The sequence below is a fragment of the Acerihabitans arboris genome (assembly GCF_010131535.1).
Lineage (GTDB): Bacteria > Pseudomonadota > Gammaproteobacteria > Enterobacterales > Enterobacteriaceae > Acerihabitans > Acerihabitans arboris.
In genome coordinates this window covers 1-230,686 of the sequence record NZ_WUBS01000008.1, presented here as the reverse complement: position 1 = coordinate 230,686, position 230,686 = coordinate 1, and the positions used below count along the sequence as shown (strand labels likewise).

General features: G+C 56.8%; 203 protein-coding genes, 1 tRNA gene, 1 other RNA gene, 5 pseudogenes and 1 riboswitch (1 of these 211 cut by a window edge). Of the genes and pseudogenes, 95 read left to right on the top strand and 115 right to left on the bottom strand.

Features of this window, described 5'->3' with window-relative positions:
* The 3 genes from GRH90_RS13090 to GRH90_RS13080 all read left to right on the top strand — a co-directional run.
* Positions 1-2,352, top strand: the 3' portion of a protein-coding gene (locus tag GRH90_RS13090) for an Ig-like domain-containing protein (protein WP_162366394.1). 1,323 nt of this gene lie to the left of the window's left edge; the window shows 2,352 of its 3,675 coding nt (coding positions 1,324-3,675); its start codon lies beyond the left edge, outside the window; it ends in the stop codon at positions 2,350-2,352.
* 301 nt (positions 2,353-2,653) lie between these two features.
* Positions 2,654-3,670 (top strand): Ig-like domain-containing protein, encoded by a 1,017-nt coding sequence (locus tag GRH90_RS13085; protein ID WP_162366393.1) that lies wholly within the window; start codon positions 2,654-2,656, stop codon positions 3,668-3,670.
* A gap of 210 nt (positions 3,671-3,880) precedes the next feature.
* Positions 3,881-5,092: an Ig-like domain-containing protein gene (locus tag GRH90_RS13080; protein ID WP_162366392.1), complete on the top strand. Its 1,212-nt coding sequence runs from the start codon at positions 3,881-3,883 to the stop codon at positions 5,090-5,092.
* 172 nt (positions 5,093-5,264) lie between these two features.
* On the opposite strand, the gene GRH90_RS13075 is transcribed toward GRH90_RS13080, so the two are convergent.
* The 9 genes from GRH90_RS13075 to GRH90_RS13035 form a co-directional block, all read right to left on the bottom strand.
* A complete protein-coding gene (locus tag GRH90_RS13075; RefSeq protein ID WP_162366391.1) occupies positions 5,265-6,026 on the bottom strand; it encodes an ABC transporter ATP-binding protein in 762 nt (253 codons plus the stop codon).
* Entirely contained in the window at positions 6,023-6,910 is an 888-nt protein-coding gene (locus GRH90_RS13070) for an ABC transporter ATP-binding protein (RefSeq protein WP_162366390.1), read from the bottom strand. Before GRH90_RS13070 ends, GRH90_RS13075 begins: the two co-directional genes overlap by 4 nt.
* Positions 6,907-8,322, bottom strand: coding sequence for a high-affinity branched-chain amino acid ABC transporter permease LivM (gene livM / locus GRH90_RS13065; RefSeq protein WP_162366389.1), 1,416 nt, complete (start codon positions 8,320-8,322; stop codon positions 6,907-6,909). Before livM ends, GRH90_RS13070 begins: the two co-directional genes overlap by 4 nt.
* A gap of 11 nt (positions 8,323-8,333) precedes the next feature.
* Complete coding sequence (locus GRH90_RS13060) at positions 8,334-9,248, bottom strand: ABC transporter permease subunit (RefSeq protein WP_162366388.1); 915 nt, start codon at positions 9,246-9,248, stop codon at positions 8,334-8,336.
* Between the two features lie 197 nt (positions 9,249-9,445).
* Positions 9,446-10,567 carry an ABC transporter substrate-binding protein gene (locus GRH90_RS13055; protein ID WP_162366438.1) on the bottom strand — a complete coding sequence of 374 codons (1,122 nt, stop codon included), beginning with the start codon at positions 10,565-10,567 and terminating at the stop codon, positions 9,446-9,448.
* Positions 10,568-10,912: 345 nt separating this feature from the next.
* Entirely contained in the window at positions 10,913-11,773 is an 861-nt protein-coding gene (locus GRH90_RS13050; RefSeq protein ID WP_162366387.1) for a D-amino-acid transaminase, read from the bottom strand.
* 16 nt (positions 11,774-11,789) lie between these two features.
* Positions 11,790-12,782 (bottom strand): N-acetyltransferase DgcN, encoded by a 993-nt coding sequence (dgcN, locus tag GRH90_RS13045; protein ID WP_162366386.1) that lies wholly within the window; start codon positions 12,780-12,782, stop codon positions 11,790-11,792.
* Positions 12,783-13,389: 607 nt separating this feature from the next.
* On the bottom strand, positions 13,390-14,799 hold the full coding sequence (thrP, locus tag GRH90_RS13040; protein ID WP_162366437.1) for a bifunctional threonine/serine APC transporter ThrP: 1,410 nt from the start codon (positions 14,797-14,799) through the stop codon (positions 13,390-13,392).
* 85 nt (positions 14,800-14,884) lie between these two features.
* Positions 14,885-15,523: an NADPH-dependent F420 reductase gene (locus GRH90_RS13035; protein WP_162366385.1), complete on the bottom strand. Its 639-nt coding sequence runs from the start codon at positions 15,521-15,523 to the stop codon at positions 14,885-14,887.
* 129 nt (positions 15,524-15,652) lie between these two features.
* Between GRH90_RS13035 and GRH90_RS13030 the strand changes: the two genes are divergently transcribed.
* The gene (locus GRH90_RS13030; protein WP_162366384.1) at positions 15,653-16,546 is read left to right on the top strand and encodes a LysR family transcriptional regulator; all 894 of its coding nucleotides are present in this window, start codon (positions 15,653-15,655) and stop codon (positions 16,544-16,546) included.
* 69 nt (positions 16,547-16,615) lie between these two features.
* Here GRH90_RS13030 and mdtH read toward each other — a convergent pair whose 3' ends face one another.
* The 9 genes and pseudogenes from mdtH to GRH90_RS12985 form a co-directional block, all read right to left on the bottom strand.
* Positions 16,616-17,830, bottom strand: coding sequence for a multidrug efflux MFS transporter MdtH (gene mdtH / locus GRH90_RS13025; protein ID WP_162366383.1), 1,215 nt, complete (start codon positions 17,828-17,830; stop codon positions 16,616-16,618).
* A 64-nt stretch (positions 17,831-17,894) separates the two neighbouring features.
* Positions 17,895-18,944 carry an agmatinase gene (speB, locus tag GRH90_RS13020; protein ID WP_162366382.1) on the bottom strand — a complete coding sequence of 350 codons (1,050 nt, stop codon included), beginning with the start codon at positions 18,942-18,944 and terminating at the stop codon, positions 17,895-17,897.
* A 97-nt stretch (positions 18,945-19,041) separates the two neighbouring features.
* Entirely contained in the window at positions 19,042-19,809 is a 768-nt protein-coding gene (locus GRH90_RS13015) for an ABC transporter ATP-binding protein (protein WP_162366381.1), read from the bottom strand.
* 23 nt (positions 19,810-19,832) lie between these two features.
* Positions 19,833-20,540, bottom strand: a pseudogene (gene hisM / locus GRH90_RS13010) (histidine ABC transporter permease HisM); the annotation flags it as partial.
* Positions 20,537-21,223: an ABC transporter permease gene (locus GRH90_RS13005; protein ID WP_312857186.1), complete on the bottom strand. Its 687-nt coding sequence runs from the start codon at positions 21,221-21,223 to the stop codon at positions 20,537-20,539. The gene GRH90_RS13005 and the pseudogene hisM, both read right to left, overlap by 4 nt.
* Before the next feature lie 24 nt (positions 21,224-21,247).
* Positions 21,248-22,018, bottom strand: a complete 771-nt coding sequence (locus GRH90_RS13000; protein WP_178113134.1) for a transporter substrate-binding domain-containing protein — start codon at positions 22,016-22,018, stop codon at positions 21,248-21,250.
* Between the two features lie 537 nt (positions 22,019-22,555).
* A pseudogene (gene arsC / locus GRH90_RS12995) lies at positions 22,556-22,912 on the bottom strand (arsenate reductase (glutaredoxin)); the annotation flags it as partial.
* A 306-nt stretch (positions 22,913-23,218) separates the two neighbouring features.
* Complete coding sequence (locus tag GRH90_RS12990; protein ID WP_162366376.1) at positions 23,219-23,404, bottom strand: con-10 family general stress protein; 186 nt, start codon at positions 23,402-23,404, stop codon at positions 23,219-23,221.
* A 429-nt stretch (positions 23,405-23,833) separates the two neighbouring features.
* Positions 23,834-27,160, bottom strand: a complete 3,327-nt coding sequence (locus GRH90_RS12985) for an ankyrin repeat domain-containing protein (RefSeq protein WP_162366375.1) — start codon at positions 27,158-27,160, stop codon at positions 23,834-23,836.
* 260 nt (positions 27,161-27,420) lie between these two features.
* Between GRH90_RS12985 and GRH90_RS12980 the strand changes: the two genes are divergently transcribed.
* Entirely contained in the window at positions 27,421-27,654 is a 234-nt protein-coding gene (locus GRH90_RS12980; protein ID WP_162366374.1) for a hypothetical protein, read from the top strand.
* A gap of 32 nt (positions 27,655-27,686) precedes the next feature.
* Here the strand turns inward: GRH90_RS12980 and GRH90_RS12975 are convergent, their stop codons facing one another.
* Complete coding sequence (locus tag GRH90_RS12975; RefSeq protein ID WP_162366373.1) at positions 27,687-28,643, bottom strand: DUF808 domain-containing protein; 957 nt, start codon at positions 28,641-28,643, stop codon at positions 27,687-27,689.
* A gap of 101 nt (positions 28,644-28,744) precedes the next feature.
* Here GRH90_RS12975 and GRH90_RS12970 point away from each other — a divergent pair, with 101 nt between their 5' ends.
* Positions 28,745-29,041 (top strand): putative quinol monooxygenase, encoded by a 297-nt coding sequence (locus GRH90_RS12970; protein ID WP_162366372.1) that lies wholly within the window; start codon positions 28,745-28,747, stop codon positions 29,039-29,041.
* A 128-nt stretch (positions 29,042-29,169) separates the two neighbouring features.
* Here GRH90_RS12970 and GRH90_RS12965 read toward each other — a convergent pair whose 3' ends face one another.
* The 6 genes from GRH90_RS12965 to GRH90_RS12940 all read right to left on the bottom strand — a co-directional run bounded on the left by GRH90_RS12965 (position 29,170) and on the right by GRH90_RS12940 (position 37,058).
* On the bottom strand, positions 29,170-30,042 hold the full coding sequence (locus GRH90_RS12965) for an alpha/beta hydrolase (RefSeq protein WP_162366371.1): 873 nt from the start codon (positions 30,040-30,042) through the stop codon (positions 29,170-29,172).
* Positions 30,043-30,709: 667 nt separating this feature from the next.
* Positions 30,710-31,669 (bottom strand): ABC transporter permease, encoded by a 960-nt coding sequence (locus tag GRH90_RS12960; protein WP_162366370.1) that lies wholly within the window; start codon positions 31,667-31,669, stop codon positions 30,710-30,712.
* Positions 31,666-32,646: an ABC transporter permease gene (locus GRH90_RS12955; RefSeq protein WP_162366369.1), complete on the bottom strand. Its 981-nt coding sequence runs from the start codon at positions 32,644-32,646 to the stop codon at positions 31,666-31,668. The genes GRH90_RS12960 and GRH90_RS12955 overlap by 4 nt, the downstream gene beginning before the upstream one ends.
* Positions 32,639-34,120, bottom strand: a complete 1,482-nt coding sequence (locus GRH90_RS12950) for a sugar ABC transporter ATP-binding protein (RefSeq protein WP_162366368.1) — start codon at positions 34,118-34,120, stop codon at positions 32,639-32,641. The genes GRH90_RS12955 and GRH90_RS12950 overlap by 8 nt, the downstream gene beginning before the upstream one ends.
* 92 nt (positions 34,121-34,212) lie before the next feature.
* Positions 34,213-35,145 carry an autoinducer 2 ABC transporter substrate-binding protein gene (locus tag GRH90_RS12945; protein ID WP_376766077.1) on the bottom strand — a complete coding sequence of 311 codons (933 nt, stop codon included), beginning with the start codon at positions 35,143-35,145 and terminating at the stop codon, positions 34,213-34,215.
* Positions 35,146-35,465: 320 nt separating this feature from the next.
* The gene (locus tag GRH90_RS12940) at positions 35,466-37,058 is read right to left on the bottom strand and encodes an EAL domain-containing protein (RefSeq protein WP_162366366.1); all 1,593 of its coding nucleotides are present in this window, start codon (positions 37,056-37,058) and stop codon (positions 35,466-35,468) included.
* A gap of 443 nt (positions 37,059-37,501) precedes the next feature.
* On the opposite strand from GRH90_RS12940, the gene GRH90_RS12935 reads away from it, so the two are divergent.
* Complete coding sequence (locus GRH90_RS12935) at positions 37,502-38,242, top strand: LuxR family transcriptional regulator (RefSeq protein WP_162366365.1); 741 nt, start codon at positions 37,502-37,504, stop codon at positions 38,240-38,242.
* A 202-nt stretch (positions 38,243-38,444) separates the two neighbouring features.
* Here the strand turns inward: GRH90_RS12935 and GRH90_RS12930 are convergent, their stop codons facing one another.
* Positions 38,445-39,074, bottom strand: a complete 630-nt coding sequence (locus tag GRH90_RS12930; protein WP_162366364.1) for an acyl-homoserine-lactone synthase — start codon at positions 39,072-39,074, stop codon at positions 38,445-38,447.
* A gap of 222 nt (positions 39,075-39,296) precedes the next feature.
* Between GRH90_RS12930 and GRH90_RS12925 the strand changes: the two genes are divergently transcribed.
* Both GRH90_RS12925 and GRH90_RS12920 read left to right on the top strand, forming a co-directional pair.
* The gene (locus GRH90_RS12925) at positions 39,297-39,833 is read left to right on the top strand and encodes a carbapenam-3-carboxylate synthase domain-containing protein (RefSeq protein ID WP_162366363.1); all 537 of its coding nucleotides are present in this window, start codon (positions 39,297-39,299) and stop codon (positions 39,831-39,833) included.
* Between the two features lie 288 nt (positions 39,834-40,121).
* On the top strand, positions 40,122-41,021 hold the full coding sequence (locus GRH90_RS12920) for an SDR family oxidoreductase (RefSeq protein WP_162366362.1): 900 nt from the start codon (positions 40,122-40,124) through the stop codon (positions 41,019-41,021).
* 217 nt (positions 41,022-41,238) lie between these two features.
* Here the strand turns inward: GRH90_RS12920 and GRH90_RS12915 are convergent, their stop codons facing one another.
* From GRH90_RS12915 to exbB, 3 genes are all read right to left on the bottom strand, one after another.
* The gene (locus tag GRH90_RS12915) at positions 41,239-41,943 is read right to left on the bottom strand and encodes an L-threonylcarbamoyladenylate synthase (protein WP_178113146.1); all 705 of its coding nucleotides are present in this window, start codon (positions 41,941-41,943) and stop codon (positions 41,239-41,241) included.
* A 615-nt stretch (positions 41,944-42,558) separates the two neighbouring features.
* The gene (gene exbD, locus GRH90_RS12910) at positions 42,559-42,984 is read right to left on the bottom strand and encodes a TonB system transport protein ExbD (RefSeq protein WP_162366360.1); all 426 of its coding nucleotides are present in this window, start codon (positions 42,982-42,984) and stop codon (positions 42,559-42,561) included.
* A 3-nt stretch (positions 42,985-42,987) separates the two neighbouring features.
* Positions 42,988-43,968: a tol-pal system-associated acyl-CoA thioesterase gene (gene exbB, locus GRH90_RS12905; RefSeq protein ID WP_376766075.1), complete on the bottom strand. Its 981-nt coding sequence runs from the start codon at positions 43,966-43,968 to the stop codon at positions 42,988-42,990.
* A gap of 420 nt (positions 43,969-44,388) precedes the next feature.
* Here exbB and metC point away from each other — a divergent pair, with 420 nt between their 5' ends.
* Together metC and GRH90_RS12895 are read left to right on the top strand one after the other, a co-directional pair.
* A complete protein-coding gene (gene metC, locus GRH90_RS12900; protein ID WP_162366358.1) occupies positions 44,389-45,594 on the top strand; it encodes a cystathionine beta-lyase in 1,206 nt (401 codons plus the stop codon).
* Between the two features lie 111 nt (positions 45,595-45,705).
* Positions 45,706-46,371, top strand: a complete 666-nt coding sequence (locus tag GRH90_RS12895; RefSeq protein ID WP_162366357.1) for a DedA family protein — start codon at positions 45,706-45,708, stop codon at positions 46,369-46,371.
* Between the two features lie 32 nt (positions 46,372-46,403).
* Here GRH90_RS12895 and GRH90_RS12890 read toward each other — a convergent pair whose 3' ends face one another.
* A complete protein-coding gene (locus tag GRH90_RS12890; RefSeq protein ID WP_246236033.1) occupies positions 46,404-47,273 on the bottom strand; it encodes an AraC family transcriptional regulator in 870 nt (289 codons plus the stop codon).
* A gap of 286 nt (positions 47,274-47,559) precedes the next feature.
* Here GRH90_RS12890 and dkgA point away from each other — a divergent pair, with 286 nt between their 5' ends.
* On the top strand, positions 47,560-48,390 hold the full coding sequence (gene dkgA / locus GRH90_RS12885; RefSeq protein ID WP_162366355.1) for a 2,5-didehydrogluconate reductase DkgA: 831 nt from the start codon (positions 47,560-47,562) through the stop codon (positions 48,388-48,390).
* A gap of 91 nt (positions 48,391-48,481) precedes the next feature.
* Here dkgA and ftsP read toward each other — a convergent pair whose 3' ends face one another.
* The 3 genes from ftsP to parC form a co-directional block, all read right to left on the bottom strand.
* Positions 48,482-49,894 (bottom strand): cell division protein FtsP, encoded by a 1,413-nt coding sequence (ftsP, locus tag GRH90_RS12880; RefSeq protein ID WP_162366354.1) that lies wholly within the window; start codon positions 49,892-49,894, stop codon positions 48,482-48,484.
* Between the two features lie 5 nt (positions 49,895-49,899).
* Positions 49,900-50,652 carry a 1-acylglycerol-3-phosphate O-acyltransferase gene (locus GRH90_RS12875; RefSeq protein WP_162366353.1) on the bottom strand — a complete coding sequence of 251 codons (753 nt, stop codon included), beginning with the start codon at positions 50,650-50,652 and terminating at the stop codon, positions 49,900-49,902.
* 163 nt (positions 50,653-50,815) lie between these two features.
* A complete protein-coding gene (gene parC / locus GRH90_RS12870; RefSeq protein WP_162366352.1) occupies positions 50,816-53,104 on the bottom strand; it encodes a DNA topoisomerase IV subunit A in 2,289 nt (762 codons plus the stop codon).
* 222 nt (positions 53,105-53,326) lie between these two features.
* Here parC and GRH90_RS12865 point away from each other — a divergent pair, with 222 nt between their 5' ends.
* The 8 genes from GRH90_RS12865 (at position 53,327) to GRH90_RS12830 (ending at position 62,192) form a co-directional block, all read left to right on the top strand.
* Positions 53,327-53,908, top strand: a complete 582-nt coding sequence (locus GRH90_RS12865; RefSeq protein ID WP_162366351.1) for an NAD(P)H-dependent oxidoreductase — start codon at positions 53,327-53,329, stop codon at positions 53,906-53,908.
* 42 nt (positions 53,909-53,950) lie between these two features.
* Positions 53,951-54,262, top strand: a complete 312-nt coding sequence (locus tag GRH90_RS12860) for a putative quinol monooxygenase (protein WP_162366350.1) — start codon at positions 53,951-53,953, stop codon at positions 54,260-54,262.
* A 655-nt stretch (positions 54,263-54,917) separates the two neighbouring features.
* A complete protein-coding gene (locus GRH90_RS12855; RefSeq protein ID WP_162366349.1) occupies positions 54,918-55,361 on the top strand; it encodes a hypothetical protein in 444 nt (147 codons plus the stop codon).
* 155 nt (positions 55,362-55,516) lie between these two features.
* Positions 55,517-57,037 carry a sugar ABC transporter ATP-binding protein gene (locus tag GRH90_RS12850; protein ID WP_162366348.1) on the top strand — a complete coding sequence of 507 codons (1,521 nt, stop codon included), beginning with the start codon at positions 55,517-55,519 and terminating at the stop codon, positions 57,035-57,037.
* Between the two features lie 8 nt (positions 57,038-57,045).
* Positions 57,046-58,032, top strand: a complete 987-nt coding sequence (locus GRH90_RS12845) for an ABC transporter permease (protein ID WP_178113145.1) — start codon at positions 57,046-57,048, stop codon at positions 58,030-58,032.
* Positions 58,033-58,256: 224 nt separating this feature from the next.
* Positions 58,257-59,615 (top strand): glycerol-3-phosphate transporter, encoded by a 1,359-nt coding sequence (gene glpT / locus GRH90_RS12840; RefSeq protein WP_162366346.1) that lies wholly within the window; start codon positions 58,257-58,259, stop codon positions 59,613-59,615.
* Between the two features lie 244 nt (positions 59,616-59,859).
* Positions 59,860-60,930, top strand: coding sequence for a sugar ABC transporter substrate-binding protein (locus tag GRH90_RS12835; RefSeq protein WP_162366345.1), 1,071 nt, complete (start codon positions 59,860-59,862; stop codon positions 60,928-60,930).
* Positions 60,931-60,941: 11 nt separating this feature from the next.
* Positions 60,942-62,192 (top strand): LVIVD repeat-containing protein, encoded by a 1,251-nt coding sequence (locus GRH90_RS12830; RefSeq protein WP_162366344.1) that lies wholly within the window; start codon positions 60,942-60,944, stop codon positions 62,190-62,192.
* 150 nt (positions 62,193-62,342) lie between these two features.
* On the opposite strand, the gene GRH90_RS26825 is transcribed toward GRH90_RS12830, so the two are convergent.
* A complete protein-coding gene (locus GRH90_RS26825; protein ID WP_442976089.1) occupies positions 62,343-62,426 on the bottom strand; it encodes a small membrane protein YohP in 84 nt (27 codons plus the stop codon).
* A gap of 140 nt (positions 62,427-62,566) precedes the next feature.
* Complete coding sequence (gene mtnK, locus GRH90_RS12825; RefSeq protein ID WP_162366343.1) at positions 62,567-63,766, bottom strand: S-methyl-5-thioribose kinase; 1,200 nt, start codon at positions 63,764-63,766, stop codon at positions 62,567-62,569.
* A 125-nt stretch (positions 63,767-63,891) separates the two neighbouring features.
* Between mtnK and mtnA the strand changes: the two genes are divergently transcribed.
* Positions 63,892-64,926 carry an S-methyl-5-thioribose-1-phosphate isomerase gene (mtnA, locus tag GRH90_RS12820; protein WP_162366342.1) on the top strand — a complete coding sequence of 345 codons (1,035 nt, stop codon included), beginning with the start codon at positions 63,892-63,894 and terminating at the stop codon, positions 64,924-64,926.
* A 124-nt stretch (positions 64,927-65,050) separates the two neighbouring features.
* Here the strand turns inward: mtnA and GRH90_RS12815 are convergent, their stop codons facing one another.
* The 8 genes from GRH90_RS12815 to nudF form a co-directional block, all read right to left on the bottom strand.
* Complete coding sequence (locus GRH90_RS12815; protein WP_162366341.1) at positions 65,051-65,596, bottom strand: 1,2-dihydroxy-3-keto-5-methylthiopentene dioxygenase; 546 nt, start codon at positions 65,594-65,596, stop codon at positions 65,051-65,053.
* The gene (mtnC, locus tag GRH90_RS12810; protein WP_162366340.1) at positions 65,593-66,282 is read right to left on the bottom strand and encodes an acireductone synthase; all 690 of its coding nucleotides are present in this window, start codon (positions 66,280-66,282) and stop codon (positions 65,593-65,595) included. The genes GRH90_RS12815 and mtnC overlap by 4 nt, the downstream gene beginning before the upstream one ends.
* A complete protein-coding gene (locus GRH90_RS12805; RefSeq protein WP_162366339.1) occupies positions 66,279-66,893 on the bottom strand; it encodes a methylthioribulose 1-phosphate dehydratase in 615 nt (204 codons plus the stop codon). The genes mtnC and GRH90_RS12805 overlap by 4 nt, the downstream gene beginning before the upstream one ends.
* A 230-nt stretch (positions 66,894-67,123) precedes the next feature.
* Positions 67,124-69,019 (bottom strand): DNA topoisomerase IV subunit B, encoded by a 1,896-nt coding sequence (gene parE, locus GRH90_RS12800; protein WP_162366338.1) that lies wholly within the window; start codon positions 69,017-69,019, stop codon positions 67,124-67,126.
* A 95-nt stretch (positions 69,020-69,114) separates the two neighbouring features.
* On the bottom strand, positions 69,115-69,696 hold the full coding sequence (yqiA, locus tag GRH90_RS12795) for an esterase YqiA (RefSeq protein ID WP_162366337.1): 582 nt from the start codon (positions 69,694-69,696) through the stop codon (positions 69,115-69,117).
* Entirely contained in the window at positions 69,696-70,523 is an 828-nt protein-coding gene (gene cpdA, locus GRH90_RS12790; protein ID WP_162366336.1) for a 3',5'-cyclic-AMP phosphodiesterase, read from the bottom strand. Before cpdA ends, yqiA begins: the two co-directional genes overlap by 1 nt.
* Positions 70,524-70,550: 27 nt before the next feature.
* Entirely contained in the window at positions 70,551-70,976 is a 426-nt protein-coding gene (locus GRH90_RS12785; RefSeq protein ID WP_162366335.1) for a DUF1249 family protein, read from the bottom strand.
* Positions 70,976-71,608, bottom strand: coding sequence for an ADP-ribose diphosphatase (nudF, locus tag GRH90_RS12780; protein ID WP_162366334.1), 633 nt, complete (start codon positions 71,606-71,608; stop codon positions 70,976-70,978). The genes GRH90_RS12785 and nudF overlap by 1 nt, the downstream gene beginning before the upstream one ends.
* A gap of 223 nt (positions 71,609-71,831) precedes the next feature.
* Here nudF and tolC point away from each other — a divergent pair, with 223 nt between their 5' ends.
* The 3 genes from tolC (at position 71,832) to GRH90_RS12765 (ending at position 75,378) form a co-directional block, all read left to right on the top strand.
* Positions 71,832-73,364: an outer membrane channel protein TolC gene (gene tolC / locus GRH90_RS12775; RefSeq protein ID WP_162366333.1), complete on the top strand. Its 1,533-nt coding sequence runs from the start codon at positions 71,832-71,834 to the stop codon at positions 73,362-73,364.
* Positions 73,365-73,556: 192 nt separating this feature from the next.
* On the top strand, positions 73,557-74,210 hold the full coding sequence (locus tag GRH90_RS12770; protein ID WP_162366332.1) for a DUF1190 family protein: 654 nt from the start codon (positions 73,557-73,559) through the stop codon (positions 74,208-74,210).
* 7 nt (positions 74,211-74,217) lie between these two features.
* A complete protein-coding gene (locus tag GRH90_RS12765) occupies positions 74,218-75,378 on the top strand; it encodes a glutathionylspermidine synthase family protein (protein WP_162366331.1) in 1,161 nt (386 codons plus the stop codon).
* Between the two features lie 127 nt (positions 75,379-75,505).
* Here the strand turns inward: GRH90_RS12765 and ygiD are convergent, their stop codons facing one another.
* Together ygiD and norR are read right to left on the bottom strand one after the other, a co-directional pair.
* The gene (gene ygiD / locus GRH90_RS12760) at positions 75,506-76,291 is read right to left on the bottom strand and encodes a 4,5-DOPA-extradiol-dioxygenase (protein ID WP_162366330.1); all 786 of its coding nucleotides are present in this window, start codon (positions 76,289-76,291) and stop codon (positions 75,506-75,508) included.
* A gap of 163 nt (positions 76,292-76,454) precedes the next feature.
* Positions 76,455-77,975 (bottom strand): nitric oxide reductase transcriptional regulator NorR, encoded by a 1,521-nt coding sequence (gene norR, locus GRH90_RS12755; RefSeq protein WP_162366329.1) that lies wholly within the window; start codon positions 77,973-77,975, stop codon positions 76,455-76,457.
* Between the two features lie 256 nt (positions 77,976-78,231).
* On the opposite strand from norR, the gene norV reads away from it, so the two are divergent.
* The 3 genes from norV to tehB all read left to right on the top strand — a co-directional run bounded on the left by norV (position 78,232) and on the right by tehB (position 81,872).
* Positions 78,232-79,743 (top strand): anaerobic nitric oxide reductase flavorubredoxin, encoded by a 1,512-nt coding sequence (gene norV, locus GRH90_RS12750; RefSeq protein ID WP_162366328.1) that lies wholly within the window; start codon positions 78,232-78,234, stop codon positions 79,741-79,743.
* 10 nt (positions 79,744-79,753) lie between these two features.
* Positions 79,754-80,887, top strand: a complete 1,134-nt coding sequence (gene norW, locus GRH90_RS12745; protein ID WP_162366327.1) for an NADH:flavorubredoxin reductase NorW — start codon at positions 79,754-79,756, stop codon at positions 80,885-80,887.
* A 121-nt stretch (positions 80,888-81,008) separates the two neighbouring features.
* Positions 81,009-81,872 carry an SAM-dependent methyltransferase TehB gene (tehB, locus tag GRH90_RS12740; RefSeq protein ID WP_162366436.1) on the top strand — a complete coding sequence of 288 codons (864 nt, stop codon included), beginning with the start codon at positions 81,009-81,011 and terminating at the stop codon, positions 81,870-81,872.
* A gap of 207 nt (positions 81,873-82,079) precedes the next feature.
* Here the strand turns inward: tehB and ribB are convergent, their stop codons facing one another.
* Positions 82,080-82,733, bottom strand: coding sequence for a 3,4-dihydroxy-2-butanone-4-phosphate synthase (ribB, locus tag GRH90_RS12735; RefSeq protein ID WP_162366326.1), 654 nt, complete (start codon positions 82,731-82,733; stop codon positions 82,080-82,082).
* Positions 82,734-82,842: 109 nt separating this feature from the next.
* Positions 82,843-83,018, bottom strand: a riboswitch (FMN riboswitch).
* A 130-nt stretch (positions 83,019-83,148) separates the two neighbouring features.
* Here ribB and ubiK point away from each other — a divergent pair.
* Positions 83,149-83,538, top strand: a complete 390-nt coding sequence (ubiK, locus tag GRH90_RS12730) for a ubiquinone biosynthesis accessory factor UbiK (protein WP_162366325.1) — start codon at positions 83,149-83,151, stop codon at positions 83,536-83,538.
* A 144-nt stretch (positions 83,539-83,682) separates the two neighbouring features.
* Here ubiK and hldE read toward each other — a convergent pair whose 3' ends face one another.
* From hldE to GRH90_RS12715, 3 genes are all read right to left on the bottom strand, one after another.
* On the bottom strand, positions 83,683-85,116 hold the full coding sequence (gene hldE / locus GRH90_RS12725) for a bifunctional D-glycero-beta-D-manno-heptose-7-phosphate kinase/D-glycero-beta-D-manno-heptose 1-phosphate adenylyltransferase HldE (protein ID WP_162366324.1): 1,434 nt from the start codon (positions 85,114-85,116) through the stop codon (positions 83,683-83,685).
* 182 nt (positions 85,117-85,298) lie between these two features.
* Positions 85,299-88,160 carry a bifunctional [glutamate--ammonia ligase]-adenylyl-L-tyrosine phosphorylase/[glutamate--ammonia-ligase] adenylyltransferase gene (glnE, locus tag GRH90_RS12720; RefSeq protein ID WP_162366323.1) on the bottom strand — a complete coding sequence of 954 codons (2,862 nt, stop codon included), beginning with the start codon at positions 88,158-88,160 and terminating at the stop codon, positions 85,299-85,301.
* A gap of 44 nt (positions 88,161-88,204) precedes the next feature.
* Complete coding sequence (locus tag GRH90_RS12715) at positions 88,205-89,512, bottom strand: CYTH domain-containing protein (RefSeq protein WP_162366322.1); 1,308 nt, start codon at positions 89,510-89,512, stop codon at positions 88,205-88,207.
* Between the two features lie 423 nt (positions 89,513-89,935).
* Here GRH90_RS12715 and GRH90_RS12710 point away from each other — a divergent pair, with 423 nt between their 5' ends.
* Together GRH90_RS12710 and GRH90_RS12705 are read left to right on the top strand one after the other, a co-directional pair.
* Complete coding sequence (locus tag GRH90_RS12710; protein WP_162366321.1) at positions 89,936-90,556, top strand: TIGR04211 family SH3 domain-containing protein; 621 nt, start codon at positions 89,936-89,938, stop codon at positions 90,554-90,556.
* Between the two features lie 115 nt (positions 90,557-90,671).
* Complete coding sequence (locus tag GRH90_RS12705) at positions 90,672-91,925, top strand: multifunctional CCA addition/repair protein (protein ID WP_162366320.1); 1,254 nt, start codon at positions 90,672-90,674, stop codon at positions 91,923-91,925.
* 131 nt (positions 91,926-92,056) lie between these two features.
* Here the strand turns inward: GRH90_RS12705 and bacA are convergent, their stop codons facing one another.
* Together bacA and folB are read right to left on the bottom strand one after the other, a co-directional pair.
* Positions 92,057-92,875: an undecaprenyl-diphosphate phosphatase gene (gene bacA, locus GRH90_RS12700; RefSeq protein WP_162366319.1), complete on the bottom strand. Its 819-nt coding sequence runs from the start codon at positions 92,873-92,875 to the stop codon at positions 92,057-92,059.
* A 144-nt stretch (positions 92,876-93,019) separates the two neighbouring features.
* A complete protein-coding gene (folB, locus tag GRH90_RS12695) occupies positions 93,020-93,379 on the bottom strand; it encodes a bifunctional dihydroneopterin aldolase/7,8-dihydroneopterin epimerase (protein ID WP_162366318.1) in 360 nt (119 codons plus the stop codon).
* Positions 93,380-93,484: 105 nt separating this feature from the next.
* On the opposite strand from folB, the gene plsY reads away from it, so the two are divergent.
* On the top strand, positions 93,485-94,234 hold the full coding sequence (plsY, locus tag GRH90_RS12690) for a glycerol-3-phosphate 1-O-acyltransferase PlsY (protein ID WP_162366317.1): 750 nt from the start codon (positions 93,485-93,487) through the stop codon (positions 94,232-94,234).
* Positions 94,235-94,341: 107 nt separating this feature from the next.
* Here plsY and tsaD read toward each other — a convergent pair whose 3' ends face one another.
* Positions 94,342-95,355: a tRNA (adenosine(37)-N6)-threonylcarbamoyltransferase complex transferase subunit TsaD gene (tsaD, locus tag GRH90_RS12685; protein WP_162366316.1), complete on the bottom strand. Its 1,014-nt coding sequence runs from the start codon at positions 95,353-95,355 to the stop codon at positions 94,342-94,344.
* Positions 95,356-95,792: 437 nt separating this feature from the next.
* Between tsaD and rpsU the strand changes: the two genes are divergently transcribed.
* The 3 genes from rpsU to rpoD all read left to right on the top strand — a co-directional run bounded on the left by rpsU (position 95,793) and on the right by rpoD (position 99,877).
* Entirely contained in the window at positions 95,793-96,008 is a 216-nt protein-coding gene (gene rpsU / locus GRH90_RS12680) for a 30S ribosomal protein S21 (RefSeq protein ID WP_001144069.1), read from the top strand.
* A 124-nt stretch (positions 96,009-96,132) separates the two neighbouring features.
* Entirely contained in the window at positions 96,133-97,881 is a 1,749-nt protein-coding gene (dnaG, locus tag GRH90_RS12675) for a DNA primase (protein ID WP_162366315.1), read from the top strand.
* Positions 97,882-98,035: 154 nt separating this feature from the next.
* Positions 98,036-99,877, top strand: a complete 1,842-nt coding sequence (gene rpoD, locus GRH90_RS12670) for an RNA polymerase sigma factor RpoD (protein ID WP_162366314.1) — start codon at positions 98,036-98,038, stop codon at positions 99,875-99,877.
* 98 nt (positions 99,878-99,975) lie between these two features.
* Here the strand turns inward: rpoD and mug are convergent, their stop codons facing one another.
* Complete coding sequence (mug, locus tag GRH90_RS12665; protein WP_162366313.1) at positions 99,976-100,482, bottom strand: G/U mismatch-specific DNA glycosylase; 507 nt, start codon at positions 100,480-100,482, stop codon at positions 99,976-99,978.
* Between the two features lie 133 nt (positions 100,483-100,615).
* Between mug and GRH90_RS12660 the strand changes: the two genes are divergently transcribed.
* A tRNA-Ile gene (locus tag GRH90_RS12660) sits at positions 100,616-100,692 on the top strand.
* A 14-nt stretch (positions 100,693-100,706) separates the two neighbouring features.
* On the opposite strand, the gene GRH90_RS12655 is transcribed toward GRH90_RS12660, so the two are convergent.
* Both GRH90_RS12655 and GRH90_RS12650 read right to left on the bottom strand, forming a co-directional pair.
* Positions 100,707-101,063 carry a hypothetical protein gene (locus GRH90_RS12655; protein ID WP_162366312.1) on the bottom strand — a complete coding sequence of 119 codons (357 nt, stop codon included), beginning with the start codon at positions 101,061-101,063 and terminating at the stop codon, positions 100,707-100,709.
* Positions 101,064-101,367: 304 nt separating this feature from the next.
* Positions 101,368-101,583, bottom strand: coding sequence for a DUF6500 family protein (locus GRH90_RS12650; RefSeq protein WP_162366311.1), 216 nt, complete (start codon positions 101,581-101,583; stop codon positions 101,368-101,370).
* Between the two features lie 145 nt (positions 101,584-101,728).
* On the opposite strand from GRH90_RS12650, the gene GRH90_RS12645 reads away from it, so the two are divergent.
* Together GRH90_RS12645 and tnpA are read left to right on the top strand one after the other, a co-directional pair.
* Positions 101,729-102,370 (top strand): glutathione S-transferase family protein, encoded by a 642-nt coding sequence (locus GRH90_RS12645; protein ID WP_162366310.1) that lies wholly within the window; start codon positions 101,729-101,731, stop codon positions 102,368-102,370.
* Between the two features lie 584 nt (positions 102,371-102,954).
* A complete protein-coding gene (gene tnpA, locus GRH90_RS12640; protein ID WP_446678250.1) occupies positions 102,955-103,260 on the top strand; it encodes an IS66 family insertion sequence element accessory protein TnpA in 306 nt (101 codons plus the stop codon).
* 167 nt (positions 103,261-103,427) lie between these two features.
* Here tnpA and GRH90_RS12635 read toward each other — a convergent pair whose 3' ends face one another.
* Both GRH90_RS12635 and GRH90_RS12630 read right to left on the bottom strand, forming a co-directional pair.
* A complete protein-coding gene (locus tag GRH90_RS12635) occupies positions 103,428-103,889 on the bottom strand; it encodes a DUF5680 domain-containing protein (protein ID WP_162366309.1) in 462 nt (153 codons plus the stop codon).
* A gap of 435 nt (positions 103,890-104,324) precedes the next feature.
* The gene (locus tag GRH90_RS12630; RefSeq protein ID WP_162366308.1) at positions 104,325-105,995 is read right to left on the bottom strand and encodes a methyl-accepting chemotaxis protein; all 1,671 of its coding nucleotides are present in this window, start codon (positions 105,993-105,995) and stop codon (positions 104,325-104,327) included.
* A 620-nt stretch (positions 105,996-106,615) separates the two neighbouring features.
* Here GRH90_RS12630 and GRH90_RS12625 point away from each other — a divergent pair.
* On the top strand, positions 106,616-107,959 hold the full coding sequence (locus tag GRH90_RS12625) for a hypothetical protein (protein WP_162366307.1): 1,344 nt from the start codon (positions 106,616-106,618) through the stop codon (positions 107,957-107,959).
* A gap of 2 nt (positions 107,960-107,961) precedes the next feature.
* Here GRH90_RS12625 and GRH90_RS12620 read toward each other — a convergent pair whose 3' ends face one another.
* Positions 107,962-108,267, bottom strand: coding sequence for a hypothetical protein (locus GRH90_RS12620; protein WP_162366306.1), 306 nt, complete (start codon positions 108,265-108,267; stop codon positions 107,962-107,964).
* A gap of 135 nt (positions 108,268-108,402) precedes the next feature.
* On the bottom strand, positions 108,403-109,530 hold the full coding sequence (gene rlmG, locus GRH90_RS12615) for a 23S rRNA (guanine(1835)-N(2))-methyltransferase RlmG (RefSeq protein ID WP_162366305.1): 1,128 nt from the start codon (positions 109,528-109,530) through the stop codon (positions 108,403-108,405).
* Positions 109,531-109,743: 213 nt separating this feature from the next.
* On the opposite strand from rlmG, the gene GRH90_RS12610 reads away from it, so the two are divergent.
* From GRH90_RS12610 to GRH90_RS12600, 3 genes are all read left to right on the top strand, one after another.
* Positions 109,744-110,757, top strand: a complete 1,014-nt coding sequence (locus GRH90_RS12610) for a Gfo/Idh/MocA family protein (protein ID WP_162366304.1) — start codon at positions 109,744-109,746, stop codon at positions 110,755-110,757.
* Entirely contained in the window at positions 110,754-111,485 is a 732-nt protein-coding gene (locus GRH90_RS12605) for a glutamine amidotransferase (protein WP_376766074.1), read from the top strand. The genes GRH90_RS12610 and GRH90_RS12605 overlap by 4 nt, the downstream gene beginning before the upstream one ends.
* 275 nt (positions 111,486-111,760) lie before the next feature.
* Positions 111,761-112,702, top strand: a complete 942-nt coding sequence (locus GRH90_RS12600; RefSeq protein ID WP_162366303.1) for a TerC family protein — start codon at positions 111,761-111,763, stop codon at positions 112,700-112,702.
* Here GRH90_RS12600 and GRH90_RS12595 read toward each other — a convergent pair.
* The 4 genes from GRH90_RS12595 to uxaC all read right to left on the bottom strand — a co-directional run bounded on the left by GRH90_RS12595 (position 112,699) and on the right by uxaC (position 117,787).
* Complete coding sequence (locus tag GRH90_RS12595; RefSeq protein ID WP_162366302.1) at positions 112,699-113,241, bottom strand: YgjV family protein; 543 nt, start codon at positions 113,239-113,241, stop codon at positions 112,699-112,701. The genes GRH90_RS12600 and GRH90_RS12595 overlap by 4 nt on opposite strands.
* Positions 113,242-113,334: 93 nt before the next feature.
* Entirely contained in the window at positions 113,335-114,822 is a 1,488-nt protein-coding gene (locus GRH90_RS12590; RefSeq protein WP_162366301.1) for a UxaA family hydrolase, read from the bottom strand.
* An 18-nt stretch (positions 114,823-114,840) separates the two neighbouring features.
* The gene (locus GRH90_RS12585; RefSeq protein WP_162366300.1) at positions 114,841-116,292 is read right to left on the bottom strand and encodes a tagaturonate reductase; all 1,452 of its coding nucleotides are present in this window, start codon (positions 116,290-116,292) and stop codon (positions 114,841-114,843) included.
* 85 nt (positions 116,293-116,377) lie between these two features.
* Positions 116,378-117,787 carry a glucuronate isomerase gene (gene uxaC / locus GRH90_RS12580; RefSeq protein WP_162366299.1) on the bottom strand — a complete coding sequence of 470 codons (1,410 nt, stop codon included), beginning with the start codon at positions 117,785-117,787 and terminating at the stop codon, positions 116,378-116,380.
* Positions 117,788-118,336: 549 nt separating this feature from the next.
* Between uxaC and GRH90_RS12575 the strand changes: the two genes are divergently transcribed.
* The 9 genes and pseudogenes from GRH90_RS12575 (at position 118,337) to GRH90_RS12535 (ending at position 125,170) form a co-directional block, all read left to right on the top strand.
* Entirely contained in the window at positions 118,337-119,635 is a 1,299-nt protein-coding gene (locus GRH90_RS12575; RefSeq protein ID WP_162366298.1) for an MFS transporter, read from the top strand.
* A gap of 276 nt (positions 119,636-119,911) precedes the next feature.
* Positions 119,912-120,688, top strand: coding sequence for a transcriptional regulator ExuR (exuR, locus tag GRH90_RS12570; protein ID WP_162366297.1), 777 nt, complete (start codon positions 119,912-119,914; stop codon positions 120,686-120,688).
* Positions 120,689-120,932: 244 nt separating this feature from the next.
* On the top strand, positions 120,933-121,604 hold the full coding sequence (locus GRH90_RS12565) for a DedA family protein (RefSeq protein WP_162366296.1): 672 nt from the start codon (positions 120,933-120,935) through the stop codon (positions 121,602-121,604).
* A gap of 5 nt (positions 121,605-121,609) precedes the next feature.
* Complete coding sequence (mzrA, locus tag GRH90_RS12560; RefSeq protein WP_162366295.1) at positions 121,610-121,999, top strand: EnvZ/OmpR regulon moderator MzrA; 390 nt, start codon at positions 121,610-121,612, stop codon at positions 121,997-121,999.
* A 215-nt stretch (positions 122,000-122,214) separates the two neighbouring features.
* On the top strand, positions 122,215-122,520 hold the full coding sequence (locus GRH90_RS12555; protein WP_162366294.1) for an ElaB/YgaM/YqjD family protein: 306 nt from the start codon (positions 122,215-122,217) through the stop codon (positions 122,518-122,520).
* 5 nt (positions 122,521-122,525) lie between these two features.
* Positions 122,526-122,909 (top strand): annotated as a pseudogene (locus tag GRH90_RS12550) (phage holin family protein); the annotation flags it as partial.
* A 74-nt stretch (positions 122,910-122,983) separates the two neighbouring features.
* A complete protein-coding gene (locus GRH90_RS12545) occupies positions 122,984-123,268 on the top strand; it encodes a YqjK-like family protein (protein WP_162366293.1) in 285 nt (94 codons plus the stop codon).
* A 311-nt stretch (positions 123,269-123,579) separates the two neighbouring features.
* Complete coding sequence (locus GRH90_RS12540; protein WP_162366292.1) at positions 123,580-123,975, top strand: DoxX family protein; 396 nt, start codon at positions 123,580-123,582, stop codon at positions 123,973-123,975.
* Between the two features lie 193 nt (positions 123,976-124,168).
* Positions 124,169-125,170, top strand: coding sequence for a glutathione S-transferase family protein (locus GRH90_RS12535; protein ID WP_162366291.1), 1,002 nt, complete (start codon positions 124,169-124,171; stop codon positions 125,168-125,170).
* A 4-nt stretch (positions 125,171-125,174) separates the two neighbouring features.
* On the opposite strand, the gene GRH90_RS12530 is transcribed toward GRH90_RS12535, so the two are convergent.
* Entirely contained in the window at positions 125,175-126,065 is an 891-nt protein-coding gene (locus tag GRH90_RS12530; protein ID WP_162366290.1) for a LysR family transcriptional regulator, read from the bottom strand.
* 209 nt (positions 126,066-126,274) lie between these two features.
* Between GRH90_RS12530 and GRH90_RS12525 the strand changes: the two genes are divergently transcribed.
* Positions 126,275-127,024, top strand: a complete 750-nt coding sequence (locus tag GRH90_RS12525) for a pirin family protein (RefSeq protein ID WP_162366289.1) — start codon at positions 126,275-126,277, stop codon at positions 127,022-127,024.
* Between the two features lie 96 nt (positions 127,025-127,120).
* Here GRH90_RS12525 and rnpB read toward each other — a convergent pair.
* Positions 127,121-127,497: RNase P RNA component class A (gene rnpB / locus GRH90_RS12520), an RNA gene on the bottom strand.
* Between the two features lie 25 nt (positions 127,498-127,522).
* Positions 127,523-128,392 (bottom strand): 16S rRNA (cytidine(1402)-2'-O)-methyltransferase, encoded by an 870-nt coding sequence (gene rsmI, locus GRH90_RS12515; protein ID WP_162366288.1) that lies wholly within the window; start codon positions 128,390-128,392, stop codon positions 127,523-127,525.
* Between the two features lie 62 nt (positions 128,393-128,454).
* Between rsmI and GRH90_RS12510 the strand changes: the two genes are divergently transcribed.
* The 4 genes from GRH90_RS12510 to dolP are packed head-to-tail and all read left to right on the top strand — an operon-like array spanning position 128,455 to position 131,974.
* Positions 128,455-130,407, top strand: a complete 1,953-nt coding sequence (locus GRH90_RS12510; RefSeq protein WP_162366287.1) for a penicillin-binding protein activator — start codon at positions 128,455-128,457, stop codon at positions 130,405-130,407.
* A complete protein-coding gene (locus GRH90_RS12505) occupies positions 130,365-130,754 on the top strand; it encodes a YraN family protein (RefSeq protein WP_162366286.1) in 390 nt (129 codons plus the stop codon). Before GRH90_RS12510 ends, GRH90_RS12505 begins: the two co-directional genes overlap by 43 nt.
* A gap of 44 nt (positions 130,755-130,798) precedes the next feature.
* Entirely contained in the window at positions 130,799-131,389 is a 591-nt protein-coding gene (gene diaA, locus GRH90_RS12500; RefSeq protein WP_162366285.1) for a DnaA initiator-associating protein DiaA, read from the top strand.
* 9 nt (positions 131,390-131,398) lie between these two features.
* Positions 131,399-131,974, top strand: coding sequence for a division/outer membrane stress-associated lipid-binding lipoprotein (dolP, locus tag GRH90_RS12495; protein WP_162366284.1), 576 nt, complete (start codon positions 131,399-131,401; stop codon positions 131,972-131,974).
* A 72-nt stretch (positions 131,975-132,046) separates the two neighbouring features.
* Here the strand turns inward: dolP and mtgA are convergent, their stop codons facing one another.
* From mtgA to mnmL, 4 genes and pseudogenes are all read right to left on the bottom strand, one after another.
* Positions 132,047-132,775, bottom strand: coding sequence for a monofunctional biosynthetic peptidoglycan transglycosylase (mtgA, locus tag GRH90_RS12490; RefSeq protein ID WP_162366283.1), 729 nt, complete (start codon positions 132,773-132,775; stop codon positions 132,047-132,049).
* A complete protein-coding gene (gene elbB, locus GRH90_RS12485; RefSeq protein ID WP_162366282.1) occupies positions 132,772-133,425 on the bottom strand; it encodes an isoprenoid biosynthesis glyoxalase ElbB in 654 nt (217 codons plus the stop codon). The genes mtgA and elbB overlap by 4 nt, the downstream gene beginning before the upstream one ends.
* 180 nt (positions 133,426-133,605) lie before the next feature.
* Positions 133,606-135,994: pseudogene (gene arcB, locus GRH90_RS12480) on the bottom strand (aerobic respiration two-component sensor histidine kinase ArcB).
* Positions 135,995-136,071: 77 nt separating this feature from the next.
* Positions 136,072-136,998, bottom strand: coding sequence for a tRNA modification radical SAM protein MnmL/YtqA (gene mnmL / locus GRH90_RS12475; RefSeq protein ID WP_162366280.1), 927 nt, complete (start codon positions 136,996-136,998; stop codon positions 136,072-136,074).
* 678 nt (positions 136,999-137,676) lie between these two features.
* On the opposite strand from mnmL, the gene gltB reads away from it, so the two are divergent.
* A complete protein-coding gene (gltB, locus tag GRH90_RS12470; protein WP_162366279.1) occupies positions 137,677-142,137 on the top strand; it encodes a glutamate synthase large subunit in 4,461 nt (1,486 codons plus the stop codon).
* A 10-nt stretch (positions 142,138-142,147) separates the two neighbouring features.
* A complete protein-coding gene (locus GRH90_RS12465) occupies positions 142,148-143,566 on the top strand; it encodes a glutamate synthase small subunit (RefSeq protein WP_162366278.1) in 1,419 nt (472 codons plus the stop codon).
* A gap of 132 nt (positions 143,567-143,698) precedes the next feature.
* Here GRH90_RS12465 and sspB read toward each other — a convergent pair whose 3' ends face one another.
* The 5 genes from sspB to zapE form a co-directional block, all read right to left on the bottom strand.
* Positions 143,699-144,196 carry a ClpXP protease specificity-enhancing factor gene (sspB, locus tag GRH90_RS12460; RefSeq protein WP_162366277.1) on the bottom strand — a complete coding sequence of 166 codons (498 nt, stop codon included), beginning with the start codon at positions 144,194-144,196 and terminating at the stop codon, positions 143,699-143,701.
* Positions 144,197-144,200: 4 nt separating this feature from the next.
* Positions 144,201-144,842: a stringent starvation protein SspA gene (gene sspA / locus GRH90_RS12455; RefSeq protein ID WP_162366276.1), complete on the bottom strand. Its 642-nt coding sequence runs from the start codon at positions 144,840-144,842 to the stop codon at positions 144,201-144,203.
* Positions 144,843-145,185: 343 nt separating this feature from the next.
* Positions 145,186-145,578: a 30S ribosomal protein S9 gene (rpsI, locus tag GRH90_RS12450; RefSeq protein WP_162366275.1), complete on the bottom strand. Its 393-nt coding sequence runs from the start codon at positions 145,576-145,578 to the stop codon at positions 145,186-145,188.
* Between the two features lie 15 nt (positions 145,579-145,593).
* Positions 145,594-146,022, bottom strand: coding sequence for a 50S ribosomal protein L13 (gene rplM, locus GRH90_RS12445; RefSeq protein ID WP_162366274.1), 429 nt, complete (start codon positions 146,020-146,022; stop codon positions 145,594-145,596).
* Positions 146,023-146,280: 258 nt separating this feature from the next.
* Positions 146,281-147,411 (bottom strand): cell division protein ZapE, encoded by a 1,131-nt coding sequence (gene zapE / locus GRH90_RS12440; RefSeq protein ID WP_162366273.1) that lies wholly within the window; start codon positions 147,409-147,411, stop codon positions 146,281-146,283.
* A 214-nt stretch (positions 147,412-147,625) separates the two neighbouring features.
* Between zapE and zapG the strand changes: the two genes are divergently transcribed.
* The 4 genes from zapG to GRH90_RS12420 all read left to right on the top strand — a co-directional run bounded on the left by zapG (position 147,626) and on the right by GRH90_RS12420 (position 152,032).
* On the top strand, positions 147,626-148,030 hold the full coding sequence (gene zapG, locus GRH90_RS12435; RefSeq protein WP_162366272.1) for a Z-ring associated protein ZapG: 405 nt from the start codon (positions 147,626-147,628) through the stop codon (positions 148,028-148,030).
* A gap of 166 nt (positions 148,031-148,196) precedes the next feature.
* Positions 148,197-149,582 carry a serine endoprotease DegQ gene (gene degQ / locus GRH90_RS12430; protein ID WP_162366271.1) on the top strand — a complete coding sequence of 462 codons (1,386 nt, stop codon included), beginning with the start codon at positions 148,197-148,199 and terminating at the stop codon, positions 149,580-149,582.
* An 86-nt stretch (positions 149,583-149,668) separates the two neighbouring features.
* Positions 149,669-150,736 (top strand): outer membrane-stress sensor serine endopeptidase DegS, encoded by a 1,068-nt coding sequence (gene degS, locus GRH90_RS12425; protein ID WP_162366270.1) that lies wholly within the window; start codon positions 149,669-149,671, stop codon positions 150,734-150,736.
* Between the two features lie 231 nt (positions 150,737-150,967).
* Entirely contained in the window at positions 150,968-152,032 is a 1,065-nt protein-coding gene (locus GRH90_RS12420; protein ID WP_162366269.1) for a hypothetical protein, read from the top strand.
* A 22-nt stretch (positions 152,033-152,054) separates the two neighbouring features.
* Here the strand turns inward: GRH90_RS12420 and murA are convergent, their stop codons facing one another.
* The 7 genes from murA to mlaF form a co-directional block, all read right to left on the bottom strand.
* Positions 152,055-153,314: a UDP-N-acetylglucosamine 1-carboxyvinyltransferase gene (gene murA / locus GRH90_RS12415; RefSeq protein ID WP_162366268.1), complete on the bottom strand. Its 1,260-nt coding sequence runs from the start codon at positions 153,312-153,314 to the stop codon at positions 152,055-152,057.
* 66 nt (positions 153,315-153,380) lie between these two features.
* Positions 153,381-153,641 (bottom strand): BolA family iron metabolism protein IbaG, encoded by a 261-nt coding sequence (gene ibaG / locus GRH90_RS12410; RefSeq protein ID WP_162366267.1) that lies wholly within the window; start codon positions 153,639-153,641, stop codon positions 153,381-153,383.
* Positions 153,642-153,734: 93 nt separating this feature from the next.
* Positions 153,735-154,043, bottom strand: coding sequence for a lipid asymmetry maintenance protein MlaB (mlaB, locus tag GRH90_RS12405; protein ID WP_162366266.1), 309 nt, complete (start codon positions 154,041-154,043; stop codon positions 153,735-153,737).
* Complete coding sequence (gene mlaC, locus GRH90_RS12400) at positions 154,036-154,680, bottom strand: phospholipid-binding protein MlaC (RefSeq protein ID WP_162366265.1); 645 nt, start codon at positions 154,678-154,680, stop codon at positions 154,036-154,038. The genes mlaB and mlaC overlap by 8 nt, the downstream gene beginning before the upstream one ends.
* Before the next feature lie 17 nt (positions 154,681-154,697).
* Entirely contained in the window at positions 154,698-155,294 is a 597-nt protein-coding gene (gene mlaD, locus GRH90_RS12395; protein WP_162366264.1) for an outer membrane lipid asymmetry maintenance protein MlaD, read from the bottom strand.
* Positions 155,295-155,298: 4 nt separating this feature from the next.
* The gene (mlaE, locus tag GRH90_RS12390) at positions 155,299-156,084 is read right to left on the bottom strand and encodes a lipid asymmetry maintenance ABC transporter permease subunit MlaE (protein ID WP_162366263.1); all 786 of its coding nucleotides are present in this window, start codon (positions 156,082-156,084) and stop codon (positions 155,299-155,301) included.
* Between the two features lie 7 nt (positions 156,085-156,091).
* Positions 156,092-156,901, bottom strand: a complete 810-nt coding sequence (gene mlaF, locus GRH90_RS12385; protein ID WP_162366432.1) for a phospholipid ABC transporter ATP-binding protein MlaF — start codon at positions 156,899-156,901, stop codon at positions 156,092-156,094.
* A gap of 249 nt (positions 156,902-157,150) precedes the next feature.
* Between mlaF and GRH90_RS12380 the strand changes: the two genes are divergently transcribed.
* The 11 genes from GRH90_RS12380 (at position 157,151) to npr (ending at position 165,184) form a co-directional block, all read left to right on the top strand.
* Positions 157,151-158,116 carry a calcium/sodium antiporter gene (locus tag GRH90_RS12380; protein ID WP_162366262.1) on the top strand — a complete coding sequence of 322 codons (966 nt, stop codon included), beginning with the start codon at positions 157,151-157,153 and terminating at the stop codon, positions 158,114-158,116.
* 35 nt (positions 158,117-158,151) lie between these two features.
* Positions 158,152-159,138, top strand: coding sequence for an arabinose-5-phosphate isomerase KdsD (gene kdsD / locus GRH90_RS12375; protein ID WP_162366261.1), 987 nt, complete (start codon positions 158,152-158,154; stop codon positions 159,136-159,138).
* Between the two features lie 14 nt (positions 159,139-159,152).
* On the top strand, positions 159,153-159,716 hold the full coding sequence (kdsC, locus tag GRH90_RS12370) for a 3-deoxy-manno-octulosonate-8-phosphatase KdsC (protein WP_162366260.1): 564 nt from the start codon (positions 159,153-159,155) through the stop codon (positions 159,714-159,716).
* Entirely contained in the window at positions 159,713-160,282 is a 570-nt protein-coding gene (gene lptC, locus GRH90_RS12365) for an LPS export ABC transporter periplasmic protein LptC (protein WP_162366259.1), read from the top strand. Before kdsC ends, lptC begins: the two co-directional genes overlap by 4 nt.
* On the top strand, positions 160,260-160,832 hold the full coding sequence (gene lptA / locus GRH90_RS12360; protein WP_162366258.1) for a lipopolysaccharide ABC transporter substrate-binding protein LptA: 573 nt from the start codon (positions 160,260-160,262) through the stop codon (positions 160,830-160,832). Before lptC ends, lptA begins: the two co-directional genes overlap by 23 nt.
* Before the next feature lie 14 nt (positions 160,833-160,846).
* Positions 160,847-161,572: an LPS export ABC transporter ATP-binding protein gene (lptB, locus tag GRH90_RS12355; protein ID WP_162366257.1), complete on the top strand. Its 726-nt coding sequence runs from the start codon at positions 160,847-160,849 to the stop codon at positions 161,570-161,572.
* A gap of 47 nt (positions 161,573-161,619) precedes the next feature.
* Positions 161,620-163,053: an RNA polymerase factor sigma-54 gene (gene rpoN / locus GRH90_RS12350; protein ID WP_162366256.1), complete on the top strand. Its 1,434-nt coding sequence runs from the start codon at positions 161,620-161,622 to the stop codon at positions 163,051-163,053.
* Positions 163,054-163,076: 23 nt separating this feature from the next.
* The gene (hpf, locus tag GRH90_RS12345) at positions 163,077-163,364 is read left to right on the top strand and encodes a ribosome hibernation promoting factor (protein WP_162366255.1); all 288 of its coding nucleotides are present in this window, start codon (positions 163,077-163,079) and stop codon (positions 163,362-163,364) included.
* 105 nt (positions 163,365-163,469) lie between these two features.
* Positions 163,470-163,949 carry a PTS IIA-like nitrogen regulatory protein PtsN gene (ptsN, locus tag GRH90_RS12340; RefSeq protein ID WP_162366254.1) on the top strand — a complete coding sequence of 160 codons (480 nt, stop codon included), beginning with the start codon at positions 163,470-163,472 and terminating at the stop codon, positions 163,947-163,949.
* A 111-nt stretch (positions 163,950-164,060) separates the two neighbouring features.
* Positions 164,061-164,915, top strand: a complete 855-nt coding sequence (gene rapZ / locus GRH90_RS12335; RefSeq protein ID WP_162366253.1) for an RNase adapter RapZ — start codon at positions 164,061-164,063, stop codon at positions 164,913-164,915.
* Entirely contained in the window at positions 164,912-165,184 is a 273-nt protein-coding gene (gene npr, locus GRH90_RS12330; RefSeq protein WP_162366252.1) for a PTS phosphocarrier protein NPr, read from the top strand. Before rapZ ends, npr begins: the two co-directional genes overlap by 4 nt.
* On the opposite strand, the gene GRH90_RS12325 is transcribed toward npr, so the two are convergent.
* The 9 genes from GRH90_RS12325 to GRH90_RS12285 form a co-directional block, all read right to left on the bottom strand.
* Positions 165,185-167,098, bottom strand: coding sequence for a BglG family transcription antiterminator (locus tag GRH90_RS12325; RefSeq protein ID WP_162366251.1), 1,914 nt, complete (start codon positions 167,096-167,098; stop codon positions 165,185-165,187).
* A gap of 3 nt (positions 167,099-167,101) precedes the next feature.
* Complete coding sequence (gene dagF / locus GRH90_RS12320) at positions 167,102-167,842, bottom strand: 2-dehydro-3-deoxy-phosphogluconate aldolase (RefSeq protein WP_162366250.1); 741 nt, start codon at positions 167,840-167,842, stop codon at positions 167,102-167,104.
* Complete coding sequence (locus GRH90_RS12315) at positions 167,839-168,957, bottom strand: DgaE family pyridoxal phosphate-dependent ammonia lyase (protein ID WP_162366249.1); 1,119 nt, start codon at positions 168,955-168,957, stop codon at positions 167,839-167,841. Before GRH90_RS12315 ends, dagF begins: the two co-directional genes overlap by 4 nt.
* Positions 168,941-170,074, bottom strand: a complete 1,134-nt coding sequence (locus GRH90_RS12310) for an amidohydrolase/deacetylase family metallohydrolase (protein WP_162366431.1) — start codon at positions 170,072-170,074, stop codon at positions 168,941-168,943. Before GRH90_RS12310 ends, GRH90_RS12315 begins: the two co-directional genes overlap by 17 nt.
* 108 nt (positions 170,075-170,182) lie before the next feature.
* Positions 170,183-170,830 carry a DUF4310 family protein gene (locus GRH90_RS12305; protein WP_162366248.1) on the bottom strand — a complete coding sequence of 216 codons (648 nt, stop codon included), beginning with the start codon at positions 170,828-170,830 and terminating at the stop codon, positions 170,183-170,185.
* Between the two features lie 19 nt (positions 170,831-170,849).
* Positions 170,850-171,626 (bottom strand): DUF4311 domain-containing protein, encoded by a 777-nt coding sequence (locus GRH90_RS12300; RefSeq protein WP_162366247.1) that lies wholly within the window; start codon positions 171,624-171,626, stop codon positions 170,850-170,852.
* A 31-nt stretch (positions 171,627-171,657) separates the two neighbouring features.
* Positions 171,658-171,954, bottom strand: a complete 297-nt coding sequence (locus tag GRH90_RS12295; protein ID WP_162366246.1) for a DUF4312 family protein — start codon at positions 171,952-171,954, stop codon at positions 171,658-171,660.
* Positions 171,954-172,319 (bottom strand): glycine-rich SFCGS family protein, encoded by a 366-nt coding sequence (locus GRH90_RS12290; RefSeq protein WP_162366245.1) that lies wholly within the window; start codon positions 172,317-172,319, stop codon positions 171,954-171,956. The genes GRH90_RS12295 and GRH90_RS12290 overlap by 1 nt, the downstream gene beginning before the upstream one ends.
* Before the next feature lie 19 nt (positions 172,320-172,338).
* Positions 172,339-172,683: a glycine dehydrogenase gene (locus GRH90_RS12285; RefSeq protein ID WP_162366244.1), complete on the bottom strand. Its 345-nt coding sequence runs from the start codon at positions 172,681-172,683 to the stop codon at positions 172,339-172,341.
* Between the two features lie 830 nt (positions 172,684-173,513).
* Here GRH90_RS12285 and GRH90_RS12280 point away from each other — a divergent pair.
* Positions 173,514-177,446: a dermonecrotic toxin domain-containing protein gene (locus GRH90_RS12280; RefSeq protein WP_162366243.1), complete on the top strand. Its 3,933-nt coding sequence runs from the start codon at positions 173,514-173,516 to the stop codon at positions 177,444-177,446.
* Positions 177,447-177,507: 61 nt separating this feature from the next.
* Here the strand turns inward: GRH90_RS12280 and cybC are convergent, their stop codons facing one another.
* From cybC to GRH90_RS12265, 3 genes are all read right to left on the bottom strand, one after another.
* Positions 177,508-177,897: a cytochrome b562 gene (gene cybC, locus GRH90_RS12275; protein WP_162366242.1), complete on the bottom strand. Its 390-nt coding sequence runs from the start codon at positions 177,895-177,897 to the stop codon at positions 177,508-177,510.
* Positions 177,898-177,912: 15 nt separating this feature from the next.
* Positions 177,913-179,253 (bottom strand): metalloprotease PmbA, encoded by a 1,341-nt coding sequence (gene pmbA / locus GRH90_RS12270; RefSeq protein WP_162366241.1) that lies wholly within the window; start codon positions 179,251-179,253, stop codon positions 177,913-177,915.
* A 200-nt stretch (positions 179,254-179,453) separates the two neighbouring features.
* Positions 179,454-180,611, bottom strand: a complete 1,158-nt coding sequence (locus tag GRH90_RS12265) for a Gfo/Idh/MocA family protein (RefSeq protein ID WP_162366240.1) — start codon at positions 180,609-180,611, stop codon at positions 179,454-179,456.
* A 273-nt stretch (positions 180,612-180,884) separates the two neighbouring features.
* Here GRH90_RS12265 and GRH90_RS12260 point away from each other — a divergent pair, with 273 nt between their 5' ends.
* Both GRH90_RS12260 and GRH90_RS12255 read left to right on the top strand, forming a co-directional pair.
* Complete coding sequence (locus tag GRH90_RS12260; RefSeq protein WP_162366239.1) at positions 180,885-181,799, top strand: glucosamine kinase nucleotide-binding domain-containing protein; 915 nt, start codon at positions 180,885-180,887, stop codon at positions 181,797-181,799.
* A gap of 12 nt (positions 181,800-181,811) precedes the next feature.
* Complete coding sequence (locus GRH90_RS12255) at positions 181,812-182,930, top strand: ROK family transcriptional regulator (RefSeq protein WP_162366238.1); 1,119 nt, start codon at positions 181,812-181,814, stop codon at positions 182,928-182,930.
* Between the two features lie 5 nt (positions 182,931-182,935).
* On the opposite strand, the gene GRH90_RS12250 is transcribed toward GRH90_RS12255, so the two are convergent.
* Positions 182,936-184,021: an ABC transporter ATP-binding protein gene (locus GRH90_RS12250; RefSeq protein WP_162366237.1), complete on the bottom strand. Its 1,086-nt coding sequence runs from the start codon at positions 184,019-184,021 to the stop codon at positions 182,936-182,938.
* A gap of 12 nt (positions 184,022-184,033) precedes the next feature.
* Positions 184,034-184,636: a GNAT family N-acetyltransferase gene (locus GRH90_RS12245; protein WP_162366236.1), complete on the bottom strand. Its 603-nt coding sequence runs from the start codon at positions 184,634-184,636 to the stop codon at positions 184,034-184,036.
* Positions 184,637-185,194: 558 nt separating this feature from the next.
* Between GRH90_RS12245 and GRH90_RS12240 the strand changes: the two genes are divergently transcribed.
* From GRH90_RS12240 to yjgA, 4 genes are all read left to right on the top strand, one after another.
* Positions 185,195-186,550 carry an ABC transporter substrate-binding protein gene (locus tag GRH90_RS12240; protein WP_162366235.1) on the top strand — a complete coding sequence of 452 codons (1,356 nt, stop codon included), beginning with the start codon at positions 185,195-185,197 and terminating at the stop codon, positions 186,548-186,550.
* A 71-nt stretch (positions 186,551-186,621) separates the two neighbouring features.
* Positions 186,622-187,491: a carbohydrate ABC transporter permease gene (locus tag GRH90_RS12235; RefSeq protein ID WP_162366234.1), complete on the top strand. Its 870-nt coding sequence runs from the start codon at positions 186,622-186,624 to the stop codon at positions 187,489-187,491.
* Entirely contained in the window at positions 187,491-188,306 is an 816-nt protein-coding gene (locus tag GRH90_RS12230; RefSeq protein WP_162366233.1) for a carbohydrate ABC transporter permease, read from the top strand. Before GRH90_RS12235 ends, GRH90_RS12230 begins: the two co-directional genes overlap by 1 nt.
* Positions 188,307-188,364: 58 nt before the next feature.
* The gene (gene yjgA, locus GRH90_RS12225; protein WP_162366232.1) at positions 188,365-188,913 is read left to right on the top strand and encodes a ribosome biogenesis factor YjgA; all 549 of its coding nucleotides are present in this window, start codon (positions 188,365-188,367) and stop codon (positions 188,911-188,913) included.
* Positions 188,914-188,921: 8 nt separating this feature from the next.
* Here yjgA and GRH90_RS12220 read toward each other — a convergent pair whose 3' ends face one another.
* From GRH90_RS12220 to aaeX, 5 genes are all read right to left on the bottom strand, one after another.
* A complete protein-coding gene (locus tag GRH90_RS12220) occupies positions 188,922-189,188 on the bottom strand; it encodes a barstar family protein (protein WP_162366430.1) in 267 nt (88 codons plus the stop codon).
* Between the two features lie 111 nt (positions 189,189-189,299).
* Positions 189,300-190,757 carry an NAD-dependent succinate-semialdehyde dehydrogenase gene (locus GRH90_RS12215; protein ID WP_162366231.1) on the bottom strand — a complete coding sequence of 486 codons (1,458 nt, stop codon included), beginning with the start codon at positions 190,755-190,757 and terminating at the stop codon, positions 189,300-189,302.
* A gap of 175 nt (positions 190,758-190,932) precedes the next feature.
* A complete protein-coding gene (aaeB, locus tag GRH90_RS12210; protein ID WP_162366230.1) occupies positions 190,933-192,900 on the bottom strand; it encodes a p-hydroxybenzoic acid efflux pump subunit AaeB in 1,968 nt (655 codons plus the stop codon).
* Between the two features lie 15 nt (positions 192,901-192,915).
* Positions 192,916-193,848: a p-hydroxybenzoic acid efflux pump subunit AaeA gene (gene aaeA / locus GRH90_RS12205; RefSeq protein ID WP_162366229.1), complete on the bottom strand. Its 933-nt coding sequence runs from the start codon at positions 193,846-193,848 to the stop codon at positions 192,916-192,918.
* Between the two features lie 7 nt (positions 193,849-193,855).
* Positions 193,856-194,059 (bottom strand): p-hydroxybenzoic acid efflux pump operon protein AaeX, encoded by a 204-nt coding sequence (gene aaeX, locus GRH90_RS12200; protein ID WP_162366228.1) that lies wholly within the window; start codon positions 194,057-194,059, stop codon positions 193,856-193,858.
* A 346-nt stretch (positions 194,060-194,405) separates the two neighbouring features.
* Here aaeX and aaeR point away from each other — a divergent pair, with 346 nt between their 5' ends.
* Positions 194,406-195,332, top strand: a complete 927-nt coding sequence (aaeR, locus tag GRH90_RS12195) for an HTH-type transcriptional activator AaeR (protein WP_162366227.1) — start codon at positions 194,406-194,408, stop codon at positions 195,330-195,332.
* A gap of 89 nt (positions 195,333-195,421) precedes the next feature.
* On the opposite strand, the gene tldD is transcribed toward aaeR, so the two are convergent.
* The 8 genes from tldD to csrD form a co-directional block, all read right to left on the bottom strand.
* The gene (gene tldD, locus GRH90_RS12190) at positions 195,422-196,867 is read right to left on the bottom strand and encodes a metalloprotease TldD (protein ID WP_162366226.1); all 1,446 of its coding nucleotides are present in this window, start codon (positions 196,865-196,867) and stop codon (positions 195,422-195,424) included.
* A gap of 123 nt (positions 196,868-196,990) precedes the next feature.
* Positions 196,991-200,806, bottom strand: coding sequence for an AsmA2 domain-containing protein YhdP (gene yhdP, locus GRH90_RS12185; RefSeq protein ID WP_162366225.1), 3,816 nt, complete (start codon positions 200,804-200,806; stop codon positions 196,991-196,993).
* 101 nt (positions 200,807-200,907) lie between these two features.
* Positions 200,908-202,377, bottom strand: coding sequence for a ribonuclease G (rng, locus tag GRH90_RS12180; RefSeq protein WP_162366224.1), 1,470 nt, complete (start codon positions 202,375-202,377; stop codon positions 200,908-200,910).
* Positions 202,367-202,960 carry a Maf family protein gene (locus GRH90_RS12175; protein ID WP_162366223.1) on the bottom strand — a complete coding sequence of 198 codons (594 nt, stop codon included), beginning with the start codon at positions 202,958-202,960 and terminating at the stop codon, positions 202,367-202,369. The genes rng and GRH90_RS12175 overlap by 11 nt, the downstream gene beginning before the upstream one ends.
* Positions 202,961-202,968: 8 nt before the next feature.
* Positions 202,969-203,457 carry a rod shape-determining protein MreD gene (mreD, locus tag GRH90_RS12170; protein ID WP_162366222.1) on the bottom strand — a complete coding sequence of 163 codons (489 nt, stop codon included), beginning with the start codon at positions 203,455-203,457 and terminating at the stop codon, positions 202,969-202,971.
* Positions 203,454-204,719 (bottom strand): rod shape-determining protein MreC, encoded by a 1,266-nt coding sequence (gene mreC / locus GRH90_RS12165; protein WP_246236016.1) that lies wholly within the window; start codon positions 204,717-204,719, stop codon positions 203,454-203,456. Before mreC ends, mreD begins: the two co-directional genes overlap by 4 nt.
* Before the next feature lie 94 nt (positions 204,720-204,813).
* A complete protein-coding gene (gene mreB / locus GRH90_RS12160; protein WP_004385136.1) occupies positions 204,814-205,857 on the bottom strand; it encodes a rod shape-determining protein MreB in 1,044 nt (347 codons plus the stop codon).
* A 396-nt stretch (positions 205,858-206,253) separates the two neighbouring features.
* On the bottom strand, positions 206,254-208,188 hold the full coding sequence (csrD, locus tag GRH90_RS12155; protein ID WP_162366221.1) for an RNase E specificity factor CsrD: 1,935 nt from the start codon (positions 208,186-208,188) through the stop codon (positions 206,254-206,256).
* 211 nt (positions 208,189-208,399) lie between these two features.
* Between csrD and msrP the strand changes: the two genes are divergently transcribed.
* The 10 genes from msrP to fis all read left to right on the top strand — a co-directional run bounded on the left by msrP (position 208,400) and on the right by fis (position 216,795).
* Positions 208,400-209,404, top strand: a complete 1,005-nt coding sequence (gene msrP, locus GRH90_RS12150) for a protein-methionine-sulfoxide reductase catalytic subunit MsrP (RefSeq protein WP_162366220.1) — start codon at positions 208,400-208,402, stop codon at positions 209,402-209,404.
* Positions 209,405-210,004 (top strand): protein-methionine-sulfoxide reductase heme-binding subunit MsrQ, encoded by a 600-nt coding sequence (msrQ, locus tag GRH90_RS12145; protein WP_162366219.1) that lies wholly within the window; start codon positions 209,405-209,407, stop codon positions 210,002-210,004.
* Between the two features lie 241 nt (positions 210,005-210,245).
* Complete coding sequence (gene aroQ, locus GRH90_RS25920) at positions 210,246-210,698, top strand: type II 3-dehydroquinate dehydratase (RefSeq protein ID WP_178113133.1); 453 nt, start codon at positions 210,246-210,248, stop codon at positions 210,696-210,698.
* A 21-nt stretch (positions 210,699-210,719) separates the two neighbouring features.
* Positions 210,720-211,184 (top strand): acetyl-CoA carboxylase biotin carboxyl carrier protein, encoded by a 465-nt coding sequence (gene accB, locus GRH90_RS25915; RefSeq protein WP_178113132.1) that lies wholly within the window; start codon positions 210,720-210,722, stop codon positions 211,182-211,184.
* A gap of 11 nt (positions 211,185-211,195) precedes the next feature.
* Positions 211,196-212,545: an acetyl-CoA carboxylase biotin carboxylase subunit gene (gene accC, locus GRH90_RS12135; protein WP_162366218.1), complete on the top strand. Its 1,350-nt coding sequence runs from the start codon at positions 211,196-211,198 to the stop codon at positions 212,543-212,545.
* Between the two features lie 133 nt (positions 212,546-212,678).
* On the top strand, positions 212,679-212,921 hold the full coding sequence (locus GRH90_RS12130; RefSeq protein ID WP_162366217.1) for a YhdT family protein: 243 nt from the start codon (positions 212,679-212,681) through the stop codon (positions 212,919-212,921).
* Positions 212,911-214,356, top strand: a complete 1,446-nt coding sequence (panF, locus tag GRH90_RS12125) for a sodium/pantothenate symporter (RefSeq protein WP_162366216.1) — start codon at positions 212,911-212,913, stop codon at positions 214,354-214,356. The genes GRH90_RS12130 and panF overlap by 11 nt, the downstream gene beginning before the upstream one ends.
* A 21-nt stretch (positions 214,357-214,377) precedes the next feature.
* Complete coding sequence (gene prmA / locus GRH90_RS12120) at positions 214,378-215,256, top strand: 50S ribosomal protein L11 methyltransferase (protein WP_162366215.1); 879 nt, start codon at positions 214,378-214,380, stop codon at positions 215,254-215,256.
* A gap of 253 nt (positions 215,257-215,509) precedes the next feature.
* The gene (dusB, locus tag GRH90_RS12115) at positions 215,510-216,475 is read left to right on the top strand and encodes a tRNA dihydrouridine synthase DusB (RefSeq protein ID WP_162366214.1); all 966 of its coding nucleotides are present in this window, start codon (positions 215,510-215,512) and stop codon (positions 216,473-216,475) included.
* Between the two features lie 23 nt (positions 216,476-216,498).
* Positions 216,499-216,795 carry a DNA-binding transcriptional regulator Fis gene (gene fis, locus GRH90_RS12110; protein ID WP_162366213.1) on the top strand — a complete coding sequence of 99 codons (297 nt, stop codon included), beginning with the start codon at positions 216,499-216,501 and terminating at the stop codon, positions 216,793-216,795.
* A gap of 74 nt (positions 216,796-216,869) precedes the next feature.
* On the opposite strand, the gene GRH90_RS12105 is transcribed toward fis, so the two are convergent.
* From GRH90_RS12105 to cspE, 5 genes are all read right to left on the bottom strand, one after another.
* On the bottom strand, positions 216,870-217,562 hold the full coding sequence (locus GRH90_RS12105) for a hypothetical protein (protein WP_162366212.1): 693 nt from the start codon (positions 217,560-217,562) through the stop codon (positions 216,870-216,872).
* Between the two features lie 188 nt (positions 217,563-217,750).
* Entirely contained in the window at positions 217,751-221,284 is a 3,534-nt protein-coding gene (locus GRH90_RS12100; protein WP_162366211.1) for a dermonecrotic toxin domain-containing protein, read from the bottom strand.
* Positions 221,285-221,969: 685 nt separating this feature from the next.
* On the bottom strand, positions 221,970-222,341 hold the full coding sequence (locus tag GRH90_RS12095) for a carboxymuconolactone decarboxylase family protein (protein ID WP_376766076.1): 372 nt from the start codon (positions 222,339-222,341) through the stop codon (positions 221,970-221,972).
* 19 nt (positions 222,342-222,360) lie between these two features.
* Positions 222,361-222,723 carry a MerR family transcriptional regulator gene (locus GRH90_RS12090; RefSeq protein WP_162366209.1) on the bottom strand — a complete coding sequence of 121 codons (363 nt, stop codon included), beginning with the start codon at positions 222,721-222,723 and terminating at the stop codon, positions 222,361-222,363.
* Between the two features lie 251 nt (positions 222,724-222,974).
* Positions 222,975-223,187, bottom strand: a complete 213-nt coding sequence (gene cspE / locus GRH90_RS12085; protein ID WP_162366208.1) for a transcription antiterminator/RNA stability regulator CspE — start codon at positions 223,185-223,187, stop codon at positions 222,975-222,977.
* A 584-nt stretch (positions 223,188-223,771) separates the two neighbouring features.
* Here cspE and GRH90_RS12080 point away from each other — a divergent pair.
* The 4 genes from GRH90_RS12080 (at position 223,772) to GRH90_RS12065 (ending at position 227,946) form a co-directional block, all read left to right on the top strand.
* Positions 223,772-224,797 carry an amino acid ABC transporter substrate-binding protein gene (locus GRH90_RS12080; RefSeq protein ID WP_162366207.1) on the top strand — a complete coding sequence of 342 codons (1,026 nt, stop codon included), beginning with the start codon at positions 223,772-223,774 and terminating at the stop codon, positions 224,795-224,797.
* Between the two features lie 78 nt (positions 224,798-224,875).
* Positions 224,876-226,054, top strand: coding sequence for an amino acid ABC transporter permease (locus tag GRH90_RS12075; RefSeq protein WP_162366206.1), 1,179 nt, complete (start codon positions 224,876-224,878; stop codon positions 226,052-226,054).
* A 15-nt stretch (positions 226,055-226,069) separates the two neighbouring features.
* Positions 226,070-227,176 (top strand): amino acid ABC transporter permease, encoded by a 1,107-nt coding sequence (locus tag GRH90_RS12070; RefSeq protein ID WP_162366429.1) that lies wholly within the window; start codon positions 226,070-226,072, stop codon positions 227,174-227,176.
* 8 nt (positions 227,177-227,184) lie between these two features.
* Entirely contained in the window at positions 227,185-227,946 is a 762-nt protein-coding gene (locus tag GRH90_RS12065; protein ID WP_162366205.1) for an amino acid ABC transporter ATP-binding protein, read from the top strand.
* A 70-nt stretch (positions 227,947-228,016) separates the two neighbouring features.
* Here the strand turns inward: GRH90_RS12065 and GRH90_RS12060 are convergent, their stop codons facing one another.
* Positions 228,017-229,189 carry an ROK family transcriptional regulator gene (locus tag GRH90_RS12060; RefSeq protein ID WP_162366204.1) on the bottom strand — a complete coding sequence of 391 codons (1,173 nt, stop codon included), beginning with the start codon at positions 229,187-229,189 and terminating at the stop codon, positions 228,017-228,019.
* 317 nt (positions 229,190-229,506) lie between these two features.
* Here GRH90_RS12060 and GRH90_RS12055 point away from each other — a divergent pair.
* Positions 229,507-230,562, top strand: a pseudogene (locus GRH90_RS12055) (extracellular solute-binding protein); the annotation flags it as partial.
* Positions 230,563-230,686: the final 124 nt, after the last annotated feature.

Sequence of the window (230,686 nt, the reverse complement as noted above, 5' to 3'; positions counted from 1 at the left end):
GCGCTGGCCGCGGCGGGCGGTTCCGTCAGCCAGGTGGGGCAGAATGTCCTGGCAATTACCTTCCCGCCCTATAAAATGAACGGCGGCGACGCCAATATTTATGAAATCAGCGCCATCGCCTTTGATATCAGGAACAACTCGTCCAACCGCGCCACCACCCGTATCGAAGTCCAGCCGGCGGCGGCGCAGTTAACCGCCGCCAACCTGCGGCTGGAAAACAGCCCCGCCCGGGCCAATAATATTGACGTCATCAATGTATCGGCCCTGGTCACCGACGCCAGCGGCAACCCGGTGGCCGGACAAACCGTCACCTTCAGCGCTTCCAATAACGCCGTCATTACCACGGTTATCGGCACCACCGGCGCCGACGGGCTGGCCACCGCCACCCTGACCAGCCTTACCGCCGGCACCAGCGTGGTCACCGCCACCCTGAACGGCAACAGCCGCACGGTGGACGCCACCTTTATCGCCGACAGCGCCACCGCCCAAGTTGCCGAGGGCAACCTGATAGTCGTTGAAGACCGGGCCTTTGCCAACGGCAGTTCCACCAATAAGGTGGAAGCCATAGTGACCGACGCGCACGGCAACCGCCTTGCCGGCCAGCAGGTGATCTTTACCGCCACCAACGATGCGGTCGTCACCACGGTCATCGGCACCACCGGCCCGGACGGCGTCGCCAGCGCCACCCTGACAAGTCTCAAGGCGGGCCCCAGCACCGTGACCGCCGAGCTTGCCAGCAACCATAGCAGCCGGCAGAAAGACGTCACCTTTATCCCGGATACCGACTCCGCGCGCATTGCCGCCGGCAACCTGGAAATCATCCATAACGATGCCCTCGCTAACGACTCCGCCACCAACGAGGTGCGCGCCAGGGTCACCGACGCCAATGGCAATGCCATCCCCGGGCAAAAGGTAACCTTTACCGTGGCCAGCGGCGCCGCCCTGGTAACGGTTAACGATATTACCGATGAAAACGGCTTTGCCACCGCCACCCTGAAAAGCACCAAGGCCGGCCCCATAAGGGTAACCGCCACGCTGGATAACCGCAGCACCCAATTCGTCGACCCCGTGTTCCACGCCGATCCGGCCACCGCGAGCATCACGCTGTTGAATATTGACGGGCCAACGAGTGTTATCGCCAACGGCAACGACAGCATCCGGGTGGTGGCGACCGTCACCGACGCCTTCGGCAATCCGCTGGTTAACCAAACCGTCGATTTCACCAATCCCCCGGGCGGCACGGCGGTCTTCGCGCCGGTGAACGGCGGCTTAACCGATGACCAGGGGCATGCCGCCGTTACCCTGACCAATATGGTTCCAGGCCTCAGCCCCGTTATCGCCACGCTAAGGCTAAACGGCAGCACCAAAACGGTGGACACCACCTTTACGCTGGACACCACCACGGCGCGCATTGTCCTTATCCAGGCCACCACGGATAATTCGCCGGCCGACGGCGGCACCGCCAATACGGTCATGGTGGAGGTACGCAACGCGGCTAACCAGCTGTTGCCGGGCATGGAGGTCACCTTCACCACCACCAATAATGCCAGCCCGGCGACGGTTACGCTGCCGACCAACGGCGCGGGCGTGGCGACGCTTAACCTCATCAGCGACACCGTCGGCCCCAGCCTGGTTACCGCCAGACTGGACAACGGCAGCACTGACGCGGTAAACGTGACCTTTACCACGAATATCTTTATAAACAGCATCGCGGTGCCGTTAAATGACGCCACCGCCAATGGCGAAGAAGAAAACGAGGCGGTGGTCCACGTGGTGAATGCGGCGGGAGCCGCTGCCGGTAATGTCGAGGTCAACCTGGAGGCGGTTGGCGCCGCCGGAACCTTCAGGGTAACCAGCCCGGCGGGCGCCAGGACCGATGCCAACGGCAATATCACCATCCGCTATACCTATACCCTGGCGGAAACCCTTACCATTCGGGCCACCGCGGTGGACGGGGATTCAATGACCAATACGGACAGTAGGTTTACCATACCCGACATAGATGTGGCTATAATCGTTCCCGCGGCGGCGTACGGTTCCGGGGCTGTGGTAAGTGGAACCGTAACCATTCTTTCAAAGGTAAGACGCACGCCTATCGGTGACACGCAGATAAACGTTCAGATGATGCAAACGACTACGACAGACCCCACCTCTCCCCTGAGCCCATTTACCGCTGCCGTTTCACCCGGCAATCTTATAACCACTCCTGCAGGAACTGCGAATCTCTCGTCAACCAGCGCCGGACCGGGAGAGAACGTATACTTTATCGTCACCTTGCTAAACGTCAATGAGGGCAATGGGAATCTTAGTAATATTCCGCCCGACCCCGCAGATAGGCTTAGATTCTATTGACCACGTTATAATACATCCTGTGATAGCAAACGAACCCCATTTCGTGGGGTTCGTTTTTACGTGGTTATCCAGGCGATGCTAATAACCGACAGCAAAAAAAAAGCAATAATATGAGCGCAACTGCGAAGTATCCATCTACGAACAATGGCTTAATGGGCAAAAGACAATACTGCTCCTGCTGCAAATTTCTTTTTTTGAATAATTCCACCTAAAAATAGGCATTGCATCCCTCGGTACATGTTTTAAGGTAATTCCATGGATAAAAATATAGCCAGGCCCTAAATCCACCAAGGGAGTTAACATGCCTAATCATATTTCCATTACCGCCACCCCACAATTCCAGCCGTGGGAGGGCGCGCTCAAGCCGCCGACGTTGACGGCCAGGGTGTGGGACAGTTCCACGGATGAACCGGTACCTAATTTACCTGTAACATTTTCTATAGGCTTATCCCATGACGAACCCATTAAACGCTCCGCCAGAACCGATCGTTTGGGCCAGGCGAAAACCACCATCGAATTTGATGATTTACCTGGTGGCAAATTTGCGCATAATGCCCTAATCCCGGTAACGGCCAACATTGCGGGCGACTGCGCCGCATTGGATCTGTTTTTCTATAATAAAGAATTATTTCCAATATATATCACCAATCTGGTCAATGGCAATATTATTGATGAACACAGCGCGGCGGCGGGTGTGCAGGCTATTATTTTGCCTTTGGCTGAAAGCATCCCGGGATATGTTTATCAGTTGTTCTGGGGCAGTAAAAGCGTAGAGCGAGCTTATAACGGCGTCAACTTCCCCTGGGTAGTGGATATTCAACAGCTATTCGGCAACCAGGGTTCTTTAACCAACGGTAGTTACCGGGTTTATTATAAAGTCATGGATAATGCCGCAAATAAGGTATTTTCCCAGCCGGTCGATATCAAAGTCAGCCTGAATAAGATGCACAAGCCAACATTATTAGCCCCCACGCTATTGCCGGACTGCCTGTATGGCGTGATCAACCTGCCGGCGGCCATAGCGGGCATAACGATCGCCATCCCGGACGATCAGCCCGAAATTTCCAGTGAGGATTATTATCAAGTATATCTGGATACGGCGACCTTTGACGGTACTCTGCTTAATCATATCTTATTAGAGCAGGGAAAGGTGGACCATCAACATGGTATCCAGGTAAAAATTCCGTTAAAAGACTTACAGGGTTACGATGGGGTGAATGGAGATTTTTATTATACGATCTTAAATGATCGCGAAGAGGTTATACATCGGTCTTGGTTAACTAGAACGATAATTGACACAACTCCACGCTCAAGGTAAAAAGAGTTAATGCAAGGCAAGATTGTATGATATCAAAGCTATAGGATGATGTTATTTAAATCTTGGCACTAGGTAAATATCGAAATTGTAATTAATGTTTTAATTTGATAGACAACATGGCAAATAAGACAATTGATAAAAAACTCAATTAAATAAACAATATGATTGCAAGAAAAATTCCTGTTTTTTCCTATCTTCAGAGGGTTTATTATGCAAAAACATAATATCATCACCGTCATAAGTTCTCCCAAGGCGAAATACCATAACCCTTGCGATCCTTGTGAAGGGCCGCGCGATCCCTGTGAAAGGCCGCAAGATTATGATGAAACACCAAAAGATGACACTTCCATATTAACCGCCGTAGTTACGGACTGCGCAACCGGGGTGCCGGTACCTTGCGTAACGGTAAAGTTCAGCTGCGATAATCCCCATGCTAAAATCAAGCATAATGCGGTAAAAACCAATGAAGCGGGCGTGGCGGAAACCGAAGTAACCTATCCCCATATTATTTATCCGCTGATTCCTGACTATAAACCCATTTTTTTTACCGCCGACATTCCTGGAGACAGCGCCTCTGTCGCTCCGGCGCCCGTAGCCATCCGTTTCCCACCGATACAGTTGATAAATGCAACTCCAATTACGGGCACCGATAATTACACAATCAACGCGGGTCAAATTGCAGCGGGACCGGCGGCATTAGTGTTTTTTCCCGATAACGATAGTTTAGGCGGAAACCAGGATGGTGATAGGGTTAGTTTTTATTGGCGTCCTGGAACCACTCCTTTCCAGAAATTCAGAAGCCAAGTACCAAACGGACAATTTGTTGTTGATTTATCATCAGCTTTGTTCAAACCGAATGAAACCTTTTCCAACGGAGCCCATGACTTCTTTATAACCTTTGCTGAAGGAACCAATCTCGGTAGCGCGGTCTCCTCTCCTGGCCAAATCGCGACAGTGTCGGGCAGCCAACTCAGCCCGCCGACGTTACCGCAGCCGGACTGGCTGCCTCTTGCGGCGTGGGTGTTTAACGTTGAATTTTTAGCTGCAGGTATATTTATAACAATTCCCAACACGGTCACCCTCGCTACAGGTGATTTGTTATCTATTTTTGTAGATGTTTTTACCGCTGGTCAAAATCCAGTATTGTATAAGACAATTACGGTTGTGAATGGCGCAACGGCAATATTGCCCACTGGCTTTCCATTAACAGCAGCAGACTTCGACGGGTTGAATGGCTACGTCGGAAGAATAAGGTATCAGATCCAAAGAGCGGCGGGTGGGCTGGAAACATCGGCGACCCGGGGTGTCAGCATCGACACGGTGCCGCCCGGCGGGGTTTTGGAATTAGAGGATGATTATTGCGGCTGCCGTGATGAATACAATCATGATTATGATCATAACCCAAGGAAATCAAGGTATTAAAAGCCGGCGTTCGGTCGCATGGGGGCTGAGCGGCAATAACGCTTAGTTTTTCGACCCGGCGCGCCACGAGATGATGGGCTTGTGCCCATCATCTCTTTTTTATCCGACCGATACCGTTTTGCCTTGCTAAACCCCTTTGCGCCCAGGCAGGTCATTATTTCAACGTTGATGGCTAAATCCCCCCCAGATACGCCTTGCGCACCTCCTGGTTGCCCAATAGCTCCGCGCCGCTGCCGCTTAACCGTATCTGCCCGTTAACCATCACATAACCCCGATCCGAGAGTTTCAGCGCGTGGTGGGCATTTTGCTCCACCAAAAAGATCGTCATGCCGCCCTGCGCCAGCTCGCGCAGGATCTGGAAAATCTGTTTGACGATAAGCGGCGCCAGTCCCAGGCTGGGTTCGTCAAGCAGCAATAATTTCGGCCGGCTCATCAGCGCGCGCGCAATGGCCAGCATCTGCTGCTCGCCGCCGGAGAGCGTCATGGCGCGCTGGTGGCGACGCTCCTTCAGGCGTGGGAACAGATCGAACATGCGCAGCAGGTCTCCGGCTTGATAACGATTGCCGATGGGAATAGTGCCCATCAGCAGGTTTTCCTCCACCGTCATATCCGGGAATACCCGCCGCCCCTCCGGCGACTGGGCAATGCCGTTGGCGGCGATAAAATGGGTGGATTTGCGGCTGATGTCCTCGGCGCGAAACAAAATCTGGCCGGCGCTGATGCGCGGCTGGCCGAAAATCGACATCAGCAGCGTGGATTTGCCCGCGCCGTTGGCGCCGATCAATGCCACCGTTTCCCCTTCGCTAACATGCAGCGAGACCTGTTGCAGCGCCTGGATCGGGCCATAGAACACGTCCACCGCGCGAAACTCCAGCAACGGGCGATTGACCGGGTTTTCAGGGGGAGATACCGGGGAGGTCCCAGGGAATATCATAGCGCCAGCTCCTCTTCGTCGGTGCCGAGGTAGGCGGCAATCACGCTCTCGTTAGCCTGGATCGCCCGCGGGGTGCCGGTGGCAATCACATCGCCATGATCGAGCACGATGATATGATCGGAGATTTCCATTACCATGCCCATATCATGTTCAATCAATAGCACCGTGATGCCGTGCCGGTCGCGCAGCAGGCGGATAATTCTGCTTAACGTGCGGGTTTCCACCGGATTGAGCCCCGCCGCCGGTTCGTCCAGGCAAATCACCTCCGGGTCGGTGCACATGGCGCGGGCAATCTCCAGCCGCCGCTGCTGTCCGTAGGACATTTCGCCCGCCAGCCGGTTGGCGCAGTCCAACAGCTCCACGACCTCCAGCCAATAAAAGGCGCGGTCCAGGGCGCGGCTCTCGGCGCGCCGGTAGCCAGGGGTATTGAGCACGCCGGCGATCAGGTTGCGGTTGACCTGCATATGCTGGGCCACCAGCAGGTTTTCCACTACCGACATTTCGCGGAACAGGCGGATATTCTGGAAGGTGCGCGCCAGCCCGGCGCGGTTGACCAGGTGGGTGCCGCCGAACATTTTATAATATATCCTCCGCCCCAGCCGGGCCGGGTGGATAAAGTCGGCGGCGCGGAATTTTTGCCCGAGGACCCGGATAATATTGGTGGGGCGCCCGCGGGTATTGAGCATAATATTGCCGCCGGTGGCCTGGTAAAACCCGGTCAGGCAGTTAAATACCGTGGTTTTGCCGGCGCCGTTGGGGCCGATCAGCGCGGTAATGGAGCCGCGCTTAACCGCCAGGTTGACATCGTTCAGCGCCTTGATACCGCCGAAATGCATCATCAGGTGCTCGACGCTCAGGATAGTCTCGCTGCCAGTGCCGCTCATGGCGCCACCCCCTTGCGGGCGGCAAAACCGGCGCGGCTGATGCGGATCAGCCCGCGCGGCCGCCAGATCATCATCGCCACCATCAGGATGCCGAACAATAGCACCCGGTACTCGGCAAAGCTGCGCAGCAGCTCGGGAGCGACGGTGAGCACAAAGGCGGCGATCACCACGCCGATGGTGGATCCCATGCCGCCCAGCACCACGATGGCCAGGATCAGCGCCGACTCAAAAAAGGTAAACGAGGTAGGATTGACAAATCCCTGGTAGGTGGCGAAAAACACCCCGGCGATGCCGGCGGTGGAGGCGCCAAGGGTAAAGGCCGACAGCTTGACCAGCACGTGGTTCAGCCCCATGGCGCGGCAGGCGATTTCATCCTCGCGCAGCGCCTCCCAGGCGCGGCCGATGGGCATGCGCGTCAGGCGGTGCTTGATATACAGCACCAGCAGCACCACTAAAATCAGCACGCCGTAGATAAAGATAAACTTCAGGTTGGGGTTATAGGTAATATTCAGGAACTCATGGACAGGCACCCCGCCCTCCCTGGCCCGACGGCCGAACTCCAGGCCGAAAAAGGTCGGCGAGGGCACCGAGACGCCGTTGGGGCCGCCGGTAAACGCCAGCCAATTGTTTAAGATCAGCCGGATAATCTCGCCAAAACCCAGGGTAACGATCGCCAGGTAATCGCCGTGCATGCGCAGCACCGGAAAGCCCAATAACGCCCCGGCCAGTCCCGCCACGATCGCCGCCAGCGGCAGCATGGACCAGAACCCCAGGCCGAGATATTCATACCCCAGCGCCAGCCCGTAGGCGCCGATGGCGTAAAACGCCACGTAGCCCAGGTCGAGCAGCCCGGCCAGACCGACCACGATATTCAGCCCCAGCCCCAGCAGCACATAGATCAGGCCGAGGATCGCCACGGTCAGCAGGTATTTGGTGGCGACAAAGGGAAACAGCGCCGCCAGGATCAGGATCAATGGAATAATCCAGCGCAGGCGGCTTTTATACCCGGCCGGGCGGACATAGACGCCGCCGCTGTCGGCGTTAAAACGCTGCGCAAAGCGCAGCCCCGGACCGGTCTGCAAAAACAGGCTGAAGGCAAAGCGCCCGACCATCACCGCCAGTATGATCCAGGCCAGGCGCGGGGCGTGGAAATTAAAACTGTAGCCGTCCAGCACCACGCCCACCACCGGGCCGAAAACGATAAGCGCGATAAGCCCGGCCAGCACCGCATCCAGCAGGCATTGGCGGATATCCAGCGCGCCGGGCGCGGCGCGCTGAGCACCGGAAGGCGGCCTGGTGGCCGGCGGCGGGGGTTGCGTCCCGGGCAATTTTGGCCCTGGCGCGGAGGCCCCCGGCAATTGGGAATCCGGCGGGAGCGCCCCGGGGGAGGATGGAGCAGTGGGTTGCGACATTATTTCTCCCTTTATACCTTAGCCACCAGCGGGCGGCCCAGCAGACCCTGCGGGCGAAAAATAAGAATGACCACCAGTAATGAAAACGAAAACACGTCTTTATAATCGGAATTTACCATGCCGGAAAACTGCGCCTCGGCAACGCCCAGGATCAGGCCGCCCAGCATGGCGCCAGGCAGCGAGCCGATGCCGCCCAGCACCGCGGCGGTGAACGCCTTGATGCCGATGATAAAACCGGCATAAAAATCAAAGGTGCCGTAGTTCATGGTAATCAATACCCCGGCCAAACCCGCCATGGCGGCGCCGATAACAAATACCCAGGAGATGATGCGGTCGGTATTGATGCCGAGAATCGAGGCCATCTTGCGGTCCTGCTGGGTGGCCCGGCACATGCGGCCGAGTTTGGTGTGGCCGATAATATAGGTCAGCGCCAGCATGCCGATCAGCGAAGCCGCCAGGATAAAGACCTTGGTGTAGGTGAGCTGGACAAAACTTTCGCCGATATGGAACCGGAACACCCCGTCCAGCATGGTGGGAATACCCTGCTGGCGCGGCCCCTGGCTGATTTGCGCATAGTTTTGCAGGATAAGCGACATGCCGATGGCGGAAATCAGCGGCGCCAGACGGGTGGAGTTGCGCAGCGGCCGGTAGGCGATGCGCTCGATAACCCAGCCGTAGACGCCGGTGACCACGATGGTAAACACCAGGGTGCCGAGGATCAGCAGCGGAAACGAATGCAGGCCGAAAAAGGACAGCAGCGCCAACCCGATGGCGCACAGATAGGCGGAGATCATATACACCTCGCCGTGGGCGAAGTTGATCATGCCGATAATGCCGTACACCATGGTGTAGCCGATGGCGATTAAACCGTAGACGGAGCCCAGCGTCAGGCCGTTGAACATCTGTTGCAGGAAGGTAGAATCCATAAATAAGCAGTCTCGTCTGGTTTAACAGGCCGCCCGGCGGCCGCACGGCTAATCGACATCCGCACGGCGCGCGGGAAATTTGCAACCTGAGGAAACATGGCATTTCTCCCTGCCCGGTTACGGCGCATGCCCGTGGGCATCCCCGTAAGCCGGGCCATGGATTGGCCTGTAGGCGTCACCCTAAGCCTGCCGGGGAATTACGGTATTTCGTGGTATTTGCCCTGGTCGTCCCATTGATAGACCACATAATCGGATACCTTCAGGTCCCCTTTGCTGTCCCAGGCCTTTTTGCCCATCACCGTATCCACGCTGTTGGCTTTCAGCCAGGCGCTGGCCTTGGCGGAGTCGCCGCCGCCGACGGCGTTAAACGCCGCGGCGATGGCCTGTACCGACGCATAGGAATAAAGGGTGTAGCCTTCCGGTTCAAACTTGTTGGCGCGGAATTTTTCAATCACCGTTTTGCCTTCGGGGATCACGCGCGGATCCTTGCCGAAGGTCATCAATACGCCGTTGGTATACTGCGGGCCGCCGGCGGCGGTAACCAGTTCGCTGGTGACGACGCAATCGCCGGAGAAGAATTTGGCGGTTACGCCCTGCTCGCGCATCTGGCGCACCAGCGGGCCGGCCTCGGGATGGCATCCGCCGAAGTAGACCACGTCCGGATCCAGCGAGCGGATTTTGGTCACCAGGGCGTTGAAGTCTTTTTCACCGCGCGACAGGCCTTCGTACATCACCTCTTTAACGCCGCGTTTATTCAGCTCCGACTTGGTGGCATCCGCCAGGCCCTGGCCGTAGGTGTCTTTGTCATGGATGATGGCCACTTTTTTAGCCTTCAGCTTATCGATAATGTAGTTGCTGGCAATCAATCCCTGCTGGTCGTCGCGGCCGCACATGCGGAACATGGCGGTCTGGCCGCGCTCGGTGATCTGCGGATTGGTGGAACCGGGGGTGATGGCGATAATGCCGGCCTCGTCATAGACTTCCGACGCCGGCATGGTGGAGGAAGAGCAGAAATGGCCAATCACCGCCTTGACGTGCTCCTGGTCCACCAGGCGGTTGGCCACCGCCACCGCCTGCTTGGGTTCGCAGGCGTCATCCCCCTGGACCAGGGTAATTTTTTCCCCTTTGATGCCGCCGGCGGCGTTAATATCCGCGGCCGCCTGGGACGCGCCGCGCCAGTATTGATCGCCATAGGTGGCATTGGGTCCGGAAAACGGTCCGGCGACGCCGATAACAATATCGGCATGGGCGGAAAAGGCCGCGCCCAGGCAACCGATAAGCAGGGCGGAAAGCGGAGTTCTTATCAATTTCATTGACATCATCTGGTTCCTTTATACTGTTTTAGCAAGACGCCCGAGGCGTGGACCATGAATCCTGAAGCTTAAACGTACAACCCATGAAGACGGCGGGTATTAACCCTAACAAAATAAGCAATTATCCGGCCATAATGGCAAACGCGGGCAAGTTAGCGGGTGACAACAGTTCCGCATCGCCCGCGGATAACCCCGGAGGCGCGCGGGCCGCACCCGATGAGTGCGCCGCGGCCGGCGGCGAGCGGTACTGGCGCCGTGGTTGCACCATTGCGGTGACACCGTCTATTAAAGACTATCTTTTAACGTTAATATCTAATTTCAATAACAAACCGGGCATGTATCACATTAAAATCACGCGGTGGCCCGCAGCGCCATTTCCACATATATCGCGCGCAGCGCCCGGGTCACCGGGCCGGGCTCGCCGTCCCCCACCGCCCTGCCGTCGATATTAACCACCGGCCAGATAAAGGTGGTGGCGGAACTGATAAACGCCTCGCGGGCGTTATAGGCCTCCTCGACGCTGAAGGCGCGCTCCTCAAAGGGGATATTATGGGTTTTGGCCAATTCCAGCAGCGAGCGGCGGGTTATGCCATGCAAAATATCGTTGCTGAGCGGCCGGGTTACCAGGGTACCGGATTCGGTGACAATCCAGGCGTTGCAGGCGCTGCCTTCGGTTACCATGCCGTCTTCCACCAGGAAGGCATCGTCCGCGCCCCGGGCGTGGGCATACTCCTTGGCCAGGCAGGGAGCCAGCAGCCCGACCGTCTTGATATCACGTCGGCGCCAGCGGATATCCTCCAGGGTAATGACCCGGATACCCTTTATCGCCCTGGCGTTATCGATAACCGGCCGCGCCTGGGTAAACAGCGTAAGCGTTGGCGCCGTACCGGCCGGAGGGAAATCAAACTCCCGGTCGCCGGTGGAACCACGGCTTAGCTGCAGGTACACCGCCCCTTCCCGCAGTTGATTGCGGGCAATCAGCTCCCGCTGTATGGCTTCGAGCTCACCGGGAGTGACTGGTAGGGTGAGCTGCAGTTCCCGGCAGGATCGCACCAGACGGCCGATATGCCCGTCGTTTTCCAATAACTTGCCGTTTAACACCGCGGTCACTTCATAGACCGCGTCGGAGAACAGAAATCCCCGATCGAAGATCGACACCCTGGCGTCCTGTTCCGGCACGTATTCGCCGTTAAGATAGACAATTCTGGTCATGGGTTATCCCGCGTGGTTAAAGTTGCTCGATAATGCGGCCGACGCCCTGACGAAACGGATCCACCACCGGCAAACCGTACAATGTTTCCAGTTCGGCCATATAGGCCAGCGCGTCCGCCCCGGACATCAGCGCGCTGTTGATGGAGATGCCGGCAAACCGCGCCTGCGGATTGGTCAGCCGCGCCGCCTGGAGGTTAAGCGCCATACATTCGGCCAGCCCCGGCAGCGGATAATCCACGCCGCGCATGGCGGTGCGCGTCGGCTCATGGCACAACACCAGCGCATCCGGCTGCGCGCCGTGGATCAGCCCTAGGGTTACCCCGGCGAACGACGGGTGGAACAGCGATCCCTGCCCCTCGATAACGTCCCAATGGTCCGGGTCGTTGTCCGGCGCCAGCGTTTCCACCGCGCCGGCGATAAAGTCCGCCACCACCGCGTCGATACTGATGCCCGCGCCGCTGACCAGGATGCCGGTCTGGCCGGTGGCGCGAAACGTGGCTTTTTTACCCTGCTCCAGCATGGCTTTCTCGATAGCCAACGCGGTATACATTTTGCCGCAGGAGCAGTCGGTGCCGACCGGCAGCAGCCTTTTGCCGACGCGTTTGCGGCCGTTGCCCACCGGTAGCGCGGCGTTGGTATGGCGCACGTCGAACAGCGAGCGGCCCAGACGATCCGCCGTTTCTTTCAGCACCGGCACGTCCGACAGGCGGTTATGCAGTCCGGCGGCCAGATCCATGCCGTTTTCCAGTGCGTCGCGCAGCGCCTCGACCCAATGATCGGCAATCACCCCACCGCGATTGGCCACGCCGATCACCAGCGTTTTGGCCCCCATGGCGCGGGCGGCGGCGATATCCAGATCGGGCAGGCCGCAGTCCACCCGGCAGCCCTCCATGCGCAGCTGGCCGACGCAGTATTCCGGATGCCAGTGGCGAATGCCCGTGGCCACTTTGGCCGCCAGCCGGTCGTGCGCGTCCGCCAGGAACAGCAGGTAAGGTTTTTGGATTTCCATCAGCTACGCCTCATTAAACAGTAACGGTAAAAGGTGCGCCCCACCGATGCTGCGCGCCTGTTATTTCACTGACAGAGGCGGCCCGGGTGTTAGCGCGGTAACATGATCAAAGCACGGGTCATGCCAAATCGGCGGTTATGAAAAATAGTGATATAAATCATATGAATAAATTATATTTCCCCGTGCCGCCGCGGATTTCCGGCGCTAACCGGGGCGTTTTTGCACCAATTACAGGCATTAACACTGTTTTAATGCCCTATGATGGTGAATTTTAATAAATTATTAACAAATAGCGAGTTTATACTCTGTAATATTGAGGTAATACTGGCATAAACCCCGGTTTGGCAACTGGCAATCCGATATAAAAACCGAATTTCACCGCGGTTTGACGCGATTTATGCGGCCAACCCGTGCTTGCATCCCAAAAAAAAACCTAAACCGCTTGTTTACCACCGCTGAAGCAGAAGCAGCAATAGAAACAAGGAGTTTAGGTTTTACCTGAACGGCGGCATTGCCGCCGACTACAGTGATTGATAATGCCGCCGGCGCGCTATTTTAACAAGAGTCGGCCGGCGACAGATGTTGATAATGTGATGCCGCTCAGATTTTAATCAACCGCAGCGCCTTCGGCATTCACCGCCGCCGGCGCCCCGGCCTTGGCCTTGTTAAAACCCAGTAATCGGTAAACTACTGAAACCAAGATTAAAAAAGACGACCCGACGATCAGCGACAGCCGGGTATCGGGACTGAAGGCCATGCCCGCCAGTACGCAGATTAAAAAGGCCATGGTCAGGTAGTTGGACCAGGGAAACCATACCGAGCGAAACGGATGGGACGCCATGGCGCTCCGGTGGGCCCGGCGAAAGCGCAGTTGGCTGATTAACACCACAAACCAGGGCACCATGCCCGGCAGGACGCTGGCGCTATAGACATAGACAAACACCCGCTGCGGATTGGGAATTATATAATTCAGGCAGGATCCCAACAGCAATATCACAATGGACAGCATCACGCCCACCGCCGGGATGCCGTTGCGGGACACCCGCCCCACCGCCGCCGGCAGCTGGCGATTATTCGCCAGGGCGTACAGCATGCGCCCGCAGCTGTACATGCCGCTGTTGCAGCCGGACAGCGCGGCGGTCAGGATAACAAAATTGATAATACCCGCCGCCGCGGTAATGCCGATTTTGGCAAAGGTCAGCACGAACGGGCTGCCGCCGCCGTCGATTTCATTCCAGGGAAAAATAGCGACGATAACAAAGATCGCCCCGACGTAAAAAATCAGGATGCGCCACAGGATCTTGCCTATCGCTCTCCTGAGGGTCACCTGCGGGTTGCTGGCCTCGCCGGCGGTGATGCCTACCAGTTCCACCCCCTGGTAGGATGCCACCACGATACAGAGCGCAAACAGCAGGCCCTTCCAGCCGCCGGCAAAAAAGCCGCCATGGGCGGTGAGATTACCGAGTCCGACCGGATGGCCGTGGTTGCCGATACCAAAAAATATAATGCCCAGCCCCACCACGATCATGACCACGATGGTGGTGATTTTAATCATCGCGAACCAGAACTCAATTTCGCCATAGAGTCTGACCGCGGCCAGGTTGGCGAGAGCCACCAGCGCGACGGCGGCCAGCGCCGGCAGCCACTGCGGCAGCCCGGGAAGCCAGTATTGGACATAGACGCCGATGGCGGTGATTTCCGACACGCCCACCGCCATCCACATAAACCAGTAGCTCCAGGCGGTGAGATAACCAAAAAACGGGCTCATATAGCGGTGGGCATAGACCGCGAAGGATCCGGCAATGGGCTCGAGATAGAGCATCTCGCCCATGGAGCGCATAATGAAAAACACAAATAAACCGGCGATAATATAGGCCAGCAGCACCGAGGGTCCGGCCCATTGCAGCGTACTGGCGGCCCCCATGAACAGGCCGACGCCGATGGTGCCGCCGAGGGCTATCAGTTCAATGTGCCGGGCCTTGAGGCCGCGCTGCAACTCCTGTTTTGGTTCCACTATCATCCCTCAGTATCTGTTTGCACATCCCCGCGCGCGGGTCTGACGATGCGTTTTATCGAGGGAAAGGAGATTACCGCATTTTCAGCTATATAACATGTTCCTCATCGTTATCAGCCAATGCTTTTTGCAGCCCGGCAATATCAAAACGCTCGCAATACATCGGCCTGCCCCGCTGGAAGCGCCATCCCTCTGCCAAGGGTCCGGCATCCACCGCGTCAAAACCGAATTGTTCGATAAGCGCCGTCGCCGTTCGTTTGGCCGCCGCGTCGTCGCCGCTGATGGGCAGCGCGCGCCGCCCCGGCGTGCCGGCCGGCAGCCCGTCGCGTTCCAGATCGTTAACGCGGATGGAGTTAAACGCCTTGACGATCTTGGCCCCGGCAAGATGGCGGGCCAGCAGTTCGCTGGTCGTCGTGGAGTGATTATCCAGTTCGGGCATGTGTCCATCGCGCTCGGGATAATAATTATTCGCGTCCAGCACGACTTTACCGGCCACGGGCGCAACCGGGATTTCCCGGTAATTCTTCAGCGGAACGGCGACCACCACCACTTCGCCAAAAGCGGCCGCTTGTTCCGCGCTGCCGGTTAGACAGCCTATGGACGCCACCAGGCTCGTCAGGGTGTGCGGGCCGCGGGAATTACTGACCATCACCTCATGTCCCTGGTCGACCGCAAGTCGGGCGATGGCGCGGCCGATAAAACCCGCGCCGATAATGCCTATTTTCATGATGCAGCTCCTGTTGCAAGGGAAAGTGTTCAAAAGTGACTTTACATTGCCAACCTTTATGCGATAAATAGGCATAATATCGCTAATCTCACAACCTATGGTTGTGAATAATTCGACGGGAGAGCATTGATGGACCGACTGACCAGCATGGCGGTATTTGTCAAAGTCGCCGATCGGGGCTCCTTTGCCGCCGCCGCCGACGCGCTGAATATCTCGGCGCAAATGGTGGGCAAGCATGTGGTATTCCTGGAGGATCGCCTGGGCGCACGTCTGCTTAACCGCACCACCCGCCGGCAGAGTTTGACCGAAATCGGCCTGGCGTTTTACCAGCGCTGCAAAATCGTGCTGGCCGAGGCGCAGGCGGCGGAATCCGTCGCACTTGAACTCAGCGCTACGCCACGCGGCCAGCTGCGCGTCAATGCACCGGTCACCTTCGGCGCCTACGCCCTGACGCCGATGATCAACCGATACCTGCTGGCGTATCCGGAGGTGTCGATGGATTTGACCCTAACCGATCGGTTTGTGGATATGGTGGATGAAGGCTACGAGGCGGTAATTCGCCTCGGCGCGCTCAAGGACTCGAGCCTTGCCGCCCGCGAGCTGGCGCCCTACCGGCTGATTGCCTGCGCGTCGCCGGGCTATCTGGCCCGCTGCGGCCTGCCGCGGCAATTAAACGATCTCGAACATCATGAGTGCCTGGGTTACAGCTTCTGGTCGGGTCCGCCGCGCAGCGAATGGCAATTTATCCGGCAGGGGGAAGCTTCCCAGGTACGGGTGCAGAGCCGCCTGCAGGTCAACGACAGTTCGGCGTTGCTGACCGCCGCGCTGAACGACGGCGGCATTATCCTCGGCGCCGAGGTGATACTGCGGCCCTATCTGGCGTCCGGCCAGTTGCTGCGGGTGTTGCCGGAATATGAAGCGCCGTCCCGGCCGCTGCATATCCTGTTCGCCGCCCACCGGCAGTTGACGCCGAAACTGCGCAGTTTTATCGACCTTGTGGTGGCGGAATTCGGGGCCGGGTAATACGGCACCGGCATCGTCCTCCCGTTCCGCGTTACCGCTATGCGATTGTGCCGTCACGCGCAGAATCCCCTACAGGCTGCGCAAATTCGCTACTTTCGGCGCGGGCTGATGCCGGAACCGCAGCCACAGCCCGACGGTGGTCAACGCGCCGACCAGGCCGAGGATCAGCCAGGGCAGCGCCGTCATTTGGCTGCGATCGCCCAAATCATACAGCCAGCCGCCGCCGGTATAACCCAGCGCGCCGCCCACCGCCGCCCCGAACCGGCTAAATCCCATGTAACTGCCGCGCGCGCGATAATCCGCCAGTTCGGCGCTGAGCGTCTCCCGAGCCGGTTCGGCGATCAGCGAGCCGAGATAGAACAGCACCACCAGGCTGAACAGGATGCCGACGGTACTGATAAACCCCACGCATATCAGGCTCAGCGCCATCAGCACCAGTCCGAACATCAGCCGGTGCTCCAGGCGAAAATGCCGCTCGCTCCAGCGCGCCAGCGGATAGAGCAACACTAACGCCATGACGGCGTCGATAGAGTACATCCAGCCTACCGCCGCGGGCGTGCCGGCAATCTTTTGCACGGCAATCGGCAGCATCAGCATCACCTGCACGTTCAGGATGTAATATCCGGTAAGGATCAGCACATAACGACGAAACGGCCGATCGTTGAACGCCCGCGACATCCCCGCCAGTACCGGCGCGCGCACGCTGGAGAGCTTATAAGCCGGCAGTTTCCAGGCATTCCACCCGGCGGCCAGCAGGAAAAACGCCATGCCGGCCAGGCACACCCGCTGGAAATCATAGGTCAGCAGCAGCCAGCTGCCGAGCAACGCGCCCAACACCCGAAAGGCGCTGTCCTCCACCATTAAAATGGAGTAAAAACGCCCGCGCTCATAGGGACGCACCAGCTTTATCACCATCGCCGAACGGCAGGGGCCGAACAGCATGCCGCCCAGGGCCGCCAGGGCGCAGGCCAGCATCAGGATCCACCCCCGATCGGCAAAAGCCATCACGCCGAAACCGGCGGCGCGCAGGATAAGGCCGATAACGATCATCGGCTTGGCGCCGAATAAATCGGCAATGGCGCCGCCGAGAATGCCGGTGCCGGACTGCAGGAACTGCCAAATACCCAGCGACACGCCGACAATCACCGCCGGCCAGCCAAGCTGCTCGACAAAATGGACCGACAGCAGAGGAAACACCGCTGAAAAACCCAGTTCCAGCAGCATATTATCAAATAATAAAAAGCGCTTTCCGGCACGTCGCGCCCGCGCGGTTACAGGTAGCATAGTTCGCCTGTTTTTCCCTAATCATGAATAAGCGGCCCGCCGCTCGGGACGGGCCTTTATAGTGTTAACGCCGACGGCCGGGCGCCAGGGCGATCAGGCACAGTTCGGTAAATAATACCTGGGCGGTAATCTGGGCGGTATTCGACGTGGCGTCATATTGCGGCGCCACTTCAACCACATCGGCGCCGATGATATTCATGCCGGCCATGGCGCGCAGGATCTGCTGCACTTCGCGCGGGGTTAATCCGCCCACCTCCGGCGTGCCGGTGCCGGGGGCATAACCCGGATCCACCGAATCGATATCAAACGAGATATAGACATCCGATTCCCCCACCACCCGCGTGATCTGTTCGATGGCATAGGCGGTGCCTTTTTCCAAAATATCCTCGCCGTAAACCACCGTCATGCCGGACTCGATGGAAAACTCGCCGTGATAGGCACCGCCGCCGCGAATGCCGATTTGCACGCACTTTTCGGGGTCCAGCACGCCATCGAGCACCGCCTGGCGGAAGGGGCCGCCATGGTGATATTTGGTGCCGTAGGCGCCGGAGGTATCGCAGTGGGCGTCAAAATGCACGCAGGCCACGGGCCGGTCTTTCCCTACCGCGCGCAATATGGAATAGGTAATGGAATGGTCGCCGCCGACGGTTAACGGCACCACCCCGGCCTCCATGACCCGCAGGTAATAACGTTCGATATCCTCATGGCACTGCTCCAGGCTACGCGGATTGGTAAAGGCCACGTCGCCGACGTCCATGACCTTGAGCCGCCCGGCCGGGGCGATATTCAAAATACGATCGTAGGGACCGACCCGGCTGACCGAGCGCACCGCCTGGGGGCCGAAACGGCAGCCGGGACGATCGCCCGCGCCCAGGTCCATGGGCACGCCGATAATGGCCACATCCAGGCCGTCAAACTGGTGTTCATAAGCACCCGAATCATAAGCCAAATTCAGGAACGTGGCCGGATCGGCGAGCGGCCATTTACTGTGCCCCGTGGCCCTGCTGGCGCCCGGCACTTTCGCCGCCTCGGCGAAATCGGGATGGTATATTTTGCCCTCTTCAATCTGGTTGCCGAATTTTTCGCGCAGCTGCGCCAGTTTTTCATCATTCATAACGACCTCTTTTGCCTGGGTCCGGGCGCGCGCGGTCCATGCCGTATCATCGCCGGACGGTAATAAATCAGGTTGCGCCGGAGGCAGATTGCCGCGGCTATTTTAAATTTCCGCTGAGAAAGCCGCGCAGGCGTTCGCTTTGCGGATGGGTCAGCACTTCCCCCGGGTGCCCCTGTTCTTCTATTTTGCCCTGATGCAGGAACAGCACCTGGCTGGACACATGGCGCGCAAAAGCCATTTCATGGGTGACCACCAGCATGGTGCGGCCCTCTTCGGCCAGCAATTGCATCACTTTCAGCACCTCGCCCACCAATTCCGGATCCAGCGCCGACGTCGGCTCGTCGAACAGCATAATATCCGGTTCCATGGCCAGCGCCCGGGCGATGGCCACCCGCTGCTGCTGGCCGCCGGACATATGCGACGGATATTGCGTCGCCGCCTGCAGCGGCAAACCGACCTTATTCAAATAATGTTTTGCCCGTTCTACCGCCTCGGATTTTTTTAATCCCAGCGCGTTGATCGGCGCCAGGATAATATTTTCCATGGCGGTAAGATGACCCCATAAATTAAAATGCTGGAATACCATGCTCAGCCGCGTGCGTATTTTTTGCAGCTGCGCGCGGTCGGCCACCTGCATATTGCCGTGCTTATCCTTGATGGTATTGACCAGCTTGCCGTCGAAAAAGATGGCGCCGTCATCCGGCCGTTCAAGAAAGTTAATGCAACGCAGCAGCGTGCTTTTGCCTGATCCGCTGGCGCCGATCAGGCTCACCACGTCGCCGGCCCGCGCCCGCAGGGAGACGCCCTTTAATACCTGATTGTCGCCGAAACTTTTGCGGAAATTATCGACCAGTAATTTTTCCATCTGGAGCTCCTCGCTTCCGGCAGGGCTTTGGGTCGGGTAAACGCCAGCCAGCGCCGTTCCCCCAGCCGGAAAAGCGTGATTAATAAACAAGAGGCCGCCAAATAAATCAGCGCGGCGATACCGTAGGCCTGGAACGACATATAGGTTTCGGCATTCACATCGCCGGCGACCTTCAGCACATCCGGCACCGTGGCGGTAAACGCAATGGCGGTGGCGTGCAGCATCAAGATCACTTCGTTACCGTAATAGGGTAAGGCGCGGCGCAGCGCCGCCGGCAGGATAATAGTCCGGTACATGGCCACGCGTCCCAGGCCAAAGGCCCGGGCCGCTTCTATTTCCCCCGCCGCGACGGCTTTGATGGCCCCGGCGAACAGCTCGGTGGTAAAGGCGGTGGTATTCAGTCCCAGCGCCAGGATGGCGCAATAAAATCCGTTGCGAAAAAACGCGTTTAATACCGGCTGATGTTGGATAAAACCCAGGCTATACAGCCCGGAGTAAATCAGCAGCAGTTGTATATATAGCGGCGTGCCGCGAAATAAATAGGTAAAACACCATACCGGCGCCGACAGCCACCGGCGCTTTGACGCCCTGGCCACCGCCAGGGGCAGCGACAGCGCAAATCCCATCAACAACGATATCACCAGCAGCCATAAGGTCACCACCAGGCCCGAATATTGATAACCGTCGTGCCAGAGATAGGCGCGCCAATAATCATGGAGAATGGCGATCATAACTGCGCCTCGCGCACGCCGACGTTATAGCGCCGGACCAGCAAGGCCAGCAAAATGCTGGACACCGTGGTCACCAGTAAATAAAACAGTGCGGCCAGCGCCAGATACAAAAACAGCTGTCCCGACCCCTTGCCCGCGTCCTGCGCGGCTTTGGTCACGTCCGCGAGACCTATCAGCGACACCAGCGCCGTCGCTTTCACCAAGATCAGCCAGTTATTGCCCAGGCTGGGCAGGGCGAAACGCATCATCTGCGGGAACATCACCAGCCGCAGCGCCTGGCCGCGGCTAAGGCCGAACGCGTGCGCCGCCTCCATCTGCCCGGCGGGCACGGCGATAAACGCCCCCCGGAACGTCTCGGTGAAATAGGCGCCGTAGATAAAGCCCAGCGTAATCACCCCGGCGCCCAGCGGGTCGATATCGATCTGCTCCCAGACGAGAAAATCGGTGACGCGGTTCAGCCCCATTTGCAGGCTGTAAAACACCAGCAGCATGATCGCCAGATCGGGCACGCTGCGAATAACGGTGGTATACAGCCCGCCGAGGCCCCGCAGCAGGCTGCTGGCGGACAGCCTGGCCAGCGCGCCCAGGAAACCGAACGCCAGTGATAACAACAGCGACAGCAGCGACAGCCTGACCGTCATGGCAATCCCGCTCAGCAACATATCGCTATAACCTTGAGGGATCATGCCGACCTCCATGCGGTATGGTTATTCACCGTAGACATCAATGCTCGGCGGAAAGTATTTTTTGGCGATGGCCTGATAGGTGCCGTCGGCGCGCAGCGCGGCGAGCGCCCGGTTAATCTCGGCCACCAGTTGCGGATTGTCCTTGCTCACGCCGATAGCCGATACGCCGGTGCCCAATAGCGGGTCTTTAATGGCCGGGCCCGCGAAAGCGTAGCCTTTGCCTTTTTCAGTGGCGAGAAAACCCAGTTGCCCCTGCACCTCGCCGGTCATCACGGCGTCCAGCCGGCCCGAGCTCAGGTCGTTATAGGCCAGATCCTGGTTGCCGTAGGAAGTGATCTTCACGCCCTCCGGCGCCCATTTCTTCTTGGCGAAGGATTCATTATTGGTGCCTTGCTCCACGCCGATATTTTTGCCGCGCAAAGTGGCGACATCGGCGCCGATGGGCGAGTCTTGGCGGGCGATAAGACGGCTGCTGCCGCCATGAACCTTATCGGTAAACAACAGCAGTTTCTGGCGCGCTTCGGTAATGCCGATCGAGGCCAGGATAGCGTCATATTTGCGCGCTTGCAGCGCCGGTATCATGGTGGAGATTTCCGTTTCCACCCAGACGCATTTTTTATGCAGGTCTTGGCAAATGGCATTGCCCAAATCAATTTCAAACCCTGTCATCTGGCCGTCGCTGCCGCGATATTCATAAGGGGCGTAACCCAGCGCGGTGCCAAATCGCAGGGTATCCGTTTGCGCCGCCTGCGATAGGGCGCTAAAACAAGTGCCGGCGATCAATAATGTCAAACCCACTGTCTTATTAATGGAAAAGAAGTTCATAATATGATATGGCCTTAAATAAACCTTCAAAAATATAACGAAACGAATGCGCTTCCCCAAATGTCGAATTAATTTTGCAAACGGCGTGCCACATTGCCATTTCCAATAAGGCAATAATAAAAAACAACACATAACATATTGAATATTATTGAATTTTATTAAAATAAACATTCAATTATAACAACGAAATAAACTATCGATAAAAACGCTTTATTATCAAATTTTGTTTACGATAAGGTTATTTTATTATTAATTTTATTGTTGTGCCCCGGTGCGCATAATATGTGCATGGCTGCACCACTTTAGCGCCGGGGCGAAGGAAAGACGTGTTGGCACGCGATTATTCCGGCGCGGCCGTCGCAAGGGCGCAAATGCTTCGATTCAGCTACGGCGCCGGGAGAGAGCAAACATTTACCGCCCGATGACCCGGCGCCCTACGGCGCCGGCGCAGGACTTAGCACGGCGACGCAGGCAAGGGCCGCTTTAGGGTTAAACGGCTGGAGAAGCCTGCGGCAGGATCTCGAACACCGCCTCTTTGGGCCGGCACAACCGGGTGCCCAGGGGTGTCACGACAATGGGACGGTTGATTAATACCGGGTATTGCGCCATAAATTCGATAAGCTGTTCGTCGGTCCAATGGTCATCCGCCAGGCCAAGCTGCTGGTAAGGATCGTTTTTGGTGCGGATCAGCGCGCGGACCGGCAGTCCCGTGGCGATGATTAATTTTTGCAACTGCCGGCGGTTGGGGGGCGTTTTCAGGTACTCGATTACCGTCGGTTCCAAGCCACGCTCGCGCAGCAGGGCCAACGTATTACGCGAGGTGCCGCAGCCGGGGTTGTGATAGATAATGATGTCGCTCATGAATAAGTCCTGTGGCGTTGACGAAACTGCGCAATGGGGTGGTTATTATCGTCAATAGCGCCTTACTGCGCACGCGATTTGTCCCGGAGCCCTCGACGGAGCCATATGCGCGGGATTATCGCGCCGCCTCAACGAGACCATATGCGCGGAACTGTCCAGAGCCAGATAGGGAGTTAGAAATACCGCAGCCGGACCCAGGTCCGGCTGCGTTTGCTTGTTCTGTTACATAATTACTCTGTTGTGGACAGGCGATAAAACCTTGCAGATTATAATTATGTAGCTGCGATCCAAGCATAGCAATGGGCATTATTTCGACGGTTTCCTGCCGCCGCCATGGCTGTTGCGCCCGCCTTTTCCACCGGCTTCGGATGCGCGCTGCGGGTCGTTTTTAAAGTTGCCGCCGCTCGCCTGACCGCCTTTCCTGCCGGCGCTGGATGCTTTTTCACGATCTTCCGCAAAGTTGCCCGATCCGCCACGATGTTGTTCAGCCATCTTAAACCTCCAATTAAAGTAAATTTCCATACATTAAACAGCTATGGATTAGAATAGATTACCCATACTGAATGCAAATGGCTTAAATTCAGCTTGGGTTGAATATTCCGCCTATTACTTCTTTATTTCCCAATGAAAGCATGCTTACTGCACATTATGTTATTGGTACACTTAATACTAGCCTACCTATGCAACCTGGCAAGGGCCATTTACAGAATGATACAAAGTGTGAAAGAATGCCTGGCCGCAATCGTAAAAAAATAGGCTTAACGCCATGAATATCAAGCAATACAACCCATCATATTATGCCAACATTTAGATATCTGCGGTAATTCATTATTTACTTGATCAGTTAAAAACGACTCAGCCGAATCCCTGTCGTCAGCGGAAAGTGCGCCACACGCAATATTTATATCTTAACGGCGTAATTTACTTTTCATGGCTATAATGTGGACGAATATTATTAATATTCATTCGTGGTCCCGTCTTAAAATCAAAGGCATCATGCCTGCCCTTTATGATATTTGAATTTATATATTCGATTATCGCTTTTGTACTCAGAACATCTCCTGCCGCCACGCCACTAACTAGCGCAGGTTGCATGTAATTAGCAAAATTATTATCGATTTTTTTTAGAAGAACTTTAACAATAGCCAAGTTTTTATTTGTTATCGCGAGATGTAAAGCCGCATCAAAAAAACACTCGGCAAGATTGAGGACTAATTCGTTTTCCTTAAATAAATTTTCGACAACTTGCAGATTATTTTCAATTACCGCTAAAAGAAAATCCTTAACCCGCCCTGGTCCGTTAAGCTTTAAATCAATATTAATACGGTCAATTAAACGATGAGCCAATCCCCTATTTTTTTTAGTCAATGCGATAATCAAAGCGTCTTCACCCTGACGATTTCGATGGGCAACGTTCAGTTGCTTTATATTCATTAAGAAATTAATCATATCCAAATTATTACTTTTGATCGCGTAGATCAAAGCAGTATTACCCGCCACATCGGTAAAATTAACATCAGCCTGTTTTTCAAGAAGGAGTGTACATAGGGCGATATTATTATCCTTCACCGCAATGGAAAAAGCACTTTGGTCAAATTTATTGACATAATTAACATCGACGTCCTCAACATCGAGTAATAACTTAACCATCATTATATCATTATTTTTAACCGCGCTCATCAAGCTCGTCATGCCGCTGTCGTTGGCAACATTAACATCCGGCTGCTTCTCAAGAAGCAGCTTAGCCATCTCAAAGCTCCTGTAAGTGACAGCATAGAGTAAAGCTGTATCGTTTAATTCGCTTTTATGGTTAATGTCGAGATTACTATATTCAAGCAAGAGTTTAACCATCTCTATTTCATTATATAACGCAGCATACAATAAAGGAGTATGTCTTGCGGAGTCCACACAATTAATGATAGAACCAAATTTATTCAGCAAAACCCGGAGCGTATCGGGTCGGCCGTATTTCACCGTAGCGAACAAAGCCGTCTGTGCCCATTGATTATCATGGTTAGCGTCACCTTTATTATTCTCCAGCAACAGGCTAACAATTTCATGATTATGCGCCGCTAAAGCAAGGTATAAAGCCGCGTTACCGATTTGATTTTCAAAATTGAGGATAACGTTATTCTCTTTTAGAACATCCTTTACCTTATCAATATCGTTAGAAGACACAGCAAACAAAAAATTGACATTATACTCTTTGCCTTTGGCATCGAAACCAGTATACGCTTTTTCTAGCAAAAGAGTGGCTATCGCCACATTTTTGGTTGTAATTGCAATAATTAAAGCATTCATTGACAAATTATTTTTATAAAAAATATCAATGCCAGCCATATTAATCAAATAGCGCACCATGTTGATATCTTCGTTTACCACCGCGGCCATCAGACCCGTGGCTCTACCATCATGCGCGTAATTAATGTTAGCCCCATTTTCAACTAATAGCTCCACCACTGGCGGTTTTTTATGCAGTATCGCCTGAAAAAAGGCAGCGCCGATGTCGGCACATTGAAGGTTAATATCAGCTTTTTTATCAAAAAATATTTTTGCCATGTCGATGTAGCCTTTTTCGGCAACCGTCATGATGGCCGTAGAGTCTTGTTTATTTTTGTGGTGAACATTAGCGCCCTTTGCAAGTAACAATTCGACGGTATTCAAACAATTATTTCTTGCCGATAAGATTAAGGCAGTATCTCCATTATTATTATAGTGATTAATATTCACATCATTTTCGAGCAAAATTTTAATCGCGGCATGACCTTCAGCATGGCACGCGAAATACGTTAATGCCGTATTACCTAGCCTATCCTGCTGATCAAGATCAATTTTAGCGTCCCTGATTATTTTATTAATCATATTTATATCATTAAACAAAGCACAAAGCATAAGTATATTATTACCATCTTGATCATGATAATTTTCATCAATTTTAGTTTTATTCATAAAGCTTCCTAACGCTTTAAATATTTTATAATTAGGTATATAAGTGAATGTTTTAGATAAATCGCCTATCCACTGCGCATCCATTAAAAAATCAATATTTTCAATATGTGTATGATTAATAGCAAAATATAATAGTTCCTTATCTAATATACCTGTTATATTTTTTTGCCTAAGTGTCTCTAGCGTCACCAAAGATTGATGATCCGATTTTTTTTCCGAAAGCCAATACATCCCCATCAACGTCTTAATATCAAAATCTTCTCTTTTGCTAAAATAAGCGAATTCATAACCTTTATCACCATATTTTTCAGCCAACGATTCCACAATGGTGCAAAAAATCGGTTCCGCGGTGGGCAGCATAGTAACATCGTTATCAAATTGTAATATATTATTTTTCTTGACATCAACAGAACGTAACCTGTTATATTCATCAATTGCCTCATACATCATTTTAGCTGCACGATCATCATAGACATTCTCCTGGACTTTATTGTTTGTATACTCGGCATGTATTTTTTTATAATAACCATAGAGATCATTCCCATAAGTTTTTATGGCCTCAACGAGGCTGGCTTCCATCTTCAGCCTTTCTTCAAGTATGCCGAGTTCATTTAACGTTATCTTTTTAATTTCGTCATTAACATGCATATCTTCAATGGTATCGCCTATATCCCATTCAGTACCGCGCAAATGTTTTATATATGCATTACCATAATGTATTTCCATGATAGGATCGATGTTGTCGTGGTTTTTTCGCAGATGATGGCTAAGCGCAGCCATTATAAGATTTTTTTTGATTACCTGAAGCTGAGTAATGAGATTATCATCCATATAATCTGCCGCGATTTTGCATGCGTCAGATATATGCGTAATAGCGCCAGGAGTGCATACGTTCAAATCCGAAAACATCATTCTAATCTCAAGCGCGACCTTTTCATGGCATGTTTCTTTATTGATACTGCTTAATTTTTCAAGATAGCAACCAAGTTGATTATATACCGCATATTTATTGCTTTCATTTATTTTTTCTGGTTTGTCCATGAGAGAAATAAAGTGTTTTATATTGCCTTGGGCATAATCCGCTAAATCCAGCCTTTCGGCAAGGCGCTCTAAATCATTGCGGGTTTGCCTTATGTAATGTTTGAAGTGTTTTGTTTCAAACTCTGCAAAAGTAGCGTATTTTTCTTGAGTATAGATAATCCGCTCGTTCCCAGCCCCATCAGCGCTAGCCAAATTGTCGATACTTTTCGCTACATATGGAGCGAGGTCATGTTGACTGTTTACATTATTGATTGGCATTATTTTCCTTTGTGTTTTATATTGAAAACATTGATCACATATAAACAAAAAGTTATATGAAATGTTATTTAGATAAGTTAAAAAAGAGTTCACTATATTGCATGACATAACTTAAACTTTAATTAAACACTGCCGGTGTTACTGTTGCCTCTACCTGTTCTAGCGTTAATGCCTGATTAAACCGGCAGCACGGGTACGGCAGGGCCAGGCACGCCGACCCGTGCCTGCGTTTTCGGCAAACCGTATGACAAAAAATCACGTTGTCCCGCCGTCGCGCATCGACGGCGATGCGCAAGCGGGCGATGACGCCGCTAAAGGCGGTTTTTCCCGGATCCGGCCGGTGGAAGATTTTTACCCTGGAGCGCGGCTATCGCGAAAACAGCAATGTGCTGGAGACCCGCGTTATTACCCCGTCCGGCGTGGCGTTGCCGACCGGGTCGGTTAGCAGCGCCCTGGCCGGACGGCTGCCCCGGAGCGAACCGGCTCGAGGATAAGGCGTATCAAGTCCTGCGTAACGGGGCCGTTATCAATGCCTCCGGCCGGCGATCTTCATGCCCAGCGCCACCACCGCCACGATAATGCCGCCGGCCACCAGCCCCAGCAGCATATCGGCGGCGCTGGTCAGCAGGGTGCCGATCAGGCCCCGGTGGCCTTCGGTAATGCGGTCGAGCAGGCTATGGGTCCAGGGCAGGCCGTGCGCCAGGATGCTGCCGCCCACCAGGAACATGGCCAGGGTGCCGATAACCGACAGGGACTTCATTAACAGCGGCGCGGCGTTAACCACGCCACGCCCGATGGCGCGAAGCCAGCCGCGCGGGCCGCCGGTGCCCGGTAATTGGCTCAGGTAGAGCCCCACATCATCCATCTTGACGATGGCCGCCACGATGCCGTACACGCCCACCGTCATGGCCAGGGCTATAAATACCATCACCGCCACCTGGCTCGTCAACGGCGCGCTGGCCACGGTGCCCAGCGAAATAACAATGATCTCCGCCGACAGGATGAAATCGGTGCGCACCGCCCCTTTGACCTTTTTATTTTCCAGCGCCAATACGTCGGCCTGGGTCACGGCGGGTTGATTCTGCGGCGCGCCCGCCGGGGTGGGCGCGGACTCTATCGCCTCGGGATGCGCCTTTTCATGCCGGCGGCGGTGCCGGCTTTCAATCAGTTTCTCCACCCCTTCGTAGCATAGATAAGAACCGCCCAGCATCAGCAGCGGCGTGATGGCCCAGGGAATAAACGCGCTGATCGCCAATGCCAGCGGCACCAGGATCGCCTTATTGATCAACGAGCCCTTGGCGACCTTCCATACCACCGGCAGTTCCCGATCGGCCCTGACGCCCGAGACCTGCTGCGCGTTAAGCGCCAGGTCGTCGCTGAGCACGCTGGCGGTTTTTCGCGCCGCCACCTTGCTCATCGCCGCCACGTCGTCGAGTATCGAGGCTATATCATCAAGCAGCGCCAACAGGCTGGTTCCCGCCATATCAAATTCCTTAAGTGTGCTTTTTATCGTTGGTATCGTTATGATTAAAGCAGGCTATTACCATATTGTTAATAATTCATATCAGTTATTTGGAGAATGCTATGTCTACAGATGTCCATATCGTGGCGGTTGTCGAGGGTAAACCGGGCAAGGCGGAAGCCATCAAGGCGGTGATCAAGCCCTGTATCGAAGCAACCCGCAAGGAAGAAGGCTGCCTGAAATATCAGCTGCAGCAGGATATCGCGCGGCCCGATCACTTTATTTTTGTCGAGCATTGGGCAAGCGAGGCGATGGTGCAAAAACATAGTAAGTCGGCACATCTTAAAACAATGGTGGACGGACTGGCCGAACTGATCGTCGCGCCGCTGGACGTGTCGCTGCTGAAAAGCATCGACTAAACCGGTCGGCGGCAACCAGCCCTCGGCCGACATTCACCGGATGCCCGCCGAGGTTAATGAATCCTGATTGGATACGGCCCAGGCATAATATCGTCTATTTCACTGCGACGTACCGCCGCCGGCGCCATTCAGAGATATTTCCGCAGCCAGGCTAGCTGCCTGGCCGCGATTTGGTTGAGATGCTCGCCGGCAAACACCTGGTAGTGACGCGCCTTAGGTTGGATATGACAGCTTTTTTCCGCGCCAATGGCCTGGTATAAAGCCAGTCCGTATTCCAGGGCGATGACTTTATCGTTTTCGGCAAACACCATGAACGTGGGTTGGGTCACCCGCGCCGCTGCCCGCACCGGATGATACAGGATGGTCTCCCATACCGTCAGGTAGGGGATCTTGATATCCAGCGCCGGAAAATCCTTTTTTTTCTTTTCAAAGAATGTACGCGATTCCTCATCGGTCATCACCTTGATAATCGGTACCAGCAACTCTTTGCCGTCCTGCTGCTTTTTATTTGCCATCCTGGCCATGGTATCCATGAACCGCGCCTTCTCCTCCAGGCCCATATCGCCGGTGACCAATTGTTCACCGTCGGCGAAGGCCAACTGGCTGAGAACGCATTTTACCTCCGGCCGGCGGGCGGCCACCTCGATGACATGGCCGCCGCCAAGCGAGGTTCCCCACAGGGCGATGCGCCGGGCGTCAATCCGGGATTGGGTTTTACACCAGTCCAACACCGCCAGGATATCCTCGATTTGCCGTTCGGGCACGATCCTGCCGGCGTCCCCTTCGCTGTCGCCGAAGCCACGGTAGTCAAAGGTGACCACCCTATAACCCGCATCGACAAACCGCTGGACAAAACCCGCCAGCAATACATCCTGGATGCAAAAGAACCCATGGCACATCAATACCGCGGGCAGCGGCGCCGCGGCATTGGCGTCGCCATAATGTATCCGCGCAGCCAGTTTATCCTTTGCACATTCAATAAAGTGTCGTTCAATCTCCATCGTATGTTCTCCTTATGTAACTATTAATTTTTCGTCGTTATAATAACGGGTTATCGAACGCGAAACGAAAGGGGCGATCTGAGATTGCCTCCTGAAATTATTATAATAAAAATACTTAGCTATTAATTTAAATTACAAAAAATTAACATGCAGATGATATTGGGAACTCATAAATTGATAATACCGGTAATTATTATGCTTGATCAAGGTAAATAACTTATTATTAGCCCCGTTGTTTCTTTTTGAGTGATAAATATGGAGAAAAATATAAAATACTCTGATTGGTGCTTTTTAAAGACATAGTATTTTAACTAAAATTCAATTTTATCGATTCAACTAACAGAAGTCTATTGTATAGCAATATCTTAACGTGGCTCAATCGGTTAAACGGGGAGAATTTAATTAAGTTTATAATTATATATTATGTTAATGATTTTTTCCAATGCCGATTCACTTACCCCACGTTATAAATCATCTCATATTATTGATAATAAATTAGTTAGCTTAATAATAATTTAAATTACACTAATATAAATAAATGGTTTAACTAAATAACATGATAATAATGAAAAGAGTAAATCTATCATGGTTAATGAATAATAGAAAATGTTATTTTCCCGGGGCAACCGCGCGGCGCAACCCCCGCGCGATTGCCGGGCCGCCGGGGCTAACGGCTAAAGTACGGCAGCCGGACGCCTTTGAGAAATAAAAACGCCAGCAGCAGCCCGCCCCATAGCGCCATGGTGATATAACTGCTTATCCCCATGATATTAAGTCCGCTTTCCAGCATCTGCAACAGGATCAGCGCCAACACCATGCCGACGATCCTGCCGAAGCCGCCGTCGGGATTAATCCCGCCCAGCACCGCCGCCAGAATACTGGTCAGCAGGTAGGATTCGCCATAGGCGGCTTTGGCGGAGTTAAGCTTGGACATCATCAGCAGCGCGGCAACCACGCATAACAGCGAAGAGATGACATAAACCGCCATCAGCGTGCGCGGCGTATTGATGCCGGCGTAATGGGCCGCGCGCTGGTTGGAACCGATAAGATAGATTCTCCGGCCCAGCGTTGAACGCTCCAGCACAATCCACATGATAAGCGCCACCAGCGCAAAGAGATACAACGGCACCGGGATGCCGAGCCAGTTATTGTTATTCAGCCACAGCACATAGGCGGGGAAATTGGAAATGGCCGTCCCCTTGGAGATCAGGATGGTCACCCCCTTGAGCAAGGTCATCATGCCCAAGGTGGCTAATATGGGCGAGACGTGGATAACAGCAATCAGTACGCCGTTCAGCAGGCCGATAACACCGGCCATGCCGACCCCGGCCAGCAGCATCAGCAGGGCGCTGCCCGCCGACGGCGCAAAATGGGTGGCAACCCACGCCATGGCCAGGGCGCAGCAGTTGGTGGTGGCGATAATCGACAGGTTAATCCCACCGGTCAGCATGGTCACCGCCATGGCGAACGCCAGTACGCCCAATACCGGCAGCTGCGACGCGATAGACTGGAAATTCGGCGCCGACCAGAATACGCCCGGGATCTGCGCGCTGAAGGCCAGCATCACCGCCAGCAGCAATATCACCAGGTACAGCTCCACATGATCTTTGACTTTAGCGCCGCTCATGACAGGATCTCCGATTTACCGCGCTGGCTCCAGGCGGTGGAGCTGATGCTGACCACAATCACCAGGCCGGTAATGACCGTATGCCAGTAGGATGAAATGCCCATCAAATTAAGGCCGTTTTGCAACATCGCCAGCAATATTACCCCCAGCGAAGTGCCCAATAGCGTGCCGCGGCCACCGACGATACTGGTCCCGCCCAGCACTACCGCCGCCAGGACGGTCAGTTCATACCCCAGCAGCGAGTCGGGCGCCACCGTCATCACGGTATAGGACTGCACCACTCCGGCCACGCCCGACAGCAGTCCCATGAAACCATAGACAAACAGCTGTAGCTTAAAAATGCCAAAACCCAGGCGCGAGGCGGCTTCACGATTGCCGCCCATCGCATAGATCTTACGTCCGATACTGCTGCGTTTCATCAGCAGGCCGGTAACTATCAGCACCACCAGCAGGGTCATGATGGGCAGGTTCAGCCCGTAGTCATAACCATCGGCGGCGGTAAAGGTAAATAAGGTCAGTCCGCCTTCAAACCAGTCGGGATATTTGTACAGCCAGACCCCCTTGGAGAAGTAGAGCAGCAAACCATAGAAGATATTCAGCGTTGAAATGGTGACGATGATGGAAGGCACTTTCAGCCGGTTGACCAACAGGGCGTTAACCAGGCCCAGCACGGTCCCGACGCCGCCGGCAATCAGGAACGCCACCAGGAAATTACCGCCGAATTTCAGCAGCGCGGTGACCATGACGTATTGGGCGATAATGGTCATGGCCGGAAAGGAAATATCAATGCCGCCGGAGATCAGGACAATAAACAACCCGCACGCCAGGATCAGCAGCATGGCATAATTGTTCACCAGGTCGTAAAGGTTACCGAATGTCAGGAAATCTCCGCTGTTAATGCTGAAAATCACCCCGAGGATCAGGATGGTCACGATCAGCAACCCTTCGTGACGATGCAATCCCGATTTGTTAACCATTGACCACCTCCGCCAACGCCGCTTCGGTCGTTTCAGACGTAAGAAATTCAGCGACCAGCGCACCCGCGCGCATCACCAGGATGCGATGGCTGTTAAAATAAGCCTCTTCAATTTCATCGCAAATCATCAATACCGCGATGCCCTGCTCCGCCAGCGCGTTCACGATCTGGTAAATACCCGCCTTATTGGCGATATCGACCCCGACCGTGGGCGAATCAAGGATCAGCAGGCGCGGACGCGTCGCCAGCCACTTGGCAATCGCCACCCGCTGGGCATTGCCGCCGGAAAGGGTATTCACCGGCAGGGAGGTATTGTCCGATTTAATCGTCAACCGGTGAATCATCTCCCCGACCAGCGTCTGCACCCGCTGCCGGTCGATAAGGCGCCAGCGGTTATTGACCTGCGGCAATACCGTCGAGATGATATTGTCGCCAATGGACTGTTCCATGACCAGGCCGGTACTGAGGCGATCTTCCGAAACATAACCGATCCCCGCGGCAATCGCGTCGCGATTACTGTGGAAATGCACCAGGGAGCCGTCAATTTTCATGCTGCCGCCGTCCGGACGGGTCAGGCCGAACAGGCTCAGGCACAGTTCGGTGCGCCCCGCGCCCAACAGCCCGGTGATGGCGACGATTTCCCCCTGATGTACCTTTAGCGAAATATCATGATATTGATCGCGGCGGCTCAACCGCTCCACCTCCAGCACCACCGGTTTACCACCCGCATATGGGGTCAGCACGCGGTAATCGAATGCCAGCCCGGTCATCAGGAAGGCCAGCTGCTTGCTGCCCATTTCGGCGGCGGGAAAAGTGCCGATATGCTCGCCGTCCTGCAATACGGTAATGCGGTCGGAGACCGCCATCACCTCATCCAGGCGGTGGCTGACAAACACCACGCAGATACCGCGCGCCTTCAGTTGATGGACCAGCCTGAGCAACCCCTTGACTTCGGTCATGGTCAGCGAGGCGGTGGGCTCATCCATGATTATCAGCCGGGCATCCTGCGCCAGCGCCCGGCAAATCGCCACCAGTTGGCGCTGCGCAATCGACAGCGTCTCCAGCGGCGCGTGCAAATCAAGCGTAACGCCGATATCGTCCAGGGTACGCTGAGCCAGTTGGTACAGGCTGCGCTTGTTCACCCAGAGATGCCGATGATAAAGGTTGATGGCGATATTTTCCGCGACGCTCAGGTTGGGGAATAATGAAAGATCCTGGTAAATCACCTGGATGCCGCGCTTAACGGATTCTCCCGGGGTCAAATGGGAGTACACATGATCGTCGAGGGTGATTTTCGCCCCGGCATCCGGTTGATAGACGCCGGAGATAATTTTGATCAGGGTAGACTTGCCGCAGCCGTTTTGCCCGGCCAGGCAATGTACCTCGCCGGGCAATAACGTCAGGGCGATATTATCCAGCGCCTTTACCCCATAAAACGTTTTGCTGATATTTTCCATTGCAATTAACGGCTTCATAAAACCTCGCGCCAGCACGTCCAGGTGGTCGGCCGGTCGCTGCCGCCCAGCCCCGGCCACATCATCGCCCCAGGATGTCAAACGGGGATTAATCAATACAGGCTATCGATATTGTCCTTGGTCACCAGCAGCACCTTATGAAACTTAATCACCTTTTTGTCGGCATCGACTTCCGCTTTGCCGAGACCTTTTACTTCATAGCCGGGGCCGATATTTTCACCTTTGAGCAAACTTGACGCCACCGCCGTCAGGGCATAGCCCGCGGTAGCCGGATCGTAGGTAATGCCCTCGGTGATATCGCCGCTTTTAACCAGCGACGCGGCCTGTGACGGAATCATCATGCCGTAGACATGGACTTTGTTTTTGGCGCGTTTTTCCTTAACCGCACGCCCGGCGCCAATGGGACCCTGTGAACCAAAGGCCACGATGGTGTTCAGATCCGGATGAGCCTTCATCAGATCAAGGGTGGTACGGCGGGAATCATCAATGCTTTCCGACACCGGCATACGGCTGGTGACTTCATGCATCTGCGGATAATGTTCTTTCTGGTATTTCACGAACAGATCGGCCCAGAGATTATGCTGGGGTACCGTCAGGCTGCCCACATAGATGACGTAACCGCCTTTGCCGCCGTTGGCCTTGGCCACCTGCTCGACGTTGTCGGCGGCAAACTGCTGGTTATCAATGATTTCGACGTCCCAATTGGCGCTGGGCTGGCCCGGCGATTCATTGGTCAACACCACGATGCCCGCCGCGCGCGCTTTTTTGAATACCGGTTCCAGTACATCGGCGTCATTGGGCACGATGGTTATCGCGCTGACTTTTTTCGCGATCAGGTCTTCGATGATTTTGACCTGCTGCGGCGCATCGGTACTGGACGGGCCGACCTGATAGGCATTGACGGTCAAATCCTTGCCCGCCTGGGTGACGCCTTCGCCCATACGGTTGAACCAGGGCATACCGGCAATTTTGGAGATATTGACAATTTCGGCCTGCGCGGCAAACGCGCCGGACGCGCTCATCATCAGGCCCAGGCAACCCGCGGTTAACCAGTTCTGCAGGGTGTTTATTTTCATTTTATTTATCCTCTTGCGATAAAAAGGGAGGGAATGACCGGAAAAATACGTCCAGAGAAGGCAATGGCCGATAGCCGTAAAATAAAAGTGGTTTTTCCAGCGCGGTTATATAAAAAAAATAACGGCTTACGCGGAGAAAACGATTGAAATATGGAGGGATAGCGCGCAATTATCCATATACATATTAGCTGTATATATGGATAAATAAGGCAGTATTCTTGTTTGCGATTAAGCTCACATAACCGTCAAAAGAAACCTTACAAGCTGAATTAAAGTGCTATAGGCGAGGCGGAATAGCGCGCGTGTTCCTCGCGCCAATACAGGGAAAATTGCGTCATCGGCATCGGCCTGGCAAAAAAGTAGCCTTGCTGGAAGAGAACATGCTTGTCCAGCAAATAGGCCTTTTGCCGCGCATTCTCCACACCTTCGGCAATCAGCTTCATATCCAGCTTCCCGGCCAGGTCAATCACCACATCCACGATAATACGGGTAGTGGTCTCTTCCTCAATCATCGCCACGAACGACTGATCGATTTTCAGGAAGTCGATATTCATTTTACTCAGGTAGGACAGGCCGGAATACCCGGTGCCGAAGTCGTCGATGGCAATCGCCACGCCCTGCTGCTTCAGGGCGGCCAGCACCTCGAGCGTGGTATCGGTGACATCGACAAACTGCCGCTCGGTCAACTCCAGCACCAGCCGGATATTTTTATCCCCTACCGTTTGTAAAAAGGTCTGGCAATCGTCGACTATCTGCCGGTTGGAAAGATGGACCGCTGAAATATTAATGGCGATATGCAGCATCTCCGGCCAATGCACCGGGCTGCTGGCAATCACCGCCGCCACCCGTCGCATAAGCTGTTGCGTCAGGGGGATGATCAGCCCCGACTCCTCGGCCAGCGGAATAAACACATCGGGTGATACATACCCGTCCGTGGGATGCCGCCAGCGGGTCAGGATCTCCATGCCGGTGCAGCGATCGCTTGCGACATTCATCACCGGCTGGAAATAGGGTTCGAACTCATTACGCTTTAGCGCCAGCGCCATATTCGATCGGATCGACGTGGTTGCCGTCAGCCAATTACGAATCAGCAGCGACATCACCAGGCAAACTACCACCGAAAACAGGATGACCAAGGCGTAGGTGTCGACCATATAATCAAAAAACTGGTAGCGGGAAATATTGATTGTCAGCAAGTAGGGAAAACGTTGTGAAACCCCGCTGACGGAGATAAACCCGTTTGGCAGCGCCGCTGACGGGACCAGGTCGCCCTTTGGCGATAGATACTGGTTTTTTATTCCCAGAAAAATCTGGTTATCCGTGCCGACGGCATCCATCATATAACGCATATATTGTGTATCAATGACGACACTGGCGCCGTCATTGCCGCGATGCCGGCGCAATACGATGACGGCAACGCCGGGGAATAGAAGCGTACCGGCGCGCAGCTCGATTTCCGGCGTTACATCGTTAATCACCGATGAATATTTCCGCGGTTTCATATTGGGCGGCAGCGGCACCGGGGCGCAATAAACCATGCCGTTATGGGCCAGGTTAACGGTGCGCACCAGGGAATGTTTCATGCCCATGATGCGCAGTTGGTCCACCACCCCCGCACAAGGCCGGCCTAATAAGGCCAGGGCTTCATTGGCCGTAGCGTTGGCGTCGTTCAGCACCGTGTCAATAAAAAGCACCGTACTGCGAATCTCATGATCGGCGCGCGATTTCAGGGCCTGATAGGCAAATAAACTGATGAGGGTAACGGAGAAAATAAAAAAGCACAGGGGAATGATCACCCAAAAGAGCAATCGATATTTGTTGGCGACCTTTGTCATGATCCTGGTCTTCAGACTGATCGGCATGGTGCGTTCCCTACTCCTCGATACATCTGCGGGCGGATACGTTATCCCGCTTATTCGCCTGGGCGAAACCGTTGCAACTTGTTACAGTATACACCCGGTAAATTATTTAACGCCTAATGCTTCGGGCAGGGATGCGATAGCACTGGAGCAACATGCCGGAGATTATACCGGCGGCGACGTTAGCGGGCAAGAGGACAACACCGGCGGCGCAGGGATTGCCAAGGGTTTATGGTCATTATAAAAATAATTATAATTAATATAATTCGTATGATATCTATATTCCGTGTTCCTCACCTTATGTTATGCATATTCCGATTGACCGTAACTGTTATTTGATTTACTATCGATTAAAATTATATTAAATATTAAAACACTTACTTTTATTGCATTTAGCACATTCTGAGAAATTGACAATACCACTGAAATGAAATGATGAGATTCAAATGTTTGTTACAGTAAACTCAATCAGGAAATGTGAAAATTATCCTATCAGTGAAAACATCAGCGATGTTATTTTCCGTGAATTAAAATTCCCCGCACAGACCCGTTTTTCTTATGCGGTGATGAACAAAAGGCACCTGGGGCCGCCGGTGATATATTCCAACTACCCAGCGGAATGGATAAGAAAATATATCGATATGACATTATATAAATATGACCCTGTTATTCTCATGGCGCGAAAAAGCATCATGCCATTTTTATGGGATGACAAAACGCTCTCATTTAACACTAGTGTTTATAATAAAATATTCGAGGTATCGCGGGAATACAATATTTACAGCGGCTACGCGTTCCCATTGCATGATCATGAAAATAACCTGGCAACCCTAAGCCTTTATACCGAGGGAGAGTGCGGGGTATTGCTCAAGCAATACGTCGAGGAGCATAAAAGAAGTATCCAGCTGTTGCTGCTGTCGGTTCATGAGCAATATATGCACATTGAGCCGCATTTAGATAAACTTCCGCGGGGCAAGAGTGAAAGGACGCTGACGGTACGCCAGGTAGAAGTGCTTCGTTGGGCCAGTCTCGGTAAAACCTATGGGGAAATTGCCATCATCATGGGTATCACGGAAAGCACCGTTAAATTCCATATCAGCAATTTAATCGTTAAGCTTGGGGTTGTGAATGCCAAACACGCGATTAGGAAGGCATCTGATTTACACTTGTTCGATGCTAATGAATAAAATTATCAAAGCCTGAGCAGATGTCAATGACAGGAGCGCCATCATGATATGAATATCATCATGAATTATGGCTATTAGTTTTCCCATGCCATTGACAGAAATTTGTCCGGCGCGCTCGCCGTGATTGCCTGGTTTTAGTTGAATTTGTACTGAATGCAATATGGCATTAGCAATGTTGCTTAAACCAGGAGATAAATTAACCTTATAGATAAATTGGCCACTTTTTGAGATAGCTTCCTTCACAGTAATAATGACGGCGAATATATTTAATCAAGGCATCCTGGCTATCATCCCCTATGCCGAGACGGAGTAAATATACCGGTTCTTTTTTTTCCGATAATCCCATGCTCTCTACAGCAATATTCCAGCCGCTGCGTTTGAGAATCGTATACATTGATTTACTGCATACCGTCATTATCGCCTCCTTACCCAGCGTGCGGGCGTAATTAACCATGCCTAAAAAAAGCAAATGGCAAAACGGCAGCTTGGTTTCAGCAAGCCCCTGCACCCGGGTTTTATCAACAAAAAAACGGCTCGATTCCAGCAGCATGCCGTCCTCCGGCGCCTGGTAATTGAAAAAATCCTTGAACGGCCCGGTGATCATATTCGGCTGGTCCATGCCGATGAAGCGTACGCTGCTGACGATATAGCCATCGTAGCATCCTAATAAATAGTGAGTATGCTCATTATCATAACTATCAAATTCCCGATCGCCGACGCAGGTTACCTGCCAGTCCAGACGGTCCTTGAAGGTTTTTTTCCGCAGCAGATACAATTCGTCGAGTTTATCATTGATAATATCCTGGTACTTAACACTGATTAAATTAAACATAGTCCACCCTTTTATCATTATTAATTAATGCCCTTTGCTTTAAGTTAATACAAAGTTAATTTATGATATCAGTAAAGGAAAACCCTAACAACCTGTACTAAAGTACAGTCAAGCAACTGCACTTAATACCAGCTTTTTATGCATTTAAATAACGTGTATTGTCGTCATACCCAGTTATTTTTATAACAGTCATTAGCATCGGCAATAGTTGCAAGAGGGTGTATGAGCAATCGTTTTTGTGTCATCCTTAACCAAGGAAATAATTCATTAACTATCACTACGCACCCCCAGGGTAAAGTTCATAAATTGAGGCAAGGACAGCTATTTATCGGCGGCGGCACGCCTTATAAAACATATAACCAGGGTAATGAATCATGGCATATCATCGGACACATTGACAACCTGCCGCTGTTAAATTACTTATTATTCAATTACTATCCCTCCACCAGTGATTTAATAAACGAAGAGATCATCGGTTTGGCGGTGAAACGCTATGGCATGAACATCATCGAGCTGCTGAAGGGCAATTTTTGCATCATCCACGAAGACGCTGATGGCAACCTGACGCTGGTCACGGAAGATGAAGATCAGCACGTCGCTCCCGGCGCGCCTCGGCTGTGCGGCAACAATATAGCCTTACCGGCATGCCATAGCCCGGCGGGGCATTACCATAACCAACGACAGATCTCCGTCACGCGCTGGCGCGACAATCATCTACAGTTTATCAAAGCGTCCATTGCGCATATTACGCCCCGTTGAGGCAACACCGCGCAGTGACGAACCATACTATCCAGCCTGGAAGTGATGGTTAAATAATTTTTTTTGGTCCGTTTTATTATCTTTATTTTAATAATGATGATTTAAAATAAAAACACAAATTTATGATTTCATAGCATTTTATTTTTAAGTAAATTTATAGTGCCATATAAAATATTAAAAATTTCAATTATCATGCAAAATATAATGATGTTTTTATCATTAGACAAATCCTAAAAATCAACTAGGCTTATCCTTATGATAATTTTGATTATTATTTAGGAGATAAAAATGGCCGACCTTGATCAATACACCATGCGAAATCCCGTCACCCAATATACTCAGGACGAGTTTCCCAAACAAAGCCAGGACGCGCCGGGACTCCAATCCGATATGACGCCGGTCCCTGATTGCGGTGAGCAAACCTATCGTGGCAGCGGTCGTCTGTCCGGACGCAAGGCATTGGTCACCGGAGCCGACTCCGGCATTGGCCGCGCCGTGGCCATTGCGTTTGCCAGGGAGGGGGCGGATATCGCCCTGGCCTATCATCCCGATGAGCATAAAGACGCCGAGCAGGTGGCGGAGCTGATTAAGGAAGCGGGACGCAAGGTGTTTATGCTGCCCGGTGATTTAAGCGACGAATCGGTGAATGTGAAGGTGGTAGAAGATGCGGCGAACCAACTGGGCGGCCTGGATATCCTGGCGCTGGTGGCCGGCAAACAAACGGCGGTGGAGGATATCGCCGACCTAACGACTGAACAGTTTCGCAAGACGTACGAAACCAACGTCTTTTCGCTGTTCTGGATGACCAAGGCGGCATTGCCGCTGCTGCCGGCCGGGGCCTCCATCATCACCACCTCGTCCATCCAGGCGTATCAGCCCAGCCCGTCCTTGCTGGACTACGCATCCACAAAGGCCGCCATCCTGAACTATACCCGCGGACTGGCCAAGCAGGTTGCCGCCAAAGGCATCAGGGTTAACTGCGTTGCGCCCGGCCCCATCTGGACCGTGTTACAGGTATCCGGCGGACAGCCCGCCGAGAAGTTGCCCTCGTTCGGTGCGCAGACCCCGCTCGGCCGCGCCGGCCAACCCGCTGAACTGGCGCCAATCTATGTCTATCTGGCCTCGCAGGAATCCAGCTACGTCACCGCGGAAGTCCACGGCGTCACCGGCGGCAACCATTTAGGCTGATAATCCGCAACCCTTCCCATGACACGACAGGCCCGCGCCGGCACGGACCTGAAAACCGGCGCGTGTTGAAGCGGAGCGTATCGGTGGGGCAAAAGCGCACGTATCAAGGCACGGCTTAACCCCCCGCCCAGCGCACGTCTCGGGGCAACTCCCAGGTCAGGGCGTCGATCGCCGGCGGCAAAAAAATGGATTTCTTTGGCGGTCTATTTAATGTTTATCAATAGTAATTACCGTGACGATAATCCCAGGTAGCAAATATATCGGACATCATGAACATGATTTTATCGACGTCCAGACCTTTGCGGATTAGACACGGGCAAGGCGTAACGCTCCGCTTGCCATGCTGCTCCGCTATCAGTTCGCCATGCTCATCAACCATGGAAACCATCACGCCCTGCTCGTGACGGGTCCGATCGGTGTGATGAGGCTGAATGGATTTAACGTAGTCATCGGCAGCGATAATTAAATCGGCATATCGTTCAATGCGCTCGCCAATACCCTCAGCCAGGCCGCGATTCCCCTTACCGGAAGGGTTAGCCGAGCTGGCAAAAGAAAACTTGCCGTATTTTTCCCATAACTCCTTGGCAATAATTTCACTCGGTTTGCCGAACTTAATAACAAAACAACTGGTGCTGCGACTATCCATCATCAGCGCTTTGGTACCGTCGTCAGGAATCCGTGATCTAGCCTCTTCTTTCCAGGGCAAAATACAGCCTATCAGCACATCTGCCTGCCAGTGTTGTTGATATAATCGCTCAATTTCAGGATTTAACCGCGCTAATTCCTTAAGCTGCTCCAGGGAACCGCATAGCACCACCCCAGGCTTGTTACGGTTTCTGTTTTTTGCCTCAAACTTGCGTTCCAGCCCCGTGGCGTCAGACGTCATAATGATATAACCAACCTTGGTTGGACTGACAATCATGCCGCCCTCACCGGCAAGAATATCGATGGCTTCTTGCTGTAAGCCCCCATTCCAATCAATGATTTTGTTTTTCACCCAAGCCCTCTTTTATGTTGAAGGTTAATAATTATCAATCATATGAAAACATTAAATACCCGCAATAGAGATAATGGAAATATAAAAAATCACTTCAATCCATTTCCACACAATTATTATCAGAATTAGTATTAAACATACCTATTCCGTTCTACAGGCAAAGCCTCATAAAATACAAGAGAAAATCATCAAACTAATAAATATTTCATCAAACCTTAATCAACAGAATAAATAATGACATGAGGAATAACCATTAATGTATCGGGAGTTTATAGCTTAATCCATAGAGGTTTTTTATCGCGGGAGTCCGGCAGCGTGCCTTGGCAGTGATATACAGGTTACAGGTAATAGCGAACGATACGCCTTCAGCCTGGGGAGCACATTGTCGTCCAACAATATCCGGTCCGTGCCTTAACAGGAAGCGGCTGAAACGGCGGTGGTGATTGTTTAGAGCCGGGTAGCCCGCCGGCCCGAGCTATGGCCGGCGCGACAGGACCGCCGGCGGACAATGTAACCAGCCGGTGCCGGCAGAGGTGTGTGCTAACGCTTGCCAACTGTCTCCACGCCGACCAGCCCGACTTTAAAGTAACCACCCTTACGCAAATTATCCATCACCGACATCAGCGTTTCGTAATCCACGCTTTTATCGGCCTGGAAAAAGATGGTGGTCTCTTTATTGCCCTGTGTCTGCTGATCAAGCGACGTAGCCAGCGTATCCAGCGACACGGGGCGTTCGCCGAGAAACAATTGCTTGTCCCCTTTAACCGACAGGTAAACCGGCTTATCCGGCCGTGGCTGCGGGGCGGCGGAAGAGTTGGGCAAATCAACCCGGATATCTACCGTCGCCAAAGGGGCGGCCACCATAAAGATAATCAGCAATACCAACATCACGTCGATAAACGGCGTCACGTTGATATCATGCATCTCACCGTCGCCGTCGATATCTTCATTTAAGTGCATTGCCATCGCTCAACCTACCCGGAACTTTGCCACAGGCTGCGCGGTATGTCGATCGGCGCTGGCGGCCAGATCCAAATCACGTCCCAGCGACAGTAACACCTGCGCGGCGCAATCCCCGACCATCGCTTTATAGCCGGCGATAGTCCGCGCAAACACATTATAAATAACCACGGCGGGGATAGCGGCAAACAGGCCGATAGCCGTGGCCAGCAGCGCCTCGGCAATGCCCGGCGCCACTACCGCCAGGTTTGTGGTTTGGGTATGGGCGATGCCGATAAAGCTGTTCATGATGCCCCAAACGGTGCCAAACAGACCAATAAACGGCGAAATGGCGCCGATGGTGGCGAGGAAACCGTTCCCCTTGCCCATCGCGCGACCGGTGGCCGCGACGCTGCGTTCCAACCGGAAAGCCACGCGCTCCTTGATACCGTTGTTGTCGCTGGAATCAGCGGACAGTTCCAGCTCATTTTGCGTCATGGCCAGCAGCCGTCCGGCGACGCTTGCCTCTTTAAACGTAGCCGCGACCGTAAAAGCCTCGTCCAGGCTCCTCACGTCCCTCAGTCCCGCCATCTCGCGGCGCAGGCGACGCTTCGCCGACGACAGTTCGGCGCTTTTACCAAAAAACAGCGCCCAGGTGACGATGGACGCTATCAGCAATCCGATCATCACCGTCTTGACCACCACATCGGCATGCTGATACATACCCCAGACCGACAAATCCATTTGCGGCAGCAACGGCTGGCCGGATGCGTCCACAGGCGCGGCCTGGGGCAACATTGGCGGCGTGCTCTCACCTTCCGGCGCGGCGGTGGCGGCGGTTCCCACCGGCGCCGGCGCGGCATCCGGCGCGGCGGCCGCGGCCTGGCCCGCCAGGCCAAACACCAGCAGCGTCGCGGCTAATACGCAGCGCAATACTGTGGATAATGAATAAGTACGTCGCTGCGCCTTGCGGGACAGCACCTGGACAAGATTTAAAACAGCCATTTTCACGCTGCGCCTCCACCGAAAGCTTTACCAGAGAATAATCCAGCCAGAATGATAGCAAACAGGACGGGAATTGATAGTGGTTCTCATTATTATTTGTATCAACCGTTATCGATTCAGAGAAAACATGCGGTGTTTTTCCGTCTGGGATAACCAATCCAATAACGCCTCGCCGTGGAATATAACTTTATTAACAATTGCGCCAAATACTCCGCCGCCGAAATACGGACAGCGCCTATTGGCGCGGCGACGTTAGCCCTTTACCCGCTTCCGGCGGCAACATTAATATTATTATAAATCGTTTCAAGCCAGCCAAAACGCCTGCCGCCGGCGCGTATTCATGCTAACGTAGCACGGCGGATACGGGCATCGTTCGGCCCGTGGACCCTTCAATAATTACATTCAGCAAAAGGCGTAGCGTGGATAATGAAGGCTAAGAAAATCGAGACGGCATTAATTACCGCCGGCAGAGATAAAAAATACACCCAGGGTTCGGTCAACGCGGTTATCCAGCGGGCGTCGTCGCTGGTTTTTGACTCGGTCCAGGCCAAAAAACAGGCTACCGCCGGGCGTGCCCAGGGAGAGCTGTTCTACGGCCGGCGCGGCACCCTGACCCATTTTTCCCTGCAGCAGGCCATGGTGGAACTGGAAGGCGGAGCGGGATGCGCCCTTTATCCCTGCGGTGCGGCGGCGGTGACCAATGCCATCCTCTCGTTTGTCTCGGCGGGCGATCATATCCTGATGACCGGGTCCGTCTATGAGCCGACCACCGACTTTTGCCGCCATATCCTGGCCAAGCTGAATGTCGCCACCACCTGGTTCGACCCGCTGATCGGCGACGGGATCGCCGGTTTGATCCAGGAGAATACCCGGGTGGTATTCCTGGAGTCTCCGGGATCGATCACCATGGAAGTGCAGGACATCCCCGCCATCGTCAAGGCCGTGCGCGCGATCAACCCCGAGATCGTCGTGATGCTCGACAATACCTGGGCGGCGGGCATTTTATTGCCGGCGCTGGCGCTGGGCGTGGATATCTCGATCCAGGCGGGTACCAAATATATCATCGGCCACTCCGACGCCATGCTGGGTACCGCGGTGGCCAATGCCCGTTGCTGGGACCAGTTGCGCGAGCAATCCTATTTGATGGGACAGATGGTGGACGCCGATACCGCCTATATGGCCGCTCGCGGCCTGCGCACCCTGGGCGTGCGCCTCAAGCAGCACGCCGAGAACGGCATGCGGGTGGCCTCCTGGCTGGCGGAGCGCCCGGAAGTGGCGGTGGTCAACCATCCGGCATTGCCCGGCTGTAAGGGCCACGCGTTTTTTGTCCGTGACTTTACCGGCGCCAGCGGACTGTTCTCGTTCGTACTGAAAGCGCGCCTCAGCCAGGCGCAGCTGGAGCACTTTCTCGATCACTTCACTCATTTCAGCATGGCCTATTCATGGGGCGGATTTGAATCGCTGATCCTGGTCAACCAGCCCGAGGAAATCGCGGCTATCCGCCCCGCCGGCGGCGTCGATTTCACCGGCACCCTGGTGAGGGTACATATCGGCCTGGAAAATACCGATGATTTGATTGCCGACCTGGCCGCCGGCTTTGCCAGGATCGGGGAAGCGGCTCATCGCCAATAGTGTAAATAGCGTCTAAAATAGTTAAAGAAAATTGTCCAATTGCGTACGCGATCGAGGACAGACAGGGATGTTGACGATAAGCTGCCAATAAAATGAGATAAGCAGGTAGAGATGAGCGTATTACATGAGATTGTCCGCGCGCTGTGGCAACAGGATTTTGCCGCCCTGGCCAATCCGCGGGTGATCGGGATCGTTTATTGTGTGATGTTCGCCACCCTATTCCTGGAAAACGGATTATTGCCGGCCTCGTTTTTACCCGGCGACAGCCTGCTGCTGCTGTCGGGCGCCATGGTGGCGAAAGGCGTCATGGCATTTATCCCCACCCTGATCATCCTAACCGTGGCGGCCAGCCTGGGCTGCTGGTTCAGCTACCTCCAAGGCCGCTGGCTGGGGGACACCCGCATCGTGCGGGGCTGGCTGCTGCACCTGCCCGCTCATTACCATCAGCGCGCCTACGCCATGTTTAATCGCCATGGCCTGATGGCGCTGCTGGTCGGCCGTTTCCTGGCGTTCATCCGCACGCTGCTGCCGACCATGGCGGGCATATCCGGCTTAAGCAATACCCGTTTCCAGCTGTTTAATTGGTTAAGCGCATTGATATGGGTCGGCACCCTGCTGACGCTGGGATATTCCATCAGCCATGTGCCGCTGGTAAAACACCATGAAGACCAGGTAATGATGGTCCTGATGGTGTTGCCGCTGGTATTGCTGTGCAGCGGCCTGGTGGGCACGCTGCTGCTTCTGCTGCGCAAACGTAAGGTCAAGGACGCCGCCTGACCGCGTTTTTTGCCCCTGTTGCGCCGTCATTGTCAGACCTGCAACGTCGGGCTTTGTCCCGGCACCCTGACCCGCGCCACATCTTCCCTGGGCGATATGCCGAAATAGCGCTTAAACTCCCGGCTGAACTGCGAGGGGCTTTCATATCCCACCCGCATGGCCGCGGTGCCGGCGTTAAGCCCGTCATGCAGCATCAGGATGCGCGCCTTATGCAGCCGGTAGGTTTTCAGGTATTGGAGCGGGGACGTGCTGGTCACCGCCTTGAAATTATGGTGGAAGGCCGACAGGCTCATATTCACATCCGCCGCCAACTGGTCGATGGTCAGGCTATCGGCAAATTGCCGTTCGATTTTTTTCAACACCTTGGCGATCTGGTTAAAATGTGATTGCCGGTTCGCCAGGGCATACAAGGCGTCGCCGCATATATCCTGCAGCAGGTAATACAGGATTTCGCGCACGATAGCCGGTCCCAGCACCCGTGCGTCCAGCGGCTTATCCATAATATCCAGCAGACGTTCGGCGGCGCAGAACAGCTGGTCGGTCAGCGGCGCGGCATTGATCCCGCTTGACCGGGGCGTTACCGGCCTGAACTGTGCGTCATCGCCCATGGCGATAATCAAGTCCTGCAGCATCAGGGTATCGACGCCGATGGATAACCCCACCAGCGGCTCTTCCCGCGAGGCGAACGTCTCGCATTCAAACGGCAGCGGCACGCTCAGCAACAGATACTGGCTGGCGTCATAGACAAAGGTTTTCGCGCCGACATAGCCGGTTTTGCGTCCCTGGAATAAGATAATAATGCCCGGTTCGTACATCACCGGCGTACGGGCATAGTACGTGTCGGCAAACAGCAGCTTCACATGGGGAATGGTTACGGCACTGTTCTCCCGCAGCAGTTGCATGGCGCGCAGCGACAACCGGGTACAGATAGATTGGTTTTGCGTCATGGCACAAGTTCTCCTGTTTGAATGATCCGACAGCTATAGTGCCTTTTTTCATGAATTTTCTATAGCCTTTTGGATAAATAGGCAAATGGCGGGCAGGAATATGCATTGAGTCCCGCCCGCCGGATGGCCACAATGGACAGATACTCCCGCCATGCAGCTCCGCAGATTCGACTAGAATTACCGATCTACCAACGATAGACCCTGCCGGCCTGTGCCGGCCATCGGAAAGCAAGGAGAAATAATGTCGACGCAACCTACGGTAAAATTTCATGATGGACGCACCATGCCGCAGCTGGGGCTGGGCGTTTGGCAAGCCAGCAACGAAGAAGTCCTGAAGGCGGTGCAGGAAGCGCTGAAAGTCGGTTACCGCTCTATCGATACCGCCGCCATCTACAAGAACGAAACGGGTGTCGGCGAAGCGCTGCAAGCAGCGGCGATGCCCCGTGAGGAGCTGTTTATCACCACCAAGCTCTGGAATGCCGACCAGACGGTGGCGCCGAAAGCCCTGGAAGAGAGCCTGAAAAAATTACAGCTTGAGTACGTTGACCTGTACCTGATGCACTGGCCGGTGCCTGCGCAGGATACCTATGTCCAGGCCTGGCGCGATATGGTCAAGCTAAAGGAGGAAGGGCTGGCGAAAAGCATCGGGGTATGTAACTTCCATGCGCCGCATCTGCAGCGGCTGCTGGATGAAACCGGCGTGACGCCGGTGATTAACCAGATCGAGCTGCATCCTTTGCTGCAGCAGCGCGAGCTGCGCCAATGGAACGCCGCCCACGCTATCCTGACCGAATCCTGGAGCCCGCTGGCCCAGGGGGGGAAGGGCGTGTTCGACCAGCAGGTCATCCGCCGACTGGCGGAAAAATATGGCAAGAGCCCGGCGCAGATCGTGATCCGCTGGCATCTGGACTCCGGCCTGGTGGTGATCCCGAAATCGGTCACGCCGGCGCGGATTAAAGAAAACTTCGCGGTGCTGGACTTTACACTTCAGCAGGACGAGCTGGAGGCCATCACCCGGCTGGACAGCGGCAAACGGCTGGGGCCAAATCCGGACACCTTCGTTAAACCCTAAGCCCGGTTATCCGGGGCCGCGTGGCAATATGCCGACAGGCCCGTTTCCCAATAAAAACGGGCCGGCTGGCGTGGTTGGATCAACCGCCGCGCTAGCTGGATCGCACGGTAAACTGGCCGGCGCAGCCGCGATCGGCCATTTCCAGCGTGCCGCTGTAATACAGAAACGGGAAATGATCGCCGGCCAGTTGCGGAAACCACACCATCAGTTCCACATCCCCGTCGACCCATACCGTGTCCTTCCAGCCGCCATCTTCCGGCAGGGGTGAATTGCCGTTTACCCGCTTAATCAAGAACGCCACGCCCTGGATATGGAATGACTGCGGCGTCTCGGCGTGAATAATCCAACGTTCGAAACTGCCCTGCAGCGCCTGGAAATCGGCCCGGGTCATATCCCACATGGCGCCGTTGATCTCGGGTGGGCTGCCCCCCAGGTGGAACTCCCGCGTGCGGGTAATATTGCCGTCGATCATCTGGTCCGACAGCAGGCGCATCGGCAGGTTATCGGTCACCAGCGGCAGCAGCCCGGTGGGCTTGAGGGTCAGCACGATGCTTGAGATCAGTATGGACGAGGGTTCAAAAAAACCACGCACCCGATCCATGATGCCCGCCGCCGCGCCGGCGGTAATCGACACCTCTTCCCCTTTCGACATATCGATCAGGATTTCACGGCGCTCGCCGGGGGCTAACGACAGTTGGCTGACCGGCACCGGGGCCGGTAAAAAACCCTGATCGCCGGCGACCACCTGCATGACGCGTCCGTCGCTTAGCCGCAGCTCGTAGCGCCTGGCGTTCGAGGCGTTAAGCAAACGCAGCCGCACCCAGCCCCGGGACACTTCCACAAACGGGCTTTGCACACCGTTGGCCAATAAGGTATCGCCGATAAAACCGCCGTTGGCCGGCGGGTTATAGACCGGGGCGCCAAAGTTGTCCAGGCGTTTATCCTGGATAATGACCGGGAAATCATCCACGCCATAATGGTTCGGCAAAGGGGAGGATTTGCTGACCTCGTCCTCCACCAGCCACAGTCCCGCCAGGCCGTTGTAGATATGCGGCGCCATGCGGTTGGGGGTATTGGCGTGATACCAGCAGGTGCCGGCCGGCTGGCGTATCGGGATAACCGGCGACCAGTCGACGCTGGCGGACATCATGCGCGGGGCGCCGCCCATCAGCGTGCCGGGAACCTGGAGGCCGCTGACGGTCATGGAGACCGGTTCATTAAGCCGGTTATTGTAGATAAGCTTGACGTCGTCGCCGTTATAGACCCGGACCGTCGGGCCAAGATAACCGCCGTTGATGCCCCAGGTGGCGGTACGCCTGCCGGGAATAAACTCCCAGTGCGCCCGCTGCAGCGTCAGGAACAGCGGCTGGCCGCGGCGTGATTCCAGCAACGGCGGAATGGGCAAGGCGGTCGGCTGCCCGGCGGCCCGCGCCCGCAGCGGTATGGCGCCGGCGCATAACGTGATGCCCGATGCCTGGATAAACTGGCGCCTGTTAAGTGACATATCTGTTATCCGGCCTTCTTTGGCCCGGCGCGCCCTTCGCGCCTGGCCACTTCCGCGTCAAGCTCCACCAGCCTGGCCGCCATGATGTCGCGGCAGTGCGCGGCCAGCTCCCGCACCTGCTCCCGGCCATAAGGCGCGGTATCCACCGGCGGCAGGATCTCCACGATCACCAAGCCGTTGTTCCAACGGTTCAGCCTGATCTTATTGTTGGAGGTATTGGAAACGCAAATCGGCACCACCGGCACCCCGGCGGCGATGGCCGCGTGGAACGCGCCCATCTTGAACGGCAACAGCCCGCGGCCCCGGCTGCGGGTGCCCTCGGGGAACATCCAGATGGAGATGTTTTTCTTCTTGATATGTTTGACAATTTCGGAAATGGTGCCGTGGGCGCGCGAACGGTTTTCACGATCGATGAGCAGGTTGCCCGTCAGCCAGTAGAGCTGGCCGAAAAAGGGTATCCACAGCAGGCTCTTTTTGCCCACCGTTACCGTGCGCGGCTGCACCATGCTCGCGGCGGTCACCATGTCATAATTATTTTGATGATTGGCGATGTAGATACAGTTTTGCCGGGTCACCATGGCGGAGGGGTAACGTAGATCGACCTTAAGGCCCAGTATGGGGGCCATCCGGCCGAACATCCGGCCGAAGGTGGCGACATGGCGTGGATTTCTCGGGCTGAACAGACAATAAATCAATCCAAATACGCAGATACAAATAGAAAGCAGCACCACCACAATGGTACGAATAATCGCTAGCATATTAACCTCTTAACCATCAGCCGCCGCTAGTATACCGGCTTCATGACAAAATACACGGTTATTCCCCGCGCGGGGCTGATAACACTTAAGTCAAACTGCGACCTTATAACTCCATTACCGGCCCGCGCCCCGACGGGAGGGCGCGGGCCTGACAGCCCGGCCGTTACTGGTCCGGCGCGGTTCCCTGGTCGGGGTCGGCCGCGGCCAGCGGGTCATCGACCTCGATACGGTCGATGCGCTGCAGGCCACGGGGCAGGAGCGTTCCTTTGCGACCGCGTTCGGCGCGGTATTTTTGTAAGTCCTCCGGCCGCAGGGTTAATTTGCGTTTGCCAACATAAAGCGTAGCCGATCCCTTGGTGGACAGCAGCAGCATCCAGACCAGGCGATCTTTTCCGGCCGCCGCGTCGGCGGCGGCAATCGAGATGATTTTATTGCCTTTGCCCTTGGTCAACTGCGGCAGGTCGCCTACCGGGAATAACAGCAGCCGTCCCGCGTCGGTGATCACCATCAGCAGTTGTTCCGTCGCGTCGTTCACCCACAGCGGCCTCATCACCTTAGCGTTTTCCGGCAGGGTCAGCATCACCTTGCCGGCCCGGTTGCGGGCCACCAGGTCATCGAAGGTGCAGACAAACCCGTAGCCGGCATCGGAGGCCAGCAGCAGTTTGCGGTCGTCGGTACCGGTCAGCATCTGCTCGACGGTGGCGCCCGGCGGCAGCGTCAGCTTGCCGCTTAACGGCTCGCCCTGTCCTCTGGCGGAAGGCAGCGCGGACGGCTCCAGCGCGTAGCTGCGCCCGGTGGAATCGATAAACACCACCGGCTGGTTGCTTTTGCCGCGGGCGGCGGAAAGGAAGTTATCGCCGGATTTATAGTTCAGCGCGCCGGGGTCGATATCGTGTCCCTTGGCGCTGCGCACCCATCCCATGGTGGACAGGACGATGGTCACGGGTTCCGACGGCGTCAATTCGTTTTCGCTCAACGCCCGGGCCTCGCCGCGCTCAACCAGCGGCGAGCGGCGCGGATCGCCGTAGGCGGCAATATCCGCCTCGATCTCTTTGCGCAGCAGGTTGCTCAGCTTGCGTTCGGAGGCCAGGATGCCCTGCAGCTTTTCGCGCTCTTTCTCCAGTTCCTCCTGCTCGCCGCGGATTTTCATCTCTTCCAGTTTGGCCAAATGACGCAGTTTTAACTCCAGGATGGCGTCGGCCTGGGTATCGCTGAGCGCAAAGCGCTGCATCAATTGCTGTTTCGGCTCATCCTCGGTGCGGATGATATGGATAACCTCGTCCAGGTTGAGATAGGCCACCAGCAGCCCCTGCAGGATATGCAGACGACGCAATACCTTTTCCAGCCGGTAGTTCAGGCGGCGGCGCACCGTGTTGCGGCGATACACCAGCCATTCGGTAAGGATTTCCAACAGGTTCTTGACCGCCGGACGCGCATCCAGGCCGATCATGTTCATATTGATGCGGTAGCTGCGCTCCAGATCGGTGGTGGCGAACAGGTGATGCATCACCGCCTCCAGGTCGACCCGGTTAGAGCGCGGCACCACCACCAGGCGGGTGGGATTCTCATGATCCGACTCGTCGCGCAGGTCCTCCACCATCGGCAGCTTTTTCGCCCGCATCTGGGCGGCGATCTGCTCCAGCACCTTGGCGCCGGATACCTGGTGCGGCAGGGCGGTAATCACCGCCTCGCCGTCTTCGATTTTCCACAGGGCGCGCATGCGCACCGAGCCGCGCCCGCTTTGGTAGATTTTGCGGATATCCTCGCGCGGGGTAATAATTTCCGCCTCGGTGGGATAATCCGGCCCTTTGACATGGTCCAGCAGCTCGTCAAGGGTGGTATTGGGATTTTGCAGCAGCGCGATAATCGCGGCGCCGACCTCGCTGACGTTGTGCGGCGGAATATCGGTGGCCATGCCGACCGCGATACCGGTGGTGCCGTTGAGCAGGATATTGGGCAGCCGCGCCGGCAGGGTTTTCGGCTCCTGCAGCGTGCCGTCGAAATTAGGGGCGTAGTCCACGGTGCCCTGGCCGAGCTCGCCGAGCAGCAGTTCGGCGTATTTGGACAACCTCGACTCGGTATACCGCATGGCGGCGAAGGACTTCGGATCGTCCGGCGCCCCCCAGTTGCCCTGCCCGTCCACCAGCGGGTAACGGTAGGAGAACGGCTGCGCCATCAGCACCATGGCCTCGTAGCAGGCGCTGTCGCCGTGGGGATGATATTTACCCAACACGTCGCCCACGGTACGGGCGGATTTTTTGTATTTGGCGTTGGCGTTTAATCCCAGCTCCGACATCGCATAGACAATACGGCGCTGGACCGGTTTGAGGCCATCGCCGATAAACGGCAGCGCGCGATCCATGATGACGTACATGGAATAGTTAAGGTAGGCATTCTCGGTAAATGTATGCAGCGCCAGGCTTTCCGCGCCGTCATGAGCCAAATCACTCATTGATCGTAGTTTCCTCTCACCGCGGTGTGGTCTGGTGGATAGCCACACCCTTTGGTTTGGTGTTGATAGCCCATGATACTACCCTATCCGCCCCCCGCCTGTCACAGGGCTTGATGACGGGCCTTTATTGCGTCACAGGCAAAAATGTTGTGCGCGACACGCGCTGTTTCGCATCGCGCAGGCGGGCTACACTGTCACTCAACAAATATAAGGCAGGATAAAATGAATAACGTATTTATTATCAACGCAGGCAAAAAATTCGCCCACTCCGAAGGCGCGTTAAATAACGCCATGACCGACGTGGCCGCGACCTTCCTGGCCGACGCCGGCCATAACGTCCGCGTTACGGTGGTCGACAATGGTTATGACAGTGAACACGAGGTCGACAACTATCTGTGGGCGGACGCGGTGATTTACCAGATGCCCGGCTGGTGGATGGGGCAGCCCTGGATCCTGAAAAAATATATCGATGAAGTCTTTACCGACGGTTACGGACGGCTGTACGCCAGCGACGGGCGCTCGCGTTCGGACAGCGCTAAAAAATACGGTTCCGGCGGCCTTATCCAGGGAAAACGCTATATGCTGTCGCTGACCTGGAACGCCCCGCTGGAAGCATTTACCGATCCGGATCAGTTCTTCGACGGGGTTGGCGTGGACGGAGTATACCTGCCGTTCCACAAAGCCAACCAGTTTCTCGGCATGTCGATGCTGCCGACCTTTATTTGCAACGATGTCATAAAACAACCGCGGATTGAGCAAGACATGGCAAAATATCGCGAGCATCTCGGCCGCGTCTTTGGTTAACTAGTGTCGACCCTATCTACCCATCCAAAGACTGAGGAATCGATGATCACGGTAATTGCAGAAATCAAAGTGAAACCGGGACGCAGAGAAGCGGTTTTAGCTGCCATCCAGGCACTCCGGCCCAACGTGCTGGCAGAAGACGGTTGCAGCGAATATACCTTGCTCACCGACTATAAGGCCCAGGTGCCGTGGCGCAAAACCGCGCCCGATTCCATTTTCATGCTGGAGCAATGGAAAAGCATCCGCCATCTGGAACAGCATCAGCAGGCGCAGCATATGGATGATCACCGTGCCCACATTCGCAATGACGTCATGGACGTGACTTTCCATATTCTGGAAAGACGTACCGACTGAACAGGCTAAGCGGTCCCGCCGGTAAACGGCTGGGCCGCCGTTTACCGGCCAGGTCCCCCCGAAGGCGGGCGGCGCATTTTTATGGCGGCGGTCTTATTTTGCCGGGCATGGGTTATTTTAGCCGGTCCAATGATTAAAAAATATTACTTATAATGACAATTATCATTCCAGAATAATTAAAAAATTGATTGAACGAGTATTTCAACTTCCCTCTCCGCTTATTAAATAAAAATGAAAAATGGAATCAACTTTAAACCCAGCACCAATGGTTATATATACTCCAATTTATTTTTCCATCGTGAAATCATATAATCTCAATCGCGCAAACGTTGCCGCCACATCGTTTCCCTTGGATAACATCAATAACATGAAGGATTTTCTCAATGAACCTGTCCAACTGCTTGTCATGCTGCGCCAGTAACCGGGAAAATAACTCCCGGAGAACAGCTTGGGGTCCGAGGGGTTGAGCGGGAAGGATATACAAAATCTGCACCCATGGAGCAGGTGGTTAATCTCCTCAAGAAATACAAACGAATATCTTGAACGTTATAAGGCAACATACATAACCATAAGCTATTTACATGACAAGGAAACGCAGCTGGATTTAATAAAACTGAAATTAACCTGCCTGCCAAAACTACCCCCTAATCTTGAAGTGCTGCATGTCAACGATAACCAGCTAGGCAAACTGCTCATGCTGCCGGACAACCTGCGTATATTGAACATTAATAATAACCGATTAAAAAAATTGCCAAAACTGCCGCCATCGCTTGAAGAAATATATGCCGGCGGCAACCTGCTGGCCAAGCTGCCCGCTCCGCCGCCGGGACTACGCAGAGCCAATATAGATGATAACCGGTTTCCCCGGCGGCCCCGGCGGTGGCAAGCCTTTATCGACAACGGGCGCCGGCCCGATAATAGTCCGCCAAATATCACCCCGCGGTCGTTTAATCTTAACGCCAAACCCCTGGTAATAAACCAACCCGATCCCCCCGCCTTGGAAAGGGTCGATTTATGCCGCTCGGGAAGTCCAGCGGCGGGCGAACGCAGGCCGCGTTTTGTCATGCCGGATAACCTCGCCTATAGGGAAAACGGCTGAATACGAGGCAAGGTGGGCAAGGGTAAAGATCAAGACCGTTTTTGCGTAGCTTATGCTTTTTCCGTTATTGCCAACATCGCCAAATTAATGAAGAATCCCGTCATTATGGCATAACGGCCCGTTATGACGGTCGTCCGAAAAGAGTCCCCGCGCTCATGACTACACTCCAGTCCCCAGCGCCCTCCCGGCTGGAAATGCGTAACATCTCCATCGCCTTCGCCGGTTTCAGGGCATTGGATCAGGTCGACTTTACCCTCGAAGGCGGCTCGGTTCACGCGTTAATCGGCGCCAACGGCGCCGGCAAGTCCACCCTGATGGCCATCCTGTCCGGCACCCATGCCCATTACCAGGGCGAGATCCTGATAGACGGGGAACCGGCGGCGATCCGCTCGCCGTACCAGTCCAAGCGGCAAGGTATCCATCTGGTGCAGCAGGAGGTCGACGTGGCGCTGGTGCCCACGCTAACCGTGGGTGAAAATATCATGCTGGACCGGCTGGCGGAACGCGGGCAGCTTTGCCATTGGCCCCGGCTCTACCGGCAGGCGCAAGGCCTGCTCGCGCAATTGCGGATCGATATCGATGTCCGCCGGCCGGTCGGCGACTGTACCCTGGCGGAAAAACAGCACATCCTGCTGGCGCGGGCGCTGTCCCATCGCTGCCGTTTCCTGATCCTCGACGAACCCACCGCCCCGCTCGATCGGGAAGAGAGCGAGCGGCTGTTTGCCGTCACGCGGCGTCTACAGGCGCAAGGCATCGGCGTGGTGTTTATCTCCCATCGCATCCATGAACTGGCGCAAATCTGCGACCGGCTGACGGTGCTGCGCGACGGCAAGCAGGTCGGCGATGGCCCCATGGACGGCTTGAGCGGCGGGCAGATCGTTGAAAAAATGCTCGGCCATTCGCTGGAATCCATCTTTCCCCCGCCCCGTCCCGCCGGCAACGGCGATATCCTGCTGCGGGTGGAGGGACTGCATGACGACACCCTGCTGCGGGACATCTCCCTGACGCTGCGCAAAGGCGAAATAGTCGGGGTGGCCGGGCTCGCCGGCGCCGGTAAAACCGAGCTGTGCAAAGCATTGTTCGGCGCCAGCTCCGCCCGGGTCGCCCACGGCGAACTGAAAGGCAAACCATGGCGACCGACGACGCCTTATGACGCGGTCAGGAGAGGACTGGCCCTGGTGCCCGAGGAACGGCGCAAGGAAGGAATTTTTATTCACGAACCCATCCCCATGAACCTGAGCGTCGCCGCCGACAATACCTTTTCCCGCTGGGGTTGGTTCAGCGCCGGCCGGGCGCGGCGCTTTGCGCAACAGGTGGTGGACCGCCTGGGCATCCGCGCCAGCGGATTGGATCAAAAACTGCTGCGCCTGTCGGGCGGCAACCAGCAAAAAGTAGCGATCGGCAAGTGGCTGCGCGGCCACGCCGAGGTGCTGATCTTCGACGAACCGACCAAAGGCGTGGACATCAAGGCCAAACAGGATCTGTTTGTATTGATTGACGACCTGGCGCGCCAGGGCAAGGGCATTATCTACGCTTCGGGCGAGTTTTCGGAGCTGCTGGGCCTGTGCGATCGGATCTGCATCATGTGGGACGGCCGTATCGTGGCGCAGGTGGACGCGCATGCCGCCAATGAGGAAACCCTGCTGTTATATTCAACCGGAGGAACGCTGCCGTGAGCAATGATATGTCCCTGAAGGCCGGCGCGCTGCCCTGGCGGCATCGCCTGTTTGAATTTTTATACCGCTGGGGGATGCTGCTGACGGTGGTGGCGCTGGTGGCGCTGTTCGGCCTGGCCTCGGATAATTTCCTCGATCCCAACAACATCGTTAATATCCTGCGCGCCATCGCCATCGTGACGGTTATCGCCATCGGCGTTTCCATTTCGCTGGCGGTGGGCGGGTTTGATTTGTCGGTGGGATCCACCGCGTCGCTGGCCAACGCGCTGGTGATCTCAATGTTTGTCTGGCATGGCCTGGATACCACGCAGGCTATTTTGCTGACCCTGGCCGCCTGTACGCTGGTGGGCCTGTTTAACGCCTTTTTGATCGTGGTGCTGAAAATCCCGGATATGCTGGCGACGCTGGGTTCGTTATTCGTGGTGCAGGGCGTGGCGATGACCTACAGCTTCGGCGGCTCCATCACGCAGAATATGGTGCTGCCAAGCGGCGATATGGCGGAAGGCGAAATTCCGGCGATATTCTCCACCCTCGGGCAGGTGCCGGTTATCGTGATCATCATGCTGGCGGTGACGGCCGTGGTGCAGCTCTATTTATCCCTGACCAAGCACGGGCGCAGGATGTACGCCATCGGCGGCAATCCGGAGGCGGCCCGGCTGGCCGGTATCCGCACCGCCCGCTACCGTATCCTGGCGTATATTATCTCGTCGTGGCTTGCCGCGCTGGGCGGCATTCTGCTGGCCTCGCGCATCGGATCCTCCCAGGTCAACGCCGGCGGCGGCTACCTGATGGATGCGGTGGCCGCGGCCTATATCGGCTTTTCCCTGGCCGGCTCCGGCAAACCCAACGCATTGGGCACGCTGGTGGGCGCGGTGATCCTGGGCGTATTGCAAAACGGCCTGGTGATGATGTCGGTGCCCTACTATGCGATGGATATCATCAAAGGGCTGGTACTGGCCGCCGCGCTGGCGATTACCTATATCCAGCGCCGTTAAAGGTTGAGTCCGAATGGCGCGCCGCTAAACCGGCGGCATACCCATACACATGACATGGTTGTTATCAAATTTCCCCGGTTTTCTGTCAGCAAATGAATATCCATCCGCGCACAGGTCTCGTATCACGGGACCCGCGCGCGACTTCGCCCCGTCTCCCCGGTCATACTTCGGCCGCCTGATCCAAAGTCCAGGCAGGTTATTTTTCAAATATTACCGGAGACGAAATGCTAAGTTTGTTCAAACCCGCCGCTCATCGGCCGCGCGTGCCGGACCATAGGGTTGATCCCCTTTACCGCCGCCTGCGCCGGCAACTGTTTTTAGGTATCTTTTTCGGTTACGCCGCCTATTATCTGGTGCGTAAAAACTTCGCCCTGGCAATGCCCTACCTGGTTGAGCAAGGCTATAGCCATGGCGATCTGGGCGTCGCCTTCTCAGGCATCTCCATCGCCTACGGCATGGCAAAATTTGTCATGGGAACGGTATCCGATCGCGCCAATCCCCGGATATTCCTGCCGGCCGGGCTAGTGCTGGCCGCCGCGGTGATGCTGTTTATGGGGGTCGTGCCCTGGGCAACCTCCAGTATCGCCATTATGTTCGCGCTGCTGTTTGCCTGCGGTTGGTTCCAGGGCATGGGCTGGCCGCCCTGCGGACGCGTCATGGTGCACTGGTGGTCGCATAAGGAACGCGGCGGCATTGTCTCGGTGTGGAACTGCGCCCATAACGTGGGCGGCGGTATTCCGCCGCTGCTGCTGCTGCTGGGCATGATCTGGTTTAACGACTGGCGCAGCGCCCTCTATATGCCCGCCGCGGTCGCCATCGTCATAGCGGCGTTCGCTTATATGCTGATGCGCGATACGCCCCAGTCCTGCGGGCTGCCGCCGATTGAGGAATACAAAAACGATTATCCGCCGGATTATGATGAAAAATCCGCCGAGCAGGAGCTGACCACCCGGCAGATCCTGCAGAAATATGTATTCCCCAATAAGCTGCTCTGGTATATCGCCCTGGCCAATGTGTTCGTCTACCTGCTGCGCTACGGCATTCTCGACTGGTCGCCGACTTACCTGAAAGAAGTAAAACACTTCACGCTGGATAAATCCTCCTGGACCTACTTCTTTTATGAATATGCCGGCATCCCCGGCACGCTGTTGTGCGGCTGGATGTCCGATAAGGTCTTCAAGGGCAACCGGGGCGCCACCGGGATGTTTTTCATGGCGCTGGTGACCCTTGCCACCCTGGTGTACTGGCTTAACCCGGCCGGTTATCCCGGCGTGGATATGTTGTGCATGATGGTGATTGGCTTCCTGATTTACGGTCCGGTAATGCTGATAGGGCTGCATGCCCTGGAGCTGGCGCCGAAAAAGGCCGCCGGCACCGCCGCCGGGTTTACCGGCCTGTTCGGTTACCTGGGCGGTTCGGTGGCGGCCAGCTCGGCGATCGGCTATACGGTGGACTATTTTGGCTGGGACGGCGGTTTTATGGTGATGATCGGCGGCTGTGTCCTGGCCGTGCTGCTGCTGGCCCTGACCATGATCGGTGAAAATCGGCAGCGGCAACCACCGGAGCCCGATCGGGGGGCATGACGATACCGTGGCGTAGCCGGATGATACGCCACGTTTTTATGCCGTTAACTCCCCGCGCTATCCTCTCCCTCCCAGGCTAACTAAATGGCATAACTTCTGCCAAAAAATCATAACGGAAAGCGTTTCTTATTCCCCACGCTCTGGCTATGATGCAAAACCGGGCACAATAGACATCCAGACATACAGGCCTCTATCTTTTGCCTTTACACCTCGCTTATTTTTTGGCTACTTTATGGAGCTGTTGATGAAAAAATTATTGTCCCCGCTGCTGGCGCTGGGCCTGCTGACCGGCCTGCCGGCCTTCGCCGCCGCGCCCGCGCCCATTCCCGCCGCCATTGCCCAGCATAGCGGCCCCATCCGGATTGCGGTAATCCGCAACCTCGGGTCCGACGACAACACCACGCAGTTTGTCTCAGGCGTGATCAAGGAAGGGAAAAAGCTGGGTTTTAAAGTCAGCACCTTCTTAAGCAACGGCGACGACGCCCGCTTCCAGGATTTCGTCAACCAGGCCATCACCCAGAAATACGATGGCATCATCCTGTCCCAGGGGCGCGATCCCTACGCCACCGAACTGGTAAAACGCATCACCGCCAGCGGCATTGCCGTGTCGGTGTTCGATACGGCGGTCAACGGCACGGTGCCGGGCGTGACCGTAACCCAGCAGGACGACGCCTCGCTGACCCGAGAGTCCTTCGGCCGGTTGGTGAAGGATTTCAACGGCAAGGCCAATATCATCAAATTATGGGTGGCCGGCTTCCCGCCGATGGAACGGCGCCAGGCGGCCTATACAACCCTGCTGCAGGCCAATCCCGGCATCCATGAGCTGGAATCCATCGGCGCAGTGTCATCGGATGTGCAGGGCGATACCGCCAATAAGGTCGGCGCGGTGCTGGCCAAATATCCCAAGGGTAAAATCGACGCCATCTGGGGCACCTGGGATGCCTTCAGCCAGGGGGCCTACAAGGCGCTTAAGGAGAACGGCCGTACTGAAATCAAGCTCTACAGCATCGACATCTCCAATCAGGATCTGCAGTTAATGCGCGAATCCGGCAGTCCCTGGAAAGTCAGCGTGGCGGTAGACCCGAAGCTTATCGGCAAAATCAACCTGCGCCTGGTGGCCAATAAGATTGCCGGCGAGCCGACGCCCGCGACCTATGAATTCCGCGCCGCCGTTATCCCGCAGGCTCTGCTGGCCAGCCAGCCGGCGGCGGTAAATATGGCGTCGCTGGCAACCATCATCCCGGGCTGGGGACGGGCGGACGACTTTGTCGCGCCCTGGTTCGCCACCCTTGAAGCCGCGCACGCCGGGAAATAAGGGAACAGCCGATGGCAGACCAGACACTTCCCGTTCCTGAATACAGCCGCAATATGCGGCTGCTCAGCCACAGCGACCAGGGGGGAAAACCCGACGGCGTGCAGGTCATGGTGCACCGGGGCTACGCGTATATCGGTCATATGGTGTCGCAGGGCGTATCCATCGTGGACGTGCGCGACGTGAAGCATCCGCGGCCCGCCGGTTTTATCGCCGCGCCTCCCGGCACCTGGAATGTGCATTTGCAGGCCCATGACGATCTGCTGCTGGTGATAAACGCGCGCGACCTGTTCGCCGACGCGCGGTTTGCCGATGAAAAAGTCTATTACACCCGTTCGGTGACGGATACCCTGAGCCATGGCCCGTCGGACCGGGGCTGGAGCGCCGGTTTACGCATCTTTGACATCGGTATTCCCGACCGGCCGCGGGAAATCGGCTTCCTGTCCGTGGACGGCATCGGCATTCACCGTATCTGGTATGTGGGCGGGCGCTGGGCCTATGTGTCGGCCCTGCTCGACGGCTACAGCGATTATATTTTCCTGACCATCGATCTGGCCGATCCCGCCAAACCCAGGGTAGCGGGCAAATACTGGCTGCCGGGCATGCACACCGCCGGCGGCGAGCAGCCCGACTGGCCGCTGGGCAAACGTTATGCGCTGCACCACGCTATCGTCAGCGGCGATACCGCCTATGGTAGCTGGCGCGACGGCGGCCTGACCCTGCTGGACGTCAGCGATCGCGCACAGCCGACATTAATCAGCCACCGTAACTGGAGCCCGCCGTTTGGCGGCGGCACCCATACCGCCTTGCCCCTGCCGGACCGGGACCTGCTGATCGTGCTGGATGAGGCGGTGCTGGATAACCAAGAGGACGGCGAGAAGCTGATTTGGGTATTTGATATCCGTGAGCCGGCAAACCCGGTGAGCATCGCCACCTTCCCGCAGCCCGTTGACACGGATTACGCGCAAAAAGGCGCCCATTTTGGCCCGCATAACCTGCATGAAAACCGGCCGGGCAGTTTTATCAGCTCAACGTTGATTTTTGCCACTTACCAGAATGCCGGGGTACGGGCCTATGATATCAGCGACAAATACCATCCACGGGAAACCGGCGCGCTGGTGCCGGCGGCGCCGGTCTCATTAATGGATAAACGCCCGGGCCGGCCGCGGGTCATCCAATCCTGCGATGTGTTCGTGGATGCCCGGGGCATTATCTACAGCACCGATTACAACGCGGGCCTGTCGATTATCGAATACCTGGGATAAGGATGCCGGGACGGCGGCGGCGATAAACGTTCGCAGGCTGACGGCATACATAACCGCTCAGGAATTTGCGCAGGGCGCGATGGACAGGAAGAATTCGGCGTTCGCGGGCCGGGCCTGCGAACGCCGGGAAGCAACGGAAGGTAAATGAACTTAGAAGATTAATTTAAACACGCCGGTGAGGGTCAGCAGGCCAACAATAAAGATAATCGCAATAATCCACAGAAAAATTTTCATTCCCTTTCCTTCTCGTTTGGGTGGTCATCGTTCAACACTTAAGTCGATGATATCGTTATATCAGTATAGAAGAAGAAAACAGAAATGCAGGTTGCCCGCGCTAAAAAATACGGCCGCCGCCGACAAAGGTCCCCTGGTCTTCAGCCGTTCTGCCTGATACGGGCCACCAGCGCATCGGCATCGGAAATATGTGCAGCGGCAAAAATCAACATTTTACCCAGGTTCAGCGCATGGCGCTGGCATTCATGGCGCATCGACTCATCGGTTATGCTATCCAGATCGGCCACATGGGCAAAACCGATGGTGCGGCGAATCAGCTCGGTGCCGCAATAGCCCAGCGCATCAATCCACACCTCGCGCAGGAACCGCCGCACGTAATCCGGTTCGGCCAGCATGATGTCCCGGCTTTTCTCCGCCGCCAACGCCTGGAATCCCCCGGCAAACGCCAGCCACAGCTCGCGCACGTCCTGAAGGCGTTGCTCGCGGGCGGCGGCGGCTTCGCGCAGGGCCAGCAGCCCCGGCAGGCCGCAGTAATTGAGCAGCAGGTTGCCCATGGCGGTGCCGATATCAAAACCCACCGGGCCGTAATAACCGAATTCGGCGTCGATGACTTTTAACCGACCTTGCGCGACAAAAATCGACCCGCTATGGATATCGCCGTGCAGCAGCGCCTGCGCCTGGCTGAGGAACCGGTGTTTTAAAGCGGCGACCGCCGCTTTCAGCGCCCGGTCGGCCTGTATCGCCGCCACATCGGCGGCAAGCGACGGATCGCTGGCGTTACGCTCATGCTCGATATAGGGATCGGTAAAAACCAGATCTTCGGTGATCTGGCACATTTCCGGATTGGTAAAACGGCTGACTTCCGCTTTTTTGCGCTGGGGAGGCTGGTAAAAATCGGAGGTGTGGAACAGCGTCTGCGCCAGGTATTCGCCCAGCTGGCGGGCCGCCTGGGGATAAAAGGCGCCTTTGAGCAGCTCCCGGCGCCAGATAAGATGATCGGAGAGATCTTCTTGAATCATCACCGCCAGCCCGGCGTCGTGGTGCAGGATCTTCACCGTATGCCGGGGGCAAAATTCCCCGTGGACCAGCAGGATCTCCGCCTCGATCCTGGCGCGATCGGGCGTCAGCGGCCATGACTCACCGACGCAGCGCACATAAGGCAGCGCCTGCTTGACGATCGCGCGGCTGATGCCCTGGCCGTCCAGGATCTTGAACACCAGGTTAAGATTGCCGTCACCGACCTCTTCGGCCGCCACCAGGGCGTCCGGCTGCGCCAATCCGGCGTGTTGACGGGCATAATCCACGGCCTCGGCGGCGGTAAGGGTACGGTAAACGGACATGGGGAACCTCATAAATCATTAGTTAAGCCGTAAAGGCGTAAAAGCATATGGACGTCTATACATCTTGCCGCCATGTTGGCAGAATAGATAATAAGATGCAATAACCCAAAAGGACTTAACAACCGATGCAAAATCTTGACACCACCAGCCTGCGCGTGCGCGACAGCCGCTTATGGATACTGGATCAGCAGGCGCTGCCGCAGCGGCAGGATTGGTGCGCCACCGATACCGTGGCGGAGCTGGTCGATCATATCCACGCGCTCAGGGTGCGCGGCGCGCCGCTGATCGGCCTGTCCGCCAGCCTGCTGCTGGCGCTGCTGGCGGAAAACGGCATGGAACGCCGGGCGTTGCTGCAATCACTGGCACTGCTGCGCGCGGCCCGGCCTACGGCGGTTAACCTGATGAATAATCTGGCGCGCATGGCCCAGGCGCTGGATCGGGACGATTATCCCGCCGCCATGGCAGTGGAGGCGCTGCGGCTGGTGGAGGAGGATCGGGCGCTGTGCGGGGCCATTGCCGGCCATGGCGTTGCCCTGGTCGGCGCCGGCAGCCGTCTGCTGACCCATTGCAATACCGGCGGACTGGCCACCGCCGGCATCGGCACCGCCCTGGGCGTGATAAGAGTGGCCGCAGCGCAGGGCAAGGTGCGGCGGGTGTGGGTGGACGAAACCCGCCCGTTGCTGCAGGGCGGACGCCTGACCGCCTGGGAACTGGGTGAGCTGGCCATACCCTATACGCTGATATGCGACGCCATGGCCGCCGGCCTGATGGCGCGGGGCGAGGTGGACGCCGTGTGGGTCGGCGCGGACCGCATTGCCGCCAACGGCGACGTGGCCAATAAAATCGGCACCTACAGCCTGGCGGTGCTGGCGCATTTCCACGGCATTCCTTTTTATGTCGCCGCCCCCCATACCTCCCACGATCCCGCCTGCCCCGACGGCGCCGCCATTCCCATCGAGCAGCGCGAGGCCGGGGAAGTGACCGGCGTAGCCGGCAGCTTTGGCAGTTGCCAATGGGCGCCGGAGAACGCGGACGTCGATAATCCGGCGTTTGACGTCACCCCCGCCGCGCTTATCAGCGCCTGGGTGCTGGACACCGGTATCGTAACGCCGGCGCAGGCGCAGTCGGGCATATTCCGCAAGCCGCTCACGCAGGGTTAAACAAGGGGCGGCTCTCCCGTTCCCCGGCTTCTCGCAGCCTTGCGCTTTGCGATTATCCGGGACGTGATGGCAGCCGATGGCCGGGGGTCATCCGCGGCCGGATACCGGGCGTCGGCACGGCCGTTTAACTGTCCAGGCGCGGATAGCTGTCGGCGATGGCATCGCCGGTAAACTTCGCGATCCATCCTTTCGGGTTGTCGAACACCCGTATGGCGGTGAAATGCGGCGCGCTACCCATATCAAACCAATGGGGCGTGCCGGCGGGCACCGAGATAAGATCGTTCTTCTCGCACAGGATTTGCCAGATTTTTCCCTGCAAATGCAGACAAAACAAGCCGGCGCCCTCGACAAAAAAACGCACCTCATCTTCGCCGTGGGTATGTTCCGACAGGAATTTGGCCCGCAGTTCCCCACGATTGGGATGATCGGCGCGCATGCTGATAACATCCCAACTCTGGTAGCCCTTCTCCGCCACCAGCCGATCGATGGCCGGCCGGTAGGCGGCAATCACCTCCGCCGGGGCCGGATCCCGTCCCAGTTCCCGATCGGCCTGCCAGCGCTCAAAGCGCACGCCGATATCGTTAAGCTGCCGGCGGATGGCCTCGGCGTCACGGCTTTGCCATAACGGCCGGCCGGCGTCGGTATCGGTAAAAATGGTTAACGCACTCATTGGGCAATCTCCTGTAAGTCGATCTGGTCAAAACGGTTGACCTGGGGATAGCGCCGCTGCGGGTCCGGCTCGTCGCGCACCAGTTGGCATACCCGCCAGCCCGCCAGGCTTGCGGCGTCCAGCTCCTGGACGATATCGGACAAGAACAGCAGTTCGCCGGGCGGCAGCCGCAGCTCGCGGGCGATGGCGCGATAGGATGCCGCCTCGCGTTTGGCGCCGACGCGGGTATCGAAATATCCGCTGAACAGCGGGCGCACATCCCCGGCTTCGCTGTAGCCGAACAGCAGCTGCTGCGCCTCCACCGAACCGGAGGAGTAAACATACAGCCGCAGCCCCTGCCGCTGCCAATCGGCCAATTGGGGCGCCACGTCGGGATAAAGGTGGCCGAGGAAATCGCCCTGCTGATAGCCGTCGCGCCAAATCATGCCCTGGATGGTTTTCAGGGCGGTGGACTTGCGGTCTTCATCCATAAAACCAAACAGCGTGGCGATAAGCGTCTCGGTATCGGCATCGGGCTGTTTGATTTCGCGGCGCAATGTCGTCAGCGCCGGCGCCAGCCTGCGTTCGCCGTCATGCCGGCGCAGATAGCCCGCCAGCCGTTCACGGGCATAGGGGAACAGCACCTGATGGACAAAACGGATATCGCTGGTGGTGCCTTCTATGTCGGTAACGATGGCCCTGATCATCTGGCCTCCAGCAGCCGGCGCTGCAGTTCGCACTGAAACAGGAACTCCAGGCCTTCCAGATGGCGCCGCGCCTCGAGGACATCACGCCCCCAGCAGTAGAGGCCGTGGCCGCGCACCAGGAAGCCGTGGCGCAACGGAGCGATCTCGTGACGGGCCGCCACCCGGGTCGCCAGCGCCGGGATATCCTGATCGTTGTCGAAAATCGGCACGGTCACCTGGTCCAGATGGCTGGCCACCCCGCCCAGGGATTTTTGCATCTCGTAGCCCGAGAGCAGCAGCGATGCGCCGGGTTCGACTCGCGACAACACGGTGGCATTGACCGAATGGGTGTGCAAAATAGCCCCGACCGCCGGCAAACAACGGTAAATCAAGGTATGCAGGCCAGTCTCGGCCGAGGGCGTGCGGGGGTCCAGCACCCGGTTGGTGGTGATATCCACCGGCAGGAAATCCCTCTCGCGCAGGGCGCCTTTGTCTTTCCCTGATTCGCTTACCAGGCATTGCCCCGCGCCCGCGCGCACCGACATATTGCCGCCGGTCGCCGGGCACCATCCCTTGGCGCCGATCCAATGGCATGCGTCCACTAATGCGGCTAACTGCTGATTCTCCGCCATACCTGTCCGTTCTCCTGAAGCGGGCGACCTTGGCCAAAACGTTTTTTTAGCCGTTTAAACATCTAAATGTCTTGATAGCCAAATAGTAACATCGGGTTAATGCGGCGGCAACACCACGATAGCAAAGCGGGAGAATGAACACGGGACAAAAGGCGAAGGAAAGGAAGATAGGATTAAAAGGGGGAACTTATTGGCAACGCGCGGGCCGCCCGGCTCGCGCGCGGCGCTTATCACACCTCGATCTCGGCCTCGTCGCCTTTTTCCTGCAGCCAGTTGCGTCGATCCTCGGAGCGTTTTTTCGCCAGCAGCATATCCATCATCGACAGCGTCTGCTGCATATCCTCGTCGTTGATGGTCAGCTGTACCAGCCGGCGGGTGTTGGGATCAAGCGTGGTCTCGCGCAGCTGCAGCGGGTTCATTTCCCCCAGCCCTTTAAAGCGCTGCACGTTCGGCGTGCCTTTTTTGCGTTTCAATTGCTCCAGCACGCCGGCCTTTTCACCTTCGTCCAGGGCATAAAATACCTCTTTGCCCAGGTCGATGCGGTAGAGCGGCGGCATGGCGACATACACATGCCCCTCTTTCACCACCGCGCGAAAATGCCGTACAAACAGCGCGCATAGCAGGGTGGCGATATGCAGGCCGTCCGAGTCGGCATCCGCCAGGATACAAATCTTGCCGTAGCGCAGCTGGCTTAAATCGTCGCTATCGGGGTCGATGCCAATCGCCACCGAAATATCATGGACTTCCTGCGAGGCCAGCACTTCATCCGAGGAGACTTCCCACGTGTTGAGGATCTTGCCCTTCAGCGGCATGATCGCCTGGTATTCCCGATCGCGCGCCTGCTTGGCCGAGCCGCCGGCGGAATCCCCTTCCACCAGGAACAGTTCGGTGCGCGCCAGATCCTGCGCGGTGCAGTCCGCCAGCTTACCGGGCAACGCCGGGCCGCTGGTTAATTTTTTGCGCACCACTTTTTTCGAGGCGCGCAAGCGCCGCTGGGCGCTGGCCACCGCCAGTTCCGCCAGCTGCTCGGCAATCTGGGTATTCTGGTTCAGCCACAGGCTGAAGGCGTCTTTCACCACGCCGGAGACGAACGCGGCGCACTGGCGGGAGGACAAACGCTCCTTGGTCTGGCCGGCGAACTGCGGATCCTGCATTTTCACCGACAGCACATAGGCGCAGCGCTCCCAGATATCTTCCGCCGACAGCTTAACGCCGCGCGGCATGATATTGCGGTATTCGCAAAACTCGCGCATCGCGTCCAGCAATCCCTGGCGCAGCCCGTTGACGTGGGTGCCGCCCTGGGGGGTGGGAATCAGGTTAACGTAGCTTTCGGTCAGCAGCTCGCCGCCTTCCGGCAGCCAGAGCAGCGCCCAGTCCACGGTTTCGGTATCGCTGGCGAAGGCGCCGACAAACGGCACCTCGGGCAGGGTAATCAAACCATTGATCGCCTGGTTAAGATAATCCGTCAGGCCGGAGGCGTAGCACCAGCGATGCTCGGTATTATTCACCTGATCGGTAAAGACAATTTCAACGCCGGGACAGAGCACCGCCTTCGCCTTGAGCAAATGGGCCAGCCGGGAGGCTGAAAAGCGCGGGCTGTCAAAAAACTGCGGATCGGGCCAGAAATGCACGCTGGTGCCGGTATTGCGTTTGCCACAGGTGCCGATCACCGACAGATCCTCGACCTTATCGCCGTTCTCGAACGCGATGGCGTAAATATTGCCGTCACGGCGCACCGTCACGTCCACCCGGGTAGACAGGGCGTTAACCACCGAAATGCCGACGCCGTGCAGGCCGCCGGAGAACTGGTAGCTCTTGTTGGAAAATTTTCCGCCCGCATGCAGGCGGCACATGATCAGTTCGACCGCCGGCACGCCTTCTTCGGTATGGATGTCCACCGGCATGCCGCGTCCATCGTCGGTCACTTCCAGGGATTGATCGGCATATAACACCACATCGATGCGCCGGGCATGTCCCGCCAGCGCTTCGTCGACGCTATTGTCGATGACCTCCTGCCCCAGGTGGTTGGGACGGGTGGTGTCCGTATACATACCGGGACGGCGACGTACCGGTTCCAGTCCGCTTAGTACTTCTATCGCATCGGCGTTATAGCTTGATTGAGTCATGGCTTAAAGTATATTTCGTGACAAATTGTTGGAGAGCCTACCGCAAAGGGCACCCGCTCGGGAAGCGTTATTCGCGTGGCTCAAACGGCGGCGATTCAGACTTTATTCAGTCCCAGGAAGTCAATAATGGGAGAGAAAAAATGGTCGAACCCGACAAAAGCATGGTTCCCGCCCGACTCCAGGGTCTGGCGACAGTGAGTGTAATACTCCTGCGCCTGCCGGTAATCGAGGATCTCGTCGCCCGTTTGCTGCAGCAACCAGATAAGGTCCGGTGATTCCAGCTTGTCGACCTGCATCAGCTTCAGGTCGTAGACATGGCGAGACTCTAGCACATAATGTTGGCCGGTGTAGGGATTCTCATTCTTGCCCAAAAACTCCGCCAGCAGCTCGAACGGACGCACCGCGGGATTGACCACCACGGCGGGCACCATAAAGGATTGGGACAGCCAGGTGGCATAATAGCCGCCCAGCGAAGACCCGACGATGCCCAACGGCTCGCCGGCGCGCCCCATGACCAGCGACTCGATCAATTCGGCCGCGTCGGCGGGATACACCGGCAGTTGCGGGACGAGCATTTCGATGGCCGGATGATGCTGCGCGAGCCACGCCTTGAAGGAGGTAGCCTTGGCTGAAGCGGGGGAGCTGTTGAAACCGTGAAGATAGAGCAGGACCGCCATTAATAGCCTTCCGAATCCGTGTCCGGCAGGTACTCGTCGCCGGCTAACCGATGTACTTCGGTCGACAGCGTGCCGTCAGGGTGCAAATCAAGATAACGCCAGCCAGGGCCGACGGAGTCGATGGTAAAATTAGTGCAGTGCGGCTTGAACTGCACGCAGGTGGAAGGCGAAGCCAGCACGCGCCGGCCCTGCCAGTCGACATCCAGCTCCTGGTGTATATGGCCGCACAGCAGGGTGGTCACCCTGGGGAACCTGGCCAGCACCGCCGCCAGCATATGCGCGTTGCGCAGGCTGTGCTGATCGAGCCAGATACAGCCGGACGCGAACGGATGGTGATGGAGCAGCAGCAGCGTATAGCGCTCGGGCTGCATCGCCAGGGTCTTTTCCAGCCATTCCAGCTGATAGTCGCTCAGTTCGCCGTGCGGTACGCCGAACACCTGGCTGTCAAGCAGCACCAGTTGCCATTGGTCGCCGAGCAGGATGTGTTTTGACGGCGATATGCCGCACTCTTCCAACACCTTGACCATCGCCGGCTGATAATCATGATTGCCTGGTAACCAGACGCAGGGAGCGGGCAAACGCGTGATCCCCCTGGCGAAATGCCGATAGGCCTCAAGCGAATGGTCCTGGGCCAAATCACCTGTCGCAACCACCAGATCATAGTGGTGCCGTTCAGCTTCAACCGCGTCCAATACCGCGCAATAGCTACGGTAGGTATTTACCCCGAGCAGCGCCTCATCCTCACCGGCAAATAAATGAGTGTCCGTGATCTGTAAAATCCTGATAATGGCCCCATTCGCCACAGGAAGTGTCAACAGGCTTTCCAAAGGGTATCCTTGGTTATTGAAATCTGCCTAACAAACAGGAACCGCCATCGCGCCATACGCTAAGCAATAGCGTAGCCAATCCGCAAGGAACTGGTTGATTTGATGTTTTTCGTCACGTTGGTGTAACTTTTTATTAGGGTAATCATACCGTGCCTTGAAACGATAGATCTGCTGACTGGAACACACTTCCGCAACCATGGCGTCCCGGTACAGGCGCACGCTCATGGACGGCAGGCTCCAGAAGCTGGCCAGCGGCTCGGTCTGCAGTATCTGCACCAGGGTGGTGTAGCGGGTCGCCTCCAGGATGGTCAGGCGATAGCTGGCGCCGTTGACCTGATAGGTAATGGTATCCCCCACCTCGTTGGTGCGCGGCAACAGCCGGCGCAGCTGGGCGAAATTGGTTTCGCACAGGCGCATCATTTCTGGGAAATCAGGGGTGTAGCGCTTGATCATTAATCGGCCCACTCTTTTCGTAAGGATTCATGGTGTAATGCCAGCCATTGCAGGGCAATGACGGAGGCCGCGTTATCGATAATACCCTCCTCAACCCAGCGGTAAGCCTGCTCCCGGCTGACCACGTGAAGACGGATATCTTCGTTTTCTTCCACCAATCCGTGGATGCCTTCAGCCAGCAGCGCGTCCACCTCGCCGGCCATAATCGTCAAACGTTCGCTGGTGCCGCCCGGGCTTGCCAGATAGCTTAGCATGGGTTTGCAACGGCCGATGTCCAGCCCCGCTTCTTCCAGCGATTCTCGCCGCGCCACTTCTTCGTGCGTTTCCCCAGGCTCGATCATACCGGCTACCAGCTCCAACAGCCAGGGGCTCGGACTGCTATCATAAGAGGCAATGCGAATTTGTTCCAACAATACAACTTCATCACGCACCGGGTCATAGGGTAGCAAGACCACGGCATGTCCGCGCTCTAAAATTTCCCGCGTCACCACCCCGCTCATCCCGCCGTTGAACAGACGATGGCGGAACCGGTACAAATCCAAGGAAAAAAATCCGCTATAAAGCGTTTCACGTGCAATAATTTCTACGTCTTTTTTACCAAATGTTACCGGGGTGGGTGTCGGTAAAGCCATGAAAATGATTCCTTATGGGTTAATTTGTCAGTAACGGCGACGCCAGGCAAATCACTTTTCTCGATAATCAGGTAGATTGTGATAAATTTTGTCCCACAGATCTTAGATGGCACATTAAGCCACCACCTACGTCTGGCGGACTCTGCTAGAATCGGGCACTATTTAACGGTTTATTTATCGCCAGCGCTACCATAGCAATTTTGCTGTATCAAAAGGAATGCAAATGAAGAAACTGCTCCCCCTTCTTATCGGACTCAGCCTGGGCGGCTTCAGTGCGTTAAGTCAGGCAGAAAATCTGCTACAGGTGTATCAGCAGGCGCGATTGTCCAACCCGGACCTTCGCCAATCCGCGGCCGATCGCGATGCCGCGTTTGAAAAAATCAACGAATCGCGCAGCCCTCTTTTGCCCCAGCTCGGCCTCGGGGCGGATTATACCTATAGCCAAGGCTTCCGCGATCGTAAAGATGTCAATTCCGGCGTCGCCAGCGGATCGCTGCAGCTTACCCAGACTATTTTTGATATGTCGTTATGGCGCGCGCTGACCATCCAGGAAAAAACCGCCGGCGTCCAGGACGTCACTTACCAGACCGCGCAGCAGACGTTGATCCTGAATACCGCCACCGCCTATTTTAACGTATTAAGCGCCATTGACGCACTGTCTTATACCGAGGCGCAAAAACAGTCGATTTACCGCGAGCTGGATCAGACCACCCAGCGCTTTAACGTCGGCCTGGTGGCCATTACCGATGTGCAGAACGCCCGCGCGCAGTATGATCTGGTGCTGGCCAATGAGGTCACCGCCCGCAATACGCTGGACAACGCGCTGGAAAGCCTGCGCCAGATCAGCGGCAATTTTTACCCACAGTTGGCCTCGCTTAACGTGGAGCGGTTTAAAGCGGAACGCACGCAGCCCATCGCCGGCCTGCTCAAGCAGGCGGAAACGCGCAACCTGAACCTGTTAAGCGCCCGCCTGGCGCAGGATCTGGCGCGGGAGCAGATTCGTCTCGCCGAAACCGGCCACTACCCGACATTGAGCCTGACCGCGCAATCCTCGGTAACCAATACTGATTACAGCGGCTCCAGAACCAACAATGTCTCGACTTTTGATAACAGTAAAATCGGGCAGAATTCCATTGGCCTGAGCCTGAATGTACCGATTTATTCCGGCGGTTCGGTTACCTCGCAGGTGAAACAGGCGCAGTACAGCTTTGTCAGCGCCAGCGAACAGTTGGAAAGCGCCCACCGCAGCGTGGTGCAAACGGTGCGTTCTTCCTTTAATAATATTGCCGCCTCCGTTAGCACCATCGACGCCTATCAGCAGGCGGTGATATCGGCGCAGAGTTCCCTGGACGCGTCCGAGGCCGGTTATGAAGTGGGCACGCGCACCATCGTCGACGTGCTGGACGCCACCACCACGCTGTATGACGCCAAACGGGAATTATCCGATGCGCGCTATACCTACGTGATAAATCAGCTGACCCTGAAATCGGCGCTCGGCACCCTGAATGAAAGCGATATCCAGGCGCTTAACGCCTCCCTCGGCCAGCAGATTCCCACCAGCCCCGAGCAGGTGGCGCCGGAAAATCCATCTCAGGTAGCCAAGGCCGAAGGCGTCAGCCCAAGCCAGACCGCGGCGACGCCGCGCGCCAATCAAAGCGCGCAGGAACAGTCCGCCCGGCCGCAGGCCTCGGCGGCCGCCGCCACGGCGCCGGTAAACTCCGGCAGCACCACCGGCCGCAACCCCTTCAGGCAATAAGTGATTACCAGGCGGGTGAAACGCCCGCCTGGATCTTCAGGCAGCCCGCCGATCCGCCGCGATCCCAAACTTATGTATAACTATGTAAATATGTTTCCGCAATAGTGGCCGATGCTTCTTATTTAGACGTTTTTACCCTATTCTTAGGGGGTATCTCCGGGAATGTTAAATCGTTAATAAAGCAGGAAAATAATGAAACGGACAAAAGACATTAACCACGCCGGTTTTCGCAAGCAATGGCGTGCTTACCGAATGGCGCCGGTCGCGCTGGCGGTCGGCGCGGTGTTTATGCTGGCCGGCTGTGAAAAAAGCGACGAGAACGTGTCGTTGTATCAAAACAGCGACGACTGTACGCGCGCCAATCCGTCCATGAGCGAACAGTGCACCACCGCGTTTAACAACGCGCAGAAAGAGGCGGCGAAAACCGCGCCTAAATACGCCTCGCGCGAAGATTGCATCGCTGAATTCGGCGAGGGGCAATGTACCCAGGCGCCCACCCAGGCCGGCATGGCCGCCGAGTCCCAGCAAAGCGGCAGCTTCTGGATGCCGCTGATGGCCGGTTATATGATGGGCCGCATGATGGGCGGCGGCGGTTATTCGCAGCAGCCGCTGTTCACGTCGCGCGCGCCCAACAGTCCGGCCAACGGCAAGTTCGTCGACGCCAGCGGCCGCAACTACGGCCCCGCCACCTCCGGGCGCAGCATGAACGTGCCGAAAACCGCCATGACGCCAAATGCGCCGACCACCAATACCGTAACGCGCGGCGGCTTCGGCGAGACGGTGGCGAAACAAAACACCGCCATGCAGCGCAGCAGCACCGCGCCACGTCGCAGCATGGGCGGTTAAGCACAGCATGAAGCGAGTCACCCTGAATGAACGCCCCGACTGGCGTGAAAAAGCCGCCGAATATGGTTTTGAGTTCCACACCATGTACGGCGAGCCCTACTGGTGCGAGGATGCTTATTATCAGTTTACGCTGGCGCAGATAGAAACGCTGGAGGATGTCACCGCCGAGCTGCACCGGATGTGCCTGAAGGTAGTGGAAAAAGTGGTGGACAGCGACGCGCTGATGACCAAATTCCACATCCCCAGGCATACCTGGCAGTTTGTGCGCAACTCTTGGCATACCGGCCAGCCGTCGCTTTATTCGCGGCTTGATTTAGTCTACGACGGCCAACGGCCGCCCAAGCTGCTCGAAAACAACGCCGATACCCCCACCTCCTTGTATGAAGCCGCTTTTTTCCAGTGGATCTGGCTCGAAGACCAGATCAAGGCCGGCCAGTTGCCGGCGCAGGCCGATCAGTATAATAGCCTGCAGGAAAAGCTGATCGAGCGCTTTCGGGAATTAAAGGAGCGGCACGGCTTCAGCTCGTTGCATTTTGCCTGCTGCCAGGACACCACCGAGGATCGCGGCACGGTGCAATACCTGCAGGATTGCGCGCTGGAAGCGGATTTGCCCAACGATTTCCTGTTTATCGAAGAGATCGGCCTGGGCGAAAAAGGCCAGTTTACCGATACGGAAAACCGGGTCATCGGCAACCTGTTTAAACTCTATCCATGGGAATTTATGCTGCGGGAGATTTTCTCCACCAAGCTTGAGGACGCGGGCGTTCGCTGGCTGGAACCGGCGTGGAAAAGCATTATCTCCAACAAGGCGCTGTTGCCGATGTTATGGGAAATGTTCCCCGGGCATCCGAACCTGCTGCCGGCGTATTTTGCCGGGGATAACCCGCCGCCGATGGATCACTATGTGGTGAAGCCGTTGTTTTCCCGCGAAGGCGCTAATATCCGCATCGTCGAGAACGGCAAGGAAACCGCCCATGTGGACGGGCCTTACGGCGAAGAAGGCACCATAGTGCAAGAGTTCTGCCCGTTGCCGCGCTTTGGCGACAGCTATACGGTCATCGGCAGCTGGCTGGTAAACGATCGGCCCTGCGGCATCAGCATCCGGGAAGATAAAGAAATGATCACCCAGGATCTTTCGCGTTTTTATCCGCATATCATCCTCGGCTGACCGCCCCGACGCCCACGCGGCGGCAACCCTCGTCCGCTGCGTGAGCCTCGCCAGACGTGCATGCGAAAGAGCCTTTCAAGACGTTTCCCCTCGGGCGGTACGTTAAAGGCGGCAGTTTAGGGTATAGCTAACCCACCTGCGCCGACAGCATGCTCAGCGACGCCATTTCGATACCGTCCACCGGTATCGAAACAGGCTCTTCGCCATCCCAGCTTCCCAAAACATACAGCAACGGCAGGTAATGGTCGGGCGTCGGGTTCGACAGCGCCGCGCCGTCATGCCGCATAAAATCCACCAGCGGATGAACGCCCTCGCCGCGCCAGCCAATATTGTCGCGGACAAACTGGTTAAAAGAGGACGCCCAGGGATAAGGCTCGGCTTCGCCCTGCCAGCGCGCCAAACGCAGGTTATGCACTACGTTGCCGCTGGCGACGATCATCACGCCCCGGTCGCGCAGCGCCGCCAGTTTTTTCCCCAGTTGATAGTGATATTCCGGCGGCTGGGTGCCGTCGACGCTTAGCTGCACCATGGGAATATCCGCATCCGGATACATCTTTTTCACCACGCCCCAGGAGCCGTGGTCAAATCCCCATTCGGACTGGTCGGCGGTAACGGCTACCGGCAACAGCAGTTCCTGGATGGTTTTGGCCAGCGCGGGCGAACCCGGCGCCGGATAGCGGACATCAAACAGCGCCTGCGGGAAACCGCCGAAATCATGGATGGTGCGCGGGTTTTCCATCGCCGTCACCGCGGTGCCGCGGGTATACCAGTGGGCGGAAATCGCCAGGATAGCGCGGGGACGCGGCAGCGCCCGCCCCAGCCGTTGCCATGTTTGGGTATATTTATTATCTTCCAGTACGTTCATCGGGCTGCCGTGACCGAGAAACAGTGCGGGCATGCGGGGTTCGCTCATCTTCATTCCTTATTTTTCATCTTGCCGCGCCAGGCGCCTTATGCGTATTAACTTACGCCCTGCGGCCAGCAAATAAACTCGGATAAGCGTGATAATGATATTCAATATATTTGAATGAGTTTTAATGGCTGCCCGGGCGCCAACGTTCCCTGGAATTACAGGCTCACTTGATCCCCAGGCGTTTGGCCAGCCGGTGCAAATTGCCGGGATTGACCGCCAGTCTGCGCGCGCAGGCCGACCAGTTATCTTCACTGTCGGCAAACGTCGCGCGGATTAACCGGCGCTGGTACTCATCGGTGCCGTCGCGCAGGGTGACGGATTCGACGAGGTTTTCCGGCGGCATGGCGCGAAGGGGGGAGGATTGCGGCCCATCCAGGGCAAAGTTCTCCGGTCGTAATACCACCTCGCCATTACCCTGCCCCGCGCGCGCCAGCACCGCGGCGCGGTAGATGGCATGTTCAAGCTCGCGCACATTACCCGGCCAGCTATTGCCCGAGAGCAACGCCAGTGTTGCCGGCGCCAGCACCACACGGCCCAGCCCCAGCCGGATACGGCTGCGCTCGCAAAAGAAACCGGCCAGCAGGGCAATATCCTGCCCGCGTTCGCGCAGCGGCGGCACATGGACCGGGAATACGCTTAGGCGGTGAAACAGATCGGCGCGAAACTGCCCGTCCAGCACCGCCTCCTTCAATACGCGATTGGTGGCGGCCAGGACACGCACATTAACCCGCAGGCTCCGATCGTCGCCGACGCGCTGCAAATCGCCATACTGCAATACCCGCAGTAATTTTGCCTGCAGGGCCAGGGAAAGTTCACCGATTTCATCCAGGAACAGCGTGCCGTTATCCGCCAGCTCGAACTTACCGATGCGATGATGAATGGCGCCGGTAAAGGCGCCTTTGACATGACCGAACAGCTCGCTCTCCGCCACCGACTCCGGCAGGGCCGCGCAGTTGAGGTACACCAGCGGATTGGCCGCCCGGGGGGACTGCTGATGAATAGCGCGCGCCACCAGCTCTTTGCCGACGCCGGTTTCACCGGTGATAAGCACGTTTAAATCCGAAGTGGCCACGATGCCGATCTCTTTTTTCAGCTGCGCCATCGAACCGGACAGGCCGATCATCTCATCGGCGTCATCGGTATGCGTCCGATCGACGGCGCCGACCGGCGCGATCGCCTGCTTTTCCAACCGTTCCACCAATAGCGCGTTGCTGAGCGCAACCGAGAACAGCGCCCCCACCAGCCGCAGCTCCTCATCGCTGAAATGATCGAGCTGGCGCGGGTCCATGTCGTCAATGGTCAGGGCGCCGGCCAGGTTCTGGTTGGTAAACAGCGGCAGGCCGATACAGGCATGTACCTTAAGCTCTTCATGCCCGGGAATCAGGCCGTCATAGGGGTCGGGCAACAGGCTGTCCGCCGGAAAACGCACTACGTCCCCGGCGCGGGCGATGGCTTCCAGCCTGGGATGTTCCGACAACCTGAAACGCCGTCCCAGCACGTCAGGGGACAAGCCGGCGGTTGCCAGCGGCCGGAACAGCTGCTGTTCATAACTAAGCAGCGCGCAGGCGTCGCAGTCCAGCAGCCGGCGCAGGCTGTTTATCAACCGTTGGAATCGATCCTGGCTGGAGATGCCCGATTGCAGCTCAATGGCGATACGGCTGAGGGTCTGCATGGATAGAGCCATAGTGATCAGCGCCTTGGCTAGGTTAAAAACGACAATAATCGTAATCCATTACTCTGGGTTACGCCTCGGGGCGCCCATTGCCGTCACTATCTCATTATGACGATAACCATGTCAAAAAAACAAAGACAGGCTAAGTTATTATGACAATTAATATTATAAAAAACATATAAATCATATAGTTAATTATTGGCATGCGTTGTGCAATCCTTATGTTAACCAATCATTCTCAGCTTTATTTAGCCAACAGGTTTTCATCATGACGGTACATGTCAAAAGCAATATTCATTGGGTAGGACAACGCGATTGGGAAGTGCGTGATTTTCACGGCACCGAATATAAAACCCTTCAGGGCAGCAGCTACAACAGCTACCTGATCCGGGAAGAGAAAACGGTACTGATCGACACGGTGGATTTTAAGTTCAGCCGCGATTTCGTGCAAAACCTGGAGGCGGAAATCGATCTCGGCGCCATTGATTATATCATTATCAACCACGCCGAAGAGGATCATGCGGGGGCCCTTAGCGCACTGATGGCGCGCATCCCGAATACGCCGATTTATTGCACCACCAGCGCCATTGATTCCATTACCGGCCATCATCATCATCCGGAATGGAACTTCCATACGGTCAGGACCGGCGATAGCCTGGATATCGGCAACGGCAAGCAGCTGATCTTTGTCGAAACGCCGATGCTGCACTGGCCCGACAGCATGATGACCTATCTTAGCGGCGATGCCGTATTGTTCAGCAACGATGCCTTCGGCCAGCACTATTGCGATGAACATCTGTTTAACGACGAAGTGGACCAGAATGAGTTATTTGAACAGTGTCAACGCTACTACGCCAATATACTGACGCCGTTCAGCCGGCTGGTCACCGCCAAGATCAATGAGATCCTGGGTTTTAACCTGCCGTTATCGATGATCGCCACCTCCCATGGCGTGGTCTGGCGCGACCACCCGACGCAGATCGTGGCTAAATACCTGCAGTGGGCGGACAGCTACCAGGAAGATCGCATCACCTTGTTTTATGACACCATGTCGAACAATACCCGCATGATGGCCGATGCCATTGCCCAGGGCATTAACGAGGCCGATCCCGGCGTGGCGGTGAAAATCTACAATGTCGCCCGCCACGATAAAAATGAAATCCTGACCCAGGTATTCCGTTCCAAGGGCGTGCTGGCCGGTTCCTCCACCATGAACAATGTCATGATGCCCAAGGTGGCGGCGCTGCTTGAGGAGCTGGCGGGGCTGCGCTTTCGCGATAAAAAAGCCTCGGCGTTCGGCAGCTACGGCTGGAACGGCGGCGCGGTGGATCGGGTGCAGACACGGCTGATGGACGCCGGCTTCGACACGACCTTGGCACTGAAGACCAAATGGCGGCCGGACGGGGCGGCGTTGGAAATCTGCCGCGAGCACGGCCGGGAAATTGCCCGCCAGTGGGCGCTGCATCCCCTGGATACGCCGGTGCCGGCGGCGTCGGGCCAGCATATCGACGCGGGCCTGGCCATGGCGCCTTCCCCGGTAATGGGAAACGGCAGTGTTGCCGTCGCCGCGCCGCATAATGACACCATTGACATTGCGCGGGCCATGCTTGCTGAAGACGCCGTGATGATGCAATGCAGCGTATGCCAATGGGTTTACGACCCGGCCCTGGGCGAGCCGATGCAGGAGGTGGCGCCCGGCACAGGCTGGCCGCAGGTGCCGAACACCTTCTTGTGTCCGGAATGCGGTCTTGGCAAAGACGTCTTCGACGCAATGAAATAACGGAGCGCGTATGAACGAGGATATTGTCATCATCGGCTCCGGTTTTGCCGCCCGCCAGCTGATTAAAAACCTGCGCAAGCTGGATGACGGCGGCGCGATACGGGTGATTGCCGACGACAGCTGCGATGAATACCACAAGCCGGAGCTAAGCCATGTTATCAGCCAGCGGCAAAGCGCGGACGACCTGACCCGGATGACCGCCGGGGAATTTGCCGAACAGTTCCGGCTGGCGCTGCACAGCCATTCACGGGCGCAACGTATCGACGCCGTTGCGCGGCGCGTCTACTGTGACGGCGGTGAATATGCCTATCGTCGCCTGATACTGGCCACCGGCGCGCAGCCCATGATCCCGGCCATTGAGGGCCGTGAACTGATGCTGACGCTTAACAGCCAACAGCAGTACCGCCGGATAGAAGACCCGCTGCGCCAGTCGCAGCGGGTCTTGCTGCTGGGCGCCGGCCTGATAGGCACCGAACTTGCCATGGACCTGGCCCGGGCGGGCAAACAGGTGATCCTGGTGGATCAGGCGGCCAGCATCCTGGCGTCGCTGATGCCGGCCGAAGTCAGCGCCCGCCTGCAGCATTGTCTGGTCCGGCAGGGGGTGGAGCTGATGCTTAATTCCAGGCTGCTCGGCCTTTACCAGACTTCGACAGGCCTGGTGGCCGCGCTACCGCGCGGCCGCCTGCTGGAGGTGGACGCCGTCATTGCCGCCATCGGGCTAAAACCCGATACGGCGCTGGCCGGGACGGCAGGCCTGGATATCAATAAGGGCATCAGGGTCGACGACCGGCTGCGCACCTCGGACCCGTCCATCTATGCGCTGGGCGATTGCGCGGAAATCAACGGCGCGCTGCTGCCTTTCCTGCAACCGATACAGCTTGGCGCGGCGGTATTGGCCAAAAACCTGTTGGGCGGCGACGACCGCCTGGTGCTCCCGCCGATGCTGGTAAAGGTGAAGACACCGGATATGCCGCTCCATCTGGCGGGTCAAACCCAGCGCACGGATTTGCGCTGGCAGATCAATTTTGACGCCCAGGGCATAATGGCGCAGGGTTGGGATGGACAACAGCGGCTGCGCGCCTTTGTGGCGGGCGAAGCGCGGATGAAAGAGGCGTTCCTGCTGTTGCGCCAGTTGGAGCAGTAACAAACGTGTTAGGTTATTATCGCCGGGCCGACGGCTGAAGTACGGCCAATCGTTAACCGCCGCCCGATTAGCGTTATTTTGATCAATTCTTATGACCGTTGCCCAAACGGTGGAGAACGATATGCAGGATTTGATGTGTTATAAAACCATGCCCGAATGGGATAGCCGCACGCTGCCCGAAACCTTCCGGCAGCGGCACAACACCCAGGAAGGGGTATGGGCAAAGCTGACGGTTTTGCAGGGAAGGCTGTCCTTTGCCTTTTTAGGCAAAAATGACGGCGTCCTCGAATCCTGTGAGTTTACGCGTGAAAACCAGCCGCCCCTGGTGGAACCCCAGCGGTGGCACCGCATTGTCGACTGCTCCGGGGATATGCGCTGCCGGCTGGAATTTTATTGCCGGCCTGAAGATTATTATCATATTAAACACGGCATGACCCGCACGCATTCCGAGGTGATTAACGCCGCTCAATACCTGCCCCCGGGCAAGGCCCTGGATCTGGGCTGCGGCGCGGGCCGTAATGCGTTATACCTGAACGGTTTGGGTTTTGATGTCACGGCTTATGATAAGAACCAGCAAAGCATCGACGCGCTGAAGACCATGATCGATATTGAGCACTGCGAGCATATCTCGGCCAGTGTTTATGATATCAACGAGCAGCTGATTGAAGGCCGGTATGATTTTATCCTGTCGACCGTGGTGCTAATGTTTTTACAGGCCGACAAGATAGATCGCGTTATCCGCAATATGCAGCAAAGCACCAACGGCGGCGGACTGAATCTTATTGTCGCCGCCATGTCCACCGGGGATTATCCCTGCCCGCTGCCGTTTCCCTTTACCTTCAGCGCCGGGGAACTGCCACAGTATTATCACGATTGGGAAATCCTGAAATACAACGAGGATGTGGGGGAGCTGCATAAAACCGACGCGCAGGGCAACCGCATCAAACTGCGCTTCGCCACGCTGCTGGCGCGTAAACGGCCCTGACAGGGGCCGGGGGCGAACACCATGGGCACGGGCAGCCTGTAGCCGGACAGGCCGGCTAACGCCAAGGGTATGTCGGACCGCCCTACGCCGCAAAGCAGATGCCGGACACGCGGGCGTTATGCCGGGGGCGTCCTCGGCCTGGCCGCACGCCGTGACCGTGGCTTTCGTCCGGGAAGCGATGCGGCCCGGACGATTAACGGCCGTGGATCAACTGGCCTGCCGGGTCAGCGCGCGGCGATAGTCCACCAGATCGTCGATAGTCACCACCGGCATAGCATATTTCCTGCCGAACGCGATGATTTCCGGAGCATGGGCCATACTGCCGTCCTCATTGGTGACTTCGCACAGCACGCCCATCGGCTTAAGGCCGGCGAGGGTAGCCAGGTCGATACTTGCCTCGGTATGCCCGCCACGGGTCAGCACCCCGCCCGGCTGGGCGCGCAGCGGGAACACATGCCCCGGGCGATTAAGATCGCTGGGTTTGGCGTTATCCTTGATGGCGGCGCGAATGGTGGTCAGGCGGTCGGCGGCGGAGACGCCGGTGGTCACACCTTCGGCGGCTTCGATGGTCACGGTAAACGCGGTCTGGTAATGGCTGGAGTTGCGTTCCACCATCATCGGCAGATCCAGCTGCTGGCGGCGTTCCTCGGTCAGGCACAGGCAGACGATGCCGCTGCCGTGGCGAATGGCCAGGGCCATCTGTTCAACCGTCATGTTTTCGGCGGCAAAAATCATGTCGCCTTCATTTTCACGATCTTCATTGTCCAGCACCAGCACACCGCGCCCATGGCGCAATGCGTTAAGTGCGTTTTCCACGCGTTCTGTCGGTGTTCCGAATTCGGAAAGAAGCGTCTGATTCATGGTAAATGAAACCTCATAAAGTATATGGATTACCAGAACCAGGGCAGACTTAGGAGCAGCCTGAAAAGGCTGAAAAGATAACGAGAATGAGCTGCTGCTCATTGTAGGCCGTTACTCTCTCCCATCCGGACTATAACCGTCGGCCCCGGAATTACACCGGGTCTGCTGACCTCAAATCTTACGGCAATCTGAGCGCTCGCGGGCTTCCTGTGCAATAATCACTAATGGCAATCATCACACGGGTTTACCGCCGGTGGGGAGTTTCGCCCCGCCCTGAGAATAAGCGGAATTACTATAACGCCATTGGATTATCGGAGCAAATAGCAAACGCATAATTTCCAGCATGTTCTTTTAGTTTCTTCTCTGCTGATCTGGCATTACACTTGACCAAAACTAACGCGTTAGGGAACTACAGATGATAGACACCAAAAAAATCGAACAGCTTGCTCGTCAGATCCATGAGTCCCTGCCAAAAGGCATCCGCGATCTGGGTGATGACGTGGATAAAAAGATCCGCCAGGTGTTGCAAAGCCAGTTCAGCCGGATGGATTTGATCAGCCGCGAGGAGTTTGACGTACAGACCCAGGTGCTGCTGCGCACGCGGGAAAAGCTGAATCAGCTGGAGCTGCGGATTAACGCGTTGGAAACGATGCCGAATGGCGGCGCTGCTACAGGCGCGATGGGCACGCCTGCCTCCGCTGCGGTTACCGCCCCGGTCGCCACACCGCTAACCGACGAATCGCCGGCGGATAAGCAGGCTAAAGCAACCACCAACGGTGTTAAAGACGCCGGCAAAGACCTCTAGACGGCGGCGGGGCGGCGGGGTGGATACAGCAGTTGGGCTGGCATTTATTTCCCGGTATTTGCTGCCCGGTATTTGCTGCCCGGTATTTACTGCCCGGTATTTGCTGCTTAGTGCCGCCGTCGCCGGGCCGTGGCGCGGTTCGCGCTATCCGCGTTTACCGCTTCTAATGGCTTTAATGATATTGGTGGTTGAACAGCCGTCTTCAAAGTTCAGCACCCTGACGTCGCCGCCGTTGGCCCAGACCTCCTTGCTGCCGGCGATTTGTGCGGGCAGGTAATCGCCCCCTTTCACCAGCACGTCGGGCAAAATACCGGCGATCAGCCGCTGCGGGGTATCCTCTTCAAACGCCACCACCCAGTCCACCGCTTCCAGCGCGCCGAGGACGATCATGCGCTGCGCCAGCGGGTTGACGGGACGGGACTCGCCCTTCAGGCGCCGGGTCGAGTCGTCGCTGTTTACCGCCACGATCAGCCGGTCGCCGAGGCGCCGGGCGTTGGCCAGGTAGGAGACATGACCGGCATGCAGGATATCGAAGATGCCGTTGGTCATCACCACCTTTTCGCCGCGCGTCCGCGCCTGCGCCACCGCCTGCTCCAGCTCGGCCTCGGTCATGACGCCGAAACCCGCGTCGCTGCGTCCGTGAATGGCGTTTTCCAGCTCAATGGGGCTGACGGTGGAGGTGCCAAGCTTGCCGACCACCACGCCGGCGGCGGCATTGGCCAGGAAACAGCACTCTTCCAGCGGATTGCCCGCAGCCAGCGCCGCAGCCAGCACGCCAATCACCGTATCGCCGGCGCCGGTGACGTCATACACTTCCTGCGCCTGCGTCGGCAGGTTAAGCGGCGGCTTGCCGGGCTGCAGCAGCGTCATGCCCTGCTCGGAACGGGTAATCAGCAATGCCGACAATCCGTAATCGGCAATCATCCTCATGCCGCGGCTCACCAGGTCGGCTTCGTCGCTGCTGCGGCCGGCCACCGCCTCGAACTCGGACAAGTTTGGCGTCAGCATCGTCGCACCGCGATAACGGGCGAAATCGGTGCCCTTGGGGTCGACCAGCACCGGCACCCCGGCGGCGCGCGCCAGCTGGATCATATCCTGCACGCGGGCCAGCGCCCCTTTGGCGTAATCCGACAATACCAGCGCGCCGGTATTGGGCAACGCCGTCCGGATGCGTTCAAGCAGCGGCCCGGCGTCCACGCCGTCAAAGCCCTGCTCGAAATCCAGGCGCAGCAGCTGCTGGTTGCGCGACAGCACCCGCAGTTTGGTAATGGTGGGATGGGTGGGCACCGCGACAAAATCACAGGTCACGCTGACCTCGCCTAGGCGCTCGCCGAGGGCGCGGGCGGCATCGTCAACGCCGGTCAGTCCGACCAGACGCGAACCCGCGCCCAGCGCGGCGATATTCATGGCCACGTTGGCGGCACCGCCGGGGCGCTCCTCGATAGTATCGACCTTGACCACCGGCACCGGCGCCTCCGGCGAGATACGGCTGGTCGGGCCGGACCAGTAACGGTCAAGCATAACATCACCCACCACCAGCACGCCCGCCCGGCGAAAATCAGGCAACGTCACTTTCATACTCTTGCTCCAGATTTAACTATTTTAGACTCAACTATTTATTGCGCGGGATTTTAGCATAGGCTTTGCCTATGCTGCAGGAATACTCTCGCTACCCGAGGACTGAATGACTATTTTCGCGTCCGGGATCCCGCTGCCTGGCAACATTAGCCATAAGCCTCCCACGTGGCGGGCGGAGGCCTTCAGCCCAGCCACTTTTTCCAATAGCGGGTTATCAGTTCCCGTTCGGCCCGGAAACGATGCTCCGCCACGCGCCCCGGCAGATCCTGCAACGCCAGATGGTGGATTTCGTCGCGCAGGGAGGTATAGGCGCGGCGCAATTGCTCCGCGTCGTCGACGCTGATAATGCCATTGCGCGCCATCAGCTCGAAAATCCGCACATTATCGGACCAGCGCGTCAGATCAGGCATGGCGGGGGCAAAACGCAGCACCAGATATTGCGCCAGGAATTCAACGTCGGTGATCCCGCCTTCGCCGGCCTTAAGATCAAACATATCGCCGCCTTTGCCGGCCAGGTGCCGGCGCATTTTGGCGCGCATATCGCTCACCTCGGCGCGTAGCGCCGCCGGATCGCGCTGCCGGCACAGCACCTCGCGACGGATCGCCGTAAAGCGGGCCTTCAGGGCGTCATCGCCATAGACCAGCCGCGCCCTGACCAGCGCCTGATGTTCCCAGGTCCAGGCCTCATGCAACTGATATTCCTCGAAGGCGTCCAGGGTGCTGACCAGCATGCCGGCCGCGCCCGAAGGCCGCAGGCGGGGATCTACCTCATACAGCACGCCCGCGGGCGTGCGGGTACTGAATAAATGCATGATGCGCTGCGCCAGACGCAGGTAGAACTGCCGCCCGTCGATACAGCGCTCGCCGTCGGTCATCACCTCGGCCGGGCAATCATGCAAAAACACCACGTCCAGATCGGATCCGTACCCCAATTCCCAGCCGCCCAGCTTGCCGTAGCCAATCACCGCGAAGCCCTGTCCGCCGTCCTCGACCAGATGGGTGGGACGACCGTAGCGCGCCACCATGGTCTTCCAGGCCTGCCGGAGCACGGCGGCAATCATCGCCTCGGCCAGATAGGTTAAGTGATCGCTGACCCTCATCACCGGCAGCACGCCGGTAATATCGCTGGCGGCAATGCGCAAATGCTGCGCCTGCTTGAACTGCCGCATGGCGTCGAGCTGCTGCTCTTCGTCCTCGTCAGGCACCCGCAGCAAATACTGGCGCAGCTCATCGCCATAAGCTTCATGCGCCAGGGGATGGTACAGCGTGGCCGGATCCAACAGTTCATCCAGCAATAGCGGATGGCGGGCCAGCTGGGTGGCAATCATCGCCGAAGCGGAACACAGGCGGATCAAGTGGGTCAACGCGCCCGGGTATTCCACCAGCAGTTCAAGGTAGGTGGTGCGGGACACAATGCTTAACAGCATCGGCGCCAGGCGCCCTAACGCGTCGTCGGCGGCCGGCAGCGGACAGATTTGCGCCAGCAGCCGCGGCATCAGTTGATCAAGCACTTCGCGCCCGCGCGGGCCGATGGTGCGCTTCGCCACGTCGCGCCGGAATTCCGTCAATCGGGCCAGCAAACGTCCGCGCCCGTCTTCATCCAGCTGCGGCGCCAGCAGCCCGGCATCCTGCTCCGGCGCGTCGTCAAACCACAGCGCGCCGTAACGGCCGAAATCCGCCGGGTCGGCCGGGTCGGGCGCGTCGTCGCCTATCAGCTCATTAAAGATTAGCCGTACCCGGCGCATATGGCCGGCCAGCTCGTCTTCAAGCGCCGGCCAGTCGGCCGCCGCCATGCCATAGGCCAGGCGTGCCCGATTCAGCTCGTCGGCCGGCAGGGTCTGGGTTTGCTCATCGTTGATGGCCTGCAGCAGGTTTTCCAGCCGGCGCAGGTAAAGATAGGCCTGGCTTAATTGTTCGGTTTGGCCGGTGGCCAGCAGGCCAAGCTCGCCGATGGCGCGCAGGGTGGGTAATAGCGAGCGTTGCCGCAGGCGCGGTTCCCGTCCGCCGCGAATCAGTTGGAACACCTGGGTGATAAACTCGATTTCGCGAATGCCGCCGGCGCCCAGTTTGATATTGTCCTTTAATGCCCGTCGCCGCACTTCCCGGGCGATCATGATTTTCATATTGCGCAGGGACTGGATGACGCTGAAATCGATATAACGCCGGAACACAAAGGGACGCAGCATGCTGCGCAAATCCTGGCAGTACGCATCCCCATCGTCGCCCATCAGCCGGGCCTTGACCATGGCGTAACGCTCCCAGTCGCGCCCCTGCTCCTGGTAATAATCCTCCAGGGCGGCAAAACTCAACACCAGCGGCCCGCTGTCGCCGAACGGCCGCAGGCGCATATCCACCCGGTAGACAAAGCCGTCGGCGGTGGGTTGATCGAGCACTTTAATCAACCGCTGCCCCAGGCGGGTAAAAAACAGCGCGTTGTCCAGCTCGCGCCGCCCGCCCCGGGTGTGGCCGCTTTCCGGATAGGCAAAAATCAGATCGATATCGGAAGAGAAGTTCAGTTCGCCGCCGCCCAGCTTGCCCATGCCCAGCACCATCAGCGGCTGCGCGTCCCCGCGCGCGTTGCCCGGGGTGCCCCATTCACGGCAGCAGGCCCGGTAGAGCCAGTCGCGCGCCGCGATTATCAGGGTTTCGGCCAGACTGCTGAGTTGCGTCAGTGTCTCGGCGGTCTCGCAGGTGCCGAGCGCCTGCGCCCAGCCGATGCGCGCCAGGGCGCGGCGGCGGAACAGCCGCAGTTCGCGCATCAATGCCGCATCGTCCTCTACCGGCGTCAGCCGCGCCTGGAGCAAGGCGTCATAATCGCGCCACTCATCCGCCCGCGGCGGATCGCGGCGCAATTCCTCCAGCCAGTCCGGCCGCGCAATCAGCGCTTCGCTGATAAAATCGCTTAACGCCAGCGCGACGGCCGTGTCTTCATCCGCGACAGGAGACGAGGTTGCCACGGCGGCCGGATCGCCAGGCGCCGTTAGCCGGACGGCCATGGCCCGCGCCTGACGGCGCAATAGGGGGGGAAGAGGCTGGTTCATCATCGTACTCCTGGTGGGGATACGGGCAACGTCGCCGCCGCGGAGGCTTAGCGATTACTGACGCTGAGCCAAAAGCCCGTCTGGGCCAACGCCTGGCGCCGCATAACCTCCACATCGTTGGTGCCGGGCAGCATAATCGCCTGCTGTAGCGCCTGCCAGTGCAGGATATAGGATAAAACCTTCTTGACCGGATAAGCGCCCGACAGCAGATGGAAAGCCATGATGCGCCGCTCCAGGCGAGGCAAGTGCTGCTGATACTCCTCGCGGGACATCACCCGGCCGAACGCCACTTTTAATTCGGCGGCGCAGCGCGACAGCATAATATCGGCAAAGCGTTTAAAAGAGCCGTCCAATTTGCGGCGCGCCTTGTCGTCGATACTGCCCTGCCAGCCGGAAAGAATTAACCAGCTGGTAAGCGCCAGCTTACATTGCAGGTAGGCGGCCTCGTAACACAGGCCCTGGGCATCGCTGTCCGGCGACTGCAGCAGGTCGGTGACCTCCGCCATCTGGGCGCGCAGTAGGTTGGTGGCTTTGCGCGGGATCATATTGCCCATCACCACAAAGGTTTCGCGAATCAGCATAATCGCGGACAGGATGCTTTCGCGCGCCGACGGTATCCGCGCAAGCCATAATTCCTCATGGTATTGCCAGTGGGCAAGCGCCAGCGACAGCGCCTCGCTCAACCCCTGCTCCACCGTCGCCCTGGGCGCGGGCCGCAGCAGCGGCAGGGCGCGGATTTCACGCGGCTCATTGCCCGCGGCCAGATGATAGCCGCGCGCGGCCTTGCTCAGGCTGCCCTGCCTCAGGCCGCCTTCGGCGCTGAACGAGCGGGCAAACGCCAGCAAATCGGCGACATGGCCGCGCAACAGCTCCATTTCCAGCTCGCAAATGGCCTCGCTTACGTCGCCGGCCGCCACCTCACCCTGGTCAAAGGCCACCTCTATCTCGCTTTCACCGTGAGTAACCACCCACTTCTCGCGTAGATAGTCGGTACGGAACAGCGGTTCCAGCCGCGCTTGCAGCGTCGCCGCATCCATGCCGGCCGGCCAGATATCGGCGGGCAGCAGCGCGATATCTAATTCCGGACCGGGCAGCGGAATAGTATATTCCGGATGCTGATGCAAGCCGCCGACAATTTTGCCGGCGGTTTTTGCCGTCATCTCGTAGCGTTCGTTATGGCCGCGCACGCGCAGCCCCACGCCATGCAGACGCAGGTCAAGCCCGGCGGTGTCAAAATAGCTGTTGATCAGGCGTTGCGCTTCCGAATAAATCCCCCCGCGGGCGGACACCCGCGCCGACATGGACGACACCGCATCGGGATGAACGATAAATTTTATTTCTATTTCTTCACTCATAGCTTCGGTTACACCACTGGTTGCTGTACGAGCCGTTGCGGAACGGCACCCTTCCCTAGGGCCATCGGCAACAGGGAACCCGCGCAGGAGTCGGATTGAACAGCTTAATAATCGTCTTAATGCCGGTTACGGACAAGCACTGATATGATTTAAATGACAATTTATAACAAAAAACTAATGCGCTTACCTAAATATACCGTCGTTTTTATTCGTTACGGGGCGCTTTTGCGCTATAACCCGCATATTCCCTGTTCAATTGGGTAACCAGGGTCTGTTAACCGCTGCTTTAGCGCCATTAATGAATGGCCGGGCCAGAGCCTTGCGCCCCCTGATAGTAAGATAGTTCCCATTTTTGTTTAAGCATTGCGCCGTCAAACTGAACCCACTACTATCGACCCACATTTGCCTGAAAACGACGGAACTATGTACAAATTACGCCATCTTTGCTTCGCGTTATTGAGTCTAGGCTTCGCCGCCAGCACTCATGCCGATGAAAAACGTTTCATCTCCGATGAACTCATCACCTATATCCACAGCGGGCCGGGCAACCAATACCGGATTGTCGGCACGTTGAATGCCGGGGAAGAAGTGGCCCTGCTTAGCGTCAGCGAAGGCAATAACTACGGCCAGATTCGGGATACAAAAGGCCGAACCGCCTGGATCCCCCTCGATCAGCTCAGCGACCAGCCCAGCCTGCGGGCCAAGGTGCCGGCGCTGGAGCAGCAGGTCCAGACGCTGACCCAACAGCTCAACACCATCGACGCCGGCTGGAACCAGCGCACCGCCGAGATGCAAAAAAAAGTTACCGAAAGCGACGGCAATATCCAGAGCCTGCGCGATGAAAACCAAAGCCTGAAGGATCAACTGGTGGTGGCCAAGAAAAAAGTGGATGCCGTGGCGGTTCAGCTGGATGATAAACAACGCGCTATCATCATGCAGTGGTTCCTGTACGGCGGCGGCGTGGCCGGGGTTGGCCTGGTGCTGGGATTGCTGATACCCCACCTTATCCCGCGCCGCAAAAAAGACAATCGCTGGATGAACTGATCCTGCCGGTTTACCTGACGTCGTGTAAGGTAAGCGTGCGCAATGGGAAAATAGCGTTGCGGATGCGGCTACACTTAACAGATGATGACAAAACCGACATTGTCAGGAGTTAATAGTGAAAAAATATCTGGTCGGCGGCGCCGTCCGCGACAGGTTATTACAATTGCCGGTGCATGAGAAAGATTGGGTGATCGTTGGCGCTACCCCGGACCAACTGCTGTCCGAGGGTTATCAGCAGGTCGGCAAGGATTTTCCGGTATTCCTGCACCCGCGCTCGCGCGAGGAATATGCCCTGGCGCGCACCGAGCGCAAGTCCGGAACGGGTTATACCGGTTTTACCCTGTATGCCGCGCCGGATGTTACGCTGGAACAGGACCTGATGCGCCGGGATCTGACCATTAACGCCATCGCGCAGGATGAAGACGGCGAACTGGTCGACCCCTACCATGGACGCGAGGATATCGAGCAACGGTTATTGCGCCATGTCTCCAACGCGTTCGGCGAAGATCCGCTGCGCGTGCTGCGCGTGGCGCGTTTTGCCGCGCGTTTCGCCCATTTAAGCTTCCGTATCGCCCCGGAGACCATGCTGCTGATGCGGCAAATGGCCGACGGCGGCGAACTGCCGTCCATCTCGCCGGAACGGGTATGGAAAGAAACCGAAAAAGCGCTGGCTACCCGCAATCCGCAGGTCTATTTCCAGGTATTGCGCGACTGCGGCGCCCTGGCGGCGCTGTTTCCGGAAATCGATTGCTTGTTTGGTGTTCCCGCCCCGGCCAAATGGCACCCGGAAATCGATACCGGCATCCATACGCTGATGACGCTTTCGGTGGCGGCGCAGTTATCGCCCGACATCGCCGTGCGCTTCGCCACGCTGTGCCACGATGTAGGCAAGGGCCTGACACCGCCCCATCTGTGGCCCCACCATCATGGCCACGGCCCGGCCGGGGTAAAGCTGGTGGAAGCCCTGTGCGCCCGCATGCGGGTGCCTAACCAGGTGCGGGATCTGGCAAAAATCGTCGCTGAATATCACGATCTGATCCATACCGTGGACCGGCTCACCCCCAAGACCCTGATGAAGCTGTTCGGCGCCATCGACGTTTGGCGCAAGCCGGAGCGACTGGAGCAGATGATCATGACCAGCGAAGCCGACGCCCGCGGCCGCACCGGTTTTGAAAACACCCTTTATCCGCAGGGAGACTACCTGCGCGAGGCGTATCGCGTGGCGGCGTCGGTCACCAACCGCGAGGTGATTGAAGCGGGTTTCAACGGCGCGGAAATCGGCGAGGAAATCCGCCTGCGCCGCCAGAAGGCCTTGGCGGAGTGGAAACTGCGCCGGGAACAGTCGCGCGCCGAGACCCTGCAAGACTAGCGACTAGCCGCTCTTGCCCGCTCTTGCCGCCAAATGCGTTGCCCGACCAATAACAAACGCCCTGCGGATTTATCTGGCAGGGCGTTTTATCATTTCACGTATGGAGCCGCCCATGGCGGCCGTTAGCGGCGTTACATCAGCACCCAATACACCACGCCCGCCAGGATAAAGCGGTAGATGGCGAAGGGAACAAACGAGATGCGCTTGATGATTTGCAAGAACAGCTTAATGGCAATCAGCGCCACGACAAAGGCGGTGACAAAGCCCACCGCAAACATCGGGAAATCATGCCAGGACAGGAAAGGCAGGCTTTTGTAGAGATCGAGGACGGTCGCCCCCAGCATCATCGGCACCGCCAGGATAAACGAGAATTCCGACGCCGCGTAACGACTCACCCCGACCAGCAGACCGCCGCTGATGGTGGCGCCGGAGCGGGAAAAACCCGGCCACAGCGCCAGGCACTGGAAACAGCCGATCAAAAAAGCCTGCAGGTAGGTAATATCATCGATGCCGGCGGCGCGGGGCACCTTCGGTTTCAGCCATTCACCGGCCAACAGCAGCACCCCGCCGACCACCAGTGCGTAGACCACGTATTTGGCCTCGAACAGCCCTTTGATTTGTTCATGGAACACCAGGCCCATGACCACCGCCGGAATCATCCCCAGCAGGATATGCCCCAGGCGCAGGCGACCGGTGCCGATCCCCTCATGTTTCACCTGGCCGAAATGAATGCCGATCAGGCCGAACAGCCGCCGCCAGAACATCACCACCACCGCCAGTATCGACCCCAGCTGGATAATCACCTCAAAGGTTTTCGCTTTATCATCCGTGAAGCCCAGCAATGTGCCGACTAAAATCATGTGCCCCGTCGAGGAGACCGGTAAAAACTCCGTTAACCCTTCCACCACCCCAAGAATGAATGCAATCAACACATCAGGCAGATCTGTCATACCACGCGTTCCCCTCAATCGACCGACAACAAAAAAGCGGCGGTTTGACTGCAAACCCAGCCGCTAAAACAACCCGGAAAATGAGACAAACATACGGTAAAAAGGTTTCCGCTGCATGAATTTTAGATTAAGAGTCATAAACTTTCAGACTTTTCGGTTACCACGCTCGATTATCACGCCGACGCTTGCCGCCTGGGGCACCGCACCCGGCTTGCTCAGTTTGATACGCACCCAGGGCAGGTTGAAACGCTGGCGCAGCAGGTCGGCCACTTCTTCGGCCACCCGTTCCACCAGCGCAAACTGATTGGATGAAACAAAGGACAGCACCGTATCGCTGACATCGGCGTAGCTGAGGCAATCGGCCACGTCGTCGCTACGCGCCGCAGGCCCGTTATCCCAACCCATCTCGATGTCGAACACCAGCTTTTGCCGGCGGTTTTGCTCCCAGTCATATACCCCGATAACCGTCATTACCGTTAACTGTTCTATAAATACAATGTCCATGCGCCATACCCGGTTTTTGTGGATGTTGGATACCACTTCGAAAGGAATATGGGTATTATCCACAGTTAGGCCAATAAAACGATGATTACGGGATGGAACTTGGTTATGAATGCTATCGCGATTGGCATGATAATCTTCGCCTATCTTTGCGGCTCAGTCTCCAGCGCGATTCTGATATGCAAACTCGCCCGCCTGCCGGATCCCCGCACCCACGGTTCCGGTAATCCGGGCGCCACCAACGTGCTGCGTATCGGCGGCAAGACGGCGGCGGCGAGCGTCATGGTGTTTGACGTACTCAAGGGCATGCTGCCGGTATGGCTGGGCTACCATTTAGGGGTGCCGCCGTTCTACCTGGGCCTGATTGCCATTGCCGCCTGCATCGGGCATATCTACCCGGTGTTTTTTCATTTCCAGGGCGGCAAAGGCGTTGCCACGGCGTTCGGCGCCATCGCCCCCATCGGCTGGGACCTGACCGGCCTGATGGCCGGCACCTGGCTGCTGACGGTTTTGCTGAGCGGTTATTCGTCGCTGGGCGCCATTATCAGCGCGCTGATCGCGCCGTTTTATGTCTGGTGGTTCAAGCCGCAGTTCACTTTTCCGGTGTCGATGCTGTCGTGCCTGGTGCTGCTGCGCCATCACGACAATATCCAGCGGCTGTGGCGCGGCCAGGAAAGCCGCATCTGGCGCAAACGGCAAAAAGACAAGGATATCGACCGGCAGGAAGGCGGCCAACCGGGGGGAGAAGGCGATCCCAAGGCCGGGGCGCAGCATGATAAGGCCCCGGACCGCCCGCAAGACTGCCCGCAAGACTGCCCGCAAGATAAGTTAGATGATAAAACGCCAGACCGTCGCTAACCCAAAAACCCCATCTGGCTGCGAGCGCCGGCAGGCAGGGAAACCAGGCGCCGCTAACCCGTTCCCGCACCGACGGCGGCCATGATCAAAACAGCGGCGCCGTAACATTACACCGGCGTCAGTTCGGCCAGCGGCCAGCGCGGCCGCACGGTAATGTCCAACCCCGCGTGAATGCCGTTTTGCAGGCGCACCATGCCCGCGTAGGCAATCATCGCGCCGTTGTCGGTGCAAAATTCCGGGCGGGCATAAAACACGTTGCCGCCGCGCTTTTGCATCATCTCGGCCAGACGCTCGCGCAGGGTGCGGTTGGCGCTCACGCCGCCCGCGATCACCAGCCGTTTCAGCCCGGTCTGGTCCAGCGCCCGACGGCATTTAATCGCCAGCGTGTCCACTACCGCATCCTCGAACGCCCGGGCGATATCCGCCCGCGTCTGGTCATCGTGCCCGTTGGCGCGAATGGTATTGGCGGCGAAGGTCTTCAGGCCGGAAAAGCTAAAGTCCAGCCCCGGCCGGTCGGTCATCGGACGCGGAAAGGTAAAGCGCCCGGCCACGCCCTGTCGCGCCATCAGGGATAACAGCTGGCCGCCGGGATAATCCAGCCCCAGCAGTTTGGCGGTTTTATCAAACGCCTCGCCGGCCGCGTCATCGATGGACTCGCCCAGCAGTTCATATTGCCCGATGCCGGTCACGGCAATCAGCTGGGTATGCCCGCCCGATACCAGCAGGGCGGCAAAGGGAAATTCCGGCGGGTTCTCTTCCAGCATCGGCGCCAGCAGATGGCCTTCCATATGATGTACCGCAATGGCCGGCACCTTCCAGGCATAGGCCAGTGCGCGCCCCACGGTGGCGCCCACCATCAGCGCGCCCACCAGCCCGGGACCGGCGGTATACGCCACGCCGTCGATATCCCGCGCGCGCAGCCCGGCCTCGCTCAGCGCGGCCTGGATCAGCGGCACGGTCTTGCGCACGTGATCGCGCGAGGCCAACTCGGGCACCACGCCGCCGTAGTCGGCATGCAGCTTGACCTGGCTGTAGAGCTGGTTGGCCAGCAAACCCGCCCGGCGGTCGTAAATCGCCACGCCGGTTTCGTCGCAGGATGTCTCAATACCCAATACACGCATAATTTCTTATCAACTCCACTTTGTGCGGCGGACAGTCTAGCATAATCCCGGTCAGGGGAACCCGTCGGCGCGGTTAATCGGCGCGTAAATTCGGTGTCTTTATTGCCCGGGCCATGATACAAGTATCGACCTTGTGGATCGCGGGATCCGCGGGAAGATCCAGGATCGGGCCAAAAAGATCCCGGATCAACAGGCCGGGCCATTTAATATCGGGCTTTTTAATCGAGCGCGCCAATCATGTGCAGCAAATTTGGCCATTTTGCGCTATAATCAGACTCAGAAAACGTGAGCGGCGCGGCAAACGCCCCTACGCCTGCAAGATCATTGGCCGTGGCGCTTTACAAAGCAGCCCTGGTTGAAGTAAAATTCCGCACCATTTTGAAACGGCTGACACAAGGTCAGCAGCAAAATCCGAATTCTATCGAGGTGAGAGTTACATGCCGGTAATTAAAGTACGTGAAAACGAGCCCTTCGACGTAGCACTGCGTCGCTTCAAACGTTCATGCGAAAAAGCAGGTGTCCTGGCCGAAGTTCGTCGTCGTGAGTTCTATGAAAAACCGACTACCGAACGTAAACGCGCTAAGGCATCCGCTGTAAAACGTCATGCAAAAAAATTGGCTCGCGAAAACGCACGCCGCACTCGTCTGTATTAATTTTTCGGGGTGAAAACCCCAACCGCGTGATTAATCCGCAGACTTAGCAGTTGCATACGAAGGCCGTGCGATCCGGAAGGATTGCGCGGCTTGTTCTCGTTTATAGGCTAACCAATCAGGGCTTATGGCTGGACGAATCCCACGCGTATTTATCAACGACTTGTTGGCTCGTACCGATATCATCGACCTGATCGACGCTCGGGTGAAGCTAAAAAAACAAGGCAAGAATTATCACGCTTGTTGTCCGTTTCACCATGAAAAAACCCCGTCGTTTACCGTCAATGGCGAAAAGCAGTTTTACCACTGCTTTGGGTGCGGCGCCCATGGTAATGCCATCGATTTCCTGATGAATTACGACCGGCTTGAGTTTGTCGAGTCCATCGAGGAACTGGCCACCATGCACGGGCTGGAAGTGCCGTCCGAGGCGGGAGTGGGCCCAAACCAGCAGGAACGCCACCAGCGCCAGAGCCTGTACCAGGTGATGGAAAAGCTCAGCGGCTACTATTTGCAGGCGCTGCAGCAGACTGCCGCGGCGCCGGCGCACCAGTACCTGACCAAACGGGGATTAAGCGCGGAGATCATCAGCCATTTCGCCATCGGCTATGCCCCGCCCGGTTGGGATAACGTATTAAAACGTTTCGGCCGGTCGGCGGAAGATCGCACGGCATTGAACGATGCCGGAATGCTGGTGACTAACGATCAGGGACGGGTCTACGATCGCTTCCGTGAGCGGGTCATGTTCCCGATCCGCGACCGGCGCGGACGGGTTATCGCCTTTGGCGGACGCATCCTGGGCGACGGGCAGCCTAAATACCTGAACTCGCCGGAAACCGAGATTTTCCATAAAGGCCGCCAGCTGTACGGTCTTTATGAAGCGCAGCAGAAACACCCGACACTCACGCGGCTGCTGGTGGTGGAAGGATATATGGACGTGGTGGCGCTGGCGCAGTTCGGCATCGATTATGCCGTCGCCTCGCTTGGCACCGCCACCACCGCCGAGCATATCCAATTGCTCTACCGCGCCACGGATCAGGTCGTCTGCTGCTACGACGGCGATCGCGCGGGACGGGAAGCCGCCTGGCGGGCCTTGGAAACCGCCCTGCCCTATTTGAACGACGGGCGCCAACTGCGCTTTATGTTCCTGCCGGACGGCGAAGATCCCGATACGCTGGTGCGCCAGATCGGTAAAGATGCCTTTGAACAACGCATGGAACAGGCGCAGCCGCTGTCGGTGTTTTTGTTTGAAACGCTGATGCCGCAGGTGGACTTAAGCAGTCCGGACGGCCGGGCCAAGCTCAGCACCCTGGCGCTGCCGCTGATAAGCCAGGTACCGGGCGAAACGCTGCGCATGTACCTGCGTCAGCAACTGGGTAACAAATTGGGCATTCTGGACGATAACCAGTTGGAAAAACTGCTGCCCAAGCACGCGGGCAACACAAATATTTCGCCGCAACCCCGGATAAAACGCACAACCATGCGTATACTTATAGGATTGCTGGTGCAAAACCCGCGCCTGTCGGCCCTTATCCCGTCATTACAGGGATTGGAGCAGGCGAATCAACCGGGTGTGCCGCTGTTTATGGAATTAGTCCAGACCTGCCAGGCGCAGCCGGGCCTGACCACGGGGCAGCTGCTGGAGCTGTACCGGGATAATAAATCCAGCCCGCAGCTTGAAACCCTGGCGATCTGGAACCACATGATCATAGAAGATATGATCGAAGCGACTTTTGTCGATACCTTGACGAGTCTCTACGATTCCATACTGGAACAACGTCAGGAAGAGCTGATAGCACGCGATCGAACGCACGGATTGACGACCGAAGAACGTAAAGAGCTTTGGTCTCTGAATATGGCTCTGGCCAAAAAGACATGAATGACACCGAGGCTTAATTGCCTATAAATGGCAGGGCAATGCCCTGTGCGATGCCGTACTGGGCTGCGGCGTTAAACAACGGCCTGATCTCTTGTTGGTGATGAAATTTCACCGACCAACACCGAATTATAATCTGAAGTGTGGATACCGTCTTATGGAGCAAAACCCGCAGTCACAGCTCAAGCTACTTGTCACTCGTGGTAAGGAGCAAGGCTATTTGACCTTCGCCGAGGTCAATGACCATCTGCCGGAGGATATCGTCGACTCCGATCAGATCGAAGACATCATCCAGATGATCAATGACATGGGCATCCAGGTGATGGAAGAAGCACCGGATGCCGACGACCTGCTGTTGGCTGAAAATACCTCCGACACCGACGAAGATGCCGCAGAAGCCGCCGCGCAGGTCTTATCGAGCGTGGAGTCCGAAATTGGACGTACCACCGACCCGGTGCGCATGTACATGCGTGAAATGGGTACCGTAGAACTGCTGACCCGTGAAGGTGAAATCGATATCGCCAAGCGTATCGAGGACGGGATTAATCAGGTGCAATGCTCGGTAGCCGAGTATCCTGAGGCAATTACCTACCTGCTGGAACAATACGACCGCGTCGAAGCGGGCGAAGCCAGGCTGTCTGACCTGATCACCGGTTTTGTCGATCCGAACGCCGAAGAAGAGATGGCGCCGACCGCGACCCATATCGGCTCCGAGTTGACCACCGCTGAACTGGCCGACAATGATGACGAAGAAGAAGAAGATGACGACGACGCCGAGGACGATAACAGTATCGATCCCGAGCTGGCGCGGCAGAAGTTCGTCGATCTGCGCGATCAGTATGAAGCCACGCGCACGGTAATCAAGGCCAACGGCCGCAGCCATGCGAAATCGGCGGAAGAAATCCTCAAGCTGTCCGATGTGTTCAAACAGTTCCGCCTGGTGCCGAAGCAGTTCGACTATCTGGTAAGCAACATGCGTTCCATGATGGATCGCGTGCGTACCCAAGAGCGGCTGATCATGAAGCTCTGCGTCGAAATCTGCAAAATGCCGAAGAAAAACTTCGTCACGCTGTTTGCCGGCAACGAAACCAGCGAAGCCTGGTTCAAGGCCGCGCTGGCGATGAACAAGCCGTGGTCGGAAAAACTGCGCGAAGTGGATGAGGATGTCCATCGCAACCTGCAAAAGCTGCGCCAGATCGAAGAAGAAACCGGCCTGACCATCGAGCAGGTGAAGGACATCAACCGTCGCATGTCCATTGGCGAAGCGAAAGCGCGCCGCGCCAAGAAAGAGATGGTGGAAGCGAACCTGCGTTTGGTTATCTCGATTGCCAAGAAGTACACCAACCGCGGTTTGCAGTTCCTGGATTTGATCCAGGAAGGGAATATCGGTTTGATGAAGGCGGTGGACAAATTTGAATACCGCCGCGGGTATAAGTTCTCGACCTACGCCACCTGGTGGATTCGTCAGGCCATTACCCGCTCCATCGCCGACCAGGCGCGCACCATCCGTATCCCGGTACATATGATTGAGACCATCAACAAGCTCAACCGTATTTCCCGCCAGATGCTGCAGGAAATGGGCCGCGAGCCTACCCCCGAAGAGCTGGCGGAACGGATGCTGATGCCGGAAGATAAAATCCGCAAGGTGCTGAAAATTGCCAAAGAGCCTATCTCCATGGAAACGCCGATCGGCGACGATGAAGATTCGCATCTGGGCGATTTCATCGAGGATACCACCCTCGAGCTGCCGCTGGACTCCGCCACCTCGGAAAGCCTGCGCTCCGCCACCCATGACGTGCTGGCCGGCCTGACCGCCCGTGAAGCAAAAGTGCTGCGCATGCGTTTCGGTATTGATATGAATACCGACCATACGCTGGAAGAAGTGGGTAAACAGTTTGACGTTACCCGCGAACGTATTCGTCAGATCGAAGCGAAGGCGCTGCGCAAGCTGCGCCATCCCAGCCGGTCTGAAGTGCTGCGCAGCTTCCTGGACGATTAGGTTCCGTCGGGCTCCGCACGGGCCCGCCTTGGCGTTTAAACGGCATTAAAAGCCCCACTCTTAACCGTGGGGTTTTTTTACGGCTGGAGTATGGGCAATCATCTGCCCCGCGTCGCCAGGACGGCATCCAGCTCGCGATAGGATTTAATCAGCGTCTCGAATCCCATGCGGTTCAGGCCGCTGGGATTGGGCAGCACCCAGACTTCGGTATTGCCGATGGTCACTTCCTGCTTGCCCCAGATAGCGTTGCTGACCCGGAACGCCTGTCGGTAGGCCTGCTTGCCCAGTACCGCCAGCGCGGTGGGCTGGTAATGCTGTATCTTCTCGATCAGGCGCTTGCCCCCTTCCCGATACTCGGCCAGCGATAGCTCCGTCGCCTCGGTGGTGGGCCGATCGGCCAGCATGGTGATGCCGCATCCCGTCACCAGCAGTTGACGCTCTTCCTCGGGCTTTAGCTGCCGCTCGGTATACCCGGCCTGATGGATGATTTTCCAGAACCGGTTATTGGGATTGGCGAAGTGCACTCCCTTATGCGCGCTGGACAACCCAGGGTTGATACCGCAAAAAACCACCCTCAGCCCCGGGGCCAGAATGTCCTCTATCATCTTGAAAACTCCAGAAAATGCATTGAGCTATAAACACCCAATAATAATAGCGCGGAATTGGCGATAAATCAGCCAAGCAAATCCAGCCCCTCTGGATCTGTCCCCGGAGTTACTCTATAATCAACGCCCACTCGGCCCCTTAGCTCAGTTGGTTAGAGCAGGCGACTCATAATCGCTTGGTCGCTGGTTCAAGTCCAGCAGGGGCCACCAAGAAAAACGTTAAATTAAGCCAGCCGTCGAGCTGGTTTTTTTTGTGCCTGAAAATGGCGATGGCGATGGCGATGGCGATGGAATTTTGCCGCATCGCCTTTCAAGCCGACAAAAGGCGTGTATGGAGAGGGGACCAAGGCGGCGGAAGTATTTGTCAGAAATGAGTTAACTCCATTACAGGAAAGGATGAAGTAATTAAATGAGATTATTAAAAATAATATTATTAAATTCTTAAATTGTTCTTTCCGCATGCTGCTTTGCAATGCTAAATCCCTTTGCTTTTGCCACAGCAAGTAATGATGCGACAACCTCTTCTCTGCCGCAGCAGGAGCAAACAACAAAACTCCCCGCCGGAAGGGAATAACCTTCATAGGGAATGACGAAATCCGCTAAGTGGCCGAAGATACAGCGCAACCTGATTGATTCTTTGGGTCTTCCGCTACAGCATCTCTTTTGTTCAAAACAAGCACGTCTTTAAGCCGGATACATCGCAAACGATCTCAGTGGTAATGACGATGCTACGGAAATTTGTGATGTCGTATTTACCTAATGTTAACATGTCGTGTTCCGCTTACTCTTTTCCTTCATGCGGATAACCCGGAAGAATTCAGAGCCAGCCTGAAGCGTTAGCCCCCGGCTAACGTTGGAAATCCGGAGGAGTGCCCTTTTTTAAACTTATTGGGAATGTATAAGGGCCTTGATTTTAGTCGCCTTCTCAAAATGATCGAACTCCATATCAAGAATCCACCATGTTGCAGCTTCCATAAGAAGCTCAGGGTCATCATTCTTATTGGAAAAAAACGCATAAAATGATAAGCCGACATTACTGCCTTTAGCCGCTATTTTCGCGTCGCACGTATTTATAATTTTTTCCTTAAGGCTATCTCTCATCATCTCTCCTTGTTAACTTTGGCTGACAACAGCTACGACCATCAGTATCTTATCATCCTCCGGTAATCCTCCCATAAAACCGGGGTACACTTAAGCAGAATTTTCTCGTAACATGATGATCCAACACCGTGCAGGAGGCCGTTATATGCTGCAAGTATGGGGACGAAAAACCTCGTCCAATGTCCAGGCGCTGATGTGGTGTATTGGTGAATTGGGACTTGATTACCAGCGTTATAATATCGGCCATAAATACGGCGGCAATGATACGCCGGCGTTTTTAGCCATGAATCCTAACGCTACCGTGCCGGTACTGAAAGATAACGATGGCCCGGCGATATGGGAAACGGGCGCTATCCTGCGTTATATAGCATCTCGATATGGTACTGAAGCCTTTTGGCCGCGGGATGTAAACCACAGAACGCAGGTCGACATGTGGGCGGAGTGGTCAAAAATCAACGTGGCGCTTGGCTTTACCGCCCCCATATTTTGGCGCGTGGTACGCACCGCTGCGAAAGACCGGGATCCAGAGGCGGTTAGCCATGCCGTTGATCGGCTGGCAACAGTATTGAATATTGCCGAAAAACAATTATCAATATACCCTTATTTGGCAGGGAACGATTTTACCCTCGCCGATATTCAATTCGGCCACCTGCTTTATCGTTATTATGACATTGATATCAATCGTCCCGCGCTGCCCAATTTAAAAATGTATTATCATCGGCTGGCCTCTCGCCCTGCCTATCAAGAGCATGTTGTGGTTTGCTACGAAGAGTTAAGGGTTTCATAATTCCACGAACAAATGCAATATATAATCCAGTTTATCTTCATCCTGGTCATCTGAAAAAAACAGAGTCAGGAATGACCATCAGATTTAGCTTAACAATTAACATATTGATTGTAAAATACTGATACAAAATTGCGATGGAATTATCCAATGGATTATAACATCCAAGATGTTATATTAGTACACTAACATATAACATCTTGGAAAATATTGTGATTCATGATAAATTTCAACACAATCAAAGCCATGACATTTTGGCTGGTCTGGATGCCCAATCGCGTTTATTTTCGATTATATATAAAACTGGCTATACGTCGATTCGCTCTACTTTGTTACTTCTTCATCTTACGATAGTTACAACACGTTTTAGATAAGTCATTCTTCTTATTAGTCATATGAGTAAATGGAACTGGTATTGTCAAAATTATTTCCAAACGATAAAGCGAATGGTATATTCCTGTGTAACGCGCCATCACGATAAAAAGCAGGAATAGCATATAATTATAGTTTTAGTATAATTAATGTTAATAAATATCTTTAAACCCAGCAGCATTATATTTACAAAAAATAAATTATCGAGGTAAGTAATGGCAAACCGGTATCCCCTGACTGTACAACTACAACATATCCAGGCATGGCTGCTCAGCGGATTGTCAAAGCAGGAATATTGTATGCAGGAAAAATTGACGCTAAGCACCTTTTATTATTGGTTAAACAAAAATAATTTTGAGGCATCCCAATCCAATGTCGGGCTGGATGGCAAACCGGCCAGGCGGACTGAGGTCGCCAGGGACGATCCCAATACCGTTACCCTCCACCTGCCGAACGGCTGCTCCGTCAGTTGTTATCCGGGCCAGTTGACAACCGTTATGCAGGCTTTGTCATTGGCATAGCGCCCCCGCCATACCCAAAAATTCCGCTTGCCTGCCGGCTGGACATCGGTGCGCGCTCCATCGCGCCTGGTCATAGTAGAATAGAGCGCTATGCAATATAAGTGGGCAGCCATTACCGGCCAGCTCCGTTAACCACTGGCTACGGTTGTGGCGGATGATGACCAGGGTTAAAATATCACATCGCCGCCCGAGTAACTTAGTCTATAAATTATCCGTTGGTCTTCCAACGTAACCGTCTCGGCGCCGTTATACTTATTGATTGAACCAAAAAAACTGTTGTTGTAGTGCATCTTGCCATCCTGAAACTCGGCAGGGCCCCTGATAGGCTGTTCTACCGTAGACCTGGCCAGGTTCTGCCTGACGAACCTATAGATTTTCCTGACGCAATCGTCTGAATCTTCATGATTGATGGCGCCTCCTTCATAGGCCATGACCCATATGGGCTTGTTATCCCTCAGAATTAAAATCTTGCCATTTAGCGAACGATAACCCACATAATAATTTCGATAAATAAAATCATCTCTGCAATGCTCTATCAGCTTCATGTCGCCGGAGTGAGTATCTTTGACAATAATATTGTCGGGGAATCTATAAAGGAACTTATTTGCTTCTACTAAAAACGCAATCATTATATTTTAATTATCCCCTTGAAAAGGGCGCGTTATACTACCAATACAACCTTAAGACAATATTACGACAAACGGTCGCCATATGTCCCCATCAACCCTGGCGCAGGCCATCGTGCAACCCTAACATTAGGAATATTGTATTTGCAAGCCATTAATATTCCAGCAATTTTGTCAGTTATCTATTATCAGATGAAAATTATATTGTATGCCGATAATTTGTATACATATTGTTTTTTATGGGCACCCTAATCGGGTAAAATAAAAAACAATCCGTGAAGGGTTGGAAGAGTTTTTTTTACTAAGATCGATGACATCACGAATAAAAGCCACGGCGGAGGTGTAAAATATAGGAATAATCCAAACCAGGGAATGGGCTGAATGCATGCCCGACCGCCTGGTCGGGCATGCATTCAGCGTATGGTTAACCGTTGGCGATCAAAATGTTTGCCAATGCTCTTCCTGCGCGGGCGAGGTCTTCCTGCCAACGCTCGCCAACGGCGTCCCGGCGTTTGGCGCTGTCGCAGGTCTGCGCGCTACCGCGCCCCCGGTCTGTTTTAACTGGAATACCGCCACCATTTCCGTCAGGTGGCGGGCCTGCTCTTCCAGCGACGCCGCCGCCGCCGCCGATTGCTGTACCAGGGCGGAGTTTTGCTGGGTCACGCTGTCCATTTCCGTGACCGCCTGGCCGATTTGCTGTATTCCTTTGCTTTGCTCGTCCGATGCTGAAGCGATTTCACCCATAATGTTGGTTACATGGGTGATGGCCTGCACAATATCATCCATGGTTTCACCGGCGTGGGCGACCTGGGTTGAACCAATATTTACCCGTTCCACCGATTCGTTAATCAGGGTCTCGATTTCTTTCGCCGCCTCGCCGCTGCGTTTAGCCAGGTTACGCACTTCACTGGCCACCACGGCGAATCCCCTGCCCTGTTCACCTGCCCGGGCGGCTTCCACCGCGGCGTTCAGCGCCAGGATATTGGTCTGGAAAGCAATACTGTTAATCACGCCGATGATATCAACGATGCGCCGCGAGCTGGAGGCGATGCTGCCCATGGTAGCGACCACTTCCTGCACGCTGACGCCGCCTTTCATGGCCGTTTGCGAGGCCGATGCCGCCAGTTTGCTGGCCTGGTGCGCATTGCCGGTATTTTGCTGCACGGTGGAATTAAGCTCTTCCATGCTGGCGGCGGTTTGTTCCAGGGCGGAGGCTTGTTGTTCGGTACGTGAAGACAAATCGGTATTGCCCATCGAGATCTCGCTCGATCCCTGGTAAATCGCCTCGGCGCTGGCGCGGATGCTGGTCACGGTACCTGCCCAGCTGCTTTGCATCTCAAGCAGGAACGGGATTAGCTGGCCAACGCAGTTGCGACCGAATTCCTTTATGTCGACATCAAGCCGTCCGGCCGCCAGTTCGCGGAAATAGATTTTGATGTTGTCCAGCGGCTTGACCAGATAACGCACCAGGTAGCGGTCGGTGGCCACCATGATTAATATGCCGGCCAACAGCGCCCCAATCAGCGTGCGCTGGCACCAGGTCACCAGCAGGTTAATACGAATACTGGAGTCCGCTTTGATTTTTTCTATCGAGGCATTGTATTCCCGCATGGCGGCGGTGAACTCTTTGCGCAGGGGCAGGTAGGTCTGCTTAAGCAGGCGGTCGACATCATCATGGCCCCCGGCCTGTGCCGCCTGGACAAGCGGCTGCATTCCCTGGCTATAAAGCCGCAGGGAGGTATTGTAGATTTTATCCACCAGCGCAGGCTCCAATAACCCGTGATCCATGGTTTTGAACTGTTTCAGCCCTTGGTCAATCGCGTTGAGTTCAACCGACGCCGCGATCATTTCCGCGTCGAATTCCTGTTTATTATCGGCTTTGGCATCTTTCACCGCCCGTTCCAGGGTGGTCACCAGACGGTAGTAGTGATCGTTGGCGCCGTTGATGATATCGCCGTTAAGCTGTTGGTTATCACTTAACTTCAGGGTTTCATTTACCTGGTGCAAGGAAAACAGGGTAAAAGTGGAGACCGCCGCCCAGAGCAACGAAAAAATAACGAGGATGACTAATAGCACCACTCTGATTTTTAGATTTTTTAACACACTCATTGGATCTTCCTTTCGCTTTCTTCGTTACTCCGTACCCTGCAGCCCGGACGGTGGTCTTGGCTCGCCGGCTTCTTGCCCGATGCCGATAATACAGCATTGGGATCGCGCCTTATGGAAATATGCCTGGTGATAACGGCAACGCAGTTATCATCGGCAGAAATGGCCCAATATTTATGGTTTAAAAAAAATTTATCGATATGATCAAGATATACGTCATAAGTGTGATATTTATGCGTTAAAAAATCATTGACTTGCAAGATAAGATGATTTTATAAAAACATTTCTTCGCCTTGCTTAACTTTGTAATTATTAGCAATCAAACTATATTCACGTATGACCGGTACGCAAGGCATTGGGATTTTTCCTTGACGAATATTTTGCATTTGATCAGGCGGATATGGAGGGGATTCGCTTATTTTCCTTGATGCGGTTCATTCAAAATCCGTCATTAATATATTAAACAAATTTTAAATCTCTATTTACAATTTTTTACGTGATATGAACTAACATACAGCCCGTCTTTTTTGATCGTTAATTAGAGAAAGCATTTTAAACTCTTTTTTCATCGCCAAAAATTTCACATATTAACAAATTTATATTTATTATCATAAGAGGCAAACATGCTAGATTTTCAACTCAGCGGCATTACATTGCATCGCAATAGTATCACACGCCACGATGAGTGTGCTGAAATAAAAAATGGTGAGGAACATTGTGATCAAAGAATTTTTAACGAAAATATTGATTTTACAAAGCCTATTTTTCAAACCAAACATTGCGCGTTGCAAAACGCTTTCCATCCGCCACCCGAAGAGGATTATCTGTCCCTATGCGTCAAGGGCTGCGTGGAAGATGGCTCCGCCCATGCCCTCCGTCCCACATCCTATATCCATCAGGTGGCGGCAAGCCGGAATACCCGCGAGCGTGGTATATTTAATTTCATGCTTAACCACTGGTTACAGTTGCTCAAAGAGGACATTAACGATGAGATTAAGAAAAAACTTAGCAGCCTGGTGCGATTGTTTTTATATGAGCATGAGATATCTCATTATTCTGGTTCGCCGGCAGAGCACGCATTACCGTGTGCTCAACAGGCCGTCCTGCCCGGGGAATTACGGCCCATCGTTTCGGCCGGTAATCTTATAGATAGAACATTATTAGACACATTAATTTATTTGCTGTTAAAAAAAGACGACACCTATCATTGCACGTCGTCTTTGATTTATAAATGCCAAAGCAAGGCCAACCTTAATGCCTTGCCTAAGCATTTACGCGAAGCCGCTGATAAAAGCCTCAGCCTTGCACAAAAAAAATTGGGCATGTTAACAATTGGCCAAAAATTAATAATCCCCTTGTTAACTTTAAATTCAGAAAAGGAGGAAAGCTGTTCTCCTGACGGCCATTTTAGCGCTGTGTTGGCGGTAAAAAAACCACAGGGTTTTGAATTTAATATTTTTGATAGCAACGATCCCAACGAGGAAAATAAAGAGAAGGAAATACTCATCGATCGGCTGATCGAAACGTCGAGCAGTAACGAAATCCGCTATTTTGGCAGGCAGTTCCAATTTAATAACGATTGCGCTATTCATACCTATAATTTTTTCAGGTTATGTATTTACGCACCGGCCCAAACGGTATCTTCAGCGGAAAACATGCACGCGTTATTAAATAATTATATCAAAAACATAGAGAGATTGAATGAATTGCTGGAGGGGAATACCGCGGCGACCAGCCAGCTGCTGCGCATCCTTTTTGTGCTGGATGGCATCAAAAGCGGTTACAGGCAGGGATTGGTCGACGATCCGCAACTGCTGTGCCTGATCTATGGCGTCGATGAACCCACCGGGCCAGATACTGTCGCCATCAACCGTTCGGCAAGCTTATGGCAACGATTACGCCGCGGCTCGTCGTTAACCTCCAGGCCCTGGAAGAAACGCAGCACCAGTGATGCCTCAGCGACATGATATCAGTTGATACCCGGCAAGGACTGGCGGAACGCCGACGCATCCCGGGCCAACGCATCAATATGGGAGCTTAATATTTTTATTTTATGTATCAGCGGATTACGGTCTGGCGAGCTGTCCAGGTTGTTGAGCTGGCTGACCAGCAGCGCATTTTGCTCACGCAGTTTTGCTTCGCGGCGCAGGCTTGAATCCAGTTGTTGCTGCAAAGTCTGATGGTCTTGCTGCCACAGTTTATGGTGGCGGCTAAAGCTTTGTTCCAGCTCCGTCAACGCATCGTTTAACCGTGTTTCGAACTCTTGCAACAGCATAATCGTTCCTTAAAAATGACCCTGGGCGAAGTATAATGATTGTCGGCATGTGCAACAAATTCGTTATAGTTCGCCTCTCTCTACCAAAACGCTCAGCAAAACGTCCTGCAAACCCGGTGGGACCCGCCCGTATCATCAGGTTTTCACCGCGCGCAACACCACAAATTTTGGATTCGAACCAAGCGTAGCGCAGTTACCGAATAGCTGTTTGATCTGATGATAATAATCCAAATGCCGGTTGGCAACGATGCGCAATTCCCCCCCTGGCCGCAGGCTGCGTTTAGCATCCCGGAACATACCCCTGGCGATATGATCGGTTAACACCTGCTGCTGATGAAAAGGCGGATTGCATAACACGGCCTGTACGCTGTCGGCGTCATACCCCACCAGTGAATTGCCCACCACAAACCGGCAGCGCGCCATATCATCGGGGCGATTGGTTGCTATATTAATCCGACTTGAGGCGATCGCCATATAGGATTCGTCGATAAAATGCAGCCCGGCGCGGGGGTTTTGCCCCAGGGCGGTCAACCCCAGCACCCCATTGCCGCAGCCGAGATCGATCAGGGTCCCATCAAGCCCTTCGGGCAGGTATTGCATAAAAAAGCGCGCGCCGATATCCAGCGTTGCGCGTGAAAAGACGTTGGCATGGTTGTGGATCAGGTAACCATTCTCCTCAAGCGGCCAGACGCAGCTCTGCTCCTGGCCGTTCACCGCAGGGGCGGTCACCTGGCTGAAAATCAGCCGGGCTTTCTTTTTGGCCAGTGAAGTGCGGGTGGACCCAAGGATATCGCTAAAGCGTTGCAGGGTTGAATTATGGATGTCCCTGACCTTTCCCGCCGCGATAACCTGCGTGCCGGGGCCGGACACCCGCCGCAGGGCATACAGCTGATGTTCGAGCAGCGCCAGGGTCTTGGGTATTTTCATCAGCACCAGGCCGGGGGACGCCGGCAACGGGGCCAGGCTGTCTAAAAAACGGATTTCGCCGTCATCCGTCGCGTTTTGCCCGGCGTTATGACGGGTCGCCAGCTGGCTGAGAAAAGAGTCGCCAATGCTGTAGGGTGAGCCAGCGCGCAGCGCGCAGGCCAGCGCGCCGAAGCTGTCGTTAAAAATCAGCGTCGGCCCGGTGATGGCGCCCAGCGTTGCGACATGGGCCAGCAGATATTCGTCCGCCGCATCCCAGGCCTGTAAATTGCCATCGGCCGCGCCGGGTGGGTACCTGTCAAGCTCCAGCACGCCGGAGGCATAGTCAAAGCGGCTCATTGGCCTTTCCTGAAAGAGTCGAATTGGGGTGTTTATCCCTGAAAACGCGCCGGCAGTAAACTCTTTTTTCATCCCTTGGGCAAAAACCGCGCCGGTAAGGGACATTGGTGGATCGGACAGACGTTTTTTTCCTGCCCGACTGGATGTTTTCCTTACAGTATTAGCATGCTAATCTGAAACCTCTTATAACACTGCGCAGGATAATAATTCGGTATGATTCGCTTCGCCGTGATAGGTACCAATTGGATCACCCGTCAATTCATCGATGCCGCCCACGAGAGCGGCAAATACAAACTGACGGCCATCTATTCCCGCACTCTCGCGCAGGCGCAAAGCCTGGGGATCGACTACCCGGTCCAGCACTATTTCGATTCGCTGGAGGCGCTGGCGCAGTCCGATGCCGTTGATGCGGTGTATATTGCCAGCCCCAACTCCATGCACTGTCGCCAGGCGCTGTTGCTCCTCGGCCATAAAAAGCATGTGATCTGCGAAAAGCCGTTGGCCTCCAACCTGCGCGAGGTGGAAGAGATGATCGCCTGCGCGCGCGCCAACCAGGTGGTGTTATTCGAGGCGTTTAAAACCGCCAGCCTGCCCAATTTCCTGGCCTTGCAACAGGCGCTGCCGCGAGTGGGCAGGCTACGCAAGGTGTTTTTCAACTATTGCCAGTATTCCTCCCGCTACCCGAAATACCTGGCCGGCGAACAGCCCAATACCTTTAACCCGGCGTTTTCCAACGGTTCGATCATGGATATCGGCTTTTATATGCTGGCCAGCGCCGTGGCGCTGTGGGGCGAACCCCACCGGCTGTATGCCACCGCATCGCTACTGGAAAGCGGCGTGGACGGACACGGCACGGTATGCCTGGATTACGGCGGTTTTGACGTCACGCTGAGCCATTCAAAAGTCAGCCAGACGGCGCTGCCGAGTGAAATCCAGGGAGAAGAGGGTTCGCTGGTTATCGAAAAAATGTCCGAATGCCAGCAACTAACCCTGGTGCCGCGCAGCGGTAATAAGCAGGACCTGACCCAGCCGCAGCATATCAATACCATGCTCTACGAGGCGGAGCGCTTTGCCGCGCTGGTGGAAAACAATGAGGTAGATCATGCCGGTTTGGCGCAATCGCGCGTCACGGCCGGCCTGTTGACCGAAATCCGCCGCCAGACCGGCGTGGTCTTTCCCGCCGACGGCCTGGCGGTCAATAACCCTGACGCCGGGGCGGTGGCATGATGTCCAGGCTAAAACCCATATTGATCCTGCAAACCGGCGATGCGCCGCAGGACGTGATTGCGGCCAACGGTAATTACGATACGATGTTCCTGCAGGCGACCGGGCTTGGCGCCGGACAGGTACGGATCGTCCATTTGCCGGGCGGCGAACGGCCCGACGCGCCGCAGGCCTATAGCGGCGTACTGATTACCGGATCGGCGGCCATGGTGACCGAACGGCTGGCCTGGAGCGAATTTGCCGCCGCATGGCTACGCCAGGCGATGGATGCGGAAATACCGATTTTCGGCGTATGCTACGGGCATCAGCTGCTGGCCCATGCGCTGGGGGGCGAGGTGGATTATCTGGCCGACGGCATGGAAGTCGGCACCCAGCCTATCGAACTGCTGCCCGCCGCCGCCAACGATCCCCTGATCGGCCAATTGCCGGAGCGGTTCCCGGCCAACCTTATCCATTCGCAAACGGTGGTCACGCCGCCCAGGGGCGCCACCGTGCTGGCCCGATCGGCGCGCGATCCCCATCAGATCCTGCGCTATCGCCATAATGTGGTGACCACGCAGTTCCATCCGGAATTTTCCGCGGCGGTGATGCACGACTTTTTATCGGGCATGACGGTCCAGGACCCGGAGCGGGGGCCGGAGCTGGCGCTAATCGGGCGCGAGCTTAGCGATACGCCCGACAGCGAGGCCCTGATGGCGGCGTTTGTGCGGCAATGCCTGCAGGCGGTCTAACGCGGCGCACGCGGGCACCGGCTATTAAACCGGGTGGAAGATTGACTGTCGCAAATATTTACATTAAGGTTGCGCATAGCAAAGGGGAGTAACTTCTTCGTCGGTATGTCGTCAATACGATGCTAGCGCATCCGGCTACCGGGCAACCAGAACGGTATTTCATCTGCGTTGTAAGTGAGACCTTGCCGGAAGGCGAGGTTTGTTTACATCCTGGATCAGGAGAAAACGGCTGCGTCTTCCGACGTTAGCCGTTTTTTTTTACAGGATATCCTCAGATGAATACCGTTGGCACACCTTTGCTTTGGGGCGTTTTTGCCGTCGTGGTCATTATTATGCTGGCCATCGACCTGTTGTTGCAGGGCAAGACCATGACGTTAAAACGGGCCGCCTGCTGGTCCGTGGTATGGGTCTCCTTGTCCCTGCTGTTTAATGCCGCCTTCTGGTGGTATCTCGCCACTACCCAGGGCCGGGCCGTCGCCGACCCGCAGGCGCTGGCCTTCCTTACCGGTTATTTGATTGAAAAAGCGCTGGCGGTGGATAATGTATTCGTCTGGCTGATGCTGTTCGGCTATTTTGCCATACCGGCGCAGTTGCAACGGCGCGTACTGGTCTATGGGGTGCTGGGCGCCATCGTGCTGCGTACGTTGATGATATTCGGCGGCAGCTGGCTGGTAACCCGTTTCGACTGGCTGCTGTATGTTTTCGGCGCCTTCCTGCTGTTTACCGGCATCAAGATGGCCTGGTCGAAAGAGGATGATTCGGCGTTGGGAGATAAGCCTTTGGTTCGCTGGCTGCGCGGTCATTTACGCATGACCGACGAACTGCACGGCGAACGTTTTTTTGTCCGGCAAAATGGCGTGCTGTTCGCCACGCCGCTGATCTTGGTACTGATCCTGGTGGAATTCAGCGACGTGATTTTTGCCGTCGACAGCATCCCGGCCATTTTTGCCGTCACCACCGATCCCTTTATCGTGCTGACGTCCAATCTGTTCGCCATCCTGGGACTGCGCGCCATGTATTTTATGCTGGCGGGCGTAGCCGAACGGTTCTCGCTGCTGAAATACGGCCTGGCGCTGATCCTGGTGTTTATCGGCGCCAAGATGCTGATTGTGGACATCATCCATATACCCGTGGCGATTTCCCTGGGCGTGGTGGCCTCTATCCTGGCCGCCACCTTGCTGATTAATACCTGGGTTAATCGGCGCAACGGCGTTTAACGCGTCGAGACGGCTTTATGTTCAGCGGCGAACGGGTCGATGCCGCGTAATTGCATGCGGCGAAAGCGCACGATATTAATGCCGTTGACGATTAAAAAGCTGCCCTCGATAAGCGAGCCGCCGATGGAGCCAAGCCAGATATTATGGGTGACCCAGCCGGCGGTGGAACACCACATCACGCAGCGGGTGGTCAGCCCGCTGGTGCGGAACAGCGCCCAGGTGCTGAGCACCGTGCCGGTAATGGGCAGCAGCTCGACGGCGTGCTTAACCTCGGAAAGCCCGAGCGCCAGGGTCAGGATGATAAACACAAACATCACCACAATGCTGCGGGTGCGGGTGGATATCACCGTACGAAACGCGTTGAGCACCGCGCTCATGCCCGCGGCGTTGGCGCCCATCAAAAAGAAATGGCAGCCGATAATGAAGCTGTATAGCGCAAGCTGCAGTTTGAATTTACGATCGTCGCGTTTGATGAACATGGTGATGCCGACGATAAAAGCCAACACTCCCACGGCCTGGGCGATCCAATAAAGGCTCATGGCACGGCATTCCTGTGATTTTTGGAAGAAAAAAGAAAACGGCGCTTCATTAATATGAAACGCCGTTCTTATACTAAGGATTCGGGATAATTTTTACAATGTTACGCCGCTTTTAAATATGGCCAGTTCCCGGAAGTCATTCTTTTCATTGCGGGAATGCTTGCCATTGGCAATGGCGACAATTAAATCGACAAATTCCGCCAGTACCTGATCCATCGCCACGCCGTGAATCAGCCGGCCGGCGTCGAAATCAATCCAATGAGGCTTTTTAGCCGCCAGTTCACTGTTGGTTGCCAATTTTACCGTCGGCACAAATCCGCCGTAAGGGGTGCCGCGACCGGTGCTGAACAACACCATATGGCAACCCGCTCCCGCCAGCGCGCTGGTCGCCACCGCGTCGTTGCCCGGCGCGCTGACCAGGTTAAGCCCCGGCACATGCAGGCGTTCACCATATTTCAGCACGTCCATGACCTTGCTCTGGCCGGCCTTTTGCGTACAGCCGAGGGATTTCTCCTCCAGGGTGGTGATGCCGCCGGCCTTATTCCCCGGCGAGGGGTTTTCATAAATAGGCTGTTGATGGGTGATAAAATATTGTTTGAAATCATTAACCATATGCACGGTCTTTTCAAACGTCGCCTCGTCGCGGCAGCGGCTCATCAGGATACGCTCGGCGCCGAACATTTCCGGCACTTCGGTTAATACCGAGGTGCCGCCGTTGGCGATAACATAATCCGAGAAACGCCCCAGCAGCGGGTTGGCGGTAATGCCGGACAGCCCGTCCGAGCCGCCGCATTCCAGGCCGAATTTCAGTTCGCTGAGTTTACCCGGCTGGCGTTTATCCTCACGCATCGCCAAATAAAGCGCGCGCAGGCATTCCAGCCCGGCCTCCACTTCGTCATCCTGCTGCTGGCAAACCATAAAGGTCACCCGCTGCGGGTCGTACTCGCCAAGGGTGGCGCGGAACACGTCGACCTGGTTGTTCTCGCAGCCAAGGCCTATCACCAACACCGCGCCGGCGTTGGGATGACGTACCATATTCTGCAGCATGGTACGGGTGTTTTCATGATCCTGCCCGAGCTGCGAGCAGCCGAACGGATGGGTAAACAGATGAACGCCGTCGATATCCTCGGCGCCAAAGGTTTCCTTTAAAAAACGCTGCTGGATCTGTTTGGCTATGCCGTTGACGCAGCCGACGGTCGGCAGGATCCACAGTTCGTTGCGGATGCCTACCTCGCCGTTGGCGCGGCGATATACCTGGATCTCGCGATCGGGCATCTGCGCCGGCAGGGTTTTGAAATCCGGCAGGTACTGATATTCATCCAGATCGCTAAGATTAGTCTTGGCGTTTTGGGAATGGATATGCTGGCCGGGAGCGATGGGGCTCAGCGCATGGCCGATGGGCAGGCCGTATTTAACGATCATTTCACCCTCGCCTATCGGCGCCAGGGCAAACTTATGGCCCCGGGCAATAGGCTGGTGCAGCGTGATGGTCACGCCCCCCATTTCAACCGTTTCATTCGTGTCGAGGTCTTGCAGGGCGACCGCCACATTGTCTGAAGAATGAATTTTAATAATATTCATGAATTAACCTTTATGCTTTCAGCAATAGGCTGAAACGGCGGCACGCATACCCTGATCGATAATAGCCTGCAGCTGCTGTTCAACCTGTTTTGCCAGGCCGGGAACCTGGAGCAGGTCCTGTTCCCAGTGCTCTGTATCGCCCAACACGTCATTCACTAAAGTGCTTAACGCAACCTCACCTTTGTCCACACCGCTCCAAAGCGATTTGAAACGAGTGATCCATTTTTCATCATCCTGCAGCGGGAAGCTTTCGCCGTTGCGTTCACCGTGGTAAAACGCGATAAGCGCGGCCAGGGCGAAGGTTAAACGGACCGGAAGCTCACCCTGTTGTTCGCGATAGGACAGCAGCTGCGGCAGGATACGGGTACGGAATTTGGTCATGCCGTTCAGCGCGATGGACAATAGCTGATGCTGGATAAACGGGTTGCGAAAACGGCTCAGCACCGCCTGGGCAAACGAAGCCAGCTCGTCATGAGGCAAATCCAGCACCGGCACGATTTCCTCGGCAATGGTTTTTTCTACAAACGCGCTTATCAGCCGATCGTTCATCGCCTCGCCGACGGTGTCCAGGCCGGACAGGAACGCGACCGGCACCAGCGCGGTGTGCGCGCCGTTCAGGATGGCCACCTTGCGTTCTTTGTAGGGCTTGATGTCGTCGACAATACGCACGTTCAGGTCCAACTTGTCCAGGCGCAGTTCCTTGGCCAGCCACCGCGGTCCCTGGATAACGAACAGGTAGAAATATTCGGCGGTATCCAGGAAGGTGTCCTGGTAGCCCAGTTCGGCCTGGAGTTCGTCCACTTCGCCACGCGGATAACCGGTCACGATACGGTCGACCAGGGTGGAGCAAAAAGTGTTGTGTTCATTGAGCCAGGTGGTGAACTCGGCGGGCAGCGACCATTGTTGGGCATAACGCAACACCAGTTCCTGCAGCGCCTCGCCGTTGTAGTCGATCAGTTCGCACGGCAGCAGCACCCAGCCTTTGTCGGCCGCGCCGTCGAAATGGCTGAAGCGTTCGAACAACAGGCGGGTCAGCTTGGCCGGATAGCTGGCGGGCGGCGTATCGGTCAGCTTGTCCCCGGCCTGGTAGCTGATACCGGCTTCGGTGGTATTGGAAAAAACGAAACGGATATTGGCGTCGCGCGCCAGGGCCAGGTAATCGTCGAATTCGTGGTAGATATTGATTTCACGGTTAACCGAACGGATCAGGCGTGGATCGCGCACCGCTTCGCCCTGTTCATTCAGGCCGCGGATAATCGTGGTATACAGGCCGTCCTGGGTACTGAGCGACGGCGGGAAATCGGTATTGATCGGACGGATGATAACGATGCCGGCGTCCAGATCGGTATGTTCATTGAGCAGATCCAACTGCCAGTCGATAAAAGCCCGTAAAAAATTTCCCTCGCCGAACTGGATGACACGCGTGGTGTACTGGCGTCCGGGAAAGTTTTGACGATTTAGCGTTTGCATGCGAAATTTACCTTAAAAATTACCCGGCTGCGGATAATAAAAAAATACGGTTTTAACCGGGCGGGCCTGAGGCCCGCCCCCAAAATCAAAGCTCGATGGCGAAGTAGTTTTTCGCGTTATCGAAGCAGATATTTTTCACCATCCCGCCCAGCAGGCTGATGTCCGCCGGCGCTTCGCCCGCTTCCACCCAATGGCCCAGCATGCGGCACAGGATGCGACGGAAATACTCGTGGCGGGTATAGGACAGGAAGCTGCGGCTATCGGTTTGCATGCCGACGAAGCGGCTCAGCAGGCCCAGGTTGGCCAATTGCAGCATCTGGCGTTCCATGCCGTCTTTCTGGTCGTTAAACCACCAGCCCGGGCCGAACTGCATCTTGCCCGGCATGCCCTCACCCTGGAAGTTACCGATCATGGTGCCGATAATTTCGTTATCCGACGGGTTCAGGCAATAAAGGATGGTTTTCGGCAGGGCGTTGTTCCTCGCCTGCGCGTCCAGCAGACGGGACAGCGCCATGGCCACCGGCTGGTCGTTAATGGAATCGAAACCGGTATCCGGGCCAAGCTGTTTCAGCCTGAGGCTGTTGTTGTTGCGCAGCGCGCCGATATGGTATTGCTGGGTCCAGCCGCGACGGGTGTACTCGCCGCCTAAAAACATCAGCACCGCGGTCCTGAACTGGGCAATCTCGTCCCTGTTCGGCAGCGTACCGTCGAGGCGGCGGGTCAGGATGCCGTTCAGGGTACTTTCGTCCGCTTCGCCATAGACCACGACATCCAGGGCGTGATCGGAGACTTTACAGCCGTGGGCGGCAAAATGGTCCAGGCGTTTTTTCAGCGCGTCGGTCAGTGCGCTAAAGCTGTTGATGGCGGTGTCGGAAGCGGCTTCAAGGCGCTTCATGTAATCGTTAAAGCCTTCGGCTTCTATATTAAAGGCTTTATCCGGGCGCCAGCTCGGCAGCACTTTAATATTGAAGCTGGCGTCGTCGGCCACCGTTTTGTGGTGAACCAGGGAATCCACCGGATCATCGGTGGTGCCGGCCAGCTTGACGTTCATCTGTTTCATAATGCCGCGGGCGGAGAAGTTGTCCTGGGCCAGCATTTCGTTGCCGCGATCCCAAATTTCACGCGCGGTGGCGGGCGTCAGCAGCTTGTCGGTAATGCCGAACGGGCGGCGCAGCTCCAGATGCGTCCAATGAAACAGCGGGTTGCCGATAGTATGGGGAACCGTCTTGGCCCAGGCTTCGAATTTTTCAAAGTCGCCGGCGTCGCCGGTGCAAAAACGCTCGGCCACGCCATTGGTGCGCATGGCGCGCCATTTATAGTGATCGCCTTTCAGCCAGATTTCATACAGATTCTTGAAGCGGTAATCTTCCGCAATCTGTTCCGGCGGCAAATGGCAATGGAAGTCATAAATCGGCTGGTCAACGGCGTAGTCATGATACAAACGGCGAGCGAATTCGCTATCCAGCAAAAAATCTTCAGTTAAAAACTGGGACATTTCAGGCTCCTCACCTTCATTTCTTTGAGTTATGTTTCTTAAATGTTGAAAGGTGTTATACCAATTTAGCAGGAAAATGCAGATCCTGCCGGTGCTGATATACCATTTCCTGCCAAAATCAACAAAAACTCAACATATATAGGTCAGCTTAAGGGCTTTCACCCGGCTAACGGGACGATTTATTATCCCTTAAAATAAAAATGGTTTTTGTGATGGCTCTCAACTTTTAAATCTGTATGACAAGTTATCGTAGCGCCACATTGAGTCTGGACTCAATCATTTTGTTTATGTGACCCGACAAAAGGTCATGAATTCATCTGACGGGCCAGGGCGATGAGGATTACCGGCGATAGTCGGCCGGGCGTCCAAAGAGCGATATCGGGTTGGCGGGACAGGCGTTGGCAAGGCGCGGGTCGTTAAAACCGGATAACAGGCCATCAGAATATAACAATAACCGGAGAGTGCGCTTTCCGGCTGGCTCTATACCCGTCGTCCCCATGATATCTGGGTAGTGGGGATGACGGCTCATACTCATTGGGAGAAGTGGTAATGCGTAAAATAAAAGGGTTACGCTGGTATATGATCGCCCTGGTCACCGTTGGCACGGTGCTGGGTTACCTGACGCGTAACGCCATTGCGGTGGCAGCTCCTACCCTCCAGGACCAGCTGCATATCACCACGCAGCAATATTCGTATATTATTGCCGCCTACTCTGCGTGCTATACGCTGATGCAGCCGGTAGCCGGATACGTATTGGATTTACTGGGTACCAAAGTCGGTTATGCGGTGTTTGCCATCGTCTGGGCAATTATGTGCATGGCGACCGCGCTGGCCAGCAGCTGGGGCGGCCTGGCTATTGCCCGTGGCGCCGTCGGCATGGCTGAAGCGGCAATGATCCCCGCCGGCCTGAAGGCCACCAGCGAATGGTTCCCGGCCAAAGAACGTTCCATCGCCGTGGGTTACTTTAACGTCGGCTCGTCAATCGGCGCGATGCTCGCACCGCCGCTGGTCGTGTGGGCGATAGTGGTTCACAGCTGGGAGCTGGCGTTTATTATCGTCGGCGCGTTGAGCCTGGCCTGGGCCATCGCCTGGCTGGTGCTGTACAAACATCCGAAAAACCAGAAAAAACTCAGTGAAGAAGAACGCGAATATATTCTGGGCGGCCAGGAAGCACAACATCAGGTCACCAACGCCAAGAAATTGTCGGCCTGGCAGATTATCCGCAACCGTCAGTTCTGGGGCATCGCCATCCCGCGTTTCCTGGCTGAACCGGCCTGGGGTACCTTTAACGCCTGGATCCCGCTGTTCATGTTCAAGGCCTATGGCTTTAACCTGAAAGAGATTGCGCTGTTCGCCTGGATGCCGATGCTGTTCGCGGATCTCGGCTGTATCCTCGGCGGTTATATGCCTCCGTTCTTCCAGCGCGTGTTTGGCGTCAACCTGATCGTTTCGCGTAAATTAGTGGTTACGCTCGGCGGCTTCCTGATGATAGGCCCGGGCCTGATCGGTCTGTTTACCAGCCCGTATGTCGCTATCGGCCTGCTGTGCATTGGTGGTTTTGCCCATCAATCCCTGTCCGGCGCATTGATCACGCTCTCCTCCGACGTCTTCGGCCGTAACGAAGTCGCCACAGCCAACGGCCTGACCGGCATGGCGGCCTGGACGGCCAGTACCATGTTTGCGCTGGTAGTGGGCGCCCTGGCGGATACCCTGGGCTTCAGCCCGCTGTTCGCGGTATTGTCGGTATTTGACCTGCTAGCCGTGCTGGCGGTATGGACCATACTGCAAAACCGTCCGGTGGTGGAATTGCTGCCCGGGCAGGAGCCGCTCAAACCGGCCCACGGCTAGGTACTAGGCAGTAGTGCCGCGCCCGGACATACTTAGCATGGCGTGGCAGCGGATACCCCCAGCGATCCCCGGCACGTGCCCAGCGCAGCGTCGGGGATTTTTATTCAGGGCAGATGAAAAGTCGGTGTAATAGGATATCGCCATCTAGGCGCTGCATTTAATAAGTGGTATAACAAATATGTCATTTACGTGAGTTCATCGAGCAACTCTTGACGCGTTGCGCCTCGATGGCGCGGCATCGATTGAAACGTTACCCAACATTTAAGAGCCTGTATCATGGAATTCACCGAAACCCGACGATTATATCAACAGCTGGCCGCCGAGCTGAAACAGCGCATCGAGACCGGTGTCTACCCCGTGGGTGAAAAACTGCCGGCGGAGCGCTATATCGCGGAAGAGATGAATGTCAGCCGCACCGTGGTACGCGAAGCCATTATCATGCTGGAAGTGGAAGGTTACGTTGAAGTACGCAAGGGCTCGGGCATCCACGTCATCTCCAATCAGCAAAAAAACCTGCTGCAGCCCGCCGGCGAGTTCGATTTTACCACCGCCGGTCCGTTTGAACTGCTGCAGGCACGTCAGCTGATCGAAAGCAATATCGCCGAGTTCGCCGCTACCCAGGTCACCCGGCAGGATATCGTGCTATTGATGGACATCCAGGAAAATGCCCGCCAGGAAGATCGTTTCCGCGATTCAAAATGGGATCTTAAATTCCACGTCCAGGTCGCATTGGCCACGCAGAATACCGCCATGGCCACCATCGTCGAGCAGATGTGGAGTCAGCGGCTGCATAACCCCTACTGGCGCAAGCTGCATGAACATATCGATGATAAATCCATCGAGAGCTGGTGCGAAGATCACGATCATATCCTCAAGGCGCTGATCCGCAAGGATCCTTATGCGGCCAAATTGGCGATGTGGCAACACCTGGAAAACACCAAGCAAATGCTGTTCCACGCCACCACCGATGATTTCGAGTTTAACGTCGATCGTTACATGTTTAACGAAAACCCGGTCGTGCATCTCGACAGCCTGGCCAACGGCACCAAATAATTCCCCGAACCATCCTTCCTGGCCGCTGGTTGACAGGCGGCCGGAGCGCGTCAGCAAGTGTCGTTTTTCTGTCAGCCGATGTAAAAGATTTCTGAATCTTGCTTTTTTATGCAATATATCCTCGCACCAGGCCCATTGTCGGTTATATTTCCCTGTCTCAAGATGTTTGATTTTGTTACAGTGATACCGCTTTTTTTACACTTTAACCGGGTAGCAAGCTGCTGTTTCAAGTTAGGAATGCTGAATGGATATACTAAAATCCCTGGTACACGCCCTCTGGCAACAGGATTTTGAAACACTTGCCGATCCTACGTTGGTCTGGACCCTTTATCTGATATTGTTTGTCATCTTATTTCTGGAAAACGGTTTATTGCCCGCTGCCTTCCTGCCCGGGGACAGCCTGCTGATCCTGGTCGGCGTGCTGATAGCCAAGGGCACCATGAATTTTCCCCTGACCCTGCTCGTACTGACGGCGGCCGCCAGCCTGGGATCATGGATTAGCTATATACAGGGTAAATGGCTGGGCAATACCCGCATGGTCCAGAGCTGGCTGTCCCATTTACCGGCGCAATATCACCAGCGTTCGCATTCTTTGTTTTACCGGCATGGGCTTTCGGCGTTGCTTATCGGCCGTTTCGTGGCGTTTGTGCGTACCCTGCTGCCGACCATTGCCGGCCTGTCCGGCCTGAGCGACACCCGTTTCCAGTTGTTCAACTGGCTCAGCGCGTTTATCTGGGTCTTTATCCTGACCGCCGTCGGTTTCCTGCTTGGCAAAACCGCCCTGTTCAAGTACTACGAAGATGAACTGATGCTGGGACTGATGTTATTGCCTCTGGTATTCCTGGTGATAGGCCTGGTGGGATCGCTGCTGATTTTGTGGCGCAAAAAGCGCGCGACGGATGCCGGAAAAAGGTAAAGAAAGTGAATGTGAACGTAAAATGGTTTCGTGAACGGTTTACCTGGCGATCGGGGCTGATGGCTACGGTGGCGCTGCTGGCCCTGGTACTGCTGTTGCCCGCGCTGATGACCAAAGAAACTGCGCTGGAGATTACCCTGGCCAGCGAACGCGGATCCCTGCCCGACGGTTTTTATATCTACCAGCGCCTTGACGAGCGCGGCATCAGGATTAAAAGCATTACCCCGGCCAGGGATAGCCTGATTATCCTGCTGGATTCGCCCGAACAGGCGCTGGCGGCGCAGCATGCCCTTGAGGATCTGCTGCCGGACAATTACTCGATTTCACGCAGCCGGCAATATCCCCGCTGGCATTGGCTCCCTTACCTGCATAACGGCAATGCCAAGGTCGGTTGACCCGCCTCAATATGCCGCTACGGCTAAAACCTACTGTTTCCGACCGTTAATGATCCAGCGGAACCTGATTAACCCTAAGAAATTGTTATAAGTTTTTTGCGGTTTGCGAAATCCGGGGCTACTCTTACAGCAAGCGCTAAATATTAGACGCCTATGCAGTAATGATGGATTAATACGGGCTTAAACTGATTCGTAAACGTCGAAGGAGTAAAAAGATGGTTAAAGATACCACCTCTGAACATTTACGCGCCGAATTAAAGTCATTGGCGGACACGCTGGAAGAAGTGCTGCGCGGCTCCTCTCAGAAACCCAAGGCTGAATTCGACAAATTGCGCAGCAAGGCTGAAAGCGCGCTCAAGGAAACCAGGACACGTCTTGGCGATGGCGGTGAACGCCTGGCCGAACAAACCAAAGTGGTTGCGGAAAAAGCGGATGAATATGTACACGACAATCCGTGGACGGGCATCGGCATCAGCGCCGTGGTCGGCTTCGTCCTCGGCGCGTTGATAATGCGGCGTTGATGACAATGATTGAACAGCAAAGCCAAGGCCCTGGCAAGGGCATCTTCACCATAGGCCAGCGTATCATTACCATTATTGTCAGTATGGTGGAGACCCGCCTGCGTTTGGCCGTGGTAGAGCTGGAACAGGAAAAATCCAATATTATCCAAATGCTGATGATGGCCGGTATTACGTTGTTACTGGCCGCTTTCGGTTTGATGAGCCTGCTGGTCCTGCTGATCTGGGCCATCGATCCGCAATACCGGCTGACGGCGATAGCCACCACCACCGCGGTGCTGTTTGTGCTGGCGATTATCGGCGCCATCTGGACGCTGGGCAAGGCGCGGAGTTCCAGCCTGCTGGGCTCCACCCGCGAGGAACTGCAGGTGGATCGCAATATATTGGAAAAGGTCCAGGACGAAATCCAGGAAGAAGAAAAAGCCCGCAAGCGTGAAAAGGAAAGGGAAAAAGAACGGGAGGGCAGATGAGCGACAAAAATCCTAAAGTGACTAAAATAGAGCTATTGCGCAAGATTCATCAACAACGGCTGGATTTAGGCGCGGAAAAACGGGCCTGGTATTACGCCACCGCCCGTTACGATCGCGGCTGGAATACCCTACTGGGTTTGCGCAAGTACCTGATAGCCGGCTCCAGCCTGCTGGCGCTGTACAATATTCGCCATCCCAGCCGCCTGATCCTCTGGACCAAACGCGCGCTCGGCATTATCGGCACGATCAGGCTTATCCGCTCCACGCTCCAATCCCGTTAACCCCCTTATGCAGTAACCCCCGGATCTCGCTAAAATACCGCCCTTGGGGCGGTTTGCGCCTGCTCATAAAATAGTGCTCGCGGGCAGGTTCGCGCGCTGCGGTAGATAGCGCCGGGCGATAAGGCTGATGGCTTTGCTCAATTTATTTGATAATAACCGACAGTTTTAATCGCTATCACCCAACCTCTCAGACAGATACCATCCCCCCTATCAAACGTAACGGGTATTAGAGCCGACTAACAGCCCTTAAAACCTGGCGTATCCTGGCTTTCATAACGATGGCCGCTGTACAAAAATGAGATGATAAGAAGATGAAAAAATTAGATGATAGCGCCATTCTGGTTGCCCGTATCCTGATGCCAGTCCTGTTTATCGTCGCCGGCTTCGGCAAAATGGGCGGCGGTTACGCCGGTACCCAACAATATATGGAAGCGATGGGCGTACCGGGCTTTATGTTGCCGCTGACCATATTGCTGGAATTTGGCGGCGGTCTGGCCATCCTGTTCGGATTCCTAACCCGCACCGTGGCGTTGGTTACCCTGGTCTTTGTGCTGCTGACCGCGTTTATTTTCCATAGCGATTTCTCCCAGGCCGGCAATCAGATCAACTTCATGAAAAACCTGTCCATCTCCGGCGGCTATTTACTGCTGGCGGTGCTCGGCGCCGGTTATTTCAGCATTGATCGCGTATTGAACAAAAAGTGGTAACAGGCCGCCCTCATTAAACGTGGCTACACTTACCATGCCACCAAACTTAAACCCGGCGTGTCAGGGGAGGGCGTGCCTATGGGGTCGAAGCGGACAAGGTTTTTCCGTCCATCAGAACGCCCCATGGCACGGGAGGCCCCCAACACCCGGGGTTAAACCCAACTGTGTATCAACGGAAAGAAGGAGCGCGTTTATGGGACTGCTCGTAGAAGGCAAATGGCAAGACAGCTGGTACGACACCAAATCCACCGGCGGGCATTTCGAACGCTCGGCCGCGCAGTTCCGTAACTGGATTACACCCGACGGCGCTCCCGGCCCCGCAGGGCGCGGCGGTTTTGCGGCGGCGGGCCACCGCTATCATCTCTATGTCTCGCTGGCCTGCCCCTGGGCGCACCGCACGCTGCTGATGCGCAAGCTCAAGGGGCTGGAATCCCTGATCCCGATATCGGTGGTCCATCCCCTGATGCTGGAAAACGGCTGGACCTTCGGCACCGACTTCCCCGCCGCCACCGGCGACCCGCTTTACAATAAGGATTATCTCTACCAGCTCTATCTCGAGGCCGACCCGCGCTACAGCGGGCGCACCACGGTGCCGGTGTTATGGGATACCGTTGGAAAAACCATCGTCAGCAATGAATCGGCGGAGATTATCCGCATGTTCAACAGCGCGTTCGACGGCGTCGGCGCCCGCGCCGGCGATTATTATCCCCGGGAGCTGCGCGCGCAGATCGACGAGATCAACGCCTGGGTCTACGATCGGGTCAACAACGGCGTATATAAAGCGGGCTTTGCCACATCGCAGCAGGCCTATGATGAGGCGGTGGAGGGAGTTTTCGCCGCGTTGGAACGGCTGGAGACAATCTTAGGCCGCCACCGCTACCTGACCGGCGACCGCCTGACCGAGGCGGATTTGCGCCTGTGGACCACATTGATCCGCTTTGATCCGGTTTATGTCACCCATTTCAAATGCGATCGCCGCCGGATTGGCGACTATCTCAACCTGTCGGGCTTCCTGCGCGATATTTACCAGATGCCGGGCGTCAGCGACACGGTGGATTTTGCCCATATCCGCAACCACTATTACCGCAGCCACGCCACGATCAATCCGCACGGCATTATCTCCATCGGCCCCTTGCAGGACCTGGACGAACCGCACGGCCGCGACGATCGTTTTGGCCCGGCCGGCGAAAGCTGAGCGTTCAGGCAAACAATCGCGGGATTTCACGCAGGAACCAGGACTTGGCCTCGCCCATGCTGTCGCGGCGCCAGGCCATGATAATGTCGTTCTCCATGCTGTATTCGGGGCCGACCACCCGCAGCCGTCCGGCGGCAATATCCCCTGCCACCAGCGGATACGGCATGGTGGCCACGCCCAGCCCGGCCAGCAGCGCCTGGTGCTTATCGTGCATGGAGCTGACCGTCAGGCGTTGCTGCTTATCCAGCAACTGGACGGTCAGCACCGGTCGTTCGCGGGCGGTGTCGGCAATGGCAATGCCGCGATATTTCACCCGGGTCAGCTCGGAGAGCGGCTCCGGCTCCTGGTGGATCGGATGATCCGGGCTTGCCACGTAGACATTGAGGATTTTATACAGCTTGCGGCTGTTGATTTCAGAGGAGGTGCGAAAATGCATATCCGGCGCGATAACGATATCCGCCCGCCCCTGCTCCAGCCGTTCCCATGCCCCGGCCAGCACCTCGGTAATAATCGACACCTGGGTATTGGCCTTGAGCGTCAGTTTTTCAATTAACGGGAACAGCTTTTCGCTGGGCACCAGCGCTTCCGTCACCAAGGTCAAATGGGTTTCCCAACCGCGCGCCAGCGCTTCGGCATCGGTGGTCAGCTTATCCGCCGCTTCCAGCAGCACACGCCCGCGCTCCAGCAGCATCCGGCCGACGTTGGTGAACTTGGTGCGGTGCCCGGAACGGTCGAACAGCACCACGTCCAGCTCTTCTTCCAGCTTTTGCATGGTATAGCTGAGCGCCGAGGGAACCCGGCCCAGCTCATCCGCCGCCGCCGCAAAGCTGCCGCGGCGGTCGATAGCATCCATCACCCGTAATGCTTCCAGCGTTAACGCCCGTTCTCTTGCCATTACCGGTCTCATTCAGGAATTTTGAACATACTGACCAGATTAACTTGCTAACAATCCGCCGTCCATACCCTTACTATTTATAAAGTAAAGTTTTTGGCGTCCTGTCCCGATATCGCCGGCGCGATGACGGGTGCGACGATAAGCACGCCATCCTACCCTACAGGCAATAAAAATGAGCGTTTTGCTCATCCAGAATAAGCAGAAAAGCCATGATTACATACAGAACGGCGAAACAGTGCGGCCATGCCGACTACGGTTGGCTACAGGCCCGTTATACCTTTTCCTTCGGGCATTTTTTTGATCCCAAGATGCTTGGCTACGCGTCCCTGCGCGTGCTGAACCAAGAGGTGCTGGCGGTCGGCGCCTCCTTCCAGCCGCGCGCCTATCCCCAGGTCGATATCCTTAACCTGATCCTGCGGGGGCAGGCGGAATACCGCGACAGCGAGGGCAACCATATCCAGGTCTCCGCCGGCGACGCCCTGCTGCTGGCGGCGCAGGCCGGGGTCACCTACAGCGAACATAATATCGGATCGGCGCCGCTGACCCGTCTGCAGCTGTGGATGGATGCGTGCCCTGCTAGGGAAAACAGCGTGGTCCAGCGCCTGGCGATACCCGACCGGCCCCACCTGCTTCTGGCCTCGCCGGACGGCGAAGACGGCAGCCTGCAGCTGCGCCAGCAGGCCTGGGTACATCATGTGGAGCTGCCGGCGGGGCAAAGCCTGACGCTTGATCTGCAGGGCTCGCGCGCCTATCTGCAATCGGTGCACGGAACCGTTTACCTTGGCGACCCGGATCATATCATTAACCCTGCGCATAGCGGCCACCCGGACCATGCCGCTAGCAGGGACACTCCAACCTCGTTGACCTGCGGCGATGGTGCCTTTATCCATAATGAGCACCGGGTCCGGCTACAGGCGCAAACGCCGCTGCGGGCTTTATTGATTGATTTGGCGGACTAGGGATGGGATAGCATGATGTTGCGCGCCAAGGCAGCCGTCGTGGTTTGCGGGGCGAAAAAAAACCCCATGCCATAAACAGGCACGGGGTTAACGCGATAATGGAGTTGACCGGTAAGCCGGGTTCTGTCGAGGACAATCATTCATCTAGGCCAGCGCTCGCGCGCTGGCTCAAGCAGCCTACCCGGGTTCAGTACGGGCCGTACCTTGTGAACCCCTATTTGGCCTTGCTCCGGGTGGAGTTTACCATGCCACAAACTGTTGCCAGCCGCGCGGTGCGCTCTTACCGCACCCTTTCACCCTTACCTGATCCCGCTTGCGCGGGCCATCGGCGGTTTGCTCTCTGTTGCACTTGTCGTGGGTTTGCACCCCCCAGGCGTTACCTGGCACCCTGCCCTATGGAGCCCGGACTTTCCTCCCCATAACCTTGCTTCCCGAGGGAAGGTCAGCTAAGCGGCGATTGTCTGGTCAACTCCGGCGCGGAGTATAAAAGCTTTTTAATCAATTGTCATCCCCAAGCTGATCCAGGGCATAACGATAGAGGGCATTTTTTTTCACGCCGTGGATTTCAGCGGCCAGGGCGGCGGCTTTATTCAGCGGCAGCTCCTTTTGCAGCAGCCCGAGGGTGCGCAGCGCCTCCGGCGGCAGGGCGTCGTCCTGGACCTGAAAACCTTCGACCACCAGCACCATTTCACCGCGCGCCCGGTGCTCGTCCTCGCCGACCCAGGCCAGCAGTTCGCCTACCGGCGCGCCGTAAATACTCTCCCAGGTCTTGGTCAGTTCGCGCGCCAGCACCACATACCGCGCCGGCCCCCATACGGTGACCATATCCTGCAGGCTCTCGAGCAGGCGATGGGTGGACTCATAGAAAATCAGCGTGCGTGGTTCCTGCTCCAGGGCCAGCAGGGTATCCTGGCGGCCTTTGCGCCTGGCCGGCAGGAAACCCTCGTAGCAGAAGCGATCGGAGGGCAGCCCGGCGGCGGACAGCGCGGTAATGGCCGCGCACGGACCCGGCAGCGGCACCACCCGGATACCCGCCTCGCGACAGCGGCGCACTAAATGATAGCCCGGATCGTTAATCAACGGCGTGCCTGCGTCGCAGACAAGTGCGATACTCTGTCCTTCCTGGAGTTTTGCCAGCAAAACATCCGCTTTTTGCTGTTCGTTATGATCATGTAACGCGAACAGGCGCGCATTTATGGCAAAATGTTGTAACAATAGACCGGTATGACGGGTATCTTCGGCAGCAATCAGGTCAACCCGCTGAAGTGTCGACAGCGCCCGCTGGGTGATGTCTTCCAGATTACCAATGGGAGTCGGTACCACATAAAGCGTTGATGCGGAAATATCCGCTTGTTGGTGTTGATTCATTGTCTCATCCGGATTGCCGATTTAATATTGAGCATCTTGAAAAAAACATCACTGGATACAGAATGCTTTACTCATATGTCATGGGTTTTAAAACAGGGCGTGTTCTACCCGTCGTGCTGGCTGCGCTGATCCTGGCGGCGTGTTCTGGCCAGGAGCCGCAGACACCGGCCGGCGGCGGGCAGGTCAAGGCCGGCGCCAACGCCGATTACTACCTGCAACAAATGCAGCAGGCGGACAATGATAGCAAGACCGACTTTCAATTACTTGCCATTCGCGCGCTGATTAACGAAGGCAAGACCGATCGGGCGCAGCAGTTGCTCGGCACGCTACCCCAAGCGCTGACCGATGTCCAACAGCGCGAGCAGCTTTTGCTGTCCGCCGAACTGGCCGTCGCGCAAAAACGACCGCAGGACGCCGCCGCAGCGCTGCAAAAACTGGACCCGGGACAGCTCACCGCCGAGCAGCAGGCCCGTTTCCTGCAGGTGCGCATTGCCGCGGGCCAGGGCCAACAGCCGTCGCTGGATCTGCTGCGCGCCTATATCGCCCAGGAGCCTTTGCTAAAAGACCAGGCGCATCAGCAGAATATCGACCAGACCTGGCAAACCCTGCTGGCGTTTTCGGCTCAGCCGCAGGCCAACCTGGTGATTAACGCCGACGAAAACGTCCTGCAGGGCTGGCTGGATTTGCAGCATGTCTACCAGGACAATAAACAGGATCCCGCCCTGCTGAAGGCCGGCATCAGGGATTGGCAGACCCGTTATCCGCAGAACCCGGCGGCCAAGACCCTGCCGACCCAGCTTAACCAGGTGCTGAATTACCAGCCCTCGTCGGCCGGACAAATTGCCCTGTTCCTGCCCATGAGCGGACAGGCGCAGGTGTTTTCCAGCGCCATCCAGCAGGGATTCAACGCCGCCAGGAATGGTGTGAACACGGCGCCGGTCGACCCGGCGCCCGCCGGCGGCACCGCGGCAGCAACCCCGCCCGCGCAGCCGCCAGCCGCCACGCCAATCACGGCGGGCCAGGCCAGCGGCACGCAGGTAAAAATCTATGATACCTCCAGCCAGCCGCTGCCGGCGCTGCTGGCGCAGGCGCAGCAGGACGGGGCGACCATGATCGTCGGCCCGCTGCTGAAAAACGAGGTGGAACAGCTCTACGCCAGCCAGAGCACAATGAATATCCTGGCGCTCAATCAACCGGAGCATCTGCAGAACCGGCCGAATATTTGTTATTTTTCACTGTCGCCCGAAGACGAGGCCCGCGACGCCGCCAACCACATCTTCCAGCAGCACCGGCAACAGCCGTTACTGCTGGTGCCGCGCGGATCGCTCGGCGATCGCGTCGTCAAGGCCTTTGCCGACGCCTGGACCAAGGCCGGCGGCGGCGCCGTGCTGGAGCAGCGTATCGGCGCCGTCGGCGAGCTGAAGCAGGCCATCAACAGCGGCAGCGGCATCCAGCTCTCCGGCCAGCCGGTATCCTCCGCCGCGCCGTCCGAGCCACAGTCGGTGACCATCGCCGGGCTGACCATTCCGGCACCGCCGAGCGATGCGGCCGTTTCCCCTTCCGCCACCGGCGGGGGCGCCGTCGATGCGGTATATATTATCGCCACGCCATCCGAGCTGGCGTTGATCAAACCCATGATCGACATGCGTACCAGCTCGCGCGCGCGCCTGGGCCTGTTTGCCAGCTCGCGCAGCTACCAGGCCGACGCCGGCCCGGACTACCGTCTGGAAATGGAAGGGCTGGAGTTCAGTGATATCCCGCTGCTGGCGGGTGCCAACCCGGGCCTGTTGCAGCAGACCAGCGCGCAGTTCAAGGAAGATTATTCCCTGGTGCGGCTGTACGCCATGGGCATGGACGCCTGGACGCTGGTTAACCATTTCTCCGAAATGCGCCAGATCCCCGGCTTCCAGGTGGCGGGCGATACCGGCCAGCTGTCGGCAACACCGGATTGTGTTATCAACAGGAAATTGTCTTGGCTGAAATACCAACAGGGAAAATTGGTACAGGCACTCTAAACCGGCGGCAGTCCGGCGCGCAGGCGGAACTTCAGGCGCGCCGGTATCTGGAAGATGCCGGACTGCGCTTCGTCGCCGCCAATATGCGGGTGCGCGGCGGCGAGATCGATTTAATCATGCGGGAGCGCCACGCCTGGGTGTTTGTCGAAGTGCGTTATCGCCGTAATAACGCCTTCGGTACCGCCGCCGAAAGCATCACCATACACAAACAACGCCGGTTACTGCTGGCGGCAGCGGTCTGGCTGGCGCGCCGGGGCGAAAGCCTCGAAACATCCCCTTGCCGTTTCGATATCCTGGCAATCACCGGTTGCCGGGTAGAATGGCTGGTAAACGCCTTCGGCGCATAGGGATTACCGCTAATCCATTTATTACATAATTAGGCTTAACTAACGTGCTGGAAAGAATAAAAGGTTGTTTCACCGAAAGTATCCAAACCCAGATCGCGGCGGCGGAAGCGTTGCCCGACGCCATATCCCGCGCCGCCACGGCCCTGGTGCAGGCGTTGCTCAGCGGCAATAAGATCCTGTGCTGCGGCAACGGAACATCCGCCGCCAACGCGCAGCATTTCGCCGCCAGCATGATCAACCGTTATGAGACCGAGCGCCCGAGCCTGCCGGCGGTGGCGTTAAACGCCGACAGCGTGGTGCTGACCGCCATCGCCAACGATCGCCTGCATCAGGAAATCTATGCCAAGCAGGTACGCGCTCTGGGGCAGGCCGGTGATATTCTGCTCGCTATTTCCACCCGGGGTAACAGCCGTGATATTGTGAAAGCGGTGGAAGCCGCGGTAACCCGCGATATGACCATCATAGCCCTGACGGGTTACGACGGCGGCGAACTGGCGGGATTGCTCGGCCAGCAGGACGTTGAAATCCGAATTCCTTCCCACCGCAGCGCGCGCATACAGGAAATGCATATGCTGACGGTAAATTGTTTATGCGATCTGATTGATAATTCATTGTTTCCTCACCAGGACGATTAAGGAGCTCAAATGAAGGTTCGTTTCCCATTTGTACTGCTGTTCACCGCCCTGCTGCTTCAGGGATGCGTCGGTGCGGTGGTGGTCGGCAGCGCGGCGGTGGCCACCAAGACCGCGACGGATCCCCGCACGGTAGGGACCCAGGTCGATGACGGCACGTTGGAAGCCCGCGTAGGCAACGCGTTGGCCAAGGACGCGCAGATTAAGAAAGAAACGCGGATCGTGGCCACCGCCTACCAGGGCAAGGTCCTGTTAACCGGCCAAGCGCCGTCCGCCGAATTGGCCACCCGGGCCAAGCAGATTGTGGTGGGCGTGGACGGCGCCACCGAGGTGTATAATGAAATTCGCCAGGGACAGCCGGTCAGCCTGGGGCGCGCCTCGATGGATACCTGGATCACCACCAAGATCCGTTCGCAGCTGCTGGCCAGCGACGCGGTGAAATCCTCCAATGTCAAAGTGACCACGGAAAATGGCGAAGTCTTCCTGCTGGGCCTGGTGACCAACGAAGAGGGCAAGGCGGCGGCGCAGACCGCAAGCCAGGTGAGCGGCGTTAAACACGTCACCACGGCGTTTACCTACATAAAATAAGCTACCGCCCGGGTTCATCGCCGGCGCGGCGGGAACCCGGGTAAGGCGCAGCGTAACGGCCATAAGCCTTATTCAGCGCAGGCGGTTCTCCCGCAGGTAATCCTCGCCCCCCATCTGGCGCATCTGGCGCATAATCCACTGCTGGCGCATCTGTACGTAACGCGATGGAGCATCGGCGCGAAAGCGCAGCGGGTTCGGCAGTACCGCAGCCAGCAGCGCCGCTTCCGAGGCGCTCAGCCGGCTGGCCGGTTTGCGGAAATAGCGCTGGGCCGCCGCTTCCACCCCAAAGGTGCCCTCGCCAAACTCGGCAATATTCAAATACACCGTCAGGATGCGCCGCTTGGTCCAGATACCCTCCATGGCGAGGGTAATGCCGGCCTCCAGGCCCTTGCGGGCCCAGCTGCGCCCGTTCCACAACAGTAGGTTCTTCGCGGTTTGCTGGGAGATCGTGGACGCGCCGCGCATGCGCTGGCTGCGTTCGTTGTGCGCCGCGGCCGCCTGGATGGCGTCGATATCAAATCCCCAGTGCTGCGGAAACTTCTGGTCCTCGGCCGCAATCACCGCCAGCGCCATATTTGGCGAGATATCGCTCATGCCCACCCAGTCGGAATGGGCGACATAATCAAAATCGCCGTGCAGCCAGGCGCCGAGCTGACGCTCGGTCATGACCGCAGAGAAAGGCACCGGCAGAAACGCAAACACCACCACCGACAATAGCCACACGCCGAGCAGCGCGGCACATCCCGCCAGCAGCCACTTCGCCGCGCGTATCGCCAAAAGCCTGCCGCCCCTGCCCCTCATGCGGTCAATTCCAGCACCCGCGCCACCAGTTTATCGATACCCTTTGCCGCCTCGGCAATCGAGGCGGCCAGCATATAGCCGGGGGTGGTGATCACTTTATTGTCGGCATCGACCACGATATCGTCCACCGGACAGACCACATGGATACCGCCCATATCCTCGATCATTTCCGCGGTATCAATGTCGGTGCCGATGGTTAAACGCAAGGGCGTATCGAGCAGCTTCGGCAACAGCGCCGACGCGATGCAAATAAAACCGATTGCTTTACGCCGCTTATGTATTTCCCGGGTCAGGCGACGCAAATCGGCATCCACTCCACACTCGGCGCCTTTGTCGGCAATATCGCTCAGGTTCAGCACTGCGCCGAATCCACCCGGCACGATCAGCGCGTCAAGCTCATCCGCGCGCGCCTCGGACAGCGGGCGGATATGGCCGCGCGCGATACGCGCGGACTCGACCAGGATATTGCGTTGCCCCGTCGTTTTTTCACCGGAAAAATGATCGATAACAACGGCCTGCATGCTGTCAGGCGCAAAGCATACCGCCTCGGCCCCGGCCCGATCCAGGGCCAGCAACGTCAGTACCGCTTCGTGAATTTCGCTACCGTCATGCACACCACACCCACTTAAAACGACGCCGACGCGTTTCATAAATGTCCTCACTTCAATCAGGCCGGTGAAAATATTATTTCTATTGACAAAGTCTATTCTACATCCCAAATTTTAATGGTTCTTGTAACATTACTGCGTTCTTTTGCTATGTTGATAATTAACGCTTAACGATTCTAGTCTACTTGCCAACCAACAACGCCGGAAAATAATTGGCGGGTATCAGTTTCCCTGGTGTTGGCGCAATCTTCGCGCACCCCGGCCTAGGTCGGGGTCATTTTTTCCCAGCCTGTCCTACCCACTCACGCAGCGTTTGCACATCGTTACGCCACTCCTGGTCCAGTTCGTCCACCCATTCCTGCACGTTATCCCACCAGGCCGGTAAATCAGGCGACTGGATTTGCTGCGCCAGCTGCTGCAGATGCAACAGCCCGATGGAGCCGGCGGCGCCTTTGATCTTATGGCCTTCCTCGGTGATGCCGTGCTGGTCGCGCGCGGTCATATTAGTCGACAGGAGAGCCATGTAACCGGGCATCATCTTCTCGAACATCTCCAGGCCCTGTTGTATCAGCGAGGGGCCGACCAGATCCAGGTACTGCTCGAGCATCGCGGTGTCCAGGATAACCTGCGCCGCCGGGGCGAGCGCGTCATCAACCACGCCCGAGGGCGGCTGTTCGTCGGGGTGGTCCCAGAAACGCTGGATTACGTCGGTCAGGGCCGATACCGCCAGCGGTTTACTCAACACATCGTCCATGCCGGCGTCGAGGTACTCCTGCTTGTTTTTCAGCACGTTGGCGGTCAGGGCAATCAGCGGCGGCAGCTGTTGCCCGGCATAGCGCCTGCGCAGTTCGCGGGAGATATCCAGCCCGGTCATATCCGGCAGCTGGATGTCCAGCAGCACCAGGTCATATTCGTCGGGATCAAACATCGCCAGGGCGTCGGTGCCGGTCATCGCCACATCCACGCTGCTGCCCAGTTTTTCCAGCACCGAACGCGCCACCACCACGTTCAGTTCGATATCCTCCACCAGCAGCACGTTGAGCGCCGGCAGCGGCATATCCTCTTGATCGTCCGTCTCCTCCAACAGCACTTCCGGCGCCATGATGGATAGGCTAAAACACGAACCCGAGCCCGGCCGGCTTTTCACCTGGATATCGCCGCCCATGGCCTGAGCCAGGCGTTTTGAAACCGCCAGCCCGATGCCGGTGCCGGTGGCGGGCTTGCCGCCGTTTTGATCCTTAACCTGGTAATACATGGCGAAAATCTTGTCCTGTTCGTCCTCGGGGATGCCGATGCCGGAATCCTGCACATCGAAGCACAGCAGGTCGCCCGCCTCACGCCAGACGCGAATGACAATTTCGCCGCGCTGGGTAAATTTTACCGCGTTGCCGATCAGGTTCCACAGAATCTGGCGCAGGCGGGTGCCGTCGGCGATAATACTGCCCGGCAGCGGTTCAACCGGCTGCATCCTAAGCGTCAGCCCCTTGGGCTGGACCAGCAGGCCGGACAGGTTTTCCAGGTCCGTCAGGAACGCGGTGAAGTCCAGCGGCTGGTTATCCAGCTGCACCTTGCGCCGTTCCAGCTTATCCATTTCGATGATGTCATTGAAGATATTGCCCAGGGTGATGGCGCTGACATGGATGGTCTTCAGGTAATTAAGCTGCTCCTGGTCCAGATGGGTATCGAGCAGGATGCGGCTCAGGCCGACGATGCCGTTAAGGGGCGTACGCAGCTCGTGGCTGATCGTTGAGATAAAGGTGGTCTTCTCCCTGCTGGCGTTCTCCAACGCGTCCTGGTAGCGCTTACGCTCGGTTATATCGCGGCCGAAACCCATCAGCCCGTGCCGTTTGCCCACCCGATCGTAAAACGGCACCTTGCGCAGCTCAAAACAGGCCTTGCGGCCGTCCGGGTAGACCAGCCACTGCTCATAGGTCAGCGACACGTTGTGGCGAAACACCTTCTCATCGGTTTCGATCACTTTTTCCGCAATATCCGGCGCATACACATCCCGCGGGGTCAGCCCCACCAGCTGCTTCTCGCTTTTGCCGACCAGCAGCTCCGTCGCGCGGTTGCAGCCGGAAAACTCCTTGTTTTCATTGCGGTAGTAAACCAGGTCGGGCGAGGCGTCCAGGAAAGAGCGCAGCAACGACGATTGCTGTTCCAGCTCGATTTGCGCCTGCTCGCGCCGGGCCATTTCCTCGGTGAGCTTGACCATGGCGCGCTGGCGGGCGTCCTCCGCCTTTTCGCGATCGGCGATCTCCTGGTTTAAATGCGCGATATTATCCTGCAACTGCTGGTTGAGCAGCAGGTCGCGGTTGCGCATCTCCTCCAGCTTATCCACCAGCCGCGCCAGCCGTTGGCGGGATTCCTCCAGTTGCTCGACCACCACCGACAGGAAATAGACCGCCCAGGGGGTAATCAGCAGGCCGAAAAATATCGAGCGCACCACGTCGATGCTTTCCACTTCGCCACGCAGCAGCATGGTCACGGCCATCTGCACGATCATGGCCAGCACCACCAGCGCCGACGCCAGAAGCAGCGAAAAACGGACCAAACCCAACTTGACCATCAGGTCGACGTAATATTGCGCCAGCAGGCGGATTTGCTTCATAGCGGTTTCCTTGGGTAGCGATGCCGTCAATCATACCGTAAAAAACGATTTCATACGTGCCGTCGCGGGGATAAGGGTCAGGACGCCGGCCGGAACGGCGTGCCCAGGGCGCAGCCCTGGACGCCATGGTTCCTGAGGTTATTATACAGGGAATTCATCCCGTTCCAGTGATTGGCGCACCACAACGGTGCAAGCAGGGTCGGCGGGCGGGCGCTGGCGCAGATACGGTGGAAGACAACCGCGGGAGGCGTATGGCGGATCATGTCGCCCGCGACGGCGGTATAATCCTCCAGGCTTATTTCGGCCAGGCGCCCCGCCCGCCAGGCCTTGGCCATGACGCTGCCCTCGACCACCAGCAGCGGGTGCAGCTTCAGGCCGTCCACGCCGGCCGCCAGCACCTGCTCAAGGGTGGACATGCATTCCGCCGCCCCTTCCCCCGGCAGGCCGACGATCAGATGGGTACAGACGCGCAGGCCGCGCCGCCGGGCCTCGGCCAGGGTGCGGCGGTAACAGGCAAAATCATGACCGCGATTGATGCGGCGCAGGGTTTTATCCTGCGCGCTTTGCAGCCCGAGCTCCAGCCAGACCTCATACCCCAGCGACTGATAGCCGGCCAGGAGATCCAGCACCTCGGGCGGCGCGCAGTCAGGGCGAGTGCCGACGCAAATCCCGACGATATCGGCCTGCGCCAGCGCCTCGCGATAGAGCCGGTCCAAAACCCTCACTTCTGCATAAGTACTGGTATAGGCCTGGAAATAGGCCAGGTAGCGTTTGGCCCGGTCGACGCTGGCGGCCTGCCCGGCGATCTGTTCGCCGACGCTGTGAAACCGGCTTTGCTCGTCGGCGAAGGAGGCGACGTTGCAAAACGTGCAGCCCCCGCGCCCGAGGGTGCCGTCGCGGTTGGGGCAGCTAAACCCCCCGTGCAGCGAGAGTTTATAGACTTTTTGGCCGTAGCGGCGTAGAAGGTCGCCGCCAAACATGTTGACTACCTGCAGCAACTGCATATTCTGGAGATCCTGGCCCGTTAAGGTCGCCTAGGCTAGCCGATTTGCCCGGTCGTCATGATGATATTGATCAATGCCCGCCGCCGGCGAGGATCTCATCGCATAATTATGCATACCAGATGAGAATAAAATCAATTCTCACTAATTAAAATTTCTTATTCCAACCAGGCAAATCATTCATAATGTCACTATCATGACAAAACAGTGTCATGCATGGTAAAAAATACGCTAGCCAGCACATCCTGCTGTTGTGGGCCGCGGCACTAGCATGGTGCAGAGATACTAGCGCTGCACTATAGTGAGACAGCGCATTTCGACGCCGGCGCCTTTGGCCGCTTAGAACGCTACCAATAAGCATGTAATATATGAATAATCAATATGTTGATTCTGTTACCGGCCGGTTTAAACGCCTTGGCAGAGGGATTTGACCTGCGGGGTGTTTATCGTTAATTTGGAAGACCGCTGGAAGAATTCTGGACGGGTTAACGACTCGTCATAGTTATGCAGTTACGAAGACTCCTTCTTGAAGCAAGTCGTTTATCATGAGTCAAGACCGCCACGATGAGGTTAACTGGAGAGAGTGGAACAGCAGGATGTTTAATCCGCTACCGCTCAACACGGATACGCCTCCTCGCAGTAGGTTGTGAGAGTCACCTGGAGCCTGGGGAGGTCCACGATATGTTGTACGATGAATCCCAAGAGAAGGACAACTGCGGCTTCGGCCTGATTGCCCATATAGAAGGCGAGCCCAGCCACAAGGTGGTCCGAACCGCTATTCATGCGCTGGCCCGTATGCAGCATCGTGGCGCTATCCTGGCCGACGGCAAGACCGGCGACGGCTGCGGCCTGCTGTTGCAAAAACCGGATCGCTTCTACCAGATGGTGGCGCAGGAGCGCGGCTGGCGTTTAGCGAAAAACTACGCGGTCGGCATGATTTTTCTCAGCCAGGATGAGGAAGAAGCCCGCGCCAGCCGCCGTATTGTCGAAGAGGAACTGCAAAATGAAACGCTGTCGATCGTCGGCTGGCGTGAGGTTCCCATCAATGCTGACGTCCTGGGTGAAATCGCGCTGTCCTCGCTGCCGCGCATCGAGCAAATATTTGTCAACGCCCCGGCGGGCTGGCGTCCACGTGATATGGAACGCCGCCTCTATGTAGCCCGCCGCCGTATCGAAAAACGCGTGGCCGACGACAGCTTTTACGTATGCAGCCTATCGAACCTGGTGACCATTTACAAAGGCCTGTGCATGCCGGCGGATCTGCCGCGCTTCTACCTGGATCTGGCGGATCTGCGGCTGGAGTCGGCCATCTGCCTGTTCCACCAGCGCTTCTCCACCAATACCGTGCCGCGCTGGCCGCTGGCGCAGCCGTTCCGCTACCTGGCGCACAACGGCGAAATCAATACCATTACCGGCAACCGGCAGTGGGCGCGCGCGCGCGCCTATAAACTGAAGACGCCGCTAATCCCGGATTTACAGGACGCCGCGCCGTTCGTTAACGAAACCGGGTCCGACTCCAGTTCCCTGGACAATATGCTCGAGCTGTTCCTGAGCGGCGGCATGGACCTGATTCGCGCCATGCGGCTGCTGGTGCCGCCGGCCTGGCAAAACAACCCGAATATGGACCCGGAGCTGCGCGCCTTCTTCGACTTCAACTCCATGCATATGGAGCCGTGGGACGGACCGGCGGGGCTGGTGATGTCCGACGGTCGTTTTGCCGCCTGTAACCTGGATCGCAACGGCCTGCGCCCGGCGCGTTACGTCATTACCACCGACAAGCTGATCACCTGTGCGTCCGAAGTGGGCATTTGGGATTACCAGCCTGACGAAGTGGTGGAAAAAGGCCGCGTCGGCCCGGGCGAGCTGATGGTGATCGATACCCGCAGCGGACGCATCCTGCACTCGGCGGAAACCGATAACGACCTGAAAAGCCGCCACCCCTACAAAGAGTGGATGGAAAAGAACGTGCGCCGCCTGACGCCGTTCGAAGAGCTGTCCGACGACCAGGTCGGCCACCGCGAGCTGGACAATACCCTGCTGGAAACCTACCAGAAGCAGTTCGGCTACTCCAACGAGGAGCTGGATTCCATCCTGCGCGTGCTGGGCGAGAACGGTCAGGAAGCCACCGGCTCCATGGGCGACGATACCCCCTTTGCCGTGCTGTCGAGCCGGCCGCGGGTGATCTACGACTACTTCCGCCAACAGTTTGCCCAGGTGACCAACCCGCCTATCGACTCGCTGCGCGAAGCGCACGTCATGTCGCTGGCCACCTGCATCGGCCGGGAAATGAACGTGTTCTGCGAGGCCGAAGGACAGGCGTTCCGCCTGGCGTTTAAATCGCCCATCCTGCTCTATTCCGACTTTACCCAGTTGACCACCCAGGAAGAGCACCATTACCGCGCCGACAAGCTGGATATTACCTACGATCCCGGCGAGCGCGATATGCACCAGACGATGCTGAAACTGTGCGACGACGCGGAAGAGAAGGTGCGCCAGGGCACGGTGCTGCTGGTGCTGACCGACCGGGCCATCTCCCCCACCCGGCTGCCGGTGCCCGCGCCGATGGCGGTGGGCGCGATCCATACCCGGCTGGTGGAAAAAAACCTGCGCTGCGACGCCAACCTGATCGTGGAAACCGCCAGCGCCCGCGACCCGCATCATTTCGCGGTGCTGATTGGTTTTGGCGCCACGGCCATCTATCCGTACCTGGCCTATGAAACCCTGGCGGCCATGATCGACAGCGGCACCATCGAAAAAGATTACCGCACCGTGATGCTGAACTATCGCAACGGCATCAACAAAGGCCTGTACAAGATCATGTCCAAGATGGGCATCTCCACCGTGGCGTCGTACCGCTGCTCCAAGCTGTTCGAAGCGGTGGGCCTGCACCGCGAGCTGACCGATCTCTGTTTCCAGGGCGTGGTCAGCCGCATCGGCGGCGCCAGCTTCAGCGATTTTGAACAGGATTTGCTGAACCTGTCAAAACGCGCCTGGCTGAAGCGTAAACCGCTAGATCAGGGCGGACTGCTGAAATATGTCCACGGCGGCGAATACCACGCCTACAACCCGGACGTGGTCAAGACCCTGCAGCGGGCGGTGCAAAGCGGCGAGTATGGCGATTATCAACAGTACGCCAAACTGGTTAACGAACGGCCCATCGCCATGCTGCGCGATCTGCTGGCCATCAAGCCCAACGGCAATGCCGTGGCCCTGGATCAGGTGGAGCCGGCGGAAAACCTGTTCAAACGCTTTGATACCGCCGCCATGTCCATCGGCGCCCTGAGCCCGGAAGCCCACGAATCGCTGGCGCAGGCCATGAACGGACTGGGCGGCTTCTCCAACTCCGGCGAAGGCGGGGAAGATCCGGTGCGTTACGGTACCAATAAAGTCTCGCGCATCAAGCAGGTCGCCTCGGGACGCTTCGGCGTCACCCCGGCCTACCTGGTCAACGCCGACGTTATCCAGATTAAAGTGGCGCAGGGCGCCAAGCCCGGCGAGGGCGGCCAGCTGCCGGGCGATAAGGTGACCCCGTATATCGCCAAGCTGCGGTACTCGGTGCCCGGCGTAACGCTGATTTCCCCGCCGCCGCATCACGATATCTATTCCATCGAGGATTTGGCGCAGCTGATTTTCGATTTAAAACAGGTGAACCCGAAAGCGCTGATTTCGGTAAAACTGGTCTCCGAACCCGGCGTCGGCACCATCGCCACCGGCGTGGCCAAGGCCTATGCGGATTTAATCACCATCGCCGGCTACGACGGCGGCACCGGCGCCAGCCCGCTGTCATCGGTGAAATACGCCGGCTGTCCGTGGGAACTGGGCCTGGTGGAAACCCAGCAGGCGCTGGTGGCCAACGGCCTGCGCCATAAGATTCGCCTGCAGGTGGATGGCGGCCTGAAAACCGGCCAGGACATCATCAAGGCGGCGATCCTCGGCGCGGAAAGCTTTGGTTTCGGCACCGGCCCGATGGTGGCGCTGGGCTGCAAATACCTGCGTATCTGCCATCTGAACAACTGCGCCACCGGCGTGGCCACCCAGGATGAAAAGTTGCGCCGCGATCATTACCACGGCCTGCCGGAGCTGGTGACCAACTACTTCCGCTTTATCGCCCGGGAAACCCGCGAAATCATGGCGGAGCTGGGGGTCACACGGCTGGTGGACCTGATCGGCCGCACCGATCTGCTGCTGGAGCTGGACGGCATCTCCGCCCGGCAACATAAGCTGGACCTGTCGCCGCTGCTGAAAACCGCCACCCCGCATCCGGGCAAGGCGCTGTATTGCACCGAAGGCAGTAATCCGCCGTTTGACAAGGGCCTGATGAACAAGACCCTGCTCGAGCAGGCCATGCCCCACGTGGAGGTGCGCCAGAGCAAGACGTTTTATTACGACATCCACAATACCGACAGGTCGGTGGGCGCGACGCTGTCCGGCGCCATCGCCGCCCAGCTCGGCGACCAGGGCCTGGCCGCCGACCCGATCAAAGCCTTTTTCACCGGCACCGCGGGCCAGAGCTTCGGCGTATGGAATGCGGGCGGCGTGGAGCTGACCCTGACCGGCGACGCCAACGACTACGTCGGCAAAGGCATGGCCGGGGGCAGCATCGTGATCCGTCCGCCGGTGGGTTCGGCGTTTCGCAGCCACGAGGCGACGATTATCGGCAATACCTGCTTGTACGGCGCCACCGGGGGCAAACTGTTTGCCGCCGGACGCGCCGGTGAGCGTTTTGCCGTGCGTAACTCCGGCGCCATCACCGTGGTGGAAGGCATCGGTGACAACGGTTGTGAATATATGACCGGCGGCATCGTCTGCGTCCTGGGCCGCACCGGCGTCAATTTCGGCGCGGGCATGACCGGCGGCTTCGCGTATGTGCTGGACGAAGAGGGTGATTTCCGCAAGCGGGTGAATAACGAACTGGTGGAGGTGCTGGACGTCGAGCAACTGGCTATTCATGAAGAACACCTGCGCGGCCTGATTACCGAACATGTACAGTTGACCGGATCCCATCGCGGGGAAGAAATCCTGGCCGACTGGCCGGCCTGGGCGTCGAAGTTTACCCTGGTTAAACCCAAATCGAGTGATGTGAAAGCGTTGCTGGGCCACCGCAGCCGTTCTGCGGCAGAGCTTCGCGTACAAGCGCAGTAAGAGGTTAATGATGAGTCAAAATGTTTATCAATTTATCGACTTGCAGCGCGTTGATCCGCCGAAAAAACCGCTCAAGATCCGAAAAATTGAGTTTGTGGAAATCTACGAGCCGTTCTCGGAATCGCAGTCCAAGGCCCAGGCGGATCGCTGCATTTCCTGCGGCAACCCTTACTGTGAGTGGAAATGTCCGGTACATAACTATATTCCGAACTGGCTGAAGCTGGCCAATGAAGGGCGGATTATCGAAGCGGCCGAACTGTCGCACCAGACCAATAGCCTGCCTGAGGTCTGCGGACGCGTGTGTCCGCAGGATCGCCTGTGCGAAGGTTCCTGTACGCTGAATGATGAATTCGGCGCGGTCACCATCGGCAATATCGAACGTTATATTAACGATAAAGCCATTGAAATGGGCTGGAAGCCCAATGTGTTGGGCATTGTGTCTACCGGCAAGCGGGTGGCGGTGATCGGCGCCGGCCCCGCCGGACTTGCCTGCGCCGACGTGCTGACGCGCAACGGCGTGCAGGCGGTGGTGTTCGACCGTCATCCGGAGATCGGCGGCCTGCTGACCTTCGGCATCCCGTCGTTCAAGCTGGAAAAAGACGTGATGGTAAAACGCCGCGAGATCTTCAGCGAAATGGGCATTGAGTTTCGCCTGAATACCGAAGTCGGCAAAGATATCATGATGAGCGACCTCCTGGGCGAGTTCGACGCGGTGTTCCTGGGCGTCGGCACCTATCAGTCGATGCGCGGCGGGCTGGAAAACGAGGACGCGCCGGGCGTGGTTGACGCGTTGCCGTTCCTGATTGCCAATACCAAGCAGTTGATGGGCTTTGAAAACCCCGACTCGGCGCCTTATATCAGCATGGAAGGCAAGCGCGTGGTGGTGCTGGGCGGCGGCGATACGGCGATGGACTGCGTGCGCACCTCGATACGCCAGGGCGCGTCACACGTTATCTGCGCCTACCGCCGCGATGAGGCAAATATGCCCGGCTCTAAACGCGAGGTGAAGAACTCGCGCGAGGAAGGGGTGGAATTTATGTTTAACCTGCAGCCGGTCAGTATCGAAGTCGATGCCGCCGGTAAAGTATGCGGCGTCAGGATGGTGCGTACCGCCATGGGCGAACCGGACGCGCATGGACGCCGGCGCGCCGAAATCATCGCCGGGTCGGAACACGTGCTGGCGGTGGATACGGTGGTGATGGCATTTGGTTTCCGGCCGCACAGCATGGGCTGGCTGGCGGATTTTAGCGTCGAACTGGACAGCCAGGGGCGGATTATCGCGCCGGAAGATACCGAAACCGCCTTCCAGACCAGCAATCCGAAGATTTTCGCCGGCGGCGACGCGGTACGGGGTTCCGATCTGGTGGTGACCGCCATTGCCGAAGGCCGCAAGGCCGCCGATGGCATCATGAACTATCTGGAAGTCTAAGCCCCGCCGGGCCTGCCTGATACAGACATGCTAATCGTTCCCTCCCGCGAGGGATGGGAACGCAGACAGCAGAATTAATAATTTGCGAATGAAGCTATTCCGCCCTCGATGGGCGGGAATGGGGTTTATTGCTTATTTCACCACCCGCAGCGACGGGCGTCCGCCGCGCGGCGGGGTTGGCGGCTCGTCGTCGGGATGGCTGTCGTCATCGGTATCGGGACGATCGCCGTCAACGATCGACATCACCGTTTCCGGCGCGCTATCCAGGGTCGAGGCGTCTTCCGCCACGCCATTCTGCTCGTAGCCGACTTCCGGCTCGAACATGGTGCCGGCGCCGTTCTCACGGGCGTAGATGGCCAGCACGGCGGCGATGGGCACATTGACCTGGCGCGGTATACCGCCGAAGCGCGCGTTAAAGCTCACTTCAGCGTTGGTGAGTTCGAGGCTTGCCACCGCCCGGGGGGCGATATTGAGGACGATTTGTCCATCGCGGGCAAATTCCATCGGCACCGAGACGCCGTCCACCGTGACATCCACCACCAGGTGGGGCGTCAGGTGGTTGTCCAGCAGCCACTCGTAGAAAGCTCTGAGCAGGTAGGGACGACGTGGGGAAAGTTGAGACACTTCCATACCCTTAGCCCCGGGTTTGCAGGCGCATTTCGCGCTCAGCTTCGGTTAAGGAGGCCAGGAAGGCGTCACGCTCAAATACGCGCGTCATATAGCCCTTCAGTTCCTTGGCGCCGGCGCCGGCCAGCTCAATACCCATCTGCGGCAAACGCCACAGCAGCGGGGCCAGGTAGCAGTCCACCAGGCTGAACTCTTCGCTCATGAAGTACGGCGCTTCGTTAAATACCGGCGCTACCGCCAGCAGCTCTTCACGCAGCTGGCGCCGGGCGCCCTCCGCTTCCTGGCTGCCGCCGTGTTCGACCTTGCGCATCAGGGAGTACCAATCGTTTTCAATACGGTGCATCATCAAACGGCTGGTGCCGCGCGCGACCGGATAGACCGGCATCAGCGGCGGATGGGGAAAACGCTCGTCGAGGTATTCCATGATGATGCGCGATTCGTACAGGGTCAGCTCGCGATCGACCAGGGTCGGTACGGTGCGGTAAGGGTTGAGGTCAATCAAATCCTGCGGTAGATTATCAAGTTCTACCTGCTCAATCTCGACGCTGACACCTTTTTCCGCCAGCACAATGCGTACTTGATGGCTAAAAATGTCGGTCGGGCCGGAAAACAGCGTCATCACCGAACGTTTGTTGGCAGCGACAGCCATGAAAACCTCCAAGTTTATCTAGAAAATACCGCGAATAGCCAACTAGCCCGGCTACTATCCTGAAATGTTTGACCGTTAACCTATTGCCTTTTGCCCATCGCACCAGCAGCAAAACCGCCTTGCTGCACCCTCTTGCGACATCATGACAAAACGCCAGTTAAGTCAACAGGCATAAAAGTGTTTAACAGTTTACCAGATTTTTGCGTGTTTAGGGGGATGGCATGTGGCAAATCACGTTTAATAAATCGACGCAATCAGATATTTGGCGTTAAATCAACGCTGCCGAAATAAAAAAGCCCGGACCGTGCCGGGCTTTGTCAGCTGTAGAAATAACAGCCGGGAATTAACGTTTGGAGAACTGCGGACGGCGACGTGCTTTACGCAGGCCGACTTTCTTACGTTCTACCTTACGGGCATCGCGGGTGACGAAACCGGCTTTACGCAGTTCTGCGCGCAGCGATTCATCATATTCCATCAGCGCACGGGTGATACCGTGACGGATTGCGCCTGCCTGACCGGAAATGCCACCGCCGGTAACGGTGATGTACAGATCCAGCTTTTCAACCATGTCGACCAGTTCCAGCGGCTGACGAACTACCATGCGGGCAGTTTCGCGACCGAAATACTGATCCAGACTACGCTGGTTGATGACGATATTACCGCTACCCGGCTTCATGAAGACGCGTGCGGAGGAGCTTTTGCGGCGACCAGTGCCGTAGTATTGATTTTCAGCCATTGCCTATAATCCCGATTAAATGTCCAGAACTTGCGGTTGCTGAGCCGCGTGGTTGTGCTCGGTACCCTTGTAAACTTTCAGTTTACGATACATTGCACGACCCAGCGGGCCTTTTGGCAGCATGCCTTTAACCGCGATTTCAATCACACGCTCAGGGTGGCGGGCAATCATCTCTTCAAAGGTCGTTTCTTTAATACCGCCGATGAAACCGGTATGATGATAATAAATCTTGTCGGTACGCTTTTTGCCGGTTACGGCAACTTTTTCGGCGTTCAACACGATGATGTAATCACCGGTATCAACATGCGGCGTAAATTCCGCTTTATGCTTCCCGCGCAGGCGACTAGCCAGTTCGGTAGCAAGACGACCCAGGGTTTTACCGCTGGCGTCGACAACATACCAGTCGCGTTTTACGGTTTCTGGTTTTGCTGTAAATGTTTTCATTAAAAGCTTACCCAATTAAAGTTACACGTTGGTGAACACCCAAACGCTTCAATGAATAGTTATGAGGCTCACACGGCTATCTAGTCCAGCAAACCTACCCCTTCGAATAGCCGTTGCTGGCGCGATCGAAGTTTTCGGGAAAAAAACTTCTTGTAACGTGGGGTCGCAAGATTATAGAGAAGTCAACGCCAAAGGTCGACAGTTATTTACGCCGCCGGCCGAATCAGCCGGCCTGGAAGGCCATGGGATCCCCGCCGCTCACGGCAGGTGCGGCAGAGCCAGGTATTCTTCGCTTTGCATCTCCTGCAGCCTGGACAGGCAGCGCTGGAATTCAAAGCGCAGCAGCTCGCCCCGGTACAGCGCCTCCAGCGGCGCGTCGGCGGCGATCACCAGCTTGACCTGCCGCTCGTAGAACTCGTCCACCAGGGCCACGAACCGCCGGGCGGTATTTTCATCCCGGGGTCCCATGGCGCGCACATCGTGCAGCAGCACGCTGTGATAGAGACGGGACAGGGCAATATAATCATTTTGGCTGCGGGCGCCCGCGCACAGGGTGGTAAAATCCAGCGCCACCACGCCGTCCCGGGCGCCTAGGGTCGGCAGCGGCCGATGGTTTATCGTCAGCACCGGCGCGCCGTCCGGCCGCGCCCCGGCCAGGCGGGTAAACATGCGCGCCATCCCGGCGGCGGTCTGTTGATTCAACGGCGTCAGGTAGATGCGGGCCTGCGTCAGGGTACGCAGCCGGTAATCGATGCCCGCGTCCACGTTCATCACCTCGCAATGGCGTTTGATAAGCTCGATGGCCGGCAGGAAACGCGCGCGCTGCAGGCCGTTGCGATACAGATCGTCCGGCGGGATGTTGGACGTGGCGACCAGGGTGACGCCCCGGGCGAACAGCGCCTGCATCAGCGTGCCCAGCAGCATGGCGTCGGTAATGTCCGAGACAAAAAACTCATCGAAGCACAGCACGTCGGCCCGCGCCTTGAAATCATCGGCAATCAGTTCCAGCGGGTCCTGGTGCCCCTGCAGGCGGTTCATCTCCTCATGCACCCGTAACATAAAGCGATGAAAATGCAGGCGCAGCTTACGCTCTCCCGGCAGGCTTTGAAAAAAAAGATCCATTAACCAGGTTTTACCGCGCCCCACTCCGCCCCACATATATAATCCCTGTATGGGTTCGGCGTCCCCGGCGTTTTTTTTGCCCCGCAGCCGCTGGCCCAGGCGTCCCAGCAGGCCGCCGCCGACGGCAGGCCCGTCGGCGCGGCGCGCCAGCATTTGCTGATGGAGACGTTCGAGCGTATCGACGGCCCGGGCCTGGACGGCGTCGGCCCGGTACTCTCCTCCGGCCAGCATCTGCTGGTAGAGGGACAATGGCGATGTGACATGCATGGTGGCAAACGATCCCTGATAACAACTAGAATTGTAACACTTTTGTTGCAGCCAGCTTAAACAGGCGCGCCGGGGATTACAATAGCAACAAATATTGCCGCTTTGTCCGCCGCGACGCTATCTGGATTCCACACCGGCCGGGTAAACGGTTATAGTGGGAGTATAGAATGTGAAAAACCCTACGGGACAACGAAGTCAAAATATAGGAGTCATTATGACCTGGGAATATGCGCTGATTGGATTAGTGGTCGGTATTATCGTCGGTGCGGTCGCAATGCGGTTTGGCAACCGCAAACTACGCCAGCAGCAAACGCTGCAGCATGAACTGGAAAAGAGCAAGGCGGAGCTTGAGGAGTATCGCGAGGAGCTGACCGGCCATTTCGCCCGCAGCGCCGAACTGCTCGATAACATGGCCGATGATTATCGCCAGCTTTACCAGCATATGGCCAAAGGCTCCAACAGCCTGTTGCCGAACCGTCCCGGCGAGGAAAATCCGTTCCGTTACCGCCTGACCGAAGCGGAAGCGGATAACGATCAGATCCCGGCGGGAATGCAGCCGCGGGATTATCCCGAGAGCGCCACCGGCCTGCTGCGCGGTACGCGGGAACCCCGTAAATAACTTTACAATAAAGCGGGATATCGTCAGGTCCCGCTGACATAACCTTACCGCGCCGCGACTGAACTTTAGCCGTCCCGCCAGGGTCATAGAATAATTCAAAGTGGCGTTTTAACATCGTTAATGATTAATGGCGTCGTTCACTGACAGCAAGCGAGTAACAAGTTTAATGAAAACAACCCCTTTATTCAGCGCATTGGCACTTTGCATCGGACTCGGTCTCACCTCTTCTACCCTAACTGCCCAAGCGGCTCTGCCGGCCGCGGTACCTGGACAAACCATGCCCAGCCTGGCCCCGATGCTGGAAAAAGTCCTTCCGGCGGTGGTCAGCGTGCATGTGGAGGGCACCCAGCAGATACAGCGTCCCACCCTGCCGAAGGAATTCAAATATTTCTTCGGCCCGGGCGCCACCCCCGGCGAACAGCAGCAGCCGGGCGACTCCCGCCCGTTTGAAGGGCTGGGCTCCGGCGTTATCATCAACGCCGCCAAAGGTTATGTCATTACCAACAACCATGTGGTAAACGGCGCGGATAAAATCAAAGTCCAGCTAAATGACGGCCGCGAATTCGACGCCAAGCTGGTCGGGCGCGACGAGCAGACCGACCTGGCATTGCTGCAATTGCCCGATCCGAAAGGCCTGAGCGAAATAAAAATGGCCGACTCCGATGGCCTGCGGGTCGGTGATTTTGCCGTGGCGGTGGGTAATCCGTTCGGCCTGGGGCAAACCGCCACCTCCGGCATTATCTCGGCGCTGGGTCGCAGCGGTCTGAACCTGGAAGGACTGGAAAACTTTATCCAGACCGACGCCTCGATTAACCGCGGCAACTCCGGCGGCGCGCTGATTAACCTTAACGGCGAGCTTATCGGCATCAATACCGCCATCCTGGCGCCGGGCGGCGGCAATATCGGCATTGGTTTCGCCATCCCCAGCAACATGGTGCAAAACCTTAGCCAGCAGTTGATAGAATTCGGCTCGGTGAAACGCGGCCTGCTCGGCATCAAGGGCAGCGAAATGACCGCCGATATGGCCAAGGCCTTCAAGATCGATACCCAGCGCGGCGCGTTTGTCAGCGAAGTCCTGCCGGGTGGCGCCGCCGCCAAGGCGGGGGTCAAGGCCGGCGACATTATCGTGGCCATCGAAGGCAAGCCCATCACCAGCTTTGCCGAGCTGCGGGTGAAAATCGGCACCACCGCGCCGGGCAAGGCCGTCAAGCTGGGCCTGCTGCGCGAAGGCAAACCGGTGGAGGTGACGGTAACGCTTGACGATAGCGCCGCCACCACCACCAACGCGGAAATCCTGACGCCGTCCCTGCAGGGCGCATCGCTTAGCAACGGGCAGTTGAAGGACGGCACCAAAGGGGTGGCGGTGGATGACGTGGCGAAAGATACCCCGGCGGCGCAGATTGGCCTGCATAAAGGCGACGTGATCATCGGCATCAACCGCGAACGGGTGGAAAACATCATCCAGTTGCGTAAAGTGCTGGCGGCCAAACCCGCGGTGATGGCAATGAATATCATGCGTGGCGACGAGAGCATTTTCCTCTTATTGCGTTGATATTACAAAAAATCGGACACCGGGAATGCGGTGTCCGATAAACTCATGTTATCCTGCCGCTATTTCCATCCTCTTGTTCGGATATCATGCTGGTTAAGCTTCTACGTGCGGTTATTTTTGGACTTATCATCGCGGGCATCATGCTGCTGGCGTTGCCTGGGCTGCGTTCCACCACCGGCACGCTGATAACCGGCCATGCCGACAGCGAGGACGAGACCCCTGCCAGCTATAACCAGGCCGTGCGCCGCGCCGCGCCGGCGGTAGTCAACGTCTACAACCGCAGCATGAACAGCAGTTCGCATAATGAACTGGAAATCCATACCCTGGGCTCCGGCGTCATCATGAACCAGAAAGGCTACCTGATCACCAATAAGCATGTGATCAACGACGCCGAACAGATTATCGTGGCTTTGCAGGATGGGCGCGGTTATGAGGCACAACTGGTCGGCTCCGACAGCCTTACCGACCTGGCGGTGCTGAAAATCAACGCCACCAACCTGCCGGTCATCACCATCAATCCCCGCCGCGCGCCGCATATCGGCGATGTGGTCATGGCCATCGGCAATCCCTACAACCTGGGCCAAACCGTTACCCAGGGCATTATCAGCGCCACCGGCCGTATCGGCCTGAGCCCTTCCGGCCGCCAGAATTTCCTGCAGACCGACGCCTCCATCAACCGCGGCAACTCCGGCGGGGCGCTTATCAACAGCCTGGGCGAACTGGTGGGCATCAATACCCTGTCGTTCGATAAAAGCAATAACGGCGAAACGCCCGAGGGCATCGGTTTCGCCATCCCCACCGCCCTGGCCACCAAGGTGATGAATAAGCTGATTCGTGACGGGCGGGTTATCCGCGGTTATATCGGTATCGGCGGCCGCGAGGTGGATCCGCTGCACACCACCGGCGCCAATATGGACCGTATCCAGGGCATTATCGTCAATGAAGTAACCCCCGGCGGCCCGGCGGCGCATGCCGGCATCAAAATCAACGATGTCATCCTCAACGTCAACAATAAACCGGCGGTATCGGCCATTGAAACCATGGATCAGGTGGCGGAAATCAGGCCCGGCTCGGTGATCCCGGTCGTCATCTTACGCAACGGCGCCAAGCTTAAGCTTGATGTGACCATCCAGGAGTATCCGGCTTCCGACTGATGCCGCGCGCCCACGATGCGCCACGGGTGGAACGGCCTATGCCCTGATGACTCAATAACGCACAAACAAAAGCGCAATAGTCATTCCCTGCGTCCCCATCTCATTATAATGCGGGTCAGCTAAGCCGGCCCGCCTCACGCCCCGCACGGTTTAGCGGAGGTTATCCGCGCCCGGGAATGGCTGTTCCGGGCCGGGAAGCCCCTTTATCAACCGGCCGAGGATTATCCAACAATGTTGTCCATACCGCTCAATTCAGCATCCCGTTCCACACCGCCGCCTCCCCCCGTCTTGTCAGAAACCCAGCGCGAAAACGTTATCGAACCAACATTTACCGGCGTGCACAACCCACAGGGCATTGCGCTGGCCAGCAGTATTGGCGCAAGCCAGAAACAGCCGGTGAAATCGGCCCGGCGTGCGCGCACGGACGATCGGGATAAACTGAGGAAAATAGCCATGCAACAATCGCGGCAATACCGGCTGTGGGCCGCCCATGACCGGATATCCATGAATTTACGCACATTGCGATCGCTGCACGAATTCAATGCCGTACTCGGGGCGATTGACAGGTATTGTTCCACCCTAAGCCACAAGTCCGCTTGCGGCTTAATGGATAACTATTGCTGCATCTTAAGGGACCGGCTGTTAGTCAAAACCAGCGGCAGTATCTTTCGCATCGATGAGCCGCATCGACCTGAGGCGCTGTCGCGCTATTCAGCCAGTATTGACCTGTCCGACGCGCAAAACCCCAAGGTGTTATTCCAGGCATTGAGCGCAGGCCATGATGCCTATATGAGTATTCTTGAAGGAATGGCCACGGATGGTTTCAACTGCCGGGATATCGCGGAAATGCATGGTATTTATGAGCCGGGGCCGATAGCGCGCATTGAAATGGCGTGCGTCACGAGTCATGCGGGAAAAGAGGCGCGGAAGGGTCAAAATTGCCAACACTTGAAGAAGAAATATGACTTAACCAACCGCCACGCGCTTCTCCTCCTGGAAACGATCTCGTTACTGGGACCTGCCTGGCATGACATTCAACGCGGCGTGGATTCGCAGGAAATTGCCAGGAAATATGGCTATGCAACCAAAAGCGTGATGCGGGAAATGACGCAGGCTGCCAGGCAATATGACAGTAAAACCCTCGCGGGTGGCGATAAAGCAGTTCAGGTTACCGACGCGGTATCAGGCAATGGCGCGGCCACGCACCGACCCGGTAAACGATACGCAGCCACCCCGGCGTCGGCCGTTCCCAGCCGGCGATTGAAACCTCGGCAACCGCACGTATCGGCCGAGTGAAGCCGATGCGGCGGCCGGGCGATCATTCGCCGGTGACGCGCTCGATATTCGCGCCCAGCTTACGCAGCTTGGCCTCGATGCAGTCATAACCGCGATCGATATGATAGATGCGGTCCACCACCGTCACGCCTTCGGCAATACATCCCGCCAGCACCAGGCTGGCGGAAGCACGTAAATCGGTGGCCATCACCTGCGCGCCGGACAGGGTTGCCACCCCATGGCAGATGACCGTATTACTTTCGATTTCCGCCCGCGCGCCCATGCGGATCAGTTCCGGCACGTGCATAAAGCGATTTTCAAAAATGGTTTCGGTAATCACGCCGGTGCCTTCGGCCACCAGGTTCAGCAAACTGAACTGCGCCTGCATATCGGTGGGGAAACCGGGATGGGGGGCGGTGCGCAGCGTAATGGCTTTCGGCCGGCGGCCATGCATGTCCAGGCTTATCCAGTCGTCGCCGGTTTCGATATCGGCGCCGGCTTCACGCAGCTTGGCCAATACCGCGTCCAGGGTATCGGGACGGGTTGCCCGGCATACCACGCGACCGCCAGAAATAGCCGCCGCCACCAGGAAAGTGCCGGTTTCAATGCGATCGGGCAGCACGCGGTAAACGCCGCCGCCAAGACGCTCTACGCCCTCGATAGTGATTTTATCGGTACCGGCGCCGGTGATCTTTGCCCCCAGCGTAATCAGGAAATGGGCGGTATCGACAATTTCCGGCTCGCGGGCGGCGTTTTCAATGATGGTGGTGCCTGTCGCCAGGGTGGCGGCGCTCATGATGGTTACCGTGGCGCCGACGCTGACTTTGTCCATGACGATATGCGCGCCATGCAGCCGTCCGTCCACCGACGCCTTGACATAACCTTCTTCCAGCTTGATGGTGGCGCCAAGCTGCTCAAGTCCGGTAATATGCAGGTCTACCGGCCGGGCGCCGATGGCGCAACCACCGGGCAACGAGACCTGGCCCTGGCCGAAACGGGCCACCAGCGGCCCCAGCGCCCAAATGGAGGCGCGCATGGTCTTGACCAGTTCATAGGGCGCGCAGAACACATCCACGCCGCCCGCATCCACATGCACCGACCCATTGCGCTCCACCTTGGCGCCAAGCTGGCGCAGCAGTTGCATGGTGGTGTCGATGTCTTTTAATTTGGGTACGTTTTGTATTTCTACCGGCTTTTCCGCCAGCAACGCGGCGAACAATATCGGCAATGCCGCATTTTTAGCACCGGAAATGGTCACTTCGCCGCTTAGGCGGGTCGGACCCTGGACACGAAATTTATCCATCAACACTGCTCTCTGTATTTAACGGGGCTTTGATGTTCAACGCCACAGCGCGGCATCGCCTACCACCTAAAAACCATTTAGTTTACGATCGCGCTGCCACTCTTCCGGGGTATAGGCCTTGATAGAGAGCGCGTGGATACGATTGTCCGAAATATATTCCATCAACGGCGCGTATACCGCCTGCTGTTTTTTGATGCGGCTCATGCCGGCAAACAGCCCGCTCACGACGATGACCTGAAAATGGCTGCCATCGCCCGTCACGTGAGCCTCGTCTAATGCCAGGTCCCCGGCATTCATCAGCACTTCTTTGATTTCGTGGTTTTCCATAGGGGGTCAAATCACTGTCATGGGTCGGGAAACAAGCCGATATCTTAGATGAATACGTCGTCATCGGAAACAGGCAATAATGTAATCATCTCGTCAGCCGGGGGAATCGTCCGCGCAGGGCAGGATATTATGCAGGTTGTACAAGGTGATAAGGGTTCGTAATTTTTCGGTGACGCCGGTAAGCTGGAGCGTGCCCCCGCGCGCGGCCTGGAGCGCGCACAGGTGCAGCATCAGCGCGACGCCGGCGGAATCCACCCGGTCCAGCCGCGAGACATCCAGAAAACGAACGCCCTGCAGGGCGTTTTCGCGCTGCTCCCAGAAGGGCAGCAGCGTAACGCGGTCAAGCTCGCCGCGCAGGACCAGGGTGTCATCCTCGGCCTGCCAGCTCAGGGTTTCAGCCATTGTTCTGCTTATCCAGCGTAATAGGACGTTCGGCGGCGGCCTGTAATTGCCGGGTCAGCCCATCGATGCCCTGCTGGCGCAGCGTCGACGCCCATTCATTCTGCTTGGTGGTGATCATGCTCACCCCTTCGGCAATCATATCGTAGGCCTGCCAGTTACCGGTCTGGCTATTCTTGCGCCACTGGAAATCCAGCCGCACCGGCGGACGTCCGCCCTGATCGACGATGGTCACGCGGATGGCGATAATGGTGGCGTCGCCCAGGGGTTGCTGCGGGGCAACCTGGTAGCTTTGGTTGCTGTACATCGCCAGCGCCTGGCCGTAGGCCTGCTCCAGGTAAGCCTGGAAGGCCTTGAAGTAGGCGTCGCGCTGCGCCGGGGTGGCCTGGCGGTAATAGGTGCCGAGCACCAGCGCGCCGGCGTATTTGACCTGCACATACGGCAGCAGTTCTTCCCTCACCACATCACGCAGCACGTTGGGATTGGCGCGAACCTGGCTTTGCTCATTCTTCAGCCGGGTAAAGGTTTTATCCGCCGCCGCGTTCATCAGCGCGTAGGGATTGGTCTGGTCGACGGCCTGGGCCAGCGGCGCGACCGCCAGCAGGGCCAGCAGGACCGGCAGTAAAAAACGCTTAAACATAAATTATTATCCTCTTATTAATTCGTCGCCGCGGCGGGCGCGTTGCCGCCGCCGGTTGCAGGTGCGGGAGCCGTGCCGTTGCCGGCCGCGGGCGCGGCATCGGTGCCGGCTGCGGGGACGGTATCGCCGCCGGCCGGGGCGGGCTTGTCGCCGCTCTTGTACAGGAATTGGCCAATCAGGTCTTCCAGTACCAGGGCCGATTTGGTGTCCTGGATAACACCGCCGTCCTTAAGGATAGACGTTCCCATGTCGGGGTCCTCAAAACCGATGTTCAGCGCCAGGAACTGCTCGCCCAGCAGGCCCGAGGTGCGAATGGCCAGGGAACTGGTATCGGGGATGTGGTTGTAGGTATCCTCGATATCCATGGTGACCTTGGGCGCGTAGGTTTTCGGGTCGAGGGTAATTTCCGCCACCCGGCCCACCACCACGCCGCCCACTTTCACCGGCGAGCGCACCTTCAGGCCGCCGATATTATCGAAGGTGGCCGAAATACGGTAAGTGGAAACATTGCCCACCGAGCGGATATCCGCCACTTTCAGGCACAGGAAAATAACGGCGCACAGGGCGATTATCATAAAGACGCCGACCCAGATTTCACTTTTTTTCGTTTGCATCAACTCACTTCCCAAACATCAGTGCTGTCAGCACAAAATCCAGTCCCAACACCGCCAGGGACGCATGGACGACCGTTCTGGTGGTCGCGCGGCTGATCCCTTCCGAGGTCGGGATCGCATCATAACCGTTAAACAGCGCGATCCACGTGACCGTAATGGCGAAAACCACGCTCTTAATCAGACAGTTCACCAAATCCTGGTGCCAATCCACAGCGCCTTGCATGGCGGACCAGAAATAACCGTTATCGATCCCCTTCCAGTCCACCCCCACGACACCGCCGCCCCAAATGCCCACCGCGACAAAAATGGCCGTCAGCAGCGGCATGCTGATGACGCCGGCCCAAAAACGGGGCGCCACGATGCGCCGCAGCGGATCGACCGCCATCATTTCCAGGCTGGACAACTGCTCGGTGGCCTTCATCAGGCCGATTTCCGCGGTCAGCGCCGACCCCGCGCGACCGGCGAACAGCAGCGCGGTCACCACCGGGCCGAGCTCACGCAGCAGCGACAACGCCACCATCATGCCCAGGCTGGCTTCGGCGCTGTAGGTGGTCAGGATGATATAACCCTGCAGCCCCAGCACCATGCCGATAAACAGCCCCGAGACAATGATAATGATTAACGACTGTACCCCGACGCTATAAAGCTGCTTGATCAATAACGGCCACTGCTGCCGGAAGGCGGGTTTGCCCACCAGCGCGTTAAATAGCATCGCGCCCGCCCGCCCGAAGGTATGGCAGACGCTGATGCCCCGGCGTCCAAAAGACGCTAATGCCTGTTGTATTAGCATGGCTCGGTCAACTCCCTGAACCTAAAAGCTGCGTTTTGTAATCTCTGGCGGGGAAATTAAACGGCACGGGACCGTCGGCGATGCCGTCGAGGAACTGCCGCACCCTGGGATCCTGGTTGGCGCGCAGCTCGGCCGGCGTCCCTTCCGCGATGACATGCTGCTCGGCCACGATATACGCGTAATCGGCGATGCTCAACACCTCCGGCACGTCATGCGAGACCACGATACAGGTAACGCCCAGCGCGTGATTGAGTTCATCGATAAGTTTGACCAGCACTCCCATGGTAATAGGATCCTGACCGACGAAGGGCTCGTCAAACATAATGAGTTCCGGATCGAGCGCAATGGCGCGGGCCAGCGCGGCGCGCCTGGCCATGCCGCCCGAAAGCTCGGAGGGCATCAGGGACGCCGCGCCGCGCAGCCCCACCGCCTCCAGCTTCATCATCACGGTGGTACGCAGAACCTCCTCCGGCAGGCGGGTATGCTGCCGCAGCGGGAAGGCCACGTTCTCAAAAACGTTAATATCGGTGAACAGGGCGCCGGACTGGAACAGCATGCTGATTTTTTTGCGCACCTCATACAGCCGGCGACGGGATAAGGCGGGAATATTATCGCCGTCAAACCAAATTTCGCCGCTGTCGGGCGGCAGTTGGCCACCAATCAGACGTAACAGAGTCGTTTTACCGATACCCGACGGCCCCATGATCGCGGTGATTTTTCCCCTGGGAACCTGCAGGGTAATGTTGTCGAATATCGGCCGGTTGCCGCGGCGGAAACTCAATGCGCGGATATCGACCAAATGTTCCGTCTGGTTCATGTTGTTACTGCCCATGTATTTCCCACTGAAACCTATAGCCCTAGATATTAAAGCAATAGGACCGATTCATCGAACTTTTACATAAAAATTACCGTGGCGGCGGTAAGATAGGGCATATCCGATGTTTTACTTTTGGCACGCTAACAGTAAAATCAGACCGCGCGCCCTATTGCCGTCTTCCTCAACCGCCCGCCCGTGAAGCGGCGTTGTCGACATTAGCCCAGGATTCTTCAAAATCAAGGACTTCACATGTTTTTTGCCACGTCATTATTAGTTATTGGCCTTATTCTACTGGTTTATGGCGCGGATAGATTGGTTTACAGTGCTGCCGTGATCGGCCGTTCGCTGGGCATAGCGCCCTGGCTGATAGGCTGCACCATAGTGGCGTTCGGTACGTCCTTGCCCGAACTGCTGGTCGCGGTGACCGCCGCCCTGAACCACCAGATCGATATGACCGTGGGTAATATCCTCGGTTCCAATATTATCAATATATTATTGATTGTCGGCGGCGCGGCGCTTATCAGGCCCATGGCCTTCCATTCGGATATCGTGCGGCGCGAGCTGCCGCTGCTGCTGCTGGCCACGGCGCTGTGCGGCCTGGTGCTGGCGGATCGCGCCCTGAGCCGCCTGGATGGTATGATACTGTTACTGGCGGCGATAGGGTATATTGCCACCATGGTGGTTATTTCCCGACGCGCGCTGAGCGAGGGCACCGACAGCCTGACCCGCGAGCAGCTGGCCGAGCTGCCGCAGGACACGCAGGACAGCAGCAATACCGTGGCGGTGCTGTGGCTGGCCCTGGCCTTTATCATCATGCCGATATCGGCGCATATGGTGATTGACAACGCCGGCGTGGTGGCCCGCCACCTGGGGGTGGGCGATTTGGTTATCGGCCTGACGGCGGTGGCCCTCGGCACCAGCCTACCGGAGCTGGCCACGGTCATCGCCGGCGCCCTGAAAGGTGAAAACGATATCGCCCTGGGCAATCTCATCGGCTCCAATATCGTCAATAGCGTGATGGTGCTGGCGGTACCGGCCCTGCTGTCTCCCGGCCCGTTCAGTCCGCTGGCGTTTACGCGCGATTATTGGGTGATGCTGGCGGCAAGCGTCATATTGACGGCGTTTTGCCTGGGAAAGCGCCGCAGGATCAACTCTGCCATGGGCGCTCTGTTATTATGTGGTTTTGCCGCCTATGTTACGGTGTTGTTTATTTAGCCCGCGGACGCCGCCGGGTGCATCAGGATAACTTTATGTCACATTTGTCATTAGCGCCGGACTTTGATTTCCCGGCGGCCGGTAAACAGGTTCTCGCCGCCGAGCGGGAAGGTCTGGCGCAGCTTGATCAATATATCAACGACGACTTCCGCCGCGCGTGCGAAAAAATATTTTATTGCAGCGGGAAAGTCGTGGTGATGGGAATGGGCAAATCCGGCCATATCGGCCGCAAGATGGCGGCCACCTTCGCCAGCACCGGCACGCCGTCCTTTTTTGTGCATCCCGGCGAGGCCGGCCACGGTGATTTGGGCATGGTATCGGCGCAGGATATCGTGATCGCCTTGTCCAACTCCGGCGAATCCAATGAAATCCTGTCGCTTTTCCCGGTGCTCAAGCGCCTGCAGATCCCGCTGATTTGCATGACCGGCAATCCGGCCAGCGCCATGGGCAAGGCGGCGGATATCCATATCTGCGTCCACGTGCCCCTGGAAGCCTGCCCACTGGGTTTGGCCCCCACCACCAGCACCACCGCCGCCCTGGTGATGGGCGACGCGCTGGCGGTGGCGCTGCTGCAGGCCCGCGGCTTTACCTCCGAGGACTTCGCCCTCTCCCACCCCGGCGGCGCGCTGGGGCGTAAACTATTGCTGCGGGTGACCGATATCATGCACGCCGGCGACGAAATCCCGATCACCCCCCAGGATGCCTCGCTGCGCGACGCCTTGCTGGAAATCACCCGTAAAAACCTCGGCATGACGGTGATATGCGACGATAACATGAACATCGAGGGCATTTTTACCGATGGCGATTTACGCCGGGTGTTCGATATGGGCGTGGATCTAAACCAGGCGCGCATCGCCGACCTGATGACCGCCGGCGGCATCCGCGTCAGCCCCAACACCCTGGCGGTCGACGCGCTCAACCTTATGCAGTCGCGCCACATCACCTCGGTGCTGGTGGCGGACCAGAACCGGCTGATGGGCGTGGTGCATATGCATGATATGCTGCGAGCCGGCGTTATTTAACAAGGAAACACGCCATGCAAGACATCACCCGTATAGCGACCTGCTACGGTCCGGTTGACCAACGGATACTGTTGCGCGCCCGGGATACCCGGTTGCTGATTTGCGACGTGGACGGGGTACTGTCGGACGGCCTGGTTTACCAGGGCAACCAGGGCGAGGAACTCAAGGCGTTCAACGTGCGCGACGGCTATGGCATCCGGTGCTTACTGACAGCGGGCATCGAGGTCGCTATTATTACCGGCCGGTCGGCCAGGCTGGTCGAGGATCGCGCCCGTACCCTTGGGATTACCCATCTCTACCAGGGCCAGTCGGATAAGCTTTTGGCCTTTGAGGATCTATTGGTTAAACTATCTTTAACAGCGGATCGAGTCGCGTATATCGGCGATGATCTTATTGATTGGCCGGTGATGTCGCGGGTCGGATTGAGCGTCGCCGTGGCCGACGCGCACCCGATGCTGCTGCCGAAGGCCGATTATATAACGCATATAGCGGGCGGCCGCGGCGCGGTGCGCGAAATCTGTGATTTAGTTCTGCTGGCGCAAGGGAAGCTTGATGATGCCAAAGGGCAGTCGGTATGAGTAAGACAAAATGTTGGATCACCGTACTGCTGGTATTGGTGGCGCTGGTATTGATTGGCCTCAACCTGGCGGATAAAGACGGCGGCCAGGCCCCGGCGGCGGCCGACAACGGCGAACCGACCTACCAGAGCGAACATACCATTACCCTGGTATACAATCCGGTGGGCGGCCTGAATTATCGGTTAATTTCAGAGCACGTCGACCACTTCGCGCTTGAGCAGATTACCTGGTTTACCCGGCCGGTGGCGACGATGTACGATGATAATAAGGTCGCCACCTGGACAGTCCGCGCCGATCGGGCCAAGCTCACCAATGATAAAATGCTTTACTTATACGGCCATGTTCAGGTTGATAGTCTGACCGAAACTTCGCAGCTGCAGCGCATCAGAACCGATAACGCTGTGGTGAATCTTGTTACGCAGGATGTTTCCTCCGATGACGAGGTGACCCTATATGGCATCGGATTTAACTCTAAAGGCATGAAAATGCGCGGAAATCTGCGGAACAAGACTGCCGAGCTGATTGAAAAGGTTAAGACCTCTTATGAAATCCAAAATCCAAAATAACATTTATAACGTTTTTGCGGCCGGCGCGCTGTTGCTGGCAAGCGCCAATGCCATGGCGCTGACCGACGATACCAATCAGCCGATTAATATCGACTCCGCGCAGCAGGCCGTTGATATGCAAACCAATACCGTCACCCTCACCGGTACCGTCGTGGTCAAGCAAGGCTCCATCGATATCCGGGCCGACAAGGTGGTCATCACCCGCCCCAACGGCGAGCAGGGCAAGGAAGTGGTCGAAGGCTACGGTAATCCTGTGACCTTTTACCAGTTGCAGGACAACGGCAAGCCGGTCAAGGGCCATGCGCAAAAGGTCCGTTATGAGTTGGCCAATGATTTTGTGGTGCTGACCGGCGATGCCTATCTCGAACAGCTCGACAGCAATGTCAAGGGCGATCGCATCACCTACCTGGTGAAGAAACAGCAGATGGAAGCATTCAGCGACAAGGGCAAACGGGTCACCACCATATTGGTGCCGTCCCAGCTGCAGGATAAAAACCCGGCGGCCGCGGCGCCCAAACCGTCCGCGGCGCCCAAGCCCGGCAATAAATAAGAGTAATTGAACCCATGGCAACATTAATCGCAGAAAACCTGGCTAAAGCTTATAAGGGCCGCCATGTGGTGGAAGACGTCAGCCTTAAGGTCAGCTCAGGGGAAATCGTCGGGTTGCTGGGGCCGAACGGGGCCGGCAAAACCACCACGTTCTACATGGTGGTCGGCATCATCCAGCGCGACGCCGGGCGCATTATTATCGACGACGACGATATCAGCCTGCTGCCGTTGCATACCCGCGCCCGGCGCGGCATCGGTTACCTGCCGCAGGAAGCGTCGATTTTCCGCCGCCTGAGCGTGTTCGATAACCTGATGGCGGTATTGCAGATCAGGAACGATCTCAACGCCGCGCAGCGCGAAGACCGCGCCAATGCCCTGATGGAAGAATTCCATATCGCCCATCTGCGCGATAACCTGGGACAATCCTTATCCGGCGGCGAGCGGCGGCGGGTGGAAATTGCCCGTGCCCTGGCGGCGAATCCTAAATTTATCCTGCTCGACGAACCCTTTGCCGGCGTCGACCCGATTTCCGTTATCGATATTAAAAAAATCATCGAACATTTGCGCGATAGCGGACTCGGCGTGCTGATTACCGATCATAACGTACGCGAAACATTGGACGTCTGCGAGCGTGCCTATATCGTAAGCCAGGGACATCTTATCGCCCATGGCACGCCCGCTGAAATCCTGCAGGACGAGCAGGTGAAGCGTGTTTATCTGGGCGAAGAGTTCCGCCTCTGATAAGGTGTCCTGAAGTTAAAGCCCCAAGAGGTTAATTGACGCATTATATGAAGCAAGGTTTGCAACTCAGGTTTAGTCAGCAACTAGCCATGACTCCGCAGTTACAGCAGGCGATCCGCCTGTTGCAACTGTCTACGCTTGAACTCCAGCAGGAAATACAGACCGCGCTGGAAAGCAATCCTTTACTTGAGCAAACCGATGTCCATGAAGAAATAGACTCACACGAAACGCCGGATAGCGAATCGCTTGATACCCGCGAAGCGATGGAGCAAAAGGATATGCCGGAAGAACTGCCGCTGGACGCCACCTGGGACGAAATGTACTCGGCGGGCACGCCTTCGGGCACCGGTACCGACTACCGTGACGAAGAGCTGCCGATTTACCAGGGCGAAACCATCCAGACCCTGCAGGATTACCTGATGTGGCAGGTGGAGCTGACGCCCTTTTCGGACACCGATATCGCCATCGCCACCTCGATCGTCGACGCGGTGGATGAAACCGGTTACCTGACCGTGCCGCTGGAGGATATCCTCGAATGCATCGGCGATGACAGCGTGACCATGGATGAAGTGGAAGCGGTGCTTAAACGCGTGCAGCGCTTCGATCCGGTAGGCGTGGCGGCGCGGGATTTGCGTGATTGCCTGCTGATCCAGCTATCCCAGCTGTCGAAAGACTTTCCTTATATCAATGAAGCCAGGCTTATCGTCAGCGAATATCTCGATCTGCTGGCCAGCCATGATTTCCGCACCCTGCTGCGCTCCACGCGGCTCAAGGAAGAAGTGCTGAAATGCGCCATGGCGCTGATCCAGTCGCTCGATCCCCGTCCCGGCCAATCGATCAATACCACCGAATCGCAATATGTCATCCCTGACGTGTTGGTGCGCAAGGTGCATAACCGCTGGACGGTGGAGCTCAATACCGACAGCATTCCCAATCTTAAAATCAACCAGCAGTACGCCGCGCTCGGCAATACCACCCGCAACGACTCGGACGGACAGTTTATCCGCAGCCATTTGCAGGAAGCGCGCTGGTTGATTAAAAGCCTCGAAAGTCGTAATGATACCTTGTTAAGGGTGACCCGTTGCATCGTCGAGCAGCAGCAGGCTTTTTTCGAACAGGGCGAGGAATTCATGCGCCCCATGGTGCTGGCGGATATCGCCCAGGCGGTGGATATGCATGAATCGACCATATCACGCGTGACGACGCAAAAATATCTGCACAGTCCGCGCGGCATTTTTGAACTGAAATATTTTTTCTCGAGCCACGTCAATACCGAGGGGGGAGGCGAAGCGTCCTCCACGGCCATTCGTGCGCTGGTGAGAAAATTAATCGCCGCGGAAAACCCGGCGAAGCCGCTAAGCGACAGCAAGCTGACCACCCTGCTTTCCGATCAGGGCATTATGGTGGCGCGGCGAACCGTAGCAAAATACAGAGAGTCTTTGTCCATCCCGCCGTCAAACCAGCGCAAGCAATTGGTTTGACCTCTACAGAGAAGGAAGACACTATGCAGCTGAATATTACCGGACAGCGCGTTGAAATCACCGATGCTTTGCGCGATTTCGTCACCACGAAATTTTCCAAGCTGGAACAGTACTTCGACCGGATCAATCAGGTATATATTGTTCTGAAGATCGAAAAAGTCCAGCAGATTGCCGAAGCGACGATCCATGTCAACGGCGGTGAGCTGCACGCGACGTCCGAGGCGGACGATATGTATGCCGCCGTCGATCTGTTGATCGACAAGCTGACGCGCCAGTTGAATAAGCATAAAGAAAAACTGAAACAGTACTAAATTCACGGTAGCCGCCATCGCTACCCAACCTCACATCGGCTCGTTATCCATACGATAACGGGCCGATGGGTCTTAAAGGCGAAACAGCGCCTTAAGTGAAATGAAATGACTAACGATACAGCTTTGCAAATAAACACGGTGTTAAGCCTTGAATGCACCCGCGGCTCCATCCACTGCCAGAGCAAAAAGCGCGCGCTGGAAATTATCAGCGAACTGGCGGCCAAGCAGCTCAACCTGGCGCCGCAGGTGGTATTCGACGCCGTATTAACCCGTGAGCGCATGGGCAGTACCGGTATTGGCAACGGCATTGCCATCCCGCACGGCAAGCTGGAGGAAGACACGCTGCGCGCGGTCGGCGTATTTATCCGCCTGGAGCAGCCCATTGCCTTTGATGCGATAGATAATCAACCGGTGGATTTGCTGTTTGCGCTATTGGTGCCGGCCGAGCAGTGTAAAACCCATCTGCATACCCTGGCCCTGGTGGCCAAGCGCCTGGCCGATAAAACGGTCTGCCGTCGCCTGCGCGCCGCGCAAAGCGATGAAGAGCTGTATGCCATAATGACAGAAACGGAAGCCGGGTCTTAACGCGCCGGGTCGGATTGCCTGCCCGGCGCTGTGCCGACCAGCGGGGTTTGATTGGCGTTATAACGGAAAGCGTCGCCAATGGGTCAATAAAAATACCAGAGGGGAGTCGTCATGGTGCTGATGATTGTCAGCGGTCGATCCGGTTCAGGGAAATCAGTTGCGCTGCGCGCGCTGGAAGATATGGGGTTTTATTGCGTCGATAACCTGCCGGTGGTGCTGCTGCCGCAGTTGGCCGCCACCCTGGCGGATCGGAATATTTCCGCCGCGGTGAGCATCGATGTACGCAATATGCCCGAGACGCCGGAAATTTTCGAACACGCCATGAACAACCTGCCGGAAAGCTTTTCGCCGCAGCTGTTGTTCCTTGATGCGGAGCGCAGCACCCTGATCCGGCGTTACAGCGATACCCGCCGCCTGCATCCGTTATCCAGTAAGAACCTGTCGCTGGAAAGCGCTATTGATGAGGAGAACGAGCTGCTGGAGCCGCTGCGCTCCCGCGCGGATCTGATCATCGATACCTCGGAAATGTCGGTGCATGAGCTGGCGGAAATGCTGCGCACCCGGCTGCTGGGCAAACGCGAGCGCGAGCTGACCATGGTCTTCGAGTCCTTCGGTTATAAGCACGGCCTGCCGATCGACGCCGACTACGTCTTTGACGTGCGTTTTCTCCCCAACCCGCACTGGGACCCCAAGCTGCGGCCGATGACCGGGCTGGATAAACCGGTGGCGGCCTTCCTCGACCGGCATACCGAAGTGCATAACTTTATCTATCAAACCCGCAGTTATCTCGAGTTATGGTTGCCGATGCTGGAAACCAATAACCGCAGCTACCTGACCGTGGCCATCGGCTGCACCGGCGGCAAACATCGCTCGGTATATGTGGCCGAGCAGTTGGCGGACTATTTTCGTTCACGCGGTAAAAATGTCCAGTCCCGGCACCGCACCCTGGAAAAGCGTAAACCATGACGGTCAAGCAAACGGTAGAAATCAAAAATCGCCTTGGCATGCATGCCCGGCCGGCGATGAAGCTGTTCGATCTGGTGCAGAGCTTTGATGCTGAGGTGTTGCTGCGCAACGATAGCGGTACCGAGGCGGAGGCCAGCAGCGTCATCGCCCTGCTGATGCTGGACTCGGCCAAAGGCCGCATGATCGAGGTGGAAGCCGCCGGACCGGATGAGATACAGGCGCTGGCGGCGGTAATCGAGCTGTTTAACGCCGGTTTTGACGAAGACTGATCACGCCCGGCTCAGGCTGTCGATGGCCACCGCCTTGAAGCCGGCAAAGTCCTGGCTGTCGCGCAGCCTGGGCATGGAACGTTCGCGCACGAAGGTGACAAACAGCTCATAGATCGCCATCGCCTCTTCATAATCGGTCTTATTGATCGCCAGCAGGAAAATCACATACGCGGTTTCATTATCGCCCCAGGCGATGCCCTGCGGCGCCAGAATGGTGTAAATCACCGTCTGCTTAGCCAGTAGCCCCAGTGAATGCGGCAGCGCGATGCCGTCGCCCAACAGGGTGCTGACGATAGCCTCGCGCTCCACCACCGAGGGGTAAAAATCCTTATCCACCACGCCTTCCCGCTTCAACTGGCCGCACACCTGTTTAAACAGCGCCTGCTGGGTCAGCGGTCGATCGACGATCATAAAATGTTGTTCGGCAAAAAACTTTTCCAGCATATAGGGCCGGGTGCGATCCACCAGCACCAGCTTGCCCAGCTGTTCCAGCTGGTAAAGGCTTGGAAACGGCGCCAGCACCATCACCGGCTTGTTCTTTTCGCCGATCCTGACGGTGGAAATAACAAAATCCTCCTCCAGCGACGTCAGCTTTTCATATTCCCGTAACGAGATAACCTGCGTCACGGCGATCTGCGGATATTTACGCGCCAGCATCGCCTGGATCATGCGCACCGTCGAGTTGCCGCTGTCGCACACCAGCAGCACCTGCGGGTGGCGCTGGTAGCCGATATTGTAGTGCCGTTCCAGGCCGACGCCGATATGCAGCACCAGGTAGCCGATTTCATTTTCGCTGATGACATAGGGGGTGTATTTGCCCCAACTGGTTACGGCGGCCAGCGTCACGTCATAGGCCATGGGGTAGTGTTGCTTGATATTCGCCAGCAGCGGGTTGGGAATGGTGATTTGATAACGCACCCGGGTGATCATGGTCTTGATATGGGTCAGCAAATCGGCGCGCAGCTGGCTGTCGTTTTGCAGATTATAATTATAATGCGTATTGATATAGTTCAGGATGTAATCCACCAGCGTTTCGTCATCGTCGGCGTTAATGGCCGAGGGATTGATGTCCTGTACCCGCCTGGCGGCGATATGGATACGCAGGTAATTCTCCTCGGCCGCCGAAAAGCCCTTGCCGGTGAGCGGTTCGATCAGGCGCACCAGCTGCGCGGACGCGGTTTTAATCCGCTCATCTACCTCCTCCATCGGGAAATCCGGCAGCGGATAGCCTTCGCGGATACGTTTGACCGCCACGGCGCTGTACAGGGCCAGGTAGTGTTCGCCCTCATCGGTAAGTTTAATACCGCCGGCCACCAGGCTTTGGTGCCATGACGGCGTCAGCCGGGGCAGGATATCGAACGGCAGCGCGCCGCTGGCCAGCAGGTAGCTGTCGTGTTCATCCAGCGACAGGGAGTACATCAGATCGGTCAGGCAAACCCGGATCGCCGCCTCCTTGCCGAACAGCTTCATGCCGTGGCGGGGTTTGGTCTCGATGGTCAGATCGTAGCGCGACAGCCGCTCGCGCACCTCGGCCATATCGCTTTGCAGCGTGCCGCGGCTGACATACCATTCGTCGGCCACATCCTCCATTTTAAAGGCGTAGGCCGAGCTTAAAAAACGCACCATCAGCGCCGGAATGCGCTCAGCGCTGGAACGGGGAGTACGATTGTGGCGCGGCGTCTCACGAAGCGAGGCGAAACGTTGCTGGTCGTCGATTTTCAACCGGTAGCCGTTGCCGCGGCTCAGGATAAACCGCGCCCCATGCCCGGCCAGGATGGCGTTCAGCGCCTGGATATCCGCCCGCACGGTGCGGGTCGAGACCGAAAAACGCCTGGCCAGCTCTTCCTGCGGCAGCGACTCCGCCTGTAAGGCGTCGAATACGTTGGCCAATCGCTGGTTGGGGAATCTTACCATGGCTTAGGCAACCTGCTGTTTTACCAGCGCCAGAAGCCGGGCCACGTCCTGGGGACGGGTGTTGCCGGTGGCTTTATCGATAATCGAGCTGTAAATATGCGGGATAATGCGTTTGACCCCGGCATCCAGCGCAATCTGCAGGATCCGGGCAAAATTGTCCAGATCGATGCCGCCGGTCGGCTCGAGATAAAAATCCTCACGCGCGCAGGCCAACGCCACCGCCCGGTATTCCTCCAGGTGATCCAGCCCGCCCATCGGAAAAAACTTGATGGAGCTGCCGCCCATATCCTTTAGCAGGGCGATGGCCGTTTCGATGGCGACGATACCGTCCGGCGCTTTAGCGCTGAGCGGGCCGGTGGATATCTTCACCAGACCCGGCCGGCCGGTGGGCGACACCAGTCCGTTGACCAGGGTATCGCGCTGGCCGAGCAGCGCGCGGCTGGCGCCGACGCCGGTAAACACCTGGTTGACATGCTGCGGCTGCAATACGCCGGCAATGGCGCCGACCATCGCCGACTGGTTCGGGTCGCCCGCGCCCAGGCCGACCGACAGCGCGTTGTCAATCAGCCCGGCATAGGCGCGCATATCCTCGATGGCCGACGGCGTGTCCGGATAATTTTTCGACAGTACGCCCACCAGCACATGGCCTTCGGCCGCCTGGTAGATGTCGCGGGCATTCTCTTTTGAGCCGGCCAGGACATTCAGGCAAACCCGATCGCGGTAAAAATTGGGAGTTAATTTCATGGACGAGGTCCTGTTCCTAATTCACTGATGCGTAAACAAATAATATCGAGCTGGGCCGGCGTAACGCTGCGCACATCCACTTCGATAATGCCCGCGTTGGCCTTATAGCCGCGAAAATAGATAGCCGGATCGCCCATTTTTAACGCCGAGACGATATCCGCCGTGGCGATGCCCAATACCTGCTCGTCGAAATGCATCTCGGCGCGGGCGATGTCGCGTCCCGCGCTGTCCCATATCACCCGCGCGCTGATGCCGGATAAGGTATTCAGCCGGTCGATAAACGGCGTTATCTTGGCGACCATTTCTTCGCCCGACTCTTTTTCGCGCCCCAGGTAGCTCTCGATGGCCTGGGCCAGGCCCAGGATCCCCTCTTTACCGACCTTCATCGCCCGGCCGATGCCGTTGCCCTGGCGCTTGACCCATTCCACCGGCTGCGTTTTGCCAATCACCAGCCCGCTGGTCGGTCCCTCGATCGCCTTGGCGCCGCTGTAAATCACCAGATCGGCGCCCTGGCGATAATACACCGCCAAATCTTCCTCGGCGGCGGCGTCGACGATCAGCGGCAGATGATGGCCGTGGGCGACGGTCGCGGCCTGCTCCACGGACAATATGCTTTTTTGCACGCAATGGTGCGATTTAATATACAATACCGCCGCCGTCTGCGGACCAATGGCCGCCGCCAGCTGCTCCGGCGAGCATTCGTTGGCATAACCGGCTTCCACGACCTTGCCGCCGCCCAGCGCCACCATGGTGCCCACCGGCGCGCCGAAGTTAACGTTGTGCCCCTTGGGCAGCACGATGTCATGCGGCACCGTCAGCGGCGCGGCATGCAGGTTGACCAGCAGGTTTAAATCATCCTTGACGATAACCGCCGCCACCGACTGGGCGATGCCCGCCGAGGCGCAGGAAACGATGACCGCGTTCTCCACGCCCAGCAATCCGGCCAGGTAGGCGCCGGTCTTATCCACCAGATCCTTCATTTCAAAATAATGGTTCAGCCCGAGATTGACCGCGTCAACCACATCATCACGAGGCGTGGAGACCCCCAGGATGGTCATGCGCCCCGAGGCGTTAATCACTTCTTTCAGTTGATACTTGCTATAAATCGAAGACATGGGATTTTTTTCCTTCGTCCGTTAACCAACACACGCCCGCCACTACCGCCGCCAGGGGGATCAGCTGCTGTTCCCCGGCAACGGATTGCCCGTGCGCGTCGGTGAAGACGCAGGGGGCGGCGCGGACCTCAAACAGGGTTAAATCCGCATCGCAGCCGGGCATAAGCCGTCCTTTCTGCGCCAGGCGCAGCGCGTCGGCGGCATGCAGGGTCACGCAGTCAATCACCTGCCCGAGCGTCATGCCGAGGGTGAAAAATTTTGCCATCACCGCCGCCAGGCCGTGCACCGGGCCGTCGATGCGATTACGGCAATAGATATCGGAGCTGATGGTATAGGGATAAATCCCCTGCGCTATCGCCAGGCGGGCCACCTCGAAGCTGAAGCTGGCGGTGCCATGGCCGACATCCAGATGCACGCCGCGCTTCAGCGCCCGGCGCACCGAGGCGCGCAGCTCTCCCGCCGGGGTCAGGATGCGATTGGGTTTACCGTTATAACAGTGGGTAATGATATCCCCGGCGTCGAGCAGATCGGCAATTCGCCCCAGATCCGGCGGATTGTTGCCGATATGCACCATTAACGGCAGGTTGCCGTTTTCCCGCTGGATCTCCTTGGCGCACAGCAAGGGCTTGACGCCGTTATCGCCCACTACGCTGCTGCTTATGCGCGCCTTGATGCCGACGATAAAACCACGGTGGCGGGCAATCGCCGCGCCGGCCAGCCGCTTATCGACGCGCGCCATATCCGCCAGCTCATCCTGGGTGACGATGCCGGTGCGCGCGATATTCAGCAGGGCGTATACCCGGGTTTTGGCCGCCAGGGCCAGCTGATAGAAATCATCCACCGCGTCGGCGCCGGTGCTGCCGGCATCGACCACCGTGGTGACGCCGCCGGCGACGCCCACTTTATCCGGTTCGTCATGATAAATCGGCGAAGCGGGGTAGCAGTGGACATGGGAATCAATCCAGCCGGCGCTGGCGTAATAGCGCCCGGCCAGGTCGATTTCCCGCCGCGCGCCAATCGACAGGCCGCCGGTGGCGGCGATGCGGCCGTTCAGGACGGCAATATCGATCAGGCTGCCGTCCGGCTGCCTTGCCTGCCTGATAATAAGATCATACAAGGGTGTCAAGCGTCCTCCTTATGCTCCCCGGCCGTCGCCGGGGGACATGGACCGGGATGTCAACAGGGTTATGGCGCCCGCGGCGGCGCGGCGGCGCCCGCGAGGTCATTAACCGATCGCCACCGGGAACAGCGCGCCCAGCAGCATCGCGCCGAGGATGGCGCCGCCGGTAATCGGCTTGTTCCACAGATAAAACAGCAGCGCCCCGACCAGGGATCCCAAGCCGATGGGAATCGAAGCGGTAATGGCGGAAAGGATAATCAGCGGCCCGAGAAAACGTCCCGAGGCATTGCCCGCGCCCATCATCACATCCGCGCCGTAGGTGGAATTGCTCTGGTTAATGGTGAACCTGCGCGCCAGGATAATCAGGCCGCCGATTGCCAGGCCCAGCGCCATGCCGGTCGCCAGCGACGCGATAAAATTCTGCAGGGGAAATTTGATGCCCGCGCCGAGCAGCAGCGCCGGCACGCCGAGGCCGACGCCGGTTTGCAACGCGCCGCCAATATCCAGGATCCCCACCAGCGATCCCTCGATGATGCGCGCAAACAGGAAGCTGGCGCCGAAAGCGGCCACCGCCCCATAGACCCCGGTGTCGATACCGGTGCGCAGCATGGCGACAAACGCCACCTCGTTAAAGGCGCCGATGCCATACAGATAATACATATGGGTCCCGGCAAAAATCCCGGCGGAAAGCAACCCGACAAAAATCGGGAACGACCAGTCGGCATACCAAAAGCCGCGTTTTGTTTTTTCCATTTTCAGGCTCCTGTGAAAGCTATTTACCGCTTAGGGTGTTATGGATGCCGTCCAGCCAACCGGGAACACCCAGGCTGAAGGACTGCAGCATTTTCATATCGAAACCACGGAAGAAACCGCTGAGGACAAACAGGGCGATAATCGCCGCCATCATGATGCCGGTGATTTTGTTCCAGCCGCCCTCTTCCACGCCTTTGCCGATCAGGATGCCCAACACCAGGCCCGGTACGGCGTTGCCCATGATCAGCTGCGCCAGGCCGCCGAAAATGGTGGCCCAAAAGCCGGAACGCTTGCCCGCGTCAATCGCCGCCAGCCAGAAAATAACCGGCATGACGGTATTCACCAGGATATTGGCGGCGGGCACCAGGACTTTAATGGCGGTAACCTGCAGCGCGGCGGGCACGGCGGAGGCGGTGGTATTCAGGAACGCCACCACCAGCATGCCGATGATGCCGCAGGCGAACGCCATGCGTTTTGGATCGTGCATGGTTTCGCCGAGCCGGCGGTTTTTAATCATCAGCGCCGCCGCGCCCCAGTGAGGAATAATGCGATGGTCGACATCCTGGGTAAAGGAACCCGCGGCCACCGAAGATGCCCAGGCGTTAAAGAAAAAGCCCAGGCCGAAGGAGAAATGAGAGGCGGGATCCCCTTCGCAGGAATTGAGTTCACCCAAGGTACGAAACGCGCCCATACCCTGGACGGTTGGCGCATGGAACATGCGCGCCGCCCCGGCACCTACCCCGACGCCGACCAGCCCGCCGATGATAAGTGATTTTATTAAGATGATAAGAAACATCGGATTATCCTTTCATAATTTACCCGCCGGATTAACCCAGGGTAAAAGGGACTTTTTCGGTATCGATCATGATGATGCCGACCGTAATATCCAACACGACGCTGTAGCTTTTCTTTTCACGCGGCAAAAAGAAAAAAAGGAATTTCTCGGTGACCCGCTTCTCTTCCGCCTGGATTATTTTTACTTCCTGCGGTTCAATACGCAGCAACACGCAACCGGTGGCTTTCATTACCGCCGGCTGTACCTGACTTAATGCGGCGGCGAAGGCGGCGGCTTTGGTTTCACCTTTGCCGGACACCTGTATGGTTAAAACCGACTGTTCTTTCATCAGACATTGCCATATTTTTTTAACCAGGTTTCGACTAATTTCTGCCCCAGTTCCTCTTTATCCATAAAGCCAAAGCCCAACACTTTATTGCCTTCCTGGATAGCGGTTACGCCTTCTTCAATCGAACGCATGCCGTATTTGGCTTTATAGCCGTATTTATTCTGCGCGGTAATGGCGCCGGCGCCGCCGCTGCCGCAAAAGGAAATGCCGAAGTCGGCCTGTTCGCTGTTCATCACATCACCCAGCTTCATATCCGCGGCCATGCCGGGCACCACTATTGCCCTGCCCCCCGCCGCCTCGATGCCCTGGGCCACTTTCTGCCCTTTGCCCAACCGATCGCCTATCACTACCGTTACCTGTGCCATTTGATTCTCCCACATACCGTTAAGCGTTATTATCTTTGGCTACTTCGAAATGAACCGATAATAAATAGGCTTCTTCTATCGGTAAATTATCCAAGAGATTCACCACCTTTTCCGCCATCACCATCGAGTCCGCCGAAATCTCGTCAAATAAACTTTTATCAATTTCCGGCAACGGCTCGCCGGTCAAGGAACGCATGACCATGGCGCGTACATGCGAGTTCAGCATTTGCTCCTGCACCGGATTAGCCTGGATACCGCGTGCCTCCAGCATATTCATGATTTCCGCCAGTACCTTTTCGGTCAATGCCGCGGATAATGCGCCGCGATCGTCTTCCCCGCTCGCTGATACGGCTTTATCGGCCACTCTTTGCTCCTACGTCGTCCATAATAAAAATAATCCAGCGCGGATAAGCACTACCGCTCCTGCCGGCTTTGATGATTTACCCTAGCCGCTGCGGCGGCAGGTTTGTAGCCGTTATATTTCCACTTTGAAGCGGAAATAAAGCCTGGTTAAGTGATCTCATTCGCATTATTACCCTAAACAGCGCGAATTCACTGGTACCATGACAATGGACAGTTAATCTGGCCGGAGAAGGAGTGAAAGCGGGGCATTTTACATCGCGTCAAAACTATAAGAATAACTTATTGTCGTCTTACCTATTGCCAATAAGGCATCAGCTCCTTAGGCGCGCCATACCGGGCATGGCGGTTTACCACATTATTTCCCTGCGCGCGAAAGCGGTAACACGGCGGCGGCAATGATAAGTATAAACAATGGCCGCGTCCTGCCTGCCGATAACGATCGGCGGCGACATACGGGTCCCGGCGGCGGCCAATCGCTACCAGTACGGCTCAACCGCCACAAAAAACAAAAGTAATTAACCTGCCATCGTAAAGATTACTCCGTTCGGGATGTTTATCATATAAAGACACGCGCCGCGTGTCTATCACCCCCCCTGTATAACAAAATATATAAAAACATTTTTCAATCATAATAGAGTCAATTATAGATAAAGAGAGAGATTAATGCATATCACCTATGAAAACATACGAAAAAACCCTACTAATGAAAATGATTTAGATGAGATTTTTTTCGATTGCGAACCCTATATAGAATGGTCCTGTACTGAAAATGAAATTAAATATCACTGCGCTGATATAATACAATCTCCTGTTATAACCTTGACCGAGGATATGGAGCGTTTAGTAAAAAATTTAGCGAAAATGGCGATATCCCATGAGGCCAATCGATTTAGCGGTAAAATGGGATGGGGCATCCCGCTGGCGGTATTCGATAGCGCCTGTTCCATTTACCATGTGGTAAAAAATCGCCAGGATATCAGCACGGTCCTGGCATCAAGCCTGCCGCTGTGCGTGAATTATATGCTATCGCGCTCAAATCACCTGTTTCCTTTAGCCGGTTATTTAAAAGAATATATTGAAGGACACCTCGGCCCCACCCTCAACGGCCTGCTAAACTACGGTACGGATAGGATAACCACTGAAAACGGCTATCTGTTGCTTGGCGTGCTGGCGCTGGTCAGTCAGTATTATTGTAAGGGTTGGGATGTGCCGCAGCCGCATCGGACCAGCTTAAAAATACCGGCCATGCTGGCGGGCGTATTTACCACGGCATGCCAGTGCTGGCAATCACTCTGCGCGGCGTCCGCCGCGCAGGGCGAGGAACAGGCCGATGATTTCGGCCGGATAATCCTGAACCCGATGGAAAAAAAACAACAGGCGGCCGGGCGTTTGCTGGCCCGACACTGGGTAAGGATGCACCATAATAACCAGATCGAGGCGGAGCGGACGGCGGAAAGTTATTATGCTATCGGCAAGGTGAGCGGGCGCGACCACGCGGCGCGCGATATCATCCCGCCGCGGCCCATCCGGCCAGGGCATCATAGGGCGCCGCCTGTTTCCGCCGGCCGGCGCGCGGCGTTCACCGACCTGGGCGATAACAGCGGCTGGTTGCCCGACTATGGCCTGCGCCTTTCCCCGCCTTATGCGCTGGAATCGTTGAGGAGGTCTTTATCCGGGTTTTCCCTACCCCACTTCTCCCTGCCCCACTTCTCCCTGCTGCCCGGCGCGGCGGCGGCCGATATTGCGCCGGGCAAGACCAGGCCAACCGGGATAGTCACGGTAAAGGCCACCGGATACCCTCCCCGGGCCGCGGCAAACGATGCGGGGCTTAACCGTTATTTGCGCGATGCTTTTCCATCGCTGAAAAATATTGTCGCGGCGCGGGTAAAACAACAGGTCAAGGCCAAATTCGGCGTGGAACTGGCGGTGGAAAAAGGCTGGTTGCACTATTTTAATACCGCTTACCGCGACCAGGAGTCGATCACCGGCTGGAGCCATATTGCCGATATTACCCACTCGCTCACCTTAGCTGATTATATTTTGAATCATTTGTTCGACAAGGACTATGATGAAATCCACTCAGTCGACCGTTACGCCGGACTTTACTATACGGACCGGCCGGTGCCGACCTTTACCCATAAGCCCCAGGTAGCGGTAAAACCCTCGCAGCTTGTTCAGCTGGTAAACGAGATGGATATCATCACGCCCTATCTCAGCGCGCTGGACGCGTATTGGCAGCATAATCACAAGCAGCATAACATCGCCAATATCATCAATATATTAACGCATCTGCGCGCCGAACAAAGCCAGTTAACCGACAGGATAATCGGGATTATCCTGCACGGCCTGGGCCTGGAAAATGAGGGCGGCCACCAAACGACATTGCATCTATTTGATATCAACGGCTACCAGGCCACCGATATGTTTGTTATTAACGTTACCGGGGATAATACGGTGATCCTTTATCTGCCGCACGGCCTCAGGCATTTCAGGATATTCGATGGCGTCGGCGGCTTAAGGCGCTGGATAATAAAACACTGTAAGGACCCGGCGCAACGCAAGGAGATTGCCATTCATTTCGCTTTGCGCGAACGCATGGACGGTAAGTCCCTGTTTGGCAAATGGGGCGTGGACCGCTGGCTGGCCCATATTGATGACTATCCCGATCGCGTCATGCTGCTGGATCAGCCGGTGGGAGGGCCGCTGCATGCTATCCTGGGCCGCAGGCAACGGGCGCGCGCCGCCAGCGACGCGGAAAAGCTGGCCCAGCCTTGCCTCCAGGCGTTATGGGCGGTGGCCAAAACCATCGGCAATATCACCGATATCCTATATGTTAATCCCCTGGTACCCTTTAGCGCCGCGCAGCCCGCTAACGATAACAAGTATACCGCCCGCCATTCCCCGCTGTATATCTCGCGCCACGCCGTACCGCGCGGCGATACGGTGAGCCGCGCATTATGGATATTGCGGGCAACCCTTGGCGAGATTCTGCCGCGTGATGACGCAGGTTACGCCCAGCCGGCGGCGAACATAAAGCTCAGCGTTAACCAATTTTTTCATATTGCCAATGAGGATATCAAGCTTTGGCAAACCCTGCCCGACGCCACGCCTGGTGAAGAACGCATCCTGGCCAAACTTGCCGTTTATCCCCAAGGATATACCCGCAGAATGATGACCAATCTTCTGGGGAAAAGCCAATCGCATTTTACCATAAGCCTGATGCTGAAAAATGGCCGGCGCAGGGATGACGTGACGGCGATCAGGATATATCATTCCGTATTACCGCTGCGTTTTAATAATAAGCTGAAGTTTTATGAAGTCTATGATATTAACCATCACCCACGGCCGGGATATCCGGTCTATATGGAAAATATCAACGGTAGCGTCCATTGGCAGTTTGGCCGCGTCACCGACTCCCGCTTCAAAACCGTTATCACCAATACCGTTGCCATGGCGGACTATGCTTTTGTTTCAATACGGTTGTTTAAACATGTCATGGTTAATATGGATAAATTATGCTGCAAGGGTAAATCCCTCTCGCCAATCAACAGCCTGGGAATAGCGCAGGATGCGCAGCGTATAAGCTATTTAAAAATTGGCATTCATTATATAAAAATAGAAAATCTCGCCCAGGGGGGGCATTACCTGCTGGGGTTTAAGGACGCTTATCATCTTTTTATCCGCTTCAATGACGCGCTGAAAAAATTCATTCTCTCCATATCCAATATGGAATTTTTTCCTCAACACCCGGTGCCGGGAGGCGTTAACCCCGCACTGCCTGCGAAAACGCCTGTTGCCCCCGATTATCGGCGCGGGTACGGAGGGACGCCCGTGCTTAATGATTCTTTAATCCTGACCGCCGATAAGATGATGCTCAACGCCGGGGTAACCCAGATTATGGTGTATGGTTTGTCGCAACAGGATATACCGGCCAACCCACCTTATAACGCCATGGCCATGCAGCTCGGGGATGCCCTGATCTCCTGCCGCCATATATTAAGGGATCTGCTGTACGCCGCAGAACGCCAGGAGCAACAATTTCTGGTGGATAACCTCTTCTCGGTCCTCAGGGCAAAAGATCCGGACCCCGAGACCCGGCGCAAAGCCATGGATTGGTTTAACAAAGGTTTGGAAAATACGCTCGATGTCATTCAACGGCATATCGACGAACGCTTCAGCCGGATCTGGGTGGCTCAATTTGATAAGCCGCGGATTGCCGTTTTGGCCCTGCGTGCCGATCCCCTTAAACGCATAATAATCAACGGGGGACATCACGGCCGCGCTAGCCCGCAGGACAAGTTTAACATTCACTTTTGCCGTTATGGCTGCGGTGAATTATCCCCGGATCAGGATTTCGCCACCCTGGGCCAGGCGGTCGACGGCAGTGGCGCCAATGGCGGGGAACAGTATGCCGCGCGCTATAACAGCGTTGATTTCCCATCTGTTATCAGGCGGTTATGGTCGGGGGACATGACGCAGGGGGAAATCAACTTTTTGATAAGCCTGCCGCAGGCCGAGCAGGTTAAACATTATTTCCTGCTGACGGACCGGGAGCTTGCCCAACAGCTGTTTCGTAAAAAAGTCACGGCCAGGATTGCCATGATCACCCGCAATGCCGATCTCTTCTGCCAGCTGTTGGCGCATCTGCACCAGGCCATGAACGCCGGTCATCCGTTTCATCGCCATAACCAGGACCCCTGGCTGATGGCCATGCTTTTTTCGGCGGCGTTTCATGCCCTGACTCCGGCGTCGCCGGCGCGCTGATAAAAAAAACCGGCCACCTGGTGCAGGCTGAGCGCCGGTTTATCAAACGGTGGGAACGGCATTAACGGAACTTGGCGTGGTTCTCATTGCGGGTTTGCTGGAACTGCTTTGCCAGCGTCTGCGCCTGCTGGGTATCACCCTTGTCGGCCAGCGCCTGCGCCTGTTCGATTTGGCCGATCAGGGTGTCGATGCCCTGGCGGAAATCCTTCATCTGCGGACTATCCGCCGGCTGCCCTTTCAACTTCGGCGGCGTGCCTTTACGGGCGTCCAGCGCCGCTTCATGCATTCCCGCCAGGCCCTTTTTAAGCGCGGCGGGATTATCGCTCTTCATTACCGCGCTATAGTTGGCGTTAAGGATATCCATATCCTCGCCGAGATCTCGCGCCTGTGCCGCCAGGGGGGCGGCGATAAACAGGGTTAACGACAACATTGCTATTGCTTTGTGTTTCATTATTATGAATCCCGGTTAAATACCTGCGATTTTCATCTCCGGTAATAACACCGATCCGCATTGGATATTGCTGCGGGTTTCGATATCGTCGCCAACGGAGACAATATTGCGCCACATATCCTTCAGGTTGCCGGCAATGGTAATCTCGCTTACCGGATACTGAATTTCACCGTTTTCCACCCAGAAGCCGGCGGCTCCTCGGGAATAATCCCCGGTGATGGCACTCACACCTTGCCCCATCAGTTCGGTAACCACCAGTCCCCGATCCATTTTTTTGATCAATGCCGCAAAATCAAGGCCCTGGCCCGCAATCCGCCAGTTATGGATACCGCCCGCATGGCCGGTACTTTTCAGCCCCAGCTTGCGCGCCGAGTAGCTGCTTAACAGCCAGGTCTGCAATACGCCGTTTTTGACGATCGCCCGATCCTGGGTGCGCACTCCTTCGCTATCAAAAGGCGACGACGCCAATCCTTTCAGCAAATGAGGATGCTCTTCGATGGTCAGCCAATCCGGTAAAATCGCCTTACCCAGTGAGTCCAGCAGGAAGGTGGACTTGCGATAGACGCTGCCGCCGCTGATGGCGCCGACCAGATGGCCGAACAGGCCGGTCGCCGCCTCGGCGGCAAACAGCACCGGCGCCTGTTGGGTAGGGATTTTGCGCGGGTTCAGATGCGCCAGGGTGCGCCGGGCGCACTCCTCGCCCACCCACTCCGGCGAGCGTAGATCCTCAAACGCCCGGCCGATGGTATAGGCGTAATTACGTTCCATATTACCGCCGCTTTCGGCGATAACGCTGCTGGAGAGGGAGTGGCGGCTGCTATTGTAGCTTGCCAGCATGCCGTGGCTGTTGCCGTAGACTTTGGTGCTGTAATGGCTGTTGAAACTGCCGCCTTCGGTATTGGTAATACGCTTATCGGCGTTCAGCGCCGCCTGTTCGGCCCGGGATGCCAGGTCGCAAGCGCGTTCGGCGTCCAGTTCCGCCGGGTGGAACAGATCCAGCTCCGGCGCGTCGAAGGCCAGCAGATCTTTATCCGCCGGGCCGGAGAACGGGTCGGGAGAGGTGTAACGGGCGATATCCAGCGCTGCCCCCACGGTGCGGGCAATCGCGTCCGGGCTGAGATCGGTGGACGAGGCGCTGCCCTTGCGCTGCTGGTAATAAACGGTGATGCCGAGCGCGCCGTCGCTATTGAATTCAACGTTTTCCACTTCGCCATAACGGGTGCTGACGCCGATGCCGGTGGTCTTGGTTACCGCCACTTCCGCCGCGTCCGAGCCGGCGCCGGCCAGTTCCAAGGCTTGCGCTACCGCGTTTTCCAATAATTTCCGCTGTTCTGCAACTTGAGTGACTAATTTCATTGGGCCGCCATGATTGTGAGGGTTATCCGCCGCAGGATGATTTACCAAGTCTATCAGTCCACAGGCTGTTTCGCACGGTATCAGGGCGGGATGGTCAAAAGGCTGGGCGATTGATTACAAAAACCATTGAAAGGCAAAGGCGCATTACCGTCTACCCGCGATGGGAATAACGTCAGCGCGCCAGGGGCATTGGCGACGGGTCAGGCAGTGCGTCCCAGCTTGCGATCGAAGCGCTGCCAGCATTCCGTCAGGTCGATAAGGCATCTCTTTTTACGCGCTTCGTCTATCTTAATCGCGGTAAGGCCGGCCTCCATGGCATCGATAATAGAGACTTTCAACGGTACGCCGCGCAGCAGATGGTCGACCACGCCCTGCGCCATTTGCGTATCCGCGCCATAGTGACCGGCGTCGCCGTAGCCTTCATAGGTTTTGTCCTCCAGCCTGTCGCCGCTGCGGGCATCATGGACGCGGAAATAGTTACGCACAAAATCCCCTTCCGCCATGCCGTCGCTGCCGATAACGCAAAAACGGCGAAAATAATCCGGCACGTTAAGATTGGCATGGAAAGAGAGCGTCGCCCCGGTGGCATATTCAACGATCGCGGTCTGGTAATCGATGATATCCGCATCGCTGGTAAACACGTTATCGGTGCTGTGCCAGCCGCTGGGCTTACGGTGATACACTTCAGACGCGGCGGTAATCACCGGCCCGTGCGGTTCATGCGCGGCGGTATAGGATTTGCGGCCGCCAAAGCTTGCCACGCTCATGGCGCGCGCGCCAATCAGCCCCTGGTACAGGTCCAGATCGTGGCAGCATTTTTCCAGCATATACGCCCCGGCGAAGCGTTCGAAACGCCGCCAGTCGCGCATGAAAAAAGCGCCATGCCAGGGTGGAATATGCTCACAAGCCTCGATGGAAGTGATTTCGCCCAATTGGTTTTGCGCCTGGGCGCGGAGTAAATCCACATACAGCGGCGAATAACGCAGCACCAGGCCCACGATAATGCGATCGCTGCCGTACTGTCGCACCAGCTCCGCCAGCGCCATGGTCTGCTCTTCGTTTATCACCACCGGTTTTTCGGTAAAGACGATAAGCCCGGCTTCCAGCCCGGCGCGGATATGCTCCAGATGCAGGTAATTCGGCGAGCCCACCATCAGCATATCAAAACCGCCCGCCGCCAGCAGTTCATCAAGCGTGCCGAATCCCTGTCCGGCATCGATGCCGAATTGCGTTAACGTCTCCAGCCCGGCCGGTGCCGGGTCGGCGAATCCTGCTATGGTAAAATCCGCATCGGCTTGCTTGAATTCCTTAGCCACGTTCGCCATGCGAAAACCCAGTCCGACAATACCTGCTTTCATGTTGGTTGCCCCCGCCGCCCATGATGAATCACCGTTTCTTCGCCTTGAACTTATTACGATTACAAAAGTAATGTCAATTATCAACCAATACATAAAAATGATGGCACGACATATTACATTGAAATTTAATGATTTATTAAAATATAAGAATGTGATATTTTTTTCATTATTGCGATTTATGTTTTTTTACCCTATCTTTTCCGCTCGACACGTCAGTTCCACAGCGTCCCTGGCGGCAACTCATGTCATCAAGAGCCAAAAGGAGGCGGAACGTTGCAACCAAATTTTTATGTGGGCGTGGATGGCGGCGGCACGGAATGCCGCGTGCGCCTGATCGATAGCCGGGGCCGCCTGCTGGCGGAGTGCCGGGGCGGGGCGGCCAATATTTTCAGCGATACGGCGGATGCCCTGGCCACGGCGCTGGCGCTGGTGGCCCAGGCCTTCCGCCTCGCCGGCCTACCGTCGTCCGAACAGGCCGGCGCGCGGGCGGGGTTCGGCTTTGCCGGCGCCAATGTGCGGCACGTCAGGGAGCTGGCGGAAAGCTGGCCTATGCCGTTCGCGGCCCGGCATATTGCCTCCGATGTGGAAATCGCCTGTCTTGGCGCTCATCAAGGCCGGCCCGGCGCGGTGCTGATTACCGGCACCGGCAGCCAGGCCACGGCGTTTGACGGCGGCCGGTTCCATTCTATCGGCGGCTGGGGCTTTAGCCTGGGAGATCAGGGCTCGGGCGCTATCCTGGGACGTCACGCGCTGCGCCGCGCATTGCAGGCCCATGAGGGTATCCTGCCGGCGTCCGCATTAACGCAGGCCCTGATGGCGGATTTCGACCATTCGCCTGAGGCCATGTTGCACTGGGCCCAGTCCGCCGGCCCCCGTGACTGGGGGGCGTTTGCCCCGCGAATATTTGATTTTGCCCGGCGCGACGACCCTAACGGCGTTCATTTGGTGCGCCAGCTGGCACAGGAGATCGATCTGATGTTAGCCTGTCTGGTGAACGCCGGCTCGCCACAGGTTGCCCTGATGGGCGGTATCTCACAGCCGGTATTGCCCTGGTTGAACCCCCGCTGGCGCAAGCATATCGTCGCACCCTGCGCGGACGCCCTGGACGGCGCGCTGCGACTGGCCGGCGGCGCGGGGCCTTACGTCCAGGCCCCGCCGGCACACCCGTTATCGTCTTCACAAGGATAAAACAGCCCAGCTATGAGCGCGCCGACCGTATCCCCACGCATTCTACGCCTGATCGTTGAACACTCGCCTATCAGTCAATCCGACCTGAAGGTCCGCAGCGGCCTGAGCATGTCCACGGTTTCACAGGCGACCAACCGGTTATTATCGAAAGGGATTATTCATGAGCTGGGCCTGCGCCGGGAATCCATGGGACGGCCCAAGATATTGCTGGGTATCGATCCCGCCTATGCCTCGGTGGTGGGCGTACAGCTCAACGCCGAGCGTAATTTGATCGTGATGACCGATTTAGTCGGCAAGCTGATCGGCGAACAGCAGATGCCGACCGGCGCGCTAACGCCAAAACAGCTCGGCGACGCGCTGGCGAAATTCCTTAAATCGGTGGAAACCAGCAAAGTCGGCGCGATCGGCCTGGCCATCTCCGGGATAGTGGATCCGCTCAGCGGGGTCTGTATTCGTTCCAAGGTACTGGACTGGCGCCATGTCCCGATTGCCGGCCTGTTGTCCGAGCGGTTCGCGATACCGGTCTATATCGAAAATGACGCCAACGCCATGGCGCTGGCCTCGCTGGTGTTCGGTCAACTGGGCGACGCGCAGTCGGCTATCATCGCCACTTATGGTAAAGGGATCGGCGCCGGCATTATTCTCGAACGCCAGCTTTACCGCGGCCGGCACGGCAACGCCGGCGAAATCGGCAACGCGCTGGTCGGCGACGGTTCGGCGGCGATCCTTGAGGAAGTGGCGTCCTCGCGAGCGATATTAAACAGTATTGCCGCCACGTTGCCGGAAAACGGGCCGCCGCGCAGCCTGCAGGAAGTGGACGGCTGGCCGTCGCATCAGGTGGTGGATATCCTGACCACCGCCGGACGGCACATTGGCATTTCGCTGGCCAACCTGTCGATCGCCTTCGATCCGGACGTGGTGTACCTGGCGATGGAGCCGCAAATGGCCTCGCGGATCCTGCTTGATCAAATCATGACGCATTTCCAGCAATACCGGCTCAAACTCACGCCGCAGGTGATCCCGCTGCGCTACCTGACCGATTCAAGCCGCATGTGGGCGCTGGGGGCGGCGGGGTTCGCGGTCAACGGACTCATCGATGCGATAGCCTCGTCCGCGGACGAGGACGCATAGGATACTTAGCGGATCCGTTCGCCGGATTCGCTGAACAGGAGGCATTTCGCCGGATCGATGCCCAGGGTCAGCGTTGCACCGTTGCTGATAGCGGTAAGCGCCCGCTGTTCAATCACCAACGCCTCGTCCCGCCCGGTATTCAAGTACAGGTAATTGGTATGGCCCAACCGCTCGGCAAAGTCCAGCACCCCGCAAAACCGCACCTCCGCCCCTGCGGCCGCCAGGAAATGCTCCGGCCTGATACCCAAGGTGACCGGACGATCCCGCGCCAGCGCGCCGGCCACCTGGACCACCAGGTTGTCCAATGCCAGCGCGGGGACCGACAGGCGCGCCCAGCCCGGTTCGCTGCGCACGACCGTGGCCGGCAGAAAATTGATTTTCGGCGATCCGATAAATCCGGCGACAAAGATATTATCCGGATCATGATACAGCTCCAGGGGCGCGCCCACCTGTTCAATGCGACCCTGCCGCAGCACCACGATGCGATCGGCCAGCGTCATCGCTTCCAGCTGATCGTGCGTAACGTAAATCATGGTATTGCCCAGCGCCTCATGCAGACGGGCAATTTCGATGCGCATTTTCAGGCGCAGGTCGGCGTCAAGGTTGGATAACGGCTCATCAAACAGGAAGATGCGCGGCTTGCGGATAATCGCCCGGCCAATCGCCACCCGCTGGCGCTGGCCGCCGGACAGCGCGCGGGGTAAGCGATCGAGGAACTCGGTAAGATGCAGCACCGCGGCGGTGCTGTTAACCTGCTGTTCAATATCCTGTTTACTGTATTTAGCCACCTCCAGCGGATAACGCAGGTTACCGCGAACCGTCATATTGGGATACAGCGCATAAGACTGGAATACCATGGCGATGCCGCGATCGGTTGGCGCGCTATGGGTAATATCCTGGCCGTCGACGCTCAGGGTTCCGCCTGATATCGCCTCCAGACCGGCAATCATCCGCAGCAGGGTCGATTTACCGCAGCCGGAGGGACCGACAAATACAATAAACTCACCGCTTTGGATCTGCAGATCGATGCCGTGGATGACATTGATTTTGTCATAGGATTTTTTTATCGCACGAAGTTCTACGTTGGCCATCTACGTCCCCGTTTACAGCGTTTGTCCCATATAGATAGCCTGGCTCCGATGTAACAACCGGAACCCGAGCCGCTCATAAAACGCGCAGACTTGTTCATTCTTCAGGCTTACGCCGAGATGCACGCCAGAGACGCCGGCGCGCCGCAGCGCGTCCAGCTCCGTTTCAATCATTCGCCTGCCCTGGCCGTTGCCCTGGGCCCGCGGCAGGATATTGATATGCAGGTGCGCCGGATACCGCTCGGTCAACCCGGCGTCCTTGGGCTGTGGCTGGCGAATAAAATCCAGCACCCCTTCATCAAGCGGCAACAGCGGCCGGCGATCGGCCAGGTTTTGCCTGAGCCCCGGCCACCAGTCGCGCAGCAGCCGCTGCTCGAACGCTTCGGTATCGCGCGCGGCAACGACATAACCGACGGTGCGGCCGTTTTCCACCAGTACAAACGCCAGTTCCGGTTCAAACACGGCGTAGGGCATCACGAAACGAAGCCCCGGATAAGCCGGATCGCTGTAAAGCGCACTGGCGTCCGTGCCGGCATTGGCGGTTTTCAGGCAGATGTCGGACAACGCGGCACGATCGCGCTCCGCGGCCTGTCTGATCAATAGCGGGGAAGAGGTCATAACAGCCGGTCTCCGTTGCGTTAACCAGGAAGAAGGATTGATACACTAAGGAAAACATACTTAGTTCGCAAGATATAATAATTATATTATATGGCTCAAGAAAGTGATGGAAACCGCAAAAAGACATTGGCCAGACATAAAAGTGATGACCGTTTTATTGCCGGATAAATTTAATGATGCATAAACATCAGTTTACGATTTCTCCGCGTGAGAAACAGCGTATTTATGGCGCCAAGCCATAAGATAAAACGATAGGACAATAAATAACAGCATGAATTACAAAACAAAAAATCACACCGTTCAATACTCGATATAACGGCCCTTAACGCTATTCCCGTGCTGTTTTATCTCAGGATTATCCTCGAATCCATCATTTAACCCGTTTTTTTATCTTGGGCCCGCAGTGAACCAGTGATAAATAAAAGAACATTGACTTTATTTTTATCATAAAGTAAGTATTAAAGGACAACCTGTCAGCCGTTTTCCGCCGGTGACCCTATGTCGTTTTATCCCCGGAGGAATAGGCTTATTTTTCCTGTGATGGAGGTCAGTACCACCATGTCCCATTTAGTCAATGCTTACCGCCGGTCATCTCGCCGCGCGGACGGACTTACCCTCCATCGCATCAGGCTGGCGCTGGCGGGAAGCCTGCTCGGTATCTGCGCGCTCAGCGGCGCGCACGCGGAAACCCTCACCACCTGGGATGTATGGAACTATCCCGCCCAGGATACGTTGATGAAACAGACCGTTACGCAGTTTGAACAGCAAAATCCCGGCCTCAGGCTCGATCGTTCCGTCCATGCTTCCGCCGATACGCGCATTCCCCTGAAGCTATCGCTGACGTCCGGCGAAGGCCCCCAGGTGGCGCAGGTCAATCAGGGCGGCGGCGATATGGGTGCGCTGGTACATGAAAAACTGCTCTATTCATTAGATGATTACGCCAAGATCTATCATTGGGAACAGCGGTTCTCCGCCTCCATTTTAAAACGTAACCGTTGGTCGGATCATAATGACTTCGGTGAAGGGCATCTTTATGGTGTGGCCAGCCTCGGTGAAATGGTCGGCTTGTATTACAACAAGAAATTGCTCGATCGGGCGGGCATCGCGGTGCCTGAAAATATGGATGAGTTTGAAGCGGCCCTGTCAAAACTGCAGCAGCAGGGCATCGCGCCCATGATGATGGGATTGCTTGATAGCAACGGCGGCCCTCATTTGCTGATGATGCTCTGGCAGGATCAGATCGACAGTAAGGATCGAAAGCCGCTTGACGATCTGATCTACGGCAAAGGCGGCACGTTCCATGATGAAAAACTGTTAAAGGCGGCCACGTTAATGAAAACGTGGGCGGACAAGGGGTATTTCTTCCCCGGCTACCAGGGTATCGGCAACGATGACGCCGCCACGCTGTTCCAGAACGGCCAGGCGGCCTTTTTTATCAGCGGCACCTGGTACATGGGGCAGTTACAGGAAAACAAGGATATCCATTTCGCCGACCTGCCGCCGTTTCCCGGGGTCACATCGCCGCTGATGGTGGGCGGCACCGATTTGCCGTTCTCGATTACCTCGACCGCCAAAACCCGGCAGCAGCGTGATATCGCGGCCAAATTCATCAATTACCTGGTCTCCGACCAAATGGCGGAGGCCTGGCTGAAGGCGGGTTTCCTGCCGGCCAGCGCCGATAAAAATGCCAAACTCCCGGCCGATAATCCGCTATTGGCCGAGATCTACCGTGTTTGGATCAAAGTCAGCGACTATGACGGCCTGGGCCATTATATCGACTGGGCCACGCCCACCATGATCAATGCGCTGCAAGAGCATGTGCAGCTGTTGCTGGCGGGCAAGGAGAGCCCACAGCAGTTAACCGACCAGTTGGACGAGAACTATCGGCAATACATCAAGACGCTGAAGCATTAACCCCCGGCCCGCGCCGCATAACGCGGGCCGGGGCGGCGGCTCCTTCATATTTCGCATCAAGAGGCGTATCAATGTTTAATAAGTCCGGTATGCAAAATATGCTGTATATTTTGCCCTCGCTGCTTATCTACTCAGTGTTTTTATTGATACCCCTGCTGATAACCTTTTGGGCCAGCCTGACCGAATGGGACGGCACTTCATGGCCGGTCTTCATCGGGCTTGGCAACTACATCCGCATGCTGCTCGATCCCGTGTTCTGGATTTCCATCGGCAATAACGCCCTGCTCCTGCTGTTCTATACTTTATTCCCGATTATCATCGGCCTGGCGTTATGCAGTTTCCTTAGCGCCGCCCGTCCAGCCGAGCGCAGCCTGCTGCGCATCCTGTTTTTCCTGCCGTACATCATGCCGATGGCGGTGCTCGGCGTCGTCTGGCGCTGGCTGTATAACCCGGCGTTCGGCCCTATCGATCAGCTGTTGCGCGCCATCGGGCTGCCGCACATGGCCCGCGCCTGGCTGGGTGATTTCGACTGGGCGCTGGCGGCGGTAGGCATGGTGGCCACCTGGTATTTCTTCGGTTTCTGCCTGGTGCTGTTCATGGCGGGCATCCAGCGCATGGACCCGTCGTTGCTGGAGGCCGCCGAGCTGGAAGGATCGTCCCATCGACAAAAGTTTATGCGCATTACCCTGCCGTCATTACTGCCTGAGATTCGCGTCGCGCTGCTGCTGACGGTGATTGCCGGTATCAAGGCCTTCGATCTGGTGTATGTGATGACGCGTGGCGGTCCCGGCACGTCGACCCTGGTGACCAATATCTATATGTTCCAGCAGGGCTTTGATTTACGCCATTTCGGTTATGCCTCGGCGGTGGCGATTGTCGGCATGGGACTGGTATTTATTATCAACGGATTGATTCACCTTGCTATTCGGGAGCGTCGTTAATGCGCGGTATTCCATTATATACGCGGGGCGTGTTGTGGCTGTTTGCCATCCTTACCATCCTGCCGTTCGCCCTGGCGTTGTTAACCTCGTTCAAAACGCAGACGGAACTGTTCCAGGGGGTATTTACCCTGCCCTCCAGCCTGAGTTTTGCCAACTATATTTCCGCCTGGCGCGACGGTCATTTCCAGATATATTTTACCAATTCCGTGCTGGTGGTGTTCCCGGTGATTATCATCAGCCTGCTGGCGGGGATCCCCTCCGGTTTCGCCTTCGCCTTTTTACGGCTGCCGGCAAAAAAATTTATCGCGTTCCTGCTGGCCATCGGCATGGTGCTGCCGTCGGAAGCCTATATTATCCCGTTGTATCATGAGATCCACTGGATGGGGCTGAACAATAATTATCTGGCGTTAATCCTGCCGCAGGTGGCGATGTCGATTCCTTTTACCACCCTGATGGTGGCCAGCGCCTTTTCACAGGTGCCGAAAGAGTTACTGGAAGCGGCGGTAATGGACGGGGCGAGCCGCTGGAAAATATTGTGCGGCCTGCTGGTCCCGGCCATTGTGCCCACCCTGTCCACCCTGGCCCTGCTGCTGTTTATCTGGACCTGGAACGAGTTCCTGATACCCCTGATCCTGGTTAATAAAGAAGAGTTGCGCACGTTGCCTATCGGCATGATGTTTTTCCAGAATCGCAATACCATCAATATTCCGGTGCTGATGGCGGGCGCCACTATTGCCATATTGCCCCTGGTGGCGATATTTTTACTGTTCCAGCGCAGATTTATCCATGGCATTACCGAAGGTGCGGTAAAATAAGGGCGTGGATCCTCCCGCGCAACCTGTTAGGATTAGCCTCTTTTTGAGGAACCGTATCATGAGCAAATTACCGGAAGACTGGCAAGACGAACGGCCCGCGGCGCAGCCCGACGACGAAGACGACGAGATTATCTGGGTCAGCAAAAGCGAAATCAAACGCGATGCCGAAGCCCTGAAGGAGCTTGGCGTTGAACTGGTCGAGCTGGGCAAGAACGCGCTGGAAAAAATCCCGCTGGACGATGACCTGCTGGCGGCCATCGAACTGGCGCAGCGCATCAAGAAAGAAGGCCGCCGCCGCCAGATCCAGCTGATTGGCAAAATGCTGCGCGCGCGCGACGCTGAGCCGATCCAGCAGGCGCTGGATAAGCTGAAAAACCGTCATAACCAGCAAATTACCCTGTTCCATAAGCTGGAAAACCTGCGCGATCGCCTGATAGAACAGGGTGACGACGTGGTGGATGAAGTCATGGCGCTGTATCCCGACGCGGACAGGCAGCAGTTGCGTTCCCTGGTGCGTAACGCGCAAAAAGAGAAAGCCGCCGCTAAACCGCCAAAGACCTCACGCCAGATCTTCCAGTACCTGCGCACCGTCGCCGGGGATAAATAAGCCGGCCGTCAGCGCAGGTTAAAGCGCAGCCGTCCGTCCAGTTCCTCTTCCGCCTCGTCAAACAGGAGTATCAACGCGCCAAAACGGCGTTTTTTTGATGCGTCGAGATGTACGAACTCTATTTCCACCGGCAACGGCAGCCCGTTGGTGACGGTGTGCCATAAATCATCAAGATTGGCGGCGCACGGTTCCGCAAGGGCGAACTGACGGCCAAAATCACGGTAAAAGGCCGGCAGATCGGGTATCTGGTTAAAATCAAAGGATACTTTCCCCATCACGCGTTCTCCGCACTGCAGGTTGTTAATTTTATGTTGCCCATCGCTTCGTCAGTATGCCACACAACGATTATCGGTAAGGGTGTAAAAGTGGCAGCGCAAAAAGAGTTATCATAAACCGCCCAAATGCAGCGTTTTGACTTCCAGGTAATCGTCCATGCCCAGGACAGACCCTTCGCGACCCAGCCCGGACTCCTTCACGCCGCCAAACGGCGCCACTTCGGTTGACAACGCGCATTCATTTACGCCTACCATGCCGCTTTCCAGCGCGGCGGACACGCGGAACACCCGCTGCAGGGTTTGGGTATAAAAATAGGCCGCCAGGCCGAACGGCGTGTTATTGGCCCGTTTGATCACCTCATCCTCGGTATCAAAGCGAAAACAGGCCGCCACCGGACCAAAGGTCTCCTCACGCGCCAGTTTCATCTCCTCGTTGGCGTCTACGATAACCGTCGGCTGGAAAAAATTGCCCCCAAGCTGATGCGGCTTGCCGCCGGCAATCGCCCGGCCGCCCTTGGCCAGCGCGTCGGCCACATGCTCCCGGGCCTTTTCCAGGCCGTCGCGGTTGATTAACGGCCCGACCACCACCCCGGGTTCCATGCCGTTGCCGACCTTTAACTGGCCGACCTCGCGCGCCAGGCGAGTGACAAACTCATCGTACACGCCGGACTGGATATAAAAACGATTGACGCTGACGCACACCTGGCCGGCGTTACGGAATTTGTTGGCGATGGCGCCTTTGACCGCGGCGTCGATATCCGCGTCGTCAAACACAATATACGGCGCGTTGCCGCCCAGCTCCATGGAGATCTTTTTCATGGTGTCGGCCGCGTTGCGCATCAGGGTCTTCCCCACCTCCGTAGAGCCGGTAAAGGTCACCTTGCGTACTTTATCGCTGGCCATGATGGCGTCGCTGATGGCATGGGTGTCGCCCGCCACGCCGTTGACCACCCCTGGCGGCACGCCGGCCTGCTGCGCCAGCGCCAGCAGGGCGAAAGCCGACAGAGGCGTATTGTTGGCCGGTTTAATCAGCGCGGTGCAGCCCGCCGCCAACGCCGGGCCAAGCTTGCGCGTTAGCATGGCCAGGGGGAAGTTCCAGGGCGTAATCGCCGCCACGACCCCCACCGGCTCACGGGTGGCGAAGATGCGCGAATGGGCTTTGGCCGGCGGAATGATTTCGCCGTTGGCCCGCTTGGCCTGTTCGGCGAACCATTGGATAAAGCTGGCGGCATAGCCAACCTCACCCTGCGCCTCCTTGACCGGTTTACCCTGCTCCGCGGTCATAAGCCTGGCCAGGTAATCCTGGTTTTCCATGATAAGGCGGTACCAGCGGTAGAGGATGTCGGAACGTTCCTTGGCGGTCTTGGCCCGCCAGGCGGGGAAAGCCGCATCGGCGGCGGCGATGGCGGCCTCGGTTTCCCGCCGGCCGCTCCTGGCCACATTGGCGATGAGCTTGCCGGTCGCCGGATTCACTACCTCAAAGGTTTCCTGAGCGCGTAGCCATTCGCCGTTAACCAGATAACCGGTTTTAAACAGCGGGTGATCCTGTAGGTGTAAGTGCTCGCTCATTGTTACCCTCCCATTGTATTCCTTCCCCCGGCGGGAAGGCGTGCGTGTATCGGCATCATACCCCGACGGCGCGGTTTCCGGCTCCCGGACGCGCCCAGGCATAAGAAATATGGATTAAGTATAGTTGCTGCGCCGGGGATGGGGCGGCCGGGGACGGGGAAATCCGTCCCGCGGGTTAATCGCTTAAGGCGTGGCGATAGCGGAACAGGGTGTCGGTCAGGCGCTGCACGGACTCGGTGATATCGGGCGTGGCCTGGTAGTGAATCAGCTTGTCATGATAAATACGCAATTCCGCCAATAACCGGTCGAAATGTTCCCGACGGCGGATTTCGTTACGGGCGACCAGTACCCGGTCGGCGGTGGCGCGGATCTGGCGGTGGTAGGCCGAGAGATCGGCATTGGCGGGAATATCGGCCAGGCGCAGGCGCTGGTGGGTGATGATCAGCGTCAACGCCAACCGGTATTTGGCGATGTCCGCCGGAAACAGCGTCAACAGCTGGAACAGCTGCTGGTAAAGCGCCGGCAAATGGTTCTCCTGGCGCCGGGCCTTATTGATGGACAGCGCCGATACCGCGGCATACACAAACCGGTTCAGCAACACCCGGCCGATGCGCGCCTTGGAACCGTCGCGAATCAGCAGGATCACCAGGGTCGCCAGGCCGCAGCCGATGATCTGGCCGATGGCGCTGTCGAGAAAGGTATTAATGGAAAAGCTCATGGGATTGGCCAGCACCAGGACGTTAATGGTACCCGCCAGGGTGCCCAGGGTGCCGAGGCGCCGTTTTTGTACCTCGATGCCGATGATAAACGCCAGTACCCCCAGCGCGATGCACAGCAACAGCATGCTTTGCTGGGTAGAAGGCATGATAACCATATAATAGAGCGCGCCGATGGGCAGCGCCGCCGACATGCCGATCATAAAGTCCTTGCACACCATCCAGGGATTGGGCAAACGCATGGCCAGCGACGTTACCACCGCGATCATCACCATGCAGCTGCTGCCGGAGGTCCAGCCGGTCCATAACCAGAACAGGCAGCCCAGCGCGGTGGCGACGCCGGTGCGCAGCCCGTTGATCATCGCATGATGGCGTTCGGCCGAAGGCGCGGTAACCGCCACCTGATCGATAAGCACCTGCTCCTCGATTTTACTGATGCGCGTATTGTTCTTAACCCCTTTCGACAACAGCAAAAAACGGGTTGCCGCGCCCACCCAGGTATAGAGGACCTGCGGGGTATCCCTGGCGGGCGTGGCGGCAATCACCTGGCGCATCATCTTCATGCGTTTATGGATATCCCCGACGGTCTCCACCGGTTCGTTTAGCAGCCGCAGCAGGTGCGGTTGGATAAACCCGGGGCGCACCAGCAGGATCAGATAGGCTTCGCAAGCCTGGGTAATCAGGGTCAGCGACAGGGTATTAATGGCCCGCAGGCGCCGGCTGCAGCGCTGCCAGCGGGAGGATTCCATCATCAGGTTGCCGCGCATGCCGTCCAGGGCGGTGGTAAATTTCACCAGATCGCCCCAGGATTTATCGACCTCTTCTTTCGTCGCGTTGTTAATGCACAGCATCAGCAGACGGTACTGGCTTAACAGCAACGAATCCACCGCGCGGTCGATATCCTGTTTGATCGAGCGGGGCGAAAACAGGATATCCGCCAGGATGGCGCAAACGATGCCCAGCACGATCTCGCTGCAGCGCTCGACGGCAAACTGCGGCGTGACCTGGGGCTGGCTTTGGATACTGACGATAATGATCAGCGCGGTGTAGCCGGCCAGGCCGAGGGCATAGGAATTCTGCACCCGCACCAGCGTGGAAATCCACATGCAGCCGCCGGCCCATATGCAGCTTAACAGCAGCATCACCACCGGAGCGCGGATGGTCAGGGTAATGATCACCAGCGCGCCGATACAGCCGATAAAGGTGCCGACGATACGCAGCATGCCGCGATGGCGGATGGCGCCGGCAAACGGCTCGCCGCCGGCGGCAAAGGCCGGTCCGGCGGCCACGATGGCGGCGGTCAGCACCGACCAGCGCGGCGTTTCCAGCTGGAAATGAAAGCCCAGGAACAGCGCCAGCAGGATGGCAAAGGTAAGCTTGACCGCAAAACGGCAGCGGAAAAAAATGGGCGCAAGTAATTGCAGCATTAGTGTGCCATCCGCTTAGCCAAACTCGCGCAGGCGATGTATCAGCTTCATCATGGGCGAAAGTTCACGCCTGTCGCGATCTGTCGTGCCGGTGATCACCACCGTGGCGGTGGTGCCGGCCGGATAAAGATCCCCTTGCTGCGCGTCGAGGCGGATTTTCACCGGTACCCGCTGCGCCAGGCGCACCCATTCCAGATTGGAATCGACGGTCGCCATGCCTTTGGCGTCCACCGAACTGCTGCTGTTGGTCACCCCGGCGGAAATGCTGTCCACCGTGCCATAGAGCACCCGGTTACTGCCCAGCGGCGTGATTTCGACACGATAGCCCGGGCGCACCTTTTCCAGTTTGGTCTCTTCCATATAGGCCAGCAGGTAGAACGAGTTGCGTTTGACCAGCGCCACCGACACCGTGCCCCGGGTAATGAACTCACCGGCGTGGACATTCAGGTTGGTGATCCAGCCTTCGGCGGGCGCACGCACGGTGGTGCGCTCCAGGTCAATTTTCGCCAAATCCCTGACCGCGACCGCCTTGGCCAGCTGATGGCCGACGGTGGTCAAATCACTGCTGGACTGGTCGATGGCTTCCTGCGACATGGCGCTGGTGCCCAGCCGCAGCCGGCGTCCCGCCTCGCGCCGCTTTTCGGCCGCCAGGGCCTGGTAATAATCAACATCGGCCTGCGCCTCGTCCAGCGCCTGCTGATAGCGCGGCCGATCGACGACAAACAGTACCTGTCCCTGCTCCACCAGCTGGTTATCGCCGACCCGCACCTCGGTGAGCAGACCGCTGACATCGGGCGATATCGCCACGACGTCGGCGGTAAATTTGGCATCCCGCGTCCAGGGCGATTCGGTATAGAACGTCCATGCCCGGAAGATAGCGATGGCGGCAATCAATACCAATATCAGAGTAATCGCGATCCTGATTATTTTTGTTACGACAGTTTTCACAGCGACCTCAAACGAAAAGACACGAAATCAAATAAAACACGCAGCAATACATCGCGGTATTAAACAACGCCGGATGCCACACAAAATCATAAATACCGGTCGGCTGCAGTAGCCGGCGCAGCAGCAGGAACATTACCATCGACACCAGCAGCTCAAAAAAAACCGGGGGAAACGACAGGCCGAATATCACCATAACCGGGAGCAAACTCATTATTTTTTCCTTACCTTTTCCCTTGGACTAGTGCCGGCGATCCGGGCCACGCTCCGCCTGCCGCGGCAATCATCCCCGCAGCCACAGGCAGCGGACGCGGGCCAGGGCGCGAGCTAAGTATAGAACTCAGGAAGGTGACCGATGGATATACCCGGCGGATAAAACGCCTAAGGCAGATTGGCGAAGATGCACCCATAATGTTACTGTTTATTTCAAAGCAATAATAGCGGATGAGAAACAGAGGTGATGACGCGCGATCTGATGAACCGACTGGGATATAGTAGCCCTTACCGACTGACATTTTCAATATTATGTGATCTAAATCACTTTTCACTCAGAGTTAACAATGGAAAGACTTAAACGCATGATGGTTTTCGCCAAAGTGGTGGAAGGCGGTTCATTTACCTCCGCCGCGCGGCAGCTGCAGATGAGCGTTTCCTCCATCAGCCAGACCGTGGCGAAACTGGAAAACGCGCTACAGGTGAAGCTGCTCAACCGCAGTACACGCAGCCTGGGCCTGACCGAGGCCGGCAAGATTTATTACCAGGGCTGCCGGCGCATGCTGCAGGAGTTCCAGGAGGTACACGAGCAGCTGTACGCCTTTAACAACACCCCCATCGGCACGCTGCGCGTCGGCAGTTCGTCCACCATGGCCCATAACGTGCTGGCGACCATTACCGCCGATATGCTTAAGGAGTATCCAGGACTGTCGGTCAACCTGGTGACCGGCATCCCGGCGCCGGATTTGATTGCCGACGGATTGGATCTGGTGGTGAGGGTGGGCGCGTTGCAGGATTCGAGCCTGTTCTCCCGGCGTCTGGGCGCCATGCCGATGGTGGTATGCGCGGCCAAGAGTTACCTGGCCGCCCAAGGCACGCCGGAAAAGCCCAGTGACATGGTTAATTTTTCCTGGCTGGAGTATGACGTCAGGCCGGACAGCGAATTCGAGCTGGTGGCCCCGGAGGGCATTACCCTGCATCTGGCGCCCCAGGGCCGCTTCGCCACCAATGACTCGCAGACGCTGATCCGCTGGCTGACCGCCGGCGCCGGCATCGCCTATGTGCCGATCATGTGGGTGCTGGATGAGATCAAACAGGGCAACGTGGAGATATTATTCAATCGCTATCTGTCCGATCCCCGCCCGGTCTATGCGGTCTATACGCAAAAGGATAAATTACCGCTGAAGGTGCAGGTGTGCATTAATTCCCTGCACGAGTACTTTAACAATGTTACGGCGGTCTATCAGGCATTCCGGCAAGACACCATGTTCTGACGGCCAAAAGCGCTTCGCGCCCCTATGCCGGCATAAAAAAGCCCCACCGGCGTGAAAACGCCGCTGGGGCCTAGCCATCGCGGTAGATGTCAGGCGGTGCCGCCGACGGTGAGATTGTCGAGCTTAAGCGTGGGCTGGCCGACGCCGACCGGCACGCTCTGCCCTTCCTTGCCGCAAACGCCGACACCTTTATCCAGCGCCAGATCGTTGCCGACCATGGAGATCTGCTGCATCGCCTCGATGCCGGAGCCGATAAGGGTCGCGCCTTTGACCGCGCCGGTTACCCGGCCTTTTTCGATCAGGTAGGCCTCGGACGTGGAGAAGACAAACTTACCGGAGGTAATATCCACCTGGCCGCCGCCAAAATTCGGCGCATACAGGCCATATTCCACGCTGGCGATAATCTCCTCGGGAGTGGACCGGCCGGCCAGCATATAGGTATTGGTCATGCGCGGCATCGGCAGATGGGCATAGGATTCACGCCGTCCGTTGCCGGTGGGCGCCACGCCCATCAACCGCGCATTCAGTTTGTCCTGCATGTAGCCTTTGAGGATGCCGTTTTCGATCAGCATGTTATATTGCCCCGGCACCCCTTCGTCATCGATGGACAGCGATCCGCGCAGACCGGCCAGCGTGCCGTCGTCAACCACGGTACATAACGGAGACGCCACCAGTTGGCCCATCTGGCCGCTGAACACGGAACTGCCGCGGCGGTTAAAATCGCCTTCCAGGCCATGGCCCACCGCTTCATGCAGCAGTACGCCAGGCCAGCCGGCGCCCAGCACCACCGGCATGGCGCCGGCCGGCGCCGCCACGGCGGACAGGTTAACCAATGCCATGCGCACCGCTTCGCGCGCCCAGCTGTCGGCGCGCACGTCGCCGTCGACGACGGCTAAGAAAAAGTCATATCCGAAACGGCCGCCGCCGCCGCTGGAGCCGCGCTCGCGCTTGCCGTCCTGCTCGACCTGGACGCTGATGGACAGACGCACCAGCGGGCGCACATCCGCCGCCAGGGTACCGTCGCTGGCGGCCACCAGCACCTGCTCATAAACGCCGGACAGGCTGGCGTTCACTTCCTGCACCCGCGGGTCGGCGGCGCGCGCCACTTTATCGACCCGGTGCAATAAAGCGATTTTTTCTTCGCGCGGCAGGCTGTTGAGCGGATCAAGCAGCGGATACAGGGATTTATAACTCACTTCGCCCAGGGTATGCGCCCGGCCGCTGCCCTGCTCGCTGACAATGCTGCGCGCCGCGTTCACGCTCAGCTGCAAGGCATTGAGGGTCAACTGGTCGGCATAAGCAAAACCGGTTTTTTCACCGCTGACCGCGCGTACGCCGACACCCTGGTCAATGTTATAGGATCCATCTTTGATGATGCCGTCTTCGATGACCCAGGACTCATGGTAACTGGATTGGAAATAGAGATCGGCATAATCCAGACGGCGCTCGGTCATCTGGCCCAACAGGGAAAAGAGGTCTTCGTGACTCAGGTTGTTGGCCGCGAGTAATTGCTCACTGACAAAAGTCAGGCTCATAGGTTTTCACTCTGGTTTATGATGGATTGGCCAGCAACGGCTGGAATAATAAACTTGCTAACAATCGGTATAGCCATATTTATAGACTGCGGCAATTAAGCGCCGCCGTCAAATTAGCGCTGATTATTTACCTTTCCCGGCCGGCGCGCGCGGCTGGCGCAGGACTTCATCGATTTTGGGCTGTTCCAGGCTGCCGGAGATGTGATAACGGATCACCGAGATTTTGTTCCACAGCGGCGCCAGAACCTTACTGGCGGCAAAAACCGCGGCGCCGACCACCGGGTTAATGGCGAAAGCGGCGGCAACCCCGACGGTGGCGGAAATTTCCGGCGCAATCACCGCTTCCATATCAATCTGCTGCGCCTTGAAATCAACCTGGCCGCTCATGGCGATATCCGCCTCCAGCCCGTCCACCAGCGAATCATTGGTATGCAGCACGCCATCCTTGATCCAGGCGGTGCCTGTTATCGAGTCAAAATAGAAACCTTTACCGAACGTGTCGCGGAAATCGAACTGGAGCTTGCGCAGCAGCGCATCGAAACTCACCAGGCGTAATAACCGGCCCGCCTGGCCGCTGCTGATATCGTCAATTTTCCCTTTGCCCAGATTGGTGTGCAGCACGCCGTTCAGGCTGGCGATGTCGGGCGCCCAGGGCGCCGACTGCCAGTGCAGATCGTAGTCAAGATTAAACGGCGCCTCGCGCAGCGGGGTGTCGATGCCGATATAATCCGCCGCTTCGCCGATATTTTTTCCGCTCAGCTTGCCTTTGACCGACGTCAGGTTTTGCCGGCCGGTGCGCGACCATCCCCCTTCAAGCGTCAGGCGCGACTTGCCGGTATCCACCAGGCCATGGCTCAGCGCCAGCGTATTTTTCTGCGGCGCGACGTCCGCCTCGACCCGGCCCAGGTTTTGCCCCAACAGCCAGCATTCCTGGCAACGCAGCTGCACCGCCGGCCAATCGCTGAAGTTCAGGTCCGGGTCGTCGTCCTGGAACAGCGTATCCGGGTTGGCGTCGCCGCCGGTCTTCGGCCACAGCGGGTTGTAATAAAGATAACGGATATCCGCCCGCCATGGCCCCTGGTTCGCAATAGCCAGCTTGCCGTCGATTTCCTTACCGCGCGCTTCAATGGCGCTGCCGCCCAGGGTATTGCTGCGGGTCAACGACAGCGCGTGCCACTGCTGGCCGCCCAGGGTTAATGCCGGGGTATTCAGCGTCAGCGCGTCCGGGAAACGGAACCGGCTGGCCACCGCCTTGCCCGCCGAGCGGGACTGCGGCGTCATCAGCGCCAGCCACTTCTCGCCGTCCAGCGCCGGTAAATTCAGCGTCAGGCTCTTCCCGGGCGGCAGCGGCGGTATTTTGGCGTTATCGTCGGCCCATGCGCCGCGCGTAAGCGAAACCTGTTTACCCAACTGCCATTCGCTGTTGAAGGCATTATTCTTGCCGGCATGGCCGCTCAGGGTAAAGCCCGATAGGCCGCCCTGGGCCTTGACGGTTAATGGAAACGCCTGCCCGGCCGCCTTATCAAGCGGAGCGGGTAAGTGACTGCTCACATTTTTCAGATCGGCGGTGACATCCACGGTGTAAACGGGTTTGCCTTTCAGCGGCAGGGTGACCGCGATAACGCTCTGCCAGGAGGCATGTCCACCCAAGGATTTCGCCATGGGTTCCGGCAGGCCGGACAGGTGGTTAACCGCCCAATCCCCTTGCATATCGACTTTGATATCAAAGCCTTTTGCCTGCTCCCGGGTCGTGAAGCGCACCTCCACCGGCTGCCCCAGCCACTGCGCCGACAGCATATCGCTGTCCAGGTTGCCGTCGTTGTAGCGGAACTGGCCGCTCAGATCTTTCATGGTGGCGCCCAGCGGCTTGATCAGCAGGGTGTTTTTCGCCAAATCCACCTTGCCCGACGCGGTGACCGGCTGGCCGTTAAGGGGTATGGAGAGATGTAAGTCCCCACTAACATCGCCGCCGACCTGCAGCTCCTCCAAGGCCGAGCCGAGGGATTTTTGCAGCGGAGTCTGGTCAAAATACGCGCCGATGGCCGGGCCCGACCCGTTGACGTCCGCATCCACCAGCAGCAGCTGTTTGGAATAATCGGGGATGGCCGCCACGATATTGCTGCCGGTGGCCTCGCCCAGCTTGGTCTGCGGCGCGCGCATAAACAGCCCGTCGTTGAGGAAGTCCAGGTCGATGGCCAGGTCGGTCAGGTGCGGCCAGCCGGGCTCAAACTCATAATCGGCATGGCGCAGCGGCACCAGTACTTCAAATTGTCCGTCGTTATGTTTAAACGGAAATTGTTTGGGATTACCGGCAAACACCAGCGTGGCGTTATCCACCTGGCCGCCTTTTAACGCGCCGGTCAGGTAATTCACCAGATGGGTGCCCATCAACGGCTCGGGGAAATAGCGCCAGGCCTGGGCGGCGTCGTATAGGCGCAGGCCGGATAAAATATCCAACCACGGCTCGCCGTTGACCGGCTTATGAAAATAAAAGTCGCCGGTCGCCCAGAGCGAAGCGGCCCGCAGATCGATATTCTTGCCCCACAGCTTCAGTCCCTGCTGGTCATTTTGCCAGTCCAGGGTCACCCTGGCCCGCTGCACGTCCAACGGCGCGCGGAACATATCCTTATAGGGCAAGGTGCTGTTATCCAGCGCCAGGTTTAACCTGCCGGCGGCAAGCGTACCGGCGATCGAACCGCCCACGTGGTCCGCGCCCGGCAGCAGTTGCCATTGTTGCCAGCTGAGATCGCGCCAGTTGCCCTGAAAACGAATTTTTTCCGGATTATTGAGCGGAATATCCAGCGCCAGGGTCGACAAGACGCCCTTGGGCTGCAAATCCTGCCAACGGGCGCGCAGGTTGGGAGTAATAAATGAGATCAGCGGCAGGAAGGGGCTAAACCGCTGAAGCTCGATGTTTTTCGCCCGCAGGCGGATTTCTCCCGCCCGATCGGGGGTGAAAAGATGATTTTTTTCCGGCAGCCAGAACAGGGAAAGCGCGCCGGGCGCCCAGGATTCACCATTGGTGGCGATGTTCAGCAACGGCACGTCCAATTGCCATCCGTCGCCTTGTTTGCTTAGGCGCAGCGCCAGTTTTGCCACGTCCAGCCGATGGTCCAGGCCCCCTTCCTGCCAGTTGGCCGTCCCCTGGCTGAAAAAGACGTCGCCGCCGGTAATATCGCCATGATCCAGGCTGAGCCAGGCGGCCAGGCTGAAGTCGGCCTGCTGCAGGCCGGTCTGGCTTTGCGCCCACTGGCTGAACCACGGCTTGAGATTGATGTTATCCGCCTGCAGATAAATCTTGCCGTTGTCCAGCAGTCCGTTTTCGTCATGCAGGTCCATCCGCAGTTGGAGGGCGCCCTGCTGCACATCGACGTTGGACAGGGCAATCTGCCCTTCCGCCCGGTGGCGCTGCGGGGAGTTGAGCCAGGTCAGCTGCGGCACCGAGAGCGTGGTGCGATCGCCTGAGGGCGTTAGGAAAGAGAGTTCGCTATCGCGCAGGATAAAGTGGTCGAACTGATGTAAAAACAGATTGGAAAGCTGATCGGATTTTATCGGGCTGCCCTGGTGATCGCGGCCCAACAGGGTGGTATTCAAATCAAGCTGCAGCCGATAAAAGGTGACGTCGCGAAATTGCCAGCGCCAGTGCAGCAGCGATTGCCAGACGTCCAGGGCCACGGTAACGCGCTGGATACGCAGTTGTTCATCGGCGGTAACGGATTCAATGGCGCGGAGATCAAGCGTAGGGCCGAAGGATTGCCAGCTGCCGTGCATTTCGCTGACATGGACATCCAGTCCGGTGGCGGCATTGAGGGTTTGGACAATACGCGGGCGAAAAGTATCCAGATGGGGTAAAGCCAGGCGTAACGCACTGACCGCTAATGCCACCAGGACAATCAGGGTTGCACAGAGGGCCAGCAATATCCCCGGCAGTCGCTTCACGCCTTTCTCCTTGCTTCCCGCCGCACCGTTGACGGGAAGTATTTATTTTTATGTCCTGCCCGCGTGTGTTGCTCTACGTCGGGCCTGCGTCATCTACCTGGCTACATCATGACGACATCGAACTGCTCCTGGCTGTACAGCGGTTCTATCTGCACCTTGACCTGCTTGCCGACAAAAATTTCCACTTCCGCCAGCGCATGGGATTCGTCGCTTTTCAGCGCTTCGCCAACCGCCGCCGAGGCGTAAACCAAAAAACGGTCGGACTCGTAAGCGTGATGCACCCGCACGATCTCGCGCATGATTTCATAACATACGGTCTCGATGGTTTTCACCGTGCCGCGCCCATGGCAGGTTGGACACTCACTACACAGCACATGTTCAATACTTTCCCGGGTGCGTTTGCGGGTCATCTCCACCAGTCCGAGCTGGGAAAACCCGTTGATGCCGGTTTTCACCCGATCTTTGCTTAACGCCTGCTCAAGCGAATGCAGTACCCGCCGCCGGTGCTCTTCATTATTCATATCGATAAAATCGATAATAATAATGCCGCCCAGATTGCGCAACCGCAACTGCCGGGCGATCGCCTGGGTGGCCTCGATATTGGTGTTGAAAATGGTTTCATCGAGGTTGCGGTGGCCGACAAACGCGCCGGTATTAATATCGATCGTGGTCATCGCCTCGGTTTGGTCGATGATCAGATACCCGCCCGACTTCAGCTCGACTTTACGCTCCAGGGAACGCTGGATTTCATTTTCCACATCATAAAGATCAAAAATAGGCTGCTTGCCGTTGTAATGCTCCAGTTTATGGGTCATTTCCGGAATATATTCACCGGTAAACTCCACCAACAGATCAAACGTCAGCCGCGAGTCGACCCGGATGCGGTCCAGTGCCGCGCCGGCGAAATCGCGCAATATGCGCTGCGCCAACGCCAGTTCGCCGTACAGCATATATTTGCTCTGGTTGCGGCGTTTACGTTCCATGACCTTGGTCCACAGGCGTTTGAGGAAGGCGGCATCCTGCGACAACTCCTCCTCGCCGATGCCTTCCGCCGCGGTGCGGATAATAAACCCGCCCTGCTCGTCGCAATAGTCGGCCACGGTGCGCTTGAGGCGTTCCCGCTCTTCCTCGCTGTCGATGCGCTGGGAGACGCCGACGTGGGACGCGCCCGGCATAAACACCAGATAACGCGAGGGCAGCGTGATATCGGTGGTCAGGCGCGCGCCTTTGGTGCCCAAGGGATCCTTGACCACCTGCACCATAATGTCCTGGCCCTGCCTGACCAGTTCGGCAATGTCGCGCACATGGAAGTTTTTCTGCTCTTCGCCGGCGACACATTCGGTGTGCGGCATAATATCGGAGGCATGCAGGAACGCCGCTTTATCCAGGCCGATATCGACAAACGCCGCCTGCATGCCCGGCAGCACGCGGCTGACCCGGCCTTTATAGATATTACCGACAATACCCCGCCGGGCCTCGCGTTCGATATGGATTTCCTGCAGAATGCCGCCGTCGATATAGGCGACCCGCGTTTCGGAAGGCGTGATATTGACCAGTAATTCAGCAGCCATGTTGTCCTCTCAGACTACGTAAAGCAATGAATTGGCAAAGCAATTCAGAGGTTTCCACCAGCGGCAATCCCACCACGCCGTGATAGCTTCCATTGATAGCCCTGACAAAAACCCCGCCCAGTCCCTGGATGCCATAGGCCCCGGCTTTATCCATGGGTTCACCGGAAGCAATATAGCGATGGATCTCCTGCGCCGACACTGTCCGGAAGGTGACGTCAGTCACGACGCTACGGCACAGTTGATGCCCGCGGTCGGCAAAAGCAATGGCCGTCATGACCTGATGGCGTTGTCCCGAGAGGGCCGCCAGCATCTGCGCGGCATGGTCGACATCACGGGGCTTTTCCAATATCTGGTCGTTTAGCACCACGATGGTATCCGCCCCCAGCACCGGCCGCGGTTCGGGCGCCACCGCCACCCCCGCCAGCGCTTTTTCCAGCGCCAACCGGCGCACATAATCCGACGCGCTTTCGCCCGCCCGCAGGCGTTCCTCGATCGGGGCGGCCAGCACGTCGAAAGGAACGTCCAGCATGGCCAGGAGTTCCCTGCGCCTGGGTGAACCGGACGCTAAATATATCGCGGTCATAATGGCCCCTATTGCACAGAAAACTGACGGCGTACCTTACGCAGCAGTAAGAACAACCACGGCCATAACACGCCGTCCACCACGCTGCTCCAGAAAATTTCCGGCCTGAATGAAATATTGATTACCAGGAATTCGGCCCAGAAAACGATCACGTGCATAGTCAATGATAGCATTACCACGATCAGCGACTGCTGCCATAGGGCCATATTCCTAAACAACTGGAATTTAAATACCACCAGGTAGGCGAGGATGCTTAACGCCAGCGCCCTGACGCCCAGGATTGAACCCAGGATCAGATCCATCACCAGCCCGAGCAGGAAACCGGTGCCGACGTTTACCCGGTGCGGTATCGCCATCACCCAATAAATCAGCACCAGGCTAAGCCATGAGGGCCGAAACAGGTAGAGTTGCTCCGGCCACGGCATGATTTGCAGGACAATGGCAATCAGGAATGAAAGCCAGATAACCCAGGAACCGTTGCGGCGATAACGGTTCATTGGCGGGACCCGGCGAAGGGATTAACCGCCGGCGCGGCCCGTTCGGCGGCGGGCGCCGCGCGGTTGGATGCCCCTGGCGCCGGCGCGGCATGGTTGCTGGACGCCGGCGCCATGCTGCCGGATGCCGGCGCGGCATGGTTGCTGGACGCAGGCGCCGTGCTGCCGGATGCCGGCGCGGCATGGCTGCTGGACGCAGGCGCCGTGCTGCCGGATGCCGGCGCGGCGTGGCTGCTGGACGCAGGCGCCGTGCTGCCGGATGCCGGCGCGGCGTGGCTGCTGGACGCAGGCGCCGTGCTGCCGTCCGTGGCCGGAACGGCGGCGTCCGGCGCTTCCGGCCCCATGAGGGTATCCTGGGACGGCAGCACCTGCGGCATCATCTGCATCAAGCGCTCATTGGCCACCCGATGGACTTCCGCCGGCGGCAACGGCACCTCGCCCCGGGGATCGGCGCCCCACAGCAGCAGCAGGTAACGCAACCGCTGGAGTTGGGCGGTCGGACGGGCCTGGATCACGGTATAGGCGCGCTGGGTATCCACCTTAACCGTCGACACCACCCCCACCGGATAGCCTTCGGGAAAACGGCCGCCAAGTCCGGAAGTCACCAGCACATCGCCGACGCGGATATCGGTATTGCCCGGCAGGTGTTCCAACTGCAAATCTTCGGTACAACCGTTGCCGGCCACGATGACCCGGATATCGTTACGCAGTACCTGAATGGGCAAGGCATGGGACGCATCGCAGATCAACAGCACCCGGCTGGTCATTTTACCGGCGGCAACCACCTGGCCGACCACGCCCTTGTCGCTGATGACCGGCTGGCCGACATAAACGCCGCTGTCCAGGCCTTTGTCGATCACCACCTGATCGCTATAGGGATCGGTACTGGTGGAGATGACCTGGGTGACCATTTTTTGCTCATCCTGGCGCAGGGGGGAACCGAGCAGCTCGCGCAGTCGCGCGTTCTCCTGTCGGAATTGCCCCAGCAGCAGTTGCTCGCTATTCCTCAGCAGCAGTTCCTGGCGCAAGGTATGGTTTTCCTGTTCCAGCTGCCCGCGCGACGCCAGCGTCTCCGAAACATTATCCAGCATCTTGCGCGGGCCGTTAGCCAGGAAATAGAACGGGCTGACGGCGGTATCCATGTATGTGCGTATCTGCACAAAGGTCCCGAGCCGGCTGTCGGCGATAATAAAGGCGATAGCCACCAACACGGCCAGGAACAGTCGGAGTTGCAGAGAGGGCCCCCTGCTAAAAATCGGCTTCATAAGCTATGCGTTTTCCTCAACAAAAAAGGGGGGCGCCGACCAGGATGAGAGATCTCAGCGTTCACCCGGGTGGTTCCCCCCTTTTCGAGGCAGGTTATTCTTCGCTGAACAAATCACCGCCGTGCATGTCGATCATCTCCAGGGCCTTGCCGCCGCCACGGGCGACGCAGGTCAGGGGATCTTCCGCCACCACCACGGGAATGCCGGTCTCTTCCATCAGCAGACGGTCGAGATTACGCAGCAACGCGCCGCCGCCGGTCAGGACCATGCCGCGTTCGGAAATATCGGATGCCAATTCAGGCGGGCACTGTTCCAGCGCCACCATCACCGCGCTAACGATACCGGTCAGCGGCTCCTGCAGCGCCTCAAGGATTTCATTGGAGTTCAGGGTAAAGCCCCGGGGCACGCCTTCAGCCAGATTACGGCCGCGCACTTCGATTTCCCTGACTTCATCCCCGGGATAAGCGGATCCGATTTCATGCTTGATGCGTTCGGCGGTGGCCTCACCAATCAACGAGCCGTAATTGCGGCGCACATAATTAATAATAGCTTCATCGAAACGATCGCCGCCAATACGGACCGAAGAGGAGTAAACCACCCCGTTCAGGGAGATCACCGCCACTTCCGTGGTGCCGCCGCCGATATCCACCACCATGGAGCCGGTGGCTTCGGATACCGGCAGCCCGGCGCCGATGGCGGCGGCCATGGGTTCTTCAATCAGGAACACTTCGCGCGCGCCGGCCCCCTGGGCCGATTCGCGGATCGCGCGGCGTTCCACCTGGGTGGCGCCGACCGGCACGCATACCAGCACACGCGGGCTCGGCCGCATAAAGCTGTTGCTGTGAACCTGCTTGATGAAGTGCTGCAGCATTTTTTCGGTAACGAAGAAATCCGCGATGACACCGTCCTTCATCGGACGAATTGCCGCAATATTGCCGGGGGTGCGCCCCAACATCTGCTTGGCCTCATGGCCGACAGCGGCAACGCTTTTAGGCGAGCCGGCGCGATCCTGACGGATAGCGACGACAGAGGGCTCATTCAGGACAATGCCCTGTCCTTTCACATAAATCAGGGTATTGGCTGTACCCAGGTCGATGGACAAGTCGTTGGAAAACATGCCACGAAATTTTTTAAACATAACTGAAGGATAATCCTGCAAGCTGGGGCGAAAGATAAAATCCGCCTACTTTACCAACCACGAGAAGCAGCGACAAGGCGCAAAAACGCGCTGCTTCAATGAAAATACGTCCTCGTTAACATTCCCACACACCGAAGAAATCCCTGACGCGGTTTTTAGTCAGATGAAATGCGAGATTACTTCCGGCGCCGGCGGTTGTGCGCCGGTCGTTTCGCCTGGCGCATCACCGGCGGTCGCGCCGGGGCGTGACGACAGATAAGCGACAAATGAGCGACTGATGGCAACCGCAGGCAGAAAATCTGGCAATGCACCTGATTCCAGGTAATGTAAGTGCCTACTAACCAATTTGGTTAATGGGCGTATTGTACGTTAATTTTTCACGAACTTTTATACTAATCACTCATCCTGACGTGAATATTTTTTTAGCATCTCGTCCAGCGGCACAATCGGGGCAAAAAAGTCCCCTTGCCCTCCCGCCACCGCGTTATCCATTAACGTTTGCCATTCCAGTTTGGTCCGCACGCCGGTGGCGAAAACCCGGGTCGCGCTGCCGATACAGGCTTCCGGCAAACTCTGGATGAACAGCTGGTTTTCAGCGCGGCGATCGATTTCCCTCGCCAGGCCCGGATGCAGCTTGATAATCGCTACCGGCACCGTGGTGATATAGGCGGTGCTGACCACGGTCAAACCCGCCTGCAATACGCTTAAACGGCAGCCCAGCGCGTCCAGCAAGCGTAACACCGGACGTAAACGCACCAAGTGTTGACACAGATCTGCCTCCACAAGTTCAAACATAATTTGCCGGCGATGCAATTTTGCGCATTGCATCAGCGTATTACGCAGCCACAGCCGGAAGTCGCGTTGCAGCAGCGAATCAACGCTCAAGGTGATCGCCAGCACCCGGTCCGGCATCCGCGGCAGCAGCGGGAGTATCCTGGTCAGCTGCTGCCGGTCGTACTGCGCCATCAGTCCAAGCCGCCGCAGCATCGGCATGAATTCGGCGGCGCCCAGGGCTTGCCCGCCTTCGGGAATGCGATTGATGACGACATGATGATCCACGCGGCCGTCGCGCCGGTAAACCTCGCGGGTAAACAGCTGTGGTCCGCCGCGCGCCAGCGCCTGCTCAAGCAAGGTCCGCCATTTGACGTTGCCCCGCACCTGCCCCGGCACCCGCTTATCAAACACCGACCAGGTATTGCCGCCCTGCAATGCCGCTTCCCGGGCGGCCTGCTCCACGGACTCCATCACCTCCACCGCCGTCTGGTCCTGACGATAGACGCAGATGCCGATATGCAGCACATCGTCGCGGTTATGCCCCGGCACGCCCGGCAGGGCGGCAAGCGCCGCCACCAGCTGCGCCGCCAGCGACTCCGCGTCCTTGAGGGAACAGTGCGGCAGCAGCACCGCGAGGTCGCGGCGAAAGTAGCGCGCCAACAACGCGTCGGGATAACGCATGACGTAGGTGGAGATCAGATTAATCAATGAATGCATCAGCTCAAGGGCCTGCTGTTTGTCCTGCCCCGCCGCCAGGCCCTCCGGGTCCGGCGGCCGCAGCATCATCACCACGCCGTGGGGACCCATCTCCTGGTTTTCCTCAAGCTGCAGCGCCAGTTGGCCGTCAAAAAACAGCCGGTTGCTCAGGCCGGTTTGGGCGTCCCGCGCCGCGAAAGCGCGGATAAGGATATCCACCCTGCTGCGCTGCTCGCGGGCCTGCGCCAGATCGCCGAGCAAACGATCGATGGCGCTGCTGGTCAGCGAAGGCGATTCGCCGGCGTCGATGGGTACGCTGTCGCGCTCACCGTGCATAATGCGCCTGGCCCGGTACTCCAGGGTTTCCTGCGGCCGGATCTGACGGCGCAGCCAGCCTAATCCGGCCAGCAGGGAAATCACCATCAGGGCAATGGCCACGCTTAACGGCGCGGTCACCGCCAGCGATCGGACCTCGCTTAACAGCGCGGTGGGATAGGTCAGCCGGACCTGGAGTTCAGGATGATGGGGCAGCGCTAACTCGCGCCGCGCGTAATCGGTGGGAGGATGGCCGCCTTCGGCTAGGCCCGCGGGCACAAAACTATATAGCCTGGTCTCGCCCCGGCGGATCTCCAGTTCGCTGATGCCGCCGCTTTGCAGGGCAAACGGCAGCCAGCGCGCCAGATCGGCCGGCGATTGGTTGGACAATCCCTCATCCAGCGCCGCGCCAAGCGCCGTCATCAGCCGATCGGTGCGGTGCTCATTGAGATAAAAAAAGCTTAATGCGCTGCCCGCCAGCATCAATAGCATCACCAGCGAGCACAACAAGGCCACCATAGCGGAAAGTCTGTCGAGTAATCGCATCCCTGTGCCCCGGTAAAATGTCTGAGGTTAACCAGACTATATTTTATAGCCCGTACGAACAAAATGACATATTTTCACCCACCCGTTCATAATATAACCAGCCGGTGGTTACGGCGGCAGCAAAAAAATAGTCGGCCGGGCGTGGGAATAAAAAAACGTTTCATACGTCATACTGGCTACAGCGTTATTTTTCAGCCAAAGGGAGACGATTATGAGCCGATACCGCAAACTGCGGGATGCCGATGTCACCGCCGAAGAGGTGTTTTTCCAGCGGCGTAAAGTTCTGCAGGCCCTGGGCATTACCGCGGCCTCGCTTAGCCTGCCGCTCACGGCCCGGGCCGATGTATTGTCGTGGTTCAAGGGCGACAAGGCCGCGGCAGCCGCGCCGGCGGGCAAGGATCTGACCTTTACCCGACCGGCCGCCTGGCATGCCGATCTGCCGCTGACGCCGTACGATAAAGTCACCGGTTATAATAACTTCTATGAATTCGGCCTGGATAAAGCCGACCCCGCCGCCAACGCCGGCGGCCTGAAAACCGACGGCTGGAAAGTGGTCATCGACGGCGAAGTGGCCAAACCGATTACGCTGGATATGGATGATATTCTTAAACGCTTTGCGCTGGAAGAACGTATCTACCGGCTGCGCTGCGTTGAAGCCTGGTCGATGGTGGTTCCCTGGACGGGCTTTGAGCTGGGCAAGCTTATCAAGCTGGCGGAACCCACCGGCCAGGCGCGCTACGTCGCGTTCCAGACGCTGGACGACCCCGCGCAGATGCCGGGACAAAAGGATCGCTACATCGGCGGCGGCCTGGATTATCCCTATGTGGAAGGGCTGCGGCTGGATGAAGCCATGAATCCGCTGGCGTTGATGACGGTGGGCGTTTACGGCAAGACCCTGCCGCCGCAGAACGGCGCGCCCATCAGGCTGATTACCCCTTGGAAATATGGTTTTAAGGGGATCAAATCCATTGTCCATATTCGCCTGACGCGCGAGCAACCGCCGACCACCTGGAATATTTCAGCGCCAGGCGAATATGGTTTTTACGCCAACGTAAATCCGCATGTCGACCATCCCCGCTGGTCCCAGGCGACGGAACGGGCGATCGGAGCCGGCGGCATTTTGGATGTAAAACGCCAGCCGACCCTGCTATTTAACGGTTACGCCGAACAGGTGGCCGGTCTGTATCGCGGACTGGATTTACGGGAGAACTTCTGAGTGCGGCTCAATCTTAAACAGATTTTCTGGCTGAAGGCGCTGATTCACCTGGCGGCCTTTCTGCCCCTGGTCTGGCTGGTCTATGCGGTCAGCCAGGGTGATTTCAGCGCCGATCCGGCCAAGGATATCCAGCATTTTACCGGGCGCATGGGGCTGAAACTGCTACTGGCGTCGCTGCTGATTACCCCGCTTGCGCGTTACGGCAAACAACCCCTGCTGATCCGCTGCCGCCGCCTGATTGGACTGTGGTGTTTCGCCTGGGTGAGCCTGCATCTGCTGAGCTATTCGCTGCTTGAGCTGGGCATCGACAACCTCGGCCTGCTGGGCCGGGAACTGGTGACCCGCCCGTACCTGACGCTGGGCATCATCAGCTGGCTGATTTTGCTGGCCCTGGCGCTAACATCCACCCAGCGCGCCCAACGCAAATTAAAAAACCGGTGGCAAACGCTGCATAACCTGATCTATGTTGTGGCGATCCTGGCACCGATCCATTACCTCTGGTCGGTAAAAATCCTGTCGCCGCAGCCGATGTTCTACGCTCTGGGAGCGGCGGCGCTGTTAGCGCTGCGTTACAAAAAATTCAGGGGATGGTGGCGCTAGCAGCAGAATTTTTTATTTCAATCGTCGTTCAAAATGCGCTATCTTGCATTCCACTTTGGATACCGCGTCCAGGTTATCTTCGTAGATAACACCAGTATTTTGCTGCGAAAAGTTGCGATATCATTATAATGCATGACCCTGTTAACAATCTGGGCCGGATTTTTCATCAAAAAGGTGACAAAACGGTTACCGAAGGTTATTTTTTACGGGGCATCGTTAATTAACCGGAGATAGCGGCACGATGGCGGATAAGTTTCACATTTTGCTCCTTAATGGCCCCAACCTGAACCTGCTGGGGACACGTGAGCCGGATAAGTACGGCCATACCACGCTCGCCGATATCATCAGCAGTCTTGAGATACAGGCGGAGGATCTTGACGTGACGTTAAGTCACCTGCAATCCAATGCGGAGCATGTCCTGATAGACCGCATCCATCAGGCCCGTGGCAATACCGATTTTATCGTGATCAATCCCGCGGCGTTTACCCATACCAGCGTAGCGTTACGCGATGCGCTGTTAGCGGTAAACATCCCATTTATTGAGATCCACTTATCCAATGTGCATGCACGCGAGCCTTTCCGTCATCACTCCTATCTCTCCGATATTGCGGTTGGCGTTATCTGCGGCCTAGGCGCCGATGGTTATAATTTTGCTTTTCAGGCAGCGGTAAATCGTTTGTCTGCATCCAATTAATTAGAGTATGGAACCCCACCCATGGATATTCGTAAGATCAAGAAACTGATTGAACTGGTTGAAGAATCCGGCATTTCAGAGCTGGAAATCTCCGAAGGTGAAGAATCGGTTCGTATCAGCCGCGCTCCGGCCATGCCGGCCTACCCTATGATGCAACAGGCCTATATCCCCGCGGCCCAGCAACAAATCGCGCCGGTGGCCGCCGCCGCTCCCGCGGCGGAACAAGCCGCCGCCGTACCCGCCGCCATGAGCGGCCATCTGGTGCGTTCCCCGATGGTCGGCACCTTTTATCGCACCCCCAGCCCTGACGCCAAACCTTTTATCGAAGTCGGTCAGAAGGTCAACGTCGGCGACACGCTGTGCATCGTCGAAGCCATGAAAATGATGAATCAGATTGAGTCCGATAAAGCCGGCGTGGTCAAAGCCATCCTGCTGGACAACGGTCAACCGGTTGAATTCGACGAGCCGCTGGTCGTCATCGAATAACGAGGCGCCACATGCTAGATAAAATTGTTATCGCCAATCGTGGTGAAATTGCGCTGCGTATTTTGCGCGCATGTAAGGAATTAGGCATCAAGACCGTGGCGGTACATTCCACGGTGGATCGCGATCTGAAACACGTGTTGCTGGCGGATGAGACCATTTGTATCGGGCCCGCGCCTTCGGTAAAAAGCTATCTCAACATCCCGGCGATCATTTCGGCGGCGGAAATTACCGGCTCGGTGGCCATTCATCCCGGTTACGGTTTCCTCTCCGAAAATGCGGATTTCGCCGAACAGGTAGAACGTTCCGGCTTTATTTTTATCGGTCCACGGGCGGAAACCATCCGTCTGATGGGGGATAAGGTCTCGGCCATCAGCGCGATGAAAAAAGCCGGCGTGCCCTGCGTGCCCGGCTCCGACGGCCCGGTCGGCGATGATATGGAAAAGAACCGCGCGGTCGCCAAGCGTATCGGTTATCCGGTTATCATCAAGGCCTCGGGCGGCGGCGGCGGTCGCGGCATGCGCGTGGTACGCAGCGACAACGAGCTGGAATCATCGCTTAAAATGACCCGTGCCGAAGCCAAGGCGGCCTTTAACAACGATGTCATCTACATGGAAAAATACCTGGAAAATCCTCGCCATATCGAGGTCCAGGTCTTGGCGGACGGCCAGGGAAACGCCATTTACCTGGCGGAACGCGACTGCTCCATGCAGCGCCGTCACCAGAAAGTAGTGGAAGAAGCGCCGGCTCCGGGCATTACCGAGGCCATGCGCCGCTACATTGGCGAACGTTGTTCCAAGGCCTGCCGGGATATCGGCTATCGCGGCGCCGGTACCTTTGAATTCCTGTATGAGAACGGCGAGTTTTATTTCATCGAAATGAACACCCGTATCCAGGTGGAGCATCCGGTTACCGAAATGATTACCGGCGTGGACCTGATCAAGGAACAACTGCGCATCGCCGCTGGCCAGCCTTTGTCCATCAAGCAGGACGAAGTGAAGGTGACCGGCCATGCGGTGGAGTGCCGTATTAACGCCGAAGATCCCAACACCTTCATGCCCAGTCCCGGCAAAATCACCCGTTTCCATGCCCCCGGCGGTTTTGGCGTGCGCTGGGAATCCCATATTTACGCCGGATATACCGTACCGCCGTATTATGATTCGATGATTGGCAAACTGATTTGTTACGGCGAGAACCGCGATGTAGCCATCGCCCGCATGAAAAATGCGCTGGCGGAGCTGATTATCGACGGTATCAAGACCAATATTGATTTGCAGTTGAAAATCATGAACGACGAAAACTTCCAGCACGGCGGCACCAATATCCACTACCTGGAGAAAAAGCTCGGTTTAGTGGAAAAATAACCCGCGCCACCCAAGGCCGGTTTTTTTTACCGGCCTTGTCCGTTTTAATCCCCTTTTTCACTATGCAAATCGGCTGCATGCCGTAAAATCCCCTTTTTTCCGTAATCAATCATCATCCAGGTTCAAAGACATCATGGATAAACGATTTCTGCAGGCTCACCGCGAGGCCCGGTGGGCGTTTGGCCTGGCGGTAGCCTACCTGGTCGCCTGGCTGCTGGCGGCCTACCTGCCCGACGCCCGGCCGGGCATCACCGGCCTGCCCCACTGGTTTGAAATGGCCTGCCTGTGGGTGCCGCTGCTGTTCCTGGCTCTCTGCTGGCTGATGGTGCGCGTTATCTATCGCGATATCCCGCTGGGGGACAATGATGCAAAATGAGATTCTTTTGCCGCTGATTGGCTATCTGGCCCTGGTATTCGCGCTGTCGTTCTATGCCTACCGCCGCCGCCAGAAGGGCGAGTTCCTGACCGAATATTTCCTCGGCAACCGCTCGATGGGCGGTTTTGTGCTGGCGATGACGCTGACCGCCACCTATATCAGCGCCAGCTCCTTTATCGGCGGACCGGGAGCGGCCTACAAATACGGCCTCGGCTGGGTACTGCTGGCGATGATCCAATTGCCCACGGTGTGGCTGTCCCTGGGAGTGCTCGGCAAGAAGTTTGCCATCCTCGCCCGGCGCTACAACGCGGTGACGCTCAACGACATGCTGCTGGCCCGTTATCAAAGCCCGCTGCTGGTGTGGCTTGCCAGCATCAGCCTGCTGGTGGCGTTTATCGGCGCCATGACGGTACAGTTTATCGGCGGCGCGCGCCTGCTGGAGACCGCGGCCGGCATTCCCTACGACACCGGGCTGCTGGTTTTCGGTATCAGCATCGCGCTATATACCTCGTTCGGCGGTTTTCGCGCCAGCGTGCTGAATGACGCCCTCCAGGGGCTGGTCATGCTGCTGGGCACCTTTATCCTGCTGTTCAGCGTCATACACGCCGCGGGCGGGTTATCCGCCGCGGTGGTTAAACTGCAGCAGATTGAACCGGCGCTGGTTTCACCGTCCGGGGTCGACCATGTGCTGACCCCGCAGTTTATGTCGTCGTTCTGGGTCCTGGTGTGCTTCGGCGTGATCGGCCTGCCCCATACCGCCGTGCGCTGCATCTCCTACCGGGACAGCAAGGCGGTACACCGGGGGATTATTATCGGTACCCTGGTGATCGGCGTGCTGATGCTGGGCATGCATCTGGCCGGCGCCCTGGGACGGGCGATTTTACCCGACCTGACCATTCCCGATCGGGTGATCCCGACGCTGATGATCACCGTCCTGCCGCCGTTTGTGGCCGGCATCTTTCTTGCCGCGCCCCTGGCGGCGATCATGTCGACAATTAACGCGCAACTGCTGCAATCTTCGGCCACCATCGTCAAAGACCTCTATCTTAGCCTGCGGCCCGCGCAGGCGCGTAACGAACGTTTGCTGACGCGTATGTCAAGTACGGTCACGCTGGTGCTGGGCCTGTTATTACTGCTGGCGGCCTGGCGGCCGCCCGAAATGATTATCTGGCTCAACCTGCTGGCCTTCGGCGGCCTCGAGGCGGTGTTTTTGTGGCCGCTGGTGCTGGGTTTATACTGGGAGCGCGCCAATGCGGCCGGGGCCTTGAGCTCAATGATTGGCGGCGGGGTATGTTATGCCTTGCTCGCCACCTTTGATGTGCATATCGGCGGCTTCCACCCCATAGTGCCCGCCCTGGCGCTAAGCCTGGCGGCATTCTTGGCGGGCAACTGCTTTAGCCCGGCCGCCCGGCGCGTTGCCCGGCCCGGCCTTTAATTCATCGATTGGGAGCAGCTGATGCCCTGGATACAAATCAAGATCAATACCACCGGCGCCGACGCCGAATGCCTCAGCGACGCGCTGATGGAAAACGGCGCCGTGTCGGTGACATTTCAGGATACCCACGACAACCCGGTTTTCGAGCCGCTGCCGGGCGAGACGCGTTTGTGGGGCGATACCGATGTCATAGGCCTCTTTGAGGCCGATATCGACGTGGCGGCGGTAATAGAGGCCTTATCGGGCCATCCGCTGCTGGGGAAAGGTTTTCACCATAAAATCGAACAGCTCGAGGACAAGGATTGGGAGCGGGAGTGGATGGATAATTTCCATCCCATGCGTTTTGGCGAACGGCTGTGGATTTGCCCCAGCTGGCGCCCGGTGCCCGATGCCGATGCGGTTAACGTGATGCTGGACCCGGGCCTGGCCTTCGGCACCGGCACCCATCCCACCACCGCCCTGTGCCTGCAATGGCTCGACGGACTGGATCTCGAGGGCAAAACGGTGATCGATTTTGGCTGCGGTTCCGGCATCCTGGCCATCGCGGCGCTGAAACTGGGCGCGGCGCGCGCCATCGGCATCGATATCGACCCGCAGGCCATCCAGGCCAGCCGCGACAATGCCCAGCGCAACGGGGTGGAAGACCGCCTGGATCTGTATCTGTCGCATGAAAAACCCGACGACCTGAGCGCCGACGTGGTGGTGGCAAATATCCTGGCCGGCCCGCTGCGCGAACTGGCCCCGCTCATTTCCACCCTGCCGGGGCCGGGGGGATTTCTCGGCCTGTCCGGCATCCTGGCCAGCCAGGCGGAAAACGTCGAGGCTGCCTACGCCGATACGTTTTCACTCGATCCGGTGGCGGAGAAGGAAGAGTGGTGCCGGATCACCGGCCGCCGCTAATCAGGCCGCCCGCCCCTCCCGCCTGGCCGGTGTAGACCGGGCGGTGACGGATTTTATGAAAAGACAGCAACCGCACAAAAGGTACTTTTTACATCAACTCGTTGTTATTTATAGAGAAAGTATAGATGGCGCTTTTCAAAGAACAATTTCATTGATCTATAGCAGCGGATTGTTCAAAGTTTGGCCTTTCATCTGACATAAAAAATGCGTAATATACGCGCCCTTGCGGACACAGTATGGTCTCTCGTTGTCTATGCGTATTGGACACCTTCAGCTCGATAATTGCCTGATAGCCGCCCCGATGGCCGGAGTGACAGACCGCCCATTCAGAGCACTCTGTCATGCGATGGGAGCCGGGTTGACCGTATCCGAGATGCTTTCCTCGAATCCTGAGGTATGGCGCACGGATAAGTCACGTCTACGTATGGTACATAGTGATGAGCCGGGAATCCGGGCCGTGCAGATTGCCGGATGCGATCCTGCTGATATGGCCGCCGCCGCCGTCATTAACGTGGCGAACGGCGCGCAGCTGATTGACATCAACATGGGTTGCCCCGCCAAGAAGGTTAACCGGAAGATGGCGGGCTCCGCGTTGCTGCAGTTTCCGGATCTGGTGAAACAGATCTTGCTGACCGTGGTAAAGGCGGTGGACGTGCCGGTAATGTTGAAAATACGCACGGGCTGGTCGCCGGAACACCGTAACTGTGTAGAAATTGCCCAATTGGCCGAAGATTGTGGTATACAGGCCATCACAATTCATGGCCGCACCCGCGCCTGCTTGTTCACCGGCAGCGCGGAGTACGACAGTATTCGGGCAGTTAAGCAGTCTGTTACCATTCCGGTCATCGCGAATGGCGACATCACTGACCCGCATAAAGCCAGAGCGGTGCTTGACTACACCGGGGCCGACGCCCTGATGATAGGACGCGCCGCTCAGGGAAGACCCTGGATCTTCCGGGAAATCCAGCATTATCTGGATACGGGGGAACTGCTGCCACCGCTGCAGTTAGGCGAGGTGAAGCGTTTGTTGATAGAGCACGTACGGGAACTGCACGACTTTTATGGTCCAGGCAAAGGATTCCGCATTGCTCGTAAGCACGTCTCCTGGTACTTACAGGAGCATGCCCCCAACAACCAGTTTAGGCGCACATTCAACGCCATTGAGGATGCCGGCGAACAGCTGGAGGCGTTGAAGGCATATTTTGAAAATCTTGCGTAATTGAAAAAAGAGCTGACAGAACTATGTTCGAACAACGCGAAAATTCTGACGTACTGACCGTTTCCACCATCAACTCTCAGGATCAGGTAACAAAAAAACCGCTGCGGGACTCGGTGAAACAAGCACTGAAGAACTATTTTGCTCAATTAAACGGTCAGGAACCAAATGGTGTGTATGATCTGGTACTGTCTGAAGTGGAACAGCCACTGTTGGACATGGTCATGCAATACACCCGTGGCAACCAAACCCGCGCGGCCCTGATGATGGGCATCAACCGTGGCACACTGCGTAAGAAATTGAAAAAGTATGGTATGAACTGATACCACGGCTTTACTGAATAAAGATAAAGGCGTTACTGGGCAACCAGTGACGCCTTTTTATTGGCCGGCATCCGCTATTTTGCCCATTGGCCGTGACCGGCCGGCAGCGCCGCCGCCAGGCTTCTCATGATTTCCCGTCGATACTGTATCGCCGCCACCATCGCCAGGAAAGGCAGCGACAGTTCGAGAAACTCTTCCTGCGAGGTCTGCAGCGCCACCAGCCATTCGGGAGCGTGCCAGCCGAAGGTCTCCTTAATCATGCCCAGCGACCGATCGATAAGGTTGGTCAATCCAACCAGGAACACAAAGGTGGTGATAGTCGCCGCATGGCCCTTGCCGGCCCGCAGATCCCGTATCAAAGCAAACGTGTGCCGGAAAAGCAGATACAGGCAGGCGATGATAATAGGCGCGAGCGACAGGATGGCATACAGCTTGTCGACAGAAGGCAAGGAGCCGGTCCAGAAGCGCAGCTTGAGCATACTCATATGGTCCAGATATTTATGCAGGTCCGCCTCGCGCGCCATCATCGCCATCAGCACCACAATCACGGCAATCCGGGTGCGCAGCCTAAATAACGGGATAGGCAACAGCACCAGCATCAAGATGGCTATGCCATAACCCACCAGCGTCAGGTTTTCCACCAATTGTCCTTCTTCCACCAGATGCACCAGGGGGTCGGTTGGCATCAGGCACCACAGGATAAAGGTGAACAAGGACACGACGATAGCGAGCCAAACAGAAAAACGGGGCGTATCGAGGAAAGTCATGACGCTATCTCTAAAAAAAAAATTATTATTACTCCTTATAAAACGTGCTTTTTGACAATCCATGCGAACCAATTACATCATCAAATATTTTTTTACTTCCTTCATCATAAACAAGCGGAATGCTCCGCCATACGGGGTTACCATGCGGTCAGGCTGGCGCCAAACCATACCCTCTGCGGCCTTGCCCTCTATAACCGGCCACGTCGCCGGGCCGTCGGGCCGCCGGTAAAAATATCCTTTACCCCTTCCGCGCCGGTCCCCCGGCTAACGCCCACCACGAAGACGCCATCGCCCTTGGCGTCTCGAGCGGCGTAAATACTCAGCACTTTCAGCGGCGTTCCCGGTTTCACCAGCACATGGTCGGTCAAAAAATCATTGCTGGCGATTTTTTTCGGCACGCTTTTATCAAAAATCATGATGACCCGATCGCCTTTGATCCTGGCGATATTCCTGGTCCAGTTATTCAGCCATTCAATGCTGTTGATGGGTATGGCGGATGCCGACATAAAACCACGGTCGATAATCACATCGCCCTCTTTTATCAGGCCGCCATAGACGCCCGTGGGGTAGATTGCCGACCGGTAGGCAAACGGCCCCCAGTCATTCAGCAAGGCGTATTCCGCCAGCATCTTCTGCGCCTCTTCACTTGCCCTGGCGGATACGACATCGATGTCGTCGTCGCCAAAGCGCAGCCAATTGTTGATAAAGTCGCTACCGGCTTCGGTAAACTCTTCGATAACCGGTGAATAAACCGCTTTATGCGCCATGCCGATAAGCATGTCGCCATACCGGGCGCGGACATCCTCCTCCAGCTGCGGGGCGGTCATGCCCTGCTCAAGCAGCTTAGCCATCGCCGCCGTCTCATGCCGCAGTCGGCTATGCGCCGTTACGACATTGCCCGGATATAATTTCCTGAGAGCTTCACGGCGGCCTGATAACGCTTTCAGCTGCCGCTCATCCGCCTCCTGTAAAACGATGCGATCGCCGATGATCTCCTTGACCGTAAAATGGCTTTTTTCCACGATGGCTATTTTGCCCCCGGCGCCATTTTCGGAACTAACATTGATGGGATACCCTTTTTTGACCAGATGTATCTCGAAATTTACCAGCCTATAGCCCGGCTCCGGCAGGTTATTAATATTCCCGGAATTCTCCAGCTCGGCCAGAGCGCACTTCTCCATGACAAAAAGAGTGTGTTTTTTTATATTACTCATTTCTTTTTCATTGAGCAGCGCGTTTTTTTTCACCACGCACCGTTCCGGCTTTAGTTTAACCAGGGTAGATTGCAGCCGGTTGGACTGCTTAGCCAATAGATCGCTTTCAGCATCAGGCAGGAACTCATCCGGTATTTCCCGCAGGGGTGAATCATAATAGGATTGGTATTTTACTGATTGTAGCTCTTGTAACAGCGTCGTTTCCCCGGGATCCAATATTCCGAGAGGGCGTAGTTTTATCAGGGGATGGGCAAGACGGGATGAGGTAAAAATTTCTTTTGCCCATTCCCCGCGGGTTATAAGCATCCCCCCAGGATTTTTAGCGGAAAAATAAACCCGCATGAGTTTTTTTTCGTTCTGTTGCTCATCCATGCCGAAGATAATGTAGCCATCGGTTTTCTCCTGCAGGGGATAGTAGTTATTTGATACTTTCAACAGTTTTTTATTAGTTTTAGGGTCAATAAAAATTTTATTAAGTTTATCAAAAACTATCTTCTTCTCAATCTTGTCCGCCGGAATCCCCTGTGACGTTATTTTGCGCAACATGTTCCGCAAACGAGGGGATAAAGCCAGGAATATTTTATCCGATCGCGGCAATAAAGGAATATTATTTCCTTCTGAGCCCAGCTCACTGTGTCCCGGGTCGCTGAAATCCACGTTGATGTATTTTTTTGATTTCGGGTTCAGGAATATACCGATCCTTTCCTCTTCGTCTAAATAGTAAAATCCTTTCTTGCCTATACTTTTAACTTTGTATATTTTCTTATTTATTAAAATATAGTTTTTGCCATCCTGGCCGCGCATGATGCCAAAATCATCGGCCTTGGATAAGTGCGCCTGGTCCACCCGTGATGCCTTAATGCCTGCATCCCCGATCTTTTGTAAGATCCGATGCCCAAAAATGATCTGCTTCCCCGGGCTATGGCCGCGGGCATGCGCGGCAAGATTGCCCGTTTCCGGTATATTTCGTTCATTCTGTATTTTCAGGTAATTTTTACGTATTTTTTGGATTCCAGAACGTACCTCGGTGGTGATGCTTTCACGATACGCGCCATGTTCAGGTACAAAACTCATCTCGTCATAAGGGATCGCCAGACGGCCTTCCAGGACGCCCGACAACGCCATAAGCACAATATTGACGCCATCGCCGTACAGTGCCTGGGCACCCTGCTGGCGCTCAGTCTCATTATCGCCATTGACCCATTTATCAATATCCATTCCTATTGATATCAGTGGGGTCACCGGGTTGGGCAACAGCATATTCGCAATCGACAAATAACGCATCAGCATATCCCGACTGACTTCCGTGTTGGACTTGATTAAACTGTCGGCGTCGGAGTAGGCTCGTTTCATCTGACCCGACGTCAGGACGCCAATCAGTTCCCCGGTGATTTCATCGCGGTTGGTCCATATTTTATCCAGGTAATCAGCATTGTCCGCCTCATGGCCTATCAGTTCCAGCCAGCGGTCGACACCCTGGTAAAAAGCGCCTTCCTGGCGGTTATAGAGCGAGAAATGAGCGGCCAGCAATTTTCGCTTATCCTGGGATTTACAGTTTGCGGCAAACCAGTGCTTCATTTTGGCCAGGCTGGGGAAACGATATATTTTTTGTTTGCCCCTGGGCAGGTAAAGCGCTACCTCGGATGTCGACGCGTGGGTTAATACCGTCAGGTCCGTCGCTAAAAATCCATTGATATCAAACAAGTATTTTTTAACTTCTTTGTTAGCGTCGGGGATGATCGAGAATGCTTTGAGGTAAAAATCCACTATGCCATGGTCTTTATTTTTGATTTGCGCCAGCCCCGATAGTAATGAGGATATATTGATCATTTCCGGTATGTCAGTGGTCCAGTAACGAGTCAATTTTTTGGTGTAAACCTTAAAAAAATCGGTATCAGATACGATGGATAAAACAACCGACGGTTTGATTGGCACCTGGTTCTCGGCGCCAAAAGAGGAGATCGTCGTCGCCGCGTCCCGATAAATACCGGCCATTTGGTCAAGCACGTCCAGATTATCCCGCGCGTCGGCGGGAAAATTCGACAGCATACATTCGGTCACCGTTCTGGACTCTACCGGCGTGCTGTAATCGTGTCGCCAGCCGGTGACAGCATAACGATCATTTTGTGCCTCGGTAAAATGATGAAAAAAAATCTTATTAGGGTCGACAATCAAACCAGTCCTTTTTTTTAACGCTTTTTTCATTTCATCCGCGGCAACACTGTACAGTTCCGGGTACATTTTTGCATATGACTGATGAAGTAGCGTTAATGATGCGGTGATGTTTCTTTCATTAGTTATGATGCTGTTTTCCGTGCTGTTACTATCCGATTTTATTACCTCATCAAGGACAGAACGCTTTGACGCAATCAACGGCTGCGTATCCTGGTGTGGATGCGATAAGGATGGTGGCTCACGGGGTAGCCAGCGCATATTTACGGGCTGTTTTTTTCCTGCGTTGCGGCGATGCTGGGCCTGCACCGGCGGATTATCACGTGTATTGATCACCGGGCCGGCGGCGCTGAGAAGACTCAAGAATGGATTTATTACCTTGACGTCGTTATTGGCCAGATAATACCTGAACCGATGATAAGCGTGGCGCCCGGGGGCGTCCAGGGCGGAGCCGTTAGCGATAATCATTTTGCCGCGGGCTTGCGCCACCTGTTGTAATAACAGCACTATGTTGATTAACATCCCGGCGTGCCATCCTTTGATGTTGCAACCCTGCCGGGTGGATAATCGGTTAATCAGGTTTTGCTCTTGCCGGGGATGAAGCGCGTTGCGATATCTTTTGTTATTATATGTCCCTATTTCTTTTCTATAAAAATAATTTGATACAGTCATAAATTATAACCCACAATTAAATATACATGGCGCTCTTCAGATTATTAGAATCCGCACAATAAAATATGTGCATATAATATGCTGGCGACTATATAAATTAATTGGCATTTAATTGTCAATACCGAGGTAACCAAAATAACTTATTATTAGGAGAACATGTGTTATTAAATGATGCTTTTGTATAAATATTACTCAATCTCAAAATATGCAAATATATGAATAGCCGTCAACGGCCCCCGAAGGCTCACCCAGGCGAAACCGCCCGGCATGATCTGGGCAACCTGCCCACATCACAACAGGCAATAACGCGCAGGCTACCCACCGATCAGGTTGCATGGCGGCCAAGACATCAGGCCTGGTTAAACAACGCTTTGGCCACAAACAGCCCGTTTAACGCCGCCGGGAATCCGGCATATACCGCCATTTGCATAACGATTTCCACAATTTCCTCACGCGTTAGCCCCACATTCAGGCCGGCCTGGATATGCACCCTTAGCTGTGGCGCGCAGTTGCCCATCGCCGTCAGCGCGGCAATAGTGGCAATTTCACGGGCGCGCAAATCGAGACCGGGGCGTGAATAGATATCGCCAAACGGGAATTCCAGCAGATAGCGCGCAAAATCGGGGGCTATATCCGCCAGGGCATCGATCACGCCCTCTCCGGCGCTGCCGTCAATGGCGGCTAAAGCCCTTTTACCCTGTTCCAACCTGGATAAGGTTATATCCTGTGGGATCATATTTTTACTCCTCATGAACGTTAGCGTCGGCGTAACCGGCAATTTTGGCGTCGAGGACCAGCAGTGAAGATTGCAGCTCGGCAATATGCGCCTGTATCCGTTGACGATGCGTCTCCAGCAAGTGCCGCCGCCCGGGTATCGTTGCTGCCCCGCCGTTGCGCAGGCCGGCGTAGCTCAGCATGTCGCGTATCGGCATGCCGGTGGTTTTCAGGCGTTGCAAAAAAGCGATCCAGGGCAGGATGGCGCCGTCATAAGAACGTTGCCCCGCATTATCCCGCAGGGCATAAGGCAGCAGGCCGATGCGTTCGTAATAACGCAGGGTATGGGCCGTCAGCCCGGTCTGTTTGGCAATATCACCGATTTTCATACCGATCCTTATCTTGTCCCAACCTGGCTTATGCTAAACGTTCGAGCGCGCTCTAAGTCAAGCGGCAAAACAGCGTTAATCGTTCGGCGGATTTTGGACGAAAAAAAACCCCGACCAGGTCGGGGTTCTTGAATTCTTTATCAGGTAACGGATGCCCTGGGTAATCAGGCGGCAATGCCGCGGTCAGGGTCTGTCCTATTGGAACAATCCGGTACCTGTTGCTGCGGGTTTATGACTTCGTAATAGTTAAATTACAGAGCGACAACGTTGGCGGCAGATGGGCCTTTCTGGCCTTTTTCGATAGTGAATTCAACGCGTTGACCTTCGTCAAGGGTCTTGAAATCATTGCTCTGGATGGCGGAGAAGTGTACGAACACATCTTTGCTGCCGTCAGCAGGAGTGATGAAACCGAAACCTTTACCAGCGTCAAACCATTTTACTAAACCAGTCATTTTGTCAGACATAGATACTTCCTTCATAATTATTTGTGCCACAACGTGGCGAGTTGAAAAGGTCTGTTTGCCAGGGATTACTTATGGACACTTAAGAAGGAAATTCGTCGAAGAAGTGATGGTAGACTATCGCTTTTACTTGAACAACTTTACTAAAATGGCTTACATAAATAGGTCTGTACTACAAACCGTTGATGCTATTTACTCATAATAACGCCCGCGGCGCAAGCATTATTATCAAATGGTTCATTTTCAGTGCAATGATTGCACCTGCCGAACCATTTCATTCACCCCCGTATGCGCCCGATTGTCGCCGGTTGCCATCGAATAATGCCAACCCGCTCCCAGATAACGGAACCGAAGGCATCAGCGTGGTGCGACCGCGCCGTCGTTGCACTATATTTGTGCGTAACCGGCCTATTTTGGCGCAGCATAACTGTTAATAAGTTGTGAGTACTCCCGCCGGGCAGGCAACCGCCAGATTGGCATCCCCTTTGCTATAGAGGTTACTGGCACTATGCCAATAGACAGGATGGATGCGCTGCAAAAGTGCATCAACACCACTGGCTTTAATTTTCTGCCTCACAGGATTCTTTATGAAAAAAATGATGATTTCCACCTTGGTTGCCGCAGCCACCCTTTTTGCGGTAGCCAATCAGGCACACGCAGGCACGACGTTGGACGCGGTAAAGAAAAAAGGTTTTGTGCAATGTGGTATCAGTGACGGCCTGCCCGGTTTTTCTTATGCCGATGCCAGCGGTAAATTCACCGGTATAGACGTGGACGTATGCCGTGCCGTCGCCTCCGCCGTGTTTGGCGACGATACCAAGGTCAAATACACTCCCCTGACGGCAAAAGAACGTTTCACCGCGCTGCAATCAGGCGAAGTGGATATTCTGTCGCGCAATACCACCTGGACGTCGTCTCGCGACGCGTCCATGGGCATGGTGTTCGCCGGTGTGAACTATTACGACGGCATCGGCTTCCTGACCCATAAAAAAGCCGGGCTGAAAAGCGCTAAAGATCTCGACGGCGCCACCGTATGTATCCAGGCCGGTACCGATACCGAGCTGAACGTGGCCGACTATTTCAAAGCCAACAAAATGCAGTTCACCCCGGTGACCTTCGACCGTTCCGATGAAAGCGCCAAAGCGCTTGAGTCCGGCCGTTGCGATACCCTGTCTTCCGACCAGTCGCAGCTCTACGCGCTGCGTATCAAGCTGGGCAAGCCTGATGATTACGTCGTATTGCCGGAAGTTATTTCCAAAGAACCTTTGGGGCCGGTAGTGCGTCGCGGTGATGAAGATTGGTTCACCATCGTCAAATGGTCGCTGTTTGCCATGCTCGACGCCGAAGAAATGGGCGTGAACTCGAAAAACGTTGACCAAATGGCCGCCTCGCCGGCAACGCCCGATATGGCCCACCTGCTGGGTAAAGAAGGCAACTTCGGCGAACAGCTGAAGCTGCCGAATGATTGGGCATACAAAATCGTTAAACAAGTAGGTAACTACGGCGAAATCTTCGATCGCAACGTAGGCGCCGGCAGCGAGCTTAAAATCAAGCGCGGCCTGAATGCATTATGGAATCAGGGCGGCATCCAGTACGCACCGCCGGTTCGTTAATACCAGCCACAGTGCGGGGGCACCGGCGTATCCCGCCGGTGCTTTTCCAGCAGATTATTTTATCCTGAGGCTTTGCACATGCAACAACGCCAAACCGTAAAAGGTGCCTTCTCGTTGACCAACCCTGCGGTTCGCGCCTGGATCTACCAGATACTGGCTGTCGTGGTGGTCGTGGCCTTTGGCGGCTACATCCTGCACAACACGCTGACCAATCTCAGCAATCGCGGCATTACGTCCGGTTTTGGTTTCCTGCACGACTCCGCCGGCTTCGGCATCGTGCAGCATCTTATTCCCTTTGAGCAGGGCGATACCTACGGACGGGTGTTTATCGTCGGGCTGCTTAACACCTTATTAGTCTCCGCGCTGTGTATCGTTTTCGCTTCGCTGCTCGGCTTTTTCATCGGACTTTCACGGCTGTCGGACAACTGGTTATTACGTAAACTGTCGACCATCTATATCGAGACCTTTCGTAATATCCCGCCGCTGCTGCAAATCTTCTTCTGGTATTTCGCCGTGCTGCGCAATCTGCCCGGCCCCCGCCAGGCGGTAAACGCCTTTGACGTGGCCTTTCTCAGCAACCGCGGCCTGTACATGCCCACCCCGCTGATGGGCGAAGGGGCAACGGCCAGCCTGGCCGCCTTCATTATCGCGGTGCTGGCGTCAGTTATCCTGTTCAGGATTAACCGCCGCCACCAGATGGCCACCGGCGAACTGCGCCGCAGCTGGCCCTGGATCATCCTGCTGCTGATTGTCCTGCCCGGCGGCGCGCAGCTGGTATTCGGCGCTGCTATCCATTGGGACCTGCCGGTCTTGCGCGGGTTTAACTTCCGCGGCGGCATGGTGCTTATCCCCGAACTGGCCGCGCTGACGCTGGCCCTGTCGGTTTATACCTCTACCTTTATCGCCGAAGTGATCCGCTCCGGCATCCAATCGGTGCCCTTCGGCCAACATGAAGCGGCCCGCTCGCTGGGACTGCCTAATCCGGTTACGTTAAACCAGGTGATCCTGCCGCAGGCAATGCGCGTGATTATCCCGCCCCTGACCAGCCAATACCTGAATATCGTCAAGAACTCCTCGCTGGCGGCCGCCATCGGTTATCCGGATATGGTATCGCTGTTTGCCGGGTCGGTGCTCAACCAGACCGGGCAGGCGATTGAAACCATCGCCATTACCATGTCGGTTTATCTGGTCATCAGTCTGGGGATTTCGTTCTTAATGAACATTTACAACCGACGTAAAGCATTGGTTGAGCGCTAAGAGACATTCATGACCATGACAATAAATCCGCATGAACCCGTAGCGACAGCGTCGCGTAGCCGATTGGCGCAGGCGGTGCTCTGGATACGCCAGAACCTGTTTTCCAGCCTGTCCAATAGCCTGCTGACGCTGTTTTGCCTGTGGCTGCTGTGGATCATTATTCCACCCATGCTGAACTGGCTGGTATTGCAGGCCAACTGGGTGGGCACCACCCGCGCCGATTGTACCCGCGACGGCGCCTGCTGGGTCTTTATCCACGCCCGCTTCGGCCAGTTCATGTACGGCCTGTATCCCTTCGACCAGCGCTGGCGCATTAACCTGGCCCTGGCGGTCGGGTTGCTGAGCCTGCTGCCGATGTTCTGGAAGGGCATGCCCCGCCGCGGGCGCTATATTGTCTGCTGGGCGGTGGCGTTTCCCGTTTTTACCTGGGTGATGCTGTATGGCGGCTTTTTCGGCTTGTCCCGAGTGGAAACCCGCCAATGGGGCGGCCTGACCCTGACGCTTATCATCGCGGCGGTGGGTATCGCCGGGGCGCTGCCCCTAGGCGTGCTGCTGGCGCTGGGCCGGCGTTCGAAGATGCCGGTGGTGCAATGGTTTTGCATTATCTTTATCGAGTTCTGGCGCGGGGTGCCGCTGATTACCGTGCTGTTTATGTCCTCGGTAATGCTGCCGCTGTTCCTGTCGGAAGGGACCAATATCGATAAGCTTATCCGGGCGCTGGTCGGGGTTATCATGTTCCAGTCGGCCTATGTGGCGGAAGTGGTGCGCGGCGGCCTGCAGGCCCTGCCCCGGGGCCAGTACGAGGCGGCGGAATCGCTGGCGCTTGGTTACTGGAAAACCCAGGGGCTGGTTATCCTGCCCCAGGCCCTGAAAATGGTGATTCCCGGCCTGGTCAACACCATCATCGCGCTGTTTAAAGACACCAGCCTGGTGGTGATTATCGGTTTGTTCGATTTGTTCAGTAGCGTGCAGCAGGCCACGGTCGATCCGGCCTGGCTCGGTATGTCGACGGAAGGATATGTCTTTGCCGCGGCGGTCTATTGGATTTTCTGTTTTAGTATGTCCCGCTATAGCCAACATTTGGAAAGGCGCTTTCAAACCGGACATTCCTCCACCCATTGAGGTAGATCATGAGCGACAACAACGCCAACCAGCCGGACCGATTAATGATTACGCTGGAAAACGTCAATAAGTGGTACGGCCAGTTCCATGTATTGAAAGACATCAATTTGCAGGTGAAAGCCGGCGAACGTATTGTGCTGTGCGGGCCTTCCGGTTCCGGCAAGTCCACCACCATTCGCTGCATCAACCACCTTGAAGAGCATCAACAGGGCACCATCGTGGTGGACGGCACTCTGCTGGACGACGATCTGCGCAATATCGAACGCGTGCGCACCGAGGTGGGCATGGTGTTCCAGCACTTCAATCTGTTCCCACACCTGACGGTGCTGCAAAACTGCACCCTGGCGCCGATCTGGGTGCGCAAGATGCCGAAAAAAGAAGCCGAAGAGCTGGCCATGCATTATCTGCAGCGGGTGCGGATTGTCGAGCACGCGCATAAATTCCCCGGCCAGCTATCCGGCGGCCAGCAGCAGCGGGTGGCCATTGCCCGTTCGCTGTGCATGAAACCAAAGATCATGCTGTTTGACGAACCGACCTCGGCGCTGGATCCAGAAATGGTCAAAGAGGTGCTCGATACCATGATCGGCCTGGCCAACGACGGCATGACCATGCTGTGCGTAACGCATGAGATGGGGTTTGCCCGTACCGTCGCCGATCGGGTGATCTTTATGGATCGCGGGGAGATCGTCGAGCAATCTTCGCCAAATGAATTTTTCACCCAGCCAAAATCGGAGCGCACCCGGGCGTTCCTGTCCCAGATCCTGCATTGACCGACCGCCGGGGCGCCGCCCCGGCCTGCCGTTATTCTTTTGCCGTGCCGGCCCCGAACTGCCGGACCGGTTATTTCAGCAGCACTTCATACTGCGGATTGAATTCATCGAATATCGGCAGCGCCGCCGCGCCCAGGGCGGCGGTATCGGTGCCGTTCAACCCAATCCTCACCCGGTGTCCCTCGCGGTATTTGCTGCGCACCGAGCGCAGCAGCGGATGCAGGCGCCCGACAATTTTTTCCACCAGCGGCTGCGGCATCTGGCCACCGATAATCACCGCTTCGGCGTCAAAAATACATTCAAGGATATTGATCGCCTGCCGGGTTGCCGGCAGGGCCGAGTCGATCCAGCGATCAAAGCGGGTTTGATCCACCTGCAGCAGATCCCCGGGCATGGCGGTCATGGGATCCAGCCCGCAGGCTTCATAAGCCGCCTGCAGCGATAGGTAGCGCTCCAGGCAGCCATGGTTGCCGCAAGAGCACAGGCGTCCGCCGGGCTGCACCACCATATGGCCCACCTCGCCGGCATTATGCGCATGGCCGGTGTAGATATGGCCGTCGGTGAAGATGCCGGCGCCCAGGCCGGTGCCGATATAAAGATAGATGAATGAATCCAGCTGCTTGGCGACGCCGTGGAACCGCTCGCCAATGGCCGCCACGGTGGCGTCGTTCTCAAGTGTGACCGGCAGGCCGGTGGCCGCCGCCAGCTCCGCCACTACGTCGACATTTTCCCATCCGTGCAGGGTGGTAGGTCCTTCGGACGACAGGCCCTCGACGCCAAAGGGTCCCGGCATCACCACGCCGATCCCCAACATTTTGCCCCAGTCGACCGGAACCTGCTGTTTCATTTCCGCCAACAGCTGTTTGATCAGCGCAAGCGTTGCACCGGGCTGGGGCTTTTGCACCAGGCAAAGGCGCCTGAAGCGCACGTTGCCGGTCAGATCAACCAGGACAATCAGCAGGGTTTGATGATCGAGGTGAATGCCGATCGAGTAGGCGCTGTTCGGATTAAGAGTAATGGGCACCGCCGGCTGGCCGCGTCCGCCGATATGCCGCGGGGCATGGGAAGACAGGATGCCGGCCTGCCCGAGCTCGGCGACGATATTGGATACGGTCTGCGGCGTCAGCGCCGTCAGGCGCGCCAGTTCCGCGCGCGTCAGTTCGCCGTTTAACCGAATGGCCTCGATCACCACACGCCGGTTATGCGCCCTGGCGTGCTCCAAATTGGTTCCTGATGTTCTCATGAGTCCGTACCCTTCACCGCCCGTGGCGCCAGTATGGGGGCTTGTTATATAGCAATCAAATTGATTTAGTAATCACGAGCGGCAGATTTCGGCATGGCTATTGCAGCGTGGCTATTGCAATAGGCCAGTCAATAGGTCTAGCGCAGCATGCCCGCTGTCGGCGCCGGGCGGAAAAATTTTAATGGCATGCGCCAATGTTAAATTAATGTGGCGAGATATCGATCACAAGGTTAGATGTTGGCAATTGCTTTCGTCCATTAAAACAATCAAATTGATTTAATTACCCCATCCATGCAGTCTGCTGCCGGAGAGAGAGAATGAAAATGAAAACCCTATACCCCGCCCTGACGCTCTGCGCGTTGTCGGTCCTCTCGCTGGGACTTTCGGCGCAGGCCCTGGCGAAAACCCAAATCAACGCGCTGTTTATGACCCAGGCTGCCTACAGCGAAAGCGATATTCGCGCCATGACCACCGATTTTACCCAGCAGCATCCGGATATCGACGTCAACCTGGAATTTGTGCCTTATGAAGCCCTGCATGACAAAATCGTCGCGGCGCGCGGCGCGGGCGGCAACGGTTATGACGTGGTGCTGTTTGACGCCATCTGGCCGGCGGAATTCACCAAGTTCGGTTTATTGCAGGATGTCACCGCCCGGATTAACGCCGACGACAGCAGCAAGATTTTCCCCGGCGCCATGAGCACCGTGACCTACCAGGATAAGGTGTGGGGCCTGCCCTGGATCCTCGACACCAAATATCTTTATTACAACAAGGCGATGCTGAGCAGGGCCGGCATCGCCACGCCGCCGCAAACCTGGCGGCAGGTGGAAGAGCAGTCCGAGATATTAAAGCAAAAAGGGATCGTGAAATACCCGTTGGTCTGGAGCTGGTCGCAGGCTGAAGCCTTGATTTGTGACTACACCACGCTGGTGTCGGCCTTCAAGGGCGGCTTCTTTACCCAGGGCAAGCTGGATTTCAGCAATCCGGGTTCATTGAAAGCGGTAAACTATATGAAGGAAACGCTGGATAAGGGCCTGACCAATCCCAATTCGCGCGAATATCTTGAGGAGGATGTGCGTAAGGCCTTCTCCAACGGCGATGCGGCCTTTGCGCTGAACTGGACCTATATGTACAACATGGCCAACGATCCCAAACAGAGCAAAGTGGCCGGCGACGTCGGCATTGTGCCGGCACCGGGTTCCGAGGCCGGCGGCGTCTCGGCGGTCAACGGTTCGATGGGCCTGGGCATCGCCAAGGCCAGCCGGCATCCCGAACAGGCGTGGCAATACATCAGCTATATCACCTCGCAGCCGGTACAGGATAAATATTCGCGCCTGAGCCTGCCGATCTGGAAATCCTCGTATGATGATCCCAGAGCCTGTTTACGATTCTGTGTAAATGCCTTTTCTCAGAAGTGACCGTCCAGGCGGTCACCGAACTCGATAATAAAACGGCTCATCGCCATGCGCCAGTCCCTCAGCGGCATCGTCCATTTCT

What these genes read in the sequence shown, in the direction of transcription:
- GRH90_RS13085 (WP_162366393.1), top strand. Translation starts at nt 2,654, where the DNA reads ATGCCTAATCATATTTCCATTACCGCCACCCCACAATTCCAGCCGTGG.
- GRH90_RS13080 (WP_162366392.1), top strand. Translation starts at nt 3,881, where the DNA reads ATGCAAAAACATAATATCATCACCGTCATAAGTTCTCCCAAGGCGAAA.
- GRH90_RS13075 (WP_162366391.1), bottom strand. Translation starts at nt 6,026, where the DNA reads ATGATATTCCCTGGGACCTCCCCGGTATCTCCCCCTGAAAACCCGGTC.
- GRH90_RS13070 (WP_162366390.1), bottom strand. Translation starts at nt 6,910, where the DNA reads ATGAGCGGCACTGGCAGCGAGACTATCCTGAGCGTCGAGCACCTGATG.
- livM (WP_162366389.1), bottom strand. Translation starts at nt 8,322, where the DNA reads ATGTCGCAACCCACTGCTCCATCCTCCCCCGGGGCGCTCCCGCCGGAT.
- GRH90_RS13060 (WP_162366388.1), bottom strand. Translation starts at nt 9,248, where the DNA reads ATGGATTCTACCTTCCTGCAACAGATGTTCAACGGCCTGACGCTGGGC.
- GRH90_RS13055 (WP_162366438.1), bottom strand. Translation starts at nt 10,567, where the DNA reads ATGTCAATGAAATTGATAAGAACTCCGCTTTCCGCCCTGCTTATCGGT.
- GRH90_RS13050 (WP_162366387.1), bottom strand. Translation starts at nt 11,773, where the DNA reads ATGACCAGAATTGTCTATCTTAACGGCGAATACGTGCCGGAACAGGAC.
- dgcN (WP_162366386.1), bottom strand. Translation starts at nt 12,782, where the DNA reads ATGGAAATCCAAAAACCTTACCTGCTGTTCCTGGCGGACGCGCACGAC.
- GRH90_RS13035 (WP_162366385.1), bottom strand. Translation starts at nt 15,523, where the DNA reads ATGAAAATAGGCATTATCGGCGCGGGTTTTATCGGCCGCGCCATCGCC.
- GRH90_RS13030 (WP_162366384.1), top strand. Translation starts at nt 15,653, where the DNA reads ATGGACCGACTGACCAGCATGGCGGTATTTGTCAAAGTCGCCGATCGG.
- mdtH (WP_162366383.1), bottom strand. Translation starts at nt 17,830, where the DNA reads ATGCTACCTGTAACCGCGCGGGCGCGACGTGCCGGAAAGCGCTTTTTA.
- speB (WP_162366382.1), bottom strand. Translation starts at nt 18,944, where the DNA reads ATGAATGATGAAAAACTGGCGCAGCTGCGCGAAAAATTCGGCAACCAG.
- GRH90_RS13015 (WP_162366381.1), bottom strand. Translation starts at nt 19,809, where the DNA reads ATGGAAAAATTACTGGTCGATAATTTCCGCAAAAGTTTCGGCGACAAT.
- GRH90_RS12990 (WP_162366376.1), bottom strand. Translation starts at nt 23,404, where the DNA reads ATGGCTGAACAACATCGTGGCGGATCGGGCAACTTTGCGGAAGATCGT.
- GRH90_RS12985 (WP_162366375.1), bottom strand. Translation starts at nt 27,160, where the DNA reads ATGCCAATCAATAATGTAAACAGTCAACATGACCTCGCTCCATATGTA.
- GRH90_RS12975 (WP_162366373.1), bottom strand. Translation starts at nt 28,643, where the DNA reads ATGGCGGGAACCAGCCTGTTGGCGCTGCTTGATGATATAGCCTCGATA.
- GRH90_RS12970 (WP_162366372.1), top strand. Translation starts at nt 28,745, where the DNA reads ATGTCTACAGATGTCCATATCGTGGCGGTTGTCGAGGGTAAACCGGGC.
- GRH90_RS12965 (WP_162366371.1), bottom strand. Translation starts at nt 30,042, where the DNA reads ATGGAGATTGAACGACACTTTATTGAATGTGCAAAGGATAAACTGGCT.
- GRH90_RS12960 (WP_162366370.1), bottom strand. Translation starts at nt 31,669, where the DNA reads ATGAGCGGCGCTAAAGTCAAAGATCATGTGGAGCTGTACCTGGTGATA.
- GRH90_RS12955 (WP_162366369.1), bottom strand. Translation starts at nt 32,646, where the DNA reads ATGGTTAACAAATCGGGATTGCATCGTCACGAAGGGTTGCTGATCGTG.
- GRH90_RS12950 (WP_162366368.1), bottom strand. Translation starts at nt 34,120, where the DNA reads ATGAAGCCGTTAATTGCAATGGAAAATATCAGCAAAACGTTTTATGGG.
- GRH90_RS12945 (WP_376766077.1), bottom strand. Translation starts at nt 35,145, where the DNA reads ATGATGAGCGCGTCCGGCGCGTTTGCCGCGCAGGCCGAAATTGTCAAT.
- GRH90_RS12940 (WP_162366366.1), bottom strand. Translation starts at nt 37,058, where the DNA reads ATGCCGATCAGTCTGAAGACCAGGATCATGACAAAGGTCGCCAACAAA.
- GRH90_RS12935 (WP_162366365.1), top strand. Translation starts at nt 37,502, where the DNA reads ATGTTTGTTACAGTAAACTCAATCAGGAAATGTGAAAATTATCCTATC.
- GRH90_RS12930 (WP_162366364.1), bottom strand. Translation starts at nt 39,074, where the DNA reads ATGTTTAATTTAATCAGTGTTAAGTACCAGGATATTATCAATGATAAA.
- GRH90_RS12925 (WP_162366363.1), top strand. Translation starts at nt 39,297, where the DNA reads ATGAGCAATCGTTTTTGTGTCATCCTTAACCAAGGAAATAATTCATTA.
- GRH90_RS12920 (WP_162366362.1), top strand. Translation starts at nt 40,122, where the DNA reads ATGGCCGACCTTGATCAATACACCATGCGAAATCCCGTCACCCAATAT.
- GRH90_RS12915 (WP_178113146.1), bottom strand. Translation starts at nt 41,943, where the DNA reads ATGATTGTCAGTCCAACCAAGGTTGGTTATATCATTATGACGTCTGAC.
- exbD (WP_162366360.1), bottom strand. Translation starts at nt 42,984, where the DNA reads ATGGCAATGCACTTAAATGAAGATATCGACGGCGACGGTGAGATGCAT.
- metC (WP_162366358.1), top strand. Translation starts at nt 44,389, where the DNA reads ATGAAGGCTAAGAAAATCGAGACGGCATTAATTACCGCCGGCAGAGAT.
- GRH90_RS12895 (WP_162366357.1), top strand. Translation starts at nt 45,706, where the DNA reads ATGAGCGTATTACATGAGATTGTCCGCGCGCTGTGGCAACAGGATTTT.
- GRH90_RS12890 (WP_246236033.1), bottom strand. Translation starts at nt 47,273, where the DNA reads ATGCAACTGCTGCGGGAGAACAGTGCCGTAACCATTCCCCATGTGAAG.
- dkgA (WP_162366355.1), top strand. Translation starts at nt 47,560, where the DNA reads ATGTCGACGCAACCTACGGTAAAATTTCATGATGGACGCACCATGCCG.
- ftsP (WP_162366354.1), bottom strand. Translation starts at nt 49,894, where the DNA reads ATGTCACTTAACAGGCGCCAGTTTATCCAGGCATCGGGCATCACGTTA.
- GRH90_RS12875 (WP_162366353.1), bottom strand. Translation starts at nt 50,652, where the DNA reads ATGCTAGCGATTATTCGTACCATTGTGGTGGTGCTGCTTTCTATTTGT.
- parC (WP_162366352.1), bottom strand. Translation starts at nt 53,104, where the DNA reads ATGAGTGATTTGGCTCATGACGGCGCGGAAAGCCTGGCGCTGCATACA.
- GRH90_RS12865 (WP_162366351.1), top strand. Translation starts at nt 53,327, where the DNA reads ATGAATAACGTATTTATTATCAACGCAGGCAAAAAATTCGCCCACTCC.
- GRH90_RS12860 (WP_162366350.1), top strand. Translation starts at nt 53,951, where the DNA reads ATGATCACGGTAATTGCAGAAATCAAAGTGAAACCGGGACGCAGAGAA.
- GRH90_RS12850 (WP_162366348.1), top strand. Translation starts at nt 55,517, where the DNA reads ATGACTACACTCCAGTCCCCAGCGCCCTCCCGGCTGGAAATGCGTAAC.
- GRH90_RS12845 (WP_178113145.1), top strand. Translation starts at nt 57,046, where the DNA reads ATGTCCCTGAAGGCCGGCGCGCTGCCCTGGCGGCATCGCCTGTTTGAA.
- glpT (WP_162366346.1), top strand. Translation starts at nt 58,257, where the DNA reads ATGCTAAGTTTGTTCAAACCCGCCGCTCATCGGCCGCGCGTGCCGGAC.
- GRH90_RS12835 (WP_162366345.1), top strand. Translation starts at nt 59,860, where the DNA reads ATGAAAAAATTATTGTCCCCGCTGCTGGCGCTGGGCCTGCTGACCGGC.
- GRH90_RS12830 (WP_162366344.1), top strand. Translation starts at nt 60,942, where the DNA reads ATGGCAGACCAGACACTTCCCGTTCCTGAATACAGCCGCAATATGCGG.
- GRH90_RS26825 (WP_442976089.1), bottom strand. Translation starts at nt 62,426, where the DNA reads ATGAAAATTTTTCTGTGGATTATTGCGATTATCTTTATTGTTGGCCTG.
- mtnK (WP_162366343.1), bottom strand. Translation starts at nt 63,766, where the DNA reads ATGTCCGTTTACCGTACCCTTACCGCCGCCGAGGCCGTGGATTATGCC.
- mtnA (WP_162366342.1), top strand. Translation starts at nt 63,892, where the DNA reads ATGCAAAATCTTGACACCACCAGCCTGCGCGTGCGCGACAGCCGCTTA.
- GRH90_RS12815 (WP_162366341.1), bottom strand. Translation starts at nt 65,596, where the DNA reads ATGAGTGCGTTAACCATTTTTACCGATACCGACGCCGGCCGGCCGTTA.
- mtnC (WP_162366340.1), bottom strand. Translation starts at nt 66,282, where the DNA reads ATGATCAGGGCCATCGTTACCGACATAGAAGGCACCACCAGCGATATC.
- GRH90_RS12805 (WP_162366339.1), bottom strand. Translation starts at nt 66,893, where the DNA reads ATGGCGGAGAATCAGCAGTTAGCCGCATTAGTGGACGCATGCCATTGG.
- parE (WP_162366338.1), bottom strand. Translation starts at nt 69,019, where the DNA reads ATGACTCAATCAAGCTATAACGCCGATGCGATAGAAGTACTAAGCGGA.
- yqiA (WP_162366337.1), bottom strand. Translation starts at nt 69,696, where the DNA reads ATGGCGGTCCTGCTCTATCTTCACGGTTTCAACAGCTCCCCCGCTTCA.
- GRH90_RS12785 (WP_162366335.1), bottom strand. Translation starts at nt 70,976, where the DNA reads ATGATCAAGCGCTACACCCCTGATTTCCCAGAAATGATGCGCCTGTGC.
- nudF (WP_162366334.1), bottom strand. Translation starts at nt 71,608, where the DNA reads ATGGCTTTACCGACACCCACCCCGGTAACATTTGGTAAAAAAGACGTA.
- tolC (WP_162366333.1), top strand. Translation starts at nt 71,832, where the DNA reads ATGAAGAAACTGCTCCCCCTTCTTATCGGACTCAGCCTGGGCGGCTTC.
- GRH90_RS12770 (WP_162366332.1), top strand. Translation starts at nt 73,557, where the DNA reads ATGAAACGGACAAAAGACATTAACCACGCCGGTTTTCGCAAGCAATGG.
- GRH90_RS12765 (WP_162366331.1), top strand. Translation starts at nt 74,218, where the DNA reads ATGAAGCGAGTCACCCTGAATGAACGCCCCGACTGGCGTGAAAAAGCC.
- ygiD (WP_162366330.1), bottom strand. Translation starts at nt 76,291, where the DNA reads ATGAGCGAACCCCGCATGCCCGCACTGTTTCTCGGTCACGGCAGCCCG.
- norR (WP_162366329.1), bottom strand. Translation starts at nt 77,975, where the DNA reads ATGGCTCTATCCATGCAGACCCTCAGCCGTATCGCCATTGAGCTGCAA.
- norV (WP_162366328.1), top strand. Translation starts at nt 78,232, where the DNA reads ATGACGGTACATGTCAAAAGCAATATTCATTGGGTAGGACAACGCGAT.
- norW (WP_162366327.1), top strand. Translation starts at nt 79,754, where the DNA reads ATGAACGAGGATATTGTCATCATCGGCTCCGGTTTTGCCGCCCGCCAG.
- tehB (WP_162366436.1), top strand. Translation starts at nt 81,009, where the DNA reads ATGCAGGATTTGATGTGTTATAAAACCATGCCCGAATGGGATAGCCGC.
- ribB (WP_162366326.1), bottom strand. Translation starts at nt 82,733, where the DNA reads ATGAATCAGACGCTTCTTTCCGAATTCGGAACACCGACAGAACGCGTG.
- ubiK (WP_162366325.1), top strand. Translation starts at nt 83,149, where the DNA reads ATGATAGACACCAAAAAAATCGAACAGCTTGCTCGTCAGATCCATGAG.
- hldE (WP_162366324.1), bottom strand. Translation starts at nt 85,116, where the DNA reads ATGAAAGTGACGTTGCCTGATTTTCGCCGGGCGGGCGTGCTGGTGGTG.
- glnE (WP_162366323.1), bottom strand. Translation starts at nt 88,160, where the DNA reads ATGATGAACCAGCCTCTTCCCCCCCTATTGCGCCGTCAGGCGCGGGCC.
- GRH90_RS12715 (WP_162366322.1), bottom strand. Translation starts at nt 89,512, where the DNA reads ATGAGTGAAGAAATAGAAATAAAATTTATCGTTCATCCCGATGCGGTG.
- GRH90_RS12710 (WP_162366321.1), top strand. Translation starts at nt 89,936, where the DNA reads ATGTACAAATTACGCCATCTTTGCTTCGCGTTATTGAGTCTAGGCTTC.
- bacA (WP_162366319.1), bottom strand. Translation starts at nt 92,875, where the DNA reads ATGACAGATCTGCCTGATGTGTTGATTGCATTCATTCTTGGGGTGGTG.
- folB (WP_162366318.1), bottom strand. Translation starts at nt 93,379, where the DNA reads ATGGACATTGTATTTATAGAACAGTTAACGGTAATGACGGTTATCGGG.
- plsY (WP_162366317.1), top strand. Translation starts at nt 93,485, where the DNA reads ATGAATGCTATCGCGATTGGCATGATAATCTTCGCCTATCTTTGCGGC.
- tsaD (WP_162366316.1), bottom strand. Translation starts at nt 95,355, where the DNA reads ATGCGTGTATTGGGTATTGAGACATCCTGCGACGAAACCGGCGTGGCG.
- rpsU (WP_001144069.1), top strand. Translation starts at nt 95,793, where the DNA reads ATGCCGGTAATTAAAGTACGTGAAAACGAGCCCTTCGACGTAGCACTG.
- dnaG (WP_162366315.1), top strand. Translation starts at nt 96,133, where the DNA reads ATGGCTGGACGAATCCCACGCGTATTTATCAACGACTTGTTGGCTCGT.
- rpoD (WP_162366314.1), top strand. Translation starts at nt 98,036, where the DNA reads ATGGAGCAAAACCCGCAGTCACAGCTCAAGCTACTTGTCACTCGTGGT.
- mug (WP_162366313.1), bottom strand. Translation starts at nt 100,482, where the DNA reads ATGATAGAGGACATTCTGGCCCCGGGGCTGAGGGTGGTTTTTTGCGGT.
- GRH90_RS12655 (WP_162366312.1), bottom strand. Translation starts at nt 101,063, where the DNA reads ATGAAGGTTATTCCCTTCCGGCGGGGAGTTTTGTTGTTTGCTCCTGCT.
- GRH90_RS12650 (WP_162366311.1), bottom strand. Translation starts at nt 101,583, where the DNA reads ATGAGAGATAGCCTTAAGGAAAAAATTATAAATACGTGCGACGCGAAA.
- GRH90_RS12645 (WP_162366310.1), top strand. Translation starts at nt 101,729, where the DNA reads ATGCTGCAAGTATGGGGACGAAAAACCTCGTCCAATGTCCAGGCGCTG.
- tnpA (WP_446678250.1), top strand. Translation starts at nt 102,955, where the DNA reads ATGGCAAACCGGTATCCCCTGACTGTACAACTACAACATATCCAGGCA.
- GRH90_RS12635 (WP_162366309.1), bottom strand. Translation starts at nt 103,889, where the DNA reads ATGATTGCGTTTTTAGTAGAAGCAAATAAGTTCCTTTATAGATTCCCC.
- GRH90_RS12630 (WP_162366308.1), bottom strand. Translation starts at nt 105,995, where the DNA reads ATGAGTGTGTTAAAAAATCTAAAAATCAGAGTGGTGCTATTAGTCATC.
- GRH90_RS12625 (WP_162366307.1), top strand. Translation starts at nt 106,616, where the DNA reads ATGCTAGATTTTCAACTCAGCGGCATTACATTGCATCGCAATAGTATC.
- GRH90_RS12620 (WP_162366306.1), bottom strand. Translation starts at nt 108,267, where the DNA reads ATGCTGTTGCAAGAGTTCGAAACACGGTTAAACGATGCGTTGACGGAG.
- rlmG (WP_162366305.1), bottom strand. Translation starts at nt 109,530, where the DNA reads ATGAGCCGCTTTGACTATGCCTCCGGCGTGCTGGAGCTTGACAGGTAC.
- GRH90_RS12610 (WP_162366304.1), top strand. Translation starts at nt 109,744, where the DNA reads ATGATTCGCTTCGCCGTGATAGGTACCAATTGGATCACCCGTCAATTC.
- GRH90_RS12605 (WP_376766074.1), top strand. Translation starts at nt 110,754, where the DNA reads ATGATGTCCAGGCTAAAACCCATATTGATCCTGCAAACCGGCGATGCG.
- GRH90_RS12600 (WP_162366303.1), top strand. Translation starts at nt 111,761, where the DNA reads ATGAATACCGTTGGCACACCTTTGCTTTGGGGCGTTTTTGCCGTCGTG.
- GRH90_RS12595 (WP_162366302.1), bottom strand. Translation starts at nt 113,241, where the DNA reads ATGAGCCTTTATTGGATCGCCCAGGCCGTGGGAGTGTTGGCTTTTATC.
- GRH90_RS12590 (WP_162366301.1), bottom strand. Translation starts at nt 114,822, where the DNA reads ATGAATATTATTAAAATTCATTCTTCAGACAATGTGGCGGTCGCCCTG.
- GRH90_RS12585 (WP_162366300.1), bottom strand. Translation starts at nt 116,292, where the DNA reads ATGCAAACGCTAAATCGTCAAAACTTTCCCGGACGCCAGTACACCACG.
- uxaC (WP_162366299.1), bottom strand. Translation starts at nt 117,787, where the DNA reads ATGTCCCAGTTTTTAACTGAAGATTTTTTGCTGGATAGCGAATTCGCT.
- GRH90_RS12575 (WP_162366298.1), top strand. Translation starts at nt 118,337, where the DNA reads ATGCGTAAAATAAAAGGGTTACGCTGGTATATGATCGCCCTGGTCACC.
- exuR (WP_162366297.1), top strand. Translation starts at nt 119,912, where the DNA reads ATGGAATTCACCGAAACCCGACGATTATATCAACAGCTGGCCGCCGAG.
- GRH90_RS12565 (WP_162366296.1), top strand. Translation starts at nt 120,933, where the DNA reads ATGGATATACTAAAATCCCTGGTACACGCCCTCTGGCAACAGGATTTT.
- GRH90_RS12555 (WP_162366294.1), top strand. Translation starts at nt 122,215, where the DNA reads ATGGTTAAAGATACCACCTCTGAACATTTACGCGCCGAATTAAAGTCA.
- GRH90_RS12545 (WP_162366293.1), top strand. Translation starts at nt 122,984, where the DNA reads ATGAGCGACAAAAATCCTAAAGTGACTAAAATAGAGCTATTGCGCAAG.
- GRH90_RS12540 (WP_162366292.1), top strand. Translation starts at nt 123,580, where the DNA reads ATGAAAAAATTAGATGATAGCGCCATTCTGGTTGCCCGTATCCTGATG.
- GRH90_RS12535 (WP_162366291.1), top strand. Translation starts at nt 124,169, where the DNA reads ATGGGACTGCTCGTAGAAGGCAAATGGCAAGACAGCTGGTACGACACC.
- GRH90_RS12530 (WP_162366290.1), bottom strand. Translation starts at nt 126,065, where the DNA reads ATGGCAAGAGAACGGGCGTTAACGCTGGAAGCATTACGGGTGATGGAT.
- GRH90_RS12525 (WP_162366289.1), top strand. Translation starts at nt 126,275, where the DNA reads ATGATTACATACAGAACGGCGAAACAGTGCGGCCATGCCGACTACGGT.
- rsmI (WP_162366288.1), bottom strand. Translation starts at nt 128,392, where the DNA reads ATGAATCAACACCAACAAGCGGATATTTCCGCATCAACGCTTTATGTG.
- GRH90_RS12510 (WP_162366287.1), top strand. Translation starts at nt 128,455, where the DNA reads ATGCTTTACTCATATGTCATGGGTTTTAAAACAGGGCGTGTTCTACCC.
- dolP (WP_162366284.1), top strand. Translation starts at nt 131,399, where the DNA reads ATGAAGGTTCGTTTCCCATTTGTACTGCTGTTCACCGCCCTGCTGCTT.
- mtgA (WP_162366283.1), bottom strand. Translation starts at nt 132,775, where the DNA reads ATGAGGGGCAGGGGCGGCAGGCTTTTGGCGATACGCGCGGCGAAGTGG.
- elbB (WP_162366282.1), bottom strand. Translation starts at nt 133,425, where the DNA reads ATGAAACGCGTCGGCGTCGTTTTAAGTGGGTGTGGTGTGCATGACGGT.
- mnmL (WP_162366280.1), bottom strand. Translation starts at nt 136,998, where the DNA reads ATGCAGTTGCTGCAGGTAGTCAACATGTTTGGCGGCGACCTTCTACGC.
- gltB (WP_162366279.1), top strand. Translation starts at nt 137,677, where the DNA reads ATGTTGTACGATGAATCCCAAGAGAAGGACAACTGCGGCTTCGGCCTG.
- GRH90_RS12465 (WP_162366278.1), top strand. Translation starts at nt 142,148, where the DNA reads ATGAGTCAAAATGTTTATCAATTTATCGACTTGCAGCGCGTTGATCCG.
- sspB (WP_162366277.1), bottom strand. Translation starts at nt 144,196, where the DNA reads ATGGAAGTGTCTCAACTTTCCCCACGTCGTCCCTACCTGCTCAGAGCT.
- sspA (WP_162366276.1), bottom strand. Translation starts at nt 144,842, where the DNA reads ATGGCTGTCGCTGCCAACAAACGTTCGGTGATGACGCTGTTTTCCGGC.
- rpsI (WP_162366275.1), bottom strand. Translation starts at nt 145,578, where the DNA reads ATGGCTGAAAATCAATACTACGGCACTGGTCGCCGCAAAAGCTCCTCC.
- rplM (WP_162366274.1), bottom strand. Translation starts at nt 146,022, where the DNA reads ATGAAAACATTTACAGCAAAACCAGAAACCGTAAAACGCGACTGGTAT.
- zapE (WP_162366273.1), bottom strand. Translation starts at nt 147,411, where the DNA reads ATGCATGTCACATCGCCATTGTCCCTCTACCAGCAGATGCTGGCCGGA.
- zapG (WP_162366272.1), top strand. Translation starts at nt 147,626, where the DNA reads ATGACCTGGGAATATGCGCTGATTGGATTAGTGGTCGGTATTATCGTC.
- degQ (WP_162366271.1), top strand. Translation starts at nt 148,197, where the DNA reads ATGAAAACAACCCCTTTATTCAGCGCATTGGCACTTTGCATCGGACTC.
- degS (WP_162366270.1), top strand. Translation starts at nt 149,669, where the DNA reads ATGCTGGTTAAGCTTCTACGTGCGGTTATTTTTGGACTTATCATCGCG.
- GRH90_RS12420 (WP_162366269.1), top strand. Translation starts at nt 150,968, where the DNA reads ATGTTGTCCATACCGCTCAATTCAGCATCCCGTTCCACACCGCCGCCT.
- murA (WP_162366268.1), bottom strand. Translation starts at nt 153,314, where the DNA reads ATGGATAAATTTCGTGTCCAGGGTCCGACCCGCCTAAGCGGCGAAGTG.
- ibaG (WP_162366267.1), bottom strand. Translation starts at nt 153,641, where the DNA reads ATGGAAAACCACGAAATCAAAGAAGTGCTGATGAATGCCGGGGACCTG.
- mlaB (WP_162366266.1), bottom strand. Translation starts at nt 154,043, where the DNA reads ATGGCTGAAACCCTGAGCTGGCAGGCCGAGGATGACACCCTGGTCCTG.
- mlaC (WP_162366265.1), bottom strand. Translation starts at nt 154,680, where the DNA reads ATGTTTAAGCGTTTTTTACTGCCGGTCCTGCTGGCCCTGCTGGCGGTC.
- mlaD (WP_162366264.1), bottom strand. Translation starts at nt 155,294, where the DNA reads ATGCAAACGAAAAAAAGTGAAATCTGGGTCGGCGTCTTTATGATAATC.
- mlaE (WP_162366263.1), bottom strand. Translation starts at nt 156,084, where the DNA reads ATGCTAATACAACAGGCATTAGCGTCTTTTGGACGCCGGGGCATCAGC.
- mlaF (WP_162366432.1), bottom strand. Translation starts at nt 156,901, where the DNA reads ATGAACCAGACGGAACATTTGGTCGATATCCGCGCATTGAGTTTCCGC.
- GRH90_RS12380 (WP_162366262.1), top strand. Translation starts at nt 157,151, where the DNA reads ATGTTTTTTGCCACGTCATTATTAGTTATTGGCCTTATTCTACTGGTT.
- kdsD (WP_162366261.1), top strand. Translation starts at nt 158,152, where the DNA reads ATGTCACATTTGTCATTAGCGCCGGACTTTGATTTCCCGGCGGCCGGT.
- kdsC (WP_162366260.1), top strand. Translation starts at nt 159,153, where the DNA reads ATGCAAGACATCACCCGTATAGCGACCTGCTACGGTCCGGTTGACCAA.
- lptC (WP_162366259.1), top strand. Translation starts at nt 159,713, where the DNA reads ATGAGTAAGACAAAATGTTGGATCACCGTACTGCTGGTATTGGTGGCG.
- lptA (WP_162366258.1), top strand. Translation starts at nt 160,260, where the DNA reads ATGAAATCCAAAATCCAAAATAACATTTATAACGTTTTTGCGGCCGGC.
- lptB (WP_162366257.1), top strand. Translation starts at nt 160,847, where the DNA reads ATGGCAACATTAATCGCAGAAAACCTGGCTAAAGCTTATAAGGGCCGC.
- rpoN (WP_162366256.1), top strand. Translation starts at nt 161,620, where the DNA reads ATGAAGCAAGGTTTGCAACTCAGGTTTAGTCAGCAACTAGCCATGACT.
- hpf (WP_162366255.1), top strand. Translation starts at nt 163,077, where the DNA reads ATGCAGCTGAATATTACCGGACAGCGCGTTGAAATCACCGATGCTTTG.
- ptsN (WP_162366254.1), top strand. Translation starts at nt 163,470, where the DNA reads ATGACTAACGATACAGCTTTGCAAATAAACACGGTGTTAAGCCTTGAA.
- rapZ (WP_162366253.1), top strand. Translation starts at nt 164,061, where the DNA reads ATGGTGCTGATGATTGTCAGCGGTCGATCCGGTTCAGGGAAATCAGTT.
- npr (WP_162366252.1), top strand. Translation starts at nt 164,912, where the DNA reads ATGACGGTCAAGCAAACGGTAGAAATCAAAAATCGCCTTGGCATGCAT.
- GRH90_RS12325 (WP_162366251.1), bottom strand. Translation starts at nt 167,098, where the DNA reads ATGGTAAGATTCCCCAACCAGCGATTGGCCAACGTATTCGACGCCTTA.
- dagF (WP_162366250.1), bottom strand. Translation starts at nt 167,842, where the DNA reads ATGAAATTAACTCCCAATTTTTACCGCGATCGGGTTTGCCTGAATGTC.
- GRH90_RS12315 (WP_162366249.1), bottom strand. Translation starts at nt 168,957, where the DNA reads ATGTCTTCGATTTATAGCAAGTATCAACTGAAAGAAGTGATTAACGCC.
- GRH90_RS12305 (WP_162366248.1), bottom strand. Translation starts at nt 170,830, where the DNA reads ATGGAAAAAACAAAACGCGGCTTTTGGTATGCCGACTGGTCGTTCCCG.
- GRH90_RS12300 (WP_162366247.1), bottom strand. Translation starts at nt 171,626, where the DNA reads ATGTTTCTTATCATCTTAATAAAATCACTTATCATCGGCGGGCTGGTC.
- GRH90_RS12295 (WP_162366246.1), bottom strand. Translation starts at nt 171,954, where the DNA reads ATGAAAGAACAGTCGGTTTTAACCATACAGGTGTCCGGCAAAGGTGAA.
- GRH90_RS12290 (WP_162366245.1), bottom strand. Translation starts at nt 172,319, where the DNA reads ATGGCACAGGTAACGGTAGTGATAGGCGATCGGTTGGGCAAAGGGCAG.
- GRH90_RS12280 (WP_162366243.1), top strand. Translation starts at nt 173,514, where the DNA reads ATGGAGCGTTTAGTAAAAAATTTAGCGAAAATGGCGATATCCCATGAG.
- cybC (WP_162366242.1), bottom strand. Translation starts at nt 177,897, where the DNA reads ATGAAACACAAAGCAATAGCAATGTTGTCGTTAACCCTGTTTATCGCC.
- pmbA (WP_162366241.1), bottom strand. Translation starts at nt 179,253, where the DNA reads ATGAAATTAGTCACTCAAGTTGCAGAACAGCGGAAATTATTGGAAAAC.
- GRH90_RS12265 (WP_162366240.1), bottom strand. Translation starts at nt 180,611, where the DNA reads ATGAAAGCAGGTATTGTCGGACTGGGTTTTCGCATGGCGAACGTGGCT.
- GRH90_RS12255 (WP_162366238.1), top strand. Translation starts at nt 181,812, where the DNA reads ATGAGCGCGCCGACCGTATCCCCACGCATTCTACGCCTGATCGTTGAA.
- GRH90_RS12250 (WP_162366237.1), bottom strand. Translation starts at nt 184,021, where the DNA reads ATGGCCAACGTAGAACTTCGTGCGATAAAAAAATCCTATGACAAAATC.
- GRH90_RS12245 (WP_162366236.1), bottom strand. Translation starts at nt 184,636, where the DNA reads ATGACCTCTTCCCCGCTATTGATCAGACAGGCCGCGGAGCGCGATCGT.
- GRH90_RS12240 (WP_162366235.1), top strand. Translation starts at nt 185,195, where the DNA reads ATGTCCCATTTAGTCAATGCTTACCGCCGGTCATCTCGCCGCGCGGAC.
- GRH90_RS12235 (WP_162366234.1), top strand. Translation starts at nt 186,622, where the DNA reads ATGTTTAATAAGTCCGGTATGCAAAATATGCTGTATATTTTGCCCTCG.
- GRH90_RS12230 (WP_162366233.1), top strand. Translation starts at nt 187,491, where the DNA reads ATGCGCGGTATTCCATTATATACGCGGGGCGTGTTGTGGCTGTTTGCC.
- yjgA (WP_162366232.1), top strand. Translation starts at nt 188,365, where the DNA reads ATGAGCAAATTACCGGAAGACTGGCAAGACGAACGGCCCGCGGCGCAG.
- GRH90_RS12220 (WP_162366430.1), bottom strand. Translation starts at nt 189,188, where the DNA reads ATGGGGAAAGTATCCTTTGATTTTAACCAGATACCCGATCTGCCGGCC.
- GRH90_RS12215 (WP_162366231.1), bottom strand. Translation starts at nt 190,757, where the DNA reads ATGAGCGAGCACTTACACCTACAGGATCACCCGCTGTTTAAAACCGGT.
- aaeB (WP_162366230.1), bottom strand. Translation starts at nt 192,900, where the DNA reads ATGCTGCAATTACTTGCGCCCATTTTTTTCCGCTGCCGTTTTGCGGTC.
- aaeX (WP_162366228.1), bottom strand. Translation starts at nt 194,059, where the DNA reads ATGAGTTTGCTCCCGGTTATGGTGATATTCGGCCTGTCGTTTCCCCCG.
- aaeR (WP_162366227.1), top strand. Translation starts at nt 194,406, where the DNA reads ATGGAAAGACTTAAACGCATGATGGTTTTCGCCAAAGTGGTGGAAGGC.
- tldD (WP_162366226.1), bottom strand. Translation starts at nt 196,867, where the DNA reads ATGAGCCTGACTTTTGTCAGTGAGCAATTACTCGCGGCCAACAACCTG.
- rng (WP_162366224.1), bottom strand. Translation starts at nt 202,377, where the DNA reads ATGGCTGCTGAATTACTGGTCAATATCACGCCTTCCGAAACGCGGGTC.
- GRH90_RS12175 (WP_162366223.1), bottom strand. Translation starts at nt 202,960, where the DNA reads ATGACCGCGATATATTTAGCGTCCGGTTCACCCAGGCGCAGGGAACTC.
- mreD (WP_162366222.1), bottom strand. Translation starts at nt 203,457, where the DNA reads ATGAACCGTTATCGCCGCAACGGTTCCTGGGTTATCTGGCTTTCATTC.
- mreC (WP_246236016.1), bottom strand. Translation starts at nt 204,719, where the DNA reads ATGAAGCCGATTTTTAGCAGGGGGCCCTCTCTGCAACTCCGACTGTTC.
- mreB (WP_004385136.1), bottom strand. Translation starts at nt 205,857, where the DNA reads ATGTTTAAAAAATTTCGTGGCATGTTTTCCAACGACTTGTCCATCGAC.
- csrD (WP_162366221.1), bottom strand. Translation starts at nt 208,188, where the DNA reads ATGCGATTACTCGACAGACTTTCCGCTATGGTGGCCTTGTTGTGCTCG.
- msrP (WP_162366220.1), top strand. Translation starts at nt 208,400, where the DNA reads ATGAGCCGATACCGCAAACTGCGGGATGCCGATGTCACCGCCGAAGAG.
- aroQ (WP_178113133.1), top strand. Translation starts at nt 210,246, where the DNA reads ATGGCGGATAAGTTTCACATTTTGCTCCTTAATGGCCCCAACCTGAAC.
- accB (WP_178113132.1), top strand. Translation starts at nt 210,720, where the DNA reads ATGGATATTCGTAAGATCAAGAAACTGATTGAACTGGTTGAAGAATCC.
- accC (WP_162366218.1), top strand. Translation starts at nt 211,196, where the DNA reads ATGCTAGATAAAATTGTTATCGCCAATCGTGGTGAAATTGCGCTGCGT.
- GRH90_RS12130 (WP_162366217.1), top strand. Translation starts at nt 212,679, where the DNA reads ATGGATAAACGATTTCTGCAGGCTCACCGCGAGGCCCGGTGGGCGTTT.
- panF (WP_162366216.1), top strand. Translation starts at nt 212,911, where the DNA reads ATGCAAAATGAGATTCTTTTGCCGCTGATTGGCTATCTGGCCCTGGTA.
- prmA (WP_162366215.1), top strand. Translation starts at nt 214,378, where the DNA reads ATGCCCTGGATACAAATCAAGATCAATACCACCGGCGCCGACGCCGAA.
- dusB (WP_162366214.1), top strand. Translation starts at nt 215,510, where the DNA reads ATGCGTATTGGACACCTTCAGCTCGATAATTGCCTGATAGCCGCCCCG.
- fis (WP_162366213.1), top strand. Translation starts at nt 216,499, where the DNA reads ATGTTCGAACAACGCGAAAATTCTGACGTACTGACCGTTTCCACCATC.
- GRH90_RS12105 (WP_162366212.1), bottom strand. Translation starts at nt 217,562, where the DNA reads ATGACTTTCCTCGATACGCCCCGTTTTTCTGTTTGGCTCGCTATCGTC.
- GRH90_RS12090 (WP_162366209.1), bottom strand. Translation starts at nt 222,723, where the DNA reads ATGAAAATCGGTGATATTGCCAAACAGACCGGGCTGACGGCCCATACC.
- cspE (WP_162366208.1), bottom strand. Translation starts at nt 223,187, where the DNA reads ATGTCTGACAAAATGACTGGTTTAGTAAAATGGTTTGACGCTGGTAAA.
- GRH90_RS12080 (WP_162366207.1), top strand. Translation starts at nt 223,772, where the DNA reads ATGAAAAAAATGATGATTTCCACCTTGGTTGCCGCAGCCACCCTTTTT.
- GRH90_RS12075 (WP_162366206.1), top strand. Translation starts at nt 224,876, where the DNA reads ATGCAACAACGCCAAACCGTAAAAGGTGCCTTCTCGTTGACCAACCCT.
- GRH90_RS12070 (WP_162366429.1), top strand. Translation starts at nt 226,070, where the DNA reads ATGACAATAAATCCGCATGAACCCGTAGCGACAGCGTCGCGTAGCCGA.
- GRH90_RS12065 (WP_162366205.1), top strand. Translation starts at nt 227,185, where the DNA reads ATGAGCGACAACAACGCCAACCAGCCGGACCGATTAATGATTACGCTG.
- GRH90_RS12060 (WP_162366204.1), bottom strand. Translation starts at nt 229,189, where the DNA reads ATGAGAACATCAGGAACCAATTTGGAGCACGCCAGGGCGCATAACCGG.